Annotated in this window: 219 protein-coding genes, 1 tRNA gene and 1 riboswitch (2 of these 221 cut by a window edge); of the genes, 144 read left to right on the top strand and 76 right to left on the bottom strand. The window is 64.3% G+C overall.

Annotated elements, in window-relative coordinates; genetic code table 11:
- The 3 genes in view from AC1ROT_RS04440 to AC1ROT_RS04430 are tightly spaced (at most 12 nt apart) and all read left to right on the top strand, a layout consistent with a single transcriptional unit that may run on beyond the window.
- Nucleotides 1-942: the 3' portion of a SufS family cysteine desulfurase gene (locus AC1ROT_RS04440; RefSeq protein WP_492997398.1), read on the top strand. It extends 303 nt beyond the left edge of the window; only the last 942 of its 1,245 coding nucleotides appear in the window; its start codon lies off the left edge, out of view; it ends in the stop codon at nt 940-942.
- Entirely contained in the window at nt 942-1,289 is a 348-nt protein-coding gene (locus AC1ROT_RS04435) for an SUF system Fe-S cluster assembly protein (protein ID WP_492997396.1), read from the top strand. Before AC1ROT_RS04440 ends, AC1ROT_RS04435 begins: the two co-directional genes overlap by 1 nt.
- 12 nt (nt 1,290-1,301) lie before the next feature.
- Nucleotides 1,302-1,649 (top strand): HesB/IscA family protein, encoded by a 348-nt coding sequence (locus AC1ROT_RS04430; protein ID WP_492969845.1) that lies wholly within the window; start codon nt 1,302-1,304, stop codon nt 1,647-1,649.
- 18 nt (nt 1,650-1,667) lie between these two features.
- Here the strand turns inward: AC1ROT_RS04430 and AC1ROT_RS04425 are convergent, their stop codons facing one another.
- The gene (locus tag AC1ROT_RS04425; RefSeq protein ID WP_492997395.1) at nt 1,668-3,257 is read right to left on the bottom strand and encodes a hypothetical protein; all 1,590 of its coding nucleotides are present in this window, start codon (nt 3,255-3,257) and stop codon (nt 1,668-1,670) included.
- Nucleotides 3,258-3,352: 95 nt separating this feature from the next.
- Between AC1ROT_RS04425 and AC1ROT_RS04420 the strand changes: the two genes are divergently transcribed.
- From AC1ROT_RS04420 to AC1ROT_RS04410, 3 genes are read left to right on the top strand one after another with little or no spacing between them, the layout of a single operon-like run.
- Nucleotides 3,353-4,099, top strand: coding sequence for a class I SAM-dependent methyltransferase (locus AC1ROT_RS04420; RefSeq protein WP_492997393.1), 747 nt, complete (start codon nt 3,353-3,355; stop codon nt 4,097-4,099).
- The gene (locus AC1ROT_RS04415) at nt 4,096-5,103 is read left to right on the top strand and encodes a glycosyltransferase family 2 protein (protein ID WP_492997391.1); all 1,008 of its coding nucleotides are present in this window, start codon (nt 4,096-4,098) and stop codon (nt 5,101-5,103) included. Before AC1ROT_RS04420 ends, AC1ROT_RS04415 begins: the two co-directional genes overlap by 4 nt.
- Nucleotides 5,100-5,435: a DMT family transporter gene (locus AC1ROT_RS04410; protein ID WP_492997389.1), complete on the top strand. Its 336-nt coding sequence runs from the start codon at nt 5,100-5,102 to the stop codon at nt 5,433-5,435. The genes AC1ROT_RS04415 and AC1ROT_RS04410 overlap by 4 nt, the downstream gene beginning before the upstream one ends.
- Nucleotide 5,436: 1 nt before the next feature.
- Here the strand turns inward: AC1ROT_RS04410 and AC1ROT_RS04405 are convergent, their stop codons facing one another.
- Together AC1ROT_RS04405 and AC1ROT_RS04400 are read right to left on the bottom strand one after the other, a co-directional pair.
- Entirely contained in the window at nt 5,437-6,561 is a 1,125-nt protein-coding gene (locus tag AC1ROT_RS04405) for a DegT/DnrJ/EryC1/StrS family aminotransferase (RefSeq protein ID WP_492997387.1), read from the bottom strand.
- Between the two features lie 27 nt (nt 6,562-6,588).
- Nucleotides 6,589-7,566 (bottom strand): NAD-dependent epimerase/dehydratase family protein, encoded by a 978-nt coding sequence (locus AC1ROT_RS04400; RefSeq protein WP_492969851.1) that lies wholly within the window; start codon nt 7,564-7,566, stop codon nt 6,589-6,591.
- Between the two features lie 125 nt (nt 7,567-7,691).
- Here AC1ROT_RS04400 and AC1ROT_RS04395 point away from each other — a divergent pair, with 125 nt between their 5' ends.
- Nucleotides 7,692-8,093 (top strand): hypothetical protein, encoded by a 402-nt coding sequence (locus AC1ROT_RS04395; protein WP_492969852.1) that lies wholly within the window; start codon nt 7,692-7,694, stop codon nt 8,091-8,093.
- An 18-nt stretch (nt 8,094-8,111) separates the two neighbouring features.
- Here the strand turns inward: AC1ROT_RS04395 and AC1ROT_RS04390 are convergent, their stop codons facing one another.
- From AC1ROT_RS04390 to ugpB, 4 genes are all read right to left on the bottom strand, one after another.
- Nucleotides 8,112-9,194: a sn-glycerol-3-phosphate import ATP-binding protein UgpC gene (locus AC1ROT_RS04390; protein WP_492997386.1), complete on the bottom strand. Its 1,083-nt coding sequence runs from the start codon at nt 9,192-9,194 to the stop codon at nt 8,112-8,114.
- A gap of 9 nt (nt 9,195-9,203) precedes the next feature.
- On the bottom strand, nt 9,204-10,055 hold the full coding sequence (gene ugpE, locus AC1ROT_RS04385; RefSeq protein WP_492969854.1) for a sn-glycerol-3-phosphate ABC transporter permease UgpE: 852 nt from the start codon (nt 10,053-10,055) through the stop codon (nt 9,204-9,206).
- A complete protein-coding gene (gene ugpA / locus AC1ROT_RS04380; protein ID WP_492969855.1) occupies nt 10,055-10,936 on the bottom strand; it encodes a sn-glycerol-3-phosphate ABC transporter permease UgpA in 882 nt (293 codons plus the stop codon). The genes ugpE and ugpA overlap by 1 nt, the downstream gene beginning before the upstream one ends.
- A 73-nt stretch (nt 10,937-11,009) precedes the next feature.
- Nucleotides 11,010-12,362: a sn-glycerol-3-phosphate ABC transporter substrate-binding protein UgpB gene (gene ugpB, locus AC1ROT_RS04375; RefSeq protein WP_492969856.1), complete on the bottom strand. Its 1,353-nt coding sequence runs from the start codon at nt 12,360-12,362 to the stop codon at nt 11,010-11,012.
- A 120-nt stretch (nt 12,363-12,482) separates the two neighbouring features.
- Between ugpB and AC1ROT_RS04370 the strand changes: the two genes are divergently transcribed.
- Together AC1ROT_RS04370 and AC1ROT_RS04365 are read left to right on the top strand one after the other, a co-directional pair.
- Nucleotides 12,483-13,214 (top strand): M48 family metallopeptidase, encoded by a 732-nt coding sequence (locus AC1ROT_RS04370; protein WP_492969857.1) that lies wholly within the window; start codon nt 12,483-12,485, stop codon nt 13,212-13,214.
- Nucleotides 13,215-13,223: 9 nt separating this feature from the next.
- The gene (locus AC1ROT_RS04365) at nt 13,224-14,456 is read left to right on the top strand and encodes a multidrug effflux MFS transporter (protein ID WP_492969858.1); all 1,233 of its coding nucleotides are present in this window, start codon (nt 13,224-13,226) and stop codon (nt 14,454-14,456) included.
- Here AC1ROT_RS04365 and AC1ROT_RS04360 read toward each other — a convergent pair.
- Both AC1ROT_RS04360 and AC1ROT_RS04355 read right to left on the bottom strand, forming a co-directional pair.
- Nucleotides 14,453-15,490, bottom strand: a complete 1,038-nt coding sequence (locus AC1ROT_RS04360; protein WP_492997385.1) for an alpha/beta hydrolase family protein — start codon at nt 15,488-15,490, stop codon at nt 14,453-14,455. The two genes, AC1ROT_RS04365 and AC1ROT_RS04360, sit on opposite strands and share 4 nt — an antisense overlap.
- The gene (locus AC1ROT_RS04355; protein WP_492997383.1) at nt 15,490-17,577 is read right to left on the bottom strand and encodes a transglycosylase domain-containing protein; all 2,088 of its coding nucleotides are present in this window, start codon (nt 17,575-17,577) and stop codon (nt 15,490-15,492) included. Before AC1ROT_RS04355 ends, AC1ROT_RS04360 begins: the two co-directional genes overlap by 1 nt.
- A gap of 152 nt (nt 17,578-17,729) precedes the next feature.
- On the opposite strand from AC1ROT_RS04355, the gene AC1ROT_RS04350 reads away from it, so the two are divergent.
- The 5 genes from AC1ROT_RS04350 (at nt 17,730) to AC1ROT_RS04330 (ending at nt 20,688) form a co-directional block, all read left to right on the top strand.
- Nucleotides 17,730-17,867 (top strand): hypothetical protein, encoded by a 138-nt coding sequence (locus AC1ROT_RS04350; RefSeq protein ID WP_492969861.1) that lies wholly within the window; start codon nt 17,730-17,732, stop codon nt 17,865-17,867.
- A gap of 5 nt (nt 17,868-17,872) precedes the next feature.
- On the top strand, nt 17,873-18,670 hold the full coding sequence (locus AC1ROT_RS04345) for a metal ABC transporter ATP-binding protein (protein WP_492969862.1): 798 nt from the start codon (nt 17,873-17,875) through the stop codon (nt 18,668-18,670).
- Nucleotides 18,627-19,550, top strand: coding sequence for a metal ABC transporter permease (locus AC1ROT_RS04340; RefSeq protein WP_492997382.1), 924 nt, complete (start codon nt 18,627-18,629; stop codon nt 19,548-19,550). Before AC1ROT_RS04345 ends, AC1ROT_RS04340 begins: the two co-directional genes overlap by 44 nt.
- Before the next feature lies 1 nt (nt 19,551).
- Complete coding sequence (locus tag AC1ROT_RS04335) at nt 19,552-20,463, top strand: metal ABC transporter solute-binding protein, Zn/Mn family (RefSeq protein ID WP_492997380.1); 912 nt, start codon at nt 19,552-19,554, stop codon at nt 20,461-20,463.
- 81 nt (nt 20,464-20,544) lie between these two features.
- Nucleotides 20,545-20,688: a hypothetical protein gene (locus AC1ROT_RS04330; RefSeq protein WP_492997378.1), complete on the top strand. Its 144-nt coding sequence runs from the start codon at nt 20,545-20,547 to the stop codon at nt 20,686-20,688.
- A gap of 78 nt (nt 20,689-20,766) precedes the next feature.
- Here the strand turns inward: AC1ROT_RS04330 and AC1ROT_RS04325 are convergent, their stop codons facing one another.
- Together AC1ROT_RS04325 and leuA are read right to left on the bottom strand one after the other, a co-directional pair.
- Nucleotides 20,767-21,105 carry a P-II family nitrogen regulator gene (locus tag AC1ROT_RS04325; protein WP_290811128.1) on the bottom strand — a complete coding sequence of 113 codons (339 nt, stop codon included), beginning with the start codon at nt 21,103-21,105 and terminating at the stop codon, nt 20,767-20,769.
- 211 nt (nt 21,106-21,316) lie between these two features.
- On the bottom strand, nt 21,317-23,011 hold the full coding sequence (gene leuA / locus AC1ROT_RS04320) for a 2-isopropylmalate synthase (protein ID WP_492997377.1): 1,695 nt from the start codon (nt 23,009-23,011) through the stop codon (nt 21,317-21,319).
- A gap of 442 nt (nt 23,012-23,453) precedes the next feature.
- Here leuA and AC1ROT_RS04315 point away from each other — a divergent pair, with 442 nt between their 5' ends.
- The 6 genes from AC1ROT_RS04315 (at nt 23,454) to AC1ROT_RS04290 (ending at nt 28,170) form a co-directional block, all read left to right on the top strand.
- A complete protein-coding gene (locus tag AC1ROT_RS04315; protein ID WP_492969868.1) occupies nt 23,454-24,155 on the top strand; it encodes a CoA transferase subunit A in 702 nt (233 codons plus the stop codon).
- Nucleotides 24,156-24,176: 21 nt separating this feature from the next.
- Nucleotides 24,177-24,827, top strand: coding sequence for a 3-oxoacid CoA-transferase subunit B (locus AC1ROT_RS04310; protein ID WP_492997375.1), 651 nt, complete (start codon nt 24,177-24,179; stop codon nt 24,825-24,827).
- Between the two features lie 125 nt (nt 24,828-24,952).
- Nucleotides 24,953-26,416: a M20 family peptidase gene (locus tag AC1ROT_RS04305; RefSeq protein WP_492997374.1), complete on the top strand. Its 1,464-nt coding sequence runs from the start codon at nt 24,953-24,955 to the stop codon at nt 26,414-26,416.
- Nucleotides 26,417-26,477: 61 nt separating this feature from the next.
- On the top strand, nt 26,478-26,831 hold the full coding sequence (locus AC1ROT_RS04300) for a DUF6152 family protein (protein ID WP_492997373.1): 354 nt from the start codon (nt 26,478-26,480) through the stop codon (nt 26,829-26,831).
- Between the two features lie 2 nt (nt 26,832-26,833).
- Nucleotides 26,834-27,331 carry a hypothetical protein gene (locus AC1ROT_RS04295; protein ID WP_492997372.1) on the top strand — a complete coding sequence of 166 codons (498 nt, stop codon included), beginning with the start codon at nt 26,834-26,836 and terminating at the stop codon, nt 27,329-27,331.
- A gap of 236 nt (nt 27,332-27,567) precedes the next feature.
- On the top strand, nt 27,568-28,170 hold the full coding sequence (locus AC1ROT_RS04290) for a YbaY family lipoprotein (RefSeq protein ID WP_492997371.1): 603 nt from the start codon (nt 27,568-27,570) through the stop codon (nt 28,168-28,170).
- Between the two features lie 79 nt (nt 28,171-28,249).
- On the opposite strand, the gene AC1ROT_RS04285 is transcribed toward AC1ROT_RS04290, so the two are convergent.
- Nucleotides 28,250-28,681 (bottom strand): hypothetical protein, encoded by a 432-nt coding sequence (locus tag AC1ROT_RS04285; protein ID WP_492997370.1) that lies wholly within the window; start codon nt 28,679-28,681, stop codon nt 28,250-28,252.
- 18 nt (nt 28,682-28,699) lie between these two features.
- Nucleotides 28,700-29,083 carry a YkvA family protein gene (locus tag AC1ROT_RS04280; RefSeq protein WP_492997369.1) on the bottom strand — a complete coding sequence of 128 codons (384 nt, stop codon included), beginning with the start codon at nt 29,081-29,083 and terminating at the stop codon, nt 28,700-28,702.
- 105 nt (nt 29,084-29,188) lie between these two features.
- Here AC1ROT_RS04280 and AC1ROT_RS04275 point away from each other — a divergent pair, with 105 nt between their 5' ends.
- From AC1ROT_RS04275 to mdh, 5 genes are all read left to right on the top strand, one after another.
- Nucleotides 29,189-29,926, top strand: coding sequence for a substrate-binding periplasmic protein (locus AC1ROT_RS04275; protein WP_492997368.1), 738 nt, complete (start codon nt 29,189-29,191; stop codon nt 29,924-29,926).
- A gap of 88 nt (nt 29,927-30,014) precedes the next feature.
- Nucleotides 30,015-30,776, top strand: coding sequence for a 3-hydroxyacyl-CoA dehydrogenase (locus tag AC1ROT_RS04270; RefSeq protein ID WP_492969877.1), 762 nt, complete (start codon nt 30,015-30,017; stop codon nt 30,774-30,776).
- 245 nt (nt 30,777-31,021) lie between these two features.
- The gene (locus tag AC1ROT_RS04265) at nt 31,022-31,363 is read left to right on the top strand and encodes an ArsR/SmtB family transcription factor (RefSeq protein ID WP_492969878.1); all 342 of its coding nucleotides are present in this window, start codon (nt 31,022-31,024) and stop codon (nt 31,361-31,363) included.
- Entirely contained in the window at nt 31,360-32,250 is an 891-nt protein-coding gene (locus tag AC1ROT_RS04260) for an SRPBCC family protein (RefSeq protein ID WP_492997366.1), read from the top strand. Before AC1ROT_RS04265 ends, AC1ROT_RS04260 begins: the two co-directional genes overlap by 4 nt.
- A 284-nt stretch (nt 32,251-32,534) precedes the next feature.
- Complete coding sequence (gene mdh / locus AC1ROT_RS04255; RefSeq protein WP_492997364.1) at nt 32,535-33,503, top strand: malate dehydrogenase; 969 nt, start codon at nt 32,535-32,537, stop codon at nt 33,501-33,503.
- 206 nt (nt 33,504-33,709) lie between these two features.
- On the opposite strand, the gene AC1ROT_RS04250 is transcribed toward mdh, so the two are convergent.
- Both AC1ROT_RS04250 and AC1ROT_RS04245 read right to left on the bottom strand, forming a co-directional pair.
- A complete protein-coding gene (locus tag AC1ROT_RS04250) occupies nt 33,710-35,113 on the bottom strand; it encodes a HEAT repeat domain-containing protein (RefSeq protein ID WP_492997362.1) in 1,404 nt (467 codons plus the stop codon).
- Between the two features lie 65 nt (nt 35,114-35,178).
- Nucleotides 35,179-35,415 (bottom strand): helix-turn-helix domain-containing protein, encoded by a 237-nt coding sequence (locus tag AC1ROT_RS04245; RefSeq protein WP_492997361.1) that lies wholly within the window; start codon nt 35,413-35,415, stop codon nt 35,179-35,181.
- A gap of 98 nt (nt 35,416-35,513) precedes the next feature.
- Here AC1ROT_RS04245 and AC1ROT_RS04240 point away from each other — a divergent pair, with 98 nt between their 5' ends.
- Nucleotides 35,514-37,292: a DNA methyltransferase gene (locus AC1ROT_RS04240; protein WP_492997359.1), complete on the top strand. Its 1,779-nt coding sequence runs from the start codon at nt 35,514-35,516 to the stop codon at nt 37,290-37,292.
- 30 nt (nt 37,293-37,322) lie between these two features.
- On the opposite strand, the gene AC1ROT_RS04235 is transcribed toward AC1ROT_RS04240, so the two are convergent.
- Complete coding sequence (locus AC1ROT_RS04235; RefSeq protein ID WP_492997357.1) at nt 37,323-38,159, bottom strand: class I SAM-dependent methyltransferase; 837 nt, start codon at nt 38,157-38,159, stop codon at nt 37,323-37,325.
- Between the two features lie 161 nt (nt 38,160-38,320).
- Here AC1ROT_RS04235 and AC1ROT_RS04230 point away from each other — a divergent pair, with 161 nt between their 5' ends.
- The 4 genes from AC1ROT_RS04230 (at nt 38,321) to AC1ROT_RS04215 (ending at nt 41,227) form a co-directional block, all read left to right on the top strand.
- Nucleotides 38,321-38,518, top strand: coding sequence for a YqaE/Pmp3 family membrane protein (locus tag AC1ROT_RS04230; RefSeq protein WP_492997355.1), 198 nt, complete (start codon nt 38,321-38,323; stop codon nt 38,516-38,518).
- 343 nt (nt 38,519-38,861) lie between these two features.
- The gene (locus tag AC1ROT_RS04225; RefSeq protein ID WP_492997353.1) at nt 38,862-40,091 is read left to right on the top strand and encodes an MFS transporter; all 1,230 of its coding nucleotides are present in this window, start codon (nt 38,862-38,864) and stop codon (nt 40,089-40,091) included.
- 4 nt (nt 40,092-40,095) lie between these two features.
- Nucleotides 40,096-40,506 carry a hypothetical protein gene (locus AC1ROT_RS04220; protein WP_492997351.1) on the top strand — a complete coding sequence of 137 codons (411 nt, stop codon included), beginning with the start codon at nt 40,096-40,098 and terminating at the stop codon, nt 40,504-40,506.
- A 61-nt stretch (nt 40,507-40,567) separates the two neighbouring features.
- Nucleotides 40,568-41,227 carry a response regulator gene (locus tag AC1ROT_RS04215; RefSeq protein WP_492997350.1) on the top strand — a complete coding sequence of 220 codons (660 nt, stop codon included), beginning with the start codon at nt 40,568-40,570 and terminating at the stop codon, nt 41,225-41,227.
- Between the two features lie 13 nt (nt 41,228-41,240).
- Here the strand turns inward: AC1ROT_RS04215 and AC1ROT_RS04210 are convergent, their stop codons facing one another.
- A complete protein-coding gene (locus tag AC1ROT_RS04210; protein ID WP_492969885.1) occupies nt 41,241-45,065 on the bottom strand; it encodes a hybrid sensor histidine kinase/response regulator in 3,825 nt (1,274 codons plus the stop codon).
- A 115-nt stretch (nt 45,066-45,180) separates the two neighbouring features.
- Here AC1ROT_RS04210 and mtgA point away from each other — a divergent pair, with 115 nt between their 5' ends.
- The 6 genes from mtgA (at nt 45,181) to ggt (ending at nt 53,363) form a co-directional block, all read left to right on the top strand.
- The gene (gene mtgA / locus AC1ROT_RS04205; protein WP_492997349.1) at nt 45,181-45,855 is read left to right on the top strand and encodes a monofunctional biosynthetic peptidoglycan transglycosylase; all 675 of its coding nucleotides are present in this window, start codon (nt 45,181-45,183) and stop codon (nt 45,853-45,855) included.
- 53 nt (nt 45,856-45,908) lie between these two features.
- Complete coding sequence (locus tag AC1ROT_RS04200; RefSeq protein ID WP_492969887.1) at nt 45,909-47,438, top strand: ATP-binding protein; 1,530 nt, start codon at nt 45,909-45,911, stop codon at nt 47,436-47,438.
- A complete protein-coding gene (locus tag AC1ROT_RS04195) occupies nt 47,435-48,145 on the top strand; it encodes a response regulator transcription factor (protein ID WP_492969888.1) in 711 nt (236 codons plus the stop codon). The genes AC1ROT_RS04200 and AC1ROT_RS04195 overlap by 4 nt, the downstream gene beginning before the upstream one ends.
- 113 nt (nt 48,146-48,258) lie before the next feature.
- Nucleotides 48,259-49,776: a malonate--CoA ligase gene (locus AC1ROT_RS04190; protein WP_492969889.1), complete on the top strand. Its 1,518-nt coding sequence runs from the start codon at nt 48,259-48,261 to the stop codon at nt 49,774-49,776.
- 105 nt (nt 49,777-49,881) lie between these two features.
- Complete coding sequence (locus tag AC1ROT_RS04185) at nt 49,882-51,603, top strand: sensor domain-containing diguanylate cyclase (protein ID WP_492997347.1); 1,722 nt, start codon at nt 49,882-49,884, stop codon at nt 51,601-51,603.
- Between the two features lie 2 nt (nt 51,604-51,605).
- Nucleotides 51,606-53,363: a gamma-glutamyltransferase gene (gene ggt / locus AC1ROT_RS04180; protein WP_492997345.1), complete on the top strand. Its 1,758-nt coding sequence runs from the start codon at nt 51,606-51,608 to the stop codon at nt 53,361-53,363.
- A gap of 1 nt (nt 53,364) precedes the next feature.
- On the opposite strand, the gene AC1ROT_RS04175 is transcribed toward ggt, so the two are convergent.
- On the bottom strand, nt 53,365-54,315 hold the full coding sequence (locus AC1ROT_RS04175; RefSeq protein ID WP_492969892.1) for an AraC-like ligand-binding domain-containing protein: 951 nt from the start codon (nt 54,313-54,315) through the stop codon (nt 53,365-53,367).
- Nucleotides 54,316-54,643: 328 nt separating this feature from the next.
- On the opposite strand from AC1ROT_RS04175, the gene AC1ROT_RS04170 reads away from it, so the two are divergent.
- The 8 genes from AC1ROT_RS04170 (at nt 54,644) to AC1ROT_RS04135 (ending at nt 62,000) form a co-directional block, all read left to right on the top strand.
- Nucleotides 54,644-55,855, top strand: coding sequence for an amino acid ABC transporter substrate-binding protein (locus AC1ROT_RS04170; protein ID WP_492969893.1), 1,212 nt, complete (start codon nt 54,644-54,646; stop codon nt 55,853-55,855).
- A 63-nt stretch (nt 55,856-55,918) separates the two neighbouring features.
- The gene (locus tag AC1ROT_RS04165; protein ID WP_492997343.1) at nt 55,919-56,791 is read left to right on the top strand and encodes a branched-chain amino acid ABC transporter permease; all 873 of its coding nucleotides are present in this window, start codon (nt 55,919-55,921) and stop codon (nt 56,789-56,791) included.
- A complete protein-coding gene (locus AC1ROT_RS04160) occupies nt 56,791-57,729 on the top strand; it encodes a branched-chain amino acid ABC transporter permease (RefSeq protein WP_492997341.1) in 939 nt (312 codons plus the stop codon). Before AC1ROT_RS04165 ends, AC1ROT_RS04160 begins: the two co-directional genes overlap by 1 nt.
- A complete protein-coding gene (locus AC1ROT_RS04155) occupies nt 57,726-58,463 on the top strand; it encodes an ABC transporter ATP-binding protein (RefSeq protein WP_492997340.1) in 738 nt (245 codons plus the stop codon). Before AC1ROT_RS04160 ends, AC1ROT_RS04155 begins: the two co-directional genes overlap by 4 nt.
- A complete protein-coding gene (locus tag AC1ROT_RS04150; RefSeq protein ID WP_492997339.1) occupies nt 58,456-59,178 on the top strand; it encodes an ABC transporter ATP-binding protein in 723 nt (240 codons plus the stop codon). The genes AC1ROT_RS04155 and AC1ROT_RS04150 overlap by 8 nt, the downstream gene beginning before the upstream one ends.
- Before the next feature lie 31 nt (nt 59,179-59,209).
- Complete coding sequence (locus AC1ROT_RS04145; RefSeq protein ID WP_492997338.1) at nt 59,210-60,661, top strand: aldehyde dehydrogenase; 1,452 nt, start codon at nt 59,210-59,212, stop codon at nt 60,659-60,661.
- Nucleotides 60,662-60,672: 11 nt separating this feature from the next.
- Nucleotides 60,673-61,437, top strand: a complete 765-nt coding sequence (locus tag AC1ROT_RS04140) for an SDR family NAD(P)-dependent oxidoreductase (RefSeq protein ID WP_492997337.1) — start codon at nt 60,673-60,675, stop codon at nt 61,435-61,437.
- Nucleotides 61,438-61,466: 29 nt separating this feature from the next.
- Nucleotides 61,467-62,000 (top strand): 2,4'-dihydroxyacetophenone dioxygenase family protein, encoded by a 534-nt coding sequence (locus AC1ROT_RS04135; protein ID WP_492997335.1) that lies wholly within the window; start codon nt 61,467-61,469, stop codon nt 61,998-62,000.
- Nucleotides 62,001-62,027: 27 nt separating this feature from the next.
- Here the strand turns inward: AC1ROT_RS04135 and AC1ROT_RS04130 are convergent, their stop codons facing one another.
- Nucleotides 62,028-62,993 (bottom strand): LysR family transcriptional regulator, encoded by a 966-nt coding sequence (locus AC1ROT_RS04130; RefSeq protein WP_492997333.1) that lies wholly within the window; start codon nt 62,991-62,993, stop codon nt 62,028-62,030.
- A gap of 104 nt (nt 62,994-63,097) precedes the next feature.
- Between AC1ROT_RS04130 and leuC the strand changes: the two genes are divergently transcribed.
- From leuC to AC1ROT_RS04105, 5 genes are all read left to right on the top strand, one after another.
- Nucleotides 63,098-64,525 (top strand): 3-isopropylmalate dehydratase large subunit, encoded by a 1,428-nt coding sequence (gene leuC, locus AC1ROT_RS04125; protein ID WP_492997330.1) that lies wholly within the window; start codon nt 63,098-63,100, stop codon nt 64,523-64,525.
- A 2-nt stretch (nt 64,526-64,527) separates the two neighbouring features.
- The gene (leuD, locus tag AC1ROT_RS04120) at nt 64,528-65,136 is read left to right on the top strand and encodes a 3-isopropylmalate dehydratase small subunit (RefSeq protein ID WP_492997328.1); all 609 of its coding nucleotides are present in this window, start codon (nt 64,528-64,530) and stop codon (nt 65,134-65,136) included.
- A gap of 80 nt (nt 65,137-65,216) precedes the next feature.
- On the top strand, nt 65,217-65,894 hold the full coding sequence (locus AC1ROT_RS04115) for an isochorismatase family protein (RefSeq protein WP_492969904.1): 678 nt from the start codon (nt 65,217-65,219) through the stop codon (nt 65,892-65,894).
- 11 nt (nt 65,895-65,905) lie between these two features.
- The gene (locus AC1ROT_RS04110; RefSeq protein ID WP_492969905.1) at nt 65,906-66,823 is read left to right on the top strand and encodes a polysaccharide deacetylase family protein; all 918 of its coding nucleotides are present in this window, start codon (nt 65,906-65,908) and stop codon (nt 66,821-66,823) included.
- A complete protein-coding gene (locus tag AC1ROT_RS04105; protein ID WP_492997326.1) occupies nt 66,820-67,743 on the top strand; it encodes a polysaccharide deacetylase family protein in 924 nt (307 codons plus the stop codon). The genes AC1ROT_RS04110 and AC1ROT_RS04105 overlap by 4 nt, the downstream gene beginning before the upstream one ends.
- A 121-nt stretch (nt 67,744-67,864) precedes the next feature.
- On the opposite strand, the gene AC1ROT_RS04100 is transcribed toward AC1ROT_RS04105, so the two are convergent.
- A tRNA-Ser gene (locus tag AC1ROT_RS04100) sits at nt 67,865-67,954 on the bottom strand.
- Nucleotides 67,955-68,351: 397 nt separating this feature from the next.
- Here AC1ROT_RS04100 and AC1ROT_RS04095 point away from each other — a divergent pair.
- From AC1ROT_RS04095 to AC1ROT_RS04060, 8 genes are read left to right on the top strand one after another with little or no spacing between them, the layout of a single operon-like run.
- Entirely contained in the window at nt 68,352-68,783 is a 432-nt protein-coding gene (locus AC1ROT_RS04095) for a CBS domain-containing protein (RefSeq protein WP_492997325.1), read from the top strand.
- Between the two features lie 22 nt (nt 68,784-68,805).
- Nucleotides 68,806-69,699 carry a formate dehydrogenase accessory sulfurtransferase FdhD gene (locus tag AC1ROT_RS04090; protein WP_492997323.1) on the top strand — a complete coding sequence of 298 codons (894 nt, stop codon included), beginning with the start codon at nt 68,806-68,808 and terminating at the stop codon, nt 69,697-69,699.
- Entirely contained in the window at nt 69,699-70,322 is a 624-nt protein-coding gene (gene mobA, locus AC1ROT_RS04085; RefSeq protein ID WP_492997321.1) for a molybdenum cofactor guanylyltransferase MobA, read from the top strand. The genes AC1ROT_RS04090 and mobA overlap by 1 nt, the downstream gene beginning before the upstream one ends.
- On the top strand, nt 70,319-71,047 hold the full coding sequence (locus tag AC1ROT_RS04080; protein WP_492997319.1) for a biotin/lipoate--protein ligase family protein: 729 nt from the start codon (nt 70,319-70,321) through the stop codon (nt 71,045-71,047). The genes mobA and AC1ROT_RS04080 overlap by 4 nt, the downstream gene beginning before the upstream one ends.
- Nucleotides 71,044-71,520 (top strand): DUF6505 family protein, encoded by a 477-nt coding sequence (locus AC1ROT_RS04075; protein ID WP_492969994.1) that lies wholly within the window; start codon nt 71,044-71,046, stop codon nt 71,518-71,520. Before AC1ROT_RS04080 ends, AC1ROT_RS04075 begins: the two co-directional genes overlap by 4 nt.
- A complete protein-coding gene (locus AC1ROT_RS04070; protein WP_492997317.1) occupies nt 71,513-72,526 on the top strand; it encodes a DUF6352 family protein in 1,014 nt (337 codons plus the stop codon). Before AC1ROT_RS04075 ends, AC1ROT_RS04070 begins: the two co-directional genes overlap by 8 nt.
- 3 nt (nt 72,527-72,529) lie before the next feature.
- Nucleotides 72,530-73,078: a DUF3305 domain-containing protein gene (locus AC1ROT_RS04065; protein ID WP_492969997.1), complete on the top strand. Its 549-nt coding sequence runs from the start codon at nt 72,530-72,532 to the stop codon at nt 73,076-73,078.
- Nucleotides 73,038-73,661, top strand: coding sequence for a DUF3306 domain-containing protein (locus AC1ROT_RS04060; protein WP_492997315.1), 624 nt, complete (start codon nt 73,038-73,040; stop codon nt 73,659-73,661). The genes AC1ROT_RS04065 and AC1ROT_RS04060 overlap by 41 nt, the downstream gene beginning before the upstream one ends.
- A 7-nt stretch (nt 73,662-73,668) precedes the next feature.
- Here AC1ROT_RS04060 and AC1ROT_RS04055 read toward each other — a convergent pair whose 3' ends face one another.
- Nucleotides 73,669-74,910 carry a cation:proton antiporter domain-containing protein gene (locus tag AC1ROT_RS04055; protein ID WP_492997313.1) on the bottom strand — a complete coding sequence of 414 codons (1,242 nt, stop codon included), beginning with the start codon at nt 74,908-74,910 and terminating at the stop codon, nt 73,669-73,671.
- A gap of 259 nt (nt 74,911-75,169) precedes the next feature.
- Here AC1ROT_RS04055 and AC1ROT_RS04050 point away from each other — a divergent pair, with 259 nt between their 5' ends.
- Genes AC1ROT_RS04050 through AC1ROT_RS04030 form a run of 5 tightly spaced genes read left to right on the top strand, consistent with a single transcriptional unit; the run spans nt 75,170 to nt 80,771 of the window.
- Complete coding sequence (locus tag AC1ROT_RS04050) at nt 75,170-75,979, top strand: DUF2863 family protein (RefSeq protein WP_492997312.1); 810 nt, start codon at nt 75,170-75,172, stop codon at nt 75,977-75,979.
- A 35-nt stretch (nt 75,980-76,014) separates the two neighbouring features.
- A complete protein-coding gene (locus tag AC1ROT_RS04045) occupies nt 76,015-76,224 on the top strand; it encodes a twin-arginine translocation signal domain-containing protein (RefSeq protein ID WP_492970001.1) in 210 nt (69 codons plus the stop codon).
- A gap of 43 nt (nt 76,225-76,267) precedes the next feature.
- The gene (locus AC1ROT_RS04040) at nt 76,268-79,159 is read left to right on the top strand and encodes a formate dehydrogenase subunit alpha (protein ID WP_492997310.1); all 2,892 of its coding nucleotides are present in this window, start codon (nt 76,268-76,270) and stop codon (nt 79,157-79,159) included.
- Between the two features lie 23 nt (nt 79,160-79,182).
- Nucleotides 79,183-79,779 (top strand): formate dehydrogenase FDH3 subunit beta, encoded by a 597-nt coding sequence (gene fdh3B, locus AC1ROT_RS04035; protein ID WP_492970003.1) that lies wholly within the window; start codon nt 79,183-79,185, stop codon nt 79,777-79,779.
- 23 nt (nt 79,780-79,802) lie between these two features.
- Nucleotides 79,803-80,771, top strand: a complete 969-nt coding sequence (locus AC1ROT_RS04030; protein ID WP_492970004.1) for a formate dehydrogenase subunit gamma — start codon at nt 79,803-79,805, stop codon at nt 80,769-80,771.
- Between the two features lie 70 nt (nt 80,772-80,841).
- Here the strand turns inward: AC1ROT_RS04030 and AC1ROT_RS04025 are convergent, their stop codons facing one another.
- Nucleotides 80,842-81,444 (bottom strand): superoxide dismutase, encoded by a 603-nt coding sequence (locus tag AC1ROT_RS04025; protein ID WP_492997308.1) that lies wholly within the window; start codon nt 81,442-81,444, stop codon nt 80,842-80,844.
- 157 nt (nt 81,445-81,601) lie between these two features.
- Between AC1ROT_RS04025 and AC1ROT_RS04020 the strand changes: the two genes are divergently transcribed.
- Nucleotides 81,602-82,630: a WD40 repeat domain-containing protein gene (locus AC1ROT_RS04020; RefSeq protein WP_492997307.1), complete on the top strand. Its 1,029-nt coding sequence runs from the start codon at nt 81,602-81,604 to the stop codon at nt 82,628-82,630.
- A gap of 9 nt (nt 82,631-82,639) precedes the next feature.
- Here the strand turns inward: AC1ROT_RS04020 and AC1ROT_RS04015 are convergent, their stop codons facing one another.
- Nucleotides 82,640-82,783 (bottom strand): hypothetical protein, encoded by a 144-nt coding sequence (locus tag AC1ROT_RS04015; protein WP_492970007.1) that lies wholly within the window; start codon nt 82,781-82,783, stop codon nt 82,640-82,642.
- A 72-nt stretch (nt 82,784-82,855) separates the two neighbouring features.
- Nucleotides 82,856-83,248, bottom strand: coding sequence for a c-type cytochrome (locus tag AC1ROT_RS04010; RefSeq protein ID WP_492970008.1), 393 nt, complete (start codon nt 83,246-83,248; stop codon nt 82,856-82,858).
- An 86-nt stretch (nt 83,249-83,334) separates the two neighbouring features.
- Here AC1ROT_RS04010 and AC1ROT_RS04005 point away from each other — a divergent pair, with 86 nt between their 5' ends.
- Genes AC1ROT_RS04005 through AC1ROT_RS03995 form a run of 3 tightly spaced genes read left to right on the top strand, consistent with a single transcriptional unit; the run spans nt 83,335 to nt 87,159 of the window.
- Nucleotides 83,335-85,383 carry a 4Fe-4S binding protein gene (locus AC1ROT_RS04005; protein WP_492997305.1) on the top strand — a complete coding sequence of 683 codons (2,049 nt, stop codon included), beginning with the start codon at nt 83,335-83,337 and terminating at the stop codon, nt 85,381-85,383.
- Complete coding sequence (gene mobB, locus AC1ROT_RS04000) at nt 85,380-85,907, top strand: molybdopterin-guanine dinucleotide biosynthesis protein B (RefSeq protein ID WP_492970010.1); 528 nt, start codon at nt 85,380-85,382, stop codon at nt 85,905-85,907. Before AC1ROT_RS04005 ends, mobB begins: the two co-directional genes overlap by 4 nt.
- Nucleotides 85,891-87,159, top strand: coding sequence for a molybdopterin molybdotransferase MoeA (locus tag AC1ROT_RS03995; RefSeq protein WP_492997303.1), 1,269 nt, complete (start codon nt 85,891-85,893; stop codon nt 87,157-87,159). Before mobB ends, AC1ROT_RS03995 begins: the two co-directional genes overlap by 17 nt.
- Here the strand turns inward: AC1ROT_RS03995 and AC1ROT_RS03990 are convergent.
- On the bottom strand, nt 87,156-88,556 hold the full coding sequence (locus tag AC1ROT_RS03990; protein WP_492997302.1) for a hypothetical protein: 1,401 nt from the start codon (nt 88,554-88,556) through the stop codon (nt 87,156-87,158). The genes AC1ROT_RS03995 and AC1ROT_RS03990 overlap by 4 nt on opposite strands.
- A 169-nt stretch (nt 88,557-88,725) precedes the next feature.
- Nucleotides 88,726-89,190, bottom strand: a complete 465-nt coding sequence (gene hisI, locus AC1ROT_RS03985; RefSeq protein ID WP_492997300.1) for a phosphoribosyl-AMP cyclohydrolase — start codon at nt 89,188-89,190, stop codon at nt 88,726-88,728.
- Nucleotides 89,191-89,323: 133 nt separating this feature from the next.
- On the opposite strand from hisI, the gene AC1ROT_RS03980 reads away from it, so the two are divergent.
- Complete coding sequence (locus AC1ROT_RS03980; RefSeq protein WP_492997298.1) at nt 89,324-89,782, top strand: iron-sulfur cluster assembly scaffold protein; 459 nt, start codon at nt 89,324-89,326, stop codon at nt 89,780-89,782.
- Here AC1ROT_RS03980 and AC1ROT_RS03975 read toward each other — a convergent pair.
- The 7 genes from AC1ROT_RS03975 to AC1ROT_RS03945 all read right to left on the bottom strand — a co-directional run bounded on the left by AC1ROT_RS03975 (nt 89,779) and on the right by AC1ROT_RS03945 (nt 96,662).
- Nucleotides 89,779-90,204: a SufE family protein gene (locus AC1ROT_RS03975; protein ID WP_492970015.1), complete on the bottom strand. Its 426-nt coding sequence runs from the start codon at nt 90,202-90,204 to the stop codon at nt 89,779-89,781. The two genes, AC1ROT_RS03980 and AC1ROT_RS03975, sit on opposite strands and share 4 nt — an antisense overlap.
- A gap of 22 nt (nt 90,205-90,226) precedes the next feature.
- Nucleotides 90,227-91,606 carry a cysteine--tRNA ligase gene (gene cysS, locus AC1ROT_RS03970; RefSeq protein WP_492997296.1) on the bottom strand — a complete coding sequence of 460 codons (1,380 nt, stop codon included), beginning with the start codon at nt 91,604-91,606 and terminating at the stop codon, nt 90,227-90,229.
- 90 nt (nt 91,607-91,696) lie between these two features.
- Nucleotides 91,697-92,749, bottom strand: a complete 1,053-nt coding sequence (locus tag AC1ROT_RS03965) for a flagellin (RefSeq protein WP_492970017.1) — start codon at nt 92,747-92,749, stop codon at nt 91,697-91,699.
- A 2-nt stretch (nt 92,750-92,751) separates the two neighbouring features.
- Nucleotides 92,752-94,236, bottom strand: coding sequence for a flagellar hook-associated protein FlgK (gene flgK, locus AC1ROT_RS03960; RefSeq protein ID WP_492997295.1), 1,485 nt, complete (start codon nt 94,234-94,236; stop codon nt 92,752-92,754).
- Between the two features lie 72 nt (nt 94,237-94,308).
- The gene (locus AC1ROT_RS03955; RefSeq protein WP_492970019.1) at nt 94,309-95,673 is read right to left on the bottom strand and encodes a flagellar hook protein FlgE; all 1,365 of its coding nucleotides are present in this window, start codon (nt 95,671-95,673) and stop codon (nt 94,309-94,311) included.
- 196 nt (nt 95,674-95,869) lie between these two features.
- A complete protein-coding gene (locus tag AC1ROT_RS03950; RefSeq protein WP_492970020.1) occupies nt 95,870-96,448 on the bottom strand; it encodes a cob(I)yrinic acid a,c-diamide adenosyltransferase in 579 nt (192 codons plus the stop codon).
- Nucleotides 96,449-96,464: 16 nt separating this feature from the next.
- Entirely contained in the window at nt 96,465-96,662 is a 198-nt protein-coding gene (locus tag AC1ROT_RS03945) for a twin transmembrane helix small protein (RefSeq protein WP_492970021.1), read from the bottom strand.
- A 141-nt stretch (nt 96,663-96,803) separates the two neighbouring features.
- On the opposite strand from AC1ROT_RS03945, the gene AC1ROT_RS03940 reads away from it, so the two are divergent.
- The 5 genes from AC1ROT_RS03940 (at nt 96,804) to AC1ROT_RS03920 (ending at nt 100,790) form a co-directional block, all read left to right on the top strand.
- A complete protein-coding gene (locus AC1ROT_RS03940) occupies nt 96,804-97,628 on the top strand; it encodes a helix-turn-helix transcriptional regulator (protein WP_492997293.1) in 825 nt (274 codons plus the stop codon).
- 79 nt (nt 97,629-97,707) lie between these two features.
- A complete protein-coding gene (locus tag AC1ROT_RS03935; protein ID WP_492970023.1) occupies nt 97,708-98,427 on the top strand; it encodes an alanyl-tRNA editing protein in 720 nt (239 codons plus the stop codon).
- Between the two features lie 3 nt (nt 98,428-98,430).
- Nucleotides 98,431-99,348 carry a DMT family transporter gene (locus AC1ROT_RS03930; protein WP_492970024.1) on the top strand — a complete coding sequence of 306 codons (918 nt, stop codon included), beginning with the start codon at nt 98,431-98,433 and terminating at the stop codon, nt 99,346-99,348.
- Nucleotides 99,348-99,815, top strand: a complete 468-nt coding sequence (locus AC1ROT_RS03925) for a MarR family winged helix-turn-helix transcriptional regulator (protein ID WP_492997291.1) — start codon at nt 99,348-99,350, stop codon at nt 99,813-99,815. Before AC1ROT_RS03930 ends, AC1ROT_RS03925 begins: the two co-directional genes overlap by 1 nt.
- Before the next feature lie 33 nt (nt 99,816-99,848).
- A complete protein-coding gene (locus tag AC1ROT_RS03920; RefSeq protein WP_492997290.1) occupies nt 99,849-100,790 on the top strand; it encodes a threonine/serine dehydratase in 942 nt (313 codons plus the stop codon).
- Here AC1ROT_RS03920 and AC1ROT_RS03915 read toward each other — a convergent pair.
- Nucleotides 100,787-102,487 (bottom strand): acyl-CoA dehydrogenase family protein, encoded by a 1,701-nt coding sequence (locus tag AC1ROT_RS03915; RefSeq protein ID WP_492997289.1) that lies wholly within the window; start codon nt 102,485-102,487, stop codon nt 100,787-100,789. The two genes, AC1ROT_RS03920 and AC1ROT_RS03915, sit on opposite strands and share 4 nt — an antisense overlap.
- Nucleotides 102,488-102,562: 75 nt before the next feature.
- Nucleotides 102,563-103,897: a crotonyl-CoA carboxylase/reductase gene (gene ccrA / locus AC1ROT_RS03910; RefSeq protein ID WP_492970028.1), complete on the bottom strand. Its 1,335-nt coding sequence runs from the start codon at nt 103,895-103,897 to the stop codon at nt 102,563-102,565.
- A 248-nt stretch (nt 103,898-104,145) separates the two neighbouring features.
- On the opposite strand from ccrA, the gene AC1ROT_RS03905 reads away from it, so the two are divergent.
- From AC1ROT_RS03905 to dinB, 6 genes are all read left to right on the top strand, one after another.
- Nucleotides 104,146-106,182: a methylmalonyl-CoA mutase family protein gene (locus tag AC1ROT_RS03905; protein ID WP_492970029.1), complete on the top strand. Its 2,037-nt coding sequence runs from the start codon at nt 104,146-104,148 to the stop codon at nt 106,180-106,182.
- Nucleotides 106,183-106,189: 7 nt separating this feature from the next.
- Nucleotides 106,190-106,837, top strand: coding sequence for a DUF2238 domain-containing protein (locus AC1ROT_RS03900; RefSeq protein ID WP_492997287.1), 648 nt, complete (start codon nt 106,190-106,192; stop codon nt 106,835-106,837).
- A 238-nt stretch (nt 106,838-107,075) separates the two neighbouring features.
- Nucleotides 107,076-107,399, top strand: a complete 324-nt coding sequence (locus AC1ROT_RS03895) for a hypothetical protein (protein ID WP_492970031.1) — start codon at nt 107,076-107,078, stop codon at nt 107,397-107,399.
- Between the two features lie 44 nt (nt 107,400-107,443).
- On the top strand, nt 107,444-108,565 hold the full coding sequence (locus AC1ROT_RS03890; protein ID WP_492997285.1) for an ROK family protein: 1,122 nt from the start codon (nt 107,444-107,446) through the stop codon (nt 108,563-108,565).
- A 232-nt stretch (nt 108,566-108,797) separates the two neighbouring features.
- On the top strand, nt 108,798-109,199 hold the full coding sequence (locus AC1ROT_RS03885) for a VOC family protein (RefSeq protein WP_492970033.1): 402 nt from the start codon (nt 108,798-108,800) through the stop codon (nt 109,197-109,199).
- A 29-nt stretch (nt 109,200-109,228) separates the two neighbouring features.
- Entirely contained in the window at nt 109,229-110,320 is a 1,092-nt protein-coding gene (dinB, locus tag AC1ROT_RS03880) for a DNA polymerase IV (RefSeq protein ID WP_492997284.1), read from the top strand.
- Between the two features lie 3 nt (nt 110,321-110,323).
- Here the strand turns inward: dinB and AC1ROT_RS03875 are convergent, their stop codons facing one another.
- Nucleotides 110,324-110,536 carry a hypothetical protein gene (locus AC1ROT_RS03875; protein WP_492970035.1) on the bottom strand — a complete coding sequence of 71 codons (213 nt, stop codon included), beginning with the start codon at nt 110,534-110,536 and terminating at the stop codon, nt 110,324-110,326.
- Nucleotides 110,537-110,706: 170 nt separating this feature from the next.
- Here AC1ROT_RS03875 and AC1ROT_RS03870 point away from each other — a divergent pair, with 170 nt between their 5' ends.
- A complete protein-coding gene (locus AC1ROT_RS03870) occupies nt 110,707-111,459 on the top strand; it encodes a sensor histidine kinase (RefSeq protein ID WP_492970036.1) in 753 nt (250 codons plus the stop codon).
- A gap of 74 nt (nt 111,460-111,533) precedes the next feature.
- On the opposite strand, the gene gcvPB is transcribed toward AC1ROT_RS03870, so the two are convergent.
- Genes gcvPB through gcvT form a run of 4 tightly spaced genes read right to left on the bottom strand, consistent with a single transcriptional unit; the run spans nt 111,534 to nt 115,951 of the window.
- Nucleotides 111,534-113,108, bottom strand: coding sequence for an aminomethyl-transferring glycine dehydrogenase subunit GcvPB (gcvPB, locus tag AC1ROT_RS03865; protein ID WP_492997283.1), 1,575 nt, complete (start codon nt 113,106-113,108; stop codon nt 111,534-111,536).
- Nucleotides 113,105-114,445, bottom strand: a complete 1,341-nt coding sequence (gcvPA, locus tag AC1ROT_RS03860) for an aminomethyl-transferring glycine dehydrogenase subunit GcvPA (RefSeq protein WP_492997282.1) — start codon at nt 114,443-114,445, stop codon at nt 113,105-113,107. The genes gcvPB and gcvPA overlap by 4 nt, the downstream gene beginning before the upstream one ends.
- Nucleotides 114,446-114,461: 16 nt before the next feature.
- Complete coding sequence (gene gcvH, locus AC1ROT_RS03855) at nt 114,462-114,833, bottom strand: glycine cleavage system protein GcvH (protein WP_492997281.1); 372 nt, start codon at nt 114,831-114,833, stop codon at nt 114,462-114,464.
- 11 nt (nt 114,834-114,844) lie between these two features.
- Complete coding sequence (gcvT, locus tag AC1ROT_RS03850; RefSeq protein ID WP_492997280.1) at nt 114,845-115,951, bottom strand: glycine cleavage system aminomethyltransferase GcvT; 1,107 nt, start codon at nt 115,949-115,951, stop codon at nt 114,845-114,847.
- A 53-nt stretch (nt 115,952-116,004) separates the two neighbouring features.
- A riboswitch (glycine riboswitch) is annotated at nt 116,005-116,117 on the bottom strand.
- Between the two features lie 286 nt (nt 116,118-116,403).
- Here gcvT and AC1ROT_RS03845 point away from each other — a divergent pair.
- The 12 genes from AC1ROT_RS03845 (at nt 116,404) to glcF (ending at nt 131,681) form a co-directional block, all read left to right on the top strand.
- Nucleotides 116,404-116,946 (top strand): Mpo1 family 2-hydroxy fatty acid dioxygenase, encoded by a 543-nt coding sequence (locus AC1ROT_RS03845; RefSeq protein ID WP_492970041.1) that lies wholly within the window; start codon nt 116,404-116,406, stop codon nt 116,944-116,946.
- An 80-nt stretch (nt 116,947-117,026) separates the two neighbouring features.
- Nucleotides 117,027-118,070 (top strand): cyclase family protein, encoded by a 1,044-nt coding sequence (locus AC1ROT_RS03840; protein ID WP_492997279.1) that lies wholly within the window; start codon nt 117,027-117,029, stop codon nt 118,068-118,070.
- A gap of 22 nt (nt 118,071-118,092) precedes the next feature.
- Nucleotides 118,093-119,643, top strand: coding sequence for an acetolactate synthase large subunit (locus AC1ROT_RS03835; RefSeq protein WP_492997278.1), 1,551 nt, complete (start codon nt 118,093-118,095; stop codon nt 119,641-119,643).
- A 295-nt stretch (nt 119,644-119,938) separates the two neighbouring features.
- A complete protein-coding gene (locus AC1ROT_RS03830; protein WP_492997277.1) occupies nt 119,939-120,478 on the top strand; it encodes a chemotaxis protein CheW in 540 nt (179 codons plus the stop codon).
- 192 nt (nt 120,479-120,670) lie between these two features.
- Nucleotides 120,671-123,781, top strand: coding sequence for a hybrid sensor histidine kinase/response regulator (locus tag AC1ROT_RS03825; RefSeq protein ID WP_492997276.1), 3,111 nt, complete (start codon nt 120,671-120,673; stop codon nt 123,779-123,781).
- Between the two features lie 8 nt (nt 123,782-123,789).
- Complete coding sequence (locus tag AC1ROT_RS03820; protein ID WP_492997275.1) at nt 123,790-124,212, top strand: response regulator; 423 nt, start codon at nt 123,790-123,792, stop codon at nt 124,210-124,212.
- A gap of 221 nt (nt 124,213-124,433) precedes the next feature.
- The gene (locus AC1ROT_RS03815; protein ID WP_492997274.1) at nt 124,434-126,518 is read left to right on the top strand and encodes a methyl-accepting chemotaxis protein; all 2,085 of its coding nucleotides are present in this window, start codon (nt 124,434-124,436) and stop codon (nt 126,516-126,518) included.
- Nucleotides 126,519-126,649: 131 nt separating this feature from the next.
- Entirely contained in the window at nt 126,650-126,775 is a 126-nt protein-coding gene (gene ykgO / locus AC1ROT_RS03810) for a type B 50S ribosomal protein L36 (protein ID WP_324220155.1), read from the top strand.
- A gap of 147 nt (nt 126,776-126,922) precedes the next feature.
- Nucleotides 126,923-127,657, top strand: a complete 735-nt coding sequence (locus AC1ROT_RS03805) for a FadR/GntR family transcriptional regulator (RefSeq protein WP_492997273.1) — start codon at nt 126,923-126,925, stop codon at nt 127,655-127,657.
- Nucleotides 127,658-127,670: 13 nt separating this feature from the next.
- Nucleotides 127,671-129,158: an FAD-linked oxidase C-terminal domain-containing protein gene (locus tag AC1ROT_RS03800; protein WP_492997272.1), complete on the top strand. Its 1,488-nt coding sequence runs from the start codon at nt 127,671-127,673 to the stop codon at nt 129,156-129,158.
- Between the two features lie 4 nt (nt 129,159-129,162).
- On the top strand, nt 129,163-130,389 hold the full coding sequence (glcE, locus tag AC1ROT_RS03795; protein WP_492997271.1) for a glycolate oxidase subunit GlcE: 1,227 nt from the start codon (nt 129,163-129,165) through the stop codon (nt 130,387-130,389).
- 2 nt (nt 130,390-130,391) lie between these two features.
- Nucleotides 130,392-131,681, top strand: coding sequence for a glycolate oxidase subunit GlcF (gene glcF / locus AC1ROT_RS03790; protein ID WP_492997270.1), 1,290 nt, complete (start codon nt 130,392-130,394; stop codon nt 131,679-131,681).
- 3 nt (nt 131,682-131,684) lie between these two features.
- Here the strand turns inward: glcF and AC1ROT_RS03785 are convergent, their stop codons facing one another.
- Together AC1ROT_RS03785 and AC1ROT_RS03780 are read right to left on the bottom strand one after the other, a co-directional pair.
- Nucleotides 131,685-131,897 carry a hypothetical protein gene (locus tag AC1ROT_RS03785; protein WP_492970052.1) on the bottom strand — a complete coding sequence of 71 codons (213 nt, stop codon included), beginning with the start codon at nt 131,895-131,897 and terminating at the stop codon, nt 131,685-131,687.
- 80 nt (nt 131,898-131,977) lie between these two features.
- Nucleotides 131,978-132,478, bottom strand: coding sequence for a low molecular weight protein-tyrosine-phosphatase (locus AC1ROT_RS03780; RefSeq protein ID WP_492997269.1), 501 nt, complete (start codon nt 132,476-132,478; stop codon nt 131,978-131,980).
- 128 nt (nt 132,479-132,606) lie between these two features.
- On the opposite strand from AC1ROT_RS03780, the gene AC1ROT_RS03775 reads away from it, so the two are divergent.
- The gene (locus AC1ROT_RS03775) at nt 132,607-133,107 is read left to right on the top strand and encodes a nuclear transport factor 2 family protein (protein WP_492970054.1); all 501 of its coding nucleotides are present in this window, start codon (nt 132,607-132,609) and stop codon (nt 133,105-133,107) included.
- 11 nt (nt 133,108-133,118) lie between these two features.
- Here AC1ROT_RS03775 and AC1ROT_RS03770 read toward each other — a convergent pair whose 3' ends face one another.
- Nucleotides 133,119-133,988: a 23S rRNA (adenine(2030)-N(6))-methyltransferase RlmJ gene (locus tag AC1ROT_RS03770; RefSeq protein WP_492997268.1), complete on the bottom strand. Its 870-nt coding sequence runs from the start codon at nt 133,986-133,988 to the stop codon at nt 133,119-133,121.
- Nucleotides 133,989-134,027: 39 nt separating this feature from the next.
- Nucleotides 134,028-134,699, bottom strand: coding sequence for a glutathione peroxidase (locus tag AC1ROT_RS03765; protein ID WP_492997267.1), 672 nt, complete (start codon nt 134,697-134,699; stop codon nt 134,028-134,030).
- Between the two features lie 106 nt (nt 134,700-134,805).
- On the opposite strand from AC1ROT_RS03765, the gene AC1ROT_RS03760 reads away from it, so the two are divergent.
- On the top strand, nt 134,806-135,963 hold the full coding sequence (locus AC1ROT_RS03760; protein WP_492970057.1) for an EAL domain-containing protein: 1,158 nt from the start codon (nt 134,806-134,808) through the stop codon (nt 135,961-135,963).
- Here AC1ROT_RS03760 and AC1ROT_RS03755 read toward each other — a convergent pair.
- A complete protein-coding gene (locus AC1ROT_RS03755; RefSeq protein ID WP_492997266.1) occupies nt 135,960-136,769 on the bottom strand; it encodes an HAD-IIB family hydrolase in 810 nt (269 codons plus the stop codon). The two genes, AC1ROT_RS03760 and AC1ROT_RS03755, sit on opposite strands and share 4 nt — an antisense overlap.
- A 143-nt stretch (nt 136,770-136,912) precedes the next feature.
- Here AC1ROT_RS03755 and AC1ROT_RS03750 point away from each other — a divergent pair, with 143 nt between their 5' ends.
- The 10 genes from AC1ROT_RS03750 to AC1ROT_RS03705 all read left to right on the top strand — a co-directional run bounded on the left by AC1ROT_RS03750 (nt 136,913) and on the right by AC1ROT_RS03705 (nt 150,048).
- Complete coding sequence (locus AC1ROT_RS03750) at nt 136,913-137,350, top strand: MaoC family dehydratase (RefSeq protein ID WP_492970059.1); 438 nt, start codon at nt 136,913-136,915, stop codon at nt 137,348-137,350.
- Between the two features lie 35 nt (nt 137,351-137,385).
- Nucleotides 137,386-138,312, top strand: a complete 927-nt coding sequence (locus AC1ROT_RS03745; protein WP_492997265.1) for a bifunctional riboflavin kinase/FAD synthetase — start codon at nt 137,386-137,388, stop codon at nt 138,310-138,312.
- 195 nt (nt 138,313-138,507) lie between these two features.
- Nucleotides 138,508-141,336: an isoleucine--tRNA ligase gene (gene ileS, locus AC1ROT_RS03740; RefSeq protein ID WP_492997264.1), complete on the top strand. Its 2,829-nt coding sequence runs from the start codon at nt 138,508-138,510 to the stop codon at nt 141,334-141,336.
- The gene (gene lspA / locus AC1ROT_RS03735; protein WP_492997263.1) at nt 141,333-141,827 is read left to right on the top strand and encodes a signal peptidase II; all 495 of its coding nucleotides are present in this window, start codon (nt 141,333-141,335) and stop codon (nt 141,825-141,827) included. Before ileS ends, lspA begins: the two co-directional genes overlap by 4 nt.
- Before the next feature lie 217 nt (nt 141,828-142,044).
- Nucleotides 142,045-143,979 (top strand): PAS domain-containing sensor histidine kinase, encoded by a 1,935-nt coding sequence (locus AC1ROT_RS03730; RefSeq protein WP_492970064.1) that lies wholly within the window; start codon nt 142,045-142,047, stop codon nt 143,977-143,979.
- A gap of 105 nt (nt 143,980-144,084) precedes the next feature.
- Nucleotides 144,085-144,720, top strand: a complete 636-nt coding sequence (locus tag AC1ROT_RS03725) for a DUF3035 domain-containing protein (RefSeq protein WP_492997262.1) — start codon at nt 144,085-144,087, stop codon at nt 144,718-144,720.
- 130 nt (nt 144,721-144,850) lie between these two features.
- Nucleotides 144,851-146,074 (top strand): M16 family metallopeptidase, encoded by a 1,224-nt coding sequence (locus tag AC1ROT_RS03720; protein WP_492997261.1) that lies wholly within the window; start codon nt 144,851-144,853, stop codon nt 146,072-146,074.
- Nucleotides 146,075-146,083: 9 nt separating this feature from the next.
- Nucleotides 146,084-147,424 carry a M16 family metallopeptidase gene (locus tag AC1ROT_RS03715; RefSeq protein WP_492997260.1) on the top strand — a complete coding sequence of 447 codons (1,341 nt, stop codon included), beginning with the start codon at nt 146,084-146,086 and terminating at the stop codon, nt 147,422-147,424.
- A 1-nt stretch (nt 147,425) separates the two neighbouring features.
- Nucleotides 147,426-149,291, top strand: coding sequence for a DNA mismatch repair endonuclease MutL (gene mutL / locus AC1ROT_RS03710; RefSeq protein WP_492997259.1), 1,866 nt, complete (start codon nt 147,426-147,428; stop codon nt 149,289-149,291).
- A gap of 145 nt (nt 149,292-149,436) precedes the next feature.
- The gene (locus AC1ROT_RS03705; protein ID WP_492997258.1) at nt 149,437-150,048 is read left to right on the top strand and encodes a pyridoxamine 5'-phosphate oxidase family protein; all 612 of its coding nucleotides are present in this window, start codon (nt 149,437-149,439) and stop codon (nt 150,046-150,048) included.
- Nucleotides 150,049-150,057: 9 nt separating this feature from the next.
- Here AC1ROT_RS03705 and AC1ROT_RS03700 read toward each other — a convergent pair whose 3' ends face one another.
- The 4 genes from AC1ROT_RS03700 to AC1ROT_RS03685 form a co-directional block, all read right to left on the bottom strand.
- Nucleotides 150,058-150,282 (bottom strand): hypothetical protein, encoded by a 225-nt coding sequence (locus AC1ROT_RS03700; RefSeq protein WP_492997257.1) that lies wholly within the window; start codon nt 150,280-150,282, stop codon nt 150,058-150,060.
- Nucleotides 150,283-150,703: 421 nt separating this feature from the next.
- On the bottom strand, nt 150,704-151,276 hold the full coding sequence (gene rsmD / locus AC1ROT_RS03695; RefSeq protein ID WP_492997256.1) for a 16S rRNA (guanine(966)-N(2))-methyltransferase RsmD: 573 nt from the start codon (nt 151,274-151,276) through the stop codon (nt 150,704-150,706).
- A 1-nt stretch (nt 151,277) separates the two neighbouring features.
- Nucleotides 151,278-152,054, bottom strand: a complete 777-nt coding sequence (locus AC1ROT_RS03690; RefSeq protein WP_492997255.1) for a pseudouridine synthase — start codon at nt 152,052-152,054, stop codon at nt 151,278-151,280.
- On the bottom strand, nt 152,051-152,782 hold the full coding sequence (locus AC1ROT_RS03685) for a gamma-glutamyl-gamma-aminobutyrate hydrolase family protein (protein WP_492997254.1): 732 nt from the start codon (nt 152,780-152,782) through the stop codon (nt 152,051-152,053). Before AC1ROT_RS03685 ends, AC1ROT_RS03690 begins: the two co-directional genes overlap by 4 nt.
- A gap of 84 nt (nt 152,783-152,866) precedes the next feature.
- On the opposite strand from AC1ROT_RS03685, the gene AC1ROT_RS03680 reads away from it, so the two are divergent.
- From AC1ROT_RS03680 to AC1ROT_RS03670, 3 genes are all read left to right on the top strand, one after another.
- Nucleotides 152,867-153,316 carry a nucleoside deaminase gene (locus tag AC1ROT_RS03680; RefSeq protein WP_492997253.1) on the top strand — a complete coding sequence of 150 codons (450 nt, stop codon included), beginning with the start codon at nt 152,867-152,869 and terminating at the stop codon, nt 153,314-153,316.
- 127 nt (nt 153,317-153,443) lie between these two features.
- The gene (locus AC1ROT_RS03675; RefSeq protein WP_492970075.1) at nt 153,444-154,649 is read left to right on the top strand and encodes an acyl-CoA dehydrogenase family protein; all 1,206 of its coding nucleotides are present in this window, start codon (nt 153,444-153,446) and stop codon (nt 154,647-154,649) included.
- Between the two features lie 30 nt (nt 154,650-154,679).
- Nucleotides 154,680-155,774, top strand: a complete 1,095-nt coding sequence (locus AC1ROT_RS03670) for a M14 family metallopeptidase (RefSeq protein ID WP_492997252.1) — start codon at nt 154,680-154,682, stop codon at nt 155,772-155,774.
- 75 nt (nt 155,775-155,849) lie between these two features.
- Here the strand turns inward: AC1ROT_RS03670 and AC1ROT_RS03665 are convergent, their stop codons facing one another.
- Entirely contained in the window at nt 155,850-156,401 is a 552-nt protein-coding gene (locus AC1ROT_RS03665) for a sigma-70 family RNA polymerase sigma factor (protein WP_492970077.1), read from the bottom strand.
- A 169-nt stretch (nt 156,402-156,570) separates the two neighbouring features.
- Complete coding sequence (locus tag AC1ROT_RS03660) at nt 156,571-156,801, bottom strand: hypothetical protein (protein WP_492997251.1); 231 nt, start codon at nt 156,799-156,801, stop codon at nt 156,571-156,573.
- A 281-nt stretch (nt 156,802-157,082) separates the two neighbouring features.
- Between AC1ROT_RS03660 and AC1ROT_RS03655 the strand changes: the two genes are divergently transcribed.
- Nucleotides 157,083-157,433 (top strand): PRC-barrel domain-containing protein, encoded by a 351-nt coding sequence (locus tag AC1ROT_RS03655; RefSeq protein WP_492970079.1) that lies wholly within the window; start codon nt 157,083-157,085, stop codon nt 157,431-157,433.
- A 57-nt stretch (nt 157,434-157,490) separates the two neighbouring features.
- Here the strand turns inward: AC1ROT_RS03655 and AC1ROT_RS03650 are convergent, their stop codons facing one another.
- The 3 genes from AC1ROT_RS03650 to purD form a co-directional block, all read right to left on the bottom strand.
- Complete coding sequence (locus tag AC1ROT_RS03650; protein WP_492997250.1) at nt 157,491-158,543, bottom strand: phosphotransferase; 1,053 nt, start codon at nt 158,541-158,543, stop codon at nt 157,491-157,493.
- Nucleotides 158,544-158,546: 3 nt separating this feature from the next.
- Nucleotides 158,547-159,614 (bottom strand): phosphotransferase, encoded by a 1,068-nt coding sequence (locus AC1ROT_RS03645; RefSeq protein WP_492997249.1) that lies wholly within the window; start codon nt 159,612-159,614, stop codon nt 158,547-158,549.
- 128 nt (nt 159,615-159,742) lie between these two features.
- A complete protein-coding gene (gene purD, locus AC1ROT_RS03640; RefSeq protein ID WP_492997248.1) occupies nt 159,743-161,014 on the bottom strand; it encodes a phosphoribosylamine--glycine ligase in 1,272 nt (423 codons plus the stop codon).
- Between the two features lie 83 nt (nt 161,015-161,097).
- On the opposite strand from purD, the gene xseA reads away from it, so the two are divergent.
- The 3 genes from xseA to AC1ROT_RS03625 are packed head-to-tail and all read left to right on the top strand — an operon-like array spanning nt 161,098 to nt 163,591.
- Nucleotides 161,098-162,540, top strand: a complete 1,443-nt coding sequence (gene xseA, locus AC1ROT_RS03635) for an exodeoxyribonuclease VII large subunit (RefSeq protein WP_492997247.1) — start codon at nt 161,098-161,100, stop codon at nt 162,538-162,540.
- On the top strand, nt 162,540-162,761 hold the full coding sequence (locus AC1ROT_RS03630) for a DUF2093 domain-containing protein (protein WP_492970084.1): 222 nt from the start codon (nt 162,540-162,542) through the stop codon (nt 162,759-162,761). Before xseA ends, AC1ROT_RS03630 begins: the two co-directional genes overlap by 1 nt.
- A complete protein-coding gene (locus tag AC1ROT_RS03625; RefSeq protein WP_492997246.1) occupies nt 162,758-163,591 on the top strand; it encodes a M23 family metallopeptidase in 834 nt (277 codons plus the stop codon). The genes AC1ROT_RS03630 and AC1ROT_RS03625 overlap by 4 nt, the downstream gene beginning before the upstream one ends.
- 3 nt (nt 163,592-163,594) lie before the next feature.
- Here the strand turns inward: AC1ROT_RS03625 and AC1ROT_RS03620 are convergent, their stop codons facing one another.
- From AC1ROT_RS03620 to AC1ROT_RS03590, 7 genes are all read right to left on the bottom strand, one after another.
- A complete protein-coding gene (locus AC1ROT_RS03620; protein WP_492997245.1) occupies nt 163,595-164,482 on the bottom strand; it encodes a lipid A biosynthesis lauroyl acyltransferase in 888 nt (295 codons plus the stop codon).
- Nucleotides 164,475-165,458: a tetraacyldisaccharide 4'-kinase gene (gene lpxK, locus AC1ROT_RS03615; protein ID WP_492997244.1), complete on the bottom strand. Its 984-nt coding sequence runs from the start codon at nt 165,456-165,458 to the stop codon at nt 164,475-164,477. The genes AC1ROT_RS03620 and lpxK overlap by 8 nt, the downstream gene beginning before the upstream one ends.
- A complete protein-coding gene (locus tag AC1ROT_RS03610) occupies nt 165,451-166,143 on the bottom strand; it encodes a lysophospholipid acyltransferase family protein (RefSeq protein ID WP_492997243.1) in 693 nt (230 codons plus the stop codon). Before AC1ROT_RS03610 ends, lpxK begins: the two co-directional genes overlap by 8 nt.
- 44 nt (nt 166,144-166,187) lie before the next feature.
- A complete protein-coding gene (locus tag AC1ROT_RS03605; RefSeq protein WP_492997242.1) occupies nt 166,188-167,966 on the bottom strand; it encodes an ABC transporter ATP-binding protein in 1,779 nt (592 codons plus the stop codon).
- Between the two features lie 124 nt (nt 167,967-168,090).
- Nucleotides 168,091-170,103 (bottom strand): transketolase, encoded by a 2,013-nt coding sequence (tkt, locus tag AC1ROT_RS03600; RefSeq protein WP_492997241.1) that lies wholly within the window; start codon nt 170,101-170,103, stop codon nt 168,091-168,093.
- Nucleotides 170,104-170,289: 186 nt separating this feature from the next.
- Nucleotides 170,290-172,605, bottom strand: a complete 2,316-nt coding sequence (locus AC1ROT_RS03595; protein WP_492997240.1) for a methyl-accepting chemotaxis protein — start codon at nt 172,603-172,605, stop codon at nt 170,290-170,292.
- 146 nt (nt 172,606-172,751) lie between these two features.
- Nucleotides 172,752-173,291 (bottom strand): chemotaxis protein CheW, encoded by a 540-nt coding sequence (locus AC1ROT_RS03590; RefSeq protein WP_492970092.1) that lies wholly within the window; start codon nt 173,289-173,291, stop codon nt 172,752-172,754.
- Between the two features lie 128 nt (nt 173,292-173,419).
- Between AC1ROT_RS03590 and AC1ROT_RS03585 the strand changes: the two genes are divergently transcribed.
- Nucleotides 173,420-174,205, top strand: coding sequence for an HpcH/HpaI aldolase family protein (locus tag AC1ROT_RS03585; protein ID WP_492970093.1), 786 nt, complete (start codon nt 173,420-173,422; stop codon nt 174,203-174,205).
- Nucleotides 174,206-174,208: 3 nt separating this feature from the next.
- On the opposite strand, the gene AC1ROT_RS03580 is transcribed toward AC1ROT_RS03585, so the two are convergent.
- Complete coding sequence (locus AC1ROT_RS03580) at nt 174,209-176,326, bottom strand: methyltransferase domain-containing protein (RefSeq protein WP_492997239.1); 2,118 nt, start codon at nt 176,324-176,326, stop codon at nt 174,209-174,211.
- Between the two features lie 71 nt (nt 176,327-176,397).
- Between AC1ROT_RS03580 and AC1ROT_RS03575 the strand changes: the two genes are divergently transcribed.
- Nucleotides 176,398-177,342 carry a dihydrodipicolinate synthase family protein gene (locus AC1ROT_RS03575; RefSeq protein WP_492997238.1) on the top strand — a complete coding sequence of 315 codons (945 nt, stop codon included), beginning with the start codon at nt 176,398-176,400 and terminating at the stop codon, nt 177,340-177,342.
- Nucleotides 177,343-177,393: 51 nt separating this feature from the next.
- Here AC1ROT_RS03575 and AC1ROT_RS03570 read toward each other — a convergent pair whose 3' ends face one another.
- Nucleotides 177,394-179,097, bottom strand: coding sequence for a long-chain-fatty-acid--CoA ligase (locus tag AC1ROT_RS03570; RefSeq protein WP_492970097.1), 1,704 nt, complete (start codon nt 179,095-179,097; stop codon nt 177,394-177,396).
- Between the two features lie 214 nt (nt 179,098-179,311).
- On the opposite strand from AC1ROT_RS03570, the gene AC1ROT_RS03565 reads away from it, so the two are divergent.
- A complete protein-coding gene (locus tag AC1ROT_RS03565) occupies nt 179,312-181,024 on the top strand; it encodes an EAL domain-containing protein (RefSeq protein WP_492997237.1) in 1,713 nt (570 codons plus the stop codon).
- A gap of 11 nt (nt 181,025-181,035) precedes the next feature.
- Here AC1ROT_RS03565 and AC1ROT_RS03560 read toward each other — a convergent pair whose 3' ends face one another.
- Nucleotides 181,036-181,902: a MaoC/PaaZ C-terminal domain-containing protein gene (locus tag AC1ROT_RS03560; protein ID WP_492997236.1), complete on the bottom strand. Its 867-nt coding sequence runs from the start codon at nt 181,900-181,902 to the stop codon at nt 181,036-181,038.
- An 89-nt stretch (nt 181,903-181,991) separates the two neighbouring features.
- Between AC1ROT_RS03560 and AC1ROT_RS03555 the strand changes: the two genes are divergently transcribed.
- Nucleotides 181,992-182,840, top strand: a complete 849-nt coding sequence (locus tag AC1ROT_RS03555) for a crotonase/enoyl-CoA hydratase family protein (protein WP_492997235.1) — start codon at nt 181,992-181,994, stop codon at nt 182,838-182,840.
- Here AC1ROT_RS03555 and AC1ROT_RS03550 read toward each other — a convergent pair.
- Complete coding sequence (locus AC1ROT_RS03550) at nt 182,837-183,253, bottom strand: PaaI family thioesterase (RefSeq protein WP_492970101.1); 417 nt, start codon at nt 183,251-183,253, stop codon at nt 182,837-182,839. The genes AC1ROT_RS03555 and AC1ROT_RS03550 overlap by 4 nt on opposite strands.
- 132 nt (nt 183,254-183,385) lie before the next feature.
- On the opposite strand from AC1ROT_RS03550, the gene AC1ROT_RS03545 reads away from it, so the two are divergent.
- The 3 genes from AC1ROT_RS03545 (at nt 183,386) to AC1ROT_RS03535 (ending at nt 187,954) form a co-directional block, all read left to right on the top strand.
- Entirely contained in the window at nt 183,386-184,576 is a 1,191-nt protein-coding gene (locus AC1ROT_RS03545; RefSeq protein WP_492997234.1) for an acyl-CoA dehydrogenase family protein, read from the top strand.
- Nucleotides 184,577-184,614: 38 nt separating this feature from the next.
- Nucleotides 184,615-185,742 carry an acyl-CoA dehydrogenase family protein gene (locus AC1ROT_RS03540; RefSeq protein WP_492997233.1) on the top strand — a complete coding sequence of 376 codons (1,128 nt, stop codon included), beginning with the start codon at nt 184,615-184,617 and terminating at the stop codon, nt 185,740-185,742.
- A gap of 637 nt (nt 185,743-186,379) precedes the next feature.
- On the top strand, nt 186,380-187,954 hold the full coding sequence (locus tag AC1ROT_RS03535) for a hybrid sensor histidine kinase/response regulator (protein WP_492997232.1): 1,575 nt from the start codon (nt 186,380-186,382) through the stop codon (nt 187,952-187,954).
- Nucleotides 187,955-187,976: 22 nt separating this feature from the next.
- Here AC1ROT_RS03535 and AC1ROT_RS03530 read toward each other — a convergent pair whose 3' ends face one another.
- Complete coding sequence (locus tag AC1ROT_RS03530) at nt 187,977-188,342, bottom strand: DUF1428 domain-containing protein (RefSeq protein WP_492970105.1); 366 nt, start codon at nt 188,340-188,342, stop codon at nt 187,977-187,979.
- A gap of 24 nt (nt 188,343-188,366) precedes the next feature.
- A complete protein-coding gene (locus AC1ROT_RS03525) occupies nt 188,367-189,158 on the bottom strand; it encodes an SDR family NAD(P)-dependent oxidoreductase (RefSeq protein ID WP_492997231.1) in 792 nt (263 codons plus the stop codon).
- A gap of 56 nt (nt 189,159-189,214) precedes the next feature.
- Here AC1ROT_RS03525 and AC1ROT_RS03520 point away from each other — a divergent pair, with 56 nt between their 5' ends.
- Genes AC1ROT_RS03520 through AC1ROT_RS03510 form a run of 3 tightly spaced genes read left to right on the top strand, consistent with a single transcriptional unit; the run spans nt 189,215 to nt 190,765 of the window.
- A complete protein-coding gene (locus AC1ROT_RS03520; RefSeq protein WP_492970107.1) occupies nt 189,215-189,721 on the top strand; it encodes a MarR family winged helix-turn-helix transcriptional regulator in 507 nt (168 codons plus the stop codon).
- 22 nt (nt 189,722-189,743) lie between these two features.
- Complete coding sequence (locus AC1ROT_RS03515) at nt 189,744-190,202, top strand: VOC family protein (protein ID WP_492970108.1); 459 nt, start codon at nt 189,744-189,746, stop codon at nt 190,200-190,202.
- Between the two features lie 32 nt (nt 190,203-190,234).
- Nucleotides 190,235-190,765 (top strand): dihydrofolate reductase family protein, encoded by a 531-nt coding sequence (locus AC1ROT_RS03510; RefSeq protein ID WP_492997230.1) that lies wholly within the window; start codon nt 190,235-190,237, stop codon nt 190,763-190,765.
- Between the two features lie 74 nt (nt 190,766-190,839).
- On the opposite strand, the gene AC1ROT_RS03505 is transcribed toward AC1ROT_RS03510, so the two are convergent.
- Entirely contained in the window at nt 190,840-191,373 is a 534-nt protein-coding gene (locus AC1ROT_RS03505; RefSeq protein ID WP_492970110.1) for a GcrA family cell cycle regulator, read from the bottom strand.
- A 154-nt stretch (nt 191,374-191,527) separates the two neighbouring features.
- Here AC1ROT_RS03505 and AC1ROT_RS03500 point away from each other — a divergent pair, with 154 nt between their 5' ends.
- Genes AC1ROT_RS03500 through AC1ROT_RS03460 form a run of 9 tightly spaced genes read left to right on the top strand, consistent with a single transcriptional unit; the run spans nt 191,528 to nt 200,433 of the window.
- Nucleotides 191,528-192,415, top strand: coding sequence for a phytanoyl-CoA dioxygenase family protein (locus AC1ROT_RS03500; protein WP_492997229.1), 888 nt, complete (start codon nt 191,528-191,530; stop codon nt 192,413-192,415).
- A 31-nt stretch (nt 192,416-192,446) separates the two neighbouring features.
- Nucleotides 192,447-193,919: a glucose-6-phosphate dehydrogenase gene (gene zwf / locus AC1ROT_RS03495; RefSeq protein ID WP_492997228.1), complete on the top strand. Its 1,473-nt coding sequence runs from the start codon at nt 192,447-192,449 to the stop codon at nt 193,917-193,919.
- 2 nt (nt 193,920-193,921) lie between these two features.
- Nucleotides 193,922-195,235: an ActS/PrrB/RegB family redox-sensitive histidine kinase gene (locus AC1ROT_RS03490; RefSeq protein WP_492970113.1), complete on the top strand. Its 1,314-nt coding sequence runs from the start codon at nt 193,922-193,924 to the stop codon at nt 195,233-195,235.
- 40 nt (nt 195,236-195,275) lie between these two features.
- The gene (locus AC1ROT_RS03485) at nt 195,276-195,803 is read left to right on the top strand and encodes an ActR/PrrA/RegA family redox response regulator transcription factor (protein WP_492970114.1); all 528 of its coding nucleotides are present in this window, start codon (nt 195,276-195,278) and stop codon (nt 195,801-195,803) included.
- A 9-nt stretch (nt 195,804-195,812) separates the two neighbouring features.
- Entirely contained in the window at nt 195,813-196,529 is a 717-nt protein-coding gene (locus tag AC1ROT_RS03480) for a metallophosphoesterase family protein (protein WP_492997227.1), read from the top strand.
- A 38-nt stretch (nt 196,530-196,567) separates the two neighbouring features.
- Nucleotides 196,568-198,022, top strand: coding sequence for a bifunctional D-glycero-beta-D-manno-heptose-7-phosphate kinase/D-glycero-beta-D-manno-heptose 1-phosphate adenylyltransferase HldE (gene hldE, locus AC1ROT_RS03475; RefSeq protein ID WP_492997226.1), 1,455 nt, complete (start codon nt 196,568-196,570; stop codon nt 198,020-198,022).
- A 10-nt stretch (nt 198,023-198,032) separates the two neighbouring features.
- Nucleotides 198,033-199,208, top strand: a complete 1,176-nt coding sequence (locus tag AC1ROT_RS03470; RefSeq protein WP_492997225.1) for an FAD-dependent oxidoreductase — start codon at nt 198,033-198,035, stop codon at nt 199,206-199,208.
- Nucleotides 199,199-199,981, top strand: a complete 783-nt coding sequence (locus AC1ROT_RS03465; RefSeq protein WP_492997224.1) for an aldo/keto reductase — start codon at nt 199,199-199,201, stop codon at nt 199,979-199,981. The genes AC1ROT_RS03470 and AC1ROT_RS03465 overlap by 10 nt, the downstream gene beginning before the upstream one ends.
- On the top strand, nt 199,978-200,433 hold the full coding sequence (locus AC1ROT_RS03460; RefSeq protein ID WP_492997223.1) for a hypothetical protein: 456 nt from the start codon (nt 199,978-199,980) through the stop codon (nt 200,431-200,433). The genes AC1ROT_RS03465 and AC1ROT_RS03460 overlap by 4 nt, the downstream gene beginning before the upstream one ends.
- 8 nt (nt 200,434-200,441) lie before the next feature.
- Here the strand turns inward: AC1ROT_RS03460 and AC1ROT_RS03455 are convergent, their stop codons facing one another.
- The 3 genes from AC1ROT_RS03455 to AC1ROT_RS03445 are packed head-to-tail and all read right to left on the bottom strand — an operon-like array spanning nt 200,442 to nt 204,652.
- The gene (locus AC1ROT_RS03455; RefSeq protein ID WP_492970120.1) at nt 200,442-200,930 is read right to left on the bottom strand and encodes a hypothetical protein; all 489 of its coding nucleotides are present in this window, start codon (nt 200,928-200,930) and stop codon (nt 200,442-200,444) included.
- Nucleotides 200,908-202,518 carry a peptide chain release factor 3 gene (locus AC1ROT_RS03450; protein WP_492970121.1) on the bottom strand — a complete coding sequence of 537 codons (1,611 nt, stop codon included), beginning with the start codon at nt 202,516-202,518 and terminating at the stop codon, nt 200,908-200,910. Before AC1ROT_RS03450 ends, AC1ROT_RS03455 begins: the two co-directional genes overlap by 23 nt.
- A 49-nt stretch (nt 202,519-202,567) precedes the next feature.
- Nucleotides 202,568-204,652 carry a 3-hydroxyacyl-CoA dehydrogenase NAD-binding domain-containing protein gene (locus AC1ROT_RS03445; protein ID WP_492997222.1) on the bottom strand — a complete coding sequence of 695 codons (2,085 nt, stop codon included), beginning with the start codon at nt 204,650-204,652 and terminating at the stop codon, nt 202,568-202,570.
- A 106-nt stretch (nt 204,653-204,758) separates the two neighbouring features.
- On the opposite strand from AC1ROT_RS03445, the gene AC1ROT_RS03440 reads away from it, so the two are divergent.
- Complete coding sequence (locus tag AC1ROT_RS03440) at nt 204,759-205,631, top strand: hypothetical protein (RefSeq protein ID WP_492997221.1); 873 nt, start codon at nt 204,759-204,761, stop codon at nt 205,629-205,631.
- Here AC1ROT_RS03440 and AC1ROT_RS03435 read toward each other — a convergent pair.
- Nucleotides 205,628-206,293, bottom strand: a complete 666-nt coding sequence (locus AC1ROT_RS03435) for a glutathione S-transferase family protein (protein ID WP_492997220.1) — start codon at nt 206,291-206,293, stop codon at nt 205,628-205,630. The genes AC1ROT_RS03440 and AC1ROT_RS03435 overlap by 4 nt on opposite strands.
- Nucleotides 206,290-207,567 (bottom strand): ferredoxin--NADP reductase domain-containing protein, encoded by a 1,278-nt coding sequence (locus tag AC1ROT_RS03430; protein ID WP_492997219.1) that lies wholly within the window; start codon nt 207,565-207,567, stop codon nt 206,290-206,292. The genes AC1ROT_RS03435 and AC1ROT_RS03430 overlap by 4 nt, the downstream gene beginning before the upstream one ends.
- A gap of 133 nt (nt 207,568-207,700) precedes the next feature.
- Between AC1ROT_RS03430 and AC1ROT_RS03425 the strand changes: the two genes are divergently transcribed.
- The 5 genes from AC1ROT_RS03425 (at nt 207,701) to AC1ROT_RS03405 (ending at nt 210,801) form a co-directional block, all read left to right on the top strand.
- Nucleotides 207,701-208,486 (top strand): N-formylglutamate amidohydrolase, encoded by a 786-nt coding sequence (locus AC1ROT_RS03425; RefSeq protein ID WP_492997218.1) that lies wholly within the window; start codon nt 207,701-207,703, stop codon nt 208,484-208,486.
- A 22-nt stretch (nt 208,487-208,508) separates the two neighbouring features.
- Nucleotides 208,509-209,648: a carboxylate-amine ligase gene (locus tag AC1ROT_RS03420; RefSeq protein ID WP_492997217.1), complete on the top strand. Its 1,140-nt coding sequence runs from the start codon at nt 208,509-208,511 to the stop codon at nt 209,646-209,648.
- 12 nt (nt 209,649-209,660) lie between these two features.
- Nucleotides 209,661-209,975: a DUF1244 domain-containing protein gene (locus AC1ROT_RS03415; RefSeq protein ID WP_492997216.1), complete on the top strand. Its 315-nt coding sequence runs from the start codon at nt 209,661-209,663 to the stop codon at nt 209,973-209,975.
- A 140-nt stretch (nt 209,976-210,115) separates the two neighbouring features.
- Nucleotides 210,116-210,400, top strand: a complete 285-nt coding sequence (locus AC1ROT_RS03410) for a DUF2312 domain-containing protein (RefSeq protein ID WP_492970130.1) — start codon at nt 210,116-210,118, stop codon at nt 210,398-210,400.
- Between the two features lie 2 nt (nt 210,401-210,402).
- Nucleotides 210,403-210,801, top strand: coding sequence for a hypothetical protein (locus AC1ROT_RS03405; RefSeq protein WP_492970131.1), 399 nt, complete (start codon nt 210,403-210,405; stop codon nt 210,799-210,801).
- A gap of 9 nt (nt 210,802-210,810) precedes the next feature.
- Here AC1ROT_RS03405 and AC1ROT_RS03400 read toward each other — a convergent pair whose 3' ends face one another.
- From AC1ROT_RS03400 to AC1ROT_RS03390, 3 genes are all read right to left on the bottom strand, one after another.
- Nucleotides 210,811-211,299 carry a GNAT family N-acetyltransferase gene (locus AC1ROT_RS03400; protein ID WP_492997215.1) on the bottom strand — a complete coding sequence of 163 codons (489 nt, stop codon included), beginning with the start codon at nt 211,297-211,299 and terminating at the stop codon, nt 210,811-210,813.
- Between the two features lie 39 nt (nt 211,300-211,338).
- On the bottom strand, nt 211,339-212,196 hold the full coding sequence (locus tag AC1ROT_RS03395; RefSeq protein ID WP_492997214.1) for an alpha/beta hydrolase family protein: 858 nt from the start codon (nt 212,194-212,196) through the stop codon (nt 211,339-211,341).
- Nucleotides 212,197-212,302: 106 nt separating this feature from the next.
- Nucleotides 212,303-215,794 carry an indolepyruvate ferredoxin oxidoreductase family protein gene (locus AC1ROT_RS03390; RefSeq protein WP_492997213.1) on the bottom strand — a complete coding sequence of 1,164 codons (3,492 nt, stop codon included), beginning with the start codon at nt 215,792-215,794 and terminating at the stop codon, nt 212,303-212,305.
- Nucleotides 215,795-216,031: 237 nt separating this feature from the next.
- Here AC1ROT_RS03390 and AC1ROT_RS03385 point away from each other — a divergent pair, with 237 nt between their 5' ends.
- The 9 genes from AC1ROT_RS03385 to AC1ROT_RS03345 all read left to right on the top strand — a co-directional run.
- Entirely contained in the window at nt 216,032-217,015 is a 984-nt protein-coding gene (locus tag AC1ROT_RS03385; protein WP_492970135.1) for an NAD-dependent epimerase/dehydratase family protein, read from the top strand.
- A gap of 12 nt (nt 217,016-217,027) precedes the next feature.
- Nucleotides 217,028-217,540 (top strand): PaaI family thioesterase, encoded by a 513-nt coding sequence (locus AC1ROT_RS03380; RefSeq protein WP_492997212.1) that lies wholly within the window; start codon nt 217,028-217,030, stop codon nt 217,538-217,540.
- Nucleotides 217,537-217,974, top strand: coding sequence for a PaaI family thioesterase (locus tag AC1ROT_RS03375; RefSeq protein ID WP_492997211.1), 438 nt, complete (start codon nt 217,537-217,539; stop codon nt 217,972-217,974). The genes AC1ROT_RS03380 and AC1ROT_RS03375 overlap by 4 nt, the downstream gene beginning before the upstream one ends.
- 81 nt (nt 217,975-218,055) lie before the next feature.
- Nucleotides 218,056-219,867: a M3 family oligoendopeptidase gene (locus AC1ROT_RS03370; RefSeq protein WP_492997210.1), complete on the top strand. Its 1,812-nt coding sequence runs from the start codon at nt 218,056-218,058 to the stop codon at nt 219,865-219,867.
- Nucleotides 219,868-221,217, top strand: a complete 1,350-nt coding sequence (locus AC1ROT_RS03365; RefSeq protein ID WP_492997209.1) for an ABC1 kinase family protein — start codon at nt 219,868-219,870, stop codon at nt 221,215-221,217.
- A 56-nt stretch (nt 221,218-221,273) separates the two neighbouring features.
- Nucleotides 221,274-221,474, top strand: a complete 201-nt coding sequence (locus tag AC1ROT_RS03360) for a hypothetical protein (RefSeq protein ID WP_492970140.1) — start codon at nt 221,274-221,276, stop codon at nt 221,472-221,474.
- A 47-nt stretch (nt 221,475-221,521) separates the two neighbouring features.
- Complete coding sequence (locus AC1ROT_RS03355) at nt 221,522-222,274, top strand: putative metalloprotease CJM1_0395 family protein (RefSeq protein WP_492997208.1); 753 nt, start codon at nt 221,522-221,524, stop codon at nt 222,272-222,274.
- Nucleotides 222,275-222,393: 119 nt separating this feature from the next.
- Nucleotides 222,394-222,531 (top strand): aa3-type cytochrome c oxidase subunit IV, encoded by a 138-nt coding sequence (locus AC1ROT_RS03350; protein WP_492970142.1) that lies wholly within the window; start codon nt 222,394-222,396, stop codon nt 222,529-222,531.
- A gap of 60 nt (nt 222,532-222,591) precedes the next feature.
- On the top strand, nt 222,592-222,800 hold the beginning of the coding sequence (locus AC1ROT_RS03345) for a Re/Si-specific NAD(P)(+) transhydrogenase subunit alpha (protein WP_492970143.1). It continues 943 nt past the right edge of the window; only the first 209 of its 1,152 coding nucleotides appear in the window; its start codon is at nt 222,592-222,594; its stop codon lies beyond the right edge, outside the window.

Raw genomic sequence — 222,800 nt, 5'->3', positions numbered from 1 at the left:
GCCACCGAAGCGATCAACCTCGTGGCGCATAGCTGGGGCTGGAAGCATCTGAAAGCCGGCGATGAGGTGCTGGTCACCCATCTGGAACACCATGCCAATATTGTGCCCTGGCAGATCCTGCGCGAGCGCTATGGCGTCGTGCTGAAGGTGGCGCCGATTGACGATGACGGCGCCCTGATCTGGGACGAATTCGTCAAGCTGATCGGGCCCAGGACCAAGCTGGTTTCGGTCGCCCATGTTTCCAATACGCTGGGCACCGTCCTGCCGGTCGCCGAGATCGTGAAGGTTGCTCATGAGAAGGGCGCGAAGGTTCTGATCGACGGCAGTCAGGCCGTGCAGCATATGCGCGTCGATGTGAAGGCGCTGGATGCCGATTTCTACGTCTTCACCGGCCATAAGCTCTATGGTCCCACCGGCATCGGCGTACTCTATGGCAAGGCCGAGGTGCTGGAGACCATGCCGCCCTGGCAGGGCGGCGGCGACATGATCCTGTCGGTGACCTTCGACAAGACCGAATACAACGACATCCCGCACCGCTTTGAGGCCGGTACCCCGGCTTTCGTCGAGGCGGTCGGCCTGGGTGCCGCCATCGAATATGTCGAAAGCATCGGGCTGGAGGCCATTGCCGCCCATGAGCATGACCTGCTGGCCTATGCCACCGAGAAGCTGTCGGCGATCAACTCGCTGCGCATCATCGGCACGGCCCGGGGCAAGACCGGCGTGATCTCTTTTGTGCTGGGGAGTATTCACCCGCACGATATCGGCACTATCCTTGACCGCGAGGGCATCGCGGTGCGGGTGGGCCAGCATTGCGCCCATCCGGTGATGGAGCGCTTCGGCGTGCCGGCCACCGTTCGGGTGTCGTTCGGGATGTACAATACGCGGGCTGAGGTGGATGCGCTGTGCGCCGGCCTGCAGCGGGTCAGGGAGATTTTCGGCTGATGTCGGCGGCAGGCGCAGAGCAGAAACCGGCGGTTCCGGCCCCGGAAGAGCTTCGGGAACAGGTCCTTGAGGCCCTGAAGACGGTCTTTGACCCGGAAATACCGGTTAACATTTACGAATTGGGCCTTATATACAAGGTTGAGGTGAACGAGGCGCGGGATGTCCAGATCGACATGACGCTGACCTCCGCCAACTGTCCGGCCGCCCAGTCGATGCCGGCCGAGGTGGAGCAGAAAAGCCGCTCCATCGCCGGTGTCGGCGAAGTGACGGTCGATGTCGTCTGGGATCCGCCGTGGAGCCCTGAGCATATGTCAGAGGCGGCCAGGCTCGAACTGGGTGTGATGTAAGGAAGCGATGCGATGACGGCCGTAGCCAAATTCAAACCGATCACGCTGACCGATGCGGCAGCGGAGCGGGTTCGCGCGCTGATCGCCCAGTCGGACAAGCCGGTGCTTGGCCTGCGTATCGCGGTCAAGACCAAGGGCTGTTCGGGTATGTCCTACGACATCCAGTATGCCGCCGAAGCCGAGAAGTTCGACGAAGTGGTGGAAGACAAGGGCGTCACGGTCCTGATCGAGCCGAAGGCGCAGATGTATATCTTCGGCACCGAGATCGACTGGGTGGAAGACAAGCTGCAATCCGGTTTCGTATTCCGCAATCCCAATGAAAAGGGCCGTTGCGGCTGCGGCGAGAGCTTCCACGTCTGACGCGGGAAGGCTGGCGGCTTATTTCAGCCCGTCGCGCCGGCGATAGATCGTATAACGCTCGAAATCCAGCGCCTTTTCGTAATCCTCGAAGCGCTTGGCGAACAGCGGATTGCGCGAGAAATAATCCAGATAATTGAAGGTTTCGCCCTGGCAGCGCGGAATGCCGGCGACGCTGTCGACGATCAGCAGCGACGGCTTCTTCTTGTAAAAATCCTCAGCCACGGTGCGGAAGACGAACAACTCCGCCGCCGTCATCGCTTCCGGCGGGTTGTACAGCGGCGCCAGTTCCTTGCAGTCGGCATAGGCGCCCTGCAGCAGCCATGTGCTCTCGAAGCGCATGGTCATGTGCATCTTCAGGTAATTGATCAGCGGGAAATGCGGATAGATGCCGGGCGACAGCACCAGGATGCGGTCGTTGCGGCGCTCCTGCTTCACCACATGCATCAGGCGCCGCAGATCGGATTCGCGGTATTCCAGTTGTTTGAAGAACGGCCGGCTGTGCAGGCATTCCTGGTAGAAGATCAGCAGCATCAGGGCGGCGGCAAACAGTTTGACCGGCCGGTTGTCGCTGCGCTTGGGCCAGACCACATGGTCCATCACATAGGCGATGATGGTGCCGGCGAGCAGCAGGGTGAAGGCCTGGGCCGGCAGGGCGTGATAGGGCCAGCCCTTGCCCTGGGCATAGGCCGAGACCAGGCCGCCGAAACCGGCCAGGCAGATGACGCGGGCCATATGCGAGCGCATGGCGCCGAAGGCGGCGATGGCCAGCAGCGGCAGGATCGCGGTGGGGGCGGCCAGGTTCTCGCCCAGCGCCAGGCTGAACCAGTTGTTCTGGCTGACTTCGCTGTAGAAGGCGCGAGCCAGCGGCAGGGCGACGGTGAAATATTCCGGCGTGACGATGACGGCGAACAGGGCATGGCCCACGCAGACCGCCAGCACCGCCCAGGGCGCCGGATCGGTCAGGCTGCGCCGGAGGGTGATCTGGCTGGCGATATAGAGTTCGACGAACAGCGGGATGCCGAGGAAATACGGCTTCATGGCGAAGCCCAGGCCGGCCATGATGCCGGTAGCGATTTTCAGGCGCTGGCTCAGGTCCTCGCCATCGGCGCGTCCGCTGGCCACCAGCAGATAGGGCATCGCCAGGATCAGCATGATGTGTTCGCGCTGGGCGAACATGTTGTTGGGATAGACGATCAGCAGGAACAGCAGCAGGGGCGGCAGCAGCGCATCCGCCGTGGCATGGGCGGGATCGAGGCTGGCATTCAGCACCACGCGGCAGGTGATGAAGGAGGCGCCGATGCCTATGCCGAGCAGGGCGACCAGCACAGTGGTGCCGGCGATGCCGGTCAGTTTGGAGATGCCCTCGGGCAGCAGATGCAGCACGAAGACCAGCGGGGTATTGATGTCGATGGCATCGACATAGAGTCGGGCGCCTTCGAGCCAGACGCGGGAGATATACAGGATGACCGCAGTATCGTGGTTGATCGGCGGCAGGAAATAGCCGGCAATCCAGAAGGTACAGACCGCCAGCACCAGGCCGTGCAGCAGGCGCGGCCAGTCCAGCCCGCGTCTTTGCAGGGCATCAGGTGGGGGCGTGGTCTGGTTCATGGGTCTATTACAGCAATCCGGACTGGCGGAGCCTAGGGTCGGCTTGGTAAATCTTCACTTACGACTGGGACTTATCTCAAAAACGGTCAGGATGCATGGAGCGGGTTGAATACCACCGGATGGCGATGCTGGAGACCACCATGTGGTGGTACCGGGCCCTGCATGCCGGCTTGATCGACCGCCTGGGTGCTGCCGGCCTGCCGGCCGGTGCGCGGCTGCTGGACGCCGGCTGCGGCACCGGCGGCCTGCTCGCCCGTATATCCGGCATGGTGCCCGCCCTGCAGCTGAGCGGCCTGGAATACGATGCCGAGGCGGCCGGACTGGCGCGCCAGAAGACTGGCCTGGCTGTCGAGGTCGGTTCCGTCAACGCCATGCCCTATGCCGATGCCAGCTTCGATGCGGTGGTCAGTGCCGATGTGCTGTGCCATGCCGGGGTCGACCAGACGGCGGCCCTGGCCGAGTTCCGCCGCTGTCTGAAGCCGGGAGGCCTGCTGCTGCTCAATCTGCCGGCCTATCAGTGGATGGCCTCGGCCCATGATGACCATGTCCACAATGCGCGGCGCTATACCGCCGGTGGCGCACAGGCCATGCTGGAGGCGGCGGGCTATGGGGCGGTGCGCTGCGGCTATTGGAACAGCCTGCTGTTTCCGTTAATGCTGCTGCACCGGCTGACGGCCAGAGGCTCGGGCGGGACGGAGCAGGGCAGCAGCGATGTGCGGCCGTTCCCGGCCTGGCAGGACAAGCTCTTTTTTGCCGTCACCGCGCTGGAACGGCATCTGGCCCGGATGGGGCTGCGGCTGCCGTTCGGCGGTTCGGTTTGGGTACAGGCCAGAAAAGCATGATCGACCAGCAGATGACCGCAACAGCATTCTCCGGCGCGCCGCAGACGGCACCCGCCTTCGCCCTGTCGATTGTGGTGCCGGTCTACAATGGCGCCACCAGCGTGCCGACCCTGGTTGAAGCCCTGGCAAAGCTGGAGGTGCCCGGCGGCCACGAGATCGTGCTGGTCAACGACTGTAGCCCCGACAATTCGCTGGAGGTCTGCCGCGAGCTGTGCCGCAGGAACGCCGTGGCGCTGACCGTGGTGAACCTGGCGCGGAATTTTGGCGAGCATAATGCCGTGATGGCGGGACTGAGCCATGCCCGCGGCGAATACATCATCAACATGGACGACGATCTGCAGAATCCGCCCGAGGAAGTCGTGCGGCTGTGGCAATACGCCAAAGACAACAAATACGACGTCGTCTACACCTACTATGCCGACAAGCAGCATGCTGCCTGGCGCAATCTGGGCAGCCGCTTCACCAACTGGTGTGCCGACCATCTGCTCGACAAGCCCAAGGGCCTGTATCTCTCCAGCTTCCGCTGCATGAGTGCGTTTACGGCGCGCAGTATCCTGGCGCATACCGGACCGTTCCCCTATGTCGACGGCCTGGTCATGCAGGTGACGCAGAATATCGGCCGCCTGCAGGTGCACCATCTGCCGCGCGCCGAGGGCCAGAGCAACTACACGATCCGCCGCCTGGTGCGGCTGTTCATGTCGATGTTCCTCAATTTCTCGGTCATGCCGCTGCGTATCGGCACACTGGTCGGCTTCGTCATGGCCGGGCTCGGCCTGCTGGTCTTCGTCGTCATCCTGATCGAGGCGATCAGTGGCCGCACGCCGCAGGGCTATGCCTCGGTGATGGCGGCGATCCTGCTGCTGGCGGGCGTGCAGCTCATCATGCTGGGTCTGGTCGGCGAATATCTCGGCCGGCTGTTCCTCACTATCAACAAGAAGCCGCAGTTCATCGTGCGTGACGTCGAGCGCAATGCTCTGGCTGACAGACCCGGAGACGCGCCATGACCTGGTTCTATGTGGCGCTGGTGGCCGGCATCCTGCTGGGCGTCGGCGGCCAGATTCTGTTGAAGTCCGGCGCGTCGGGCGAGACCCTGCTGCAGCAGTTCCTGTCGCCACAGTCGATCATCGGCCTTGCGCTCTATTTCGCCGCGGCGCTGTGCTACATGTACGCGCTGCGCAAGATTCCGGTTTCGATCGCTTTCCCCAGCGTGGCGCTGTCTTACGTGCTGGTGGCGCTGCTGGGCTATTGGCTGTTCAACGAGCCGCTGTCGATGCCCAAGGTGGCCGGCATTGCGCTGGTCTGCGCCGGGGTCATCCTGATCACGCGCTCGGCCTAGGTCAGGCTTTCCACACGTCCTTCACTGCGGCAATCACCGTATCGACATCGGCATCGCTGAGCTGCGGATAGAGCGGCAGGCTGAGCACGCTCTTTGCCGCGCGTTCGGTATTCGGCAGGCCGCCGGGTCCGAGCGGCACGCGGTCCTTGTAGGCCGGCTGCAGATGCACCGGCACCGGATAATGGATCAGCGTGCCGACGCCACGGTCCTTCAGCTTCGCCTGCAGGTCGTCGCGGCGGCTGCCGGCATCGACCACATAGAGATGATAGGCCGGGGCGGCGCCCTTGCGCGGCACCGGCGTCTTCAGGCCACTCAAGCCTGCCAGCCCGGCATCGTAACGTGCGGCGATGGCGCGGCGGCGGTCGGTATCCTGGGCCAGCCGGGTCAGCTTGACGCGCAGGATGGCGGCCTGCAGCGGATCGAGCCGGCTGTTCATGCCGCTGATGGCGCTGATATAGCGCTCGCGCCAGCCATATTCGCGCAGCGCCCGCAGCGTCTCGGCCAATGCCACATCGTCGGTGGTGATGATGCCGCCATCGCCGATGGCGCCGAGATTCTTGGTCGGATAGAGACTGTAGGCTGCGGCCTTCCCCCAGCGGCCGACCATGCGGCCGTCCAGGGTGGCACCATGGGCCTGGGCGTTGTCTTCCAGCAGCAGCAGGCCATGCTGCTGTGCGATCGCGGCGATCTCGGGCATGGCTGCCGGCTGGCCGTAGAGATGCACGGGAATGACCGCCTTGGGTTTCGGAGCCCCGGCCGGCCAGGATTTCAGCACAGCCTCCAGGGCCGCCACCGACATGGTGTAGTGGGCGTCGCTGTCGATCAGCACCGGCGTGGCGCCGACCAGCTCGATGGCCGAAACGGTGGCGACCGCCGTGTGGGATACCGTGATGACGGCATCGCCGGGCCCGACGCCGAAGCCGCGCAGGGCGACGATCAGCGCATCGGTGCCGCTGGCCACGGCCACGGCATGCTGGCTGCCCGTATAGGCGGCGAATTCCTTCTCGAAGGCGGCGACTTCCTCGCCCTGGATATACCAGCCGTTTTCCAGCACGCGGCGGATGGCAGCGTCGATATCCTCGCGCTGCGCCAGGTAGGAGGCTTTCGGGTTGGTCTGCGGAATCATCGGCGCATTCTCATCAGTAAATGGGGCTCACAGGTAATGGGCCGCATGCGTGCGGTAATACGCAACGGTCTGCTGCAGTCCTTCGGCCAGCGTGGTCTTCGGCTGCCAGCCGGTGGCGGCGCGGAAGGCACGATCATCGGCGACATAGTCGCCGATATCGATTTTCTTGCGTTCGGCCGGAAAGACCTTGCGGTCGAAGCCGCCGCTGCCGGCGATGCCGATCAGCAGGTCGGCCAGTTCGAGCAGCGATACCGGCGGACAGCCGCCGATGTTGTAGACTTGGCCGATGGCGGCCTCGCTGTCGGCGGCCGCCAGCAGTGCATCCACCATGTCCTCGACATAGGTGAAGTCGCGCTTCTGCTCGCCGCCCCAGACCTCGAACCGGGTGTTCTGGATCGCGTGGCGGACCCAGATGCCAAGAAACGTCTGCTTGGCATCCCTGATGCGCATGCGCGGGCCGAACACGTTGGTCAGCCGCAGGGCCGTCGTGCGCATGCCATGCACGCGCGCATAGAGCATGTGATAGGCCTCGGCGGCGTATTTGTGGATGCCGTTGATATCCGGCGGCGCGATCGGATGGGCCTCGTCGACCGGCAGATAGCGGGGCGGGCCGTAGAACTGCCGCGTCGAGCTGAATATCAGGCGCGCCTGCGGATTGACCCGGCGCACCAGCTCCAGGAAGCGCAGATTGGCCTCCTGGTTCAGCCGCATGTCTTCTAGCGGCTGCTGCATCGAGTCCATATGCGAGGTCTGGCCGGCCAGATTGAAGATCACGGCGGCCTGGCCGATGCTGTCGGCAAATGCGCCCTCGGCGCCAATATCGGCCTCGATCAGTGCGACCGGTGCCGGCAGGTCGGAGAGGTTGAAGGGATTGGCGCCGTATTGCGCCAGCATGCGGTCGATCACGGTCACGGCGGCGCCCTGCGCGGCGAGACGCCGCACCAGATTCGAGCCGATGAACCCCATTCCACCGGTGACAACCACCGTCTTGCCGCGCCAGGTCATGCTGTTCCCATTGTCATCAGGACTCGAAGAACGGCCCTGTATCTCAAGGAATTATGCCCGAAGTAAGACGGATTTGTCAGGGGCCGGGCTTGCCGTTCCTGGGTCGGCGCGGCAAAGTAGCGCCCATGTCCAGACAGGTAATCGGCGTCCTCATTCTTGCTGCGGTTCTGGCCGGCTGTACCGGCGCGGCAACAGACCCGTATTACCTCGGGCGCTGGGTTCCGGGCGACAGCAGCAAGATGGAAATCGGCCTCGGCGAGCCGATGAACGATCCCCGCACGGGCCGGCCGTATTTTTCGGTCTGCTATAACCGGCTGACCCATAAGGCCGAGCAGGTGCGGGCGCTGGTGCAGAAACACTGCGGCGACCCGCAGCTGACCCTGAACCGGACTGACCTGTATTCCTGTTCGCTGGCAGCCCCGGTCCGGGTGACCTATAGCTGCAGTGCGCTCAGCCGCACGGCCGAGGAAGCGCGGCCGAACCTACTGCGCACGGATTCACCGCTGGGTACCATCGATCTGAACTGATCTGGCCGCGACGGCCGTTCAGACGGCGACGCGCAGGCCGCTTTCGGAGTCGAACAGATGCGCCCGTGCGGTGTCCACCACCAGACCGGGCTTGGAATTGTCGTGATAGCCCGACTGACTCGGCACGCGCACCACGATCTCTTCGCCGGCAATCTTGCCATGCAGCAGGGTATCGGCGCCGAGCTCTTCGGCAACATCGACATTGAGCTGCAGATGCGGGGTCTCGCCGCTGCGGACCAGGCGGAAATGCTCGGGCCGCAGGCCGAGGGCATAGTTGCCCGCCGGCATTGTCCAGGCCGCCGGCAGCACCAGGGTTGTGCCATCGGCCAGTACGGCCCTGGGGCCACCGCCGGTGCCAGATTCGACCCGGCATTTGATGAAGTTCATGGCCGGCGAACCGATGAAGCCGCCGACATAGGTGGTGGCCGGATGGTTGTAGACATCGCTCGGCGTGCCGATCTGGTCAGCCCGGCCCTGGTTCATCACCACCAGGCGGTCGGCCAGCGTCATGGCTTCCACCTGGTCATGCGTCACATACACCGAGGTGACGCCCAGCTGCTGGTGCAGGCGCTTGATCTCCAGCCGCATCTGCACGCGCAGCTTGGCATCCAGGTTCGACAGCGGTTCGTCGAACAGGAACACGCTGGGTTCGCGCACGATGGCGCGGCCCATGGCCACGCGCTGGCGCTGGCCGCCGGAGAGTTCGCGCGGCCTGCGCTGCAGATAGGGCTGCAGCTGCAGGATTTCGGCGGCACGCTGAACGCGCTTTTCGATATCGGCCTTGTCCATGCCGCGGATGCGCAGGCCATAGGACATGTTTTCATACACGCTCATATGCGGATAGAGCGCATAATTCTGGAACACCATGGCGATGTCGCGGTCGGCCGGCTCGATGTTGTTGACCACGCGGTCGCCGATCAGGATCTCGCCGCCCGAAATTGCCTCCAGGCCGGCGATCATGCGCAGCAGGGTGGATTTTCCGCAGCCGGACGGACCGACGATGACGATGAACTCGCCATCCTTGATCTCCATGTCAACGCCGTGGATGGCCTTAACAGGACCGTAGTTCTTTTTTACGCTTTTCAGCGTCACCTTCGCCATGAGGGGCGCTCACTTTTCAGTTTCAACAAGACCTTTGACGAACCAGCGCTGCATCAGCACCACCACCATAACCGGCGGCAACAGGGCCAGCACCGCCATGCCCATGATGACCGGCCATTCCAGGTAGGCGTCCGGTGCGCGCACGAGGCGGCCGATGGCCAGCACGATGGTCTGGTATTTGCTGTCCGACGCGATCAGCAGCGGCCACAGATATTGGTTCCAGCCGTAAATGAACTGGATCACGAACATGGCGGCGATGCTGGTGCGGGTCAGTGGCACCAGGATGTCCCAGAAGAACCGCAGGGGGCCGGCACCGTCGATGCGGGCCGCTTCCACCAGTTCGTCCGGCACCGTCATGAAGAACTGGCGGAACAGGAAGGTGGCGGTGGCCGAGGCGATCAGCGGCAGCACCAGGCCGGTATAGGTATCCAGCAGGCCCAGATCGGCGACGATCTTGTAGGTCGGGATGATGCGCACTTCGACCGGCAGCATCAGGGTGACGAAGATCATCCAGAAGAAGAAGGTCTTCAGCGGGAAACGGAAATAGACAATGGCGAAGGCCGAGAGCAGCGAGATGATGATTTTGCCGACGGCAATCGACACCGCCATAATCAGGCTGTTCAACATCAGGACGATGGCCGGGGTGGCGCCGCTGACGCCGACCAGCTGCGGGCCGTCGAACAGGGCGCGCGCCGTGTTGGTCAGCAGCTCCGCGCCGGGTAGCAGCGGCATCAGCGACGCATCCTGGATGGTATGCGAGGCGGCGATGACGGCCAGGTAGATCGGGAAGGCGACGATGATGATCGCCAGGATCAGGGTCAGGTGGCCGGTGAATACGGCGACGGGGCGGCGCTCGATCATCAGTAGTGAACCTTGCGCTCGATGTAGCGGAACTGCACCACGGTCAGGCCGATCACGATCACCATCAGGATGACGGACTGCGCTGCCGAACCGCCCAGGTCCTGCGCTTCGAAGCCGTCATACCAGACCTTGTAGACCAGGATTTCGGTGGCCTTGGCCGGGCCGCCGCGGGTCAGCGAGTGGATGACACCGAAGGTCTCGAAGAAGGCATAGACGATGTTGACGACGACTAGGAAGAACAGCGTCGGCGACAGCAGCGGGAACACGATGCTCCAGAAGCGGCGGATCGGCCCGGCGCCGTCGATGGCGGCCGCTTCGATCAGGGATTTTGGAATCGACTGCAGGCCGGCGAGGAAGAACAGGAAGTTGTAGGAGATCTGCTTCCAGGTCGCGGCGACCACGACCACGAACATGGCCTGGTTGCTGTTGAGATAGAAATTCCAGTCGACGCCGAATTTCTGCATCAGCCAGGCGAAGACGCCGGGGCCGGGCAGGAAGACGAAACCCCAGAGCGCGCCGGCGACAGCGGGCGCCACGGCATAAGGCCAGATCAGCAGCGTCTTGTAGAAGGTGGCGCCGCGCACCAGGCGGTCGGCGGTAACGGCGAGCAGCAGCGAGATGGACAGGCCGAGCGCGGTGACCAGCGTGCTGAACAGGGCCGTGATCTTGAAGGAGTTGACGTAATACTCGTCCTCGAAGAGGGCGAGGAAATTGGCCAGGCCAACAAACTCGCTGCGTGTGCCGAAAGCATCCTCGCGCAGCACGGACTGTATGACCGCCTGACTGGCCGGCCAGAAGAAGAAGATGAGCGTGATGGCGATCTGCGGCGCGAGCAGCAGATACGGCAACAGCTTGTGATCAAATACGACTCGTTTTTCCATGGAGCGCCAAAGAAAAGCCCGCGCCCTGCAAAGTCAAGGCGCGGGCTTCCGTTAAGAGTGGTAAATCAACCGATCAGGACCGCTTGTTGTCGCGTTCGAACTGGCGCAGCAGGCGATTGCCACGCTCCACCGCGGTGTCGAGCGCTTCCTTGGGCGACTTCTTGCCCGACCAGATCGCTTCCATTTCCTCGTCCATAACGTCGCGGATCTGCAGGAAATTGCCCAGACGCAGACCCTTCGAGTTGTTGGTCGGCGGCTTCAGGGCCATCTGCTGCACGGAGATGTCCGTACCCGGATTGGCGGTATAGAAGCCCTGCTGCTTGGTGGCTTCATAGGCCATCGGCGTGATCGGCAGGTAACCGGTCGCCTTATGCCACCAGACCTGGTTCTCGGTCGACGACAGATAGTCGAAGAACTGGGCAACGCCCTTGTAGTCTTCGGTCTTGTGCTTGCCCAGAACCCACAGCGAAGCGCCGCCGATGATCGAGTTCTGCGGTGCGCCCTGCACGTCGCTGTAATAGGGCAGCATGGAGATGCCCCATTCGAACTTGGCGCCGCGGGCGAAGGTGGCGTAACCGGCTGAGCTTTCCATATGGATGGCGCACTCGCCCGAGACGAACTTGGCGTTCGGCTCGTTCTTGCGGCCGGCATAGACCATCAGGCCTTCCTTCATCCAGTTGGCGAGGTTGGTGATGTGACGGACATGCAGGGCGCTGTTGAACTGCAGCTCGGAGTCGAAGCCGTCCAGGCCATTCGACTTCGAGGCGAAGGGCACGTTATGCAGCGTGGAGAAGTTCTCGAGCTGGATCCAGGTCTGCCAGTTGGACTGGAACGGGCAGGTGCTGCCCGAAGCCTTCAGCTTGCGCAGCATCGGCTCGAATTCCTGCCAGGTCTTCGGCGGCGCATTCGGATCAAGGCCGGCCTTCTTGAAGGCATCCTTGTTGTAATACATCACCGGGGTCGAGGAGTTGAACGGATAGGACAGCATCTTGCCGTCCGAGGTGCTGTAATAGCCGGTGACTGCGGTGATGTAGGAACCGGGGTCGAACTTGTAGCCGTTCTGGGCCATCAGCTCATACACCGGCTTGATCGCGGCGCGCGAGGCCATCATCGTGCCGGTCGCCACTTCCTGGACCTGCACGACATGCGGGCCCTTGCCGGCGCGGAACGCCGCCATGGCGGCGGTGATGGTTTCGGGATAGCTGCCCTTGTTGACGGCAACGACCTTGTACTTGTCCTGGCCCTTGTTGAAACCCTCGACCACGTCATTGACGCGTTCGTTCAGGGCGCCGGTCATCGCATGCCAGAACTGCAGCTCGATGCGGCTGTCCTTGGCCTGGGCAAAGGCGCCGCCGGCGCTTGCGGCGACGGCTGTGCCGGCCAGCAGCGCGAGCGCGACGCGCGCGAGTTTCCCTGTCGATTTCATTATGGTGTCTCCAATGCTAAAGAAATTCCCGTCCCTGAGTCGGGAGGCCGACTTTTTTATGGTTCCTACGATGACGATCGCACGTAAGATTTATGACGGTTATATGACAAGGGGCGGCCGTTGACCAAGCCTTATTCTGCGCCTGTGGAAATCGTTGCCGACCGGCTGACGGTCGGGGCGCAGACATTCCCCTTCCTGGTCAAACGCGACGCCCGCGCCCGCCGCATGCTCCTAAGGGTTATGCCGCGGGATGGTTCGGTGGTCCTTGTGCTTCCAATTCGGGCAAGCCTGAAATCCGGGCAGCGATTCGTCACCGAGCAGGTGGCCTGGATCATGGCCCGTCAGGAAGAGCGGCCCGCGGCACAGCCCTGGGAGGACGGCGCTGTCCTCCCGCTTTATGGTGCGCCGCACATCATTCGCCATCGCCCTGCTGCGCGCGGCGGGGTCTGGGTCGAAAACAGCGAAATTCATATCAGCGGCCAGGCCGAGCATCTGCCGCGGCGCCTGCGCGACTGGCTCAAGCGGCGGGCGCGAGACGAGTTCGGCGCCATGGCGCGCGAGATGGCGGCCGGAATCGATGTGGCCGTGCAGCGCGTCACCGTGCGCGACACCCAGAGTCGCTGGGGCAGTTGTTCCGCTCATGGCAACCTGTCCTTCTCCTGGCGCCTTCTCCTGGCGCCGCCGGCCATCGGCCGCTATCTGGTGGCCCATGAGGTGGCTCATCTGCGGCATATGGATCACAGCGATGCGTTCTGGTCGCTCTGTGCCAGGCTGCTGGGCGGTGAAACCGAGTTGCGTCTGGCGCGTGGCTGGCTGCGCCGGCATGGCGCCACCCTGCATCTGCAGGGCTGAGAGCACGCCATGAGGCTATCCGGGCGGCCTCTGGCGCGCGACTCGACGGCCCTGGTGTTCCTGCTCGGCTGCGCCACGGCGCTGGGCCCGCTCAGCACCGATATGTATCTGCCATCCCTGCCAGTGCTGACCGGCCTGTTCGATACGGATGCCGCGGCCGTACAGCTCACGCTCAGCGCGTTTCTGGCCGGCTTTGCAGTGATGCAGCTGATCTATGGTCCGGCGTCCGACCGGTTCGGCCGCCGGCCGGTGCTGCTGTTCGGCGTCGCGCTTTATACGCTGGCCTCGATCGGCTGTGCGTTTGCCGCCAGCATCGAATGGCTGGTCGCCTGGCGTTTCCTGCAGGCACTGGGTGCCTGTGCCGGTGTGGTGCTGGGACGCGCCATCGCACGCGACCTGTTCGAGGGCGCCGCTGCAGCACGCGCGCTGTCGATGATGGCCATGGTACTGGGTCTGACGCCGGCGGTGGCGCCGATCCTGGGCGGCTATCTGCATAGCTGGTTCGGCTGGCAGGCGAATTTCTTCGCCATGGCGGCGACGGGCGGCCTGTTCGGCCTCTGCGTGCTGGTTTTTCTGCCCGAGAGCATCCGTCAACGCAATCCGGTGGCGACCCGCATCGGTCCCATGCTGCGCAACTTTGCGATCATGGCGCGCCATCGCGGCTTCCGCGGCTATGTCGCCTGCGTCGCGTTTTCCTATGCCGGCATGTTTGCCTTCATTTCCGGTTCGTCTTTCACACTACGCACGGTGTTCGGTGTTACCGAAACCATGTTCGGCTACTGCTTCCTGTTCATCGTCGTTGGTTACATCATCGGCGGTTTTATCGGTACGCGGCTGACCGCGCGCCTGGGCGTCGACACCATGCTGCAGCTGGGCACGGTCCTCTGCGCCCTTGGCGGCGTCAGCATGGCGCTGCTGCAAACGGGTCTGTGGATGGCGGGCAGCGAAGGCCACTGGTTCAGCCTGATCGGTCCGATGATGATCTTCACCATGGGTGTCGGCCTCACCATGCCGCAGGGCCAGGCCGGCGGGTTGCAGCCCTTCGCCCATATGGCCGGCGCGGCGGCCTCGCTGATGGGGTTCGTGCAGATGAGCGGCGCGGCGGTCACCGGTATCGCGGTCGGCCATGCACTGAACGAGACGGCGCTGCCGCTCAGCTGGACGATGGCAGCAATGGGGACAGGCACACTGCTCAGCTATCTGCTGATCGTGCGGCGGCTGCGCTCGGCGGTTGACCGCTAGCGGTTGAGACGGCCCTGGATCCAGCTGCCCATGCGGGTCAGCACGGTCGGATCGATCTCGCCCTGCAGGCCGGGATCCTTGGCGCCTTGCAGGGTCTTGAGGTTATGGCTGCCCTGCGGCAGCAGCACCAGCGCATGATCGTCGCGTTCACGCTGCGCCAGCGCACGGTCCAGTACCGCCGCATCGCGTTCGGCCGAGACCTGCAGATCCGCTTCGCCCTGCAGCAGCATCACCGGGCCGCTGTATTTCGCCACCAGGGTCGGCGGGTCGAGTTTCATCTGCGATTGCCAGAACGGTCCGATATAGGACGGATAGATCGCCACCAGCCCGGGTGGCACATCGGATGGCACCTTGCCGGTCTCGCGAATGGTGCGGGCGATACGGTCGTTGGCCTCGAGGAAGAATTTGCGCTGGTTCTGGCTGGCCTTTTGATCGATCAGCAGGCGTTGCAGCTGTTCGCGCACCACCACATCCAAAGGCCGTCCCGGCGTCGATGCCAGGATCATGAAGCGCGGCGCTTCACCGGCCACTAGCCGGTTGCTGAGATCGAGCGCGATCAGTCCGCCCTCGGAATGGCCGAACAGGCCGGTCTGCTCCATGTTCACCATCGGCTGCGCGCGCAGAAAGGCATAGGCGGCATAGGCATCGTCGACAAAGCGGTCCCAGCTGAAATAAGTCGCATAGCTGTCCGGACTGGTCGGCAGGCCGGCGGCATTGGCATGCATGCCGCGCTTGTCGTAGCGCAGCGTGGCGATGCCCTGCTGCGCCATGCTGTCGGCGACCTGGCGTAGCAGATCGATGCGCACCGCCGGGGGCTGGTTGCCGTCGCGATCGGTCGGTCCGCTGCCCTGCAGCAGCACCATGGCCGGAATCTTGCCGGCCAGGTTGCTCGGCATGGTCAGGGTCCCGGCCAGCACCGAACCGTCATTGGAGGTGAAGGTGACCTGCTGGTTGGCGACATTGTCGATGGCATGGCTGTCCATGGCGACGCATGCTGCCGAGAGCAGGATCAGAAAACCAGCGAGATATCGCATCAGGGTCGCACCGGCTGGGGCCCGACCTGCCAGATCATCTGCGGCTCGGCGGATTGCTGGACGGGCGAGGGCGGCCGCTCCGATGGCGGCGGGGCGGCAGGTTCGATATGGCTGCGCGGCGGTGGCGGAACGGCGGCGGGCTGGCGCGCCTGCGCCGGGCTGCTGCCGAAGCTGCCGACAAGGCGGTCCCACAGCGAGGGCAGGCTGAAGCTGCGGCTCGGCGGCTGGGGCAGGTCGCTGACAGGACGTCCCTTCATGGCGTCGGACATGAAGGCCCGCCAGATTTGCGAAGGCAAGCCTGCGCCGCTGACTTTTTTGGTCGGCGAGTTGTCGTCGTTGCCGACCCAGACCGAGGTCACCAGATCGGGGGTGTAACCGACGAACCAGGCATCGCGATAATCCGAGGTCGTACCAGTCTTGCCGGCCGCCGGGCGGCCGATGGCGGCGGCGCGGCCCGATCCGCGCTCGATAACGCCCCGCAGCATATCGTTCAGGTCGCCCAGCGCATCGGCGCCGATCATATGGGCGTAGGCACCGCCGGTATCGCGACGGAACAGCACGACATTCTGGTTGTCGCGGATTTCGATCACGCCATAAGGCTGCACGGCATACCCGCCATTGGAGAAGGCGGCATAGGCGGCAGTCAGCTCAAGCACGCCCACTTCAAAGGCGCCGAGGGCCAGAGATGGATGCGGCTTCAGGTCGCTGGTGATGCCAAGCCGGCGCGCTGTCTCGATCACCTTGTCGCGGCCGACCTTTTCATCCACCTGCACGGCGACGGTGTTGATCGACCGCGCCACCGCTTCGCGCATGGTCATGGCGCCGTGATACTGGCCGTCATAGTTGCGCGGCTTCCAGCCGGCGACCTCGATGGGCTGGTCAATGAACTGGTCGTCGGGGCGGATGCCCTGTTCCAGCGCGGTGAGGAAGACCAGCGGCTTGAAGGCCGAGCCGGGCTGGCGGCGGGCCTGGGTCGCGCGATTGAACGGACTGTCGATATAGTCGCGGCCGCCGACCATGGCGCGCACCGCCCCATCGGGCGCCAGCGCCACCAGGGCGGCCTGGTCGACATCCTGCTTTTCCGCCTCGCGATCCATCAGCGTGCCGACAGAGCGTTCGGCGCCGCCCTGCAGGCGGCTGTCCAGGGTGGTCCAGACCGTGAGGTCGGCATGGTCGCGGCCGACCAGCTGGTAGACCTCGTCGATCACCCAGTCGGCGAAATAGCGCGCATTGGGCAGCGGCAGGCGCGAGCGCGCCAGCTGCGTCGGCTTGGTGATCGCGGCTTCGGCCGCTTCCGTGGTGATGTAGCCGGCCTCGGCCATATTGCGCAGCACCTGGGCGCTACGCGCCTGCGCCGACTTGATGTTGCCGGTCGGCGCCAGCCGCGACGGCGCTTTCAGCAGGCCGACCAGCATGGCGCTTTCGCCCAGCGAGAGCTTGGCCGCCGGCTTGTCGAAATAGCGCTGTGCAGCGGCTTCGACGCCATAGGCGCCGGCGCCGAAATAAACGCGGTTGAGATACATCTCCAGGATCTGGTCCTTGCTGAAGCGATGCTCCAGGCGGAAGGCCAGCATCAGCTCCTGCACTTTTCGTTTCAGCGTGCGGTTCGGACTGAGGAAGACATTCTTGGCCAGCTGCTGCGTCAGGGTCGAACCGCCCTGTACGGTACGGCCGGCGCGCAGGTTGGCCCAGGTGGCGCGCGCGAGACCGATCGGATCGATACCGAAATGGCTGTAGAAGCGGCGATCCTCGGTGGCCATCAGCGCCTGCGGCAGGCTGGGCGGCAGGGCCTTCAGCGCTTGGTGCTCGCCATAGAGGTCGCCATAGGTGGCCAGCACCATGCCGTCGGCGGCCTTCAGCGTCACCGAGCTTTTGCGCTCGACGATGTAAAGGTCTTCGAAATCGGGCAGGTCATAGGCATACCAGGCGAGCAGGCCGCCCACGACGACCAAGCCCCAGATACCGGCCAGCAGGCCATAGCGGCCAAGCCGCCCCAGCCAGCCTTGCCCGAATGTCGGCAGGAGCCGGCGTTTGCGGCCGGAGGAGGAGGTCTTCTGGGGTGCGCGGCGCGGCTTACGGGGGGCCATGGGTACGAGTTTACAGGTCCGGAAACAGGGAAAGCATGCCGTCCTAACGATGGCAGGCGGGGTTTGGCAGCGGAATGTGACCGGTTTAGGGCATAGAGGGTTGACGGGCCCTGAAGATCGTATGTTATAAAATAACACATTCAGGACGGATCATGCAGCCACACCGCCACTCACAGGCCTTCGACCTGCCCATTGCCGCGCTTGCCGCCGGCTGGTGGATGCGGCTGGTTGCGCTGCTGCCGCTGATCGCGCTGCTCTGGCTGGCGATTGCCTGGGCCCTGCAGGAATGAGCGCCATGCCTGCACCGGCCGCCAGTGAAATCCGCCTCGACAATGTGACCGTGGCCTATGACCGCCATCCGGCGGTGCATCATGTCACTGGCTGCTTTGCCCCGGGCTCGCTCACCGCCATCGTCGGTCCCAACGGGGCCGGCAAGTCGACCCTGCTGAAAGCCATCATGGGGCATCTGCCGGTGGCCGATGGCAGCATTGCCCGCGGGGCGCTCAAGCCGCGCGACATCGCTTTCCTGCCGCAGCAGGCCAGCCTGGATCGCGCCTATCCCATTTCGGTGCTGGAACTGGTGCTGCTCGGCCACTGGCAGCGTGCCGGCGCCTTCGGCCGTATCGGCCGGGACGGCATCGAGGCCGCGCGGCATGCCCTGCATGCGGTTGGCCTCTCGGGCTTCGAGAAGCGGCCGCTCGGTACGCTCTCCATCGGCCAGGCCCAGCGCGCGCTGTTCGCCCGCGTGCTGGTGCAGGATGCGCGTGTGATCCTGCTGGACGAACCGTTCAATGCACTGGATACCCGCACCATTGCCGATCTGCTGGCGCTGATGGAGCGCTGGCATGGCGAACAGCGCACGGTGATTGCCGTGCTGCATGATTTCGATCTGGTGCGGCAGAATTTCCCCGAGGCCGTCTATCTGGCGCGCCGGCTGATCGCCTGGGGCCGCATCGACGATGTGCTGACGCCGGAGAACCAGCTCGCCGCCCGCCGCATGGCCGAATCCTGGGACGAGGATGCGGCGCTGTGCATCGTCGACGACGGGCATGGCCACGATCACGACCATCATCATCCCGGTCACGCGGCCTGATCCGATGACTGCAGCGTACGATTTCCTGTTCGGTCCCTTCGCGGAATTCGCCTTCATGCGTCGCGCCCTGGTGGCCTGCTGCGCGCTGGCGCTCGGCGGTTCGCCCATCGGCGTGGTGCTGATGCTGCGCCGCATGAGCCTGTTCGGCGAGGCGATGAGCCATGCCATCCTGCCGGGCGCCGCCGTTGGCTTCCTGGTCGCCGGCTTTTCGCTGCCGGCCATCAGCATCGGCGGCGTGATCGCCGGCCTGGTGGTGGCGATCGCCGCCGGCGCCGCCACGCGCGCCACCGATCAGCGCGAGGATGCCAGCTTTGCCGCGTTTTATCTGGTGGCGCTGGCGCTCGGTGTCACGCTGATCTCGACGCGCGGCTCCGCCGTCGATGTCATGCAGATCCTGTTCGGCTCGGTGCTGGCGGTCGATGAAGCGGCCCTGCTGCTGCTCGGTGCGGTGGCCAGTATCAGCCTGCTGGTCTTCGCGGCCATCTACCGGCCGCTGCTGGCCGATGGCTTCGATCCGGATTTCCTGCGCAGCGTGCAGTCCGGCGGTGGCACGCTGTATCACTTCATTTTCCTCGGTCTGGTCGTGGTCAACCTGGTGGCGGCCTTCCAGGCGCTGGGCAGCCTGATGGCTGTGGGCCTGATGATGCTGCCGGCGCTGGCGGCGCGTTACTGGAGCCGTTCGCTGATCAGCGGCATGCTGGTGGCCGCTTTCATCGGCATGGTGTCAGGCTACTGCGGCCTGCTGCTGTCCTTCCATGCCGACCTGCCGTCCGGCCCGGCCATCGTGCTGTTCGCTGGCGCCGCCTATTTCTTCTCGCTCGGCTGCGGCCGCCAGGGCCTGATCATGCTGTGGCGCCAGCGTCGCCATCTGGAAGCCTGAGATGCTGCGGCTGATCGCCGGCCTGCTGGCCGCCCTGCTGTTCGCCGTGCCTGCCGTGGCGCAACCGAAAAAGGTGGTCGTCAGCTTCTCGATCCTGGGCGATATCGTCAGTCGCATCGGCGCTGACAGGACCGCCGTCACCGTGCTGGTGCCGGCGATGGCCGATGCCCATGTCTACCAGCCGACGCCGTCCGATGCGCGCTCGCTCGCCCATGCCGATATCCTGGTCAGTAGCGGCCTGAATTTCGAACCCTGGCTCGACCGGCTGGTGGCGGCGTCGGGCTTCAGGGGCACGCGCATTGTCGCCAGCGACGGCATCAGGCCGCGCCAGATGGGCGAGCACGATCACGGCCCGGGCGACAGGCACAATCACGGCAAGGTGGCGGATCCCCATGTCTGGCACGACCTGCAGCGCATGCAGACCTATATCGCCACCGTTGCGTCCGGCCTTGCCGCCGCCGATGCCGCCAATGCCGATTATTATCGCCAGCGCGGTGCCGCCTATGCCGCCGAGCTGAAGGCGCTGGACGACTGGGCGGCGGCGGAATTCGAGCGCCTGCCGCGCGCTTATCGCAAGGCGATTACCCAGCACGATGCCTTCGGCTATCTGGCTGACCGCTACGGTATCGAATTCCTGGCGCCGCAGGGCGTGACGACCGAATCCGAAGCCTCGGCCGAAGCCGTCGGCCGGCTGGTGCGGCAGATCAAGCGCCAGCGCGTGCAGGCGCTGTTTTTCGAGAACATCACCAATCCACGGCTGATCGAACAGATCGCGCGCGAGGCCAAGGTGAAGGTGGGCGGCCGGCTCTATTCCGATGCGCTGTCGCCGCCCGGCGGGGAGGCTGACAGCTTCACGAAGATGTACCGGCTGAATATCACGCGCCTTGTCGAGGCGATGCAGCGGCAGGATTAACCCGCCCCTAGGCTAGGGGCATGGGAACTGTCAGGTGTTGTGCCGAGTTGAACCGGCATGACAACAAGAAGGATGCGCCCCATGCTCCGATTGCTGCTCGTGCTGTTCGTCTTTTCAGGCGCCGCGCCGCTACTCGCGGCCTGCGCTGAAGCGCCGCCGAAAGTCCCGGTTCTGCATGAGCCGGGCAAATACAAGACCTGCCCGGGCGGAGGCACCGACTGCTGACGCCACAATAATGACGCCTGAAACAAAACGGCCCGGCTGTTACCAGCCGGGCCGATCTGTAAGGATGGATGGAAAATCTTACAGCGCGTCGTCGTCGGTTTCGCCGGTGCGGATGCGCAGGGCTTTTTCCAGATCGACCACAAAAATCTTGCCATCGCCGATCTGACCGGTCTTGGCGGCATTCTGGATCGCCTCGATCACGCGATCGGCCAGTGCGGATTTCACCGCCACTTCGATCTTGACCTTCGGCAGGAAGCTAACGGCGTATTCGGCACCGCGGTAGATTTCGGTATGGCCCTTCTGACGGCCGAACCCTTTAACCTCGGTGACGGTCAGGCCCTCGACGCCGAGGCTGGTAAGCGCCTCGCGGACTTCGTCGAGTTTGAATGGCTTGATGACTGCCATGACCAGTTTCATGTGTCTCACTCCTCAGCGTTGTTGGCCGCTGTCAGGGTCGTTGCCCGCACGGCGCGTCGTCGCCTGTACTACCCTTCAAGAACCGTGCCGGTTGTCCAGCACGAGTCGGCCACCACTTTAGCCGCCGCCGAGGCGGGCAGGAAAGGCCGCGTCGCGGCTTTCTGCCCTAATCCCGGCGGCCTGCCAAAAGTTTAGGCAGTGACAGCCCGATTCAGCCGGCGGCGAGCAGCCGGTTTGCGGCCGAGGTGACGGCCTTGAGGGAGGCGGCGACGATATTCCGGTCACGTCCTACCCCGAACAGCGTGGTGCCGTCCGCCCGCTTGACCTCGACATAGGCGACCGCCTCCGAGGAGGCGCCCCCATTGGCCGCAGTCGGGGCGATGGCATGCTCGCGGTAATCGATCAGGTTGATGGTCAGGCCGGCATGACGGGCCAGCGCATCGATATAGGCGTCGATCGGGCCGGTGCCCTGGCCTTCCAGTTCAACGGCCTGACCGCCATCCTTGAGGCTGGCGGTCAGGCTGCGGCGTTCGCTCTGATGCGGGTCGGGCAGGGTGCGATGGCTGCCGAAGCCGAAGCGGCCGTCCGGCTGCTCCAGATATTCGTTCTGGAAGGTGTCCCAGATCAGCTTGGGCGAGATTTCCTTGCCCGTACCATCGGCGATGCGCTGGATCACCTGGCTGAACTCGATCTGCAGGCGACGCGGCAGTTCGAGACCGTAATCCGTTTCCAGTACGTAGGAGATACCGCCTTTACCAGACTGGCTGTTGATGCGGATCACCGGCTCGTAGGCGCGGCCCACATCGGCCGGGTCGATCGGCAGGTAGGGCACTTCCCAGACGCCGTCGTTGCGCTGGGCCTGTGCCGTCATGCCCTTCTTGATCGCATCCTGGTGCGAGCCCGAGAAGGCCGTAAAGGCCAACTCGCCCACGTAAGGGTGGCGCGGATGCACCGGCAACTGGTTGCAGTATTCCGCCGTGCGGGCAACGGATGTGATGTCGCTGAAGTCCAGTTCCGGATCGACGCCCTGGCTGAACAGGTTCATCGCCAGGGTCACGACATCCACATTGCCGGTGCGCTCGCCATTGCCGAACAATGTGCCTTCCACGCGGTCGGCGCCGGCCATGACGCCAAGTTCGGCCGCCGCCACGCCGGTGCCGCGGTCGTTATGCGGATGCAGGCTGAGCGTGATGCAGTCGCGGTTCTTCACCTTGCGCAGGAAATACTCGATCTGGTCGGCATAGATGTTCGGCGTGCTCATCTCCACCGTGGCCGGCAGGTTGAAGATCACCGGCTTCTGCGGCGTCGGCTGCCAGACATCCATCACGGCTTCGCAGATCTCGATGCTGTAATCGATCTCGGTGCCGGTAAAGCTTTCCGGCGAATACTGGAAGACCCAGTCAGTCTCCGGTGCCGCGTCGGCTAGGCGCTTCACGATCTTCGCGCCGTCGGTGGCGATCTTGGTGATGCCGGCCTGGTCGAGGCCGAAGACCACCCGGCGCTGCAGCGTCGAGGTCGAGTTGTAGAGATGCACGATGGCGCGGCGTGCGCCCTTGAGTGCCTCGAAGCTGCGGGCAATGAGTTCTTCGCGCGCCTGGGTCAGCACCTGGATCGTCACGTCATCGGGGATCAGCTTTTCCTCGATGATCTGGCGTACGAAGGCGAAATCGGTATCCGACGCCGCCGGGAAGCCGACCTCGATCTCCTTGAAGCCGAGCTGCACCAGGGTATCGAACATGCGGCGCTTGCGCTCGGGCCCCATCGGCTCGATCAGGGCCTGGTTGCCGTCGCGCAAGTCGACGCTGCACCACATCGGCGCCTTGGTGATGGTGCGGTTGGGCCAGGTGCGATCGGGCAATACGATCGGCTGGAAGGGTCGGTATTTGTGAAAATTCATCTTGTTCATGGCTTCGCTCCTGAAGCGAAAAGAAACGGAATTAGGGTTCGACCGGGCCTTGGATGGCCGCTGACAGAGGCCCGCTGTTCAGCGGCCGCCCGTAAGTCGAAGCTGTAGTCGTAGCGTCAGGAGCAGCACCGCGTGAGACGCAGTGCGAAAGCTGGAGGCGTAAGTGTTTGGCGAGATGGACATGACAAACCGGACCGGTTGATGGACGACACACGCACTCTTCGGCGCCCCGACCCTGCTTACAGGATCGGGCAGCTAAGAAGGAGGATGTGTAGCCGGCGGGTTTTGTTCATATCCCCAACAAATTGCCAGTCTGCCGCGTCCGCGTCAAGTCGACCGTTGCCGCAACGCAAACGCACCAGTAATGTCCTCGCGTTTCAGGGACTTGGGCCACCATGGATCACAGGGGCCCGGGCCTGGTCTCCAGTCTGGGAAGAGGCGCATGAACAAGGTTTACCCGAATGCGAAGGCGGCGCTGGAAGGCATCGTCCGCGACAATATGATGGTGATGTGCGGCGGCTTCGGCCTCTGCGGCCTGCCGGAACGGCTGATCGACGCGCTGATGGACAGCGGCGTGAAGGGCCTGACCTGCGTGTCCAACAATGCTGGCGTCGATGGCGCCGGCCTGGGCAAGCTGCTGGAGACCCGCCAGGTCAAGAAGATGATCTCGTCCTATGTCGGCGAGAACAAGATCTTCGCCAAGCAGTATCTGGCCGGTGAGCTGGAACTCGAATTCAATCCGCAGGGCACCATGGCCGAGCGCATCCGCGCCGGCGGCGCCGGCATCCCGGCCTTCTTCACCAAGACCGGCGCCGGCACCCTGATCGCCGAAGGCAAGGAAGAGCGCATCTTCAACGGCGAGCGCTACATCATGGAGACCGGCCTGGTCGCCGACATCTCGCTGGTCAAAGCCTGGAAGGCCGACACCGCCGGCAATCTGGTCTACCGCAAGACCGCCCGCAACTTTAACCCCGCGATGGCCACCGCCGGCAAGATCACCATTGCCGAAGTGGAGGAACTGGTCGAACCCGGCCAGCTCGATCCCGACAATATCCATACGCCGGGCATCTATGTGCAACGCGTCATCCTGGGCGCGCCGTACACCAAGGTCATCGAAAACCGCACCGTGCGCAAGCGCGCCTGAGCCAAGAAGGAGACACAGATCATGGCTTGGACCCGCGATGAAATGGCCGCCCGTGCAGCGAAAGAGCTGAAGGACGGTTTCTACGTCAACCTCGGCATCGGCATCCCGACGCTGGTGTCGAACTACATCCCCGACGGCGTCGACGTTGTGCTGCAGTCGGAGAACGGCATGCTCGGCATGGGCCCGTTCCCCTATGAGGGTGAGGAAGATGCCGACCTGATCAATGCCGGCAAGCAGACCATCACCGAACTGCCGCATTCGAGCTTCTTCGGTTCCGACCAGTCCTTCGCGATGATCCGCGGCGGCCATATCGATCTGTCGATTCTGGGCGCCATGCAGGTGGCCCAGAATGGCGATCTGGCCAACTGGATGATCCCGGGCAAGATGGTCAAGGGCATGGGCGGTGCCATGGACCTGGTCGCCGGCGTCAAGCGCGTCGTCGTCGTCATGGAGCATAATTCCAAGGACGGCGAGAAGAAGCTGCTGAAGAAATGCGATCTGCCGCTCACCGGCGCCGGCGTTGTCGACATGGTGGTGACCGATCTCGCGGTCTTCACCATCGACCGCAAGGGCGGCGGCATGGTGCTGATCGAGCGCGCGCCCGGCGTGTCGCTGGAAGAACTGAAGGAAAAGACCGGCGCCGATTACACGGTGGCTGACAGCGCCAAGTAAGCGTCCGGCGTTTACGGAATGGAACGAGGCCCCGGCGGGCGACTGCCGGGGCCTTTTCATATCCTAGCGTCAACTGGACAGTCGGCGGCAAAGCGCTAGGCTGCCGGCAACACGGAGGTGTCGTGATGATCCGGAAGCTGCTGGCCCTGCTGGGCGTTGTCGTGGTGGCGCTCACCGCCGTCGTGCTTTACCGCACGATCACCTTCACGCCGCAGGCCTTGCCGGCCGTGCAGGCCTCCACCCATGCGGTCGATGGCAATGCGGTGGCCCAGCGCCTGTCGCAGGCCGTGCAGTTCGCCACCATCTCGGTGCAGCCGCCGGCCGTCGCCGATCCGGCCCCCTTCGAAGGCTTCATCGCCTGGCTGGAGACCGCCTATCCCGAAGCCCATGCGCAGATGAAGCGCGAGCGTCTCGGCGGCCACAGCCTGCTGTTCACCTGGTCCGGCAGGGACCCGGCGGCGCAGCCGGTGCTGTTGACCGGTCATTACGACGTGGTGCCGGTGATCCCGGGCACCGAGAAGGATTGGAAGCAGCCGCCGTTTGGCGGCGTGATCGCCGATGGCTATGTCTGGGGCCGCGGCACGCTGGACGACAAGGGCGCCATCGTCACCATGATGGATGCCGTCACCTTCCTCATCAAAGCAGGCTTCCAGCCGAAGCAGACGGTGTACCTGAGCTTCGGCCATGACGAGGAGGTCAGCGGCGAGCAGGGCGCCGCCGCCGTCACCGCGCATCTGAAAAGCCAGAATGTGCGGCTGGCCTGGACGCTGGACGAGGGCAGCTTCGTGCTCGACGGCATCGTGCCCGGCGTGGCGACGCCGACGGCCAGCATCAATATTGCTGAGAAGGGCTACCTGACGCTGGAGCTGACCGCCAGGGGCGCTGGCGGCCATTCCTCGATGCCGCCGCGCGAGACCGCGGTCGGCGTGCTGGCCTCGGCCCTGGTCAAGCTGCAGGCCGCACCTGTGCCGGGCGGCCTGGACGGCGTGACCCGCGACGTCTTCGAGGCGCTGGCCCGCAACATGTCGTTCGGCATGCGCCTGCTGTTCGCCAACCAGTGGCTGTTCGGCCCGCTGATCGAGAATCAGATGGGCAAGGCCCCCAGCACCAATGCCATGCTGCGTACGACAACGGCACCCACGATGCTGTCGGGCAGCATCAAGGAGAATGTGCTCCCCATCGAGGCGGTGGGCGTGGTGAATTTCCGCCTGCATCCGCGCGATACCGTGGAGAGCGTGATCGCCTATGTGAAAAAGACCATCGACGACGAGCGCGTCAGCATCGCGGTGAAGGGCACGGCCTCGAATGCCTCGGTGCTGGCCGGCACCGACACGCCGGCCTTCCGCGCCATGGCCGATGCGGTGCGGCGCAATTACGGCGAGGTGGTGGTGGCGCCCGGCCTCACCATCGCCGCCACCGACAGCCGGCATTACGGCCAGCTCACCGACAATGCCTACCGCTTCAACCCGATGATGATCACGCCGCAGGACCTCACCGGTTTCCATGGCACCAACGAGCGGCTGTCGGTCGAGAACCTGGTACGCGCCACCCGCTTCTATATCGATTTGTTGAAGACGGCCGCGAACTAATATCGTTGCATGGGCGGCGGGATCACCGGAGAATGGGGTGTCCAGACAGGGAGATGCCCCCATGCTCCGCCGCAGCCTTCTGCTTTCCGCCATCGCCGCACTCTGCGTCAGCACCGCGGCACTCGCCCATCATGGCTGGGGTTCGTATGACTCCAACACCGTGCTGACGCTCGATGGCACGGTGGCGGAGATCGATCCCAACAATCCGCATGGCGAACTGAAGCTGAAGATGCCGGACAAGACGTGGGTCGTCACGCTGTCGCCGCCGGCGCGCATGGCCAGCCGCGGCAAGCCGGTCACCGATATCAAGGTCGGCGACAGGGTGGTGGCGATGGGGTATCCCAGCCGGTCGCGGCCCGACGAGATGCGGGCCGAGCGCCTGACCCATAACGGCTTCACCGTCGAGCTGCGCTGACCGTGGAGCACACCGCCTCGCATCATCCCTGGCTGGTGGCGCTGGAGCAGTCGGTTGTCGGCGACACCATGCGCTCGTCGCTGATGCTCTATCCCGCCGTCGAGGTGCTGCATATTCTCGGCTTCGTGCTGCTGGTCGGCAGCATCGTCGGTTTCGACCTGCGCCTGCTCGGCCTGACGCGGTATTTGCCGGCCGGCGCTTACGCCCGCCATGCCGTGCCGCTCGCCATGCTCGGCTTTTTCATCGCCGCGCCGACCGGGCTTCTGCTGTTCACCACCGAGGCGACCAGCATCGCCGTCAACCCGGCCTTCCAGATCAAGCTCGTCTGCGTCGCCCTCGGCGTGGCCAATGCGGCGCTGTTCCATCTCGGGCCCTGGCGCAGCATGGACCTGTGGGGCGCCACGTCTTATGTGCCGGCGGCGGCGCGTGTCGGTGCGCTGCTCTCGCTGCTGGCCTGGTGTGGCGCGGTCATCGGCGGCCGTCTCATCGCCTATCTCTAGGCACGGCCTTTTTTCAGCCGCAATGCCAAACATCTGCTGCGGGTGCCCCGCGCCAGACGCATGCGGAGGGCCTGCGACAAAAACATGATCATGTCGACGAAGCGGAACTGCGCGGAACACGATTCCGTTTGATGCGCACCAGTTCGCGGAAAACAGCGGAACCTTATCTGCACAGCTTCGTTCCTATGTGCAGCCGGTCCACTCGCCATTCCCGACGGCTCATAAGGAGAAAAGCCATGATTGCGCGTCGTACATTCTTCACGTTATTTGCAGCATCCATTGCCGTTTCGTCGCTGGCCGCCTGCGCCAGCCGCAGCTATGCCGTCAGCGGCACCGTATCCTATCGCGAACGGCTGATCCTGCCGGCCGATTCCGTGATCGTCGTACGCCTCGACGACATCACCCGCGGCCAGGCCTATCCGGCCCCGGTTTCGGAGCAGCGCATCGTTCCGAACAGCGCCGCCGTCACCAGCTTCGCGCTGCCCTATGAATACGGCTCGCTCAATCCGAACGCGACCTATGTCGTGAATGCCTGGATCGAGCAGGGCGGCCGCGTGCTGTTCCGCAACACCAAGGTCTATCCGGTCGTGACCAAGACCGCGCCGAGCAGCAACATCAATGTTGAGCTGGAGCAGGTGGCGGCCGTGTTCGTGCCGCAGCCGGTGACCACCGTGCAGCCGGCGCCGGGCACCGTCGTGCAGCAGACCACCACCACGACCACCACGCCGAGCGGCGCCGTGATCGTGCAGCCGGCGACGACCGTTCCGGGCACCTATTACGTGCAGCCGGCTCCGGCCGCCGCCCCGGCCGGCACCGTGATCCTGCAGCCGTACCGGTAAACCTTCGGCGCGTTTGCGCTGATGTGATCGGGGCCCGTCTCCAGACCGGAGACGGGCCCCGGTTCTTTTCAAGGCCGTTTTAAGGGCAGGCGATTTCGCGGAAGCTGTAGATGCGGTCATCCGCCGGGGCGTAATCCACGCGCGGCTGGCTGTCCCTGGTGGCGCGCGACCATTCCGGCGAGATCGTGGTCTGGTAAGTCTGGCAGACCATGTGCCCGCCGCGCTGCTGGCGGAGATACTCCACCTTCGCGGCCCAGCGGCCGCTGGCATCCAGCAATTGCGTCTCGCCGTGAGCGACCGTGACCTGCCAGTGCAGCGGCGGGCCTTCGCTCGGGATCAGGGTCACCGGGCCGGGGCGTGGCGGCAGCATGACTTCGGCCGGCAGCAGATGCCCGCCCGGCAGGATCGTGCCGGCGCGGAAATACAGCGGCGGCGCCGGCGGCTCGTCGGCCAGAGCCGGGAGGGCCAGGGCGGGGAGGGCCAGCAGAAGCAGACAGACCAGGCGGCGCATGGCGCCAACTTACCAAGATCAGGACTGGTTGCGCAGCTTGTCCAGATGCGTGCGCGCCTTTTCCCGATGGACGTCGGTGATGCAGCCTTCCACCGCCTTGATGGCAGCCAGGATCACGGCGATGTCGTCGCCATAGCCGAAGGCGCCCAGGATATCCGGGATGAAATCCACCGGGACGACGAAATAGCCGAGCGCACCGAGCAGGATGGCTTTCGCGCCGGTCGGCGTCTTCGGATCGACGGCGGCGAAGAAGGCCGCCAGGAAGGTCTCGGCAAAGGGCAGATAGCCGATGGTCTTTTTCAGCTTGCGCCAGAAGCGCTTCGCCAGCCGCGGCTGCTCAATGGCCAGCCGCGCCGGATCGGCCGGCAGCTGATAGGTCGGGGGATTGGGGTCCAGGCTCACGCCAGCAATATGGGAAGCCCGGATCGGCGCTGCAAGCGGGGGCACTGCAAGCCGGGCGGCGCTATGCCATACTTCGGGCGAGGGGGCTCTCGACCGGACATGGAATTGCGCGCGCTTGTCATCTGCATGACGGCTGTGGTCATGGGGCTGTGCCACCCCGGCCAGGCGGCCGAGCGGCTGGCCCTGGTGACCGGCGAGGATTATCCGCCCTTTGCCGATCCGCGCCTGCCCGGTGGTGGCCTGGCCACCATGCTGGTGCGACAGGTGGTCGATCGGCTGGGGGCAACCGCGGGGGTCGATTTCCTGCCCTGGCGGCGCGGCTATGAAGAGACCCTGCGCGGTCGCTACGACGCCACGTTCCCCTATGTGCACACGCCCGACCGCGAGCGCGATTTCCTGTTTTCCGACGCGCTGATCCATATGCGGCAGGTCGTGTTCGTCGCAGCAGAGCGTCCCTTCGACTATCGCGCGGCGCGGGATTTGCGCGGCCGCCGCGCCTGCGTTGCGCTTGGCTATGCGCCACCGCGCGAATTGCAGACCATGATGGATCGCGACGAGGTCCAGCGCGTGACGCCCAGCAGCGCGGCGATGTGTCCCGGGCTGGTGGCCGCCGGCCGCGCGGATTTTTTCATCCAGGACGAGCGGATCGGCAATGCCCTGGTCGCCAAGATGGGCCTGGCGCCGGCCGTTGTCGCCATTCACGAGCCGCCGTTCGGCACCACCGATCTGTATGTCCTGGTGCCGCGCACCCGCCCGGATGCCGCCAGCCTGATCCAGCGATTTAACAAGGCCCTCGGTAGCTTGCGGGCCGATGGCGGCTACGACCGCCTGCTGCTGGACTGACGGTCCGATCATGGAAAATCCGGGCCTGCTGGTTTATAACCGCCGCCCGGAATAGTTACGATACATAACGATCAAAGGGAGTGAGTCCATGGATCTCAAGGGTGTTGGCGCCATCGTCACCGGCGGCGCTTCGGGTCTGGGCGCGGCCACCGCGCGCGAGCTGACCAAGGGCGGCGCCAAGGTTGCCATCTTCGACATGAATCTGGAGCTGGCCGAGCAGACCGCCAAGGAGATCGGCGGCGTGGCGGTGAAATGCGACGTGGCCGACGGCCCGGGCGGCGAAGCCGCCGTGAAAGAGGCGATCGCCAAGGTCGGTCCGGTGCGTGTGCTGGTCAATTGCGCCGGCGTCGGCACCCCGATGAAGGCGGTCGGCAAGGACGGCCCGGTGGCGCTGGAGAAGTTCATCAAGGTGGTGCAGATCAACCTGATCGGCACCTTCAACATGATCCGCCTGGTCGCGCATCACATGCAGCAGCAGCCCGAGATGGCCGACAAGGAGCGCGGCTGCATCATCAATACCGCGTCTGTCGCCGCCTTCGATGGCCAGATCGGCCAGCCGGCCTATGGCGCCTCCAAGGCGGGCGTGCATGGCATGACCCTGCCGCTGGCGCGTGAATTTGCGTCGTTTGGCATCCGCGTCTGCACCATCGCGCCGGGCCTGTTCGGCACGCCGATGATGTTCGCGCTGCCGCCCGAAGCGCAGGAGAGCCTGGGCAAGTCGGTGCCCTATCCGTCGCGGCTGGGCCGTCCGGAAGAATATGCCAGCCTGGCGCGCCACATCTGCGAGAACACCATGCTGAACGGCGAGACCATCCGCCTCGACGGCGCGCTGCGTATGGCGCCGCGGTAAGCGCGGGGCGACATCGCGAAGAGAAGCATGGGCATGGCCCCGCGCTGAACCACCGCACATCGTCATGCCCGGGCTTGACCCGGGCATCCCATTAAAAATGGGACCCGCGGATCAAGTCCGTGGGTGACAGTTATGAAGATAGGCCGCCGGCTCACCCCCCGGCGGCCGTTTTCTGGCCCTACAATTAGTTAGCCAATCGGCAAACTGTTCTTGACAGCTTCCGGCGCATCCATATAGTTAGCTATATGGCTAAGTATGATCCCGATCTCTCGCTGCTCTTCCATGCGCTGGCCGACCCGACCCGCCGGTCGATCCTGACCCGGCTGGCCGAGGAACCGGCGCGGGTCACCGATCTGGCCGGTCCCACGGGACTGCGGCTGCCCACGGTGATGCGCCACCTGTCCGTGCTGGAAGAGGCGGGTCTGATCTCGACCTCCAAGGATGGACGGACACGCACCTGCGCCATTGTGCCGGAGGCCCTCACCCCGGCGCGGACATGGCTGGAGGAACAGCGGGCCATCTGGGAAGGCCGGCTCGACCGGCTGGATGCATTTGTGATGACCGTGATGAAGGCACAAAAGGAATGACGCAGACCCCGGATTCAAATCGTTTTGCGACGCTGACCTTCGCGCGCGAGATGGCGGCGCCGGTATCGGTGCTGTGGCAGGCCTGGACGGCCCCGGCCGCGCGCAGCATTTGGGCCGCCCCCACGCCCGCGGTGACCGTGGAATTTCTGGAAGCCGACAGCCGGGTGGGCGGCCGCGAGGTCTCGCTCTGCAAGGTTGAGGGGCAACCGGATATCCGCTGCGAGGTTGGCTGGCTGGACATCCAGCCAATGCAGCGCAGCGTGAATTACGAGGTGGTGTCCTGCGAGGGCGTGACGCAGTCGGCCGCCCTGGTGACGGCGGATCTCTCAGGGACCGAGGAACGCAGCCGGCTGGTCGTGACGGTGCAGCTCTCTTCGCTGGCCGAGAATATGGAAGCGGGATACCGGCAGGGTTTCGGCGCGGGGCTGGACAATCTCGCCGCCGTGGCCGCGCGGACCATGGTGCTGGAGCGCGTGATCCGCGCACCGCGCAATCTGGTCTGGGCGGCGTGGATGAACCCCGAGACGCTGCCGCAATGGTGGGGGCCGGACGGCTATTCCTGCCGCACAGCGCGGATCGATCTGCGGGCCGGCGGCGAATGGGTCTTCGACATGATCGGGCCGGATGGCACGGTCTTCCCCAACCATCATCGCTATGGCGCGGTGCGGGCCGGGGAAAGGCTCGACTACACGCTGCACTGGGGCGAGAACGGGCCGAAACATGCTGATGCCTGGGCCGTGTTCGAGGATCAGGACGGCGCAACGAAGGTCACGCTGGGCATGGTGTTCAGCACGGCTGCCGAATTCCAGGCGGCCAAGGGCTTCGGCGCCGTGGAACTGGGACTGCAGACGCTGGGCAAACTGGACCGCTTCGTCGCATCCCGCTGAGGCGGAGCGGCATCGCAAAGAGACATCGGCGCAGGACGCCGCGCGGATATTCCTTTTGTCACCCTCGGGCTTGTCCCGAGGGTCCATCCCAATCATCCGAGGGTGACGTTTACAGAATTGATATAGAGGCCGCCGGTTCACCCCGGCGGCCGTTTCTTTGCTGAAACCCCGCCGTCTTCGGCCTTCGGAGGGGTGGCCAAGCCTTGCCCGGCCCGGCGATTCCCGCTACCCCTTGGGCCGACCATTTCCCACCCCAAGACGATGCATTTCCGGAGGATTTCCCTATGGCGCGCAAGAAAATCGCCCTGATCGGCGGCGGCAATATCGGTGGCACCCTGGCCCTGCTGGCCGGCATGAAGGAACTCGGCGACATCACCATCTTCGACGTGGTCGAAGGCCTGCCGCAGGGCAAGGCGCTCGACATGGCCCAGGCCGGCGCGGTCGAAGGCTTCGACGCCAAGCTGCGTGGCACCCAGGACTACAAGGATATTGCCGGTTCCGATGTCATTATCGTCACCGCCGGTGTGGCGCGTAAGCCCGGCATGAGCCGCGACGATCTGCTCGGCATCAACATCAAGGTCATGCAGGCGGTCGGCGCCGGCATCAAGGCGCATGCGCCGGACGCCTTCGTCATCTGCATCACCAACCCGCTCGACGCCATGGTGTGGGTGCTGCGCGAAGTCTGCGGCCTGCCGCATAACAAGGTGATCGGCATGGCCGGCGTGCTCGACAGCGCCCGCTTCCGTCACTTCCTCGCTGAAGAGTTTAATGTCTCGGTCAATGATGTGAACGCCTTCGTGCTCGGCGGCCACGGCGACACCATGGTGCCGCTGATCCGCTATTCCACCGTGGCCGGCATCCCGGTGCCCGACCTGATCAAGATGGGCTGGTCGACGCAGGAGAAGATCGACAAGATCATCCAGCGCACCCGCGACGGCGGCGCCGAGATCGTGGCGCTGCTCAAGACCGGCTCGGCTTTCTATGCGCCGGCCTCGTCGGCCATCGAGATGGCCGAGAGCTACCTGAAGGACAAGCGCCGCGTGCTGCCTTGCGCCGCCTGGCTCGACAAGGGCAAGTACGGCCAGACCGGCATGTATGTCGGCGTGCCGGTGGTGATCGGCGCCAATGGCGTGGAGAAGATCGTCGAGATCCAGCTCAATCCGGAAGAGCAGAAGATGTTCGAGCATTCGGCCAATGCCGTGAAGGGCCTGGTCGACGCCTGCAAGGTGATCGACCCGACGCTTGGTAAGTAAGGGCCTCGGCAAGTAAAACAAACCGAACACGTCATCCTCGGGCCCGACCCGAGGATCTCTCGCAGTTCTGCGGGAGATGGTCGGATCAAGTCCGACCATGACGACATGCTAGATTGATCAGCGGCGCGCCGTTTTCGTTTGAGAAGGCCCTCACCCTGACCCTCTCCCTTCGCCCGCGTCATCGGGGAGAGTTATACTGCCCAGCGCTAGAGGCTCTGCTTAAGGAGGAACGCCATGTCGGTCGAGGCCTCTTCTGACGCGAGCCAATTTGCCCCGTTTGCCGTCAGCAGCATGGGCTCTAAGATGGAGAGTAAAGGATCGCCTTGAAGTGATTGGCGGACCAAATCGGGGGGCATGCGCCCGAGCGTGGCGAGCAACCAGTTGGGATTGTTGCTGGCCTTTGTCGCCAAGATCAATTCCTCAATGGCGGCTAGGCTCCCGATGACGCGAAGCGCTTCTGAGGCTGCCGGCGCGCGTCGCAGATCGCCTTCGCGCAGCATGTCAATAAGGGTGCGGATTACTTGGCGCGGCGCATCATTTCCAAACGCCACGATGGCATGGTAGCCGACATTCTCTTCCTCATCCGCGATGAAGGGGAGTATGTCGGCATAGGAACGCACGCCTGCCTTGCCGAGGCCCCAGACCGCAGCCTGCCGCCGCTCATCCTGGCGAAAAAGCGTGTTGCTTGCCGCTTCCAACAGAGTATCGCGCGCGAAGGTGTCTTTCAGCTCGCTGAGGATGAGAATGGCTTCCATGCTGAGGTCGATGCGTTCGCCTTCGAAAAGTGCTCGTCTTACGGCAGCGCGCCCCTTGTTCGAGCCAATCGCGGCGGCACTTCCGGCAGCTTCCAGCGCGACACGCGCTTCTTCTTCGATGTCCAAGTGGCTTTCGAGAGCTGGGAGGGCGGTGCCATGAAGGTCGACTCGAAAGCGCAGTGCTTTAACAGCAGCGAAGCGGTCGGTGGCGTTCGCGGCATCCAGGCTGCCTAGAGGGTCGTAGACATTCGCCAAGTAGCTTGTCAGGTCAGCCAGCCCCGACGGCGTTCCCGCGAGGATGCTACTGCGACTTTGGAAGCGATCACCGGCCAAGACGTAAGGAACTTTACCTTTAAGCAGGAACGATTGCTTTCGAGCCGGTTGCCCGTCTCCCTCCATGATTGCTGTGATCTTCTCGGCCGTGACCTCCTGAACCTCGCCAGGCCTGGTTGGGACAGTGGCGGGCCAAGTTCGGTCGCGCTCAGCGCCTTCCGATGCCGACTTGGCTGGGCCAAGAGCTGACGTTGCTACGGAATCTCGCAATGATTTGACGGTGAAGTAAGCGGCTTTATCAGATGGAATCAGTCCATTGCCGCCGTCTCGACATGCGATGAGAGCAATCACGTCTTCGTCGCGCATGCCTGCATCCCAAGCGCGTTCGGGATTATTGGGTGCGTCGCTCATGCGGATTTTGAGATCACTTTTCGCGCGAATTTCCACGCGTAGCCCAGTGCGAATGCACAGCGCATCCGGCAGGCGCAGCCGCTTCACCTTCGTTGCCCAAATCTTGTTGGATGTGCCGTAGCGCTCCAACTCAATAGGCTCGAAGCCAATTTCGCGGAGTTCGTCGGTCACCTGCCGGGCGCCGAGTGCACCCATCGTCAAGAACCGGAGAAAGCTGCTATCAACCTTGAATCCCATTAGCCGCGGCCCTTGGCAACGGGAGAGGCAATGAGATCAGGCGGTTTGACGCCTAAAGCGATTGCAATATTGAAGATGTTCTCCAGCGACACGTTACGCTGGGCCCGCTCTATCGAGCTAATATAGGTGCGATGAAGTCCAGCCCGTTCGGCCAATTCTTCTTGAGAAAGGCCGGTTGCTTGTCGAAACCGGCGTACGTTCTCTGCGAGAATCGCCTTAGGCTCTATTGATTTCACTCACGAATCCTTAAAACAAGATTGTCGCGAGGCTAGGAATGTGCAAACAATGAGTCTACAGACTTTGAGTTACCTCTCTGATTGATTGGCGGTGTTCCTTGGTCTCAAAATTCAGCTTTCTACCTGACACCATTACGGTTCCCCGTACGGACCCCATCTATAACTGTCACGCCTATCTAACGAAGGTGCCGGTCGGAGCTATTAGGCCCTTCATCGAGACGTTCTCAAAGCCTGGTGATCTCGTTGTCGACTTCTTCGCGGGCTCAGGCATGACCGGTCTTGCCGCTCTCCAGACTGGTCGGCGAGCCGTGCTCAGCGATATCTCCGTGCTTGGCCAGCACATCGCGCGCGGTTATCTCGCTGAGGTCTCCGCGTCAAAGCTCCGTGAAGAGGCCGATGTCGTTATGACGAGGGCACGGAAAGCACTTAGCGGACTCTATCAAGCTCGTCGCGAGTCAGATGGCGAGCTGATCGAGATGATTCGCACTGTCTGGTCATTCACGTATGTATGCCCCGCTTGTTCGAAAGAGCTGATTTACTTCGAGCACGTCACTCCAGCAGGCGGTCCTCCGACCGAATGCCCTTCGTGCGGCGGACCCTTCGCGCGCCGGAGCTGGACGCGAGGCAAAGATGTTCCGGTCGAGGTCGTTGTCGATGGCCTGCAGGGGCGACAGGTGACGCAAAAGGTCTCGGCCCATGACCTTAAGATGGTTGCCGAAGCGCTCGCCGACCCGCGGCAAGCGAGGGTGCCTTCGCTCACGATCGGTACTGATCGTGAGATGTACAGCCGCTCTGGCCTTGGCAAGGCGGACATGACTGAAACGGCGAAGTTCTTCTCGCCACGTAACGCGTTAGCACTGCTCGAACTCTGGGGCGCTATTCAGGCGGTCGAAGATGCCGCCATGCGTCGGAAGCTCAGCTTCACTTTTACGGCAATTCTGCCGCGCGCCTCACGCCGCTATCAATGGAGCGCGCAGCGACCGCTCAACGCGCAGAATCAAACCTATTACATTGCTCCCATTTACTATGAATGGAATGTATTTGAACTCTTCGAACGGAAGGTTGAGGCGGCGGTACGCGCTGACGATGCGCTGCGTGGTGCCCAAGAGGGTGAGCTCTTTGAGCGTCGGAGTGGCTGCGATGTATCATATGAACTCGCCTCGGCTAACAGTTTAAGTCACCTCCGCGATGCGTCAGTTGATTACGTGTTCACTGACCCACCGTTCGGCAGCAATATCTACTATAGCGATATGAGTCTCTTCCACGAAGCGTGGCTTGGCACTATCACCGACAATACATCCGAGGCCGTCATGCATACGACCGGCGGGCGGAAGAAGGACTCTGCCAACCGCTATGAAAACTTGCTCCGTGGGGCTTTCGCTGAAGGATTTCGCATCCTAAAGCCTGGCGGACATATGTCCGTCGTTTTTGGGAATAGTAGCGGCCGAATTTGGGGCCTTGTTCAACGAGCCATCCGCGATGCAGGCTTTAGAGGTGCTCCGGCTCACGTCGCTATCCTTGACAAGGGGCAGCGCTCGGTAAAGGGCTTGAATTCAGGCTCTGAGAGCGTGGTTACAGTCGACCTCATTGTTACCATCGCGAAGCCTGCTGAGGGCGAGGTCATCGAGGAGGCAAGGGCTCTGTCCACCGGCGATACGGCAGCTCTCATTCACGACGCTGTCGCCGAACTTAGCATCGACGACGCCAAGAACCCAAGTCACGTATACGCACGCATGCTGAGTCGCGCGATCAACCGCCACTTGATGCTTGATGACCTTCATCTGGGCGATGTTCTCGTTGCCCTGCGCCAAGCAGGCTACAGTATCGATAGGAAGTCCGGACTCCTTCAGCGGGACAAACAGACTGAGGCCGCGTGAGCGCGGGTGGACTTGGCTCGATGCTGCGGTTTATCTGCCCCGGAAAAATCCGACGATGATGTCGGACGGGAAAATCCGGGTCAGCGGCACCAGTACCGCCGTGCCGACGACCATCACGATGCGGCCGACCACACCGAGGCCGGGATCGGCGGCGACGCGTTCGCGCAGGCCGCTATAGCTCACCGACACCAGCCGCTCGATGTCGCCGCGGCGCGCAAAGCCATGGCGCTCGGCCAGCAGGGTCAGGCTCTGCGGCGTCACGTAATGAAGATGCGGCGTGTAGAACATGGTCTGCCACAGGCGATGGAACGGCCCGCGCATCCCTAAGCCATGCATCAGCGTGGCGATGCGATAGAACAGCCCCTGCGCATTCGGGATATTCACCACCAGCAGGCCGTCCGCGTGCAGATGCGCGCGGCAGGCGTCCAGCATCGCGCCGACATCGGGGATATGTTCCAGCACGTCGTTAAAGATGATGACATGGAATTTTTCGTCCGGCTGCAGGACATCGGGGAAGAAGCCATGCCGCACCTCGGCGCCGTGGCGCCTTGCGGCCTCCGCCATTTCCAGTTTCGGTTCGATGCCCAGCGCGGCATAGCCATGCTCGGTGGCGGTCTTGAGGAAAAAGCCGCTGGCGCAGCCGATATCCAGAATCCGGCTGTCTTTGCCTCTGGGTATTCCCAGCGCCTCGATCCGCGCCAGGATGCGGCGGAAGTTGGCCAGCCGCACCGGTTCCAGGAAGCCGATCGGGTCATCGCTCTCGGAGTGCGGCAGGCCTTTGCCTGGCGCGAAATCGGTCTGCAGGTTGGCAACCCAGTGGCCGCAGTTGCTGCAGTGCCAGGTCCAGTCGCTGACCTTCGGCTGCATCCGTGTCTTGCAGGCAGGGCAGTCTGGTGCGGCAGGGCGGGAGGTCATACGAAATCCGGATCGGGGGCGGGGATGTTGGTCCGCCGCGAGGTGAGGCTATACTGGCGTGAGCCGCCGAGACCTTATCCTGATTCGCCCACCATTCGATAAGAGCTATCCGCATGCGCCTGATCATCGCGATCTTCCTGCCCTTCCTGCTGTTCTTCACCATCGGCCGGCCGATTGCCGGCATCATCTGCCTGATCCTGCAGATCACCCTGATCGGCTGGATCCCGGCGGCGCTCTGGGCGGTCTACGCGCTCAGCCAGTACAGCACCGCCAAACAGATCGAGCGGGCGACGGGACGGTCCACCCTGTAACCAGAGCCAGAAAGGCTGGGTCACCAATCCCGGCTTTTCTTATGGTCCAAATGTTGCTATAATGTTCTAGCCTGAGGCGAGCGATCTGGGGTTCTGGACAGGCAGAAGGCGAGTTAAGCTCAAATAAGCCGGAATAAGCCTCGTATAAGCGCAAATAAGCACCGGATAACGGTCAGATAAGCCGGGATAAGCCCGCCTAAGGATGGAATAAGCCGGCTTTACGCCGGTCTAACAGCGTATCGGCGCCCGGAATGTAGGGTCGCAATTGTGGACTTGCCCCTTGCCGGTCAGGGGTTTAGCTCTGGCGACAGACCAAACCGCACGCCGTTCAGGAGACTTTCCGATGTCCGCACCCCACGCAGCCGCCGTCTCTGCCCTGGGCTGGCGCACGCCGCTTCTGGTCATTATCGCCGGCTGCACCATCGCGCTGCTGAATTTCGGCGTGCGCTCCGGCTTCGGACTATTCCTCGAGCCGATCAGCATCGCCAACGGCTGGGGCCGCGAGGTCTTCGCCTTCGGCATCGCCATCCAGACCGTGCTCTGGGGCTTCGGCCAGCCCTTTGCCGGCGCCATTGCCGACCGCTACGGCTCGGCCCGCGTGCTCGCCGTCGGCGCGCTTCTCTATGCCGCCGGTGTCGCGCTCACCGCTTACGCCGCCACGCCGCTGATGCTCAACCTCACGCTGGGCGTGCTGCTCGGCATGGGCCTTGCCGGCACGTCCTTCACCGTGGCGCTCGCCGCCATCGCGCGCATGGTCTCGCCCGAGCGGCGCTCCTGGGCGCTCGGCCTGGGCACCGCCGCGGGCTCGATGGGGCAGTTTTTGATGGTGCCGCTCAGCCAGGGCTTCATCGCCGCCTGGGGCTGGCAGTTCGCATTGCTGCTGCTCAGCATCTTCGCGCTCGCCATCATCCCGCTGTCCAGCGCGCTGGCCGGCAAGGCGCCGGAAGGCACCGGGCCCAAGCAGTCGATGGGCGAGGCGCTGAAAGAGGCCGGCAACCAGAAAAGCTACTGGCTGCTGATCTCCGGCTTCTTCGTCTGCGGCTTCCACGTCTCCTTCATCCAGACGCATCTGCCGGCCTATATCGTCGATCGCGGTCTCGATCCGCAGACCGGCGCCTGGGCGCTGGCGCTGGTCGGCCTCGCCAATGTGGTCGGCTCGTATACAGCCGGCGTGCTGGGCGGCAAGCGCAGCAAGAAATACCTGCTCAGCTTCATCTACGCCGCGCGCGCCGTGGTGATCGCGGTCTTTGTGATGATGCCGATGACGCAGGTCAGCGTGCTGATCTTCGCCTTCTGCATGGGCCTGCTCTGGCTCTCCACCGTGCCGCTCACCTCAGGCCTGGTGGCGCAGATTTTCGGCCCGCGCTACATGGCCACACTGTTCGGCATCGTCTTCTTCAGCCACCAGGTCGGCGGCTTCCTTGGCGTCTGGCTCGGCGGCCGGCTGTTCGATCTCACCGGCTCCTATGACATCGTGTGGTGGATTTCGCTCGGCCTCGGCGTGTTCGCGGCCATCGTGCACTGGCCGATTGACGAACGCCCGCTGGTCCGCGTGGCGCCAGCCGCCGCCTGATGCCATGACGGGTGGCCGCCCTGTGCTGTCCTGGGGCCTGCACTGGCTGGCACTCGGCTTTGTCGGCGCCGTGCTGCTGGTCTGGGCGGCGATCTTCGGGCTGACGCTCCGTCGGGCCGAACTGCCGCCGGACTCTGCCGGGCGCGTCGTCGCCGTCTATCCGTTCGGCTGGTCGGGCGAGCGCAGCATCGCCGCCGCCTTCGGCACCGAGGCCCGGCTGGTGCGCGAGACCTGGCTGCCCAATGTCGTCGAACTGGTCTCCGACGATCCCGGCTTCGCGGCGCGGCTCCGGGCCCAGGGGGCCATCGGTGTCTACCGCGCCCAGCCCTTCGATATCTTCACCCTGGCCGGGTGTACCGGGATGGCGCCGCCGCGCCCGACTGTCGGACCGCAGGCCGCGCGCCGTTTCGGCTGACTCTTTGGTCGAGGCCCGCCTCGGCTTGCTGCCGCAGCGGCAGTGGTTTACCGTCGTAACCATGACGGGAGCAGGCAAGGCCGGCACAGAACCGGCGCTGACAATTATCATCGCCGACGACCATCCGCTGGTGCGCGAGGCGCTGGGCCAGGCCCTGCGCCAGGCGATGACCGGCGTCGAGGTCATCGGCGCCGCCGATCTCGATGGCGCGCGGGCCGCGCTGGCCGGCCGCGACAGCGTCGACCTGCTGATCCTCGATCTCGACATGCCGGGCATGGACGGCTTCGCCGGCCTGGCCGCCGTGCGCGCCAGCCATCCGGCCATTCCGGTCGCCATCGTGTCGTCCACCCGCGAACCCGCCATCATGCGCCGCGCCATCGAATTCGGCGCCGCCGCCTTCGTGCCCAAGTCTGCCGCGCTCGAAACCATCGCCAGTGCCCTGCAGTCGGTGCTCGACGGCGAGGTCTGGCTGCCGCCCGAAGTGGAAGGCGGCGAGGCCGCCAGCATGCCCGACGATTTCGCCCGCCGCGTCGCCGAACTGACGCCACAGCAGCTGCGCGTGCTCACCCTGCTCAGCAAGGGCAAGCTCAACAAGCAGATCGCCCATGAACTCTCTGTGGGCGAGGCGACCGTGAAGGCGCATGTCACCGCGATCCTCAAGAAGCTCGGCGTGCGCAGCCGCACCCAGGCCGTGATCGCGGCCAGGCACTTCTCGCTCTAGATTTCCAGAAAGCTCAGTCGCCGGTTTCCGCCAGCGTGCCGGCCGGCCGGTGGCGCTGGCTGATCAGGGCGCGCAGGGCGGCCGGCTTCACCGGCTTGTGCAGCACGTCGACGCCCATGTCATCGGCGCGATGGCGCGTCTCCTGGCTGCGGTCGGCGGTGATTAGGATGGCGGGCAGGCGCTGGCCCCAGTCGCGGCGCAGCTGCGCGATCGCATCCAGGCCATCGGGGCTGTCTTCATCGAGATGCAGATCGGCCAGGATGATATCGGGGCTGCGGCCGGCTGCGGCCACGGCCTGGCGCGCCGCGGCGATGGTGCCGACAGCGGCGATCTGGCAGGACCAGCCCTCCAGCAGCGTGGTCATTGCCTCGCGGACGCCGGCCTCGTTCTCGATGCAGAGCACGAAGCTGCCGCGCAGCGAACCGGCGGGGATCGGCGGTAGCGCGGCGGGCAGGGTCTGTTCCGCCGGCTCGACGGCGGCGCGCGGTACGGTGATGCCGAAGATCGAGCCGCGGCCGCGTTCGGAATGCAGGCCGATGGGATTGTCCAGCATGCGGGCGATACGTTCGACAATGGCGAGGCCCAGACCCAGGCCGCGCTCGGCGGCATCGCCGCCATGATCCAGCCGCGCGAATTCCTGGAAGATCACATGCCGCTTGTCGGCCGGAATGCCGAGGCCGTTGTCGCAGACCTCGATACGGATCTGGCGGCCCTGGCGGCGGCAGCCGATCAGCACGCGGCGGTTGGCGCGCTCCGGGCTGGCATAGCGGATGGCATTGGCGACGAAATTCTGCAGCACGCGGCGCAGCAATGCGGGATCGGTGCTGATCGTGGCGCTGGTCGGCACGACTTTCAGCGTCACGCCACGCCGCGCCGCCAGGGGCGCGAAGAAGCTGGTGATCGAGTCGAACAGCGGGTTCAGCGCCACCGGGCGGATTTCCGGCTGCACGGCGCCGGCATCCAGTTTGGAGATGTCGAGTAATGTATCGAGCAGCGCTTCGACGGCGCTCAGGCCATGATCGATCTTGCCGACCAGCGGATTGTCCGGCTCGCGCTCGGCCAGGGCAGCGGTGAACAGCCGCGAGGCATGCAGCGGCTGCAGCAGGTCATGGCTGGCGGCGGCAAGGAAGCGGGTCTTGCCCAGATTGGCGGCCTCGGCCTGGGAACGCGAGGCTTCCAGCTCCTGTACGGCCAGTTGCAACTCGGCGGTACGCTCGGCGACCCGGCGTTCCAGGCCTTCATAGGCGGCGCGCAGCGCGGCATCGGCGCGGCGGCGCTCGGTGATGTCCTGGTACAGCAGGAAGAAGCCGAGCACGTTGCCGCGCTCGTCGATATGCGGAATGTAGGTACCCTGGGCGATTTCGATCTTGGCATCGTTGGTGGGGAATTCGGTCTCGAAGCTCTGGCGCTGACCCTTGAAGGCCGCCTCGATATGCGGCTTCAGGCGCTCGTAACGTTCGGACGACAGCATCTCACGCACCGTGCGGCCGTCGATATGCTGCTGCGGCAGATTGAGGGCGCGGCGGAACGGCATGTTGGTGAACCGGTAGCGCTCCTCGCGATCCACATAGGCGATCAGCACCGGCACGTTGTCGGTGTAGATGCGGATGGCGCGTTCGGAATCGCGCAAAGCTTCTGCTGCACGCACGCGTTCGCTGACATCGGTGCAGGTGGCGACGAAGCCGCCATCGGGCATCGGATCGACGCGGATTTCGATCACCTTGCCATCGGGCCGGCGACGTTCGAGGATGCGGGATCCGCTGGCGCCGGAGGCCAGCATGGCGGCGAGGTCCGATGCGCCATCACCCACCAGCGTGGGCAGCGGCACTCCATTCTCGGCCAGATTGGCGGGCAGGCCCAGCAGATCGAAGAAGCGGTCGTTCCAGGCGGCCAGTTTCTGCGCGCGGTCGAACACGCCGATGCCCTGGCTGATATGGTCGAGCGTGGTACGCAGCAGGTCAAGGTTATGGCGGATCGCCTCCGATGCCTCGCCCAGCATGGCGCGGGCGGCGCGCGGACTGAGCAGGTTCTTGCCGCGTGCCGAGGCCATCACGATGCGGGCCGAGGCGGCACCGATGGCGCCGCCCAGCAAATGTTCGGTGAAGGCCATGGCTTCGGCCGGATTCATGCGGCGGCCGGCGAAGGCGCGTTCGGCACGTTCGGCGCCGATGAAGCGCGAGGCCAGGGCTCGCAGTTCGTCGATCCGTGGATCCTGACCATCTTCCGCCATGGCGGGCGCGGGGAGGCCTTCGCCGCCGGACACAAAGATATCGGCCTGTTCCTGGTCGTGACGGTTGGGCCGCGACAGCAACGAAATGCCGACCAGCAGCAGGGTGTTGGCGATGACGCCGACGACGAAGCCCTGCAGGATGAAATCGAAGCCGTTGAACGGTGCCGGCAGCAGGGCCGTGAGCGGCGCCACCACCGGGCGGCCGGTCGCCGCGCCCTCGATGGAAGGCAGCAGCAGGGCATAGATCCAGACAGCGAAGCCGGCGAGCAGGCCGCCGATGACGCCGTAGCGATGGGCGCGCCGCCAGTACAGGCCCAGCAGCAGCGGCGGCGCGAAATTGCCCACCGCGCAGAAGGAGATCATGCCGATGGAGGCGAGCGGCAGATAGCCGGCGATCCAGGTGTGGTAGATGTAGGCCGCGATCAGGATCAGGATCACGGCGGTGCGGCGCACGTTCAGCACGATCTGGCCGACCTCGCGCGAACCGCCGGCGCGCGAGCGCAGCAGGAAAGGCGTGACCAGTTCGTTCGAGACCATGATCGACAGCGCCATGCAGGCGACAATCACCATCGAGGTTGCCGCCGACAGGCCGCCGATGAAGACGAAAACCGACAGCGCCAGCTGGTCGGCCATCATCGGCAGGGTCAGCACGAAGAAGTCGGGGTTGGTGCCGGTCTGTGTCAGCAGCAGGCCGGCGGCGGCAATCGGCACCACGAACAGGTTGATGATGACGAGGTACAGCGGGAAGAGCCAGCGCGCCGCTTTCAGTTGGTTCGGGTGCCCGTTTTCCACCACGGCGACATGGAACTGGCGCGGCAGGCAGAGGAAAGCGAAGCCCGACAGGATGGTCATCACGATCCAGTTGCTGCCCAGGCCGCTGCCCAAGCGGTCGGCCAGACCGGGGGCGTCTTTTACGCGCGCGAGCAGGTCGCTGCCGCCATCGAACAGGCCGTAGATGACGAACAGGCCGACGGCGAGGAAGGCGGCGAGCTTGACCAGGGATTCGAAGGCAATCGCCAGCATCATGCCGCGATGCTGTTCGGTCGCCTGCACGTGGCGCACGCCGAAGAGAATCGTGAAGAGTCCCATGATGCCGGCGACGAACATGGCGGTATCGCGCCAGGGCGGCGGCAGGCTGGCATTGAGCAGCTGCGCCATGTCGCTGCCGACCAGCACTTCGAAGGTGACGCTGACCGCCTGCATCTGCAGCGAGATATAGGGCAGCACGCCGATCACCGCGATCAGCGTGACCAGCACGGCGACGGCGCGGCTCTTGCCGTAGCGCGAGCCGATGAAGTCGGCGATCGAGGTGACGTTCTGCTTCTTGGCGATGCCGATCATCTTGGACATCGCCGGATAGGCCAACGTGATGGCCAGGATCGGGCCGACATAGATCAGGATGAAATCGGGGCCGGACAGGGCGGCGCGACCGACCGAGCCGTAGAAGGTCCAGGAGGTGCAGTAGATCGCCAGGGACAGGGCGTAAATGGTGGCTCCGCTGCGGCCGGCATACCAGCGCGGGCCGAGTCTGTCGCCAAGATGGGCAATGGCGAACAGCAGCCCCAGATAGCCCAGCGACAGCAGCAGGATGGCACTGCCTTGCAGCATGAAACGTTTTCTCCCCGTTCCGGCCAGTTAAGCCCGCGCCGGGCTGACTGTCCACCCGATTGAATATCCCGCCCAGGGGTTGTCATCGCCCCAAATCCCACGGTCTGCTTGCCCCATGAGAGTCCTGATCCGCCTGCTGTTATTCCTGCTGCTGGCCCTGGCCGTGTTCTGGGGTGGCGGCCTGCTGCTCTATCGGTTCGTCGACCCGCCGGTCACGCCGCTGATGCTGATCCGCAGCGCCGAGCGCGGGGCATGGGTCCGCTACCGCCCGGTGCCGCTGTCGGCCGTGGCGCCGGCGCTGGCCCGGGCGGTGATCGGTGCCGAGGACAGCCGCTTCTGCCTGCATAACGGCATCGATCTGGGCGCCGTGCAGGATGCCCTGGAGGATTACGAGGAGACCGGCCGGCTGCGCGGTGCCAGCACCATCCCGATGCAGGTGGCCCGCAACCTGTTCCTCTGGCCCGGTGGCGGCTTTGTCCGCAAGGCTCTGGAGGCGCCATTGGCTCTGGCGCTGGACGCATTCTGGCCGAAGCGGCGGATCATCGAGGTTTACCTCAATATTGCCGAAATGGGACCGGGGCTGTTCGGGGTCGGAGTCGCGGCGGAGGCCCATTTCGGCCAGACTCCGGCCCGGCTGAGCGACCAGCAGGCGGCCCGGCTGGCCGCCATCCTGCCCAGTCCGAACCGCTGGAATGCCGCATCGCCCGGTGCCTATGTCCAGCGCCGGACCGGCATCCTGCAGGCGCGCATGGCACAGCTTGGCCCGGCCCAGCTGGCCTGCATCAATTGACGCAGGCCCGATCTGGGGCCTGTACCGGCCAGCGCCCTGTGGGATAATCAGCCATGGTTTTCCCTCTGGCTGCCCTGACCGCTGCCGAAGCCCCCGCCAGGACGCGGGCGGGTCGGCTTGCGCTGCAGTCGGTGCTGGCCATGGCGCTGGTCATGCTGACGGCTCTGGTCGCCTATCTGCTGCATCAGGCCATCAGCTTCTCGGCATCGATCCTGTTTGTGCCGGCCATCCTGGCAGCCGCCATTTTCGGCGGCATTGTTCCGTCCCTGGTCGCGGCTCTGGCCGCCCTGATCGCCAGCTCCTACCTGTTCTATGAACCCTTCACCATTCCCGTCACCGACCCGCAGGAATATGCCGACCTCGCTGTGTTTGCCGGCGTCGCCGTGGTTTCAAGCCAACTGGCTGATTTCGCCCGCCGTGCCGCCAGCGCCTCGCGTGAGCGGGAGGCAACCATCAAATACCTGCTCGCCTTCAATCGCCGCATCGGCGCCGTCGTCGACCCGACCGAGACGCCGCGTGTTCTGGCGGAGGAACTGAGCACCGGCATCGGCAGTGCGCTGTCACTCTATGCCGAACAGCAGGGTGGACTGGTGCGGATCGCCGAAGCAGGCGCCTTTGGCGATACCAGCCCGGATGCCGGGGTGCAGGAAATCTGGCGACGGGTTCATTCCGGCGCCGAGGATGACGATCTGCATTACACCCTGCGCAGCGGCGGCGTGCCGCTGGGTCTGGTGCGGCTGGCCGCGGCGCCGACAACCAATCTGGATCCCCTGACGATTGCGGCGATGATGGAGCAGGCCGGTTCGGCGCTGGCGCGCATGCGGCTGGCCCTGTCGGTGGAAGAAACCCGGGTGCTGGCGAAAGCGGAAGACCTGCGCGAAGCCGTTCTGGGCTCGATCAGCCACGATCTGCACACGCCGCTGGCTTCCATCCTCGGCTCGGTGACGACACTGGAGAAATTCGGCCCGCTCTGCGACGACGCCACCCGCGCCGAACTGCAATCCACCATTCGCGAGGAGGCCGAACGCCTGGAGCGTTATATTCGCCGCATGCTCGACCTCACCCGTATCCGGGCCGGTCGGCTGACCCCGCATGTAGAGGCGGTGGATGTTGCCGACATCGCCAATGCGGCGCTCCGCCAGGCGCAGAAAGCCCTGGTGCGGCACAGCGTCGAGTCCAGCGGCCTGCTGGAATTGCCGATGGTCGAGACCGATCCTGTCCTGATCGAGCAGGCGCTGGTGAATATCCTCGAGAATGCGGCGAAATATTCCCGACCCGGCTCGCCGATCCATGTGCGCGGCGCCCTGCAGGGTGACCGGGTGGTGCTGAGCGTGCAGGATGCCGGCATCGGCCTGCAGCATCACGAGATCGAGCGCGTTTTCGCGCCGTTCTATCGCACCGATGCCGCATCGGGCCATGTTGCCGGCAACGGACTGGGGCTGATGGTCAGCCGCGCTTTCGTGGAAGCGGCGGGCTGCGAAATCTGGGCGGAAAGCCGGGGCGCCGATGAAGGCGCCATCTTCCATATTGGCATGCCGCCTGCAAAAACTCTGACGCTTGCCGATGAAGGGGAAGCCGCATGACGGATCCGCGCAGAATTCTTATTGTCGATGACGAAACCCAGATCCGGCGTTTTTTGCGCACGGCGCTGGCGCTGCATGATTTCGATGTGATCGAGGCCGCCAGCGGCGCCGAGGCGCTGGAACTGCTGGCCAAGACGGATGTCAGCCTGGTGGTGCTGGACATGCAACTGGGCGACCAGGACGGTCTGGACGTGCTGCGTCGCCTGCGCGAATGGAGCTGGCTGCCGGTCATTGTGCTGACCGTGCGCAACCGGGAGATGGACAAGGTGCGCGCCTTCGAATGCGGTGCCGACGACTACCTGACCAAGCCGTTCAGCATCGCCGAATTCCTCGCTCGCCTGAATGCCGTGTTGCGCCGTGCCCCGGCCACGGCCGACGAGCCGGTTCTGGAGGTCGGCGGCCTGGCCGTCGATCTGGCGCGTCGCCGCGTGGTGGTAGAGGGCGCCGAGGTCAAGCTGACGCCGAAGCAGTATGGCCTGCTGCAGCATCTGGCCCGCCATCCCGGCAAGGTGGTCACGCATGAGCAGCTGCTGCGCGAGGTCTGGGGCGACGAGCATGCCGAGGATGTGCACTATCTTCGCATTTTCATGCGCAAGCTGCGCCAGCGTATCGAGCGCGATCCGGCCCATCCAACCTACATCCAGACCGAGCTGGGTGTCGGTTACCGGCTGCTGGCCCCCGATCAACTGGAGACGGCGGTTTCCTGACCCGGATTAAAACGTATTGAACAGCCTGGCAGCGGCCGGCCGGGGCTTGCGCGGACCGGGGTGAGGGCGATTTAGTACGGATAATCGTCCCACAGGAAACGCGCAAAAAAACCATGTCCGAGAATCTGTACAGCCTGATTCGTGCCCGGGTGACCGACCCGGCCAAGACCTTCATGGAAACCGGCGAGGGCCGGATCTTCAGCTATGCCGATACCTTTGCGCTGGCCGCAAGGATCGCCAACACGCTGACCGCGCTGGGTCTGCAGCCGGGCGACCGCGTGGCCGTGCAGGTCGACAAGTCGGCCGAAGCGCTGATCCTGTATCTGGGCGTGGTGGCGGCCGGTGGCGTCTATCTGCCGCTCAATGTCGGCTACACGCTGACCGAGCTGGAATACTTCATCGGCGATGCCGAGCCGCGCATCGTCGTCTGTCGTCCGTCCGCCGAAAAGGAACTGGCACCGCTGGCCTCGAGGCTCGGGGTCGCCCATTGCCTGACCCTGGGCGGCAAGGGCGACGGCAGCCTGATGGACAAGGCCAATGCCGCGTCGGCCGACTTCACGCCGGTGCCGCGCAAGGCCGACGACCTGGCGGCCATCCTCTACACCTCGGGCACCACCGGCCGTTCGAAAGGCGCGATGCTCAGCCATCGCAACCTGTTCTCCAATGCCGCGACGCTGGTGGACTACTGGCGCTTCACGGCGAAGGATGTGCTGCTGCATGCTCTGCCGATCTTCCATACGCACGGACTTTTTGTCGCCAGCAATGTGATCCTGCTGTCCGGCGCCTCGATGATCTTCCTGTCGAAGTTCGATGGTGACGAGGTGATCCGCCAGCTGCCGCGCGCCACCAGCATGATGGGGGTGCCGACCTTCTATGTGCGCCTGCTGCAGAGCCCGGCGCTGACGAAAGATCTGGTTCGGCATATCCGCCTGTTCGTCTCGGGCTCGGCGCCGCTGTTGGCCGATACGCATCGCGAATGGGAGGCCCGCACCGGCCACCGCATCCTCGAGCGCTACGGCATGACCGAGACCAACATGAACACCTCCAACCCCTACGATGGCGAACGCATCGCCGGCACGGTGGGTTTCCCGCTGCCCGGCGTGGAGGCGCGCATCGCCGATCCGGAAACTGGCAAGCTGCTCGGCCGCGACGAGATCGGCATGATCGAGGTGAAGGGTCCGAATGTGTTCCAGGGCTACTGGCGCATGCCGGAAAAGACCGCGGCCGAGTTCAAGGCCGACGGCTTCTTCATCACCGGCGATCTTGGCAAGATCGACGCGCGCGGTTATGTGCATATCGTCGGCCGCGGCAAGGACCTGATCATTTCCGGCGGCTACAATGTTTATCCGAAGGAAGTCGAAACCGAACTGGATGCCATGCCGGGCGTGATCGAATCGGCCGTGATCGGCTTGCAGCATCCCGATTTCGGCGAAGGCGTCACAGCGGTGATCGTGGCAGAAAAAGGCCACAAGCTGGACGAAGCCGGCGTGCTGAAGGCACTGGATGGCCGGCTGGCCAAGTTCAAGCTGCCCAAGCGCGTGTTTTTCGTCGACGACCTGCCGCGCAACACCATGGGCAAGGTGCAGAAGAACCTGCTGCGCGACCAGTATAAGGGTCTCTACGGTGCCTAAACTGGTATGCGTTCTGCGTTGATTTAGGGCGCAAACCGGACGAAAATCAGTTCCGGTGGCGGTTGGCCGCCGGAAAGCGGGCCTGTCGCCGTGCAGTTTCGGAAATTGCTTGACGGTATAACGATCCGGGCGCAGGTCGCGCTGGCGACGGCAACGCTTGCCCTGCTGCTTGTGCTGGGCGCGACGATCAGTGCGGCCTGGCTTGGTCGCGGCCTGGTTTCCACCATGGTGCGCAGCGAACTCACCGAACTGGCGGTGGTGCTGGCCGGACGGCTCGATCTCGGCATGGCCGAGCGGTATCGCGAGATCGGCACCATCGCCGATCTCGATGTTCTGCGAAATGTCTGGGAGAACGATCCCGCTGCCCTGCAGAACATCCTTGACCGCCTGCAGCAGAGTTTTCCCGATTATGCCTGGATCGGCTTCGCCCGCACGGATGGCACCGTGGTGGCGGCCACCAAGGATATGCTGGTCGGGCAATCCGTGGCCCAGCGCCCCTGGTTCACCAGTGGTCTCGTCAAGCCTTTCGTCGGCGATGTGCATGAAGCGTTGCTGCTGGCGAAGCTGCTGGGCCCGCGCACCGATGCCGAACCCTTCCGCTTTGTCGATGTCGCCTATCCGGTGCGCAACGCCACCGGTGACGTCATCGGCGTGCTGGGCGCGCATTTAAGCTGGGACTGGGCAACGGATGTGCGCCGCTCGCTGCTGACGGCGGAAAGTCAATTTGCCGCGGCCGATGTCAGCATCCTGGATGAAAAAGGCAAGGTTCTGCTTGGCCGGCAGCTCAATACAATGACGCTGACCCCCGAGCAGCTTGCCATGATCCGCACCACGCCATCGGGCTCGGGGCTGGCCTATGGTTCGGATGCCGATCAATGGCTGACCGGCTACGCTGTTGGTCGTGGGTATCGCGATTATCCCGGCCTTGGCTGGCTGGTGGTGGCGCGACTGCCGACCGATGTGGCCAATGCTCCTGTTCGCAGCCTGGTGAGCTCGATCCTTGTTACGGGCATCGTCCTGAGCATTATCGGCCTGTTCTTCGCCTGGTGGATGGCTGGCCGTCTGACCCGGCCGATTCATGAAATCACCCGGGAGGCCGACAGGATCGGCCGCGATGCAGGCGTCCATACCCTGCCGCGCGTCGGCGGGGCGCTTGAAGTGGTGCATCTGTCGCAGGCGCTACGTTCGCTGCTGCGCCGCGTGGGGCAGGCCGAGCAGCAGCGTGCAGCGGCCGAACGCGATGCCGAAAGCCATGCGGCCGAGACGCGCGAGCTGTCGCTCGATATCGAGCGCCTGCGCCTGCTGGCCGAGACCGACCCGCTGACCGGCCTGCTGAATCGCCGCGCCTTCCTGTCGGCTGCCGAGCGCCAGGTGGCCTTCGTCCGCCGTTACGGGCGCAACCTCGCCATCGTCGTGGCCGACATCGACCATTTCAAGAAAGTCAACGATACGCATGGCCATGCTGCCGGCGATACCGCCATCCGCGATGTGGCTTCCCGGTTGCAGGCCGCGGCGCGCGATACCGATCTGGTCGCACGCTTTGGCGGCGAGGAATTCGTCGTCCTGCTGATGGAAAGCGATGCGGCGGCGGCTATGGCGTATGCCGAGCGCGTGCGCGGCATGATTCAGAATAATCCTGTGCCACTTGATGGCATGCGTAATATCCCTGTGACCATCAGTCTGGGGTGCACCATGCTGATCGACGGGGATCGTGATGTGCAGGATGCCATTGACCGTGCCGATACTGCGCTCTATGCAGCCAAGCTTGCCGGTCGCAACCGTATCCGCCTGTCGATGCCGGGGCCGATAGCGGCGACGGGCGATTGAGCATGGCTCGTCTGATCCCGGTCCTGACCCTTGGCCTGCTGGCGATGGTCTCTGCCGCCGTAGCACAACCAGTCCCCCGCAGTTTCGATTCCATCGCACCCGAAGCCGCCACCGGCCGCACGGAAAAGCCGGCGGTGCGTGCCAGCCAGTATATGACGGCCGCTGCCAATCCTCATGCTGCCGAAGCGGGTGCGGCTATCCTGGCCAGGGGCGGCTCGGCGGTCGACGCCGCGATTGCCACGGCGCTGGTGCTCAATCTGGTCGAGCCGCAATCGGCGGGCATCGGCGGCGGCGGTTTCATGGTGATCTGGGATGCTGCGCAGAAAAAACTGCGCAGCTTCGATGGCCGCGAGACGGCGCCGGCAGGAGTCGACCGGCGGCTGTTTTACGATGCGGCCGGCGATCGCAAACGCTTTATGGATGCCGTGGTTGGCGGCGCCTCGGTAGGCGTGCCGGGCATGCTGCGGCTGTTTGAGCAGGTGCACGGCGAATACGGAAAGCTGCCCTGGGCCGATCTGTTCCAGCCGGCCATCGCGCTGGCGGAAGCCGGTTTTCCGGTTTCGCCAAGGCTCTACGAGCTGCTGCGGCAGAATACCAGTTTCCAGAACTCTCCCCAGGCGCGCGACCTGTTCTATCGGCCGGACGGCAATCCGAAGCCGGTCGGCAGCCTGCTGGTCAACCCGCCGCTGGCCGAGACCTTTCGACGCATCGCTCGCGAGGGCGCGCAGGCTTTTTATACCGGCGAAATCGCCGCCGATATTGTGGCGGCCGTACGGACGGCTCCGGGCAATCCCGGCGGCATGACACTGGAGGATCTGTCCGGCTACCGCGCCAAGGAGCGCGACCCGGTCTGCGCGCCCTATCGGGTCTACCGGGTCTGCACCATGCCGCCGCCATCCTCCAGTGTGAACATGCTGCAGGCGCTGGGCATCCTTGGGCATTTCGACCTGTCGCAGCTGGCGCCGCTGTCACCCGACGCCGTGCATCTGGTGGCGCAGGCCGAACGGCTCGCCTATGCCGACCGCGACCTCTATGTGGGCGACCCGGATTTCGTGCAGATGCCACTCAGCGGGATGACCGAGCGCGGCTACATTGCCGGCCGTGCCCGGCTGCTGGATCCGCAGCGGGGCAGTGTCGATCCTGCCGCAGCGGGCAATCCGCCGACACGCCATGGCCTGCTGTTCGGTCGTGACAATGCCATCGAACTGCCGTCCACAACCCATGTCTCTACAGTGGATGCCCAGCGCAATGCTGTGGCGATGACGGTGACGATCGAGAATGTCTTCGGTTCACGCCAGATGGTGCGTGGTTTCATCCTCAACAATCAGCTGACCGATTTCTCCGCTGATGCGGAAGAGAATGGCCGCCCGGTCGCCAACCGCATCGAGCCGGGCAAGCGACCGCGCAGTTCGATGGCGCCAACCATCGTGTTCAATGCTGATGGTTCGCTGCGACTGGTGGTCGGCTCGCCGGGTGGCAGCCGCATCCTCGGCTATGTCGCGCAAACCGTGATCGGTGTGCTGGACTGGAATCTGGATATCCAGCAGGCGATCAGCCTGCCGCATTACCTGGACCGTAATGTCGGCCTGGAACTGGAAAAGGATACGGCGGCAGCCGGCCTTGCCGATGCCATGCGCCAACGGGGCCACAAGGTGACGCTGGGCGAGTTGAACAGTGGCCTGCAGGGAATCGAAGTGCGGCCCGATGGCCTGATCGGTGGCGCCGACCCGCGCCGCGAAGGAATCGCAGTCGGTCGTTAGATCAGATCATCGTCCGGTAGGCGCGCGGCGCCACGCCGAAGCGGTCGCGGAAGCTGCGGCTGAAATGCGTGGACGAATTGAAGCCCCAGGCAAAGGCAATGTCGGTGATCGAGCGATGCCGCAGCGCGCCGTTGGACAGGTCCTGGCGCACGCGTTCCAGCCGGCTGTTCCAGATATAGCTGTTCAGGGTTTCGTCTTCGCGGGCAAAGAGCTTGTGCAGGTTGCGCTTGCTGCAGCCCACGGCCTCGGCGATGCGTTCGATCGACAGCATCGGGTCCTGCAGGTTGGCGGCGACAAAGGCTTTCACCCGGTCGCGGGTGGTTTCCTGCAGCGCTTCTTCAGTGGGCCGGCCTTGCCGGTCCAGCATGGTGAGCCGCACGAGGTTCGACATCGTGTCGGCGAATTCCCAGCCGTTATTCGGTCCGGTGAGGGTGGGCAGTTCGGCAAAGGCCGAGGACAGCAGGTCGAAGACCAGGCGGCTGACGCCGCTGCGGCCGGAAAAGCGCTGAACCGACATCTCATCAAGATTGACGCCCACGCGGGTCAGGCGGTCCCGTGGCAGCAGCAGGGCCAGCTGGTTGATCGGTTCGGGGTTCGACACGATATAGGTCTTGGTCGTGTCATACATGCTCCACTCGCCGGGCGTCAGCACCAGCTTGCGGCCATTCTGCTCAAAGCGGCCGGCGCCTTCGATCTGGGCGACAATCTTTACGTAGCCGCGGTCATCATGGCGGATCAGGTTCGGCGTACGGACCACGCGATGGCGGCCGGCGACGATGCGGCACAGCTTCATGCCGCCGATATCGCCGAGTTCCAGTCGCCCGTCGAACGTCTGATCGCCAAAAGTATCGGATTGCAGGTGGCCGATATGCCGCCCGACGAAATCGCCCCACAGCGCCAGCCTGTCGGCCGGCGCGACCTGCGATGTGGAAACCACCGCGATGGCGCTCACTGTCCTCCCCTTCGTTGGACTTCCAACTTTCTGCCAGTTTAACCCTGAAGGCCGTGCGGCGTTAAGACGGAAAGCACGCGGATCGCAATAATCGCATGATCCGTTGATTCACTTGAGCGATCGGCGGTTTGCTGCATCGCAGCACGGAGCGTGGAGCGCCAGAAGCGGTTCACTCTGGGATAAAATCAGGTTCCTTCTCAGGCAAGATATGCGCCGGGGCCGCGCGTAGTCTCGCGGCACGGTCGGCATGCTGGTGTTCAGCATGGCGGCACGACAGGTGACCGGGTGTCTGCCGCTGGCGACGCCGGACATCGCTAGGGAGGAATAAATGACCAAAAACAAAATCCGCCTGCTGGCGGCGACGATGGCTGTTGGCCTGCTCGGCGCGGTTTTCCAGCCGGCGCTTGCGCAGGACAAGATCAAGATCGGTTATGCGATTTCCAAGACCGGCCCGAATGCCGGCGGTGCGAATATCACGCAGATTCCGAACTATCAGCTCTGGGTCAAGGAACTGAATGACAAGGGCGGCCTGATGGTCGGCGGCAAGCGCGTGCCGGTGGAAGTGATCGAATACGACGATCGCTCCAATTCCGAAGAAGCCGTGCGCGCAGTCGAACGCCTGATCACCCAGGACAAGGTGGATCTGCTGTTGCCGCCCTGGGGTACCGGCCTGAACCTGGCGGTCGGCCCAGTCTTCAACAAATACGGCTATCCGCAGTTGACCTTCAGCGCCGTCACCGATCGCGCCGTCGAACTGGCCAAGCGCTGGCCGAACAGCTTCTGGTTCCTCGGCACCAGCGTGCAGTATATCGACGCCCTGGTCGAACTGCTGGCCAAGCAGCAGAAGGACGGCAAGATCAACAGCAACATCGCCATGCTGAGCGTGGCCGATGGTTTCGGCATCGACCTGTCGAAGGCGGCTCGTGACGGCTTCACCAAGGCCGGCTTCAAACTGGTGGTCGACAAGAGCTATCCGGTCGGCACCCAGGACATGTCGCCGCTGATCAGCGAAGCCCAGCGCTCGGGCGCCGATACCTTCATCGCCTTCAGCTATCCGCCGGATACGGTGGCGCTGAATGACCAGGCCAAGGTCGCCAGCTATGCGCCGAAGGTGATGTTCACCGGCGTGGGTACGGCTTTCCCGCTGTTCCCACAGCGCTTTGGCGCCAATGCCGAAGGCATCATGACGCTGGGTGGCTGGGATCCGAAGAACCAGGGCACCATGGAGTATCGCAAGAAGCATGTCGCCATGCATAACCGCGATCCGGACTACTGGGGCAGCCAGCTCGGCTATGTGTCGCTGCAGATGCTGGAGCAGGCAGTCGAACGCGTCGGCAAGATCGACCGTGAGGCGATCATCAAGGAACTGCAGACCGGCACCTTCGACACCGTGCTGGGCAAGTTCAAGCTGGTCGACAACATGCCGCCGAAGGGGACTTTTGCCTATATCGGCCAGTGGCAGAACGGCGTCTTCACCGGCGTGGCGCCGGCGGGCCCGGGCACCAGCCCGATGGTCATGCCGAAAGCACCCTGGAAGTGATCTGAGCGGGCGCGGCGGTTCATGCCGCCGCGCCTGATTTTCTGCGTTTAAAGGTTACAGTCCATGTTTGTTGAGGCCCTGCTGACGGGTATTACGCTCGGCGGCATGTATGCGCTGGTGGCCATGGGGCTGACGCTCCAGTACGGCGTCGCGCGCATCATGAATCTGTCTTACGGCGAAATCCTGGTCGCCGCATCCTTTGCCGTCTTCTGGCTGTTCACGGCGGCCGGCCTCAATCCTCTACTCGGCCTGTTCATCATTGTGCCGCTGGCGCTGGGCGTCAGTTGGCTGATCTACCGTATCCTGCTGGTGCCGCTGGTGCGTCGGGCCAAGACCCGCGATGCGCTGGAGGTCGACAGTATCCTCGCCACCTTCGGCCTGCTGTTCGTGGTGCAGGGCGTCATGCTCGTACTCTTCGGCGGTGCCTATTACAGCTATTCCTTCCTGGCCATTCCAGTGAATGTCTTCGGCGTCACCATTGCCGCCAACCGTCTGCTGGCACTCGGCTTTGCTGCCGTGATCGGCCTCGCGCTCTATCTGGCGATGACCCGCACCCGGGCCGGTACGGCCCTGCGGGCCGTGGCGGTCGATCCGGTGGCCGCCCAGCTGGTTGCCATCGATGTCCGCATGGCTGCTGCCATCGCCTTTGCTGTGGGCGGTGCCCTGGTGGCGGCTGGTGGTGTGCTGGTTTCGATGTTCCTGACCTTCAATGCCAATATCGGCGTGGTCTTCACCATGAAGGCGCTGATCATCGTCATCATGGGCGGAGTAGGGAATATGCTGGGCGCATTGGTCGCCGGCCTGATCCTTGGTCTCACTGAAACTTTCGTTGCCACCTGGATCGATCCGGGACTGACGCTCGCCGCCACCTACGCGATCTTCCTGCTCGTCCTGCTGGTGCGCCCGCAGGGCCTGTTTGGCCGGAGCACCCGGTGATGCAGTCGCTGTCCGTCCGCATCATCGGGGCGATTGCCGTCATCGCTCTGCTGGCCTGCGTGCCGCTGGTGGCCGATGGCTACCGGCTGTCCCTGGCCATCAGCATTCTGAACTATACGGTGCTGGCCACCGCCTGGGCGCTGTTCTCGGGACCCACACGCTATGTCTCGCTGGCCACGGTCGCCTTCTTCGGCATCGGGGCCTATACCGTGGCGGTTCTGGGCGAAGTTCTGGCCTGGCCGCTGGTGCTGCTGATCGCCCTGGCCATTGGTGTCTTGCTGGCCCTGGCCGTTGGTTTCGCCACGCTGCGGCTGTCCGGTGTCTATTTTGTCATCTTCACCTTCGGCCTGGCCGAACTGGTGCGCCAACTGGTGACCTGGTTCGAGGTCAACAAGACCCGCACGCTCGGCCGCTATGTCTTTGTCGACATCACCACCAACCAGATCTACTGGCAGCTTCTGGTCCTGGCGGTGCTGGTTTTCCTGGCCGGGATCCTGATCCGGCGGTCGCGGCTGGGGCTGGCCCTGCGTGTGATCGGCGACGACGAAATGGTTGCCCGTCATGTCGGCATCAACACCACGATGGCGAAAGTCTCGCTCTTCGTGCTCAGCGCCGCGTTCATGACGCTGGCGGGGGCGGTGATGGCGCCGCGCTGGACCTATATCGATCCGGCTATCGCCTTCAATCCGGTGACGTCTTTCCAAGTGCTGATCATGGCGCTGCTGGGTGGTGTGCACCGGCTGTATGGCCCGCTGCTGGGCGTCATTCCGCTCAGTCTGCTGTTCGAATTCCTGCTGGCCAACTTCCCGAATCATTTCAGCATCCTGATCGGCCTGGCCTTCATGCTGATCGTCTATGCGATCCCGAACGGCATTGCCGGCCTGCTGGAGCAGGGGCGAGCCGGCATCCGCGGTTTCGGCAGGGGGAAGCGGCCATGACGCATCCCATTCCGCTGCTGGCCGTGCAGGGTCTGACCAGGCGCTTCGGCGGCCTGGTTGCCGTCGACAATGTCGATCTCACCGTCGGGCCGGGCGAGATTGTCGGCCTGCTGGGGCCGAATGGCTCTGGCAAGACCACCGTGCTGAATCTGATTTCCGGTGCCCTCAAGCCTGATGACGGCAGTGTTACGCTGCACGGCCATGCCATTCAGGGCTTGGCGCCATACAAGATTGCCCGACGAGGCGTGGCGCGCACCTTCCAGCTGGTCCGCGTGCTGGGCTCGATGACCTGCCGCGAGAATGTGCTGGCCGGGCTGGCCTTCGGCACGCGCAGCGCCTGGGGCACCGAGGCCGCGCGGAGCGCTGACAGCCTGCTGGAACGCGTGGGCCTGAACGGTCGTGGCGACACCATGGTTTCGGAACTGACCTATATCGACCAGAAGCGGCTGGAGCTGGCGCGCGCTCTGGCCTTACAGCCCAAACTGCTGTTGCTCGACGAGTGGCTCGCCGGCCTCAACCCCACGGAACTGCTGCAGGGCATAGAACTGGTTCGCGCGTTGCGTGGCGACGGTATCGCCATCCTGATGGTCGAACATGTCATGGATGCGATCCGCTCGCTCTGCGACCGTTGCGTGGTCATGAATACCGGCCGCAAGATCGCCGAAGGGACGGCGGCCGGCGTGCTGGCCGAGCCCGAAGTCATCCGTGCCTATCTGGGGGACAGCGATGCTTGAGGTCGCCGATCTGTCCGTCTCCTATGGCAAGCATCGTGCCGTCGACAATGTCGCGCTCAGCGTCGCGACCTCCGAGATCGTCGTTATCCTGGGCGCCAATGGCAGTGGCAAGACCTCGCTGCTGAAGGCGATCGCCGCGCTCCAGCCCGCTGCGCCGGGCGCCCGCGTCATGCTATCGGGTCGCGACCTGACCAGATTACCGGCCCATGACATCGTCGAGGCCGGCCTGGCGCTGGTGCCCGAAGGCCGGGGCATTTTCGGCGATCTGACCGTGCGCGAGAATCTCATGCTGGGTGCCTATGCCCGGCGCGCCCGGGCGGGTGAGGCGGCCAATCTGGAGCGCGTGCTGATGCTGTTTCCGCGTCTGGCCGAGCGTATGACGCAGGCGGCGCGGACCATGAGCGGCGGCGAACAGCAGATGGTGGCGATTGGCCGGGCCCTGATGTCGGCGCCCGATATTCTGTTGCTGGACGAGCCTTCGCTCGGTCTTTCTCCGCTGATGTGCGGCGAGTTGTTCAGCGCGCTGACCCGCATCCAGCAGGCCGGAATCGGTGTGCTGCTGGTCGAGCAGAATGCCAAACGCAGTTTGGCCATCGCTGATCGCGGTTACCTGATCGAGAATGGCCGCATTGTCGGCCAGGGCAGTGCGACGGCACTGCAGAACGATCCCGCAGTGCAGAACGCCTATCTGGGGGCTGCGCGGGCGGTTCCCTGATTTTACGCTTTTACGAAACGGAGATTGCAGCATGTTCCAGATCGATCTGCTGATTGACGGCAAGACAGTTCCAGCCGCCAAGGGGCGCACCTTCGAACGGCATAATCCTCTGAACGGCAGTGTGGCCAGCCGGGCCGCCGCCGCCGATGTTGCGGATGCGATTGCGGCTGCCGATGCCGCAGCAAAAGCCTTTCCGGCCTGGTCCGCGCTGGGGCCGAATGCGCGGCGCAGCCTGCTGCTGAAGGCCGCCGATGCGCTGGTGGCGCGGACGCCCGACTTCATCGCCTGCATGGCGGCCGAAATCGGCGCCACCGGGGGCTGGGCCGGGTTCAACGTGCATCTGGCGGCCGGCATGCTGCGCGAGGCCGCCGCCATGACCACCCAGATCGGCGGCGAAGTCATTCCGTCTGACAAGCCGGGCTGCATCGCGATGGCGACGCGACAGGCGGCCGGTGTTGTGCTCGGCATCGCGCCGTGGAATGCACCGGTGATCCTCGGTACGCGCGCCCTGGCCATGCCACTGGCCTGCGGCAATACCGTCGTGCTGAAAGCGTCGGAAATTTGCCCGGGCACGCATCGCCTGATCGCCGAATGCCTGGTCGATGCCGGATTCCCGGCCGGCGTGATCAATGTGGTGACCAATGCGCCGGCCGATGCTGGCGCGATTGTCGAGGCGCTGATCGCTCATCCGGCGGTGCGTCGCGTCAATTTCACCGGTTCGACCAAGGTGGGCCGTATCATCGCCCAGACGGCGGCGCGCTACCTCAAACCGGTGCTGCTGGAGTTGGGCGGCAAGGCGCCGATGCTGGTGCTCGACGATGCCGATCTCGACGAGGCGGTGAAGGCAGCCGCCTTCGGGGCCTTTATGAACCAGGGCCAGATCTGCATGTCGACCGAACGCCTGGTGGTCGATGAGAAGATTGCCGATGATTTCGTGGCCAAGTTCGCTGCCAAAGCCGCCACCCTGGTCGCCGGCGACCCGCATAAAGGCAATACGCCGCTCGGCGCCGTGGTCAGTGTCGAGGCGGTGAAGCGCGTACAGGACCTGATCGCCGATGCCACCGCGAAAGGCGCCCGTATGGTGGCCGGTGGCCGCGCCGAAGGCGCGATCATGGATGCTGCCGTGCTGGATCACGTGACGCCCGACATGAGCATCTATCACGAGGAATCCTTCGGCCCGGTGGTCTGTGTGGTGCGCACCAAGGGGGATGACGCCGCTATCCAGGTTGCCAACGACACCGAATACGGCCTTGCTGCGGCTGTCTTCAGTCGTGATGTTGCCCGAGCGATGGGCGTGGCCAAGCGCATTCAAAGCGGTATCTGCCATGTCAACGGCCCCACCGTGCATGACGAGGCGCAAATGCCGTTCGGCGGCATGAAGGCCTCCGGCTATGGCCGCTTTGGTGGCAAGGCCGGGGTGGAGGAATTTACCGATCTGCGCTGGATCACCATCGAGACCCAGCCCGGCCATTATCCGATCTGAGGCCGGCAGCCATGGGCATGATGGACGGCAAGATCTGTATCGTAACCGGCGCGGCCGGCAGCATTGGCTTGGCCAGTGCGAAGGATTTTCTGCGTGAAGGCGCCCGCGTCACGCTGGTCGACCGCGAGGCGGCGGCGCTGGACAAGGCGGTGGCTGCTCTGGGCGCGCCGGCGGATCGTGTGGCGACCTGTGCGGCCGATGTGGCTGACAGCGCAGCGACGCAGGGGTATATCGGCGCGACCGTGCAGCGCTGGGGGAAAATCGACGTGCTGTTCAGCAATGCCGGAATCAGCGGCGTGATCAGGCCGGTGACGGATTATCCGGAAGATGTGTTCGATGCGGTAATGGCCGTGAACGTACGAGCCTCGTTCTTGGCCTGCAAATACGGCCTGCCGCAGATGAATGACGGCGGCAGTATTCTGATCACCGCCAGCGTGGTCGGCGTGACCAGCGATCCCGGCATCTGTGCCTATGCCACATCCAAGCATGCGGTGATCGGTCTGATGCGCACGGTGGCCAAGGAGGCCGCGCCGCGCCGCATCCGGTGCAACGTGATTGCGCCGGGGCCGATTGACAACGGCTTCCAGCTCGATATCGAGAAGGGCATCACCGCAGCGACTGGTCGCGACGGCACCAAGCTGCTGGACAGCATCATTCCGCTTGGCCGCCACGGGCAGGCTGAAGAGATTGCTCGCGCCGTGATGTTCCTCGCCTCCGACCAGAGCAGCTTCACCACCGGCAGCGTGCTGATGGCGGATGGCGGAATGCATATCTGAATTTCAACCCCGCAAGACAGGATTGCCCCATGCCCGAACTTGCCACTACCGAATTCTGGAAAGACCTCAAGCCGATCGCCAAGGTGTTTCGACCCGATGCGTTGCCCGAGGTCTATACAAAGAACGCCCCGACCGATGACGAGCGCCTCTACGTGCCCTTCACCGATACCGTGTCGTCCCGGCCGTTATGGATTTCGCCATCGCAGAACAAGTGGTGCGACATCCTGATGGCGAAAAGCGCCGGCCTGGTGAACCGCCATTATCATCCGCATGAAGTCTTTGCCTACACGATCTCGGGCAAGTGGGGCTATCTGGAGCATGACTGGACGGCGACGGCGGGCGATTTTGTCTACGAGACGCCGGGCGAGGGCCATACGCTGGTGGCCTATGAACACAAGGATCCGATGAAGGTTTTCTTCACCGTGACCGGACCGCTGATCTGGCTGGACGAGAACGGCGGCTCTGTCGGCCATTTCGATGTGCACGACTATATCGCGCTCTGTCGTGACCACTACGAAAAGGTGGGGATCGGTGCGGCCTTCGTGGACACACTGTTCCGCTGAGTGTCGCGGCGAAGACTAACGCCGGGACTAGTCGTGCTGACCGGAAACGCTGCGCAGGATAGCGTCGGCCGGCTGAATTTTGACATTGGGGATGTCGTCAATCTCGGCCAGTGTCTGCATCATGAAGCGGATGAGCTCGATGGCCGCAGGGGTCAGGCTGCGCCCGCGACGCTTCACGATGTAAAGTTCGCGCTCGATCTTGGGGCGGGTGAGGGGGCGGAATACCAGGGTCTTTGAGACGATCGGGCGGGCGACCAGTTCGGGGATTGTCGCGATTCCCATGCCGTTCTCGATCAGCGCGCCGAGCGCGAAGATGCTGCTGACCTCGCAGACCGGCGGTTCGAGCTGGGCTGAAACGCTCTTGTGCTGGTCCATGATCTCGCGCGAGGAGGCGCCCTGCGCCATGCTGACCAGCGGTTGCTTGCGCAGATCGGCCCAGGAGAGCGGACCGGCGATCTTCATCAGCGGGTGCTTTGCCGGGCAGACGACGCCGAAGCGGTCTTCCAGCAGGGCATGCGATTCCAGCGACTGCACCGGCTTCCAGACATGGGTGATGCCGAAGTCGATCTCTTCCTCCAGCACGCGGCGGGCCAGATTTTCCGGGGTATTGAGCAGCTTGATGTGGATGCCGGGATATTTCCGAGTCAGCGCCGCCACCGTCGGCGCCAGGATGCAGCACAGGAAGGAAGCCGACGCTGCCACCACCACAGTACCCTTCTGCCGCTCGGCGATGGCGCTGAGATCCTGCAGGGCGCGCGACAGGTCATCCAGCAGCCGCTCTGCTGTCGGCAGGAAGGCGTTGGCGTGGGTGGTGAGCTGCACCGAGCGCGTCGAGCGGTCAAACAGCTTCAGCCGGATTTCCTGCTCCAGCTGCCGCACCGCGATGGTCAGCGCCGACTGCGACAGGCCCAGCTGGCTCGCCGCCCGGGTGAAGTTCTTCTCGCGGGCGACGGTGATGAAGGCACGGAGCTGTTTGATCGTGATGTTTTTCATTAATAAACCTCATCAATACATTACAATAATATAATTGTTATATTTCATTCTGTGTACTAGCGTTTTGCCGGACGCCCATTTTGCTTCGAGGGAAATGCAGGATCATGGCAGGCCGGGACCCGCAGCCGGACGCAGTGCCGCGCACCCTGTTCGACAAGATCTGGGCGAGGCATGTCATCCATGAGCAGGAGGGCGGGCCGTCGCTGTTGTATGTGGATCGCCATATCGTCCATGACGGTTCGTTCCATGCCTTCGAGATGCTGCGGAACAAGCAGCTGAGCGTATTGCGGCCACGCCAGACCTTTGCCACCCCGGACCATTACGTTTCGACCCGGGGTGCCGCCTCACCGATCCAGCCGACGCCGGAAGTTGCCCGCATGCTCGGGATTTTCGAGCAGAACATGAACGACAGCGGCGTCCGGACTTTCCCGCTGGGTGACCCGCGGCAGGGTATCGTGCATGTCGTGGGGCCGGAGCAGGGCATCACCCTGCCGGGCCTGCTGCTGGTCTGCGGCGACAGCCATACCTCCACCCATGGCGGCCTGGGGGCCTTTTCCTTCGGTATCGGCCAGTCGGAAAATGCCCATGTGCTGGCGACCCAGACGCTCTGGCAGCAGCGACCGCAGCGCATGCGCATCACCGTAGACGGCGCGCTGGCGCCGTGGATTGCCTCCAAGGACCTGATCCTGGCCATCATCGGCAAGATCGGCACCGCCGGCGCCGTTGGCTATGTCGTCGAATATGCGGGCTCGGGCATCCGCGGCCTGTCAGTGGAGCAGCGGCTGACGGTCTGCAACATGTCGATCGAGGCGGGCGCACGCGCCGGTATGATCGCGCCCGACGACACCGTCTATGACTACCTGCATGGCCGGCCCTACAGCCCATCCGAGGCCCTGTGGGATCATGCGGTCGATTGCTGGCGCACGCTGCCGACCGACGATGGCGCGGTGTTCGACCGCGAGGTCACGCTGGATGCGACCTCGATCGCACCGATGGTGACCTGGGGCACCACGCCGGAAGATGTGCTGCCGATCGATGGCATTGTTCCTGATCCCGCTGCCGAAACCGATACAGCCCGGCGCGACCATATCAGGACGAGCCTCGACTATATGGGCCTGACGCCAGGAGAGAGATTGACGGATATCCCGATCGATGTGGTTTTCATTGGTTCCTGTACCAATGGCCGCATTGAGGATCTGCGCAGCGCGGCTCACATCCTGAAGGGCAGCAATGTCATCGTGCCGATGATCGTGGTGCCCGGCTCGGGTCTGGTGAAGGCACAGGCCGAGGCGGAGGGGTTGGACCAGGTCTTTCGCAATGCCGGCGCCGAATGGCGCGAACCGGGCTGTTCCATGTGCGTGGGCATGAATGGCGATACCGTCGGCAAGGGCAAGCGCAGTGCCTCCACGTCCAATCGTAACTTCGCCGGCCGCCAGGGCGTGGGCGCGCGTACGCATCTGGTCAGTCCCGCCATGGCCGCCGCTGCCGCAATCACCGGCAAGCTGACCGATATCCGCCGGTTGGGGAAATAGGCATGGACCCGTTCACAAAGCTCACGGCTGTTGCCGTTCCCTATGACCAGGACAATGTCGACACCGATCAGATCATCCCGGCACGGTTTCTGAAATATCCGCGATCCGGCGGCTACGGCCAGTTCCTGTTCCATGACCTGCGTTTCAGCGAGTCAGGCGAACAGAAGCCCGATTTCGTACTGAATCAGCTCGCTTACGCAGCGGGCCGGATCATGATCGGGGGCAGCAATTTCGGCAGCGGCTCCTCGCGCGAGGGCGCGGTCTACGCCCTTTACGATTATGGCTTTCGCGCGGTGATTGCGCCCAGTTTTGGCCAGATCTTCCACAATAACTGCTTCAAGAACGGCATTCTGCCGGTCCGCCTGCCGGTTCCGGTGGTACGAGAGATCATGCAGCATGTGGAGCAGACGCCCGGCGGCAGTCTGACGGTCGACCTTGAGCGGAATACCATCGCGCTGTCCGATGGCCGCGAGATCGCCTTCAGGGTCGACGCCTTCTGGCGTGAAGCGCTGCTGAAGGGTGTGGATGAAATCGGCCTGACCAAGAGCTATGCCGAGAAGATCGCGACTTTCGAAGCACAATACTTTTCGGATTTTGCGTGGATCAAATAAACGGGATTCTATCTTCGCCGTGCCTGTGAAGATAGCTTATCCGTCATTGGCCGCAGTTGCTGAAGCATTTGGAGAGACACATGGAAACATCGAACAAGACGGCGCGCGAACTCTTTGAAGCGGCCAAAGCCAATCCGACCCGCCGCCGTTTCGGTTTCGGTCGCAAGCCCGCATTGATCAATGTCGACCTGCAGAATGCCTATACCCGCGTTGGTGAATTCGCGACAGCCTACGAGACCGATCCGCGTCAGATCGAGCATGTGAACAGCCTGGCGCGTCTGTTCCGCGAGAAGGGTTGCCCCGTTGTCTGGACCTACGTGGCCTATATGGAATCGGGCGAAGACTGCGGCATCTGGGGCACCAGAACCAACACGCCGGATTCGCTGCAGAATATCAAGGTCGACTCGCGCCGCTCGCAATTCGACGAGCGCTGCGAGATCGATCATGTGCGCGACATCATCGTGAACAAGCGCATGGCCTCGGCTTTCTTCGAGACCAACCTGGGTTCGCTGTTCACCTTCCATAAGGTGGATACCGTGGTAGTGACCGGGGGGTCGACCTCGGGCTGTGTCCGCGCCACCGTCGTGGACAGCCTGTCGCGCAGCTTCCGCACCGTAGTGCCGGAGGAATGCGTATCCGACAAACATGAGAGTCCGCATTTCGCCAACCTGTATGACATGTCGATCAAGTATGCGGATGTCATTCCGGTCGCCGAGGCCCTCGCCTTCATGCAGCAGTACAAGCCCGACGAGAAATAAGGCGCACCGCCATGCTCCGCGATCCCGGTCTCTATGACTATCTGCCCTACAGCGAGACGCGCCCGAAAATACGCTGGCCCAATGGCGCCCGCGTGGCCTTCTGGGTGGCGCCGAATATCGAGTTCTATGAAATCGATCCGCCGGTGAATCCGTCGCGGTCCGCCTGGGGGCGGCCGAAACCGGATGTCTCCGGCTATTCCTATCGCGACTACGGCAACCGCAGCGGCTTCTGGCGCATGCTGGAGGCGATGACCAAGCACAATATCCGTGGCAGCGTTTCGCTGAACGTGGCGATGTGCCAGCACTGCCCCGAGATCATCGAGGAATGCTCGAAAGCCGGCTGGGAATTCTACAGCCACGGCACCTACAACACGCGCTACCTGATGAATATGAGCGAGGAGCAGGAGCGGGCGGTCATCCAGGACTCGATCGACACGATCCGCACCTACACGAACCAGAAACTCGATGGCTGGCTGGCGCCGGCGCTGACCTATACCGACCGCACGATGGAACTGGTGGCGGAAATGGGCCTCAGCTACGTCTGCGACCTGTTTCATGACGATCAGCCCTGCCCGCTGAAGGTCCGGAACGGCAAGCTGATCGCTCTGCCGTATTCGCTCGAGATGAACGATGTGATTGCCTACAACGTCAACCTGGTGAGTCCGCGTCACTATGGTGAAATCATCAAGGCCCAGTTCGACCGGCTGTATCAGGAGGGTGAGCAGTCGGGCACCGTGATGTGCATCCCGCTGCATCCTTACCTGGTCGGCTGGCCGTACCGGATCAAGGCTTTCGAGGAAGCGCTGGCCTATATCGCTGGCCATGACAAGGTGTGGTTCGCCACCGGCCGCGAGATCGCGCAGCATTTCATCGCAAACCACTACGACGACTTTGCCCGGGCTTCGCAGCCGGTGGGAGACGCGCCATGACCCTGCCGCCGGATTACCTCAAATACGAAAATCGCCGCTATGGCATGGACCACGACCGCTACGACTGGTCGATCCTGCCGCGACGCAAGCCGGTGGAATGGCCGGGCGGGGCCAGGGTGGCGCTGTTCATCCTGCCGGCGCTGGAATGGTTTCCGCTGAACATGTCGAACAAGCCCTTCGCGCCTCCTGGCGCGATGGCGACGGCTTATCCGGACCTGCGCCACTATACGCTGCGCGACTACGGCAACCGCGTCGGCATTTACCGGCTGATGCAGGTGCTGGACCAGCGCAAGCTGAAAGCCACCGCCGCGATCAACGCGGCTGTAGCCGTACGCTATCCCTCGCTGGTCAAGGATATTCTGAAGCGGGACTGGGAAGTCATCGCTCATGGTGTCGATATGGACCATCTGCATCATGGCGGCCTGGACCCGGCTGTAGAGGCCGGCCATGTCGACGCTGCACTGAAGGTGATCGGTGAGGCGACGGGCAAGGCATCGCGCGGCTGGCTGTCGCCGGCCAAGTCCGAATCCTTTGCTACGCCCGATCTGCTGAGCGCCCACAAGGTCGAGTATGTCTGCGACTGGGACAACGACGACATGCCCTATGCCATGAAGACGGCGTCGGGGCCGCTTTACTGCATGCCGCATTCTCCGGACGTGGATGATTTCAGCATTCTGATCAAGAACCATCACACCGAGCGGGAATTCACCGAGCAGGTGATCGACCAGTTCGACGTCCTCTACGAGGAGGCGGCAAAGCAGGGCGGGCGCATCATGTCGATCGCCCTGCGCCCCTGGGTGATCGGCCAGCCATATCGCATCGCCGCCCTTGAAGCGGCACTGGATCACATCCTGAAGCATAAAGGCGTGTGGGCGGCGACCGGTTCGGAAATCCTCGACGCCTGGAAGACGCAGCAGTGACGCACGACGGGATCTGAGCCATGGACTTTGCTGTCACGGAGGCTTGGGCCCTGATCCTGGAGACGGTCGACCGCTTCATGGCACGGAATTTTCTGCCGTCTGACAAATCTGCGGGATGAGATGGCGGAGAGGGTGGGATTCGAACCCACGGTACGCTTGCACGCACAACGGTTTTCGAGACCGTCCCGATCGACCACTCTGGCACCTCTCCGCGAGGACCGGCTGGATGGTGAAGACCACGGCCGGAGGTCGAAAACGGCGCGGACCATAACCGATGCCACCCCCGCCCGCAAGGCTCCGACCGGGTGGGGAAGATAATGATCCATCAATAGCTTAAGGCAGGCCGAACGGTTCGGCCTTGTCATCCTTGCGGGCTTGACCGAGACTGGTGCCGAGACAGTGTCCGGGCTGCGGATTCACCGTATCCAGAAGACGCTGCGACGGGAGGCCGCCATGGGTTCTGGCTTCAGCACCCGACCATACTGCCGTCCCGGATTTGCCGGGTTCCGCGGCCTGAAGCACCCTGTTGCCGACATTCTGTCCAAGGACATCTAACGCATCCGAGAAACGACTGCGCCACCAGGCGCCAAGCCAAGGAGGAAACCAGCATGACCGTTGCGCATATCCTCAAGGACAAGACCGGCAGCGTGGTTCACGCCAAGCCCGGGGACACGATCGAATCGGTCTGCCAGATGCTGGCAGACAAAGGCATCGGTGCCGTGCTGGTGCTGCGACCCGATGGCGGCATTGCCGGAATTCTGTCGGAGCGCGATATCGTGCGCGGCCTGGCGATGATCGGCGTCGATCTGTTGCAGCAGAGCGCCGATACGATCATGACCAAGAATGTCATGGTCTGCTCCAGCCGCGACACCATCGAAGATGTCATGCATCTGATGACCAAGCGGCGCATCCGTCATCTGCCGGTGGTGGATAACGGCCGCCTGACCGGCATGATCTCCATCGGTGATGTGGTGAAACGGCGCATTGCCGCCACCCAGATGGAAGCCGAAGCCTTGCGGCAGTACATCGCCACCGGCTGAACTCTGCCCTATATAGGGAGCCATGACTCGCCATCTGACAGACTTCCTGGTCGCCCCGGACCCGCTGAACCCCGCCCTGACCGAGACGGTGCAGGGTATCGACCATGACGGCCGGCCCGTCGAGACCAAGGTGCCGGTCGAACGCCCCCTGACGCTGTTCCTGAACGGGCAGGAGATCGTCACCATGATGACGATCGGCGACTACCCCGATTATCTGGCACTGGGCTATCTGATCAATCAGCGCATGCTTTTGCCCGATGATGAGGTCACCGGTATCGATTTCGATCCCGAGATCGAGACCATCGTGGTCCGTACGGCCCGGCGCACCGATTACGAGGAGCGTCTGAAGAAGAAGACCCAGACTTCGGGTTGCGCCCAGGGCACGGTCTTCGGCAACATGATGGATGCGGTGGAAAGCGTGAGGCTGGATCCGCAGGCGGAATTGCGCACATCCTGGATCTATGCCCTGTCGAAAAAGATCAACCTGCAGCCGTCGCTGTATCTCGAGGCCGGCGCCATTCATGGCTGCGTGCTTTGCGAGGGCGACCGGCCGTTGATCTATATGGAGGATGTCGGTCGGCATAATGCGATCGACAAGATCGCCGGCTACATGCGCGTGCATGGCGTTTCGGCGGCAGGCAAAAGCATGTACACCACCGGCCGGCTGACCTCGGAAATGGTGATCAAGACCGCGCAGATGGGCATTCCGATCCTCATCAGCCGTTCGGGCTTCACCGCCTGGGGCGTGCAGTTGGCGCGCCAGATCGGCATGACTCTGATCGGCCGTGCCAAGGGCAAACGCTTTGTGGCGCTGGCCGGTGCCGAACGCCTGCGCTTCGATGCCGATCCTGCCGCCGTTGCGGAAGAGGGGGCGCGGTCGCAGCGCAAGGGCGGCCGCGACGACGAGGCGGCATAATGGCAACCGTTCTGGGCGTTGTGCTGGCCGGCGGTCTCGCCCGCCGGATGGGCGGCGGTGACAAAAGCCTGCAGTCGCTGGCGGGGCGTCCGATCCTGTCTCATATCCTTGATCGTTTTGCGCCGCAGGTCGATGGCGTGGTGCTGAATGCGAATGGTGACCCGGCGCGGTTTGCCGGCTTTGGCTTGCCGGTTGCCGGCGATGCGGTCGATGGCTTTGTCGGGCCGCTGGCCGGGGTGCTCTCGGGCCTGGCCTGGGCCAAGGCAAACCGTCCGGATATCGCCGATATCGTTACTGTGCCCGGCGACGGACCGTTCCTGCCGCGCGATCTGGTGGCGCACATGCTGGCGGCACGCGAAGAAGCGGGCGCCGATCTGGCCTGCGCGGCCTCCGATGGCCAGGCCTATCCGGTGATCGGCCTTTGGCCGGTGCGGCTGTTCGATGATCTGCATCATGCCGTGACGGTGGAGGATATCCGCAAGGTCGACCGCTGGACGGGACGCCACAAGCTGGTGCAGGTTGATTTTGCGGCGGATCTGGTCGATCCCTTTTTCAACGCCAATACACCGGAAGACCTGGCCGAAGCCGAACGGCTGCTGACGATACTGGGAGAGCGGACATGACTCCGGCTGACTGGCCGAATGTTCCACCGGGCTACACGCTGCGCCTTTGCGCGGCCGATGCCTTTGCCACGGCCTGCAAGGCGGCCGACGATGGCGCCGAGGACGGCCTGCTGCTCTGGATCAACCGCACGGATCGTTGCGAGGCGGCGCTGTTGCTGCGTCCGCTCGATCCCGTGCAGCCGGCGCTGACCCTCGCCTATGTCGGACTGCTCGGGCTGCATGACGGCCTGGCCGGACTGGCGCCGGCTGAAACGCCGGCCAGCATCGCCTGGCCCGACCGTCTGCTGGTCAACGAGGCCTGTGTCGGCGGCGTGCGTATCGGCTATGGCCCGTTGGTGGAAAAGGAAGGCATGGCCGATGTGCCCGACTGGCTGGTCATCGGCATCACGGTGCAGATGGTGCCGCCCGGCGAAGAGGATGATGCCCCGGGTGTGGAGCTTGAATATACCAACCTGCATGAGGAGGGCTGCGGCGAGATCACCGTGCCCAGATTGATCGAATCCTTTACGCGCCATACGCTGCACTGGCTGGATCGCTGGCAGGAGGAAGGCTTCGAGCCGGTCCGCCGCGCCGTACTGCACGACCTGAACGACAAGGCGCTGCAGGTGGAAGCCAATGGCGACGTCTGGCGGCAGGACGGCGCGACGAAAGCCTGGCGGACTCTGCGCGACGCGTTGCGCCAGCCCAGCTGGGCGTTGCCCGAACACCTGGTGCGGCCGTCATGAAGCTGCTGCGTGCCATCCGGTTCGATGACTCGGATCAGCGGGTCTTCACGGCCGCAGCCGAGCCCGGCGAATGGGCCGTGCCGGGCACCTTCGCCTTTGCCGATGCCGATCCGGAGAGTCTCAGCCGGCAGGAGCGCCAGGCTTTTGCCAATGGCTTTCTGGGTCTGGGCAGCTTCGGCTGGTCCACCCTGGTCACGGTATCGACGATCACCGCCGAGGAGTATGCCGCCGTCATCGAAGCCCTTGCGCAGCACCTGGTCGAAGAATACGGCGCGCCGAGCCATGCTGAGGCGCGGGCGGCGGCAAAGGAAGAGATCGACTATACCGCTTCGCTCAGCGAGCATCCGGTCAATACCCTGCTCAGCCTCAGCCGCTTCATGGATGGCGATGCCATCCGCGAGCAGTTCCGCATTGTATCGCCGCCGGGCGACAAACCGCATACCAAGATCTGGGAGATCGCACCGGATGCCTGATTTCTGGATCAGCAGTGGTTATGACCTGCTTGACCGCAATCCTGACGGTCGCCTGAGTATTGGCGAAGACTTCATCCGGGCCTATCTCAGCCGCCCGGAGATGCTGCCGCCTGACGAGGCCTGCGATGCCGAGCGTGCTCTGCATGCCGGATTGCTGGTAGCACCGTTGCGAACGGTCACGGTGACGGATCTTGGGGCGCTGGCCGATGCGGATGCGCGGCAGAATTACGAAATCTTCCTGCGCTTCCGCGACCATCTGGTCCGCAGCGGCAGCGTCGAGGCCGCCTATATGGGCCTGTTCCGCAAGGACGCGCCGGCCGTGCCGGCCATGTTCATGGATCATCTCGCCGCGGCGATCCTGCGCGATCTGCTGGATGGCAAGGAGGATGCCTTTCGCGCCCGCGCGGCAGAGCTGTTCTTCCGGGTGCAGAAAGTGACGCTGCGCGATGGCGCCATCCTGCTGGCCGATGAAGAGACGGTGGAAATGCTGGCGGCCAAGGATAGCTACGGTTCGCTTGGCGCCCTGGTCAGCCAAGCGGGTACGGCGCTGCGCAGCGTGGATATGGATATCCTGACCCGCGAAAATGCCGGGCAGTACTGGGCGCGCAGCGACCGCCATGATTTCGTCCTGGACTTCAGCTTCACCCGTCCGGGCCACGACGCCCTGGCACGGGTGATCGAGTTGTGGGTTGAGCGGTTGACCGGCGCCGCCGTGCAGGTCACGCCGGTGCAGACTATTCGCGACGAACGCTGGGTCTGGCATATCGGGCTGGATACGACAGCCAGCACGATTATGAACGCCCTGTATGAAGGGCAATCGGTCGATGAAGACCATCTCCGCCAGATTCTGGCCCTGTTTCGCCTGGAATTCCGCGATCCGTCGCTGATGCTGCCGCGGGTCGCCGGGCGCCCGGTCTATCTGGGCGTTGCCGTCGATCATCACGGCACGCTGCGGCTGAAGCCGCACAATCTTGTGGTGAACTTGCCGCTCAACACGGGAAGCTGAAGCATGACCGGTACTGTCAGACCGCCGGAAACCGAAAGCCTCCGGATCGGTGTGATCCTGGAGCGCCGCACGCTGGACAACCCCTGGATCGATCACAGCTGGCGTCCGGTGCAGGTACTGCCCGGCGTACCGGGCTCTGAGCCCTGGACCAGGCTGGCCGAGGGTGAGGGCTGGGTGCAGTACTATGCCGGCGAGGCCGAACTGGTGCTGTATCGGCATGAATCCGAAACCTACGCCTATAATATCGAAAGCGCGCAGCCGGCTGTGTGGGTCTTCCTGCGCAGCAGCGATTCCGCGCCTGGCATTGAACTGCACGGCGCCTCTGTCGATCCGGGCGAGGCGCATGCCCATAACGACACCGGCGACGACATCGTCGATTTTGTCGCCATGCCTGACGCCATCCTGGACTGGGTGACGGATTACGTGCAGCGCCATCCGCCGACCAAAGAGCACTACAAGCGCAAGCGTGATCGCGCCGATCCGGAAGCGCTGGCGCGCCGCACGCGCCTGTATGAATCCGATCCGTTGCGGCAGGTGCCGGAAGATGAGTAAACCGGACAAGCCGTCGCTTGATACCGCAGAAGAGGGTGGTTTCCTCTCGCGTTGGTCGCGTCGCAAAGCCGAGGCGCGCGAGGCAACAGTCGAGCCGAAGCCTGTCGCAGAACCAGTGGTCGACGAAGAGGCTGTATTCGATCCGGCCTCGCTGCCGCCGATCGAAAGCCTGACGGAACAGAGTGATTTCAGTGTCTTTCTGAAAAAAGGCGTGCCGACGGCCTTGCGCGCGGCTGCCCTGCGCAAGCTCTGGCTGATCGAGCCCAGCGTGGTGAATTACCAGCCGCTGGTCGAATACAACTGGGATTTTACGGCGCCCGGGTATGGCGACCTTTTGCCGACCGACGATGTGGCCAAGCTGGCGAAACAGATTTTCGCGGGCTACAGCCAGCAGCCAAAGACAGAACCGGTGGCAGAAAGTGCTGAAGAGCAGGCGCTGCCGAATGATAGCGCGCCGGAGCAACTGCCGGCTCCCGATGAGGCACCGCTCGCGTCACTTGTGCCAGACGAGAAGCCGCAGGCGCAGGAGCAGGAGAGCTCTGTGCCGCAGCGTCGCCGTCATGGCGGCGCCTTGCCGAGTTGAACCGGACCTAAAGCTTGTCCTGATCCTTGGCGCCAAGCTTGCGCAGCAGGTCCGGGCGTTCGCGCAGCCAGACTTCCAGCGGCTCCAGGGCACGGAACAGCAGAGGGTTGAGCGTGATCGACAGGAAGGCGCCAGCCAGCAGCAGGTCGCGTCCTTCCGGCGGCAGCAGGCCGAACGATACGCCCAGACCGGCCAGGATGAACGAGAACTCACCGATCTGCGCCAGGCTGGCCGATACCGTGAGGGCCGTGGTCAGCGGGTGGCGGAAAGCCAGCACGATCAGAAAAGCCGCCAGCGATTTGCCCAAAACGATAATCAGCACGGTTGCCAGCAGGGCTAGCGGGGCTTCGAACACGATGCTGGGATCGAACAGCATGCCGACGGCGACAAAAAACAGCACGGCAAAGGCATCCTGAAACGGCAGGGAGCGCTGGGCTGCGTCGTGGCTCAGTTCGGACTCGTTCATGATCACGCCGGCAAAGAAAGCGCCAAGCGCGAAAGACACATCGAACAGCAGCGCGGCGCCGAAGGCGATGCCCAAAGCGCAGGCCAGCACAGACAGCGTGAAAAGCTCGCGTGAACCCGTGGCGGCAACATGCTGCAGCAGCCAGGGGATGGCGCGCTTGCCCACCACCAGCGCCAGCGCCGCGAATAATGCGACCTTCACCACTGTCATCAGCAGTGTGAAAGCAAGACTGTCGCTGCTGCTGCTTGGCCGGCCGCCAAGAATGTCGGCCAGCGGCGGCAGCAGCAGCAGGGCGGCAATCATGAAGATGTCTTCCACCAGCAGCCAGCCGACGGCAATCCGGCCGTGGTCGCTGTCGACCTCGTTGCGCGCTTCAAGCGCCCGTAGCAGCACCACGGTGCTGGCCACCGAAAGCGCCAGACCGAAGACGATGCCGCCGCCCAGGCCCCAGCCGAACGCCTGTGCCGTCAGCAGGCCAAGCAGGGTGGCGACCAGGATCTGGGCCAGCGCGCCGGGAATGGCGATCCAGCGCACGCGCATCAGGTCCTTGGGCGAGAAATGCAGGCCGACGCCGAACATCAGCAGGATGACGCCGATCTCGGCCAGTTGCTGCGCCAGGACGGTGTCGGCCACATAGCCCGGCGTATACGGACCGACCGCGATGCCGGCGAGCAGGTAACCGACCAGCGGCGAGAGACGGAATTTCTGCGCAATCATGCCGAAGGCAAACGCGATCACGAAAGCTAGCGCCAGCATGGTGATCAGGGGGGTGTCATGCGGCATGAAAACGCTGTTCCCTTTGCAGTCGTGCCCGACTGGCGCGAATCCAGTCTTTGCAATTGCTTGCGCCACCCCTAACACAGCCACGCGGGCAATTTAAGGCTGCGGCATTATCAAGACTGATAATCATTACTAATGCGATTGAGAGTCGCTTTCAAAATTTCGCAGTTGCAATAAAACTCCTGACTTTTCAGTGAGTTATTCCGATTTTTATTGGCGCTCTACAAAACATTTTGTAGGGTGCCGGCAGGGAAGAGGAATCGTGACCGCAGCATTGGAAAACGCTATCGCCATCGTCGGCGGCCAAACCCAGTTGGCACGGTTGCTGGGGGTCAAGCAGGCCAATGTCTGGCATTGGCTGAAGAAAGCTGACCGCGTGCCGGGCGAGTTTGTGCTCGCCATCGAGAAGGCCACCGGCGGCGAGGTCACGCGCCAGCAGCTTCGCCCCGATCTCTACCCCGATGCCAAGGCGATCGATGCCGCACCCGTTATTCCTGAAGAGGACCTGTGGCGCGCGCAGATTTATGCCCTTCTGGGGCGCAGCCTCGCGCGGCGTCCCGATACGGCGCTGCTGACGGCGCTGGGCCAGCTGAAAGGCGACGACACGGCAATGGGCGCGGCTCTGGCGCAATTGGCCGAACGGGCGCGGACAACCTCTCTGGAGCGCGCGCAGGATGAATACGACGCGCTTTTTGTCGGTTTGCCGCGCGGCGAGCTGGTACCCTATGCTTCCTTCTACCGCACCGGTTTCCTCTACGAGCGCCCGCTGGCCAAGCTGCGGGGCGACATGGCAAGGCTCGGCTATGCCCGTGCCGATGATGTGGCCGAACCGGAAGACCATATGGGTGCGCTGTGCGAGCTGATGACGATGCTGATTCAGGGTGGCGAAGGTCGCGGCCCGGCTGAACTGAGCACCCAGGAGCGCCTGTTCCGGCAGCATCTGGCGCCTTGGGGCGAGCGTTTCTTCACCGATCTGGAGCAGGCGTCGGGCGCCAGGCTCTATCAGCCGCTCGGCACGGCCGGCCGGCTGTTCATGTCCATTGAAACCCAGGCTTTTGCCCTGGCCGCGTGAGCGGCGGGCCGATATCGCGAATTGGAGAACCAGCCATGAGCAAGACCGACAAGAAAGACCAGATCGACCGCCGCAGCTTCCTGCGTACGGCTGGCGCCGGCGCTGGTGTCGCTGCCGCCGCTGCGGTGGGTACCGTGATTGCGACCAAAGCCGAGGCTGCGCCCGAGAATGCCGAGACCCGCAAGAAGCAGCGCTACAAGGAAACCGAGCACGTAAAGCGCTACTACGACAGCAATCGCCTCTGAGTTTGCCACGACGCGCCAGCACGCGTTAGACGGAGATGTCCCAATGTTGATCAAGAAAAGCTCCACCGCCGGCGTTGCCTCTAAAGGCAAGCTCACCGGCCTTCTCGCCGGCGCCACGCTGCAGACCATGGATCGCCGCGGCTTCCTCAAGGCATCCGGCCTTGCAGCAGGCGGTCTCGCTGCGGTTTCCGCGCTGTCGCCCGCGATGGTCAAGCAGGCCAAGGCCGCTCCCTCGGCCTCCGGGAATATCGTTCGCAAGAAAAACATCTGCACGCATTGTTCGGTCGGCTGCACGGTGACGGCGGAAGTCGAGAATGGCGTCTGGGTCGGCCAGGAGCCGAGCTGGGACAGTCCGATCAATCTCGGCACCCATTGCGCCAAGGGCGCGGCGATCCGTGAACTGACCCATGGCGACCGGCGCCTGAAATATCCGATGAAGCTGGTGGACGGGAAATGGACCCGCATCAGCTGGGATGTGGCGGTCAACGAGATCGGCGACAAGCTGATGGAAATCCGCCAGAAGTCCGGTCCGGAATCGGTCTACTGGCTCGGCTCGGCCAAGTTCTCCAATGAAGGCGGCTATCTCTTCCGCAAGTTTGCGGCCTTCTGGGGCACCAACAATATCGACCACCAGGCCCGTATCTGTCATTCGACCACTGTCGCCGGCGTCGCCAACACCTGGGGCTACGGCGCGATGACGAATTCGTACAACGACATCCATAATTCGAAGTCGATCGTCATCATGGGCGGTAATCCGGCCGAAGCGCATCCGGTGTCGCTGCAGCATGTGCTGCGCGGCAAGGAGCGTAACCGCGCCCCACTGATCGTGATCGATCCGCGCTTCACCCGCACGGCGGCGCATGCCACCGAATACATGCGCATCCGTCCCGGCACCGATATCCCGGTGATCTACGGCCTGCTCTGGCACATCTTCCAGAATGGCTGGGAAGACAAGGAATATATCCGCCAGCGCGTTTACGGCATGGATGACATCCGCGCCGAAGTCGCCAAGTGGGCGCCGGACGAAGTCGAGAAGGTCACTGGCGTTCCCGGCGAACAGATGAAGCGCGTCGCCGAGACGATGGCGAAGAACAAGCCGGCCACCCTGATCTGGTGCATGGGCGTGACCCAGCACACGGTCGGCACGGCCAACGTGCGTGCGTTGTCGATCCTGCAGCTGGCGCTCGGCAATATCGGCGTGGAAGGCGGCGGCGCCAACATCTTCCGCGGCCATTGCAACGTTCAGGGTTGCACGGATCTGGGCCTCGACGTCACCACCCTGCCGGCCTATTACGGCCTGGTCGAGGGCGCCTGGAAGCATTGGGCCCGGGTCTGGGACGTCGATTACAACTATCTGCTCGGTCGTTTCCAGGACAAGAAGATGATGGAGACCAAGGGCATTCCGTCGACCCGCTGGTTCGACGCCGTCCTGGTCGACAAGAAGGACCTGGAGCAGCAGGACAACGTGAAGGCGATGTTCTTCTGGGGCCATGGCGGCAACACCGTGCCGCGCATGCCCGAGATGCGCACCGGCATGGAGAAGGTCGAACTGATGGTCGTGGTCGACCCGCATCCGACCACGGCTGCGGCGCTGCCCGATCGCAAGAACGGCACCTATCTGTTGCCGGCCTGCACCCAGCTTGAGACCCGCGGTTCCCGCACGGCGTCCAACCGCTCCCTGCAGTGGGGCGAACAGATCGTGCCGCCGGTCTTCGAGTCGAAGCCGGATCACTGGATCCTCTACAAGTTCGCCAAGAAGCTCGGTTTCGAGCAGGAGCTGTTCAAGAACATCAAGATCGACGCCGGCGACGAGCCGAATGTCGAAGACATCCTGCGCGAAATCAACAAGGGCACGATCTCGATCGGCTATTCGGGTCAGTCGCCGGAGCGTCTGAAGGAGCATATGGCCAACCAGGGCGATTTCGACGTGATCTCGCTCCGCGCCACCAAGGGCCCGCTCAAGGGCGAATTCTACGGTCTGCCCTGGCCCTGCTGGGGCACGCCCGAGATGAAGCATCCGGGCACCCATGTGCTGTACAACACCAGCCTGCCCGTGAAGGACGGCGGCGGCGCCTTCCGTGCCCGCTTCGGTGTCGAACGCAATGGCGTCTCGCTGCTGGCCGACGGCTCCTTCCCCAAGGATTCGGAGATCCAGGACGGTCACCCCGAGTTCACCTACGGCCTGCTCAAGAAGATGGGCTGGGACAAGGAACTGACCGATGCCGAGCGCGCCACGATCGAAAAGATCGGCGGCAACAACCCGGATGCGGTTGGCTGGGCCATCGATCTGAGCTGCGGCATCATCCGTGTCACCATGGCGCATGGCGTGCAGGCGATGGGCAATGCCAAGGCCCGCGCCAATGCCTTCGGTCTGCCGGATCCGATCCCGGTGCATCGTGAGCCGATCTACAGCTCGCGGCGTGACCTGGTCGCCAAGTATCCGGCCATGGCCGACCGGCGCGACTATCGTCTGCCGCATCTGGGCAAGAGCCTGCAGGACAAGGATGTCAGCAAGGACTTCCCGATGATCCTGACCTCCGGTCGCCTGGTCGAATACGAAGGTGGCGGTGAGGAAACCCGTTCGAACAAGTGGCTGGCCGAGTTGCAGCAGAACATGTTCGTCGAGATCAACCCGGATGATGCGACCCGCCTTGGCATCAAGGAAGGCCAGAATGTCTGGGTCTACGGCCCCGAGAACAACGCCAAGGCCAAGGTCAAGGCGATGGTTACGCCGCGCGTCGGCAAGGGTGTGGTCTTCCTGCCGTTCCACTTCTCCGGCTTCTGGCAGGGTGTGGACCAGCGCAAGAACTATCCGCCGGGCGCCGATCCGATCGTGCTTGGCGAGTCCGTCAATGGCGTGACCACCTACGGCTACGATCCTGTCACCCATATGCATGAGAACAAGGCCACGCTCTGCCGCATTGAAGCGGCCTGAGCGACGGTTAGGGAGAACACACCATGGCCCGCATGAAATTCCTCTGCGACTCCGAGCGCTGCATCGAGTGCAACGCTTGCGTCACCGCCTGCAAGAACGAGAACGAGGTGCCCTGGGGCATCAACCGTCGCCGCGTCGTCACGCTGAATGACGGCGCCAAGGGTGAACGCTCGATCTCGATGGCCTGCATGCATTGCGAAGACGCGCCCTGCATGGCGGTCTGCCCGGTCGACTGCTTCTACAAGACCGACGAAGGCGTGGTCCTGCATTCCAAGGATCTCTGCATCGGCTGCGGCTATTGCTTCTATGCCTGCCCGTTCGGCGCCCCGCAGTATCCGCAGGTCGGCAACTTCGGCAGCCGCGGCAAGATGGACAAGTGCACCTTCTGTGCCGGCGGCCCGGAAGCCGACAACACCAAGGAAGAGTACGTCAAATACGGCGCCAACCGCCTGTCGGAAGGCAAACTGCCGATGTGCGCCGAGATGTGCTCCACCAAGGCGCTGCTGGCCGGCGATGGCGATGTGATCGCCAGCATTTACAAGGAGCGCGTCACGCGTCGTGGCTACGGTTCTGGCGCCTGGGGCTGGTCGACGGCCTACAAGACCGGCACTTCGGCCTGATCGCGTCAGATAGGAGAAACAAGATGCGCATTTTGCATTCCAAGCGCACCCTCTGGGCGGCTCTGGTTTTCGGCCTCATGGTCGCGGTCGCCGTACCGGTTTCGGCGCAGCAGACTGCGGCGCCGGCCGACGACGCCCTGCTGATGCAGCAGTTGAAGGGCCCGGTAGCCGGCCGCGTGTCGATTCCGGATGCGAAGTCCGGCGTGCTGATCCAGCCTGAGGGGCGCGACTGGCGCCAGGCCTCGCAGGGCCCGGTGAAGTCGATCGGCGGCTGGGTTCTGGCGATCACCGTGATCGCCCTCGCGGCGTTTCTGGCGCTGCGGGGCCGGATCAAGGTCGAGCACGGGATGTCGGGCCGTACGGTCGAGCGCTTCTCGGCGGTCGAGCGGTTCTCGCACTGGCTGACGGCGATCTGCTTTATCATTCTTGGCCTGAGCGGCCTCAACCTGTCCTTCGGCCGCAGTCTGCTTCTGCCGATGATGGGGCCGGAAGCCTTCACCAGCCTCTCGGCATTCGGCAAGCTGTCGCATAACTTCCTCAGCTTCCCGTTCGTGCTTGGCGTCTTCCTGATGGCGGTGATGTGGATTCGCCACAACATCTTCAATGCCATCGACATGGAATGGTTCAGGCAGGGCGGCGGCATCCTCAAGAAGGGTGTGCATCCGCCGGCTGGCAAGTTCAATGGCGGCCAGAAGATCATCTTCTGGTCGGTGGTGCTGGGTTCGGCAGCGCTGGCCGTCAGCGGCTATATCCTGATGTTCCCGTTCTATGTGACGGACATTGCGGGCATGCAGATTGCCCAGCTGGTGCACGCCATTGCCGGCATCCTGATGGTCGCTGTCATTCTTGCCCATATCTACATCGGCACCATCGGTATGGAGGGCGCCTTCGATGCCATGGGCAGCGGTCAGGTCGACACCAACTGGGCCAAGGAACATCACAGCCTCTGGGCCAAGGATGTGGCGCAGCCCCGGGTGGGCGGTGACGACTGATCGCATTCTCTTGTGAATGTAAAAAGGGCGGTGAATTTCCACCGCCCTTTTTCTTTGTATGCGTTTTTGATCAGCCGAGATTCTTTTCGGCGAACTCCCAGTTCAGCAGTTTATCGATAGCGGCATTCAGGTGATCGGGCCGGCGATTCTGCCAGTCGAGATAGTAGGCATGCTCCCAGACATCGAGGGTGAGCAGCGGCGTCACGCCTTGCATGGTCAGCGGATTTTCCGCATTGCCGGTTTTTTTGAACACCAGCTTGCCGCCTTCCAGGCAGAGCCAGGCCCAGCCCGAACCGAATTGCGTCACGCCGGTATTGGCGAACTCACCCTTGAATGTCTCATAGTCGCCGAAACTGTCCTTGATCAGGTCGCCAATCCGGCCTGAAGGTTTGCCGCCGCCCTTGGGCGAGAGGCTGTCCCAGTAGAAATCATGATTCCAGACCTGGGCGGCATTGTTGAAGATTGTGGCCTTGTCGGCCTTGCCATGGGTTGCCTTGATGATCTCGACTAGGCTCTTGTCCTTCAGCGGATCATCGGCGAGCAGTTTGTTGAGGGTGTTGAGATAGGTCGTGTGGTGCTTGCCATAGTGAAAGCCGATGGTTTCGGCTTTGATCACCGGCGCCAGGGCGTCGTCGGCATAGGGCAGGGGTTTCATGGTGAAGGGGGCGCCCATCGTTTACTCCTTGATCGTGATTGCTGGTCCGGGGGGTTACGCAGCGCCATCTAGGGCACTGGCACGGTATGCGGCAAGGTCATGGCCCTGACGAGAGGCCGGCGGTGACGACAGTCAACGAATTTGTGCAAATGCACAGGACCGGTCCGTGCTTGCAATGAAGCCGCACAGCGTCAAGATAAACGCAGCAGCGCACACAAAGTTGCAGGAACCTGGAATGAACAGAAAACGATATGCAGTTTTTATGTCGGTTTTCCTGATTGCGGCGACACCTGTTGCGGTCCGTGCCGATATGGAGGGCCACGGCGCCATGGTGAATGGCGTGGCGGTTTCGACGGACGGTAAAACGCTGCTCTCGGCCAGCTGGGATTACACCATGCGGCTCTGGGACGTTGCCCGACAGAAGGAACTCAAGGTCTTCGATGGCCACACCGCCAGCGTCAATGCTGTTGCCTTTCTGCCCGATGGCAAGGATGCATTGTCCGTCAGTTGGGATCATACGGTGATCCGATGGAATCTCGCCAGCGGCAAGGAGACCGGCCGTCTGACCGGCCATGTCAACAACATCGCCGGTATGAGTCTCAGCCGTGACGGCCGTTGGCTGGCGACGGCCAGCTGGGATCGCAGCGTGAAACTGTGGAATCTGGCGACGATGAAGCTGGAGCGCAGTTTTGAAGGCCACGAGGCCAATGTCATGCAGGTGGCCTTCGCCATGGATGACAAGCAGCTGGTGTCTGTCGCGTATGACCGGACCGCACGCCTGTGGGATGTTGCAACCGGCAAGGAACTGGCGGTACTGACCGGCCATGAGAGCAGCGTGAATGCCGTGGCCGTTTCGCCGGACGGCAAGTCCGCGCTCACGGGCAGCACCGATGGCGCAATCAAGCGCTGGGATCTGGTCAATCGTCGCGAAACCGGCAGCCTTGCCGGTCATGGCATGTTCATCACGTCGATTGCGATCTCGAAGGATGGTCGTTATGCGCTGTCCGGCGGTGGCGACAAGCTGATGCGGTTATGGGATTTGAAAGAAGGACGTCAGCTCAAACAGTTTGCCGGCCATGAAAAACCGGTCTGGTCGGTCGCGTTTCTGCCCGATGGCAAGCGCGCCGTATCCGGCGGCTACGACACCGTGATCAAGCTGTGGTCGCTGGAAACTGGGCAGTTGATTCCGGCGCCGAAGTCCTGAAGCGAAGCTTCAGTTCTGGTGCGTCTCGTGGGTGACGCGCGCGCCATCGGTGCTGAAGGCGACATCGGCCGGCTTGTTGACCATCTGCAGAATGAAAGCCGAGCCGATGGCGATGACGAGGGCGGCGATGATGCCGGCGATAAAGGGCTTCATGGGGCGGTCTCCAGCTGAAACTATCTTCCTGAATTATAAGGGATTTCCAGGGCAAAAGGGAAGGGGGTGCGACTATTTGGCCGCTTCCTGTTTCAGCCAGGCGATCAGGTCGACCCGGTCCTGTGCAATGGCCAGTCCGCCATACATCTTGTTGCCCGGCATGAAGTCCTGGGTGGCGGCCAGATAGGCGTCCATCGTCTGCTCGGTCCACACCACATCCGATTTTTTCATCACCTCGGAATAGCGGTAATCCGCAACGCTGCCGGCCTTGCGTCCGAACACACCGGCAAGCCGGGGGCCGACCAGATTACGCCCCCCTGCGGCGACCGTATGGCAGGCACGGCATTTGCCCCAGAGCTCGGCACCCCGTTCCAGGCTCGGCGGCTCCAGGTCGCCAGCCTGCGCCATGACACGATCCGAAAGCGCGGAAAGGCTCAGAATCAGCAGCAAAACGACAATACGCAAGCGGGGGCTCCGGCTGGTTTTCCTGTCCTCTCAACACTATAGTTGAGATGGTTGGTTTGCCAAATAATCGGGTGGGAAAACAGACGATGCGGCTGGACGGCAAACGCGTCCTCGTGTGCAACTGCGAAGGGACGATGCCGCTGGATGGTGCGGCCTTGGCGAAGGCTTGTGGCGCGACGCCTGGTGGCGATTCCGACGTTGCCACGCATCTGTGCCGCACCCAGTTGAAACTGTTCCAGGACGCGCTCAAGGCCGGCGAGCCGCTGACCGTCGCCTGCACCCAGGAAAGCCCGCTGTTCGACGAGCAGCGCGCGGAAGCCGGCAGCACCACGCCGGTCTCCTACGTCAATATTCGCGAAACCGCCGGCTGGTCGTCAGAAGCCGCCTTTGCCACGCCGAAGATTGCCGCCCTGATCGCGGCCGCTGCAGTGCCCGTGCCGGCAGTGCCGGCGATCACCATGAATTCCCAGGGTGTGGCGCTGATCTATGGCCGTGACGAGCGTGCCATTGCGGCGGCCCGCCAGATCAGCGACCGCCTCGATGTCACCATCATGCTGGAACGGTCCAGGGACATTCCCGGCCAGGCGATCATGGATTTGCCGATCGTGCAGGGGCGGATTGCTGGTGCGCGTGGCCACCTCGGCAAGTTCGAGCTGGTGATCGACGATTACGCGCTACCGCTGCCGTCTTCCCGCCGCAGCCTGCAATTCGGCTCTCCCCGCAACGGCGCCAGCTCGACCTGCGATATCATCATCGACCTGACCGGCGGCACCCCACTGTTCTCGGCTCATGAAAAGCGCGACGGGTATTTCCGCGCCGATCCGAACGATGCCGCGGCCGTGCAGCGCCTGCTGTTTGAGGCCAGCGACATGACGGGCAGCTTCGAGAAGCCGCTCTATGTCGATTTTCATGCCGAACTTTGCGCCCATTCCCGCTCAAAAAAGACCGGCTGCACGCGTTGCCTGGATGTCTGTCCGACCGGTGCGATCACACCGGCCGGCGATCATGTGGCGATCGATCCCTATATCTGTGGCGGTTGCGGCAATTGCGGCGCCGTCTGCCCCACTGGCGCTGCTGATTATCGCCTGCCGCCGGCTGCCAATCTGACGGAACAGCTGCGGGCCCTGCTGCTCGCCTATCGCGAGGCTGGCGGCCGCCAGGCGGTGGTCCTGCTGTATGACGCCAAGCATGGCGCCCCGCTGATCGATGCCCTGGCCCGTTATGGCGATGGCTTGCCGGCCCGGGTTCTGCCCTTCGCCGTGCATGCGGTCAGTGAATGTAGCGTGGCCTTCTTTGCCTCGGCCTTTGCCTATGGCGCTGCCGATATCCGCGTTCTGGCGCCGATGAAGCAGCGCGAGGACCTTGGCGGCCTGGCCGGGCAGATGGCGCTCAGCGAAAGCGTGCTGGTCGGCCTGGGTTATGAAGGCGGCCGCGTCGGCCTGATCGAGACCGACGATCCGGATCAGCTGGCGACGGCCCTGACGGCATTACCGCAGCGTGAAGGTCCCAGCGGCGCCAGTTACCTGCCGATGGGGCGTAGCCGCGATCTTGCCCGCCTGGCTTTCCGCCATCTGCATAAGGTGGCGTCGCAGCCAGCGGATACCGTGGCGCTGCCGCCCGGTGCGCCGTTTGGCAACCTGCAGATCAACGCTGATGGCTGCACGCTCTGTCTGGCCTGCGTCTCGGCCTGTCCGACCGGCGCGCTGAGCGACGATCCGGAGCGGCCGCGCCTGAGCTTCACCGAGGATGCCTGCGTGCAGTGCGGTCTGTGCAAGATCACCTGCCCGGAAAAGGTAATCAGCCTCGATCCGCGCGTGAACTTTACGCCGGCCGCGACGCAGCAGCGGCTGATCAAGGAAGAAGAGCCCTTCCATTGCGTCCGCTGCGCCAAGCCGTTCGGCACCAAATCGACGATCGAGCGCATTGTCGCCCAGCTTGAGGGCAAGCACTGGATGTACAATGCCGATACGATCAACCGCGTGCGCATGTGCGGCGATTGCCGCATCATCGTGCAGAGCGAGGCCAAGATCGATCCGTATGCCGGGGCGCCGCGACCAGATGTGCGCATGACCGATGATTATCTGGCCGAACGCGCCGCTGCCGAGTTCAAGGCGAGCGGGAAGAAGCCGTCATGAAGGTTCTGGGTATTTCCGGCTGGAGCGGCGCCGGGAAGACGACGCTGCTGGCCGAGCTTATTCCCCTGCTTGTGGCGCGTGGCATCAAGGTGTCCACCATCAAGCATGCCCATCATGAATTCGATGTCGATCAGCCGGGCAAGGACTCGTATCGCCACCGCCAGGCCGGCGCCAGCGAGGTTCTGATCAGTTCGGCCAACCGCTTTGCCCTGATGCATGAATTGCGGGGCGCGCCCGAGCCGACGCTTGAGGACCTTCTGGCCAGACTCAGTCCGGTCGATCTGGTGCTGGTGGAAGGCTTCAAGCAGTCTTCCCATGCCAAGATCGAAGTCTGGCGCGCATCCGTCGGCAAGCCGATGCTGCAGTCCGAGGATCCTCATGTCATTGCTGTCGCCAGCGATGGCCCGGTGCCCGATCTGCGGGTGCCGCAGCTGGATGCCAATCAGCCACAGCAGATCGCCGATTTCATTATCGGCTGGCTGTCGGCCGCAGCCGGCGAGGCGCGCCGTGGCGCAGCTGAGTAATGACTGTTTCGCCCATGGCGATGCCCTGATCCGACTGGATGACGCGCTGGCTGATCTGGCGCAGCGCCTGTCGCCGGTGACGGCAATCGAGACCCTGCCGGTGGCGCAATGTCGCGGCCGGGCCCTGGCGGCGCCGGTCATGGCCAGGGTATCGGTTCCGCCGCGCGACAACTCTGCAGTCGATGGCTATGCCGTTTATCATGGCGATCTGGCAAAAGATGCGGAAACCCGTCTGCCGGTGATCGGCCGTGCGGCTGCGGGTCATCCATTCCCGGCATCGCAGCCGCGCGGTACGGCTGTGCGGGTCCTCACCGGTGCTGTGATGCCGGAGGGGGAGGCGGGCGGCCCCGATACGGTGATGATGCAGGAGGACTGCCGGCTGGATGGTGACGCCGTTGTCATCAGGCCGGGCATCAAGCGTGGCGCCAACCGCCGAGAAGCCGGTGAAGATGTGCGGCAGGGCGAGGGGCTCCTGCCGGCCGGGCGAGTGTTGAGCGCACCCGACCTGGCCCTTGCGGCCGCCGGCGGCCACGCGGCACTGCAGGTATACAAGCCGTTGCGTGTGGCGTTGTTGTCCACCGGCGACGAGGTGCATGAAGCGGGCAGCACGCTGCCGCCGGGCGGCATCTACGATGCGAACCGGCCGTTGCTGGCGGCACTGCTGTCGGCGGCGGGCTTCGTTGTCAGCGATCTGGGCATCCAGCCCGATCGCCGCGATCATCTGGCTGGCATATTCGCCGAGGCGGCGGCCGGCCATGATGCCGTGATCAGTTCGGGCGGTGTTTCCACCGGCGACGAAGATCACGTCAAGGCGGCGATCGAAACGCATGGCAGCCTGCATTTCTGGCGTCTGGCGATCAAGCCGGGTCGCCCCGTGGCGCTGGGCCAGATCGCTGGCGTGCCGTTCTTCGGCCTGCCGGGCAATCCGGTTGCGGCGCTGCTGACCTTCTGCTTTTTCGCCCGGCCGCTGCTGCAGCGGCTTGGAGGCGGGCAGCCTGAGCCGCTGCGCAGCTTTCCGGTTACTGCGGGCTTTTCCTACAAGAAGAAAGCCGACCGGCGCGAATGGGTGCGGGTCTCCCTGAGCGATGACGGCAAGGGTGGCTGGCGCGCAGAGAAATACGCGGTTGATGGTGCCGGCGTCATCACCTCGCTGACCCGTACCGACGGGCTTCTGGAGCTGCCTGAAGACCAGTTGCGGCTGGAGCCGGGCGAGGCTGTGCGCTTTTACCCTTACGGATCCCTCGGGCTTTAAGAGGCCGGTGCGGTGCCGGGCTGACGCTGGATATGGTCGGTCCTGATCCCGTCCAGAAAGCCCGGCGTTTCGATCATCCCGGCAACAGCTTCGCCCGAGAAATAGATGAAGCCTGCCGCAATGCCGGTCGACAGGGCATCGTGACTGGCGATGTCGGTCAGAATGCATTCCAGCCGGTGCAACGCGGCACGCTTGGCGAAGCCGGACAGCACATGAAACGGCTTGGCCATGTCGGGTCCATCTTCCGGAATCCAGGTGGCAAAGCCGTGGCAACCTGTATCGGCATAGAGTTCGATCAGACGCGGATCGGGCAGTATGCGCAGCAGGCGCGTATGACAGAACGGCTGGATATAGGAGATCAGCTCGGCAACCCGGCTGGCCATCGTTCCGGGCGGGATATCGCGGATGGTGATACCCAGAAACTTGGTCACGCCGCTGGGCACTTCCTTGAGACGGGCGAAATAGATTTCGCGCAGTTTGGCAACCGCCAGCGTATCGAAGCCAACCGATATCATCACGATGCCTTGCTTGCCGCCGGTCAGCATGCGATGCGCGCCAAGCAGGCCGGCTGTGAGGATGAAACGGTCGAGCTGAAAGGACAGGTCTTCCGGCGTATCCAGAAACGGATCGCTCAGAGTACCGGCCGGTTTGCCGCTGGGCTCATGCAGGATTGCGGTCTGGTAGGATGAAAAGTTGCGACGTCTGAGACTGAAGGCCGGATAGAAGCCGGCGCGACATTCCTTCAGGTAGGCGGCAATGGTTTTTTTCTGGAACAGGCCGGCCAGCGGCTGATCGAGATCGGCCATATCCGGGCCAGCCCCCACCACGGCGGGACGGGTCGACGGCAGCTTGCCATCGCCATGATCGTTGAACAGGGTGACATTGCCGGACTCGGCCATCGACGTGGACCGCACGTGGTCCAGCAGATCCTTGAGCGAGCCGATCTTTTCCAGGACAAGACCGCGGTCGATATCCGCGATGGCGGAATAGACCGTCACCTCGTGCCCGGGCAGCAGCTCGCCGAAGACCAGTTTCTGGATTTCCTCGGAAATTACCCTGGCCTTGAATTCGGCCTCGCGACGGGCGAGGCGGGTGAACAGGATCAGGTAATTCTCGGTATCGACCTTGTAGAAGGCATCGGTCAGCTCCAGCCGGCGTCGCAGGATGGCATCGATCTTGCGGTAGATCTGCTCGGCCTGCGCCGGCCAGGCCTCGCCCAGAGCCTGCTGGATGCTGGTCAGGCCAATCAGCTGCATGCTGCCGGCCGGCACTCTTGTCGGCAGGTTCGGTGCCAGCGCAGCCCGGCGCGCATTGCCGGCCTCTGCAGCTTCTGCCGCCTTGGCGTCGTCACCGAACAGGTAACTTCCGATCTTGCCGATGATCGATTTCGGGGTCATCCGGGTCTGTGTCGTTGCCGGGCATGCGACGTGAGGATGCGCGGGCTTGGTTGTATTATAAACCAACACCATAAACGATAGGTTTGCTGTCGCAGAAGCACAATCATGCTTCTGCGATTGCTAGTTGTTTTGGGCCGATGCTTCGTCGCCGACAGGCTCGGCGACCAGACTACAGAATGGTCGGGTTGGGCGCGTCGCCGTAGACCGCCTTCGGGTCGAAGACCTTTTCCTGCTCCTCGAAGGTCAGCTCCACAGGCTTGTCGCCTGCAGCGCCGGTCGGCACCGAACGGTAGAAGCAGGAGCGATAGCCGACGTGACAAGAGGCATCGCCGGGAATCTCCACCCGCAGCCAGACCGCATCCTGGTCGTCATCGATGCGCATCTCGACCACCTTCTGCACCAGCCCCGAAGTGGCGCCCTTGTGCCACAGCACCTTGCGGCTGCGGCTGTAGTAATGCGCCTCGCCGGTCTCGATGGTCTTCTGCAGCGCTTCGGCATTCATGTAGCCGAGCATCAGGACCTCGCCGCTTTCGGCGGCGGTGGTCACGCAGGCGATCAGGCCGTCGGCGTCGAACTTGGGGGCCAGATCCTTGCCTTCTTCGACCTGCTCAATGGAGATGCGCTTGGCGAACACTGGTTTTGCTCCTGCCGGCTGGGTGGCGGCGGGGGCCGCGTCGATGCCGGATTGCTCTTGAAAGATGGGCCGTTATATATCGTCGGGTGGGCGGGGCTTCAAGCCGACCCGCCGGAGGAGTACCCTACGCGCCATGCTGAATGCCCTCTACAACGAAAAAATCCTTAATTTTGCGGCACATATCGGCCAGACCGCGCGGCTGGACGCCCCTGATGCGACCGTCACCCATCACAGCCCCCTCTGTGGCAGCCGGATTACCGTGGACCTGACCCTGGCCCCGGACGGCCGGGTGGCCGCCTATGGCCAGCAGGTGCGGGCCTGCGCCCTGGGGCAGGCGGCCGCCAGCATCCTGGGCCGGCATATCGTCGGCCAGGACGCCGCCACCCTGCGCAGCCTGGCGGGCATCATGCGCACCATGCTGAAGGATAACGGCCAGCCGCCGGGCGCGGATTTCGCTGCCGGGGTGTTCAACGATCTTGAGGTTCTGGTCCCGGTGCGCGAGCACAAGGCGCGTCACAATGCCGTGCTGCTGCCCTTCGAGGCGGTGGTGAAGGCGCTGGATCAGATCGAAGCGGGACGGAAGAGCGCTTAAGCCGCTTTCAGCTCGGCCTTCGCCACCGACTGGATCAGCGCGATCATGCCGTTCAGGCCGTTGATGCGGTTGGACGTGATGTTTTCCCAGACGCCGATCTTCTGCAGAAAATCGGGCGGGTTGTCGACGATCTCCTGCGGCGTGCGGCCGGAATAGACCTTGAGCAGCAATGCGATCAGGCCGGCAACGATTTCGGATTCACTGCTGGCCTGATAATACACGCGGCCGTCACGGGCCTCGCCATGCAGCCAGGCGCGATTGATACAGCCCTTCACCCGCCAGTCATCGGTGCGCAGGGCGTCCGGATAGGGCGGCAGGGCGCGGCCGAGATCGATCAGAAAGCGATAACGATCCATCCAGTCATCGAAGAGACCGAAATCCTCGATGATCTGCTGCTGAACCTGCTCTACCGACTCACTCATCGCCTGGATCCTTTACGCGGCCTTACGACGCCACGCGCCATGTCGTCTGCCCGGCCTTGTCTTCCAGCAGAATGCCGCGGGCCGCAAGCGTGTCGCGGATGCGATCGGACTCTGCCCAGTCCTTGCGGGCACGGGCCTCCTTGCGGGCGGCGATCAGCCCTTCGATCTCGCTCACATCCACATCGGCAGCGACATCGCCTTTCAGCCAGGCGGCCGGATCCTGCTGCAGCAGGCCGAGCAGTTGCCCGGCACCAAGCAGCTCGCCCTTGAGGCGCATCCGTTCGGCCGGATCGGTGGCTTTGTTCGCCGCATTGGCGATCTGATGCAGCTCGGCCAGCGCTTTTGGCGTGTTGATATCGTCGGCCAGCGCGGCCATGAATCCGGCCGATGCGCCGCCGTTACTGCCCTGCACGTCTTTCAGGCTGTCCAGCGTGCGATACAGGCGGTCAAGCTGGGCCCTCGCGTCACGCAGGCCGGCTTCGGTCCAGTCCAGCGGCTGGCGGTAATGCGCCGACAGCAGCGCCAGACGGATGGCTTCGCCGGGCGCCTGTTTCAGCAGCTCATGCACCAGGCGCACATTGCCGATCGACTTCGACATCTTCTCGGATTCGATGTTGACGAAGCCGTTATGCAGCCAGAAGCGGGCAAACTGCGTGCCGCCATTGGCGCAGGTGCTCTGTGCGAGTTCGTTCTCGTGATGCGGAAAAGTCAGGTCGATGCCGCCGCCATGGATGTCGATGGTCTCGCGTCCCAGATTCTGCTCGATCATGGCCGAGCATTCGATATGCCAGCCGGGCCGGCCACGGCCCCAGGGGCTGTCCCAGCCGGGCAGGTCTGGCGATGACGGCTTCCACAGCACGAAATCGGCAGGATCGCGCTTGTAGGGCGCCACATCGACACGGGCGCCGGCGATCATTTCGTCGCGGTTGCGACCGGAGAGCCGGCCGTAATCGGCATAGGACGGCACATTGAACAGCACATGACCCTCGGCCAGATAGGCATGGCCGTTGGCGATCAGGCGCTCGGCCATCGCGATGATGGCCGGGATATGCTTTGTCACCTTCGGTTCGATCACCGGCGGCAGGGCACCCAGTGCCGCCATGTCTTCGCTGTAAATCCGATGATAGCGCTCGGTGATGGTGCCGATCGGCACGCCCTCGGCCTTGGCGGCCGCGTTGATCTTGTCGTCCACGTCGGTGATGTTGCGGACATAGACGACCTTGGGATAGGCCGTCTGCAGCAGGCGGTACAGCGTGTCGAACACCACGACCGGACGGGCATTGCCGATATGGGCGAAACTGTAAACCGTGGGACCGCAGACATACATGGTCACCCGCCGCGGATCGCGCGGTGCAAAGGCTTCTTTCTGCCGGGTGAGCGTGTTGTAGAGCTGGATATCCATGGCCCGGACTATAGGCAATGGCGATGGAATCGCAACTGGCGGACCAGCCCGCCAGGCGTCGTTCAGGACCGGAAAATGCGGAAAAAGCGCTTAGCGCAGGTACTGCACCAGCGATAGCTGCAGGCTGTCGCGGGTGATGACGTAGCTGGCTTCCAGCGAGGTCTGCAGGTTCTTGATGTTGACCGAGACTTCACCGAGGTCGATATTTTCGATGGAGCCGACGCGGACCTTCAGGACGTCGAGCGAGCGGTCGTGGCGCTCCATCACTTCCTGCATCTGCTGCTGCTTGTAGCCGTTGCGCGAGGCAATCGACTTCAGCTGCGTGATGGCGCCGTTGAGCTGGGTGCGCGCATCATCGACGCGCTGCTGGTACATGTCGGGATTGGTCGTCAGGTCGGCGGTGGCGTCGCGGAAGCGGATAATCGAGTCGATCAGGCTCTGGAAACCGTCTTCGGCAGCGGAGACGCCGTAGCTGATCTGCTCGTTATCATCCGAATAAAGCGTGGTGCCGGTCGTGTCGAAGAAATCGTCATAGACCGTCGGCGCAACCGGAGTCGAGTTGATGTAGAAGGTGGTGATGGCGCCGTAGTCGCCCGAGGGATAGACCTCGGTCGCCGTCTTCTGGGTATAGGCAGCCGGCACTGCGCCGGCCGGATAGACCAGGCCGGTGGCGCCATCCTGCATACCCGACAGCGCGCCGCTGAGCGGGTTCTGGGTGTAGTTGGTGCCGGCGAAGATATAGCGGTCGCCGTCGCGGGTCTGCAGCAGGCCGCCGATGCGATCGAGCAGGGATTCGGCCTGGGTGCGGGGCGCGGCCGTCGAGGCGAAGAACGCATCGCGGTTCTTGATCATCGTATTCTGCGCCTCGGTGGCGATATCGATGATTTCCTCGATGGTCAGCGCGTAAAGCTCGACGCGGTTCTGCGCGGTCTGCACAGCGCTTTTGTAATTGTTCACCGAGCCCAGCTCGGTCTTCAGCTGGCCGAGTTCCAGCGCGCGGTCCGACACGCCGACCAGGCCGTCGGCATAGCGGCCAGACGCCAGCTGCTGGTTCTGTTTGCCCAGCTGCAGGTTCAACAGACGGATGCTGCGGGTGATGTCCAGCTGGGTCGCGTATTGCGTATTTCCGATCAGAGCGACCATGCTTACCTCCCGATATTGACCAACTGGTCAAACATCTGCGTGACGGTGTTCATGACATTCGCCAGCGCGGCATAATTGTTCTGCAGAACCTGCAATTGTGCAAGCTCGTCGTCGATATTAACGCCCACCAGGTTGCGGACCTTCTGGTCCAGGGTGTGCTCTACGCGTTCAGCCGTGTCCCGGTTGGCTTCGTTCAGCGAGGCCGCGCGGGCGGTATAGGCCATGATGCCGTTGGCCAGGCCGAAAATATTAACGTTTGAGATGGTCAGGCCGTTCGGGTCGGCGGTGACGGCATAGGAGGCGGGCGGACCGGCCACGGCGCCGGCGGCGGCCGTCGTGGTGCGCTGGACTTCGTTGGTATAGAGCGAGCGGTTGCGCATCGCCTGCTGGACCGTGCCGGCAACCGTGGCGTCCAGGGTTGAGGGGCTGGCCGTCAGGGTGGGTTCGACCTGAATGAAGCCGGCTTCCAGGCCCGGAGTGGCCGGAGCGATGAAGCTGAAGAACTGATTGACGCCCGTGGAGTCGTAGGCCTCGTTGACCACGTTGGCCAGGTTCACGGCGAATGAGTCGAGCTGGTTGAAGAATTTCTGCAGCGTCGCGACATTCGGATCCTGGTTGGCCAGGCCGACCGCCGTGGTGTCGAGATAATCGACAGAGGCGCGAACCGAACCGTTCAGGAAGCCGCCGGTCACGTCCAGCGTGCTGTTGGCCATATAAATGCCGGGTGTGGCGGGCGCGACGGCGGTGGACTGGTACTGGAACTGCTGGGCCGTGGTGCCCACCAGCTGCACGCCGCCATCGGTATAGACGAAGACTTCGCCGCGGTCGTTCAGCAGGGTGCGGATGCCGACCTTGTCGGCCAGCTTGGCCACTTCCGCATCGCGCAGATCTTCCAGATCGCCGATCGGCGCGCCGGATGCCTTCTGGGAGGCGATCTTGTTGTTCAGCTTGGCAATCTCGATGGTCGAGAGATTGATGGCGTTGACGTCTTCGCGCAGATCCTGCTGCGCGCGGGTCATCAGCTGCGACTGCAGGCCGTTCAGGCGACGGATTTCCGTCGTCATCTCGCTGGCGCGCAGCACAACCTGGCTCTTCAGATCGTTGTTTTCAGGCGTTGCTTCCAGCTGCTTCCAGGCATCTTCGAAGCGGGTCATCATCGCCAGCAGCGTGGGCTGGGCGCCGGTCGTGTTGGTGGCATCCAGCGTTTCAGCCAGTTCCTTGGCATACTGCAGCTGCTGGTCCAGGCGACCGAAATCGGCGGTTGCCTTCAGCACATCCTGGCGCAGCTCGGGAGCGGCGACGCGAGTGATGCTGGACACCAGCGAGGCGCCGGGGATGCCGCCGGCCGCGAAGGTGGTCAGTGCGGCGACCTTGCGGCTGTAGTCGGGATTCTGCGCGTTCGAGACGTTGCCCGACACCAGGCGCGTCTGGCTCTGCAGGGTCTGCAGGCCGATCACGGCAGTGTTGAGGGCGGCGCTCAGTGACATGACAGAAAATCCTTTGTGACTTTGCGGAGGTGATGACCGCCGGGCGGAGGGCCCGTCCGGCGGTCAGGTCAGTTAGCGGCGGATATTGATGGTTTCCTGCAGCAGTTCGTCGGACGCCGTGATCAGCCGGGCATTGGCCGAGTAGGTGCGCTGGGCGACGATCAGCTTGGAGAATTCTTCCGCGATATCCACGTTCGAGCCTTCGATGGCAGCCGAGATGAAGTCGCCGGCACCGCTGGAGCCCGATTGCGACAGCACGGCCGCACCGGAACTCGGGGTTTCGACGAAGGCGTTACCGGCCACGCGGTCCAGTTCGGTCGGGTCGCGGAACTTCGCCACCGGGATCTGGTAGAACTGTTTCACGTTACCGTTGTCGAAGGTGACCGAGACGAAGCCGTCGTTATCGATGGCCAGGTTCTTGAAGTTGCCCTGCGGCACGCCGTTCTGCTGGAAATTGTTCAGCGTCAGGGTGTCGCCGGCATAGGAGGTCGTGCCGACCGAGTTGCCGTAGGAGCCGAGATCCAGGCGGATGGTCTGGTTGCCGGCGCCGTAGTTCACAACGAAGTCATAGGCGGCGTTGTCATTGACGTTGGCGACGGCCGTGGAGGTCAGGCCACCGGCGCTTTCCAGCGCCGAGATGGTGCCCGGATCGACCAGGGCACCGCCAGCGGCCGAACCCAGCGACCGGCCGAAGACGACCGTGGCGGGGCCGAAGGAAACCGTGGCGCCGGCGGCGGTATCCGCGCCCGGCGAGCCGACTTCCAAGGTCCAGATGCCGGTGCCGATACGGGTCCATTCCAGGTTCAGCGTGCGGGCGTTGCCCAGCGCGTCGAACACCTGGATCGAACTGATCGGCAGCGTCGCCGGCAGGGTGTCGGAGGTATTGAGAGCGTTCGAGGGCAGGTTGGCGGCGTATTCCACCGTGCTGGTCGCGACAGGCGCGTCGAGCAGGTTGGACACGCGCACTTCCTCGGTGGCCGAACTGTCGACCACGCCGGTGACCGGGTCGATCGGCCAGCCGCGCAGGAAGAAGCCCGAGGAGTTGACGAGGTAGCCGTCGTCGTTCTGGTTGAAGTCGCCGACGCGGGTGTAATAGCTGGTGGTTTCGAAGCTCGGCAGACCCGTGGTGGAGTCTTCGCCGTTTTTCTTCGAGACCGGCATGAAGCCGCCGCCAACCAGGGCGATCGAGGTGGTGGATGACACCTGCTGGATCGCGCCCTGTGCGTTGTTGGCGAAGAAGGGCTGGTTGATCACGCCGCCGGGCGAATGCGTATTCGCCTGGGCGCTGGACTGGGTTACCAGGGTCTGGAACCGCGATTCCACCTTCTTGTAACCGATGGTGCTCGCATTCGCGACGTTGTCCGAAATGAAGCTGATGGCAGTCGACTGACCGTTCAGGCCGGTAATCGCCGTCTGCAAGGAACCGCTAATGGACATAACACTGCCTCCTGGCTTGGAACCGATTTGCCATAGCATCAGCAAGCGGCGTGCCAGTTTCCCGGCTGGGACCTAAGGCATTATTATTTCAGGAAGTTTTACAATGTTGCCGGGTAAGGTAAACACGGCAGCTTCTGCCGTGTCACATCATTGCAGGGGGCGGGCCGGCAGAATTTGCCGGGCCGGAATGGCCGGTTCAGCCGCGATTGAGGCCCGGGACCCAGAGCACGTCGGTGGTGCCATCCTCATTCGCATGGCGGGCGGCGACGAACAGGTGATCGGACAGCCGGTTGATATAGCTGAGCGCGGCGGGGTTGATCCGCTCGGCATCCTGCAGGGCCGTCACCAGCCGCTCGGCGCGCCGGGCAATGGTGCGGGCCAGATGCAGATGGGCGGCGGCCGGGCTGCCGCCGGGCAGGATGAACGAGGTCAGCGGGCTGATATTGGCGTTCATGGCGTCAATCTCGGCCTCCAGGCGGTCGACCTGCACCTGGTCGACCCGCAGGGCCGGCCGGCGGCGGGGGTCTTGCTCCTCGTCCTCCGGGGTCGCCAGGTCGGCGCCGAGGTCGAACAGGTCATTCTGGATGCGCGACAGCATGGCGTCCAGGTCCGAACCGCCGGTATGCAGCCGGGCCAGGCCGATGGCCGCATTGGCCTCGTCGACGGCGCCATAGGCCTCGACCCGCAGGTCGTGCTTGGGCACCCGTTCGCCGTTGCCCAGCGAGGTCATGCCCTTGTCGCCACCCCGGGTATAGATGCGGTCGAGCTTCACCATGGCGACAGGATCCCGGTCAGTTGCGGAAGGCGAAGCTGGCCACGCCGATCAGGATGATGGCGATGAACTGCAGCAGGATGCGCCAGCGCATCAGCAGGTTGGAATAGGAGCGGTTGAACCGTCCGCCGCGGAACAGCGCGAAAATGCCGACGCAGAGCACCAGGAAGGTGGCGACCGCAAAGGCGGGGATCAGCATATGGACGAAATTCTGCATGCCATGAGGATATAGCGCCGGCCCCGGCAATCCAACGGCTCCGGGTCATTCCGGGCGCGACGCAAGGCCGCAGGCCGGGCGGCTCCCGGGATGCTTTGCCGGCAGGGCGCTGCTATCCTGCCCCGGACTGGAGGCGTACCGGTGGCCGTCATACCGAAAAACAGGGTCCATTACTGGCAGGCGCGGCATATGCCGGGCCTGAGCCTGCTGCATGCCGATTTCACCCGGCATGACTATGCCCCGCACAGCCACGATGCCCTGGTGGTGGCGGTGACCGAAGCGGGCGGGGCCGAATTCACCAGCCGCGGCCATACCGAAGAGGCGCGCGAAGGGGTGCTGCTGGTTTTCAACCCCGACGAGCCCCATTCCGGCCGTATGGCGCGCAGCCGGCGCTGGCGCTACCGCTCCTTATATATGGAGCGGGAGGCGATCGCCGAGGCGGCCCGGCTCGCCGGCCTCGCCGGCCCGGCCTATTTCACCGCCAACCTGTTCCGCGACCCGGAGCTGATCGCTACCTTCTGCGCCCTGCACTGCGCCCTGGAACAGGCCGATGATGGCCTGCGCCAGCAGGAGCTGCTGGCGCAGGGCTTTGCCGCCCTGACCCACCGCTATGGCAGCGGCGCCCGGGCGGAGGATGAACCGGCCGATGCCAGCCTGCTGCGCCGGATCACGCCGGTCATGGAGGAACGGCATACCGAGCGCCTCAGTCTCGATGACCTCAGCCTGCCGTTCAACCTCAGCCCCTTCCAGCTGATCCGCCTGTTCCGGCGGGCGACCGGGCTGACGCCGCATGCCTATCTGACGCAGGTGCGCCTGCGGGCGGCCTTGCGGCATCTGCGCGCCGGCCTTTCGATTGCCGAAACCGCCGTTGCCGCCGGTTTCTTCGACCAGAGCGCGCTCAACCGGCATTTCCGCCGGGTCTATGGCATCACCCCGCGGCAGTTCGTCGCCGCGCAGATTCAGTAGAAGACCGGCCGCGCAATTTTCGCCAAGAAGCCGGCCACCCGGTTTCCCTATCGTCAGCACAACGACGATTGAGGACCCGATGTCGCGATACTTCTGTCATGTGAATCCCGAAACCTTCGTCCTGCGCAGCCCGGTGCTGGAAAGCCGGCCCGGTCTGGTGCGGCTGGCCGAGATGCCGTTCTACCCCGGCGGCGGCGGGCAATTGCCCGATCAGGGCCTGCTGCGCTGGAGCGGCGGCGAGGTGGCGGTCGAGGGCTTCGAGAGCATCGGCGGCAGGCTGTGGGTCAAGCTGCAGCAGCCGGTCGAGCTGTCGGGTGAGGTGGAAGCGGAAGTCGATGCCGCCTTCCGCCAGACCCAGCGCGAGCTGCATACCGATCTGCATATCGTGAACGCGCTGGTGTTTCAGGCTTTCGATGGCGCGCTGGTCACCGGCGTGCAGATGAATGCCGATGGCACGGCGCGGATCGATTTCGATCTGCCCGATGCCGACAACGATCGCCTGCGGGCGCTGGAGCCGGCGATCAACGATGTGATCCGGCAGGACCTGCCGGTACGGGAAAGCTATATCGCGCTTGATGATGCCTATGACGAAAAGGGATTGCTGCGATCCCGCTCGGTGACGCCGCCGCCAACCGAAGACGGCATGGTGCGCATCGTTGAAATCGCAGGACTCGACCGCCAGGCCTGCGGCGGGACCCATCTGGCGTCGACCGGCGCCTCGCGGCCGATCCAGATTCTGAAGATCGAGAACAAGGGGCGACATAACCGACGCATGCGCATCGGCCTCGGGCCGGCCTGAGCCATGACCCGATGGCTGCAATCGGTCTGGCGGCATCCGACGATGCTGCTCTGGCTGCCGCCGGCCTTCTGGGCCGGCAATCTGGTGCTCGGCCGCGGTCTGGCCGAGACCATGCCGCCGGTAACCCTGGCGGTCGGGCGCTGGCTGGTGGCGCTGCTTCTGCTGCTACCTTTTGTCGCCGGTCGGATGTGGCGGCAGCGTGATCTGCTGTGGCGGCAGCGTTGGCTGGTGCTGCTCTGCGGCGGCTTCGGCATCGCCGGCTATAACGCGCTGGCCTATGTGGCGCTGCGCAGCGTGCCGGCCGCCAATGTCGCCTTCCTCAACTCGACCCTGCCGCTGATGATCCCGCTCGCGGCTTTTATCCTCGGGCGCGAGACCGTGCCCCCGCGCACCCTGCTGGGCATCGTCGTGTCCTTCATTGGCATCTGCTGGATCCTGGCGCGCGGTGACCTGCAGAGCCTGCTGCGGTTACGGTTCGAGCCGGCCGATCTGCTGGTGTTGCTGGCGATCCTGAATTACGCGCTCTATTCCGTGCTGCTGCGCCGTCGCGCGGTCACGCTTGATCCGCTGGTCTTTCTGGGCGCCACCATGATGACAGGCCTGCTGGTGCTGGCGCCGTTCTGGATCTGGGAACTGGCCTCCGGTGCCGTTATCCCCTTCGATCCGGCGTCCATTGCCGCCGTGCTCTATATCGGGCTTTTCGCTTCGCTGCTGGCCTTCATCCTGTGGAACCGCTGCGTCGCGGTGCTGGGGGCTGCCGTGACGGGCGTGTCCTTCCATCTGGTGGCGGTGTTCACGGCGCTGCTCGCCTTTCTGCTGCTGGGCGAGCCGGTGCGGATATTCCACCTGATCGGTATCGCCCTGATCCTGGCCGGCTTCGGACTGGCCATGCTGCCAGCTCCGATCCTGCGGAAGCTGTGATGGCGCGGCAGCGAAAGCCCGATGCTGTCGCCGCCGTGCGCAGCTTCAACCGGTTCTACACCCGCCGGATCGGCGTGCTGGAAGATGGCCTGCTGCGCAGCAGCTTCTCGCTGACCGAGGTGCGGGTGCTGTTCGAGCTGGCGCACGGGCCAGCGATGACGGCGGCGGCGCTCGGCCAGCATCTCGGCCTCGATCCCGGCTATCTCAGCCGCATCCTGCAGCGCTTCCGCGCACGTGGCCTGCTGCAGCGTGAGGCCAGCACGACCGACCGGCGCGAATACCATCTGCGCCTGACGGCGGCCGGTCGGGCGGCCTTCGCGCCGCTGGACCGCGCCGCCAGCCGCGACATCGCCCGCATGCTGCAGACCCTGGACGAACAGACCCGGGACCGCCTGCTGGGCGCCATGCAGACGATCATGACGCTGCTGGACGATACGGGCGGCGATGGCGGCAGCGGCCGGCCTTGAGTATAAATCTGGCAGTATTCCCGAGGGCCAGACATGACTGCCGTTGCCATTGACCGCTCGACCATCGCTGAAACCGCCCGGCTGGTTGCACCTTATATTAGGCGCACGCCGGTGATCGCGGTGGCCGGCGCCGATTTCGGCCTCGCGCTGCCGCAGGTGAAACTGAAGCTCGAACTGCTGCAGCATTCCGGCTCGTTCAAGGCGCGTGGCGCCTTTGCCAACCTGCTGCGCCGCGCGGTGCCGGCGGCCGGCGTGGTAGCGGCATCGGGCGGCAACCACGGCGCCGCGGTGGCCTATGCTGCCATGGTGCTGCAGAAACCGGCCAAGATTTTCGTGCCCAGTATCGCAGCCCCGATGAAGATCGCGCGCATCCGCAGCTACGGCGCCGACCTGGTGGTGGGGGGCGACCGCTATGCCGATGCGCTGGCAGCCTCCGAAGCCTGGCTGGCCCAGAGCGGTGCGCTGGCCGTGCATGCCTATGACCAGCCGGAGACGCTGCTGGGGCAGGGCGGGGTCGGGCTGGAGCTGGAAGACCAGGAGCCGGAAATCGATACGCTGCTGGTCGCCGTCGGCGGCGGTGGTCTGATCGGCGGCATCTCGGCCTGGTATGGCGGTAAGGTGAAGGTGGTGGCGGTCGAGCCGGAACTGGCGCCGACCCTGAACATGGCGCTCAAGGCCGGCCGGCCGGTGGACGCGCCGGCTGGCGGCATCGCGGCGGACTCACTGGCCCCGAAACAGATCGGCGGCCTGATGTTTCCGATCGCGCAGAAGAACGTGGCCGAATCCGTGCTGGTGCCCGACGAGGCGATCCGCGCGGCGCAGGTGGCGCTGTGGGACAAGCTGCGGCTGGTGGCCGAGCCGGGCGGTGCGGCGGCCTTCGCTGCGCTGCTGAGCGGTGCCTACAAACCGCAGCAGAGCGAGCGTGTTGCCGTGCTGGTCTGCGGCGCCAACCCGACGACGACGGATTTCATTTAGCCGTTGCGCTGTTCCAGCAGGCGGCGGGCGATCACCTGCGCCTGAATCTCGGCGGCGCCCTCGAAGATGTTGAGGATGCGGGCGTCGCAGAGCACGCGGCTGATCGGATATTCCTCGGCATAGCCGTTGCCGCCATGCACCTGCAGGGCGTTGTCGGCATTGGCCCAGGCGATGCGCGCGGCCAGCAGCTTGGCCATGCCGGCCTCCAGGTCGCAACGGCGGCCCTGATCCTTTTCGCGCGCGGCGAAATAGCAGAGCTGGCGCGCCAGCATGGTTTCCACCGCCATCCAGGCGATCTTGCCATGCACACGCGGGAAACTGTAAATCGGCTTGCCGAACTGGATGCGGTCGTTGGCGTATTTCAGGCCCAGCTCCATGGCGCATTGCGCCACGCCCAGTGCACGTGCGCCGGTCTGGATGCGGGCGGACTCAAAGGTCTCCATCAACTGCTTGAAGCCCTGGCCCTCGCGCTGGCCCAGCAGGTTCTCGGCTTTCACCTCGAAACCGTCGAAGCCGATCTCGTATTCCTTCATGCCGCGATAGCCCAGCACCTCGATCTCGCCGCCGGTCATGCCCTTGGCGGGGAAGGGGTTGGCGTCGTCGCCACGCGGCTTCTCGGCCAGGAACATCGAGAGGCCCTTGTAGCTTTTCTCGTTCGGATCGGTGCGCACCAGCAGGGTCATCAGATCGGTGCGGGCCGCATGGGTGATCCATGTCTTGTTGCCGGTCACCTTGTAGACGTCGCCGTCTTTCACGGCGCGGGTGCGCAAGGACCCGAGATCGGAACCGGTGTTCGGTTCGGTGAAGACGGCGGTGGGCAGCGTCTCGCCGGATGCCAGCTTGGGCAGCCACTGCTTCTTCTGCTCTTCGGTGCCGCCACGCAGGATCAGTTCGGCGGCGATTTCAGCGCGGGTGCCGAGGCTGCCGACGCCGATATAGCAGCGGCTGAGTTCTTCCGAGACCACGCACATGGCGGTCTTGCCCATGCCATGGCCGCCGTATTCCTCCGGGATGGTGAGACCGAAGACGCCGAGCTCGGCCATCTCGTCGACCACGCTCATCGGAATGAACTCGTCCTTGCGGTGCCAGTCATGGGCGAAGGGAATGACCTTGTCCTCGCCGAAGCGGCGGAACTGTTCGCGCACCATGGCCATGGTCTCGTCCAGGCCCAGCTCGCCGAAGTCGCCGGTGTCGAGACCGTCCTTGATCAACTCGGCGATACGGCTGCGCACCGCCGTGGTATTGCCGCGCGCGATCAGCGTCGCGACGACATCTTTGGTGGCAAAGGCCTGCAGGGCCTCGGTGGTGACGCCGAGATTGGCCGGGCGGCAGATTTCCACCTGGCTCATGCTGATGCCGCCCTGCATCTGTGCCAGATATTCGCCGAAGCCGGCCTGCACGATCAGCTGCTCCAGCTCGCGGAACTTGCCCTCGGCCTGCAGGCGCTCGGCCCAGTGCAGGGTTTCTTTCAGGGTCGCGGCATAGGTGGCGAACCAGGCGAGGCCATGGGCGGCGAACTGTTCGTCCTCCAGCCGCGCGGCATCGATATGGCCGTCGGCGCCACGCACCAGCTGCGCCACCGCCGCCGTGGCATGGGCCACCAGCTGCTCGGCGGCTTGCAAGGCGTTGCCACAGACCTGCAGCAGCGAGTCGATCAGCAGGGCTTCGGCGGCAGGCAGTTTGGGGGCAGCAGACATGGTGCACTCGCAGTCAGTATGAATTGGTGCGGCTGGCGGAATCGCTTCCGCCAGCCGTGTCAGCATCGAGAGGGATTATGAATTCCCCGCTTCGATTGCATCCTCGAGGGTCCGCAGGCCCGGGACCTTGGCGCTGACCAGCACAGCCATGTTGCCGGGCTTATGCTGGTTCTTCCACATCTTGGTATGGGCGCGCGGGATATCGGCCCAGCTGAAGACTTCCGACATGCAGGGATCGAGGCGGCGTTCGATCACCAGCTGGTTGGCCTGGCTGGCCTGCAGCAGGTTGGCGAAATGGCTGCCCTGGATGCGCTTCTGCCGCATCCACACGAAGCGTGCGTCGAAGGTGATGTTGAAACCGGTCGTGCCGGCGCAGAACACCACCATGCCGCCGCGCTTCACCACGAAGCAGGAGACCGGGAAGGTCTGCTCGCCCGGATGCTCGAACACGAAATCGACGTCGTTGCCCTTGCCGGTGATGTCCCAGATCGCCTTGCCGAAGGCACGGCACTTCTTCATGTATTCGGCGTATTTCTCGGTATCCATCACCGGGGGCAACTGGCCCCAGCAGTCGAAGTCGTTGCGGTTGACCACGCCCTTGGCGCCGAGGCTCATGACGAAGTCGCGCTTCGAGTCATCGGAGATCACGCCGATGGCGTTGGCGCCTGAGATGGCGATGAGCTGGATAGCCATCGAGCCGAGGCCGCCGGCGGCGCCCCAGACCAGCACGTTCTGGCCGGGCCGCAGGATATGCGGGCGATGGCCGAACAGCATGCGATAGGCGGTGGCGAGCGTCAGCGTGTAGCAGGCGCTTTCCTCCCAGGTCAGGTGCTTGGGCCGCGGCATCAGCTGGCGCGACTGCACGCGGGCGAACTGCGCGAAGCTGCCATCCGGGGTCTCGTAGCCCCAGATGCGCTGGGTCGGCGAATTCATCGGGTCGCCGCCGTTGCACTCCTCGTCGTCGCCATCATCCTGGTTGCAGTGGACGATGACCTCGTCGCCAACCTTCCAGCGCTTCACGCGGCGGCCGACGGCATAGACGATGCCTGAGGCATCCGAGCCGGCGATGTGGAAGGGCGCCTTGTGCACGTCGAAGGGCGAGATCGGCACGCCGAGGCCGGCCCAGACGCCGTTGTAGTTGACGCCGGCCGCCATCACGAGGATCAGCACCTCGTCGGCATCGATCTCGGGCGTCGGCAGCACTTCCAGCTGCATCGACTGCTCCGGCGGGCCATGGCGCTCGCGCCGGATCGCCCAGCCATACATCTGCTTCGGCACATGGCCGACTGGCGGAATCTCGCCAACCTCGTAGAGGTCTTTCAGGACACCCTTGGCCGCCGTGGCCTGGGCTTGGGCTGGAGCGCCGTTGCTGGTCGCCAGCGCGACCACCGATCCACCCGCATTGGACATGGTGAAACTCCCTCGTTGTTTCCCTGTTACGCTTAACGCGTGATTTCTGGTCTTGTTGGGCCACAGCGGCCGGGATTAGCCTTGCTGCGGCGCCGCGAGACGGTACCTGACAAGACGATTGCTATCTTTTTGCAGTGGCGAAAAAATGGCAAGATCGTTTTGCAATGCAGCAGAGGTTATGATATTTCCCTGTTCTGACGCAACGAGAAACTAAATAACCTAACGTCAACTTGACACGGAATAAAATTATGTCCGCGACTCGTCCGACCGATGCCGGCAAGCCGGCCGCCCTTCGCAGCCGCGAAAAGGATAACCGGGAAAAGCCCTGGTTGTTCCGCACTTACTCGGGCCACAGCTCGGCGACGGCCTCCAACGCGTTGTACCGGACCAATCTGGGGCGCGGCCAGACCGGCCTGTCGGTGGCCTTCGACCTGCCGACCCAGACCGGCTACGACAGCGACCATATCCTGGCGCGCGGCGAGGTCGGCAAGGTCGGCGTGCCGGTCAGCCATCTGGGCGACATGCGGGTGCTGTTCGACCAGATCCCGCTGGCGCAGATGAACACCTCGATGACCATCAATGCCCCGGCCGCCTGGCTGCTGGCGCTCTATATCGCCGTCGCGGAGGAGCAGGGCGCCAGCCGCGCCGACCTGAACGGCACGGTGCAGAACGACATCATCAAGGAATACCTGTCGCGCGGCACCTATATCTATCCGCCGGCGGCCTCGATGCGGCTGATCACCGATGTGATCGCCTTCACCTATCGCGAGCTGCCGAAGTGGAATCCCACCAATGTCTGCAGCTATCACCTGCAGGAGGCCGGCGCCACGCCGGTGCAGGAGCTGGCCTATGCGCTGGCCACGGCGATCGCCGTGCTCGATGCCGTGCGCGACAGCGGCCAGGTGCCGGAGGCGGATTTCGCCCAGGCCTTCGGCCGCATCAGCTTCTTCGTCAATGCCGGTATCCGGTTTGTGACCGAAATCTGCAAGATGCGGGCTTTCGTCGATCTCTGGGAGGAGATCGGCCGCGAGCGCTATGGCGTCACCGATCCGAAGGCGCTGATGTTCCGCTATGGCGTGCAGGTCAACTCGCTGGGCCTGACCGAGCCGCAGCCGGAGAATAACGTCTACCGCATCCTGCTCGAGATGCTGGCTGTGGTGCTGTCCAAGAAAGCACGCGCCCGCGCCGTGCAGCTGCCGGCCTGGAACGAGGCGCTCGGCCTGCCGCGGCCCTGGGACCAGCAGTGGTCGCTGCGCCTGCAGCAGATTGTCGCCTATGAAACCGACCTGCTGGAATACGGCGACCTGTTCGACGGCAATCCGGCCATCGAGGCCAAGGTCAACGAACTGAAAGACGCCGCGCGCGCCGAGCTGAAGCGCATCGGCGATATGGGCGGCGCGATCATGGCCGTGGAGAGCGGCTATCTGAAGCAGGCGCTGGTGGAAAGCAACACCGGCCGCGTGCGCGGCATCGAGACCGGCGAGATCACCGTGGTCGGCGTCAACAAATTCACCGAGAGCGCGCCGTCGCCGCTGGTCGGCACCGAGGGCGGCGCCATCATGGCGGCCGATCCGGAGGCCGAGTCCGACCAGATCGCGCGGCTGAAAGCGTGGCGCGACGCGCGCGACACGGCTGCCGTGGAGGCCGCGCTGGTCGAACTTGAAAAAGCTGCGCGTGATGGCCGCAACATCATGGAACCCAGCATCGCGGCGGCCAAGGCCGGCGTCACCACCGGCGAATGGGCGGCGACCCTGCGCAAGGTGTTTGGCGAATACCGCGCGCCGACCGGCGTCTCGGCGGCGAGCGGCGCGCTCAGCAACGACGGCATGGACGACCTGCGCGCCGAAGTGGCGGCTGTCGCCAAGCGTCTCGGTCGGCCGCTGAAGCTGCTGGTCGGCAAGCCGGGCCTGGACGGTCATTCCAACGGCGCCGAGCAGATCGCGGTGAAGGCGCGCGACTGCGGCATGGAAGTGGTCTACGAGGGCATCCGCCTGACGCCGGAGCAGATCGTCGCCGCGGCGCTGGAAGAGGGCGTGCATCTGGTCGGGCTCTCCATTCTCTCGGGCAGCCATGTCGAACTCGCCACCGATGTGATGCAGCGCATGCGCGCCGAGGGTATCGGCGATGTGCCCGTCGTTGTCGGCGGCATCATTCCGCCCGAGGATGCCGCAAGGCTGACGGCGGCCGGCATCGCCGGCGTGTTCACGCCCAAGGATTACGACCTCACCGCCATCATGCGCGCCATCGTCGCGCTGGTTGACCGCACCTGGTCGAAGGCTGCATAACGCAGGCATGTCATCATCCCGCATGTTCTGGCTGCTCACCGTGCTGTGGGCCCTCGGCCTCGTCCTCAGCGGGCTCAATCCCTATGACCGCGTCACCTGGGTGCTGGAAGTGGCGCCGGCGGTGATCGCCTGGCCGATCCTGTTCGCCACGCGGCAGAGTTTCCGCCTGACCGACCTGACGATGGCGCTGATCGCGCTGCATGGCCTGATCCTGATGCTGGGCGGCGCCTATACCTATGCCCGCACGCCGCTCGGTTTCTGGCTGCAGGAGTGGTTCAGCCTCGACCGCAACCCCTATGACAAGATCGGCCATTTCGCCCAAGGCTTCGTGCCTGCCATCATCGCGCGCGAGCTGCTGATCCGGGTCTTCCGTATCGACCGGCCGAAACTGACCATCTTCCTCGTCGTCTGCATCTGCCTAGCAATCAGCGCCACCTACGAACTGATCGAATGGCTGGCGGCGCTGGTGATGGGCGGCGGCGCGGAGGAATTCCTCGGCACCCAGGGCGACGAATGGGACACCCAGTCCGACATGGCGCTGGCCCTGCTGGGGGCTTTGGCTGCCGTGCTGTTTTTTCGCTGGCAAGATCGGCAGATTTCCGCCATTTCACAGCCGAAAACACCTGCAAACCCTGACAACTCGCGCCAGATTTAGCCATCTGGAACCATTTGGAGCCATCTGGAGCCAGCGCGGCGCCAAAATGAGCCAAACCTTGCCATCTTGAGCCATCCTGAGCCGTGTCTGTTGGCTCATCCTGTGTTTCCCCTGACCTCCTTCGTTGCTCGACTTCGTGGCCAGATTAGAACAATATAGGAACATGGAGCGGGACTTCAAGGTGGCATCTGCGGCCCGGCCCTGCTATCGAAACCCGGTCGTTTTCCCGGAGTCCGCTTTGCTGTCGCGTCTGTCTTCCCTGATCCGCCCCCGCACCCTGGCCGGCCGCTTGGCTGTCAGCCTCGGCGCCGGCTTCGGCCTGCCGGTTCTGCTGTTCGCCGTGCTGCTGCTGCGCACCAACGGCTACGAGCCGATGGGCCTGTGCAAGCCGGTGCCGGCGGCGCAGGGCCATATCCCCATCGACATGAGCCGCGGCAGCGGCACGCCAACCACCTGCGGCATCGACTGGGCCTTTGCCGCCAGCGATATCCTGCTGCCGGCGCTGGGCTTCAGCCTGCTGGCCTGGCTGCTGATGGCACTGCTGGCCCGCATCGAGCGTTGATCCAGGCGGACGCCTGACCGTCCGCGCAGCGATGCGAGGACGATGTGGCGGCCAGCCATAAAACCAAGACAGCGAAGACAAAACCCCCGCAGGAACCGCAGGGCGATAACGGCCGTGCGCCCGCGCATGTGGCCCTGCCGCATCACGGCGCCGCCGACCTGCCGGCCGTACGGGTCGACAGCTACAACCTGGAACTCCGCGATGCCGAAGGGTTTGTCGGCGACAAGGCCAGCGGCCGGGCTTTCCGCGCGCTGATCGACGCGCTGCGCAAGGAGGGCCGCGACCTGACCGAGCATGAGCTGCGCGACACCCGCGCCCGCGACATGTCGAAAACCGAATTCGATGCCATCCTGACCGGCGACGACCTCGGCGCCGCCGCCATCGTCCAGGGCGCCATCGAGGAATTCGCGCAGAACCTCTCCGCCGTGGTGCAGCGGTTCCTGAAACAGAAATCCTGGCAGGATGTCGAGCGCATCGTGGTCGGCGGTGGCCTGCGCCGCAGCCGCGTGGGCGAGATCGCCATCCTGCGCGCCGCCATGCTGCTGGGCGAGGCGGAGATCGCGGTCGATCTGCTGCCGCTCAGCCATCATCCGGACGAGGCCGGCCTGCTCGGCGGGCTGCAGTTGCTGGCGCCGGAGACCATGGCCGAGCATGACGGCTTTATCGCCATCGATATCGGCGGCACGAATCTCCGCTGCGGCATCGTCACCCTGAAGAAGACCGACCGGTTCGGCGACAGCGCCAGCGTGGTGCAGCTGCTGCACTGGCGGCACCGCGACCATCGGCCGGGACGCGAGGAGGCGCTGGATCATCTGGGCGGCATGCTGCGCGAACTGACGCACAAGGCCGGGCGGAAAAAGTGGCGGCTGGCGCCGGTGATCGCGGTGGGCTGTCCCGGCCTGATCGCGAAAGACGGCTGGATCAAGCGCGGCGCCCAGAACCTGCCCGGCAACTGGGAGGCCGAAGACTTCAACCTGACCGATGCCCTGCGCGAACGTCTGCCGCGCATCGACGGGCAGAGTATCGAGGTGGCGCTGCATAACGACGCCGTGGTGCAGGGTCTGAGCGAGGTCTGGCGCATGCGCGACGTGAAGCACTGGGCGGCGCTGACCATCGGCACTGGCCTGGGCAATGCCAGCTATACGACGGTGAAGGCGGAGAGGTAAGGACAGCGCCATATAACACGCCGTCACCCTCAGGCCGAAACCGAGACGCCGCTCTGCCGGGCGGGCGGGAGCGCCAGCCCGTTGAAGGCGCTGTTGATCCCTGTCATGGGGGAAAAGGCGGCAGACCGCCAAGCGTTCACTTCCGGCCGGCGAAAACCTGACAGGTTTTGACAGGCAGGAGGATTTAAGCTCGGATAATGGCTGTCCTTTGTTCGAATCGTCGGAGTATGTCGTGTCCAAGACCACCATTCGTCCCTTCCTGATGTTCCAGGACGGCCAGGCCGAAGCGGCGATGACCTTCTACGTCTCGCTGTTTCCCGATGCGGCGGTCACGGCCATCCAGCGCTATGGTGCGGAAGGGCCGGGTCCCGAAGGCTCGGTGCTGCGCGCCGACTTCACGGTGGCGGGTCAGCCGGTAATCTGCATCGACAGTTATGTGAAGCATGCCTTCGGTTTCACGCCGGCGGTGTCGCTGTTCGTCGACTGCAAGGATGAGGCCGAACTACGCCGGCTGCATGCGGCGCTGTCCGCGGGCGGAGCGGAGCTGATGCCGCCGGACAATTACGGCTTCAGCAAACTGTTCGCCTGGGTCAATGACCGGTTCGGCGTGTCGTGGCAACTGAACCTGACCTGACGCCGGCGTCCGAGCCGGCATCTGAAGGCATGACTCCACGCATCCGCAAGATCATCCATGTCGACATGGATGCCTTCTATGCCTCGGTGGAACAGCGTGACAATCCAGATCTGCGCGGCAGGCCGGTGGCGGTGGGCGGCTCGCGCGAACGCGGCGTGGTGGCGGCGGCCTCTTACGAGGCGCGCAAGTTCGGCGTGCGCTCGGCCATGGCATCGGTCACGGCAAAACGAAAATGCCCGGAACTGATCTTCGTGCCGCACCGCTTCAGCGTCTATCGCGCCGTGTCGCAGCAGATCCGCGAGATCTTTGCCGAATACACGCCGCTGATCGAGCCGCTGTCGCTGGACGAGGCCTATCTGGATGTCACAGAGAACCTGAAGGGTATCGACTCCGCCACCCAGATCGCCGAAGAGATCCGCGCCAGGATCAAAGCCGTGACGCAGCTCACAGCTTCAGCGGGCGTGTCCTATAACAAATTCCTGGCCAAGCTGGCGTCTGACCAGAACAAGCCCGATGGCCTGTTTGTGATCACGCCGAAGATGGGGCCGGGCTTTGTCGAGACGCTGCCGGTCGGCCGCTTCCACGGCATCGGGCCGGCCACCTCGGACAAGATGAACCGGCTCGGCATCCAGACCGGTCTGGACCTGCGCGCGCAGACGATGGAATTCCTGCAGCAGCAGTTCGGCAAGTCGGGGCGGTATTACTACTGGATTTCGCGCGGCATCGATGAACGCCAGGTGCGGCCCGACCGCATCCGCAAGTCGGTGGGCGCCGAGAACACGTTTTCGGACGACCTGTTCACCAGCGGCGAGGCCGAGATCGAGCTGCAGCCGATCATTGCCAAGGTCTGGCGCTATTGCGAGAAGGCCGACATCCGCGGCCGCACGGTGACGCTGAAAGTCAAATACGCCGACTTCCAGCAGATCACCCGCAGCCGCACCCTGCCGGCGCCGGTGTCGTCAGAGGCCGAGATCGCGCAGATCGTCGAGACGCTGATGCAGCCGCTGTTCCCGGTGCCCAAGGGCATTCGCCTGCTCGGCGTGACGCTGTCGACCCTGGGTGAAGACGAGAAGGCGGAAGAGCTGGCCGGGGCCTCGCCCCAGCTCAGCCTGACGCTGTAGGGCCTATTCGCCTTCGATGACGCCGTAGCTTTTCGACTTGGTCGTGCGATTGGCGAGGTCAAAGCCTTCGGATGCCAGGCCGCGGCGCAGCAGTTCGCGTACGGCGGCGGCGCGGCTGGGCATCTGAATCTTGAAACGCCAGTCGTCCAGGGCCTTCAGTTCATCGGGGGTCAGCATGATTTGCAGGCGTTCGCCGCGGGCTTGGGAGTCGTTCATAGCCTTTCACCGGCAAGCAGGCCGGTGCTCATTTGATGTAGAATGAGTAAGAAACGACAAAGCCTCAAAAGGGGTTCCTTGAGTATATTAAGTCATTAATATAAATGGATATTTTGAAAAGCACGGTCTAGGGTCATTCCTGTTCCTGGTGGGGGAATCGGAGAGACGCTATGACCCTGCCTTCATCCCTGACCCGTCATCTTGACGCCCACAATCCTGACGCCACTGCCCCGCCCGGACTGAATGCGGCGGCCGGTCTGTCGGATATTCTGCGCAAGGAGGCCGATCACCGCATCGGCAACAGTCTGCAACTGGTCGGCAGCCTGCTCACCCTGACGCTGACGCGGATGAGCGATCCCGAAGCCCGACTGGAACTGGCGCGCGCCGCCCGCCGGCTGCAACTGATCGCCCGGCTGCACCAGCGCCTGTCGCAGGCCGGCGCGGACGAACTGGTGTCGCTGACCGATTACCTCGGCGGTCTGCGTGACGAGATTTTCGCAGCCCTGGTGGAGGATCATGGCCACGAGCTGCTGGTCAATGTCGATCCGATCCTGGTGCCGGCCCAGATCGCCAGTACGGCCGGAATGATCATCAACGAATTTGTCTTCAACACGCTCAAGCATGGCTATCCCAGCCAGGCCCGCGGCACCATCGAGATCGCCTGCGGCCGCGGCCTGGACGGTATGCTGCATCTGATCGTGCGCGACGACGGCATCGGCCTGCCGCCGGGTTTCGACCCGCAGGCGGCGACCGGCCTGGGCATGCGACTGACCTGCAGTCTGGTGTCGCAGCTTGGCGGCAGCTTCAGGATTCGCCAGGGCCAGCCCGGCACCTGCTACGAGATCATGCTGCCGCTGCCCGAAATGCCGGTGCAATCCCATGAGGCACAGTCGTTTGCCGAGCGCATCGGTCGGATCGGATAAGCGCATCGTTCCAGCATAAGAAAACGCCCGGCCATTTCTGACCGGGCGTTTTTTACTTCGCCTCTGTCGCGGCCTTACTCCGCCGCTGCCTTGTCGGCCGGCGCGCCGTTGCTGCCCGGCTTCCAGCGCAGGACCGGACTCCGCGCGGCGCGGGTCTCGTCCAGACGCCGGCGCGGGGTGAGCTGCGGCGCCGCCTGGAACATCGCCACATTCTCGCCGCCGGCCTTGGCCTTTTCGGCCAGGCCGCGCAGCGTGTTCACGAAGGCATCGACGCTGTCCTTGCTCTCGCTTTCGGTCGGCTCGATCAGCATGGCGCCATGCACGACCAGCGGGAAGTAGACCGTCATCGGATGGTAGCCCTCGTCGATCATCGCCTTGGCGAAGTCCAGCGTGGTGACGCCGGTATCCTTTAAGAAGCGGTCATCGAACAGCGCCTCATGCATGCAGGGGCCGTCGAAGCTCGGGCTCATCACATCTTTCAGGCTGGCCATCACATAGTTGGCCGACAGCACGCTGTCTTCCGCCACCCGCTTCAGGCCGTCGGCGCCATGGCTCATCATGTAGGCGAGCGCCCGGATGAACATGCCCATCTGGCCGTGGAAGGCTTTCATGCGGCCGAAGCTTTTCGCATCGCCGCTTTCGACCAGGGTCAGGCCATCCTTGCCATGCACCACATAGGGCAGCGGCACGAAATCCTTCAGCGCATCCGACAAGACGACCGGTCCCGAGCCGGGGCCGCCACCGCCATGGGGCGTGGAGAAGGTCTTGTGCAGGTTGATATGCATGGCGTCGATGCCGAGATCGCCCGGCCGCACCTTGCCGACGATGGCGTTGAAGTTGGCGCCGTCGCAATAGAAGAAGGCGCCGGCCTTATGGACCATGTCGGCGACCTTTTTGATGTCGCGCTCGAACAACCCGCAGGTATTCGGATTGGTCAGCATGATCGCCGCCACATCCGGACCCAGCTTGGCCTGCAGGGCGTCGAGGTCGACACGACCGTCGGCTGTCGCCGGGATCGGGTCGACGGTATAGCCGCAGAGCGCCGCCGTCGCCGGGTTGGTGCCATGCGCGGATTCCGGCGCGAGGATGCGCTTGCGCACATCGCCGCGGGCTTTCAAGGCCGCGCGGATCGCCATCAGGCCGCAGAGCTCGCCATGGGCGCCGGCCGCCGGCGACATCGCCACCGCCGGCATGCCGGTCAGGGTCCTGAGCCAGCCGGCGAGTGTATCGATGACCTGCAGGGCGCCCTGAACAGTGGAGACCGGCTGCAGCGGATGCACGTCGCCCAGACCCGGCAGGCGCGCCATCTTCTCATTGAGGCGCGGATTGTGCTTCATCGTGCAGGAGCCGAGCGGATAGAGCCCGGCATCGATGGAATAGTTCTTTTGCGACAGCCGCACGAAATGGCGGATCACCTGTGGCTCGGAGAGGCCCGGCAGGCCGATCTTGCCGGTGCGCTTCAGGCCGCCGAGGCGGGCTTTCACGTTCGGGGCAGGCGGTAGATCGACGCCGGTGCGGCCGTCCTCACCCATTTCGAAGATCAGCGCTTCTTCCTGCTGCAGACCGCGATTGCCGGTGATGGTGCCGGTCGCGGCGCTGTTGGCAGCCGCATGCGGCGTGGTCGGACGTCCCTGACGGTTCAGCATCACAGCACCTCCTTCAGGGCAGCGACAAGTTTGTCCATGTCGCCGTCGGTATTGGTTTCGGTGGCGGTGAGCAGCAGGACATTGGCGAGCGACTTCTCGCCCGGGAAGAGCCGCGAGGCCGGCACGCCGCCAAGGATCTTTTTCTCGACGAGTTTCTCGACAACATCGGCTGCCGGCTTGGGCAGGGTGATGGCGAATTCGTTGTAGAAGGCCTGCGGCACGATGGCGACCCCCTTCAGTTCGCTGAGCCGTTCGGCCAGTTGCACGGCCTTGCCGTGGTTGATCGCCGCCAGCTGGGTAAAGCCGGCTTCGCCGAGCAGGCTCATATGAATGGTGAAGGCCAGCGCGCAGAGGCCGGAATTGGTGCAGATATTCGAGGTCGCCTTCTCGCGGCGGATATGCTGCTCGCGCGCCGACAATGTGAGCACGAAGCCGCGGCGGCCGTCCTGGTCGACGGTCTCGCCGCAGAGCCGGCCCGGCATCTGGCGCACATATTTCTCGCGCGTGGCGAACAGACCCACGTAAGGCCCGCCGAAGCTGAGCGGCACGCCGATGCTCTGGCCTTCCGCTACCACGATATCGGCGCCCATGGCGCCCGGCGGGGTGACGAGGCCGAGCGAGGTGATCTCGGTGACCGCGACGATCAGCAGCGCGCCCTTGGCCTGGCAGGCCTTGGCCAGGTCGCTGAGATCGCGCAGATGGCCGAAGACGTTCGGGTTCTGCACGACGACGCAGGCGGTCTGGTCGTCGATCAGCTTGCTCAGGTCTTCGGTGCCGGCGAGATCGACCGGGGCGGCCACATGCGGCTGGTCGGTCTGATCCATCAGCGTCGCCACGGTGTCGCGGTAATGCGGATGCAGGCCGCCGGACAGCACGGCCTTCGATTTCTTGGTGATGCGCTGGGCCATCAGCACGGCTTCGGCCGCCGAGGTGGCGCCGTCATACATCGAGGCATTGGCCACTTCCATGCCGGTGATCATGCTCACCTGGGTCTGGAATTCGAACAGATACTGCAGCGTGCCCTGGCTGATCTCGGGCTGGTAGGGCGTGTAGGAGGTGAGGAATTCCGAGCGCTGGATCAGGTGATCCACGGCGGCCGGAATATGATGGCGATAGGCGCCGGCGCCGAGGAAGAAGGGCACGTCCATCGGCGAGACGCTCTTCTTCGCCATGGCGGCGAAGGCGCGTTCCACTTCCAGCTCGCCCTGATGCGGCGGCAGGTCGAGAGCGGGATTGAGCGCGCCGGCGGGCACATCCTTGAACAGGGCATCGATGCCGCCGACACCGATAGTGTCCAGCATGGCGCCGCGATCGGCTTCGGTCAGACCGAGATAGCGCATGGGGAGGCGCTCCTTCTTACAGAGTCTTGAGGAATGCGTCGTAGGCGGCCTGATCCATCAGGGCGTCGAGCTCGGCCTTATTGGCGAGCTTGAGCTTGACGAACCAGCCGTCGGTCTGGGCGGCGCGGTTGACCAGCGACGGATCGTCGACGATGGCCTGGTTGGCATCCACCACCTCGCCGCCGGCCGGGGCATAGACTTCGCTGGCCGCCTTCACCGATTCAACGACGGCGACTTCAGCGCCGGCAGCAACGGTCTTGCCCTTGGCCGGCAGGTCGACGAAGACCACATCGCCGAGCTGGCTCTGGGCGTAGTCGGAAATGCCGACGGTGGCGACATCGCCATCAAGACGGATCCATTCATGGTCCTTGGTATAGCGGGCAGTCATGGATCGTCTCCTTACTTGGCGTAGCGTTTGGTGATGAAGGGAAGGGTGCAGGTTTTTGCAGGCAGCGCCTTGCCGCGCACCATCAGGCTGAGCGGCGTGCCGGGCTTGGCATAGTCGGTGGCGACATAGCCCATGGCGATCGGGGCATCGACGCTGGGGCCGAAACCACCCGAGGTGATGACGCCGATCTTCTCGCCTGTATCGCTGTTGAGGATTTCGGTGCCTTCGCGGGCCGGCGCGCGGCCCTCGGGCTGGACGCCGACGCGCTTGCGGCTGACGCCGTCTTTCAGTTGCTGCTGCACGACCTCCGCGCCCGGGAAGCCGCCCTCTTCGCGGCGGCGCTTGGAGATTGTCCAGTTCAGCCCGGCCTCGATGGGCGAGGTGGTGGTGTCGATGTCATGGCCGTAGAGGCAGAGGCCGGCCTCAAGGCGGAGGCTGTCGCGCGCGCCGAGGCCGATCGGCTTCACCTCGGGCTGGCTCAGCAGCCAGCGGGCGAAGTCTTCCGCCTGGTCGGCGGGCAGCGAGATTTCAAAGCCGTCCTCGCCGGTGTAGCCGGAACGGGTGACGAAGGCCTCGTATTTGCCGAGCGCCAGTGTCGCGCCCATGCCGAAGCTCATCGCCGGCACCACGCTGTTCAGTCGCGCCAGCACCGCGACGGCGGCCGGGCCCTGCAGCGCCAGCAGGGCGCGGTCTTCCAGATATTCGACCTCGACGCCCTTCAGGCTGGCGCGCATATGCGCGATGTCCTGTTCCTTGCAGGCCGCGTTGACGATGACAAAGAGGTCGCGGTCGCGCCGGTTGACCATCAGGTCATCGAGGATGCCGGCGGCATCATTGGTGAAAACCGTGTAGCGCATCCGGCCGACCTCCAGCGCCACCAGATCGCCGGGGACCAGGGCTTCGAGCGCCTTGGCCGGATCGGCGCCGGTGAGGCGCACCTGGCCCATATGGGAGACGTCGAACAGGCCGGCCTGGCTGCGGGTATGCTTGTGTTCGGTGAGGATGCCGGCCGGATACTGCACCGGCATTTCATAGCCGGCGAAGGGGACCATGCGTCCGCCCAGCTCTTTATGCAGCGCGTTCAGCGGCGTGAAACGGAGATTTTCGGTATCGCCCAAGCGAGGTTCCCTTGCGGACAGAATCAGAGTCGAACCGGCGGATGGTTTCGCCGTTCGCCCCCTCTGTCCGGGAACCTGAGAGATTCGGAGGGGTTGGAAAAACCACTCCTTACTCCTTCGGTGGGACCGGGGTTGGACTCCCGATCCGCTTTCCAGAGTGTCGCCAGTCCGGTCGGTCCGTTGGCCTGAGAGTTTCCGGGGCGGTTGCTCCTTCGGCGCGTCCTGCCCGTATGAAACCCGGGCCGGCCGGCTCTCCCGCCAGACTGCTTGCGACGCCGCGAGAATAGGCGGAGGCCTGTATGAGTTCAACGATATTCCCCGTGACTTTACGGAAGCTCGAAAACGCCACGATTGACAATGCTTTAGGGGTGTTTAGGGTTATCCACAGCAGAGGAGTTTTCCGGGCCGCGGCTGCGACTCGGAGGCTCGATAAAAAAATGGAGGAAACCGCCATGAACCCGTTCTTCGTCGAACAGATGGCGATGTATTCGGCTTACCACCGCGACATGCGCAACCGCGCCACGCATTTCATCGGCATTCCGGCCATCGTGTTCGCCATCTTCATCCCCTTGAGTTGGGTGAAGCTGTTCACGCTCTGGGGCGGCGAGACCACGATCACAGCGGCCACCGTGCTGTGGTTCGCCACCGGCATCTTCTACATCTGGCTCGATCGCCGCATCGGCAGCGTGATGGCGCTATTCTCCTTCGTGCTGCTGCAACTGGCCGAGCAGGTGGCCATGCAGGGCAGCATGATCGGCTGGATCGCCTTCGTCGGCTTCTTCGTCGGCGGCTGGGTGTTCCAGCTGGTCGGCCACGGCTTCGAAGGTCGCCGGCCGGCGCTGGCCGACAATGCGCTGCAGGCACTGATCGGCCCGGTCTTCCTGGTGGCGGAAGCTTTCTTCGCCCTGCACCAGTGCCAGGACCTGCATGAAGCGGTGGAAGCACGCTGGCCGCATTACTCGGTCGGTGCGATGCGGGAACGCGCTGCCGCCTGAGGCGATTGAAAAAACGCAGGCAAGAGAGTGTCGTGGCCGGACTTGTTCCGGCCATCCACGTTTAAAAGGGTCTCTCCAAAATGACACAACGCTGGAAGAACCGGCCCGACGGGTCGAACTGGGGCGAGTTCGGCGCCGATGACCGTATCGGCCGCGTCAACTGGATCACCGCCGAAAAAGTGAAGCAGGGCATCGCCGAGGTGCGGGAGGGCAAGACCTTCTGCCTGTCGCTGCCGCTGGAATATCCGGGCGGCAACCTGCTCAATCCGCGCCGTTTCCCGCCGCAGCTGTTTGCCGTCAACCGCGAGGGCCGGGCCAACATGGCGCTGCCGCTGTCGCTGTTCGATCCGAAGCTGACCGACGTTTCCAGCGACGATGCGGCGCTGTTGTACCTGCAGTATTCCACGCAATGGGACAGCTTTGCCCATATCGGATCGATGTTCGATGCCGATGGCGACGGCACGCCCGAACGCGTGTTCTACAACGGCTGGCGCGGCGGCAGCGATGTGCCCGATGTGGAAGATCGCAATGTGGGCGAGCCGCGGCTGGAACGCTTCCCCTCCAAGGGCACCGAGCCACTCGGTATCCACAATTTCGCCAAGCATGGCATGCAGGGCCGCGGCGTTCTGGTCAACCTGCATGACGAATGCGGCGATGCGCGCACCTGGGTCGGCTACGACCTGCTGATGAAAGCGATGGAGAAGCAGAAGGTGAGCGTGGAGCAGGGCGACATGCTGTGCTTCTACACCGGCTTCGGCGACGTGCTGCTGTCGATGGGCCGCAAGCCCGACCATCACCGGCTGGAGAATTCCTGCGCCGTGATCGATGGCCGCGACGCCAAGCTGCGCAACTGGATCACCGACTCCAAGGTCAGCTGCCTGATCGCCGACAATTATGCGGTGGAAGGCCTGCCGGCGAAAGCCGTGGAAGGCAGCCATGCCATGCTGCCGCTGCATGAACACTGCCTGTTCAAGCTGGGCGTGCCGCTGGGCGAGCTGTGGTATCTCTCCGAACTTGCCGCGTATCTGAAGGCCAGCAACCGCAGCCGCTTCCTGCTGACCGCACCGCCGCTGCGCCTCACCGGTGCGGTCGGTTCGCCATCCTCGCCCATCGCCACCGTCTGAGCCTTTATTCCAGGAGTCCGCCATGAATGGCGCCGAAAGCCTCGTCCGCACCCTTGTCGCGTCCGGCGTCGATACCTGTTTCGCCAATCCCGGTACTTCCGAGATGCATTTCGTCGCGGCGCTGGATCGCGTGCCCGGCGTGCGCTGCGTGCTGGGCCTGTTCGAAGGTGTGGTGACCGGCGCGGCCGATGGCTACTGGCGCCTGTCGAGCCGCCCGTCGGCAACGCTGCTGCATCTGGGGCCCGGCCTCGCCAACGGCGTGGCCAACCTGCATAACGCACGCAAGGCCAGTTCCGGCATTGTCAACGTGATCGGCGAACATGCGACGCATCATCTGCAGTATGACGCACCGCTGAAGGCCGATATCGAAGGCATCGCGCGGCCGGTATCGCATTGGATCGGGCGCGGCCATACGGCGGGTGACGTCGCCGGACTGGGCGCGGAAGCGGTGGCGGCGGCGAAAAGCCGCAACGGCCAGATCGCCAGCCTGATCCTGCCGGCCGACACCGCCTGGAACGACGCGCCGCAGGGCGAGGCCAAGCCCGTTGCCGTGCCGGCACGGGTGAAGGCCGATGACGCGCAGATCAAAGCTGCCGCGGCCGCGCTCAAAAAGGCCGGGCCGAACGGCATGCTGATCCTGGGCGGCATCGCGCTGCAGCGGCAGGGCCTGCTGCTGGCCGCACGCATTGCCGCCGCCACCGGCTGCCGGCTGTCGAATAACGGCTTCAGCGCCCGCATCGAGCGCGGTGGCGGACTGCCCAGCGTGGGACGCATTCCCTTTGTGGTCGACCTGGCGTTGAAGTATCTCGCCGATGTGCGCGAGGCCGTGCTGGTCGGCACCAAGCAGCCGATTGCCTTTTTCGCCTATCCGGGCAAGCCCAGTGTGCTGACGCCCGATAGCTGCACCATCACGGCGGTGGCCGAGGTGGAAGACGACCTGATCGATGCGCTGGAGCGCCTGGCCGATGCCGTCGGCGCGCCGAAAACAGTCGAGGCCCAGCGCCAGCCGGAGAAACCCGGCCTGCCCGAGGGCGCGCCAAGTCTGGAGAAGATCGCCGCCGCCATTGCCGCGCTGCTGCCCGACAACGCCGTGGTGGTGGATGAGTCCGTCACCTCGGGCCGCGGCATCTTCGCCGCCGCCGAAGCCTCCGGCCCGCATGACTGGCTGAACAACATGGGCGGTTCGATCGGCTACAGTCTTCCTGTTGCCATAGGCGCTGCATTGGCATGCCCCGACCGCAAGATCGTCACGCTGACCGGCGATGGCAGCGCCTTCTATACGTTGCAGGCGCTGTGGACGATGGCGCGCGAGCAGCTCAACGTCACCATGGTGATCTTCGCCAACCGCTCCTACGCCATCCTGCGCAACGAGCTGGCCAATGTCGGCGCCGCCAATCCGGGACCGCGGGCCATCGACATGCTGACGCTGGACCGTCCCGATCCGGACTGGGTGGCGCTGGCCAAGGGCCATGGCGTGCCGGCCGTGCGGGTGGAGGAAATGCATGCCTTCAGCCGGGCTTTCGCCGCCGCACTGGAGCATCACGGGCCACAACTCATAGAGCTGGTGCTGTAAGCGACCTACCACTCATTGTTGGCCCCGCCGGCGCGGCAGACCTAATTTCTTAGTCACCTGAACGGGTTAAGCGGCGAATTCCTTTGCAGGAAACCGCGAAGTTTGCCAATTTACGCCGCGTGGATGCCCTGAAGCTGCGCCCCGTGTCAGGTTCGCTGCCGGATGGATAACGAAGGGTATCTGCAGTCCCCCACCGGGCCTGCGCCGTCCTTGATACCGGGGCGGCGTCATGGCCGGCACAATGACCGAGTTCAGCGACCGTAGAAGTTCAGCCACAGCAGAAAGTGTGAGCGCCATGTCCACGCCCGCGACCGTTTCGACTTCCTCCGTTCCTGCCACTGCCGATGCCGCCAAGGGTGGCGCGCTGCAGGCCATGGAGCTGCGCGGCAGCCAGGAAGTGCTCACCTTCACCATCGGCGACCAGAATTACGGCCTCGATCTGCTCAGCGTGCGCGAAATCCGCGCCTGGACCGATGTGACGCCGCTGCCCAACACGCCGCCCTTCGTGCGCGGCGTCATCAACCTGCGCGGCGCCGTGGTGCCGATCTTCGACCTGCGCGTCCGCCTCGGCGGCGGCACCACCACGCCGACCAGCGCCAATGTCGTGATCGTTGTCGAAGTCGGCAGCGAGTCCGTCGGCCTGCTGGTCGATACGGTATCGGATATTCTGGCCCTCGACTCTTCCGCGCTGCAGCCGGTGCCGGCCACCGCCGCCGATGTCGAGCAGACCTTCCTCAGCGCGCTGGCCACCCATGAAGACCGCATGGTGGCCCTGATCGATGTGAACCGCCTGTTCAACCGCGGTGTGCCGCAGGTTGACGCCGCCGCGGCCTGAAGGCCGCCGCGCCCAACCGTTTTCGCAAATCCAACAGCGGCCTGCCTAAAATCTGGGCAGGCCGTTTGTTTGCGCGAGTCTGGCACGGAAACCCCATGACAAAGGGAAACAGACCTTTTAGATAAACTTTAGGGTGGTACCTACAGGGGGGCTTGTTCTGGCATCCATTCGGATGACAGACCGCCAAGTTTATTGAGCAGCAATCCGTCCATCCTGCGCATGCAGGCCTCCACCGTTCAATGGAATGCCAATCCGCGCGTCCTGACCGCGCAGTTCGCATTGCTCGCCGTCATCTGCGCCCTCGCGATCGGCGTCATCGCCTATCTCTACAACCGCGAACGCGCCACTCTGGTCCATGACGGCCTGCTGAACGCACGGCAGCAGGCCACCCAGCTCAATCAGCAGATGGTGCGGCATTTCGAGCCGCTACTGCTGGCCGGCACCATGCTGCGCGACATCGTGCGGCAGATTCATGGCCGGGACGATCCGGTGTCCCTGTTCATTCCGATTGCCGGCGCGCTGCTGGAGCGCACGCCGATGCTCAGCCGGATCTACATCGGCTTTCCCAATGGCGCTTTTTACGCCGTGGAAAAAGTGCCCGCCCCGAATGCCGAAGGCGGCGCCGCGCCGACCATCCGGATTATCGATCGCGGTCCGGCCGGGCATATCGTGGACGCGCCTGCCGACGATCCGCGCCGGCAGCACTGGTTCCAGCGTGCCATGGAGCGCAACCAGCCGGTCTGGCTGCCGCCGCATCTGGGCGATGCGCAGGCTGACCCCCGTATCACCTATGCGGTGCCGCTGCATGACTATCTCGGCTGGATCGATGCCGTCGTCGGCTTCGATATTCCCTTTAGCACCGTAAGCGGCCTGATCCAGGTCGAGGCGGATCGCCTGCGCGGCAAGATCTTCATCGCCAACCGCGAGGGCGAGGTGCTGTGGCATCCGGCCCTGGTGGCGCGGGCGCGATCGGGCGCGGCCACGGGTACCCCGGATTACATCAGGGTCGCCGACCTGAATGACGGCGACGCGGCGGCCATGTATGGCGTGCTCACCGACAGCGCGCCGTCAGGCCGGGTCGAGCGCCAGCGCGGCGGCCCGCTGATCGCGGCGATGAGTCCGATCGCCGGGCAGAGCTGGCCGTTCAATACCTATGTCGGCCTGCCCGAGGCCATAGTGCTGGCGCCGGCCAATGAACAGCTGCAGCGCAATCTCGGCATCGCCTTCATGGTCACCCTCGCGCTGATCGTCGGCGTGATCTATACGGCGCGGCTGCGCAGCGAAGTGGCGGCCCGGCGCGAGACCGAGGTGGAACTGCGTGTCGCCCGCGACCAGGCGGAGGCCGCCACCGAGGCCAAATCGACCTTCCTCGCCACCATGAGCCACGAGATCCGCACGCCGATGAACGGCGTGATGTCGATGGCCGAGATGCTGGAACTCACGCCGCTGGATGCCGACCAGCACCGCATGGCGAAGGTGATCCGCGATTCCACCGAATCGCTCCTGACCGTCATCAACGACATTCTCGATTTCTCCAAGATCGAGGCCGGGAAACTCGATATCGAACGCATTCCGTTCGGCCTGACGGATCTGATCGGCGGGGTCGGCGAGTTGCTGGCGCCCAAGGCCGACAATGGCGGCCTGGAATTCGTGCTCGACATCGATCCCTCGATCCCCGACCAGCGCATCGGCGATCCGACCCGCATCCGGCAGGTACTGCTGAACCTCGGTTCGAATGCCGTCAAGTTCACCGAAGTCGGCCAGGTCACCATTCGCCTGCGCATGGGCGATGGGGGCAGGGATGCCCTGCGGTTCGAGATCGAGGATACCGGCATCGGCCTGACTCAGGCGCAGGTGGACAAGCTGTTCCAGCCCTTCGTCCAGGCGGATTCCTCCACGGCCCGCAAGTTCGGCGGCACCGGTCTTGGCCTGTCGATCTGCCACCGGCTCTGCGAGATCATGGAAGGGCGCATCGGCGCCTCCAGCACGCCCGGCAAGGGCACCGTCTTCTGGTTCGAGTTGCCGCTGCCGCCGGCCGAGACCGTGCCCGTCCGGCCGCAGCCGCAGGAACCCATTGCGCGAACGCGCGTGCTGCTGCTCGGCCTGCCGCCGGTGCAGGCCACGGTCGCGCGCCGTTACCTTGAGGCCGGCGACATCACCGACATTGCCATTGCCGAAAGCTACCAGGACGCCGCCGGGCTGGGCCGCAAGGATTTCGACCTGGTTCTGGTCGATCCGCGCTGCGCCGACCTGCCCAGCCTGCGGCTGGCGAACCAGTTCGGCCAGACGGCCTGCTATGCGGTGATCGCGCCGCGCAACCTGATCTCGACGCTGGATGCCGCGCAGCGCACGCATTTCCGCATCGCGCTGACCTATCCGATCCTGGGTCCGATCCTGTGGCGCGCCGCTGCCGTTGCGCTCGGCCTGGTACCGGCCACGCAGTTCCAGATTCAGAATATCGAACGGGACGATATGGCCTTCGCGCCGCCGCCGCTGGAAGAAGCCCGCGAGGCCGGCGCGCTCATCCTCGTTGCGGAGGACAACAAGACCAACCAGACCGTGATTGCCCAGATGCTCAGCCGCCTGGGGCTGGCCTGCGAGATCGCGGAGAACGGCACGGCGGCGCTGGAGCTTTACAAAAACTCGCCCTACGGCCTGCTGCTGACCGATTTCCACATGCCGGAAATGGACGGGTTCGAGCTGACCCATCATGTGCGTCAGATGGAGGCGTCGACGGGCGCCAAGCGCATCCCGATCGTCGCGCTGACCGCCGATGCGCTGCCCGGCATCCGCCAGCGCTGTATCGACGCCGGCATGGACGAGTATCTGACCAAGCCGATCAATTCCCGTCACCTGGGAGAGACCCTGGCACGTTTCCTGCCCGAGGCGCTGCCGCTGCGCCGGCCGGCGGCCGGGGCGCGCCATGCAGCGCAGGCGGCCGCGCAGCCCGCCATCGGCTGGGATGTCGATATTTTCGATCCGCAGACCCTGCGCAGCAGCTTTGGCAGCTTCGATGCCAAGGTGAAGGATCTGCTGCAGGAGTTTGTCGCCGAAACGGCGGACAAGATCACGGCTATCGACCAGGCGGCGGCGACGGGGGATTATGCCGATATCCGCCGTGTCGCCCATGCCCTGAAGGGCGCGGCCTATTCCGTCGGCGCGCAGCGCCTGGGCCAGGTCGCGGCTGACCTGCAGGATGCCTGCGATGCCCAGGATGTGGCGATGGCGAAGGTTATGGCGCGGTTGCTGGCGCCGAGTTACGAAGAGCTGCACGGCTTGATGCCGGAAATTCTAGCATTATAGGGAATAGAATGCAGGGCGCGGTGGACAAGAAAACGGTTTATGCCAAGTCGCGGATTCTGGTCGTCGAGGACGAGAAGCATACGCGGCTGACCATCTGCGGCATGCTGCGCCAGCTCGGCTTCGACCGTGTCGACGAAGCGGAGAATGGCGAGGACGGTTTCAACGAGGTCCTGCGCACGCGCCCCACCGTCGTGGTGTGCGACATCCATATGGAGCCGATGGGTGGGCTCGATTTCCTGGCCAAGCTGCGCGCGCTGGCCAACCCGTCGCTCTCGCAGACGCCGGTGATTTTCCTGACCGCCGACATCCAGCAGGAAACCGTGCTGGCGGCCAAGAAGACCGGTGCAGACGGTTATCTGGCCAAACCGGTTTCGCCCGTCCTGCTTCAGCAGCGCGTGGACAGTGTTCTGAAAAAAATCGGCGCGCTGTAGCGCGGGCTGGCTGACGCCGGCTGCGCGGCGGAGAGCCTGTTCGGCTGGTCCCGGGCAGGGGCGATTTAAACTTATGCGAGCATATACCGGTTGTACAAAGTGGTATGTATAATGAATATCGCAGGCGTGAGCCTGGGTGTGTGAAAATTAACCCCGCCAGATCAAAACCTTGTGGTACGCCAGAGCGTCGCACAATCGGAATATTCGGTGGGGAAACTGCCATGTCGCTCGCATCCAATCTCAAAATCGGCCCGCGTGTACTCGCTGTCGTTGCGCTGCTGGCCATCGCAGCCGCAGCCGTGGGGACTATGGGGGTGGTTTCGCTCGATCGGTTCGAGCAGCAGACCAATGTGATGGAGAACATCGCCAAGCAGACCCAGTATGGCGAGCGGCTCAATGCGCTGGTCTATGCCGTGGTGATGGACTCGCGCGGCGTCTACATGTCGGATGCGGCGGCGGCGCGGCCCTATTCCGCCGGCATCGTGAAATTCACTGGCGAGATCGAGGCCCTGGTCAAGGACTGGACCGCGCTGATCGGCCCGCAGGCCGCCAGCAGCGACGAAGCCAAGCAGTTCCTGGCCGTGGTCGGCCAGTTCGTGCAGTTCCGCCGCGAGCTGGCGCGGCTCGGCATCGAAGGCGCCCCGGGCCAGGCACGCGAATTCGGCGACAACGATGCCAACCGTGCCAACCGCCAGGCGCTCAACCGTGCCGTCGAGGCGATCACCCAGCGCAATGCCCAGCGCGTGATCGAGGTCAACAACAACCTGACGCAATTCTACAACACGCAGCGGCCGCTGCTGATTACCATCACGGTCGCCGCCATTGCCGTCTCTGTTCTGCTGGCGCTGTATATCGTCATCGCCACGCTGACCCGGCCGATCAGCCGCATCACCGGCGTGATGAACACCCTGGCCGAGGGCAACACCGGCGTCGCCGTCACCGGCAGCGAACGCAAGGACGAGATCGGCGAAATGGCCAAGGCCGTGCAGGTGTTCAAGGACAACATGATCGCCCGCGAACAGGCCGAGGCCGATATCGCCGAGCAGCGCCGCATCGCCGAGGAGCAGCGCAGCCAGCGCGAAGCCCGCGAAAAGGCCGCCGGCGAGGAAATCGCCATCCTGGTGAACAAGGTGGCGGAAGGCGATCTGGACGGCCGCATCAGCGAAGCCGGCAAGGAGGGCTTCTTCCTTTCCACCAGCCAGGAACTGAATCGCCTGGCCGCGACCCTGCAGACCATGGCCGGCGAGATGGCCGATGTGATGGGCGCCATGTCCGGCGGCGATCTGACCAAATCGGTGAAGGGCGAATATCGCGGCGTTTTCGGCCAGTTGAAGGAAAGCGCCAATACCATGGCGTCGCGCCTGCGCGAGTTCGCCATGAATCTGAGCAAGACGGCGCAGTCGGTGAAGGGCGCCGCCAACGAGATTTCCACCGGCAGCCAGGATCTGGCCAGCCGTACGGAAAGCCAGGCGGCCAGCATCGAAGAGACCGCCGCGTCGATGCATGAGATCACCACCACCGTGCGGCAGAATGCCGATAACGCCCAGGCCGCCAACCAGCTTGGTACCGCGGCGCGCGACACGGCAGAGCGTGGCGGCACCGTGGTGTCGAATGCGGTGACTGCGGTGACGCAGATCGAGGCGAGTGCACAGAAGATCAGCGACATCATCGGCCTGATCGACGAGATCGCCTTCCAGACCAACCTGCTGGCGCTCAATGCCTCGGTCGAAGCCGCGCGTGCCGGCGAGGCCGGCAAGGGTTTTGCCGTGGTGGCGCAGGAGGTGCGGGCGCTCGCGCAACGCTCGGCCAATGCGTCCAAGGACATCAAGGGCCTGATCTCTGAATCGAACGCGCAGGTGAAGACCGGCGCCACTCTGGTGAACCAGACCGGCGGTTCGCTGACCGAGATCGTCGGCGCCATCAAGAAGGTGTCGGATATCGTCGCCGAGATTGCCGCCGCCAGCCGCGAGCAGGCCACCGGCCTCGACCAGATCAACACCGCCGTGGGCCAGATGGACGAGATCACCCAGCGCAACGCCGCCCTGGTGGAAGAGACCACCGCGGCGGCCCAGGCGCTCAACAACCTGGCGCATCAGCTGGCCGAACTGGTCAGCTTCTTCAAGACCGGCAGCGAGGCCCCGATCGTGGCCAGCCGGCCGGTGGTGGTGGCATCGGCCCCCGCCACGAAGCCGGCGGCAAAGCCTGTATCCAAGCCCGTGGCGAGTCCGGCCAGGCCGGTGCCGCAGGTCGTGGCCGCAGCGCCGGCGGCCAAGGCCGCCGCGGACGAGGACTGGCAGGAATTCTAAGGGGTTAAAGGCCGGATTTTCCGGCGGGGTTTCCGGTTGACAGGTGGGGGACCCCCCGGTATGGTCCGGCCCACTTTTCCGCCGGGCGGGCAAAGCGCTGCGCCTGGTTTTTTGTTGGTTTTGAGGGTGTCATGAAAGTCGTCAATTCGCTCAAGTCGGCCAAGACTCGCCATCGCGATTGCCGCGTCATCCGCCGCAAGGGCCGGGTCTATGTGATCAACAAGACCAACCCGCGGTTCAAGGCGCGCCAGGGCTAAGCCCCTCGCATTGCTGATGTTTTAAAAGGCCCGGCTGGAAACAGCCGGGCCTTTTGCTTTGCGCCTGCCCCGTTCTTTGGGCTTGACGGGGACGGCGGTTCTGACAAGTTGTCAGCTTGTCAGACAAATTTGCGCCCCCGAGTCCCCATGGCCTTTTCCAGCGATCCCGCCGTCTCCGACCTGCCCCGCAGCACCGGCCTCAGTGCCATGCTGGCCGGACGGCTGTCTGAGTCGATCCGTGCGGGGGATTTCCGGCCCGGCGACCGCCTGCCGACCGAAAAACAACTGGTCGAGCGCTTTGCCGTCAGCCGCGCCGTGGTGCGCGAAGCGATCGCCCGGCTGAAGACGGATGGCTTTGTCGAGACGCGTCAGGGCGCCGGCGCTTTTGTCGCTCTCAATCCAGGGCTGGCCAATTTTCGCATTGCGCCACCGGGCCTGCTGACGGCGCAGGATCTGCTGCATGTCTTCGAGCTGCGCAGCGTGATCGAGGCCGGCATGGCGGAATTTGCCGCCAGCCGCCGCAGCAGCCAGGACATCGCCGCCCTGCGCGCCGCCTATGCCGGCATGGAAGCGGCGCTGCAGGCCAACGACGAGTCCGGCGCCGCCAGCGATGACAGCTTCCATGCCGCTGTGGCGGCGGCGGCGCATAATCCCTATCTGGCGCAGTTCGCCACCTTCCTGGCCCAGCATTTCTCGGCCACCCGCGCACTCACCTGGCGGCCGGCGGCCCGCACGGCTGGTGCGGCAGCGGCATCCCAGGCCGAACATCGCCGGCTGCTGGATGCCATCGTCGCTGGCGATGCGACGGCGGCGGGCGATGCCGCCCGCAGTCATATCGCCGCCGCGGCTGCGCGCTATGCGGCCGCCCGACCGACATCCTGACCGGAGACGCCCCATGCTGATGCCGACACCGGAAACCGATATTCTCGCCCAGCGCCTGGCGCTGATCGCCGATCTGCGCCGCATCGTGCCGGGCGAGGGCGTGATCGTGGATGAAACATCGCTCCGCGCCTTCGAATGCGATGGCCTCACCGCCTATCGCCAGTTGCCGATGGTGGCCGTGTTGCCCGGCAACACGCAGCAGGTGGCCGAGGTTCTGAAGGTGTGCAATGCGCGCAATGTGAAGGTGGTGCCGCGCGGTGCCGGCACGTCGCTGTCGGGCGGTGCGCTGCCGTTGGCTGATGGGGTGCTGCTCGGCCTGGGCAAGTTCAACAAGGTGCTCGATATCGACTGGGACAACCGCTGTGCAACCGTGCAGCCCGGCGTCACCAATCTGGGGATTACCCGCGCGGTCGAGCATCGCGGTTTCTATTATGCGCCGGATCCCAGCAGCCAGATCGCCTGCACCATCGGCGGCAATGTGGCCGAGAATTCCGGCGGCGTGCATTGCCTGAAATATGGCCTGACCACCAACAACATCCTCGGCCTCGAGATGGTGCTGATGAACGGCGATATCATTCGCCTGGGCGGCAAGCATCTCGATTCCGAAGGCTATGACCTGATGGGCATCATCTGCGGTTCGGAAGGGCTGCTCGGCGTCATCACCGAAGTCACCGTGCGCATTCTCCCCAAGCCGACCACCCAGCGCGCCGTGCTGGCCGGTTTCCCGACGTCTGAGTCCGCCGGCGACTGCGTGGCGAAGATCATCGCCAACGGCATCATCCCCGGCGGCATGGAAATGATGGACCGTCCGGCGATCCATGCGGCCGAGGATTTCGTGCATGCGGGCTATCCCCGCGACGTCGAGGCCCTGCTGATCATCGAGCTGGATGGTCCGCCCGCCGAGGTGGACGATCTTCTGGCCCGCGTGCGCGCGATTGCCGAAGCCTGCGGCTCGGTGAGCTGCCGCGTCTCGCAGAGCGAAGACGAGCGTGTCGCCTTCTGGGCCGGGCGCAAGGCGGCATTTCCTGCCGTCGGCCGCATCTCGCCGGATTACCTCTGCATGGACGGCACCATCCCGCGCAAGAAGCTGCCCGAGGTGCTGACCCGCATGGGCCTGTTGTCGGAGAAATATGGCCTGCGGGTGGCCAATGTGTTTCATGCCGGGGATGGCAACCTGCATCCGCTGATCCTCTACGATGCCAACAATCCCGGCGAGCTGCAGCGCGCCGAGGATTTCGGCGCCGATATCCTGCGGCTCTGCGTCGAGGTCGGCGGCGTGCTGACCGGCGAGCATGGCGTGGGTGTGGAAAAGCGCGACCTGATGCCGGCGATGTTCACCGAGGACGACCTGGCGCAGCAGATGCGGGTCAAATGCGCCTTCGATCCCAATCACCGCCTCAATCCGGGCAAGGTCTTCCCCGTGCTGCACCGCTGCGCCGAGCTCGGCCGCATGCATGTGCATAAGGGCCAGCTTGCTTTCCCCGATCTGCCGAGATTCTAAGCCGATGCCTGAGACCTTCATTCCTGCCGGCACCACCGATGTGGTGGATGTGATCCGCTGGGCCGTTGCCGAGAGCAAGCCGCTGGAGCTGCAGGGCCATCGCAGCAAGCACGGCCTCGGTCGTCCGGCGCAGAACGCCTATGCGCTCGACTTGAGCCGCCTGAGCGGCATCCTGGATTACGAACCGGCGGAACTGGTGCTGACGCTCCGGCCCGGCACGCTGGTCAGCGATGTGGAAAAGCTGCTCGGCGCCCGCAACCAGATGCTCGCCTTCGAGCCGCCGGATTTCGGCCCGCTCTGGGGCGGCCCGGCCGGACGCGGCACCATCGGCGGCATGATCGGCTGCAACCTTGCCGGTCCGCGGCGCTTCAAGGCCGGTGCGGTGCGCGACCATCTGCTCGGTTTCGCGGCCGTTTCCGGTCGCGGCGAAATCTTCAAGGCCGGCGCCAAAGTGGTGAAGAACGTCACCGGCTACGACCTGCCGAAACTGGTCTGCGGCGCCTATGGCACCCTGGCGGCGCTGACCGAAGTGACCCTGAAGGTGCTGCCGGCGCCGGAAAAGACCCGCACCGTGCTGGTGCTGGGTTTGGATGACGCCAAAGCAGCCCAGGTGATGGCGACGGCGGCGGCTTCACCCCATGAAGTCTCCGGTCTGGCCCATCTGCCGGCTGGCATCGCCGCACGCTCGGGCGTGGGCTATCTGGCGCAGGCCGGCCGGAGCGTGACGGCGATCCGCGTCGAAGGCACGGATATTTCGGTGACGGCGCGCTGCGCCGCCCTGCGCGAGCTGCTGCAGCCCTTCGGCGGCCTGGAGGAACTGCATTCGATGAACTCTGCCTGGCTGTGGCGCGAACTCCGCGATGTCGCCTGCTTCGTGCTGCCGCAGGAACGCGTGCTGTGGCGACTGTCGGTGGCGCCGCTGGACGGTGCGACGGTAACAGCCGAGATCGCGGCGGCCGAACCGGCGGCGCAGTTCTTCTTCGACTGGGCCGGCGGCCTGGTCTGGCTCACCCTGCCGCCGGCAACGGACGCCCATGCGGCGCTGGTGCGCCGGATCGTCGCCCAGCATGGCGGCCATGCCACGCTGATCCGCGCCGAAGCCGGCGTGCGGGCGGCGCAGGACGTGTTCCAACCGCAAGCCGAAGCGCTGGCCGCGCTCAATCGCCGGGTGAAGGACAGCTTCGACCCGAAAAACATTCTCAATCCCGGCCGCATGGTCGCGGGGGCCTGACGATGCAAACCTCCTTCTCCATCGCCCAGCTTGCCGATCCGGGCATTGCCGCGTCCAACGACATCCTGCGCAAATGCGTGCATTGCGGCTTCTGCACCGCCACCTGCCCCACCTATGTGCTGCTCGGCGACGAACGCGACAGCCCGCGCGGCCGCATCTATCTGATCAAACAAATGTTAGAGGGCGGGCAGGCGGCCACGGAAGAGACCGTGCGTCATGTCGACCGGTGCTTGAGCTGTCTGTCCTGCATGACCACCTGCCCGAGCAGCGTGCATTACATGCATCTGGTCGATCATGCCCGCGCCCATATCGAGCAGACCTACAAGCGGCCGTTCGTGGACCGGGTCCTGCGCGGCGTGCTGGCGCGCGTGCTGCCCAATCCGACCCTGTTCCGCCTGTCGCTGCGTCTGGCGCAGGTCGGCAAACTGTTCCGCTTCCTGCTGCCGGCGCGGCTGAAGGCGATGGTGGCGCTGGCGCCGAAGACGCTGCCGGTGCCGTCGGAACGCGACAAGCCGCAGGTGTTCCAGGCCGAAGGCGAGCGCCGCATGCGGGTGGCGCTGCTGACCGGCTGTGCCCAGCGCGTGCTCGATCCCGCGATCAACGACGCCACCATCCGCCTCCTGACGCGGCATGGCTGCGAGGTGGTGGTTGCGGCCGGCGCTGGCTGCTGCGGCTCGCTGCCGCATCACATGGGCCGGGAGCATGATGCCCATGCGATGGCCAAGGCGAATATTGCCGCCTGGCACGACGAGGCCGAGGCGAATGGCCTGGATGCCATCGTGATCAACGCCTCAGGCTGCGGCACGACGATCAAGGATTACGGCTTCATGCTGCGCAGCGATGCGGTCTGGGTGGAGAAGGCTGCTAAGGTTGCGGCGCTGGCCCAGGATGTGACCGAGGTGCTGACCACCCTGGGTATCAAGCCTGACGGCAGCGCGACGGCCCTGACCATCGCCTATCACAGCGCCTGTTCGCTGCAGCACGGGCAGAAGATCACCGGCCTGCCGAAACAGCTGCTGAGCCAGGCCGGTTTCACCGTGCGCGATGTGCCGGAAGCGCATCTGTGCTGCGGCTCGGCCGGCACCTACAACCTGCTGCAGCCCGAGATTGCGGGGCAGCTGCGGGATCGCAAGGTGAAGAATATCCGCAGCGTGTCGCCCGATGCGGTGGCGGCGGGGAATATCGGCTGTCTGGTACAGATATCGAGCGGCATCGATGTGCCGGTGCTGCACACGGTGCAACTGCTCGACTGGGCCACGGGCGGGCCCAGACCGGACGCCATAAAAGGCTGAGGTTTACTTCCGGGGCTGCGCCGCTTCGGCGCGGGCGCGGCACTGTTCCTCGGCGACCATGCGCTGCTGGTCGGTCAGTTTCTGACCGGCCTTGAGGCTGGCGCGAAGCTCGCGCATGCAGGCCTCCTGCGCCACGGCGACGGGATTGCTCTGTGCGAACACCGGAAGAACCGGCGTGGCGGCAAGCAGAAGAGCAAGACTCAAGACAACACGCATGGCGGCATTCCCTGGTATTCGATTGTAACGCCGGAGATATAAGGCAAAAGCCTGCAACTGAGAATGTTACTTTTCGATCATCAGCTTGCGGTGTTTCTTCCGGTATCGATCCGGGTGCGGATTTCCGCCAGTAACGCCGTGGTGACCGCCTCGCACATGCGCCACACCGTCTCGAAACCGTCGGGGCCGCCGTAATAGGGATCGGGCACGATGCGACCGAATTGCGGCGCATAGGAGAGGTAGAGTTTCACCTTGTCCCTGTATGGCGGCGGGCAGAGCCGGTGCAACTGGCTGTGGTGACCTTCATCCATAGCCAGGATCAGATCGAAGCCGGCGAAGTCATCGGCCGTCACCTGGCGGGCGCGCAGCAGGCTCAGGTCGACGCCATAGCCGCGCGCCGTGGCGGTGCTGCGCGGATCGGGCGGGTCGCCGATGTGGTAGTCATGGGTGCCGGCGCTGTCGACCAGCACGCGGTCGCCCAGGCCGGCATCGCGCAGCCGGTGGCGCAGCAGGCCGTCGGCGGTGGGCGAGCGGCAGATGTTGCCGGTACAGACCATCAGGATGGAAAAATCATGCGCCATGGCGGTTCCGGTTCGGGTGTTTCTGGGTGACGTCGGCGGGCAGGGAAGCATTCGGCAAGCCGGGCGGCAAGATACTGGCCGCAAGGGACACTACCGTCCGGGGGCGGCTCATTCTAAACTGGGTGGCAATGAGCAAGCCGCCCGATGACGAAACCGCGCTGCTGGAGGCCAATGCCGCCTTCTACCGCGCCTTTGCCAACCGCGACAACGACGCCATGGCCGGCCTGTGGGCCAAGGCGGCGCCGATCTGCTGCATCCATCCGGGCTGGCCGCCGCTGACCGGCCGCGACGCCGTGCTGGAAGGCTGGCGCCGCATCCTGGCCAATCCGTCGCAGCCGGCGCTGCAGATGATGGCGCCGCGTGTCACGCTGTGGGGCGATGTGGCGTTGGTGCTGTGCTTCGAGCGGGTGGAGGACCAGTATCTGATCGCCTCCAACATCTTCGTGCGCGAGGGCAAGGGCTGGAAGCTGAGCCATCACCAGGCCGGGCCGGTGGCGACGCCGCCGCCGGGTGGCGCCAGCAACGACGACCCCGATCCCGACGACGATATCGGCGACGAGGATGACGATCTGGACGAGGATGATGAGGACGACGACGATGATGATCCGTCGTCGGGGACCATCCACTAGTCCAGGGACTGCTAGTCGCCCTTCACCAGCGTCTGGATGCGGGCACCGCCGCCGGTTTCGCGGATCAGGCGGCTTTTCAGGAAATCCAGCATCGGCTGCAGGGTCTGCGCCAGTTGCCATGGCGGATTGACGATGATGAGGCCGCTGCCGCTCATCTGGGCGGCGTCCTTGGCCGGGCGCACGGTCAGTTCGACGCAGACGGTTTCGCTCTTCAGCTCTTTGGCCAGGTCGGTCTTCCAGCGCTCGATGCTGCGCTGGTCCTTGATCGGATACCAGACGGCAAGCTGACCGGTGGTCCAGCGCTGATGCGTGTTCAGCACGGCCTTGGTCAGGATCTCGAATTCGTCCTTGCCCTCGAAGGCCGGATCGATCAGCGCCAGACCGCGGCGCGGCGTCGGCGGGGTCAGCGCCTTCAGCCCGGCGAAGCCGTCGCGATGCTGGATCTGGATGCGGCGGTCATGACCGAATTCATCGGCTATGGCGGCCTTCAGGATTTCGGCATCCTGCGGATGCAGTTCGCACAGCGTCAGCCGGTCGTCGTCGCGCAGGCTCTGCGCCAGCAGCCAGGGCGAACCGGGATAGATCCGCAGGCCGCTGCCGCCCGACTGCAGCTCGGGATTGAGGCGCTTCAGCGCGGCGCTGTAGCGCGGCAGCAGCTTGCCGGCGGCGGGATCGGACAGCACGGCGCCAATGCCGAAGCGATATTCGCCGCTGCGCTGGGCTTCCGAGGCGGCGAGGTCGTACAGGCCGATGCCGGCATGGCTGTCGAGTAGATGCACCGGGCTGGCCTTGCGGTGGAAGGCATCGAGCAGTTCCAGCAGCACGACATGCTTGAGCACGTCCCCGAAATTGCCGGCATGAAAGGCGTGGCGGTAGTTCATGGCGGCAGCTTTACGGCATATCTGCCGGTAAAAGAACCGTCAGACTTTCGCTTTCTGCAGGGCCGCTTCAATGGCCTTGGTCACCTTGGGGTCGGTCGGCTTGACCGGGGTGGGGAAGACCTCGGCCAGGCTGCCATCGGCGGCGATCAGGTATTTGTGGAAATTCCATTTCGGCAGGGCACCTTCGCCCAGTTCCTTGCCGATCCACTGATACAGCGGATGCGCGCCGGGGCCGATCACCGCCTGCTTGTCGGTCATCGGGAAATCGATGTCGAAATTCACCTCGCAGAAATCCTTGATCTGCGCCGCCGTGCCGGGCTCCTGGCCGCCGAAATCGTTCGACGGCACCCCCAGCACCACCAGGCCCCTGTCACGATAGGTTTTGTACAGCGTTTCGAGTTCGGCATATTGCGGGGTGAAGCCGCATTGCGAGGCGGTGTTGACCAGCAGCACCACCTTGCCCTTGAACTGCGTCATCGGCAGCGGCTTGCCGTCGATGCCGGTGAAAGTGAAATCATAGGCGCTCATGCCGGTGCTCCCTCGGGTTTTGCTTTGCGCCAGGACGCCGGGATCGGGCCACAGCAGGGTCAGGCCGGCGGCGATCCAGGGCAGCGACAGCAGGCCGCTGATCAGGCGGCGGCGCAGGGGCAGGCGGGCCGCCTGTCGTGCGGCAAGACCTTGATTCCCTTCGTCCCGGTCGGGGGCAGCCATGGATTCATCCTCCATTAACGCAACTCAGGCCTAACTATAGCGTTGATATATCGGCGGGCCAGAGCCAATTCGGCCCGTTCCGCTTTGCCCTCCGAGGCCCGAAGACATGTCGCTGACCGGACTGCTCACCTTCGCCGCGCTGTCGCTGACCGCCCTGGTTGGCGGCGTGTCGCTGACGCGTCTGGTGCCCGGCCTGAGCGGCGAGCATCCGGCCCTGGTGGCGCTGACGCTGCTGATGGGTTTCTGGGCGCTGCGCGAGATGTGGATGCGCCGCCGTATTCAGCAGCGCCTGATTGCCGAGATCGATGCCCTGTCGGAAGAGGTTGTGCGTCTGACCGATGCCGGCCTGCATCCGGCGGAAGCCATGCCGGCCGTTTCTCCCTCCCTCTCGGCTGCGCCGCCTGCCACGCCGATCAGTGTCGTTGTGCCGGCGGCGCCGGTGCTGCGGCCTGTCGCCAATGAAGGCGGCCGCGCCGAGCCGCGACTGACGATTGCGCCGCTGAGTATCCCCGAGCCGGCCGATGACGGCACGCTGCTGGATGCGGTGCGCGATGCGCTGAACAACAACCGCGTCGAACTGCATGTGCAGCCGATCGTCAGCCTGCCGCAGCGACGCATCCGCTTCTTCGAACTGCTGGCGCGCCCGCGCGATGCCGACGGCAAGGCCTATCAGGCCGCCGATTGCATTCCGGCGCTGGAAGCCGCCGGCCTGCGCGCCGAATTCGATGCCCTGATGCTGCTGCGCGGCGTGCAGATGGTGCGCAAGCTGGAACAGCGCGCCAAGGATGTCGGCTTTTTCCTCAACCTGTCGCCGGCGATGCTGGCGCAGATCGAGACCTTCAATCCGCTGTTCGAATTCCTGCAGCGCGAACGCGAACACGCCGCCAATATCGTGCTGGAATTCGCCTATGAGGGCGTCCGGGCGCTGGATCGCACCGGGCTTTACCGGCTGGGCCAGATTGCCGGGCTGGGCTTTGCGCTGTCGGTCGACGGCATCGACCGCTTCGACGTCGATTTCGCCCAGCTGGCGCGCCATGGCGTGCGCTTTCTGAAGTTCAATGCCGCCGTGTTCAGCGATATCGGCGCGATCTCGAAGTCGCCAGTCGATCTCGCCGACCTGCGCGAAATCTGCGAGCGCAGCAATATGCTGCCGGTGCTGTCGAAGGTGGAATCGGAAGCCGATCTGCTGAAGCTCAGCGACCTGGAATTCCCGCTCGGTCAGGGCCTGCTGTTCGGCGCGCCGAAACTGGCCAAGGCCGCCTAGGCGCCTTTCGCCGCGATCAGGGCATCGGCCAGTTCGACAAAGCCGCTGCCGCCTTCACCATTCGTGACGAAGGCCGGCTTCGCCGCAATCCGGTCCAGAAACGGCCGCACATTGGCCACGCCGACGCTGTAGGGAAAATAGCCGAACATCGGCGCATCGTTCGGGCTGTCGCCGGCGAACACGATCTGGTCACGCACGGCGTCGAGCTGCAGGCCATAAGCTTCTTCGAACAGCACGCGCGTCATGGTGAGCTTGTCCCAATGACCGAACCAGCCGTTGACATGAATCGAACTGACCTTCGCGGTGGCGCCGGCCGCCTCGAACAGCGCAACGATACGGTCGACCTCGGCCATCGGCAGCGGGGCCACGTCCTCGCAGAAATCGATGGCGAGGTCGCATTCGCGATACTGCTGGTCGGAGGCCAGCGCCGTGCCCGGCACCTCGCGCAGAATCGTTTCGGCCAGCGCATCCAGCTTCAGCCGTGCCGCCCGGCGTTCGGTATCGGTCTGGAAGAAGCGGCGGTGCATCAGCTTCTTCGTCCGGTCGTAGCGCATGGTCAGCGCGCCGTTTTCGCCGACGATGGCATCCACCGGCCAGAAACGCGCGATCAGGTCGCACCAGCCGGCCGGCCGGCCGGTGATCGGAATAACCAGAAAGCCCGCCTCGCTCAGCCGCTCCAGCGCCGTATACGCCGCCGCCGTCAGCCGGCCATGGCTGGTCAGGGTGTCGTCGATATCGGTCAGCACATATTTGATGCCGCTGCGTTGGGCTGCGGAAAACGTGGTCAGCGGGCGGATATCTACCATTGGTCTGATATACAAATGTCTATGCTGCAGGTGCGAACGGGCGGGTTGCCCGGCCTGCGAAGGGGCGGTTATAGTCGCCGCCATAAAAAAGTCCGTCAACCGCCCGCTCACGCGCCGATATTGGCGCCCATAAAGGACCAGCCATGACCTATCAGGCCTTGCACGGCTATTACCTGGAAGACCTGCAGGTCGGCATGACGGCAGAATTCACCAAGACGGTGAGCGAGGCCGATATCGTCGCCTTCGCCGATGTCTCGGGCGACACCAACCCGGTGCATATGGATGAGGTCTTCGCCGCTGCCACGCCGTTCAAGGGGCGGATTGCCCATGGCATGCTGGGCGCCAGCCTGATCAGCACGGTGCTGGGCACCAAGCTGCCGGGTCCGGGTTGCATCTATGTTTCGCAGGATCTGCGCTTCAAGGCGCCGGTGCGCATCGACGACACCGTGGTGGCCCGGGTGACGGTCAGCGAAATCATTCCCGAGAAGCGCCGTGTGACCTTTGCCTGCGAATGCCGGGTAGGCGATACTGTGGTGATCGACGGCGCCGCCACCATGATGGTCTCCCGCAAGGCCAGGTAACGGCGCCGGGACTTTCCCCGGGATTCACGGCCAGCATGCGTCTTCTTCGTTCCAGCGCCAGTTTCCCGCCCGCGCTTCATGGCGCCGTGGCGGCCATCGGCAATTTCGACGGCGTACATCTGGGGCATCGCGCCCTGATTGCTGCCGCGAAGGCCGAGGCCGAGCGCACGCAAAAGCCGCTGGCGGTGATGACCTTCGAGCCGCATCCGCGCCGCTTTTTCGTGCCGTCCTCGCCGCCCTTCCGGCTCGACGCCCTGGAAACCAAGGCGCGGATTCTCAATGACCTCGGCGTCAAGGCGACGCTGGCGCTGCCGTTCACGGCCGAACTGGCCGGCCAGTCGCCGCAGGATTTCGTCGATCATATCCTCGCGCGCGACCTGCGTCTGAGCCATGTGGTGGTTGGCTACGATTTCACCTTTGGCAAGGCGCGGGCCGGCACTACCGACCTGCTGCGTGACCTCGGCACGACGCATCACATCGGCGTCACGGTGGTATCCGCGCAGGGTGATGGCGAGACCTATTCCTCCACGCGCGTGCGCCGCCTGCTGGAAGCCGGCGATGTGGCTGGCGCCAACCGCATTCTCGGCCGGCCCTGGGAAATCATCGGCACCGTGGAGCATGGCGACAAGCGCGGCCGTGAACTCGGCTATCCCACCGCCAATGTGGCCATGACCGATTTCCAGGTGCCGAAATTCGGCATCTACGCCGTGCGTGCGGTTGTTGCCGGCGAGACCCATGATGGCGTTGCCAGCCTCGGCATCCGTCCGACTTTCGCGGACCAGACCGATGTGAAGCTGGAGGTCTATCTGTTCGATTTCAGTGGCGACCTTTACGGCCAGTCCATGAGGGTCGAATTCCACGGCTTCCTGCGGCCGGAAGTGAAATATGAAGGCCCTGAACCGCTGAAGCGCCAGATCGCCGCCGATGTCGAGGCGGCGAAGGCAATGCTGGCCAACCACTAGGCCGGCGCACCTGCCTCGACAGGTGGGGGCCGGAGTGCTAGATCATCGCCATGCTTGGGCAATTCGCCATATCGGTCGGCCTTCGGGCGCCGCGAATTAGCGGCCCGGTCCTTATCTAAGGCCCGGGATTTCCTCGACTTTTCCTTAAAATTCGCGCCGGCCACCGCGCCCGCGGCGCGTTACCCGAGTTGAGCCATGACCACCGACTATCGCCCGACCGTATTCCTGCCCACCACCGATTTCCCGATGAAGGCCGGCCTGCCGGCCAAGGAGCCGGAAATCCTCGCCCGCTGGGAAAAGCTCGGCCTCTACGAGCAGCTTCGCAAAGACTCGAAGGGCCGCGAGCAGTTCGTGCTGCATGACGGCCCGCCCTATGCCAACGGCAACCTGCATATCGGCCATGCGCTGAACAAGATCCTGAAAGACGTCATCAACCGCTCGCGGCAGATGATGGGCTTCGACGCCAATTACGTGCCGGGCTGGGACTGCCATGGCCTGCCGATCGAATGGAAGATCGAGGAAAAGTACCGCAACGCCGGCAAGAACAAGGACGACGTGCCGATTGACGAGTTCCGCAAGGAATGCCGCGATTTCGCCGAACACTGGATCGGCATCCAGCGCGAGGAATTCAAACGGCTGGGCGTGATCGGCGACTGGAAGAATCCCTACACGACCATGAGCTTCGCAGCCGAAGCCCAGATCGTGCGCGAGATCCAGAAATTCCTGATGAACGGCGGCCTGTTCAAGGGCTCGAAGCCGGTGATGTGGTCGATCGTCGAGCGCACGGCGCTGGCCGAGGCGGAAGTCGAGTATCACGAGCACACCTCGTCCACCATCTTCGTCAAGTTCCCGGTGGTGAAGGCTTCGACCAAGGCGGTCGAGGGCGCATCCATCGTGATCTGGACCACCACGCCCTGGACCATGCCCGGCAACCGCGCCATCGCCATGAGCAAGGACGCGGCCTATGTGCGGCTGCGCATCGATGCGATTGCAGAGAAGTCGCTGGCCAAGGTGGGCGACGAGGTGATCGTCGCAAAAGACCTGGTCGAAGGCATCGCCAAGGCCTGCGCCATTGAAGCGTTCACTGAACTGGCCAGCCTGACCGGCGCCGACCTGCTCGGCACGATCTGCGCCCATCCGCTGCGCGGCCAGGGCTATGAATTCAATGTGCCTGTCCTGCATGGCGATTTCGTCACCATGGATGCCGGCACCGGCTTTGTGCATATCGCGCCGGGTCATGGCGCCGACGACTACAATCTTGGCACCGCCAACGGCATTGAAGTGCCGCATACGGTGGATGCCGATGGCCGTTACTTCCATCACGTGCCGGTCTTCGGCGGCGACCACCCGGCCCGCGTGCTGGACGATGCCGGCAAGGATGGCGACGCCAATGGCCGCGTCATCGCGGTGATGATCGAGGCCGGCGCGCTGCTGGGCAAGGGCCGTCTGCGCCACCAGTATCCGCATTCCTGGCGCTCGAAGGCGCCGCTGATCTTCCGCAACACGCCGCAGTGGTTCATCTCGATGACCACCAACGACCTGCGCAAGAAGGCGCTGGCCGCCATCGACGCGACCCAATTCTATCCGGCCGGCGGCCGCAACCGTCTTTATGCCATGATCGAGCAGCGCCCGGACTGGGTGATCAGCCGTCAGCGCGCCTGGGGCGTGCCGATTGCCGTGTTCGAGAACCGGGAAACCGGCGAGCTGCTGAAGGACCCGGAGGTCAACGAGCGCATCGTGGAAGCCTGCCTGAAGGGCGGCGCCGATGCCTGGTTCACCGCCAAGCCGGCCGACTTCCTCGGCAATCAGTACAATCCGTCCGACTGGAAGATGGTGACCGACATTCTCGATGTCTGGTTCGATTCCGGCTCGACGCACAGCTTCGTGCTGGAACAGCGACCCGACCTGAAATGGCCGGCCTCGCTGTATCTGGAAGGTTCGGACCAGCATCGCGGCTGGTTCCATTCCTCCCTGCTGGAAAGCTGCGGCACCCGTGGCCGCGCGCCCTACGATGCGGTTCTTACGCACGGCTTCACGCTGGACGAGAAGGGCCGCAAGATGTCCAAGTCGCTCGGCAACACGACCGAGCCGCAAGATGTGATCAAGCAGTCGGGCGCCGACATCCTGCGCCTGTGGGTGGTGTCGTCGGATTACTCCGACGATCTGAGCGTCGGCAAGACCATCATCCAGGCCCAGTCGGATGCCTATCGCCGCCTGCGCAACACGCTGCGCTATCTGCTCGGCAATCTGGCCGGCTTCGATGAATCCGAGCGGCTGTCGCATGCCCAGATGCCGGACCTGGAACGCTGGGTGCTGCATCGCCTGGCCGAACTGGACACGGTTGTGCGCGAAAGCTGCGAGGCTTACGATTTCCACCGCATGTATGTGGCGCTGTATAACTTCTGCGCAGTCGACCTGTCGGGCTTCTATTTCGACATCCGCAAGGATGCGCTCTATTGCGACGCGACGACCAGCATCCGCCGCCGTGCCGCTCGCACCGTGCTCGACCGCCTGTTCGATTGCCTGGTGAAGTGGCTGGCGCCCTTCATCAGCTTCACCGCCGAAGAGGCCTGGCTGACGCGCTATCCGTCGGAAGACGGCAGCGTGCATCGCGAACTCTTCCCCGCGGTGCCGGCCGAATGGCTGAATGCCGATCTGGGCGCGAAATGGGAGCGCGTGCGCCGGGTGCGCCGCGCTGTCACCGGCGCCATCGAGATCGAGCGCGCGGAAAAGCGTATCGGCGCCAGCCTGCAGGCCCATCCGGTGGTCTATGCGACGGCCGAGGATATCGCGGCCCTCGATGGCCTCGACTTCGCCGAGATCTGTATCACCTCGGGCATCACATTGCGTGAGGGCGAGGGTCCGGCCGAAGCCTTCCGCAGCGAGGATGTGAAGGGTGTTGCCGTGGTGCCGCAGCAGGCCTCGGGCTTGAAATGCGAGCGCTGCTGGCAGGTGCTGCCGGAAGTCGGTCATGTGCCGGACCATGACGATCTGTGCAAGCGCTGCAGCGAGGCCCTGTCGTGATAAGCCGCCCGATGGCCGTGCGGCTTGGCCTGATCGCGGCTGTGCTGGTGCTGGTTTCCGACCAGCTCAGCAAGGTCTATTTCCTCGATCTGATGCAGCAGAATCCGGCCGGGATCAGGATGACGCCGTTCTTCAACCTGGTCATGGTCTGGAATACCGGCGTCAGCTTCGGCCTGTTTCGCGAAGACAGCGCCCTGCGAAGCTGGACCCTGATCGCCGTTGCGGTTGCCGTTCTGGTCTGGCTGGCGATCTGGCTGTGGCGGGCCGAGTACCGGCTGACAGCGCTGGCGCTCGGCGGCATCATCGGCGGCGCTATCGGCAACATTATCGACCGCATACGGTTCGGGGCGGTTTTCGACTTTCTCGATTTCCATGCCTTCGGCTGGCACTGGCCTGCCTTCAACATCGCCGACTGCGCCATTGTGGTGGGTGTGGGACTGTTGCTGCTCGATACGATCCTGCCGCGGTCCGGCAGTCGCGACGGCGCATAAGGCGCAAAGGCGAAAATTACCACCTTAAATATATGTTCCGGCGATTCGTTGCGCCGGTCAAAGAATGGTGGCAGCATTCACCCTTGGGGGCGAGTTCCACGAGAGGCAGGATGCTTCGGGCGCGGCGAGTATCCGAACGGAATAACCGGTTGGAAAAGCGGAACGACAGAGCGCGCCGTCTGGTTCAGCGACGTGCCGGCCGGCCGGCAGGCGCAGCATGACCTCATCCTCCCGGCGGCTGTCCGCTGTCCGTCATCAGCTTTCCGCCAAGCAGGTCAAGGCGACGGTGATCGCCACCCTGCTGCTTGGTTTCCTGTCCAGCCTGTTCCAGTTGGTGCTCGATATCCGCAACGAAGTCGAGCAGCGTGAGGCGACCGTCACCCAGGTGATGGACATGCTGAACGATGCCGCGTCCCAGGCCGCCTATGCGCTGGACGAGCAGCTGGCGGCCCGTGTGGTCAGCGGCCTGCTGCTCTACAAGCCGATCTGGCGGGCCGAAATCTACGACAACTACGGCCGCCGCATGGCGATGCAGGAGCGCGCTCACAGCGTCACCCCGCCCAGCGGCCTGGCCACCATGCTGCCCAGCACCGATGAAGTGGTGGTCCGCCCGCTGTACGGCCCGCGCGACCAGGACCTGGTGGGCGAGATGCGGGTGGCGGTCGATGGCACCCTGCTGGCGCGCAGCGTGCTGGAAAGAACCTGGGTGGTCGTGCTCACCGGTTTCGTGCGCAACTTCGTGCTGGCGCTGATCCTGGCCGTGCTGTTCTATTTCACGCTGACGCGGCCGCTGCTCAATCTGGTGGCCCAGCTGGGCAAGGCCGATCCGCGCCGGCCCGACGAAACCCGCATCACCGTGCCGAAGAATCATGCGGATGACGAATTCGGCCTGCTGGCCGAGCGGGTGAACGAAATCCTGCGCGCCGGCGGCGAATACCTGGCCGAGGTGGAGCGCAGCCGCGAACTGTTGCGCACCGTGCTGGATGCCACGCCGGCGCCGATCAGCGTCAAGGATATCGATGGCCGGTATTTGCTGGTCAACCGCCAGGTCGCGGAGACCTTCGACCTGGAACCGGACGAGATCATCGGCAAGCGTATCGACGATCTGCCGCTGGGCGGCATTGCGGCGGAGGATCGCGAGGACTTCGTGAGCTTCGGCCGGGCGATGGAAGAGGCGGTGCTGTCCAGCGGACTCCCCGTGCTGAATCGCGAACGCAGCCTGCGGCTGGCCGATGGCCGGATCCTGACCATGCTGGAAAACAAGGTGCCGCTGCACAAGAGCAATGGCGAGCCCAGCGGCATTCTCTCCATCACGCTGGATATCAGCGAGCGCAAGCAGGCGGAAAAGGCCCTGGACGAGGCCAATGGCCGGCTGCGGGCCCAGGCCGAGGATCTGGAGCGGCTGGCGGCGTCCTATGCGCGCGAGCGCGAACATGCCATTGCCGCCAATCGCGCCAAGTCGGAATTCCTCGCCAATATGAGCCATGAGCTGCGCACGCCGCTCAATGCCATCATCGGCTTTGCGGAAGTCATCACGCTGCGCATGTGGGGCGCCAATTCGGACCGCTATTTCGACTATGCCGAAGACATCGTGATGAGCGCCCGGCATCTGCTGCATGTCATCAACGACATCCTGGATATGTCGAAGATCGAGGCCGGGCGCTACGAGCTGTCGCTGGAGACCAGCGCGCTGCCCAATGTGATCGGCGACTGCCTGACCATCGTGAAGGGGCGGGCCCAGGAGGCGGAGATCGATCTGCTCGATGTCTTCCCCGACGAGATGCCGGCGGTGCGGATCGACGCGCGCGCCATCAAGCAGGTGATGCTGAACCTGCTGTCGAATGCGATCAAGTTCACCCCCGCCGGCGGTCAGGTCGAGGTCGGCGGCGGACGGCTGCCCGATGGCGGCGTGGAGATCACCGTACGCGATACCGGCGTGGGTATCCGCGCCGAAGACCTGTCGCGGATTTTCGAGCCGTTCTGGCAGGGCGACCCCAATATCCGCCGCCGCAGCGAGGGCACCGGCCTGGGGCTGGCGATCAGCCGCAAATTCGTCGAACTGCATGGCGGCACCCTGCGGATCAACAGCCGCGAGGAAGCCGGTACGGTGGCCACGATTCGTCTGCCGCCGGATATGGTCATCGGCGGCTGACGCCCCGGTGTTTTTGCCGGTTTGCCAAGCTCCGGCCGCCCTTGTGCGGAGGGCTTGGGCAAGGGTAAAATCCCCCGCTCCGTTACTGAGAAGGATCGTTCCGCCATGCGTCGACCGAACAAGGCCGGCTGCCGCCCGTCGATGGGCCGCCCCGCGATGGGCCGTCCGTCGCTCGCCTGGGCCGTGCTGGCGCTCCCCTTCATCCTGGGGGGCTGCAGCGGTGCCCGCGATGCGCTGGGTCTGAACAAGAAAACCCCGGACGAATTTGTCGTGGTCACCAAGGCGCCTCTGGTCCTGCCGCCCGAATTCGGCCTGCGGCCGCCCGAGCCGGGCGCCCCGCGGCCCCAGGAAGTGCCGGCCCGCGATCGGGCTGCCGCCGCCCTGTCGGGCACCAGCACCGATGCTGCCGGTCAGTTGACGCCGATGAACCGCGCCGCCGTGGCGCAGCAGCCGCGCTCGGCCGGTGAGTCCGCCCTGCTGCAGCAGGCCAAGGCCAGCAATGCCGATCCCGATATCCGCCGCAAGGTGAATGACGAATTCACCCAGCTGGCCGAACGCGACCGCCGCCTGGTCGACCGCCTGATCTTCTGGCAGTCGGCCGAACAGCCGGGCACACCGCTGGATCCGGCCAAGGAAACCCAGCGCCTGCGCGAGAATGCCGCGACGGGCAAGCCGACCACAGCCGGTGACGTGCCGCTGATCAAGCGCCGTGAGCGCGGCCCGCTCGAGGGTATTTTCTGATACGGAGACCGCGTTGCTGCATCGCCTGATTGTTGCCCTGTCCGCCGCACTGATTGCAGGCGCAGCAGGATGGGGCGGCGACAGCCGAGCCCAGGTCTTTCGCCCCAGCCAGCTAGTGCTGGAAAATGGCATGCAGGTGATTCTGATCGAGGATCACCGCGCGCCCATCGTGCATCACATGGTCTGGTACAAGGTTGGCGCCGCCGACGAGCAGCCCGGCGTTTCCGGCGTGGCGCATTATCTCGAACACCTGATGTTCAAGGGCACGCCGAGCGTACCGCCGGCGGAGTTCTCCAAGATCGTGGCGCGCGAGGGCGGCCGCGACAACGCCTTCACCTCGTCGGACTATACCGGCTATTTCCAGACCATCGCCAAGGACCGCCTGGAACTGGTGATGCGCATGGAATCCGAGCGCATGAACCAGTTGCAGCCGCGCGCGGCCGACGCGAAACCTGAATTGCAGGTCGTGATGGAAGAGCGCCTGAGCCGCACCGACAACAATCCCGGCGCGCTGTTCGGCGAGCAGCTGGATGCCGCCCAGTATCTCAGCCATCCCTATGGCCGCCCGGTGATCGGCTGGCCGCAGGAAATCCAGCGCCTGACGCTGGAGGATGCGATGAGCTTCTATCGCACCTGGTATGCCCCCAATAACGCCATCCTGATCGTGGCCGGCGATGTGACGCTGCCGGAGCTGAAGCGCCTGGCCGAGAAATATTACGGCCTGATCCCGATGCGGCCGATCCCGGCGCGGTTCCGGCCGCAGGAGCCGCAGCAGCTGGCGGCGCGCCGCCTGAGCATGAGCGACGCACGCGTGTCGCAGCCATCCATGCGCCGCACCTATCTGGCGCCGACGCGCAGTGCCGGCGAAAAGCAGCATGCCCTGCCGCTGTCGGTGCTGTCGGAAATCCTGAATGCGGCGACCGGCCGGCTGTACAAGGCGATGGTGCAGGGCGAAGGGCCGGCGGTTTCGGCCGGCGCCTGGTATTCCTCGCTCTCGCTTGATCCCGCCACCTTCGGTTTCAGCGCCTCGCCTAAGCCGGGCCGCAGGCTGGAAGAGGTCGAGACAGCGCTGGATGAGGTGATCGCCGCCGTGCTGGCCCGGGGCGTCACGGCCGAAGAACTGCAGCTCGCCAAGACCGTGATGCAGGCGGAAACCGTTTTCGCCCGCGACAGCCTGTCGGGCGCGGCGCGCACCTTCGGCGCGGCGCTGACCAGCGGATTGACGGTAGAGGATGTCGAAGCCTGGCCGCGTCTGGTCGATGCGGTCACCGCCGAGCAGGTGCTGGCGGCTGCGCGCTATGTCTTCGATCTGCGCCGGTCGGTGACCGGCCATCTGCTACCCAAGCAAGGTTAGGAACCCGGAATGGCGATGCTGTCTTCCTTCCGTGGCTTCGCGCTCGCGCTTGCGCTGGTCTGCGCCGCGACCGCCGCCTGGGCCGGCCCGAAGATCGAGCAGATCAAAACACCGCTGGGCATCTCGGTCTGGCTGGTACAGGAACCGGCAATCCCGATGCTGGGTCTGCAGGCGGCCTGGCGCGGCGGTTCGTCCAGCGATCCGGCCGGGCAGGAAGGGCTGGCCAGCCTTGCCACCGGCCTGCTCACCGAGGGCGCCGGCAATCTGGACACCGATGCGTTCCAGGAGGCCATGCAGGAAAAGGCGATCAGCATCGATTTCAGTGCCGACCGCGACTACACCAGCGTCAGCCTGCGCACGCTCATCCAGCATCGCGAGCGTGCTTTTGAACTGCTGAAGCTCAGCATGACGGCGCCGCGTTTCGACGACGAGCCGCTCAGCCGCAGCAAGGCCCAGGCGCGCGTCGCCTACGAACGCAGCCGGCAGAGCCCGAACGCGCTGGCCGGCGAGCGGTTTTCCCAGCTTGCTTATGGCGACCATCCCTATGGCCGCCGCTCATCGCCCTCCACCGAAAGCCTGACGCGGATCAACCGGCCGGAGCTGGCCGGCTTCGCCCGCAGCCTGCTGGCCCGCAACAATCTGGTGATCGGTGCGGTCGGCGATATCACGCCCCAGGAGCTGGCGCGCCTGGTGGACCAGACCTTCGGCAGCCTGCCGGCGGAACCGCAGGTGGTGCTGCCGGCCACGGTGGTGCCGCAGACCGCGGCAACGCCCGTCGTGATTCCGTTCCCCAATCCGCAGAGCATTGTGCTGCTGGGTGCGCCCGGCATCGCGCGCGAAGATGCCGACTGGTACGCCGCCACCGTGCTGAATCAGGTGATCGGCGGCGGCGGCATGACGTCGCGGCTGTTCGAGGAGGTGCGCGAGAAGCGCGGCCTGGTCTATTCGGTCGGCACCCAGCTCACGCCCTACAAGGCCTCGGCGTTGCTGTCGGGGTCGCTGGCCACCAGCAATGCCCAGGTTGGCGATGCGCTCAGGCTGGTGCGCGCCGAACTGGCCAAGGTGGCCAAAGACGGCGTCAGCGATGCCGAACTGGCTTCGGCCAAATCCTTCATGACCGGATCTTTCCCGCTGCGGCTCAGCTCCAATGCCGCTATCGCCGGCATGCTGGTGGCGATGCAGAATACCGGCCTTGGCCCCGATTACATTGATGCCTATCCCAACCTGATCAATGCCATCACCCAGGATGACGTCCGTCGCGTGGCGCAGCGCCTGTTCGCCCGCAATGAGTATCTGATCGTGGTGGTGGGACAGCCGGCCGGCTTGGAAACGCCAAAGCAGGGTGGCTGATATGGCCGTTCCCAATGGCATCCGGCGTCTGCCGGAAACCCTGGTCAACCGCATCGCCGCCGGCGAAGTGGTCGAGCGGCCGGCCAGTGCGGTCAAGGAACTGGTGGAAAATGCCATCGACGCCGGTGCGAAGCGCATCGATATCGCGATCGCCAATGGTGGCCGCAGTCTGATCAGCATCAGCGATGACGGCCGTGGCATGGCGCGCGACGATCTGCCGGTGGCGGTGGAGCGTCACGCCACCTCCAAGCTGCCGGGCGACGACCTGCTGGATATCCAGTGGCTGGGCTTCCGCGGCGAGGCGCTGCCGTCCATCGGCGCGGTCAGTCGCATGAGCATCGTCTCGCGGCAGCCAGCCAGCGACTCTGCCTGGGCGCTGGAGGTCGACGCTGGCAAGGTTGGCAGCGTGAAGCCGGCCGCCGCCGGTCCTGGTACCCGCATCGAGGTGCGCGACCTGTTCTATGCCGTGCCGGCGCGCCTGAAATTCCTCAAGACCGACCGCGCCGAAGACCTGGCCGTGCAGGAGATCGTCAAGCGGCTGGCCATGGCGCATGCCGGCATCGCGTTTACATTACAACAGGACGGTCGCACCAGTTTCCGTGCCGATGCGGTGCAGGGCGAACTCTTCGCCCGCCGGCTCGGGCGCCTGGAACAGATTCTCGGCCGCGATTTTGCCGACAATGCCGTGCAGATCGAAGCCGAGCGCGAAGGCATCAAACTGACCGGCCATGCCGGGCTTCCCACATACAATCGCGGCAACGCGCAGCACCAGTATCTGTTCGTCAACGGTCGGCCGGTGCGCGACAAGCTGTTCGTCGGCGCGGTGAAGGGCGCCTATGCGGATTTCCTCAGCCATGACCGCCATCCGGTGGTGGCGCTGTTCCTCGAAGTGCCGGCCGAGCAGGTCGACGTCAACGTGCATCCGGCCAAGGCGGAAGTGCGCTTCCGCGATCCCGGCCTGGTGCGCGGCCTGATCGTGGGCGCGCTGCGCCATGCCTTGGCCGAGGCCGGCCATCGCGCCAGCAGCACGGTGGCGCAGGCCGCTTTGGGCGCGCTGCGGCCGCAGGGTGCGCCGAGCCTGGCGCTGCCGTTTGGCAACGGCTCGCGCTGGCGCGGCTATGACAACCTGCGGCCCAGTTCGGTCCCCGGCCTGGCCGAGGCGGCCGCGCTGTATAACGCGCCGCAGGGCGATTTCTCCCGGGACGAGGCCGGGTTGCCTGATGATGACGGCCTGCTTCCTGGTGCACGTGCTGACGAACAGGGCGTCTCGCCGGTGCAGTTGCAGGCCTATCCGCTGGGCGCGGCGCGCGCCCAGGTGCATGAGACCTATATCGTGGCGCAGACGGCGGACGGCATCGTGGTGGTTGACCAGCATGCTGCCCATGAGCGCCTGGTCTACGAGCGCATGAAGGTCAATCTGGAAGCCGGCAAGGTGCCGCGCCAGGCGTTGCTGCTGCCCGAGGTGGTGGAGTTGAACGAGGCGGAAGCCTCGCGGCTGACAGCGCGGGCCGCCGAGCTGGCTGAACTCGGCCTGGTGCTGGAAAGCTTTGGCGATGGCGCCGTGGTGGTGCGCGAGGTGCCGGCGCTGCTTGGCGATGTGGCTGTGCAGAATCTGGTGCGCGACCTCGCCGATGCGATTGCCGAATACGACAATGTGCTGCCGCTGAAAGAGAAACTGGAAGAAGTCTGCGGCACCATGGCCTGCCACGGCAGCGTGCGCGCCGGCCGCCGCCTGACGCTGGACGAGATGAACGCGCTGCTGCGCCAGATGGAAGCCACGCCGCATTCGGGCCAGTGCAATCACGGCCGGCCGACCTATGTGGAACTCAAGCTCGCCGATATCGAGAAGCTGTTCGGGCGGCGTTAACCCGGCGATGAATTATAGTGCCGGCATCCGCCGCGCAAAATGTCATCGAAAATCATCGACCATCATGGCGAAGATCGGTGGCGCTTCCTGAAAGCCCGTGGCAGAAAACGGCATCCGTCATCCCTCTCGCCACAGGATGCCTGCCATGACCATCATCAAAACCGTCGAAGAGCTGGAAACGCTCTACGGCCAGCCGGGAGAAACCTCGCTGGCCAAGGAAATCGACTATATTGCGCCGGCCTATCGCCGTTATATCGAAGCCTCGCCCTTCGTCTCGCTGGCCACTGCCGGACCGGAAGGGCTCGACTGTTCGCCGCGCGGCGATCTGGCCGGCTTCGTGCGCATCCATGACGAGAAGACGCTGATGATGCCCGACCGGCGCGGCAACAACCGCGTCGACAGTTTGCGCAACATCGTGCGCGATCCGCGCGTCGGCCTGCTGTTCGTCATTCCAGGTTCGGGCAACACGCTGCGCGTCAACGGGCGGGCGCATCTCGATACCGATCCGGTCTTACTCGACAGTTTCAAAATGGAAGGCAAGGCGCCGCGTTCGGTGATCGTGATCGCGGTCGACAGCATCTATTTCCAGTGTGCCCGTGCCATCGTGCGGGCCGATCTGTGGAATCCGGCGCTGCATGTCGATCCGAAATCGCTGCCGACCGCCGGCCAGATCCTGGCCGAGCTCAGCAAGGGCCGCGTCGGCGGCGAGGTCTACGACCGCGAATGGCCGGAGCGCGCCAAAGCCTCGATGTGGTGAGCGGACGGCTTAGTGCCGTTCCAGCAACTGGCCCATGGCATCGGGCCGCAGACTGGCCAGCGATTCCTGGGTCACTGCCAGCTGGCGGGCCAGGGCGCTGGTTTCGGTCAGCACAACCTGCGTCGCCAGGTCGGCCTGGACCAGCGAGGCGAGGCTGCGGATGCCGTCGATATCGGCCGCGGAGGGCCGGATCACCAGCACGGAGTTTGCCGGGTTACGGTCGAGATCAAGCATTGCAGTCCTCCTTCCGGGTCTGTCCGCAGCGACCGCAGGTTGGGCGAATCGCTCACTGATTGGTTGAAAATACTATATCGGCAGTCGTAAAAGTTGTCTTAGCCAAAAAGCTGGTTTTTATTGGATGCGAACGCAGAGCGCAGGCAGTCGCTTGATTTTTCATCCATATGTTCCTATAGTGTTCCTATATGACGTGCCGCAATCCGGGCATGATCGTGATCTCTGCTGATGGGCATCGTGAATGGGTGCGCTTTTTGATTCTATAATAGAATCAATACTGTAATTGGAATTTACGGGCCTCAACCGGCTTTGAGCGGGACAGAATTGGTTTGCAATCGGCCTGAATTGGCTCTGCGCTGGACCGAATAGGTCCTTAATCGGCCTTCACTTGGCTCTGAACGGGCCGCAATTGGCCCCGGTCTCAGCCCTGCCGGAGCAGGAAGGTCAGCCGCGCCGGACCCTGCTGGCGTTCCTCCAGCAGGCTGAAGCCGGGCGGAATGGCGAAGCTGCCTTTCGCGTCGGTTTCCACCATCACCAGGGCATCAGGCTTGAGCCAGCCCGCGCGGTCCAGCGCGGTGAGCGCCTGGGTGCCGCTGCCGGAGCGATAGGGCGGATCCATCAGCACCAGGTCGGCGGGGGCGGGCGCCGGGCCGGGATGGGTGCAGTCGGCACCCCGCAGAGTGATGCGGTCGGTGAAGCCCAGCTCACGCGCATTCTGCAAGATCACCCGGCGGGCCGCCGGGTCGATCTCGAACAGATAGGCATGATGGGCGCCGCGCGAGAGCGCTTCGAAACTCAGGGCGCCGGAGCCGGCGAAGGGATCGAGCACGATACCGCACTCCAGCCGCGATTTGCCGGCATCGGTCATCAGGCTGGGTGAATGCAGCAGCATGTTGAACAGCGATTCCCGCACGCGGTCGGTGGTCGGGCGCGTGGTGCGGTCGGGCGGCGCGGCAATCGCCCGGCCGCGATGGCTGCCACCGACAATGCGCATGTCAGGCCGGCTTCGCCGCCGCCTTTTTCGCGGGCGACTGCTGCGACTTGCCGATGCCGAGCTGCTCGTTCAGCACCTTGCCCGGTACTTCCTTCACCTTACCGGGCTCGATGGTGCCGAGCTGGAAGGGTCCATAGGCGGTGCGGATCAGGCGGCTGACCTGGTGGCCCAGATGCTCCATCACGCGGCGCACCTCGCGGTTCTTGCCTTCGCGCAGACCGACGACCAGCCAGGAGTTGTCGCCCTGGCTGCGCTCCACCGTGGCGGTGATCGGCCCATAGGCCACGCCCTCGATGGTGATACCTTCGGCCAGTTCGGCCAGGTGCTGCTTGTGTGGCAGGCCGTTGACGCGCACACGATACCGCCGCAACCAGCCAGTGGCCGGCAGTTCCAGTCGCCGCGCCAGCTCGCCGTCGTTGGTGAGCAGCAGCAGGCCTTCGGAATTGAAATCCAGCCGGCCCACCGAGATGACGCGCGGCAGGCCCGGCGGCAGGTTGTCGAAGACCGTCGGCCGGCCCTGCGGGTCCTTGTGTGTGGTCATCAGGCTGCGCGGCTTGTGATAGAGCCAGAGCTGGGTCTTGGCCGGCCCGGCCAGCGGCTTGCCGTCGACGCGGATATCGTCGCCGTCCTTCACCAGGAAGGCCGGCGTATCCAGCTTCTTGCCGTTGACGATGACGCGGCCCTCGGCGATCCAGCGTTCGGCGTCGCGGCGGGAGCAGATGCCGGCGCGCGCCAGCCGCTTGGCGATGCGTTCGCCCTTTTCGGTCTCGTCGCTCATGTGGCGCAGGCTTCGATGAAGGCGCGGAACAGCTTGCGGTCGCCATCGCTGATGAAGAATTCCGGATGCCACTGCACGCCGAGGCAGAAGCGATAGCCCGGATGCTCGATGCCCTCGATCACGCCGTCGGGCGCCACGGCATCGCAGACCGCGCCGGGTGCGACGGTTTCGACGGCCTGGTGATGGGCTGAATTGACCGGCAGTTCATCGGCGCCGACGATCCGGCGCAGCAGGGTATCGGCGCTGACCTTCACCGGATGGCCGGCCTGGTCGCGCGGATTGGGCTGCTCGTGCGGCAGCGGCTCTTTCACGCTGTCGGGGATATGCTGGATCAGCGTGCCGCCGAGCACGACATTCAGCAGCTGCTGGCCGCCGCAGATGCCGAAGACCGGCTTGTCGCGTTTCAGCATGCCCTGGGTGATCGCCCATTCGAACTGGGTGCGCGCGCCTTTCAGTTTCACGGTTTCATGGCGCGTGGCGGCGCCGAACAGGGCCGGGTCGACGTCGAAATTGCCGCCGGTGACGATCAGGCCGTCCAGGAGATCGAGATAGCGCTCCACCGCTGCCGGCTCATGCGGCAGCACCAGCGGCACGCCGCCACTTTCGGTCACCGCCGAGCAGTAATTCTGCCGCAGGGCATACCAGGGGAATTTCGAATAGCCGCCGGGCTCTTCGGAATCGAGGGTGATGCCGATCAGGGGGCTGCGGGGTGATTTGGGCGTGGTCATAGGGTCTTATAGGCCGGCCCGGCTTGCTTGACGAGAGGGCCGGCTTGCTTGACGGCGGAAGACGGCTCCCGCAGGCTTGCCCCGATGACCCAGACACCCATGGATATCGCCCTGACCGAAGCCCGCGCCGCGCAAGACCGCGGCGAGGTGCCGATCGGCGCCGTGATCGTGGATGGGGTGACCGGCCAGGTGGTCGCCCGGGCCGGCAACGAGACGCGGGCGCTGAACGACCCCACCGCCCATGCCGAGGTGCTGGCGATCCGCCGCGCCGCCGCCACCCTGGGGGCGGAGCGGTTAAGCGGTTGCGACCTCTACGTCACCCTAGAGCCCTGCACGATGTGCGCTGCAGCGATCAGCTTCGCGCGGTTACGCCGGCTTTATTACGGCGCGGAAGACCCCAAGGGCGGCGGTGTGGCGCATGGTGCGCGCGTCTTCGCACAGCCGACATGCCATCACCGGCCCGAGGTCTATGGCGGCATCGCCGAGACCAGTTCTGCTGCACTGTTGCGCGACTTTTTCGCGGCCAGGCGCTGAACCCCAAGATCATTTTGGGGCGCTGATCCACTGCCGATATTGGTCCAGTCCCTAGCCGAAGCCGGCGCGCGGGCCTAAACTCCCCCGCGTATCCGCTATCGGTTAACTAGAAATAGGGAAGAAACACATGGACTTCGAATTCTCCGACCGCGTCAGGGACCTGCAAGAAAAAGTCTCGCGCTTCATGGACGATCATGTCTATCCGAATGAGCATCGCTTCCACGAGGAAGTGGCCAAGGGCGATCGCTGGCAGCCGACGGCTGTCGTCGAGGAGCTGAAGGAAAAAGCCAAGGCGCAGGGGCTGTGGAACCTGTTCCTGCCGGAAAGCCATCGCGGCGCCGGCCTCAAGAATCATGAATATGCCACGCTCTGCGAGATCATGGGCCGCGTGCACTGGGCACCGGAAGTGTTCAACTGCTCGGCGCCCGACACTGGCAACATGGAAGTGCTGGAGCGGTATGGCACCGACGAGCACAAGAAGGAGTGGCTGGAGCCGCTGCTGGCCGGCAAGATCCGTTCGGCCTTTGCCATGACCGAACCGGCGGTGGCTTCGTCAGACGCCACCAATATCGAGTCCTCCATCCGCAAGGACGGCGACTCCTATGTGATCAACGGTCGCAAATGGTGGACTTCGGGGATCGGCGATCCGCGCTGCAAGATTCTCATCTTCATGGGCAAGTCGGACGCCAACAATCCCAACAAGTACCAGCAGCAGTCGATGATCCTGGTGCCGCGCGATGCCAAGGGCGTCAACGTCCTGCGCATGCTGCCGGTGTTCGGCTATGACGATGCGCCGCATGGCCATGGCGAGGTGGTGTTCGACAATGTGCGGGTGCCGGCCTCCAACATGCTGCTGGGCGAGGGCCGCGGTTTCGAGATCGCCCAGGGGCGTCTCGGTCCGGGCCGCATCCATCACTGCATGCGCCTGATCGGCCAGGCCGAGCGTGCGCTGGAAAAGATGTGCAAGCGCGCCAAGAGCCGCGTCGCCTTCGGCAAGCCGGTGGCGGAGCAGACCGTGACGCTGGAGCGCATCGCCGATGCCCGCATCATGATCGACCAGGCCCGTTTCCTGACGCTGCATGCAGCCTGGAAGATGGACACGGTCGGCAACAAGGCGGCCCGCAAGGAAATCGCCATGATCAAGGTGGCGGCGCCGCTGATGGCCTGCCAGGTGATCGACTGGGCCATGCAGGTGCATGGCGCGGCCGGCGTTTCGGAAGACTTCGGCCTTGCCGCGGCCTATGCGCAGGCGCGCACGCTGCGCTTCGCCGACGGTCCCGATGAAGTGCATCGCAACCAGATCGGCCGGCTCGAGCTGGACCGCTGGAATTAAAGTTCGACCACAAAAAAGCAGAGCCTCCCCATGACTGTTGAATCCTACTTCTCCGCCACCTATGCCGAGGCGCGCGACAAGTTCCGTGCCGCGGCAAAGGAGGCGGGTGCCACGCTTACCGTTTACGAGAATCCCAAAGCCAAGGGACCGAACGGCGAGACCCTGACCACCGATGTGGCCTGCCTGGGCCCGCAGGATGCCGAGAGCGTCTACATGACGACCTCGGGCACCCATGGCGCCGAAGGTTTCTGCGGCTCCGGCGCGCAGATCGGCCATTTCAGGGACAAGCTGTTCAGCGCCATGTCGCCGAAGACCAAGGCGGTGATGATCCATGCGATCAATCCGCATGGCTTTGCCCATGTGCGTCGGGTGACGGAAGACAATGTCGACCTGAACCGCAACTTCCAGGACTTCTCCAAGCCGCTGCCCAAGAACGCGGCCTATGAGGAAGTGCATGACCTGCTGCTGCCGGCCCATTGGGAAGGCCAGGGCCGTGCGGCCGCCGACCAGGCGATCCTGGACTACCAGACGAAGCACGGCGCCTTCGCCTTCCAGTCGGCGATGTCGGGCGGCCAGTATTCGCGCCCGGACGGCCTGTTCTTCGGCGGCCAGAAGCCGACCTGGTCGAACGAGACCTTCCGCCGCATCCTGAAGGAGCATGTGCCCGCCAGCGCAAAGAAGCTGGTCAGCATCGACTTCCATACCGGCCTTGGTCCCATGGGCTATGGCGAGCCGATCTATGTCGGCCCGGAAGACCCGGCCTATTACACCCGGGCCAAGACCATGTTCGGCCCGGAAGTGACCAATCCGAATGACGGCAGCTCCACCTCGGCGCGTGTCACCGGCACGGTGCCGGAGGCTTTCCTCGACCTGCCGAAGTCTGTCGAAGTGACTGCCATCGCGCTCGAATACGGCACCCAGCATTGGCAGCAGGTGACCGAGGCGCTGCGTGGCGACCACTGGCTGTTCGCGCGCGGCGGTGGCGATCTGTCCTCGCCTCTGGCCAAGCAGATCAAGCAGAAGATCCGCGATGCCTTCTATACCGATACGACGCCCTGGAAGGCGGCGATCTACGGGCGCGCCGCCGATTTCGCGCTCCGCGCCTTCCGCGGCCTCGAAGGCTGAAGACCACGCCATAAAAAAGAAAATGGCGGCAGGATCGCTCCTGCCGCCATTTTTTATGTCGGGATGGACGGCTGCTTAGTGATGCAGTTCGGCCAGGCGCTGGGCCCGGGTGATGTCGGGCAGACGCGCGGCATATTCTTCCTCGCCCACCATCATACGCTCCAGCTCCTGGCGGGCGCGGGCCAGACGGCTGCGGATGGTGCCGATGGGGCAGTTGCAGACCTTGGCGGCTTCCTCGTAGGACATGCCATGGCCGACGACCAGCACCAGCGTTTCGCGCTGGGCCTTGTTCAGCTTGCCGATGGCAGTCATCAGCTCACCCAGCACCAGGCTGTCTTCCTGCGGGGCCTTCACGGCCATCAGGTTCTCGATGGCGGAGTTGTCGCCAAATGTCGTGGCTTCGCGGCGGCGGCGGCGAGCCTGATCGATATGCTGATGGCGCATGATGGTGAAAACCCAGGCCTTGAAATTGGTGCCGGGCTGGAACTGGTCGGACTTGGCCAGGACGCGCATGGCGGTCTCCTGAGTCAGGTCTTCAGCCCAGCTGCGGTCGCGGGTGAGCATGATGGAAAAGGCTTTGAGGGAGGGGAGGGTTTCCAGCAGCAGGCCGTGAATATTGTCGGTCATGGGAGACGTCCTCTTATGTGTTTTTGACGTAATGACTGGATGAACAGTGCGTCGTCAGTGACACAGAGGATGGGCTTCGGGCCGGCTCGCAGCCAGCGATAAGGCTGGGACATGCCGTGACAATGCTGCGACCGGGAAAGCCGGAAAACCGCTAAAATCTATAGTGTTTTCAGTGCTTTGGCCTGGCTTTGGCGGTTGTGATATTGCTGGTTCCGAGATCGGTCAGCTGTTCCTGCAGCAGCGGCAGGGCGCGGTCGAGCCAATCGTTGAAATGCTGGCTTTGCAGGGTTTTCGCGGTGAATTGCTCTGCTGGCTGAGCGGAGTCAGCAGTGAAATCCTGCGCAGGCATTTCAGCGCCGGTCCCGCTCATTTCCAAAGATGCCTTCTCACGCTTCGACATATTTCCCCGCGCGGCCGACCCGGCCATCACGCCCCAGACTGGCCTCGCTAGAGGCGAATTGCCTGCCGACAGTCTGTGCCGGCACCTCAACACCTGCAATCCCGAATGACGGAGCGGTTACAAGGTTCCCGAAATATATGCGATCAGGCGGTGACCGAAGGGGTAGCTGTGTCAAGTGCAGCAAAGACCGCGATGGACCGGAACCCTCCGTATGCGACCCCGTTAGGTTTGCATGGGAGCGAGGCAGCTCCCTTGATCTTTCAATAACGGAGGAAACTACCATGGCTGACCGCCTGATCTCGGCCGATAAGGTCGAAGGCACCACCGTCTACAATCCCAGCGGCGACAAGCTCGGGTCGATCAACAACGTCATGATCGACAAGACCACCGGCAAGGTCGCCTATGCCGACATGTCTTTCGGCGGTTTTCTGGGGATCGGCGACCGTCACCACCCGCTGCCCTGGAGCATGCTGAAATACGATGCGAAGCAGGGCGGCTATGTCGTCAACCTGGATAAGAAGAAGCTGGAAGGCGCGCCGAATTACGGCAACGACGACCGGCTGAACTGGGAAGACGAGAGCTGGGGCCGCAAGGTGCATGACTATTACGGCGTACCGCCGTTCTGGATGTAAGCCTTCACGACGCAGTGAGGAAAGGGCGCCCCGGCATATCTGTCCGGGGCGCTTTTTTTATTCCTCGTCGCCGTCGACCAGAGTCCAGGCCTGGTTGGCGACCGAGCGCCCGAGCGCGGCATAGGCCTTGATGGCAGGCGTGGCGGCGCCATTGCCCTGACTGCGTTTAATGATTCCCTGCGCCGTGACAGCGACGCGCAGAAGGGCAAAGGCCAGATAGAAATTCCAGTGCGGAATGTTGTCGCGAGCGCTGCAGCGGCAATAGGCGGCGATGTAATCGGGTTCGCCGGGAATGCCGGTGTCGAGGAAGTCGATACCCTGCAGGCTGCCCATGCCGGGAATGGTGACGCGCCAGGGCATGCAGTGAATGGCCAGATCGGCCAGCGGATGGCCCAGCAGCGCCAGATCCCAGTCCTGGATCGCTACCACACGCGGCTCGGTGGGATGAAAGGTCAGGCTGTCGAGCCGGAAGTTGCCATGCATCAGGCTGGTGACATTGTCGTCGGGAATGTGATCGGGCAGCCAGGCGAGCAGGCGCTCCATGGCGCTGATCTCTTCGGTCTGATTGCTGCGGTACTGCTCGATCAGCGCCGTCACCTGCCGGTTCAGGTAATCCAGCCCGCTGCCGTTGGCGGGGAGGCCGGTCTGGCCGGGCAGCAGGCCATGCACGCGGGCCAGCGTGTCGGCCATCGCCTCGTAATGGGCCTGCCGCTGTTTGGCGTCCATGCCGGGCAGGTTGGGGTCACGGAAATGCCGTCCTGAAACATAATCCAGCAGATAGAAGGGCGTGCCGATCACCGTGTCATCGGTGCAGACATGCAGCGGCGTCCCGATCGGCATGCCGGCCGCATGCAGGGCGCGCAGCAGGGTGAAATCACGGTCGATGGATTCGGCCAGAGACATGCCCTTGCGCGGCTGCAGGCGCTTGCGCAGTACGGCATTGCGGCCGGGGCTGTGCAGCATGAAGGCGGGATTGGCCACCGAACCCTTGAACTGCTGCACGTTCAGCGGGGGCTTGAACTCGGGAAGATGCTTGGCGATATATGCCGTTAACCTGGCCTCGTCGAACCGGTGTTGCGGTTGTACGGGGGTCAGGTCGGCCGCTGCCATGCCTTATTTGCTCCCCGTCATCCTCTGCACCAGCGCCCAGGCCTGCTCGGCGATCGGCTTGGCACGTTTGCCGGATTCGATCGCATGCTGACTGGCGGCGGTGCCGTCCTTCACCCGTCCCATGATGCCCTGCAGGATGCCGGCGATCCGGAACATGTTATAGGCCATGTAGAAGTCGAGATGCGGAATGCCGTCGCGGCCGGTGCGCTTGCAGTAGGTCGCGAGATAGTCCTGCTCGGTGGGAATCCCCAAGGCAGTGAAGTCGACACCGGCGACGCCACGGAAGGTTTCGGGCGCCAGCCGCCAGGACATCAGGTGATAGCTGAAATCGCCGAGCGGGTGGCCCAGCGTTGACAGCTCCCAGTCCAGCACCGCGATTACGCGTGGCTCGGTCGGATGGAAGATCATGTTGTCCATGCGGTAATCGCCATGGACGATGCTGGTTTCCTCGCCTGGCGGAATATTGGCCGGCAGCCATTCGATCAGATGGTCCATGGCCGGAATCGATTCCGTCTCCGAGGCCTTGTACTGCTTGCTCCAGCGGGCGATCTGGCGGGCGAAGTAATCGCCGGGCTTGCCGTAATCGCCCAGGCCAATAGCGGCGTAATCCACTTTGTGAAGGGCAGCGATGGTGCGGTTCATCGCATCGAAGATGCCGGCGCGCTCTTCGGGATTCATGCCAGGCAGACGCTGGTCCCACAGAATGCGGCCTTCGACGCAGTCCATCACATAGAAGGCGGTGCCGATGACGCTGTCGTCCTCGCACAGGCCATAGGTGCGGGCGACAGGCACATCGGTCTGGCCCAGCGCGGTGATAACACGGTATTCGCGATCGACCGCATGGGCCGATGGCAGCAGCTTGCCCGGCGGCTTGCGACGCAGCACGTATCTCTTTGCCGGCGTCACCAGCATGAAGGTGGGATTGGACTGGCCGCCCTTGAACTGGTGCACCGTCAGCGGGCCGCGATAGTCAGCCACATTGGCCTTCAGCCAGGCCTCCAGCGCACCTTCATCGAACTTGTGACGCTCCTGCACCGGCATGGTGCCGACGAAGCGGTCCTGATCGCTCATACCCTGTTTCCTCTTGTCGTTGGAGCGCCAATACGCGCCGCTCAAGGCCTACGATAGACAAGCGGGACAGGGGGACGCAACCGCCCTCTGAAAGACGGGCGGATGCTGTTGTTATTGTTGGTCTGCGGTCAGGTTTTCCGCTCGCGCTCAATGGCGCGCCAGCCAATGTCGCGGCGGCAGAAGCCTTCCGGCCAGCGGATGCGGTCGACGGCGGCATAGGCGCGCGCCTGTGCATCGCCGATGGTCCTGCCCAGGCCACAGACACCCAGCACCCGCCCGCCATTGGCGAGGATGGCGCCATCGGCTCGCGCGGCGGTGCCGGCATGGAAGATAACCGTGTCCGCTTCGGTCGCAGCGGCATCAAGGCCTTCGATGACCGTACCCTTGCGCGGTTCAGCGGGATATCCTTCGCCGGCCATCACCACGCAGAGCGCGGCTTCATCGCGCCAGCGCAGATCGAAATCCTTCAGCACGCCGTCGCGCGACGCGATCAGCGCCGGCAGCAGGTCGGATTTCAACCGCAGCATCAGGGTCTGGCATTCCGGATCGCCGAAGCGGGTATTGTATTCGATCAGCTGCGGCCCGGTCCTGGTGATCATCAGGCCGGCGAACAGCACGCCCTTGAAGGGCGCGCCTTCTTGGATCATGGCATCCACCGTGGGGAGGATGATGCGCTGCATCACCTCCTGCTGCAGGGCCGGCGTCAGCACCGGCGCGGGGGAATAGGCGCCCATGCCGCCGGTATTCGGCCCGGTATCGCCATCGCCGACGCGTTTGTGATCCTGCGCCGAAGCCAGCGCCAGGGCATACTTGCCGTCAACCAGGGCGAAGAAGCTGACTTCCTCGCCTTCCAGGAATTCCTCGATCACCACTTCAGCACCGGGGACGGCGAACAGCGCCGTATTGGCCTCCAGCGCCTCGTCCAGGGTCATCGCCACGGTCACGCCCTTGCCGGCGGCCAGGCCATCGGCCTTCACCACGATGGGCGCGCCCTGCTGGCGGATGAAGGCTTCCGACGACGCTGCATCCTTGAAGCGGCCATAGGCTGCCGTCGGGATGCCGTATTTGGCGCAGATGTCTTTCGTGAAGCCTTTCGAACCTTCCAGCCGGGCCGCGGCGGCGGTCGGGCCGAAACAGGCAAAGCCGTTGGCCTCCAGATGATCGACAAGGCCGATCACCAGCGGCGCTTCCGGGCCGACCACGACGAAATCGATATGCTCGTCGCGGCAGAGCTGCAGCACGGCATCGCGGTTCAGCGGATCGACCGCGGCCAGCTTGGCCACCTGGCCGATTCCGGGGTTGCCCGGCGCGCAGACCAGCTTGTTGACCAGCGGCGAGGCGGAAAGGGCCCAGCACAGGGCATGTTCGCGCCCGCCCGATCCGATGACGAGAAGGTTCATGTCTGTCCCCTGGGATGATTGGGCGACTGGAGGAATGGCGGCAATGTTTGTATCATGGCCGAAGCAGACGCAAGGCTTCCCCGATGAGCGATTTTGAGCAGGATGCGGGCGCGCCCGCGGCCCCCGGAAATGTCCCGGAATATACGGTTACCGAGCTCTCCCTGCGGCTGAAACGCAGCATCGAGGAGGGGTTCGGCTGGGTCCGGGTCCGGGGCGAGATTTCCGGCTTCAAGCGGGCTGCCTCCGGCCATCTCTACTTTTCGCTGAAGGATGCCGATTCGGTCCTCGACGGCGTGTGCTGGAAGGGCAGTGCCGCCCGCCTCGGGGTGAAGCCCGAGGACGGGATGGAGGTGATCTGCTCGGGCAAGCTGACCAGCTATCCCGGCCGCTCCAAGTATCAGATGGTGGTCGAGCGCATGGAGCTGGCCGGTCTGGGCGCGCTGATGGCCCTGCTGGAGCAGCGCAAGCAGAAGCTGGCCGCCGAAGGGCTGTTCGCGCCCGAGCGCAAGCGTCCCCTGCCGTATCTGCCGCGTGTGATCGGCGTGGTGACCTCGCCGACCGGCGCCGTAATCCGCGACATCCTGCATCGCCTGGCCGACCGCTTCCCGACCCATGTGCTGGTCTGGCCGGTGCTGGTGCAGGGCGAGGGTGCTGCAGCGCAGGTGGCAAATGCCATCCGCGGTTTCAATGCCCTGCCTGAAGGCGGCGTTGTGCCGCGGCCCGACCTGCTGATCGTGGCGCGCGGCGGCGGCAGTCTGGAAGATCTGATGGCCTTCAACGAGGAGGTCGTGGTGCGCGCCGCCGCCGCCTCGGATATCCCGCTGATCTCGGCCGTGGGCCACGAGACCGACACCACGCTGATCGATTTCGCCTCCGACCGTCGCGCGCCGACGCCCACGGCCGCGGCGGAAATGGCTGTGCCGGTGCGGATGGAACTGGTCTCCACCGTCGCTGGCTATGACGAGCGCATGCGCCGCGGCATGGCGCGTATGGTGCGCGAAAAGCGCCAGCATCTGGATGCGCTGGGTCGCGGTTTGCGGGGCCCGCGCGAGCAGCTCGACATGGCGCGGCAGCGCTTCGACGATCTGTCCGACCGCCTGCGTCATGCGCTGCGCGTCGGCGTGGCGGCGCAGCGGTCACGCATGGAGACCATGATGGCCAAGCTGCGGCCTGCGCTGCTCCGGCGCGAGGCGGCGGATTATCGCCGTCGTCTGGCCGAGGCCGATGCCCGGCTGCTGCGCGCCATTCGCCAGCGTCAGGCCGATGCCCTGCAGCGCCTGACCCAGCCGGCCAAACTGCTGGAAAGCCTGTCCTACAGAAACGTGCTGTCACGCGGCTTTGCCGTCGTCTATGGCGCCGATGGTCGGGCGCTGAAGGATGCCGCCGCCATGGTGTCGGGGGCGGCCGTCACCATCGAGATGCAGGACGGCCGCCGCGATGCGCAGATCGTCGGCGGTGGCGGAACTGCACCCCGGCGCAATCCGGCGCCGGTGACGAAACCAACCAAGCAGGAAAGCCTGTTCTGATGCAGAGCCCGCCTCTACCGCGTGAAACCGAAGCCCGGGTGCATTACCGCGATGGCACCTTCGACATCGTCTTTCCGGGGTCTTATGTCATTTGCGCGGTGACCGGCCAGCGTATTCCGCTGGAGCGTCTGCGCTACTGGAGCGTCGACCGCCAGGAGGCCTATGCCGATGGCGTGGTGGCGACCCGCGGCATGGTGACCGATCCGGTGAAGCGCGCATGATCCGCTGGCTGGCCGCACTGCTTCTGCTGCTGAACGGGCCGGCCATTCTTCATGAAGCATGGGCCAATAGCGCGCCGGCGGGTCTGTCCTGGCAGGGCGATTTCAGCCAGGGCGGCCTGGTGATCGGCACGGCGCAGCCGGGCATCCAGCTCATGCTGGGCGAACGCCCGGTGCCGGTGGCGAAGGACGGCCGCTTTGTCTTCGGCTTCGGGCGCGACGAACCGGCGCAGGCGAACCTGACGATCCGCCACGCCGGCGGGCAGAGTGAGGCGGTTTCGCTCGCCATCGCGCCACGGCAATACGACATCCAGCGTATCGACGGCCTGCCGCCGGCGCAGGTGACGCCGCCGCCCGGTTTGCTGGAGCGGATCAAACGCGAGAATGCCAAGATCGCGGCGGCGCGCCAGCGCAATATGCCGGTGCAGGACTTCATGCAGGGCTGGATCTGGCCGGCGCAGGGACCGGTTTCCGGTGTCTATGGCAGTCAGCGCATTCTGAACGGCGAGCCGCGGCAGCCGCATTTCGGCCTCGATATCGCGGCGCCGGCCGGCAGTCCGGTGGTGGCGACGACCGACGGCGAGGTGACGCTGGCCGAGAAGGATATCTATTACACCGGCGGTACCGTGATCATCGATCATGGCATGGGCATCAACGGCGCCTATTCGCATCTGCAGACGGTGACCGTGAAGGTGGGGCAGCGTGTGAAGCAGGGCGAGCAGATCGGCACGGTGGGGGCGACCGGTCGCGCCACCGGCCCGCATCTGGACTGGCGGGTGAACTGGTTCGATGTGCGGATCGATCCGCAGCGGCTGTTGCCGCCGAAACCGTAACGGTCAGCGCTTCCAGCGCTTGTGAACCCAGAACCACTGTTCGGGATGGGCGCGGATCCAGCTTTCGATCCTGCCGTTCAGCAGCAGCATGGCGTTGTAGACATCGCGCTCGCGATTGCCGGTATTCTCCAGCCGCAGCGGCGCTTCCACCGTGACGCGGAACCGGGCGCCATCCAGGCGCTGCACATAAGCCGGCACCACCGGGCAGTCGGCGCGCAGCGCCAACTCGGCAATCGCCGGCGCGGTCATCGCTTCCTCACCGAAAAACGGCACGGGAATGCCGGTGCTGAGCTTCTGGTCGATCAACATGGCCAGGCTTTCATTCTGCTTCAGCGCCTTCAGCAGTTCACGCGCGGCCTGCATGCCCTTGGGCACCAGGCGGCCGCCTACGGCCTGGCGCTGTTTCTGCAGCAATTCCTCGGTCAGCGGATTGTTGGCGGCGCGGTAGACCTGCACCAGCGGCAGGCCGTAGTGGGTTGCGGCCAGCCCCAGCAGTTCCCAGTTGCCGTAATGCGCCGAGAACAGGATCGTCGGCTTGCCGGTCTGGCGGATGGCATCGATATGTTCCAGGCCGATGATCTCAACCCGGCCGGTCCTGGCTGCGATTTCAGCACCGATATCGTCGAGATGGGCATATTCCGCCATCACGCGGCCGAGATTGTCCCACATGCCGCGAAGAATGTCCTGATGCTGCTCCGGCGAAAGATCGGGCATGGCGCGTTGCAGGTTGCCCAGCGCGTGTTTGCGTATGCCGAAGCGGGGGCCCAGCTTGCGGCCGATCCAGCCGCCGAAGGCCGATGCGGTATCGAGCGGCAGCGCACCAAAGATCGCAAGTGCCGTACGGGCGCCCCAGTAGGCGACATATTCATGCGGCTCGGCGCGATCAAACACGGCTGAGCTTGTCCGTCAGGAAGGCGTCAATCCGTTCGGGTGCCGAGAAGGTCAGGTTGACGCGCAGCACATCCACCATGGCCCGCGCGGCAGGCGGCAGGCGCACCTGGTCCTTGGCCGTCGTCACCGGAATGGCGTTCAGGCGATGCGCGGCTTCCACCAGTCGCATGATGGTATCTTCGGTGTAGGGGGCGTGATCGGGGAAGGTTTCCATCCGGACGATTGTGGCGCCCAGCTGTTGCAGGGATGTGAAAAACTTTTCCGGCCGGGCGATGCCGGCAAAGGCCAGCACCCGGCGCTCGCGCAGACGTACGGCATCGGCCGGATTGGCATCCAGCATGGCGGTGAAAACCGGGCGGGACCCGAAACCGGGTAACGGCACCGTCGGCTTGCCGATCAGCACCACCGCATCGCTACGCGCAATGCCGACCTCGACAGGTTCGCGCAGGGGGCCGGCCGGCAGCAGCTGGCCATTGCCCAGTCCATACCCGCCATCGATCACCAGCAGGCTCAGCCGCCGTCCCAGCGCATAGGTCTGATGGGCATCGTCGGCCAGAATGCAGCTGGCGCCGGCGGTCACGGCGGCACGGGCGGCAGCGGGGCGATCACGGCCAATCCAGGTGGGGGCGGCCACGGCCAGCAGCAGAGGTTCGTCGCCCACTTCGGCGGCCGTATGGCGGCTCAGATCGACCCGCAGGGGTCCGGTCAGGGTGCCGCCATAGCCACGGCTGATGATATGAGGCTGCTGGCCTAGGGCTTTCAGGCGGGCAGCCAGAGCGATTGTGGTGGGGGTCTTGCCGGCCCCGCCGGCGACGAGGTTGCCGATGGAAATGACCGGGCGTGCAATCTCCTGCACGCCGGCGATGCGCTGGTGCAAACGGTTGCCAGCACCGTAGAGGGCCGAGATCGGACGCAGCAGGGTCGGCCAGCGCGAGCTGGTGCCGGATTGCCAGAAGCCCGGTGTGCGCCTAGCCATTGGGATCGGGTGCCGGCGCAGCCGGTTCGATCGGGACATGGCCGCAATAGCGGTCGGCCTCGGCGCACAGCGCGTTCAACGCCGCCTCGAGCCGCAAGGCGGCCTGCTCCAGTGTTTCCGTCTCGTCGCTATGCACGTCGATGGGTTCGCCCCAGAGGTAGATGCCGCGGTTGAACGGCCATGGCAGGATGAAGCGGTCCCAGGAGTTTATCACGCGCCGGCGAACAACGGCATAGGTCACCGGCAGGATCGGTGCCTTGGCCAGACGGGCGGCGGCCACGACTCCGGCGCCAGCGCGCATGCGCGGACCGCGCGGGCCGTCAGGTGTAAAGCCGGCATACTCGTTCAGCTTAAGCTGGCGCACCATGATGCGCAGGGCGGCGCGCCCGCCCTTGTCCTTGCCGCCCTCCTTGGCGCTTGAGCCACGCACGGTGCCGATGCCGAACGGATCCATGGCGCGTGCGATCAGTTCGCCATCGCGATGCTGGGAGGTCAGCATGTGCATGATGCGATCACGACGCCAGACCGGCGGAATCATCAGCAGCCGGCCATGCCAGAAAGCGAGAACAAAGGGCTTGTTCTGGGTCCAGTAACCGGCCGGATGGTCAGCGCCGCGGGTCTCCCAGCGCGTGGTCCGGTGCACCAGGCGGACATAGAAGGCGATGGCATCGGCGGCAAGTCGCACAGCCGGCTTGCTTCGCTGAATGCGCTTCCACAACCCGGCCATAGTCAGGCGGTCGCCTCGACAGCGAACTGCGTCGCATAGAGGCGGGCATAGATGCCGTTGCGCGCCAGCAGTTCGGTATGGCTGCCCTGTTCGATCAGACGGCCATGATCCAGTACGAAGATGACGTCGGCGTCGATCACCGTCGACAGGCGATGAGCGATCACCAGGGTGGTGCGGCCCCGCATCAATTCGCCGAGCGCGGTCTGGATCAGGCGTTCGGATTCGGTGTCCAGCGCGCTGGTGGCTTCGTCCAACAGCAGGATCGGGGCATCGCGCAGCATGGCGCGGGCAATGGCGACGCGCTGGCGTTGCCCACCGGAGAGCTTGACGCCGTTCTCGCCAACGATGGTGTCGTAGCCCTGCGGCAGGCTCGTGATGAAGTCATGGGCGGCGGCATGGCGGGCGGCAGCCTCGATATCCGCCTGGCTGGCATCGGGCCGGCCATAGGCGATATTGGCGCGGATGCTGTCGTCAAACAGGGTCAATTCCTGGCTGACGAGGGCGATATTGCGGCGAAGCGATGCAACCGTCACATCGCGCACATCCTGGCCGTCGATCAGCACGCGGCCTTCGGTGGCGTCATAGAAGCGCGGCACCAGATTGAGCAGCGTGGATTTGCCGGCGCCGGATGCGCCGACAAGGGCGGCTTTCCGGCCCGGCGGCACCAGCAGCGAAATCGACTGCAGGGCCGCCTTGTCCTCGGCATAGCGGAAGCTGACATTGTCCAGGCGGATTTCACCGGCCGGGACCTGCAGCGGTTTGGCATCCGGACGCTCGGCGATCTTCGGCTGGATGTCCAGAATGCCGAAGATGCGTTCGGCGGCGGCCAGGCCTTCCTGCATGGAGGTCTGCATCGTGGCCAGCGACTTCAGCGGCTGATAGGCGGTCAGGGCGGCATAGATGAAAGCGGTGAGCGTGCCGAGCGTCAGGGTTTCGCTGTTGCCCCCGATATAAATCACCACGGCAACCGCGATGCCGCCCAGTGCCTCGGTGGTGGGACTGGCGGCGGCGCGGGCCCGCACCACCTTCATGAAGTGGCTGAGGCGGGTATCGACCGAGGCGCGGGCCCGCTCGATCTCGCGCTGTTCCATGCCATAGGCCTTGACCATCCGCGCGCCCTCGAAGGTCTCGCTCAGGATCGAGGTCAGTTTGCCGGTTTCCTGCTGGCCGCGCGCCGAATTCTTGCGTGCCTTCTTGCCCAGACGCCGCGTGGACAGGCCGACGAAGGGGAAGATGACGCAGACGATCAGCGCAAACTGCCAGTTCATGCTGAACATGACGCCGGTGAGGAAGATCAGGCTGAGCGCATCCTTGACCATACCGGTCATGGCTTTGGTGACGGCTTCGCGCAGCAGGCCGGCATCGTAGAGGAAACTGGCGATCAGCTTGCCGGAATGCATCTCGTGCAGCCAGGCGAGATCGGCGCGGATGAAATGGCTGTAGAGCCGAATCTGTGTATCGGCGATGACCCGCTCGCCGAAGCTGGTCATCAGCGTGCCTTCGAAATAGCTTGCCACGCCCTTGACCACCACCACGACGATCACGGCCAGCGGAACCATCGTTGTCCAGTAGGGATCGCGCTGGGTGAAGACCTGGTCGATGGCCGGTTTGAGCAGCCAGGCCGTGGCGGCGGTCATGGCCGCCACCACGATCATGCTCAGCAGCGCCAGTGCCAGCGAACCCATATGCGGGCGCACCTGCTCGACGAACAGTCGCCGCAGCAGACTGCTGCTGCTGGCTGCGGCCGCCGGGCGGCTGTCGGAGGAGGTGGGCGAGGTCACCGGAAATCCGTCCCAATCAATGAGTTACGCTGGCTGCTATAGCATGCAGCCGGGTTCCCGGCCACCCTGACTCGGAGCCGGGACCGGAAAACGGGTTCGGTGCGGCAGGCGCGCGGCGCGGCCCTTACAGGCGCTGCCTGGCCGCCGCCGCCACGGCTTCCGCCGTGATGCCGAAATGCTTGTAGAGCTGGTCGATCGGGCCCGAGGCACCGAAGCTGCTCATGCCGACGAAACCGCCCTTGATGCCGAGATACTTGTCCCAGCCCTGACGCACACCGGCTTCGACGGCGACGCGCACGGTATTGGGGCCCAGCACCTGCTCCTGGTACGTGACTTCCTGAGCGTCGAACAGCTCGAAGCTGGGCATCGAGACCACGCGGGTCGGGATGCCGTCTTTCTGCAGCAGATCGCGGGCGGTCATCGCGATAGCGACTTCCGAACCGGTGGCCAGCAAGGTCACCTTGGCCGCGCCATCGGCGGCAGCCAGTTCGTAGCCGCCCCTGGCGACCAGATTGTCGGCCGTATGAGTGTTGCGCACGGTGGGCAGATCCTGGCGGGTGAGCGCCAGCACGGCCGGACGATCCTTGCTCTGCAGGGCAACCTGCCAGGCTTCGGCGGTTTCCACCGCATCGGCCGGACGCAGCACCAGCAGATTCGGCATGGCGCGCAGCGAGGCGATATGTTCCACCGGCTGGTGCGTCGGGCCGTCTTCGCCCAGGCCGATCGAGTCATGGGTCATCACGTAGACGACGCGCTGGTGCATCAGGGCCGAGAGGCGGATCGAGGGGCGGCAATAGTCGGTGAAGACCAGGAAGGTGCCACCATACGGGATGAAGCCGCCATGCAGGGCGATGCCATTCATCGCCGCCGCCATGCCATGCTCGCGCACGCCGTAATAGATGTAGCGACCGCTGAAGTCGCCGGGCTTGATAGGGGCCAGGCTTGCGGTCTTGGTGTTGTTCGAGCCGGTGAGATCGGCCGAACCGCCAAGCGTTTCCGGCACCACCGGATTGATCACTTCCAGCGCCATCTGCGAGGATTTGCGCGTCGCCCATTTCGGCTTCTCGGCGCTCAGCTTGGCCTTGTAGTCGATGATGGTCTGGTTGAACGTGGCGGGCAGGTCGCCCTTGAAGCGGCGCTCCCATTCGGCGCGCTGTTCGGCCGGTAGGGCGGCGAACTGCTTGCTCCAGGCGGCGAATTTCGCGGCTCCGGCGGCGCCGACACTGCGCCAGGCCTTCAGGATCGCCTCGGGAATCTCAAACGGCGCATGGGGCCAGCCCAGCTTCTCGCGGGCACCCTTGATCTCGTCGCCACCTAGGGGCGAACCGTGGGTCGCCGCCGTGCCGGCCTTGGTCGGCGCGCCGTAACCGATCACGGTGCGGCAGGCGATCATGCTCGGCTTGTCGCTGTTCTGGGCGGCGGCAATCGCTGCGGCGACGGCATCGGCGTCATGGCCATCGACGGCGATGGTGTTCCAGCCGCTGGCCTGGAAGCGCTTGATCTGGTCGTCGGAGACCGAGAGGCTGGTCGGGCCGTCGATGGAAATCTGGTTGTCGTCCCACAGTACGATCAGCTTGTTCAGCTTCAGATGGCCGGCCAGCGAAATGGCCTCGTGGCTGATGCCTTCCATCAGGCAGCCGTCGCCGGCGATCACATAGGTATAGTGATTGCTCAATGTGTCGCTGAACTGAGCTGCAAGCGCGCGTTCGGCCAGCGCCATGCCCACGGCAGTCGCGATGCCCTGGCCCAGCGGGCCGGTGGTGGTCTCGATGCCGGCGGCATGGCCGAATTCCGGATGGCCGGCGGTACGTGCGCCGATCTGACGGAAGTTCTTCAGCTCGTCCAGCGTCATGTCGGCATAGCCGGTCAGATGCAGCAGCGAATAGATCAGCATCGAACCATGGCCGGCCGACAGCACGAAGCGGTCGCGATCGGCCCAGGTCGGGTTCTGCGGGTCGAATTTCAGGAAACGGCTGAACAGAACGGTCGCGACATCGGCCATGCCCATCGGCATGCCCGGATGGCCCGAATTGGCCTTTTGCACGGCATCCATCGACAGGGCGCGGATGGCATTGGCCATGTCGGCATGGCTGGCGGAAGCCGTGTGACGGGGGAAGGCGGTGGCGGCCTGCAGCATGTCGTCAAAATCCCGCATTGGAAGCAGCAAAATCGGGCGCGACCATGCCGGGCAAAGCCGCCCCCGTCAACCCATGCTCGCCCGGGGCGGAAAGCTGCTGGAATCGTGCTGAAATTCCCCGTTGGCCGGCGTTTTCCGGGGACGATTCTCCGGCGGGGTCTGCGGCCTCGCCGGAGTCGCTGCCGATCAGCCCCGCAGCTTGAAGAAACCGACCAGCTGGGCCAGTTCGGCGGCCTGGTTGGCCAGCGCCTGGGCCGAGGCCGAGGTTTCTTCGACCAAGGCACCGTTGCGCTGGGTCATTTCATCCATATTGCCCACCGCGGTGTTGACCTGATCCAGGCCGGTGGCCTGTTCGCGGCTGGCGGCGGCGATCTCGGCCACGATGTCCGATACCTTCTTGATGGCCGCAACGATTTCGGTCAGCGATGCGCCGGTCTGGTTCACCAGGGTCGCGCCGGTCTTCACCTGGGCATTCGATTCCGCGATCAATGCCTTGATGTCTTTCGACGCATTGGCCGAGCGTTGCGCCAGCGCACGCACTTCCTGCGCCACCACGGCAAAGCCCTTGCCGGCCTCGCCCGCACGCGCCGCTTCCACCGAAGCATTCAGCGCCAGCAGGTTGGTCTGGAAGGCGATCTCGTCGATCAGGCCGACAATGTCGCTGATCTTCTGCGCGCTGCTCTCAATCTGCGTCACGGCAGTGACGGCATTGGCCACCACGCTGCCGCCCTTTTCGGCGGTATCGCGCGCTGCTGTCGCCAGCTGGTTGGCGGCCTGAGCGTTGTCGGCATTCTGCTTCACCGTCGCGGTGATCTCGTGCATGGAGGCCGCCGTTTCTTCGATGCTGGCGGCCTGGCTTTCCGTACGGCTGGCCAGATCCTGGCTGCCGGTCGAGATTTCGGCTGCCGCTGCATTCACCGCTTCGGCATTCTCCGCCAGACGGCCGGCGAAATCGCGCAGGCGCTCGCCCATGCCGTTGACGCCGGTCTTGATCTGGCCGAACACGCCCTCGTAATTGCCCTGCACGGACTTGGTCAGGTCACCGCCGGCCATGGCGCCCATGGTGCCGGCCAATTCGCCGGTCATGGTCTGCAGGGTTGCGGCGAGCCTGTTCAGTTCCTGGCTGGTGCTCAGGAAAAAGCCGTCCTTGCCGGTTTCGTCGATGCGGCCACTAAGGTCGCCCTGGCCTACCTTGTTGACCAGCGCAGCGATCTCGTCGCCGGCCGCTTTCTCGCGGGCTTCGCGCTGGATGCGGCGCTGCTCGGACTCCTCGCGTTGCTGCGTAATGTCGGTTTCGGCCTGTTCGCGCGCGATCATGCTGTCCTTGAAGACCTGCACGGCCTTTGCCATCTGGCCTACTTCGGCACCGCGATCGACATAGGGAATCTCGGTCTGCAGATTGCCGCTGGCCAGGTCCTGCATGGCGCCGGTCATGCGCACGATCGGACCGCTGACGCGCCACTGCACGATCAGGAAGCCGAACACGGTGACCGCAATGGCTGCTGCGAGCAGCAGGCCGTTCAGGATCAGGCTCTGTTGCGTATCGGCCATCTGGGTATTCGCGCGCTTGATCAGCTCGTTCAGAGCCGTGTTGGCGATGGCGTTGAGCATATTGAGGCTTTCCGTCACCGTCGGCTGGTACTTCGCCTGCTCAACCGGTGAGGGCTGGCCGGCCGTGAACGCCTTGACGATGACTTCGCGCTCGCTGGCGATCTGGCCGGAGAAGAAGGTCTTTGCAGTATTTACCACCTCGCGCAGGCTGGCCGGCGTGTCACTGCGGGTGGCAATCGCGCTGACAACGCCCCAGGCGGTTGCGACGCGGCCGGCATCATCGGCATGAGCCGAGACATCGGTGATGGTCCAGGTTTGGCCGCCAGACATTGTCGTCAGGATGCGCAGCACCAGCGAACCCGCGTAGTTTCGGATCGTCCAGGCATTCTGCTTGGCGCTCAGCAGTTGATCGACCGTCGGATCAACCAGCTGCAGCGAGGATTCCAGAAATTCCGAAGCGGCTTCGACAGCATCGAGAAACGCCTGCGTGACACGCGTCCATTCCTGCGCAGCCTGCGGGTTGCGCTGGGCTCGCGGCTGGTTGATCGCGGCCATCATATTCGCCCGCAGGGCTTCCACGGCGTCATGCGTGGTTTTCAGTCTTGTCTGGATGGGGGCGGCGCCGGCCTGTGCGGGAAGCGCCGAGAGCATGGCATAGCCGGTGTTGTAGGCATTCCGCGCACCATCCCGGTAGGTGGTGATGTTGTCGACGGTCTCCTTCGGTGCCGGCGCTTCGGCGCGGTAGGAGATCAGGATGTTGCCGCGCTCAAGACGATGCTGCTGCAGGCTGGTGAAGAGCGCCTGGCTGATCGGCGCCAGTGTCGCCACCCGTTGCGCCGCGCGATTGCGGTCCAGCGCTGTGGATACGGCATTGATGCTGACGCCAATCAGCATCAAGCCGAGAACGCCGATGACAAGGCCCAGGGTGGTTCGGATCGATAAGGTCGGCATCAGGACGGTTCCCCTCAGGTGCGCCGCTGGGGCGCGGCGGCAATATCAGTGGGGAGACCCTAGCCGGTCTTTATGCGGTGTGCCGCTCCAAGAGGGCAGCGTTATCAATATTTAATCCCCCAATATGGAGATATTTGCGCATGCAACTATGGCGCCACCGGCCCCTGAGCCTGCTGGGCTGCGATTTGCTGCATCTGTGCGGCCGTGGCGGTATTGACCAGGCGGTCGAGGTCTAGGATGGAAACCATGCGGTCCTCGCGCGCCACCAGGGCACTGAGGAATTTGTAGTCTGCCTCCATCCCGGTCTCCGGTACCGTCTGCAGGTCGCGTTCGTTGATCGACAGGATGTCGGAAACGGAATCGACCAGCAGGCCGAAGGTGCCGGTTGCGGCCACCACGACGATGACCACATGCATGCTGGTCGGCGTGGTGCGGCCGCCGCCAAAGCGGACGCGCAGGTCGTAGATCGGCACCACCGCGCCCCGCAGGTTGATGATGCCGCGCACGAAGTCTGGGGTATTGGGCAGATTGGTCACTTCGGTCCAGGCGCGGATTTCACGCACACTCAGGATGTCGATGCCGTAGTTCTGCGCGTCGATGGCGAAGGTGAGATACTCGTTGCTGCCCGAGTGTTCGGGGCCGCTGGTCGTGCCGCGCCCCTGAGTAGCGGTTGGCAGCTGCGCCATGGCGCCCTCCTGGATTGTCTTTTGCCCTGATCCGGGCGTTTTTTAGCATAGATTCCTCTTGTATCGCGGTGATTAATTCATTGTTGTAGGACGGTCCGTCTAAAGATTTCAGGGAGGAAGGGCCAGTCATGCAACTGCCCGTCAATACATTCAAACGCGCCCTCAAAGAGCGCCGTCCCCAGATCGGCCTGTGGTGTTCGCTATGCAGCAATATCGTGGCTGAAATCCTTGCCACAGCCGGTTTCGACTGGGTGGTGCTGGATACCGAGCATTCGCCCAACGAGCTGCCGATGGTGTTGCAGCAACTGCAGGCCATGCAGATCGACGCCAATACGGCCAGTCCCGTGGTGCGCCCGCCGTGGAACGACACGGTGATGATCAAGCGCTTCCTGGATATCGGCTCGCCGAACCTGCTGCTGCCTTTTGTGCAGAATGTGGACGAGGCGAAAAAGGCGATCGCCGCCACCCGCTATCCGCCCAAGGGCGTGCGCGGCGTGTCGGGCAACCAGCGTGCCAACCGCTATGGCCTCGTGACCGACTATCATGCCAAGGCGGAAACCGAGCTGGGCGTCATCCTGCAGGTGGAGACCCAGGAAGCCGTCGGCCGGATTCCTGAAATCGCTGCGGTCGAAGGCGTGGACGGCATCTTCATCGGCCCGGCCGACCTGTCGGCCAGCCTGGGTCATCTGGGCAACGCCGCGCATCCGGAAGCGCAGGCCGAGATCATGCGGGCGCTGAAGCTGTGCAAGGAAGCCAACATGCCCGCCGGCATTCTGGCGCCCAACGAGGATGACGCGAAACGCTACCTCGATGCCGGCTTCACCTTCGTCGCCGTTGGCGTCGATCAGGGCCTGCTGACCAAGGCGACACGCGATCTAGCCAAGCGTTTCCGCGGCCATATCGGGCGCGCCTGAGCCTTACGTCTTGCGGCGAACCCAGAAGCGATAGCAATTGGCGAAAAGATCGGGATTCTCCGTCTCGATCTTTTCCCAGTTCGCCAGACTAGTGGCGGTGGGGTCGTCGGGGAATCGCGCGCGATAGCCGGTGAGCGGCTTGGGCGAATTGAACTCGAAGCCGAGAAATTCGAGGCCGGTGGCGTCGATCAGCATGCCCAGCTGCGGCAGGGTATAGCGATGCTCCTGCCGGTGAAAGATCAGGTCGCGCAGGTCGCTCAGCGTATAATAGGCGCTGGAAACGCCCAGCCGCCGCGACAGCTTGGGATGCAGCTGCGGCAGATCGGCGCGGAAGCGGCGGATATCGTCTGGCGTATCGCGATAGCCCCGTTCGGCCACCAGGGCGCGCGCCGTGACCACATCGCGGCGGCCAAGCTCGCTGTACAGGCCGAGCATCATATGGCCGCCGGGCTTGAGCAGCATGACCAGTTGCGCCAGGCCAGCGGCCGGATCGCGCAGATGGTGCAGCACGCCAAAGCTTTCGATCACGTCGAAGCGGCGTTCGATGCTGCCCAATCGCAGGATATCGGCCTGGGCGAATTCGACATTGCCGATCTTCAGTTCGTCGGCCTTGCGTTTGGCATAGGCCAGGCTGGCACGGCTCAGGTCGATCGCCAGCACCTTGGCATTGAGATAGCTGGTCGCCGCAAGGATCGCATGCAGGCCGGTCCCGCAGCCCGCCACCAAAATATCCGGGCTGGCACTGGTCCCGCTGGGAATAGTCTGGAAGGGCAGGGCTGAACGCAGGCGCAGCGAAACGTTGACGCCGCTGCCAAGCACCGGCTGGTGCCAGCGCGGAAACGGACTTTCCTCGTACATTTCCTGCACGGCGCGGCTGGTCGCATCCTCGATTGGCATCAGGGCCGGCAGATCGGCGGCAAGGCGGCGCTCCAGCAGAGGCTCGTCCAGCTGACGTCGTTTCAGTGTGGCGAACTCCGCCGGCCATTCAGCAGCTGCCAGGCGCGCGGCATCGCTGCGCCGGTAAAGCGGCTCGTATAAGGCGTAGACCCCGAAAGCGACGGCTGCCTCGGCAGGGTCGGCGGCGGCGAGATGCCGGTCGAGCTTGTCCAGGCGGCTGCGCTCGCTGTCATGCACGGGGTCGAGATATTCGGCCTGGAAGGCCCGTGTGGCCATCAGCCCGATCAGCCGGGCGTAACGCGGCAGGATCGCCGGCTGTTCCAGCGCAAGGCTGAGCAGGCCGCGCCGCAACGCGATCAGCCTCTGCTCGATGCGGGGATCCGTCACCAGCCCATGCTCCAGCCATTCTGCCAGGCCTGGCGTCTGCAAGGGATCGGGACAGTGCGGCACCGCCAGCACAGCGGCCACCTTGATGGCGGGAAGGCTGTCGATGCTTTGCAGTCCCAGGAAGGTGGGGTCGAGGCAGATCGCGCTTTCGATCACCGGGGCCAGGTCGCGCGGCTCCACACCCGGCGTGCCGAGCAGCGGCAACGCGGCGGCCACCATCGCCGGATCGGGTTTTTTCATGCGCACATCGCGCAGGGCCCTAGCGAAACCGATCTTGTAGCGGGTGTTATCGGGCGCAAACTGGTAGGCACGGCCGAAGTAACCTAGGGCCTGCTTGGCATCGCCCTTGGCCATGAGCACATAGCCCAGCATGTAATTGGTTTCGGCATGCTTGGTTGTCTGGCTCAGGGCGCTGAACATCACGCCGACGGCGGTTTCCACCTCGCCATCGGCCAGGAAGGCATGGGCGAGGCCGATATAGGCGTCGTTCATGTTGGGGTTCAGCACCATGGCGGCGCCAAAACTTTCCTTGGCGCCGGCGCGGTCGCCGGATGCCAGCAGGATATGGCCCAGCGTCAGGTGATAGCTCTCGAAATGGAAGTCGATGGCGATCGCGCGTTCGACCAGTTGGCGGGCGGTGGCCAGATCGCCGCGCTGCAGGGCGATATAGCCCTGCAGGTGTATGGCATCGGCGAAGTCGGGCTCCTGCACCAGCAGGCTATTCAGGAAGTCCTCAGCCTGCTGGTACAGCCCCGCATCGATAGCCCGCATGGCCGCGCGCAGGATTGGCAGCAGATGGGCTTTTTCAGCAATGACGGTGGGATCGGGAAGCGACATTTCGCTTTGCAGCAGGATGCGGAAGATGATTACTCTATTACTAAGGGGAACGCCCGTTTGGAGCAAACATAATGAAAACAACGCCTGTGGTTTCGGCCGACCTTGGCAAGTCGGTGTTCGCGGTGCCGCCATTGGCCCGTTATTCCGATCTGACGCTGAATGAAGACGCGAATCGGCAGCTGATCGCCCATATGGAGGCTGGCGGCATCCGCAGCCTGATGTATGGCGGCAATGCCAATGTCTACAATCTGCCGGTCAGCGAATATGCCGAGGTGCTGGAATTCCTGATCGATGCCGTGGGCGCCGATACCTGGCTGATTCCCTCTTTCGGGCCCGATTACGGCAAGCTGATCGACCAGGCGAAAATCCTGCGCGGATCCAAGGTGCCGACCGCCATGGCCCTGCCGATGACCTTTCCGGCCACATCGGATGGGATCGAGATCGGCCTGCGCCGTGCCGCCGTCACCATGGGCAAGCCGGTCATCCTTTATATCAAGTCGGATAACTACATCGCGCCGGAAGCCGCCGGTCGGCTGGTGAAAGAAGGGCTGGTCTGTGCGGTCAAGTACGGCACCGTGCGCGCCGATCCGCTGCAGGACGATTATCTGAAGCGCCTGCTCGACCATGTTGACCCCAAGCTGGTGATCAGCGGCATCGGCGAACGTCCGGCAATCCAGCATCTGCGCCATTTTGGCTTGGGCGGCTTCACGTCGGGTTCGGTCTGTATCGCGCCGCGGGGTTCGATGGCGATCCTGTCGGCGATCCAGCGCGGGGACTGGGCGCAGGCCGAACATCTGCGCGAAGCCTTCATGCCGGTGGAAGACCTGCGCGACGGCATCAGTCCGATCCGCACCCTGCACGATGCGGTCACGCTGGCCGGCATTGCCGATATGGGGCCGATGCTGCCGTTGCTCACCGGCCTGAACGCTGCGGAGCGCGCGCGGGTTCAGCCCGCGGCCCAGGCCTTGCGGGCCTGGGATGCAACGCTGGAGACCTCGGCGAGGGCTGCGGAGTAGCTATAAAAAAAGCCCCGGAGAAATCCGGGGCTTTTTCAGCAATGCTGCGGCTCAGGTGGCCGGTTTTGCAGCCTCGGCCTTCTTCTTCTCTTCCTCGACCAGTTCCTTCTTCGACAGTTTGCCGATCAGGGTCTTGGGCAGGGCCTCGCGGATTTCCATGCCGACGGGCATTTCGTGCTTGCCCAGCTTGTCTTTCAGGAAATCCTTCAGCTGCTCGAAGGTGAATGGCTGGGCATCGGGCTTCAGCTTGATGAAGGCCTTGGCCGACTGGCCGCGATACTGGTCCGGCACGCCGATCACGGTGCATTCCTCCACGCTCGGATGCTCGTAGATGGCTTCCTCGATATTGCGCGGATAGACGTTGAAACCGCCCGACAGGATCATGTCCTTCTTGCGGTCGACAATGAAGATATAGCCTTCCTCGTCCTGATAGCCGACGTCGCCGGTATGGAAACGGCCGCCGGCGAAGGCTTCCGCCGTGGCTTCAGGCTTGTTCCAGTAACCCTTCATCACATTCGGGCCGGTGATACAGATTTCGCCGGTTTCGTTGACGCCCTTGACCTTCAGCGGATCGTCGACGTCGACGATCTCGATGGTGATGCCGGGCAGCGGCAGGCCGCAGGAACCGCGCTTGCGCTTGCCGTAAACGGTCTGGGTACCGGCCGGCGAGGTCTCGGTCATGCCCCAGCCCTCGATCATCTTGTGGCCGGTGATCTGCTCGAACTTGTCCTGCACTTCCACCGGCAGCGGCGCGCCGCCCGAGGCGCAGAATTTGACCGTCGAGAGATCGTAATCCTTGATATTGGGCAGGTTGACGATGGCGGCATACATGGTCGGCACGCCCGGGAAGATCGTGATCTTCTTCTTGTGCAGATCCTCGACCACCGCCTTCAGCTCGAAACGCGGATGCAGGATGAATTCCGCGCCGATGGTCAGCATGCGCAGCAGCACCGCGCTCAGGCCGTAGATATGGAACATCGGCAGGACCATCAGCACACGCTCCTTGCCGTCATCAAGCGTCATGCCCTCCGCGGTCCAGCTTCCGTACATATGGACGGTGGAGGTGATGTTGCCGTGGGTCAGCATGGCGCCTTTGGGCTGGCCCGTGGTGCCGCCGGTATACTGCAGGATCGCCACTTCCTCGGCCGGATCCTTCACCGGATGCGGCGTGTAGCGGCCATCGTTGGCGACCAGATCGGCGAAGCGGACATGCTTGTCGTCCTTCGGGATCTGGGCGATCTCCTTGCCCTTGGCCAGCGGGAACAGGAAATTCTTGGGGAAGGGCAGCACGTCGGGCAGGCGGCCGACCACAACCTTCTTCAGGCGCGTGGTGCCGACCATCTTGCCGATATTGGTGTAGAGCGCCTTCAGGTCCAGCGTGACCATGATGTCGGTCTGGCTGTCTTCGATCTTGTAGCGCAGCTCACGCTCGGCATCGAGCGGGCTGTAGTTCACCACGCGGCCGCCAGCCTTGAGGATGGCGAAGAAGCAGATCACGTAATGTGGCGTGTTGGGCAGGAACAGGCCCACATGCACGCCCGGGCCGACGCCCAGCTGCTGGAAGCCCTTGGCGGCGCGGTCGACCAGGTCGGACACGGCGGCATAGGTGTAGGACTTGCCCATGAAATCGAGGAAGGGCTGCGGCGCGAAGCGCGCCACGGCGTCATCCAGCAGGGTCCAGATCGGGCGGGCCTGGAAATTCTGCGTCCAGGTGACGCCGGCCGGATAGGATTTTTCCCAGAACGGTGCGTTCATTGCTTTCTTTCTCCCCCTAGACATTGGGCCGGCCGCGTTTGAGGACCGGAAACTTGTGCCATTGTAGGAAGCGGGCGGGGCCAACGCAACGTGGCGCAACGTCAGGCCAATCTGCCTCATCCGGCCAAGGGTTTGCACCGGAGGCAGGGTTGCGCTGCATCGCGGCGGCTGGCACACTCGGCGGCGGATTTTCACCCTTCCCCAAGAGGCCAGTATGGGCGGCGCCGGCGCCAAGGATATGCGGGCGGAGCGCGATCGTTTCGTTGCTTTCGCCTTTTCCGCGGCCGACCTCATGCTGGAAGTGGGTGCGGAAGGCGAGATTACCTTTGCCTCAGGCGCGGCGCGGCTGATTGCCGGCTGCGAGGCCGAGGGCCTGATCGGCCGGAATTTCGCCAATATGGTCGCCGAGGCCGACCGGCATTTCATCATGAACCTGCTGGGCAGCTTGGCGGTCGGCGGCCGGATCGATCCGGTCACGGTACAGCTGCTACGCATCGACGGGGCGGTTGGTCCGATCTGCGTGCTGGGCGGCTGCTGCCTGCCGCGCCTGGAGGGGCGGTACTATCTCACGCTGTCCAATGCCCGCCTGCCGCTGGCCGAAACCGCGCTGGAAAACAAGCGCGACTACCAGGCCAGCCTGCTGGATGCCGAGGCCTTCGAGGCCCGCGCCGGTGATCGGCTGAAGCTGGCGCGCGAGCTGGGTTCGGAGGTCAAGCTCACCCTGATCGAAATCGTCGGCTTGCGCGAACTGGCTGAGAGCCTGGGCGATGACAGCCAGACGCTGATCGAGGATGTCGGCGCGCTGATCCGCGCCAAATCGATGGGCGGCGACACGGCCGGCCGGATCGACGACGAGAAATACGGCATTCTGCATGCCGCCAGCCTGGACCAGGATGCGGTGGCCGAACAGGTGCGTAGTCTGGTGAAGCAGAGCGCCGGAGCGGCCGTTGCCGTCGACAGGCTGGGTATCCATGGCGCCACCCTCGACCTGCACGCCAAGGGCATGAGCGACGACGATGCCGCCAGCGCCATGGCCTTTGCGGTCGAGCGCTTTGCCAGCGACGGAGCCTCGGGTTTCACGCTGCAATCCACCGAGGACAGCCTGAAGGCGCTGCTGCAGCGCACGGTGGCGCGCGTGCAGGCTCTGCGTTCCGCCGTTTCGGGCCGGCAGTTCCAGCTGGTGTTCCAGCCGATCGTAAGGCTGAACACCCGGACGCTGCATCATTACGAGGCGCTGTCGCGGTTTGAAGACGGCGGTTCGCCGTTCGAGACCATCCGGCTGGCCGAAGGCGTGCACATGATTGGCGAATTCGACCTCGCCGTTGTACAGCGCGTGTTCACCTTGCTGGGCGACCGCCGGCGCCAGGGCGATACGCTGGATATCGCGGTCAACCTCTCCGGCCACAGCCTGGAAAGCGCCGTCTTCATGGCGGCTTTGCGCGAAATCACAGCGGCCGATCCGAGCCTGCGGCGGCAATTGATCTTCGAGATCACGGAATCGACCCAGATCACCAATCTGGTGCATGCCGCCAATGCGGTGCGGCAGCTGCGCGAGGACGGGCATTTCGTCTGTCTCGACGATTTTGGCGCCGGGGCGGCGTCTTTCCCTTATCTGCAGGCTCTGGAGATCGATTACGTCAAGATCGACGGCGCCTATGTGAAGGCGCTGCAGACGCAAGGGTCGCCGCGCGACCAGGCCATCCTCAAGGGCATGGTCTGGCTCTGCAAGGAACTGAAGATCGGCACGGTCGCCGAGATGGTGGAGACCGAGGACCAGGCGCGCCTGCTGCTCGATTTCGGCATCGACTATGGCCAGGGTTTCCTGTTCGGCCGGCCGGAAGCCGAACCGAAGCTGGAGCCGCTGCGCCTCGACGACCTGCCGGGCGAGCACAACAATCCGACGGACTTCCGCTTCAAGCGCGGTTAACGGCCTTCTCTTTAGGCGCGCAGTTCCACCCGCCCGTGATCCAGCACCACCACGTCGCGCTCGGCCACCCGGGCACGGAAGGACACGATGTCGCCGTCACGCCAGATTTCCGTGTGAATGGTTTCGCCCGGGAAAACCGGCGCGGTGAAGCGCGCGTTGATGTCGGCGATGCGCGACGGGTCATGGTCGCAGGCCGCCTTCACCACAGCACGCACGGCGATGCCATAGGTGCACAGACCATGCAGGATCGGGCGCGGAAAGCCGGCGGCGCTGGCGAATGCCGGTTCGGCATGCAGCGGATTGCGGTCGCCGCATAAACGATAGAACAGCGCCTGGTTCTCCTGGGTCTTTAGCGTCACGCCGGCATCGGCCGGGCGGTCAGGGATCGTGTGTGGCTTGGGTGGCAGCTCTTCGGGCCTGCGCGCCGGGCCGCCGAAGCCGCCATCGCCGCGGGCAAACGTCGTGGAGAGCAGCGTCACCAAGGTCTCGCCGCTCTGCGCATCGCTCAGCACATTCTCCACCAGCATGATGGCGCCCTTGCCGGCGCCTTTGTCGAACACGTCTTTGATCCGGACCTTTGACGTCACCGCACCGGCGGCCTTGAGCGGCTTGTGGATAGTAATGCGCTGCTCGCCATGCACGACCATCACGTAGTTGATGCCGGTCTTCGGCGTCCAGCTGTCGTCCCAGGTGATCACGGTGGACAGGCTGGGCAGGGCGCGCAGGTCCTTCTCGAAGACGAAGGGCAATTCGTCCAGGTCCATTGGGTCCTGGCCCATGCCGACGGAGAGCGCATAGAGCATGGTCTCGCGGTCGGTGTAGCTGACCTCGCGGCCGGGAATGTCGAGCGCGACCAGTTCCTCATAGACAATCGGCATGGTTCCTCCCTTAAATCTTTCCCCGGAGACTAGCGGCGCAGACCGTGGCAAACCAGCTTGACGTTGCGTCAGGCCCCAGGGAGCAGACCATGACCTACAAGACCTTCGATTTCTGCCTGGCCGACCAGGTGGCGCAGATCGTCCTCAACCGCCCCGACAAGGCCAATGCCATGGTGCTACCCTTCTGGCAGGAGATGGTGGATGTCTTCGCCGAGATCGAGGACCGGCCGGAGGTGCGCGCCGTGGTGATTTCCTCCACCGGAAAAACCTTCACCGGCGGGCTGGACCTTTCCGCCTTCGCCGTCTTCGCCGGCGACATGCTGCAGGGCGACCGCGGCCGGGTCGGCGAGCAGATGCGTCGTGCGGTCGCCGAGATGCAGGAAACCTTCGCCGTCATCGACCGGTGCCGGGTCCCTGTTCTAGTGGCAGTTCAGGGCGGGTGCGTCGGTGGCGGCGTCGACATGATCTCGGCCTGCGACATGCGTTACTGCACGCAGGATGCCTGGTTCTGCATCCAGGAAATCAACATCGGCATGACCGCCGATGTCGGCACCCTGCAGCGCCTGCCGCATCTGATGCCGTCGGGACTGGTGCGCGAGCTGGCCTATACCGGGCGGCGCATGCCGGCGGAGGAGGCCTTCCGCGCCGGCCTGGTCAATGCGGTTTTCCCCGATCATGCCACGATGCTGCAGGCCGTGCTGCAGGTGGCCAAAACCGTGACCTCCAAGTCGCCGCTGGCCGTCCACGGCACCAAGCAGATGCTGAACTACACCCGTGACCACAGCACGGCGGATGCGCTGGATTACATGCAGGTCTGGCAGGCCGGCATGTTCCTGACGCCCGACCTGATGGAGGCGGTCACGGCCACGCAGCAGAAGCGCGAGCCGAAATTCGCCGACCTGCTGCCGGCCAAGAAGCTGGTGCAGCGACGCCGTTAGCCGACGCCCAGTACTTTCCAGATACCCTCGGACGTCAGCACGGTCTTGCCGGCCACGGTGGCGGTGCCCTGGATGAAGATCAGGCTGCGGGTCTGGCGCACGACATGGCTGCGCATCTCGACGAAGTCGCCAGGCTTCACGGCGGCGATAAACTGGTTGTTCAGCGACACGGTGGCGCAGGCCTTGCGCTCCACCAGGTCCCAGACCACCCAGCCCAAGGTATGGTCGGCAAAGGTCATCAGCATGCCGCCATGCATCACGCCGCGCGAATTGGTGTGGCGCTCTTCCGCCAGCAGGCCGTAGGCGGAACTGCCGTCTTCCTCACGCTTTACCCAGATCGGGCCGACCTCGATGGTGAACGGCCCCTGGCCGGAACGCTGCTTCCAGCCGGCAGCGGCGGGATCGAATGTCATGATTCTGTCCTTCTGTTCAGCCGGGACTTGAGCAAGTGAATCTTCGTATTGCAAGGGCTTCCCCAGCGTCACCCGCTTGCCTGCCGGAGCGGCTGGACTTAACCTTTCCCCGTTACAGGGAGAGAAATCGCCATGGATCTCGAATTCACGGCAGACGAGCGCGCCTTCCGCGACGAAGTGCGCGCCTTCATCCGCGACAATCTGCCGCCGGCGCTGGCCGAGAAGACGCGGCGCATGATCCATATGGACAAGGCTGATTTCGTCGCCTGGCACAAGATCCTTGCCCGTCGCGGCTGGTCGGCGCCGCTCTGGCCGAAAGAGCATGGTGGCCCGGGCTGGACGCCGGTGCAGCGCTACATCTTCGATGAAGAATGCGCCGCCGCCGATGCGCCGCCGCTGGTGCCCTTCGGCCATGCCATGGTCGGGCCGGTGATCTACACCTTCGGCACCGACGCGCAGAAGAAGACATACCTGCCGCGCATCCTCAGCATGGACGACTGGTGGTGCCAGGGCTATTCCGAGCCGGGCTCGGGCTCCGACCTTGCCTCCTTGCGTACGAAAGCCGAGCTGCAGGGCGACCATTACGTCGTCAACGGCCACAAGATCTGGACCACCCAGGCGCAGCACGCGAACATGATGTTCTGCCTGGTGCGCACCGACTTCGAGGCCAAGGCGCAGGAGGGTATCTCCTTCCTGCTGATCGACATGCGCGATCCCGGCGTGACCGTGCGGCCGATCATTTCCATCGATGAGGGCCACAGCGTCAACGAAGTGTTCCTCGACAATGTGCGCGTGCCGAAGGCGAATCTCGTGGGCAAGGAAGGCAAGGGCTGGACCTATGCCAAGTTCCTGCTCGGCAACGAGCGCACCGGCATTGCCGAAGTGGCGACCTCGAAGCAGCGTCTGAAGCGCCTCAAGCAGATCGCCCGTGCCGAGCAGGCCTTCGGGGCGCCTTTGCTGCAGGATGACAGCTTCCGCAACAAGGTTGCCGCCATCGAGATCGACCTGCTGGCGCTGGAATACACCAACCTGCGGGTGCTGGCGGCCGAGAATGCCGGCAAGGGCGTGGGGCCGGAAGCCAGCATGCTGAAAATCCGCGGCTCGGAGATCCAGCAGGGCATCAGCGAACTGGCGGTCGAGGCGATGGGCTATTACGCCGCACCCTACGAGCATCGTCCCGATGGCTCGAACCAGCCGCCGGTGGGACCCGATTACGCGCAAGGGCGCATGGAAGCCTATCTCTACTATCGTGCCACCACGATCTACGGCGGCTCGAATGAAATTCAGCGCAACATCATCGCCAAGATGGTGCTGGGCCTGTAACCGCATCCATACATCAAGAGACCAGGAAAGAACGTCACATGGATTTCCAACTGTCCGAGGAACAGAATCTGCTGGCCGACAGCGTCGAGAGCTGGCTGCAGGACAAGTACGATTTCGAGCGCTGGCGCAAGCTGGTGAAGACCGATCTCGGCTACGACAACGCCAACTGGAAAATCATGGCCGAACTGGGCTGGCTGGCCATCCCGCTGCCCGAAGAGGCCGGCGGCATGGGCGGTGGTGCGGTAGATGTGGCGTTGCTGGCCGAGCGTTTCGGCCGCCATCTGGTGGCCGAGCCGTATTTCTCCACCGTCATCCTTGGCGGTGGCCTGATCCAGGCGGTGGGCGACGCCCAGCAGAAAGAGGACTGGTTGGGCGCGATTGCCGAGGGCAAGGCGAAATGGGCCTTTGCCTTCGCCGAACATGGCGCGCGCTTTGCGCTCAACGAAGTGCAGACCACGGCTAAGAAAACTGCCGACGGCTGGGTGCTGGACGGCAAGAAGATCGTCGTCTGGGATGCGGCCTCGGCCGACAGCCTGATCGTACTGGCGCGCACGGCTGGCAAGCATGACGATGCCGAGGGTCTCGGCCTGTTCGTCGTCGATGCCTCGGGCGCCGGCGTGGCGCGGCAGGATTACCGCACCGTGGACAACAAGCGCGCCAGCGACATCCGTTTCGACCATGCGCCGGTGAAAGCCGTGCTGGGCGATCCGGGCAAGGCGCTGCCGGCGGTGGAAGCGGTGGTGGACCAGGCGATCTCCTATCTGGCGGCGGAAGCCGTCGGCGCCATGGCTGCGGTGCATGAGACGACGCTGGCCTATGCCAAGCAGCGCAAGCAGTTCGGCCGTGCCATCGGCGAGTTCCAGGTTATCCAGCATCGTCTGGTCGACATGATGATGCAGGTGGAGCAGGCGCGTTCACTGGCGCTGCTCGCCAGCCTGAAGGCCGATGCCGAGCCGAAGGAGCGCGCCAAGGCGGCGGCGGCGGCCAAGGTGCAGATCGGCCGTTCGGGCAAGTTCGTCGGGCAGCAGGCGGTGCAGGTGCATGGCGGCATGGGCATGACCGACGAGTTGAATGTCGGCCATTACTTCAAGCGCCTGATGATGATCGACACGACCTTCGGCAACGCCGATCACCACCAGCGCCGCTTTGCGGCATTAAGCGACTAAACAGCCGCATGCTTTTGTAATAGTGAGGCCGGGCAGGGACCACCTGTCCGGCTTTTTCATGGTGCTGGCAGTGATTGCACTGTCAGCAGTGTCGGCAACGCTGCGAATTGGTCTGTTCCGGGCTCATCTGGGGTCGTCCGGGTTCGTAACGGTTCCCGCCAGTTTCCAACGCTTCCCAATGCTTCCGGATGCTGCGGATTGTTCCGGCAGCGCCCATTTCATTCCATGAATCTGTAAAGCTTAAGAACGCGCTCCGGGTACGGCGCAGGCATATCTCCGTATTCACGATTTCCAGGACCGGAAATGAGAACATAAAAAGTACGATCTCTGTCCTTAAAGTCAAGGGCAGCATTGGGAGACAGGGGACGTTTTACTGCGCCGCCAGTTTACGGTGTGACATCTGCCGGAAGGTCGCGGCCAGTGCTCATCCGTTTGTGGCCGGGATATGGGGCCGCATATCGTCATGCTGTCCGGAGGCATCACCATCAAGACGGCGCAATCTGAAAATCCTCCAAAGACCTCCATTCACCATGCGGTGGCGACGGGACGGCAGAAACCCCTTGACCGTGTACGGATCGGGGGCGAGGGTTCAGGCAAGCGATTGCAGGATGCGTCAGCGCCGGAGGAAATCGCTACTATGATCGACCGCCCGCATGCACCGGCGAATGCAGATCGTCCCGTCGAGGATTCGGGTGTCGTCGCGGCCATCAATCAGCGCCTGTTCGAGACCTCGCTCGATCTGATTCTGGTCGTCGACCGTGCCGGCTGCTTTGTCCGCGTCAGTCCCAGCGCGAAGGCCATCCTGGGCCGCAATCCGGCCGACATGGTCGGACAGAGCGCTGTCGGCTTCATCCATCCCGACGATCTCGACAGCACGCGCGCCGAAATGCGGCTGGCGCGGCGCGGGCATGAGATGCGCAATTTCCAGTGCCGCTACATGCACAGGGACGGGCGCGTTATCAACCTGTCCTGGACCGGGGTATGGTCAACGGAAACCGAGTTGCATTTCTTCATCGGCCGCGACGTGACCGAACAGCGGGTCGTCGAGGAAAAGCTGCGCCACCTGCAGCGTCTCGATGCGGTGGGGCAACTGACCGGCGGCATTGCCCATGATTTCAATAATATTCTGGCTGTCATGGTCGGTAGCCTGGACCTGATCGTCGACCAGCCCGAACTGACGCCGGAGAGCCGGCGCTATATCCACGATGCCCTGCATGCCGCAAAAAGCGGCGCCGACCTGACGCGGCGGCTTCTGGCCTTTGCGCGGCAGCAACCGCTGATCCCCCGCGTGGTAGATGTCAACGACCTGCTGCAGCGCTTCACGCCGCTGCTGCGACGGACACTGGGGCAGCATATCGAGATCGTTTTTTCACCGACGGGGGATCTCTGGCCGGTGTTCATCGACGCCGCCAATCTGGAATCGGCGATCGTCAATCTGGCCGTCAATGCGCGCGATGCGATGCCGGCCGGCGGCCGCCTGATTCTGGAAACCGCCAATGTCGCGCTCGACAGCATGTATGCTGAGATCAATCCCGGTGCCGAACCCGGCGATTATGTTTCCGTCGTCCTCACCGATACAGGGCTCGGTATGCCGCCTGCCGTTATCAACCGGATTTTCGAGCCCTTTTTCACCACTAAGGATGTCGGGCGCGGCAACGGCCTGGGCCTGAGCATGGTCTTCGGCTTCCTGTCACAGTCAGGCGGGCATATCAAGGTTTACAGCGAGGTCGGACATGGCACGACCATCCGCCTCTACCTGCCGCGCGCCAAAGCGGCCGAGATGGCGGTCGTCGACAACCTGCCGGCATCCTCCGATACACCGGCAGAGGTCCGCAGACCGGTCAGCCATAACCTGCAGACCATCCTAGTGGTCGAGGACAACGACGATATTCGCTCTGTCGTGCTGTTGCAGCTGGCCAAGCTCGGCTATCGGACCATCGAGGCATCAAATGCCGACGAGGCGCTGCGGCAGATCGATGACGGGATCGTCATCGATCTGCTGTTTACCGATATCGTCATGCCGGGCGGCATGAGCGGCTATGATCTGGCCCGTGCGGCGCGCCAGCGCCGGCCTGGCCTGAAGGTGTTGTTCACCTCGGGCTTCCCCGGCGCGGTTTTTCCCGACACCATCGATCATGATCCGGAAGCGATGCTGGGCAAACCCTATCGCGTCCAGGACCTGGCGACGCGCCTGGCCGCATTGCTTGGTTGAGACCGTTCCTGCAAATTCGCGCCTATTTTGGATTGACGATCGTCTTGAAGCCGCCGAAGCACATGCGCTTCATGTCGAAGACCGGCTTGGACTTGTCGGGTGCCATCGCGTGCAGGCGCGGATCGCTCATCACCTTCTTGTTCACCCGGTCGCGCTGGGCCTTCGACTTGTAGATGATGAAGGAGAAGAACGGCACTTCGCCTTTCTTCAGCTTCATGATCTTGGGGAAGGGCAGGCCGAAGGCCGGATTGATGTCATCGCCGACGCATTCGAAATACTGCAGCGCGCCATGCTCCATCCAGATCTTGCCGGCCTTGGCGGCGATCTTCTTGTAGGCGGCCACATTCTTCTTCGGCACCGGCAACAGGAACCCATCGACATAACTCATCACGTTTCTCCCTTGGTTGATCTCTTAGTGTAACACGGCACCGCAGGTCAGGTTCACCACCGATCCCGTCATCGCGCCGGCATGGCCGGAGGCGAGGAAGACGGCGGTTTCTCCGATCTGCTCCAGCGTCGGCAGCCGTTTGAGCAGCGTCGACTGCGCCGCACCCTGGAGCATCGTTTCCACCGGCAGGCCCGCGCGCTCGGCCACTTGGCCGAAGACCGCTTTGGCATGTGAGTCGGCGGCCAGGGTTTCCGGCGTGGCATGGACGCGCAGGCAGAGCGTGCGGATGCCCTGTGCGCCGAGTTCGCCGGCGAGATGCCGGTTCATCGCTTCGACTGCCGCGCAGGCGGCGCTGTGGCCCATGAAGCCCGGCCCTGCCATGGTACCGGCCGGCGTGGTGAGCATCAGGATCACGCCGTCGGCCGTCATATGCGGTGCCACGGCCTTGGCGGTGATAAAATTGGTGCGGGCATAGACGCTGACCGGATGGAAGAAGTCCTCCAGTGACAGTTCGGCCAGCGGCACGCCCTGCACATGCGCCACGCCCACGGCGTTCAGAGCGATATCGATGCGACCGGCCTGCCGCGCCACGCCTGCTGCATGCTGCGTCACGGCGGTTTCATCCAGAGCGTCGACCACGGCGGTTTCGGCCCGGCCACCGGCGGTACGGATGTCGCGTGCCACGGCCTCCAGTTTCGCCGCGCTGCGGCCGGCAAGGAAGAGGCGGGCGCCCTGGCGGGCCAGCGCCCGCGCCACGGCGCCGCCGATGGCCCCGCTGCCGCCGTGAATGACTGCCGTCCTGTCCCGCAGCAGCATGGCTGCTCCCGTTTCAGCGCTTGACTCAAATAGGTTGATATCAACATAATATAGACATGTCAAAGAAACCTGCCCCCGCGACGGCCAAGCCTGACATCCGCAAGATGCCGGAATACCGCAATCCGATGGGCGCGCTGCCGCTGGAAATGACGCTGTTCGTGCGCGACACCTGCCTGTGCCTGCATGTGCAGCGTGCGGCGCGTGCCCTGGCGCGGCGCTTCGACGAGGCGTTGCGGCCGGTGGCGCTGACCAACGGGCAGTTTTCGCTGCTGATGTCGCTGAACCGGCCCGAGCCGGCGCCAATGGCCGAGGTGGCGGCACTGCTGGCGATGGACCGCACGACGCTGACCGCCAATCTCAAGCCGCTGGAACGTCGCGGTCTGCTGGCAATCCTGGTTGACGCCGAAGACCGGCGCAGCCGTCGCCTGGAACTTACTGCGGCCGGGCGCGCTTTGCTGGTGGCGGCCCTGCCGATCTGGACGCGCACCCATAAAGCCATCGACCGCCTGCTCGGCGTGTCCGACCCCGACCATCTGCGCGGCGACCTGCGCGCGCTTTCGTAATCACCCAGAGGAGGATACGGCCATGAAGATCAATCCCTATCTGATGTTCAACGGCAACTGCGCCGATGCCATGCGCTATTACGAGAAGCATCTCGGCGGCAAGCTGACGGCGCTGATGAAATACAGCGATGCGCCGCCGATGCCCGAGGGCCATACGCCGCCGGCAGAGGGCTGTGCCCCCGACATGACCGGCATGGGAAACCTCATCATGCATGCCTGTCTGGAAGTCGGCGGCGTGATGCTCATGGCGTCAGATTCACCGCCGGCGATGTTCGAGAAGCCGGCCGGCCTCTCGGTTACCCTCAATGTTGACAGCGTGGCCGAGGCCGAGCGCATCTACAAGGCGCTGGCCGACAAGGGCACGCCGACCATGCCGCTTACCGAGACCTTCTGGGCCGAACGTTTCGGCACGGTCACCGACCGCTTCGGCATCCCGTGGATGATCAACTGCGAAGGCCGCATGGCCCAGGCGGCTGAGTAGGCCGGTCCTGGCGCTGCAGGAGTTCCACCGGCATGGCGAAGCTCGTCTTCGGAATGAACCTGTCCCTGGACGGCTATGTCGACCATCAGGAGTTTGCGCCAGACCCCGTGCTCTTCCGTCACTGGATAGAGCTGGTGCGGGATCTGGCGGGCAGCGTGTACGGCCGCCGCATCTACGAGATCATGCACTACTGGGATGAAGACCATCCCGAGTGGACTGCGGCGGAACACGAATTTGCAGCCGTGTGGCGGCGCCAGCCGAAATGGGTGGTGTCGCGCTCGCTGAAGTCGGTCGGCCCCAATGCCACGCTTGTCGAGGGGGACCTCGGGGCAGTGGTGCGCGGGCTGAAGGATCAGCATGCCGGCGAGATCGCCGTTTCGGGACCGGTGCTGGCCCACAGCCTGAGCGGGCTCGGTCTTATCGATGAATACCGGCTGTACTACCACCCGGTCGTGCTGGGGCGTGGTGCGCCTTTCTTCGCCGGCCCGCGGCCGCGGCTTCGCCTTGTGGCCAGCGACCGCATCGGCGAGGAGACGATCAGGCTGACATACGTTCCGGCCTGATCCCGCAGCACACGAAAAAGCCCGGCAGGTTTTCCCTGCCGGGCTTTTTGCGGAAACCGGACCTTCGATTTGGCTCAGGCGGCGTTGATCGCCTTCACCGCCTCGACGGCGCTCTCCGGATTCCAGTTGGTATAGGCCGCGGCGCAATGGGCGGCGCAGTAGGGCTTGCTGGGCAGCGCCACGTGGCTGCAGAAATCGAATTCCGAGGTCTTCGGGTCGCCGATCGGCCACTTGCAGCGCGGGCCAGTGCTGGGCGTCAGCGCCGCCAGCATCGCCGCCGTCAGCGGGGCCTGCGGGCTGTGGCTGTGCGGGGCATGGGGTGTCGCCGCTTCGTCCTTCACCTGGACCGGCGCGCGGGCCGGGGCCGGGGCTCGGTGAACGTCGCCGCCGGACGCGGCACTGCCGCCGCCCGGGCTGGCCGCCGCACGGGGCTGGGCCGGCTTGTCAGCCCGCATGATCGGCGAGGCGCGCTTGGCCAGACCGATGCGATGGGCCTTGCCCACCACGGCGTTCCGGGTCATGCCGAGCTGCTTGCCGATCTGGGTGATGGATTGGCCAGCTTCCCAGTGTTGTACCAGAAGCTTCACCTTCTCGTCAGTCCACACCATATTTAGCCCCCATAGTTGGCGTTGGCCGCTAAATCAGGTAAAGGCGACAAAATCGGTTCGGGGTCAACCGGACTCTTTTATTATCCACAAGAATCTCTGGAAATGGCTTCGCTAAGCCCTTAAGTCTGCGAGGCCGACTCGCAGTTATCCACAGATGAACGCAGCCCTGGACCGTAAAATAATCCCCGAGGATCAGCCGACGGACCCTGCCCAGCTTCGCTCGGTTTACGAGCGGGACGGCTATGCGGTTGTCCGCGGGCTGTTTTCCGCCGGCGAAGTGGCCGGGATCGCCGAGGCATTCGACCGGGTGCAGGCGCGCGGCCTCGCCCGGGGCCGCAGCTGGCGCCATGGCAACCTGATGTACCGGCTGGGCGAGGACCCCAATCTGGGCCGTATCCTGCGCATGGTGCAGTGGCCGAGCTGGGAAGAACCGGCTCTGGACGCCGTGCGGCTCGATCCGCGCTTCGCCGTCCTGCTGGCGCCGCTGCTGGGCGCCGATCTCAAGCAGATCATCAACCAGATGCACTGGAAGCCGCCGGGCGGGCTGCGCGTGGAATTCGCCTACCACCAGGACAGCCGTTTCCGCCGGCCGCCGAGCGCGTTTCGCCATCTGGCGCAGAGCTACATCCAGACCGGGCTCGCCATCGATCCCCATACGAAGCAGAGCGGCGCCATGCGGGTCATCCCCGGCAGCCATCGGCTGGGCGATCTGGCCCTGGGTGGCGACGGCCCGATCCTGCAGCAGAGCATGCAGGACGAGGCCCTGCGGATCGCGGGGCTCGATCCTGCCGCGGTGGTGGACCTGGAACTGGCGCCGGGCGATCTGGCCCTGTGGTCGCCCTATCTGGTGCATGGTTCGGGTCCGAATGTCTCGGCGCGGGACCGTCGCCTGTATATCAACGGCTATGTGACGGCACAGGATTGCGATCGCGGCGAATGGGCGTTTCGCGACGGCCGGCCGGTGCCACTGGGGCCTGCGCCGGCACTGGTGCATTTCGAGGCCCTGCATGACAGGCCCGAGCCGCATTTCCTTGAGGATTGATTAGGTGCGGCGAGAGTGCCACGCTCGCTGCATGACCAATCCGAGCGGCAGTTTTTCCTTCGATCTCGTCATCTTCGGCGCCACCGGTGACCTGGCGTTGCGCAAGCTGGTGCCGGCGCTCTATCACCGCGACGCCGCCGGGCAGCTCAATGACGATGCGCGGCTGTTTGCGGTCGCTCGCGGCGACATGTCTGACGCCGATTACCGCGACATGGCGCGTGCTGCGCTGGCCCGGCATGTGGCGGCCGACGATTTCGACGCCGCGCGCGCCGAGCGATTCCTCCAGCGCTTTTTCTATCTATCGCTGGATGCGCAGAAGAGCGACGACTACCAGGGCCTCAAGGCCGCGCTGGATGGCGGCGACGACCGCATCGTCGTTTTCTACCTCGCCATGGCGCCGCGCTTTTTCGGCAGCATCTGCACCCAGCTGGCGAAAGCCGGGCTGAACCGCGCGCAGGCCCGCGTGGTGCTGGAAAAGCCGATCGGCCAGGATCTGGCCTCGGCGCAGGCGATCAACTCCGCCGTCGCCGCCGCCTTCCCGGAGGCGCGCGTCTTCCGCATCGACCATTATCTCGGCAAGGAGACGGTGCAGAATCTGATGGCGCTGCGCTTCGCCAATGCGCTGTTCGAACCGGTCTGGCATCGCGGCGTGGTCGATCATGTGCAGGTGACGGTGGCCGAGAAGATCGGCGTCGAGGGCCGGGCGGATTATTACGACCATGCCGGCGCGTTGCGCGACATGGTGCAGAACCATCTCTTGCAGCTTCTGTGTCTCGTCGCCATGGAGCCGCCGAACGAGTTCACCGCAGATGCGGTGCGCGACGAGAAGCTGAAGGTGCTGGAGGCGCTGCGGCCGATCACTGAGCGTGACATTGCCGACAAGACCGTGCGTGGCCAGTATGGTCATGGCACCGTCGATGGTGCGGCCGTGAAGGGCTATGCCGAGGAACTGGGCCAGGCCAGCGGCACCGAGACCTTCGCCGTGGTCAAGGCCGAAGTCGAAACCTGGCGCTGGGCGGGTGTGCCGTTTTACCTGCGCACGGGCAAGCGCCTGCCGGTACGCCATTCCGAGATCGTGGTGCAGTTCCGCCCCGTCCCGCATCTGATTTTCCCGGCGGCGGCGCGCGACGTGACGCCGAACCGGCTGGTGATCCGCCTTCAGCCAGACGAGGGCATTGCATTGCACATGATGAGCAAGGTGCCGGGGCCGGGCGGCATGCGCCTGCGCACCGCGCCCCTGAATCTCAGCTTCGCCGAAGCCTTTCGTGGCCGCCAGCCCGATGCCTATGAGCGCCTGCTGATGGATGTGGTGCGTGGCAACCCGATGTTGTTCATGCGTAGCGACGAGGTAGAGGCCGCCTGGCGCTGGGCCGAACCGATCCTCGCTGCCTGGAGCGCGCAGGACGATGCACCGAAACACTATGCCGCCGGCAGCTGGGGGCCCTCGGCCGCCATCGGCCTGATCGAACGCGACGGCCGCACCTGGCATGAGGATATGCGGTAACCATGGCCGCATTGCTGGAGACCCTGCGCGACCGTCTCGGCCCCCATGTGGGGCAGGCCGACGAACCGGCCGGCCGCGTGCGCCTGCAGACCTTGGTGCTTTTGCGCTGGATTGCCATCATCGGCCAGCTGCTGGCCATCCTGTTCGTGCATTTCGGCCTGAATTTCCGGCTGCCGCTGCTGCCGGCGCTGGGCGTCGTCGCCGTTTCGGCGCTGCTCAACATCGTGCTGTTCATCGTCTACCCGACGGCCAAGCGCCTGAGCGCCAACGGCGCCGCCGGCTATCTGGCCTTCGATCTGGTGCAGCTCTGCATCCTGCTGTTCTTCACCGGCGGCATCGATAATCCCTTCACCGTGCTGATCCTGGTGCCGGTCACCGTCTCGGCCACGATCCTGAATCTCCGGTCCACCGTGATTCTCGGCGTGCTGGCCTTTGCGCTCACCGTGCTGATGACGATCTGGCATTATCCGCTGCCCTGGCACGATCCGTCCGAGATCCTGCAGCCGCCGCTGCTGCAATGGGGTAACCTGATCGCATTGGTGCTGGGCACATTGTTCATCGCGGCCTATGCCTGGCAGGTGGCGGAGGAAGCCCGCCGCATGTCGGACGCACTCGCCGCCACCCAGATGGCGCTGGCGCGCGAGCAGCAGGTCTCTGCGCTGGGCGGACTGGCCGCCGCCGCCGCCCATGAACTGGGATCGCCGCTGGGCACCATTGCCGTCGTGGTCAAGGAAATGGCGCGCGAATTGCCGGCTGACAGCATGCTGACCGAAGACGTCGCCCTGCTTCAAAGTCAGGTGGAGCGCTGCCGCGAGATTCTGGCCCGGCTGTCGCGCCGGCCGTCCGACACCTCCGATCCCGAAGCCTTCTCCGATCTCGGCATCGCCAACCTGGTCGAGACAGCGGCGCAGCCCTGGCGGCGCGAGCCCATCCAGTTTGCGGTGACGCTGACCGGCGAAGGCAGTGCGCCCAATCTGCCGCGTCGGCCCGAGATCATCCATGGCCTGAGTAATCTGCTGCAGAATGCGATGGAATTCGCCCGCCAGCGTGTGGCGGTCGAGGTCGGCTGGGACGACAGGACAATCCGGCTGCGCATCCTCGACGATGGCCCGGGCATGAATGTCGATATCCTGTCGGCGCTGGGAGAACCCTATGTGACCAGCCGGCCCGACAGCGGCGGGATGGGCCTCGGCGTCTTCATCGCCATGAACCTGTTGCGCCGCAGCGGTGCTTCCGTGGCCTTTGCCAATCGCGCGGGTGGCGGCACGCAGGTGTCGGTCAGCTGGCCGCGGGATCTGGTGAAGCGGACATCCTGACGCTTTGCCTGATCCGCTGGCCGGGCTAGAGTGAGTCGCTATGACCGAGATGACGCTCCTGATTGTCGATGACGACGAACCGCTCCGGATGCGGCTGGCCCGCGCCATGGAAAAGCGCGGTTACCAGGTGCAGACGGCCGACTCTGTCGCCGCCGGTATCCAGATGGCCCGCGCCAAGCCACCGGCCTATGCCGTGGTCGACCTGAAGCTGGGCGACGGCAATGGCCTGGATGTGGTGAGCGCCATTCGTCTGGCGCGCCAGGATGCCCGCGTGGTGATGCTGACCGGTTATGGCAACATCGCCACGGCGGTTGCCGCCGTGAAGGCCGGCGCTGCCGATTACCTGCCCAAGCCGGCCGATGCCGACGATGTCGACCGCGCATTGCGCGTCGGCAACGCGGCCCATCCGGCGCCGCCGGACGAACCGATGTCGGCCGAGCGCGTGCGCTGGGAACATATCCAGCGCGTCTTCGAACTCTGTGACCGCAACGTTTCCGAGACTGCGCGCCGGCTGAAGATGCATCGCCGTACCCTGCAGCGCATTCTCGCCAAGCGCTCGCCGCAATAGGCACACCCGATGTTTATCGGGGAGGCAAGACTCCCGCCCGGCCAACGCGTCTACGCCATCGGCGATATCCATGGCCGCGTCGATCTGCTCGACCAGTTGCACGGCCTGATCGAAGCCGACCTCAGGACAGCGCCGGACAAGACCGCCATTGTCTATCTCGGCGATTATGTCGATCGTGGGCCGGATTCCGCCCAGGTGATCGAGCGTCTGTGCCGCGGGCGCTTCCCCGGCATCGAGAGTATTGCGCTGCTGGGCAATCACGAAGACATGCTGCTGCAGTTCCTCGATGCACCCTATGGTGCGTCGCTCTGGCTGACCAATGGCGGCGACGCCACGCTGCGCAGTTACAAGGTGAAGATCCCGGCGTCCTTCGACGAGCTGCTGTTCGCCCAGCGCGGCCTGATGGGGGCAATGCCGCGGCATCACAAGCAGTTTCTGATGGGCCTGGTCGAACAGGTGCAGTTCGGCGACTACCTGTTCGTTCATGCCGGGATCAAGCCGGGCTTGCCGCTGGACCGCCAGAGCCGCGAGCAGATGATCTGGATCCGTGACCTCTTCCTCGATTCGGAGGTCGATCACGGCCTGATCGTGGTACATGGTCATACCATCGTGCATGCGGTGGAATGGCGTGAAAACCGTATCGGTGTCGATACCGGGGCCTATACCACCGGGCGGCTGACCGCCCTGGTGCTGGAGGGGGGCGACCGCCGGCTGCTGCAGACCTGAAGGCTGGAAATCGGCCTTTAGGCGGTGTATCGAAGGCCATGTCCGATTTTCCCGCCGATGCCGCCGATTTCACCGCCGCCCGGGTGCTGGTGGTGGGCGATGTGATGCTGGACCGCTTCGTCTACGGCGGGGTGGAGCGCATTTCGCCGGAAGCGCCGATCCCGGTGATGCTGGCCGAGCGCGAGATCGCCATGCCCGGCGGCGCCGGCAATGTTGCCCGTAATATTGCCGCCCTGGGGGCGAAGGTGGCGCTGTTCGGCCTGGTGGGCGACGACACAGCCGCCGATCACCTGAACGAAGCGCTGGCGCTGGAGCCGGGTATCGAGGCATTGCTGGTGGTGGACGAGACCCGCCGCACCATCGAGAAGACCCGCTTCATCGGCAGCCGGCAGCAGTTGCTGCGCGTCGATCATGAAAGCCGTGGTGCGCCATCGGACGAGGCGATTGCCGCGCTGATCGCGGCTGCCACCGAGGCGCTGGCCGATTGCGGCGTCGTGGTGCTGTCGGATTACGCCAAGGGCGCGGTCTCCGACAAACTGGTTGCCACGCTGGTCAAGGCAGCCGCCAAGGCTGGCAAGCCGGTACTGGTCGATCCCAAGGGCAGCGATTATCGCCGTTACAAGGGCGCCATGCTGGTGACGCCGAACCGTCAGGAAGCGGCGCTGGCCAGCGGCGAGCCCTGCGACACCGACGCGAGCGCGGTGGCTGCCGGCCGCAAGCTGGCCGCAGAAGCCGGCATTGCCAATGTGCTGATAACCCGCGGCGCCAAGGGCATGACCCTGGTTCAGGATAAAGACGCGCCCCTACATCTGGCGGCTGAGGCGCGCGAGGTTTTCGATGTGTCGGGCGCCGGCGATACAGTGGTGGCAACCATGGCTGCGGCCCTCGCCGTCGGCCGCAGCCTGCCGCAGGCGGCGCGCCTGGCCAATGCCGCCGCCGGCATCGTCGTGGCCAAGATCGGCACCGCAGTGGTGCATCCCGAAGAACTGCGCGCAGCCCTGCATATGCCCGATCCCCATGGCATCGATGCCAAGGTGATGACGCGTCAGCAGGCCAAGGACCGCGCCGATCTGTGGCGCAGCCGCGGTGAGCGTATCGGTTTCACCAACGGCGTGTTCGATCTGCTGCATCCCGGTCATCTGGCGCTGCTGGGTGAAGTGCGGGGTCAGTGCGACCGCCTGATCGTTGCCATCAATGCCGACGCTTCCGTGAAGAAGCTGAAAGGCGACAGCCGCCCGGTGCAGGACGAGCGTCATCGCGCCCAGCTGCTGGCGGCACTCGGCCTGGTCGACATGGTGCTGATTTTCAGCGAAGAGACGCCGATCCCTCTGCTGGAACTGCTGAAGCCCGACCTGCTGGTCAAGGGCGGCGACTACACGATCGATCAGGTGGTGGGCGGCGACCTTGTGCGTGCCTATGGCGGCGAGGTGAAGGTGTCGCGGCAGATTCCGGGCCAGAGCACCACGGCGACCATCGCCCGGCTGCGGTCGTAACGGTTTCCTCATGAGCAGGCCCGATGTCGACGTCGCGATCCTCGGCGGCGGCATTGCCGGCCTCTGGCTGCTGGCGCGCCTGCGCAAGGCGGGCTACAGCGCCCTGTTGCTGGAGCATAAGGCGCTCGGCGCCGGCCAGACGCTGGCCTCGCAGGGCATCATCCATGGCGGGCTGAAATACGCCCTCGACCTCAAGCTCAATGCCGATGCCGATGCGCTGGCCGATATGCCCGCGCGCTGGCGGGCTTGTCTGGCCGGCAGCGGCGAACTGGATCTCCGCGCCGCGAAGCTGAGTGCCGCCAATCATCTGTTCTGGGCACGCAGGACGCTGGCCAGCCGCATCGCCGGTTTCTTCGGCAGCAAGCTGCTGCGGGGCCGCGTCGATGCGCTGGCGCCCGGGCAATGGCCTGTCGCTTTGCAGGACCCGGATAATGTGGCTGCCGTCTATGCATTGGATGAATGCGTGCTGGATGTGCCCAGTCTGCTGACGGCCCTGGCCGGGCTTGGCGAGGGCTGCATCGTGCATGCGACCGATGCGCGGATCGAGCCTGCTGAGGATCATGTAGTGATCACCTGTCACGATGCCGAAGGCCGGCCACGCCGCATCACTGCCGGCACCGTGATCTCGACGGCAGGTGCCGGCAATGAGACGATCATCGCGCAGTTGGGGCTGCCGCCGCAGGTGGCACAGCGCCGGCCGTTGCAGATGCTGCTGGTCGACCATGTGCCAGCGCCGCTCTGGGCCCATTGCTTCGATGCCAGCGACAAGCCGCGCGTCACCATCACCACGCATCGGCGCCGCGACGGCACGCCGGTCTGGTATGTCGGCGGCCTGATCGCCGAGCAGGGCGTAGCGCAGACCGAGGCCGAACTGATCGCCGCGGCGCGTGAAGAATTCGCCATGCTGCTGCCGAAACTGGATTTCAGCCGTAGCCGTTTTGCCGGCTGGCGTGTCGACCGCGCCGAAGGGGCGATGGCTGACGGCCGCAAGCCGGAAGGCCCGGTGCTGAAGCGTGCCGGCCGCGTGCTTCTGGCCTGGCCAACCAAGCTGGCGCTGGCGCCGCAACTGGCTGACCTGCTGTTCGCCGACCTGCCGCCCCCATCGGGCGCGGCCGCTTTCGATGTGGCTGACTGGACCGTGCCGGCAATTGCGGCCGCGCCCTGGGAGGCTGTCGCATGGACATGAGACCTCTCGGCAGCACCGGGCTCTCTGTGAGCCTGCTCGGCCTCGGCACCGTGAAGATCGGGCGGAACGAAGGCGTGAAATATCCGCGCGGCTTCGATCTGCCCGACGACGAGGCCGTGATCGCATTGCTGAATGTCGCACGCGATCTGGGGATCACGCTCATCGACACCGCACCGGCCTATGGCCTTGCGGAAGAACGTCTGGGCGCGCTGCTGCCGCGCAGCGGCGGCCGCGATGCCTGGACCATCGTCACCAAGGCCGGCGAGAGCTTCGAGAACGGCGTGTCGGTTTTCGATTTTTCACCGACGGCGATCCGCGCCTCGGTCGAACGTAGCCTGAAGCGGCTGCGCACCGACGCTGTCGATGCGGTTCTGCTGCATTCCGATGGCGAAGGCGAAGATGCCGGGCGGTTCGATTCCGCCGCCGAGGAACTGGCCCGGCTGAAACAGCGCGGCCTGATCCGCGCCAGCGGGTTTTCCGGCAAGACCGTGGCCGGTGCGCTCCGCATGATGGAGCGCACGGATATCCTGATGCTGACCTATAATCCCGACCAGCAGGCCGAGGCGCCGGTGGCGGTGCGAGCATCGCAGCTTGGCAAGGGCGTGCTGATCAAGAAGGCCCTGGCCAGCGGCCATGCGGTCGATCCGGCTGCGGCGCTGGCAATGGTCGCGACTCTGCCCGGTGTTTCCAGTATCGTGGTCGGCACGTTGTCGGTGGCGAATCTGCGGGCCAATGCGGTGGCCGTCGACGGGGCAATGAGGAGGCAGGCGTGAGCGATCGGGACCAGCAACAGGATGCGCTGCCGGCATCGGCCGGCGAGCAAGAGTTCCTGTCCTTCGGCTGGACGCCGGCGCCGGTGAACGTGCCGGGTCAGGCCGAGGATGCGCCGCCGCAGCCGGGCTTTGCCAAGGGTGACTTTGCGGTGGTCAGCCAGGACGAAGCCTGGTTGGTGGTGGCCCTGCCGGCCGGCCTGGTGCTGGGTAGCCTGCCCAGTGCCTCGGCGGTGCGCCGTTTCGTCGCCAAGTGCGTTAGTTTCCCGGCCCAGCCCAACGGCGCCATCATTGGTGCGGCGCGGCAGGCCATGCTGCAGGCGGTGGAGGAAGAGCTGCATCTGGCGCGTCAGGCCGCCGATCTGCTGGAAGCCAAGATTGCCGACCTGATGGGCAGCATCGACGACATGCAGGCCAAGTCGATCCTGTTCAGCCGGGATGCCGACGAAGACTGAGCCGTTTTTCAGGTGCGTGGTGCCGGGGGCTTGATCACCGGCACATCCTGCAGGGAGCGGATATAGACGCCAACCACCTGCGGCCCGGCGAGCGCACGGTTGATCTGGAACACCAGGCGGCGCTTCAGGCCTTCCAGATCCTTGTCGTAGACCCGGCCCTCTTTGCCTAACGGTTCGCGATTCAGCTCCATGATCGCCGCGTTGTAGACGCGCGGCATCAGGTCGTCGACCTTGCGGGCATTCTCGATGCTGCCACAGTCGATGTTCAGCGTCATGATGACCCGGGCGCCGGGCGGGCCGTTGACCGGTGCGGTGACCGCGTCGACGATCAACACCGAGGTGTTGACCAGCGGCTTTTCGACCGGCTTGTCGCTCTCTTTTTTCTTTTTCTCTTTTTCCTGCGCAATGGCAGAGGCCGGCAACAGCACCGCCGCGCCCAGGCCGATCAGCAGCCGGCGGCGGTCGAGGATATGGTTAAGAACGTTCCCGCGTTGCATGGAACCGAATCTTATCCCATTTTTTCTCGATATAGGAGAGCTCCCAGGCATTGCGGGCCAGGAAGACCGGGTTGTGGTCGCGGTCATCGGCCAGCGCGCCGCGATTCTGCTCGATGAACTCGTCCAGATCGCGCTTTTCCGCCGCATCCACCCAGCGGGCGGTGTCGTAAGGGGCGGTTTCGAAGCCAACCTCCAGGCTGTATTCCTCGGCCAGACGGGCTGCCAGCACGTCGAGCTGCAGGGGTCCGACCAGGCCGACGATCCAGTCGGCGCCGATCCGGGGGCGGAACACCTGGGTAACGCCTTCCTCGGCCAGGTCCTCCAGCGCGCGCTGCAGGTGCTTGGCCTTCATCGGGTCGCTGAGGCGCACGCGACGCAGGATTTCCGGCGCAAAATTCGGGATGCCGGTGAAGCGCAGGTCCTCGCTCTCGGTCAGCGTGTCGCCCACCCGGAGCGTGCCATGATTGGGAATGCCGATGATGTCGCCCGGCCATGCCTCGTCGGCCAGCGAGCGGTCCTGGGCGAAGAACAGCGTCGGGTTGCTCACGGTGATCGGCTTGCCGCTGCGCACCTGTTTCAGCTTCATGCCGCGCTTGAAGTGGCCCGAGCACAGCCGCAGGAAGGCGACGCGGTCGCGATGGTTCTTGTCCATGTTGGCCTGGACCTTGAACACGAAACCGGTGACGCCCTTGTCGGTCGGCTGCACGATCCGCTTGTCGGTTGGCTGCGGTCGCGGCGGCGGGGCGAACTCGCCCAGGCCCTTCAGCAATTCGTCAACGCCGAAATTCTTCAGCGCCGAACCGAAATAGACCGGCGTCATATGGCCCTGGCGATAGGCTTCGACATCGAAGGGCGCGCAGGCGCCTTCGATTAATGCGATGTCTTCCAGCAGCTTGGCGCGCTGGGCCTCGGGGATGTAGTCGGCGGCGCGCGGGTCGTCGAGTCCCTTGTCGAGGATGATCACTTCCGGCTCGAGATTCTTATTGTCCTTGCCGACCAGCAGCAGGCGCTTACCGAACAGGTCGTAGCAGCCGCGGAAATCGTGACCCATGCCGATCGGCCAGTTGGCCGGCACGCATTCCAGCGCCAGCGTGGAAGCCACTTCATCCAGCAGAGAGAAGGGATCCTGCGCCTCGCGGTCCACTTTGTTGACGAAGGTGGCGATCGGCACATCGCGCAGGCGACAGACCTCGAACAGCTTGCGGGTCTGGGTTTCGATACCCTTGGCGGCGTCGAGCACCATGACGGCACTGTCAACGGCAGTCAGCGTCCGATAGGTGTCCTCGCTGAAGTCTTCATGGCCCGGCGTATCCAGCAGGTTGAAGGTCCAGCCGCGAAACTCGAAATTCATCACCGAGGTGGAAACAGAGATGCCGCGCTGCTGCTCGATCTTCAGAAAGTCGGAGCGGGCGCGGCGGCTCTCGCCACGCGCCTTCACGGCGCCGGCCAGATGGATGGCGCCGCCGAACAGCAGCAGTTTTTCGGTCAGCGTGGTCTTGCCGGCATCCGGGTGTGCGATGATGGCAAAAGTGCGCCGGGCGCCGATAGGGTCGGCGGCGCCCGGAATGGATACAGCAGCTTCGGACATCGGACTGTTACGCACCTTCTGAATGATGCCAAAGCAGGCGGTGGCAACCTTAGCGGTCGGACCACCCCTTGCCGGCTTCGGCGCGTTCCACCAGCAGCTTGGCCGGTTCCCAGAACTTGCCGTGGGTCTTGTGGAAGCCGCGGATCGTGGCGAGCACCTTGTCGAGGCCGATCTGTTCGGCCCAGAACATCGGCCCGCCCCGATAGACGGGGAAGCCATAGCCGAAAAGGTAGGTGATGTCGATATCGCTGGACCGGATGGCGATGCCTTCCGCCAGGATTTTCGCGCCCTCGTTGACCAGCGGATACATGCAGCGCTGGACGATTTCCTCGTCGGAAATCGTCCGCCGTTCAATACCTTGCTCCTTCGAGGCGGTCAGGATGATGTCCTTGACCGCCGCATCGGGCACGGCATCGCGGCCTTCGTATTTGTAGAAGCCAGCGCCGGTCTTCTGGCCGAAGCGGCCCAGTTCGCAGAGCTGGTCGGCGATTTTCGAATAGCGCTCGTCCTTCGGGCGCAGATGGGCCTTGCCCTTGCGGATGCGCCAGCCGACATCCAGGCCGGCAAGATCGCCCATGCGGAATGGCCCCATGGCAAGGCCGAACTCCTCCAGCGCGGCATCGACCTGCTCAGGCATGGCGCCTTCTTCCAGCAGGAAATTGGCCTCGCGCAGGTAGCCATGCAGCATGCGGTTGCCGATGAAGCCGTCGCAGTTGCCGGCCAGCACCGCCACTTTCTTCAAGGTCTTGCCCAGGCCCATCACGGTGGCGATGGTTTCGGGCGAGGATTTGGCGCCGCGCACATTCTCCAGCAGCTTCATCACATTCGCCGGGCTGAAGAAATGCGTGCCGATCACCGCTTCCGGCCGCTTGGTGCTGGCGGCGATCTCGTCGATATCCAGTGTCGAGGTGTTGGTGGCCAGCACCGCGCCGGGCTTCATGATCTTATCGAGTTTGCCGAAGACGTCCTTCTTGACGCCCATCTCCTCGAACACGGCTTCCACCACGATATCGGCATCGCCGATATCCTCGAAATGCTGGGTGGCGGAGATCAGCTTCATCGCCCGATCCATCGCCTCCTGCTTCATGCTGCCGCGGGCCACCGAAGTGGCGTAGTTCTTCTCGATCACGCCCAGACCGCGGCTCAGCGCTTCCTGCGACATGTCCAGCAGCTTCACCGGGATACCGGCATTGGCGAAGTTCATGGCGATGCCGCCGCCCATGGTGCCCGAGCCGATCACGGCCGCCGACTTGATTTGCTTCGGCTTCACGTCCTCGGGCAGGCCGGGAATCTTGGCGGCTTCGCGTTCGGAGAAGAAGGCGTGGATCTGGCCTTTGCGCTGTGGGCTGTCCATGCATTCGAAGAAGTATTCGCGCTCCTTCAGCAGGCCTTCGTCGATCGGCAGTTTGGTGGAAGCCTCTACCGCATCGATGCAGCGCCAGGGCGCCAGGAAGCCCTTCGCCTTGCGGGCGATGCTCTTGCGATACTCTTCGAACACGGCAGGGTCGACATTGCTGACCTTGTCGTTCATGTCGCGCACCAGCCGCAGCGGACGCTTCTCGGCAACCACCGTCCTGGCGAAGGCGATGCCGCCAGCCAGCAGGTCAGGGCCAACGATCTGGTCGATCACGCCAAGATCGAGCGCCTTTTTTGCGGGGATCGGATTGCCCGGCACGATCATGTCGAGCGCCAGCTTCGGCCCGATCAGGCGCGGCAGGCGCTGGGTGCCGCCCGACCCCGGGATGACGCCCAGCTTCACTTCCGGCAAACCGACCTGGGCCGTGTCGACGGCGACGCGCCAATGGCAGGTCAGCGCCACCTCGAAGCCGCCGCCCAGCGCCGTGCCATGCAACGCGGCCACGACAGGCTTGGTCATGGCCTCGATGCGTTTCAATACGTCGGGCAGGTAGGGCTGCAGCGGCGGTTTGCCGAATTCCTTGATATCGGCGCCAGCGATGAAGGTGCGGCCGCCGCCGATGATCACGGCCGCCTGCACAGCGCCATCGGCATCAGCCTTGTCGAGCCCGGCGATGATACCGGCGCGCACGCCCTGGCTCAGCGCGTTGACGGGCGGATTTTCAATGGTGAGGACGGCGATGCCGTCCTGGACGGCATAGGAGACGGGATCGGTCACGTTTCTCTCCGGAAGCTTCTACATTGTCGGACAATCGGTTATAGCCGAGGCAGGCGAGCCGGGCAAAACCCTTGGCCTGCCGCTACGTCAGCGCTAAGTCTCTGCCATGGCCAGTTTTTCCGAATATCGCGCGCGCGACTGGGACGACCGCCGGCTGGCATTGGCGGCGCTGTTGTCGATTCTGCTGCATGGCCTGATTGTATTCTTGATGCTGCTCGAACCCTGGACCTGGCGCATCCAGCCCGAACCGCCGCCGGTGATTGCCGAATTCGTGATGCCGCCACCGCCCAGGCCGGCACCGGCGCCGCCCCCGCAGCCTACGCCGCCGGCCGTCCAGGCGCCGCCAGCCCCGGCGCCGGAACTGCCAAGGCCGCCGGAAACGCCGCCACAGATTCCTAACCTGCAGCGCGGCGCTCCGGTCACCGACAGGTCGACAGCCCCGCCCAGTTCTGGCACGCGCGCCCGCACCCAGCAGCAGACTGCCGACCAGCCGAAGCCGGACGTCCCCACGGCGCAGATCGGTCCGCGCGTGCCCGGTGCCGTGCCGTCGCCACAACGGCAGTCACAGACCCAGGCCGGCAACCGCCAGCAGGCGCCCGCCACCGGCGCCGCCGGTGCCGTGGGCGAAACAATGACGCAGTCGGAAAGCGACTTCTTCCTGAGTCAGGTGGCGAATGCCTGGGTGATCGATTTCGACGCGCCGCAGTTTGCCGATATCCGTATCTACGGTCGCTATAGCGTGCTGCCGAACGGCATGATGGCGCCGCCGTTCGGCAAGAACGATCCCTGGGACATGCGGGCGATGGTCGAGAACTGGGACATCATCGTCCGTGATCGCAGACCTGAGGCCGCCGCTTATCGCACGGCGCTGGAAACCTTCCTGCGCGCCATGCGCCTAGCACAGCCGATGGTAATGCCGCCGAATGCCCAGGGGTATCCGAAGGTGCTGAACCTGGATTTCCGGATCGGCGATCTTTAGACGGCGGTGCCAGCCTGCATCTTATCCAGCATCGGCTGATATTTCTTCAGTGCGACACGGATTTCATCCAGCACCGGCAGGACAATGGGGTGGGTCTGGATCCGCTGCCAGTAGGCGGCGAGGGCCGGGCGTTTATCGAGCAGGCTTTGCCCCGTAGCCACGGGCAGTACATCGGCTGCATAGAGCAGCATCGGCGCCAGTGCGCAGTCGGCCTGGCTGAAGCGCGCATCGGCGGCGCAGCCCGCCTGCGCCACGTAATGGTCGAGATATTTCAGGCCACGTGCCAGCCCCGGCATCAGCGCCGCCACGGCGGCCTTATTCGTGGGGTCGGTGAACAGCAGGATGAAAAAGTCGTGCATTGATGGTGCGACATAGAGATCGACCAGACGCACGATCAGAGTGACCTTGGCGCGCTCGGATGGTGTCTCGAGATACAGTGACGGGCCGGGCAGCTGGTTGTCGAGATAGCTGCAGATCACTTCCGATTCCGGCAGGATGCTGCCGTCATCCAGCACCAGCGCCGGCACCTTGCCCATCGGCGTGATGGTGCGGTATTCGGCCGGCGCCGGCGGTTTCAGAAATTCAAGTGTCGCCTGCTTCGCCCGTAGCAGCATGCGCACACGGGCGGCAAAGGGTGAGGCGTCGAGATTGTAGAGCTTCACAGTTTTGCCGTTTCCCGCAGGGTCGCCCAGTCGCAGAGCTTGGCGCGCGGGCTGCCGCCTGGAACGACATTTGCGGTTTCCGCCGTTTCGATGCGTTTCCAGCCGGCCCAGTCGATGACATGGACGCCACGACTTTTCAGCCAGATATCCAGCGCTGCCGAGCCTTCCTTCGGCGGCGTGGTGTCATTGGCAAAATCGGCGATCAGCAGATCGGCCACGGCTTTTGAATCGGCACGGTTGGTCGGGATGGTGCCACTGGGGCCGCGCTTGGCCCAGCCCACCACATACAGGGCCGGCGCGATGCGGCCCTGGTCGTTGGCGATCACGCCGCGATCATCGCTCTGCGGCAGGTCGCCATCGGCGGCGGTGTAATAGCCGATGGCACGGATCAGCGTGCCGATCTCCAGCGGCTTGTCCTGACCGACCAGCTTCAGGCCCTCGACCCGGCTATTGCCCAACACGGCTTCCGAGCGCTGGTGGAACAGGAAATGCAGCCGGATCGGCTTGTCGTCGGTCCGATCGGCGAATTCATGCAGCAACTGAAGGTTCTTTTCCTTCACCTTCAGATCGGCGGGATCGATACCCGGCGGCAGCCCTTCGGGGAGGTCGGCCTTGTTCACCACCGGCCGCACGCGTTCCAGACGGCCGATCTCGGCCAGCTCGGCGCTGGTGAAGCTCGCCTCGATCGGGCCGCGGCGGCCCAACGCATAGAGATCGGTCAGCGGCGCGGCGCTGATCACCTCGGCCGCATGGGCGGTCAGGTCGCTGCTCGCCATCTCAGCCTTGCTCTTGCCCAGCACGCGCAGGATATCGACCGAGACGTTGCCCATACCGATCACGGCGACGGCGGGGCGGTCCAGCAGCGGTTCGAGATTGCGGAAATCCGGATGGCCGTTATACCAGCCGACAAAGGCCATCGAGCCATAACAGCCCGGCAAATCCTCGCCCGGCACGCCCAGTGGCCGGTCGGCATGGGCACCCAGCGCCAGCACCACGGCGTCGTAATGGTTGCGCAGCTCGGCCAGCGGCAGGTCGCGACCCACCGCGACGTTGCCCAGAAAGCGCACATTTTCGTTGGCGAACAGACGGTCGAACTGCCGCGTCACCGCCTTGGTGCCCTGGTGATCCGGGGCGACGCCGAACCGTACCAGTCCATAAGGCGTGGCCAGCCGGTCGAACACGTCGATTTTCAGCTCCGGACGCTGGCGGATCAGGGCATCGGCGCAAAACAGCCCGGAAGGGCCACTGCCGACAATGGCGATATGGTGCAGCACGGCTTCGTTTCGTCTATGATTGCCAAAATGTCGCCGCAACCTTAGTGCAGCCTGACGCCGTTATGCAAACCTGGTACCCCGGATTTCCTCCCAGCCGGCTGGGCTGTTTCATATCCGAAGCGTTTCCCGACCGATGAGCGAACAAGACCCTCCCAGTTTCCGCGTGCTCAATCCGCAGGGCCGCGCGCCGGCGGTGCTGATCTGCGACCATGCTTCGCGCCGCGTGCCGGCAGCGATGAGCAATCTGGGCCTGCCGGACGACGAGCTGCTGCGCCATATCGGCTGGGATCCCGGTACCGCGGCAATCACCGAGAAGCTGGCGCAGACTCTCGATGCGCCGGCCGTACTGAGCGGCGTGTCGCGTCTGGTGATCGACTGCAACCGCCGGCCCGACGATCCGACGCTGATCTGCGAAGTGAGTGACGGCACCATCGTGCCAGGCAACCGCAACCTGGATGAGGCCGAGCGCGAGCGCCGGCTGAACAAGTATTTCCATCCCTATCATGCCGCGATTGCCGACACGCTGGATGCGGCGGGCCTGCGCGTGCCCGAACCGGCATTGCTGTCGATCCACAGCTTCACGCCCCGTATGCGCGTGAAGGGTCTGGATCGCCCCTGGCATATCGGCGTGGTCTGGGACCGCGACGGCCGCCTGGCCCAGCCGCTGCTGAAGGCGCTGCGCGACGAAGGCGACCTGGTGGTGGGCGACAACGAGCCCTATAGCGGCAAGGACCATTCCGGCTATTCGATCTTTGCCCATGGCCAGAACAAGGGCCTGCATCATGTGATGATCGAGGTGCGGCAGGATCTGGTCAGCACCGATACCGGGATCAATGAATGGGCGGGGCGGCTGGACCGCTGCTTTCGCCGCATGCTGACCGAGGCGGGGCTGCTGCGCCCGGCCGTCAGCGCCGCCTGACGCAACCGGCACCGGGGGAAGAATGGCGGTCGACGATTTCACCATCGGTATCGAAGAGGAGCACCTGCTGGTGGATCGCCAGACCGGCGTGCTGGCGGTGGAGCCGCCCGATGCGCTGCTGGCCGAATGCGAGTCGCTGGTCGGCGGCCAGATCAATCCCGAATTCCTGAAATGCCAGATCGAGATCGTCACCAGGGTCTGCCGCGACATGGGCGAGGCGCGCGCCGATCTGGTGCGCCTGCGTTCGGCCATTGCCGAGGTGGCGGCCAAGCATGGCCTGGCGCCGATTGCGGCCTCGACGCATCCGTTTGCGAAATGGAGCGACCAGAAGCATACCGACCGCGAGCGCTACGACCGGTTGGCGAAAGACCTGGCCGGCGTGGCGCGACGTCTGATCATCTGCGGCATGCATGTCCATGTCGGTATCCCGGACGAGGACCTGCGCATCGACCTGATGAACCAGGTCAGCTATTTCCTGCCGCATCTGCTGGCGCTGTCGGCGTCTTCGCCTTTCTGGCAGGGCGAGGAGACCGGGCTGCAGTCCTACCGTCTGTCGGTATTCGACAGTTTGCCCCGCACCGGATTGCCCGAACGCCTGGAGACCTGGGGCGAATACCAGCGGCTGGTGAACCGCCTGACCCAGGCCGGCCTGATCGAGGATGCGACCAAGCTGTGGTGGGATATCCGTCCTTCGGCGCGCTACCCCACGCTGGAACTGCGCGTCACGGATGTTTGTACAAGACTCGATGACGGCATCAGCATCGCCGCGCTGTACCGCTGCCTGTTGGCCGCACTGCTGCGGCTGCGGCAGAAGAACCAGCGCTGGCGTCTCTATGCCAATGCGCTGATCGACGAGAACCGCTGGCTGGCCCAGCGTTATGGAATCGCCGGCAAGCTGGTCGATTTCGGCAAGGGCGAGGCGGTGCCCTATGCGGGGCTGCTGGAGGAACTGATCGAGCTGGTGCGTGAGGAGGCCCTGGCGATGGGCTGCCTGGCTGAAGTAGAGCGGGCGCGGGGTATCCTCTCGCGCGGCACCTCCGCCCAGCGGCAGTTGCAAGTCTATCGTGACGCGCTACATGCTGGCATGGACAAGCCGGCAGCGCTGAAGACCGTGGTCGACTGGCTGATCACCGAGACGGTGAATTTCGAAATACCGGGTTAAAAGGAGGCCGCGATGGCTGATGCAATCGACGACAAGACGCAAGTAGAGCTGGAGGCCGCCGCTTTCCGCCGGCTGCTGGAGCATCTGCGCGAGCGCACCGATGTGCAGAATATCGATCTGATGAACCTGGCCGGCTTCTGTCGCAACTGCCTGTCCAACTGGTATCAGGACGCAGCCAAGGACAAGGGCATCGCCATCGAAAAGATGGTGGCCCGCGAGGCCATCTACGGCATGCCCTATGCCGACTGGCAGGCGAAATACCAGAAGGAAGCCTCGCCGGAGCAGCAGAAGGCCTTCGCGGAATCGCAGAAAACCCACAAGCACTAGGGATAACCGCGATCTGTCCACAGGCGACGCATTCCTGTGGATAACTGACGGCCGAACGAGAGCAAGTGGTAGGCGGGCGGGCCGCGCTGGCTATAATCCGCGCCAACCGCGTTTTCACTGTTTTGCAAAGGTCGCCTGCCATGGCCAAACTCATTTCTGGCAACTTCTCGACGGATCAGCTCAACCAGCTTGTTGCGCGCATCGAGCGTCTGGAAGAAGAGAAGAAGGCGCTGGCCGACGACATCAAGGAAGTCTATGCTGAAGCCAAGGCGCATGGCTTCGACATCAAGATTCTGCGTCAGGTCATCCGCCTGCGCAAACTCGACAAGGCCGATCTGGCCGAGCAGGAAAGCCTGCTGCAGGTCTATATGGAAGCGCTGGGCATGACGACCGATCACAGCGCCGGCGCCGAAGCGGCCGAGTAAGCATGCGTGCCGCCGCCAGCCTGATCTGCGGACTGGCGGCGCTTTTCGCTCTGGAAGCGGGTGCGCAGCAACGGCCACAACTGGTGCCGCCGCTCACCAACGAAGACGCCCAGGCCTGCGTCACGGTCGCCAACCTCACAGAATACAACTGGCCGATCGGTATCCGCCGCGAGGGCCGCGTCAATTCGACCCTGATCGCCAAGCCGCGCGAAGTGAACCGCTATTGCGCGCCTGATCGTCTGGCGCCGAACGAGGTCATCATCGTGCAGCTCAAATCGAGTTGGTTTCCGTTGGGCGAGTGCCGCCTGAAGAATCGCGGCACCATGGAAATCTATCGCGAGAAAAGCGACATCACCGACAGTGGCGAAGCCACTAAGGTGAAATGCCACGAGGGGCGCTAGGTCACTCCGTCACGGCCGCGCGAGCGCCCACCGCCAGACCGGGCCGTCTTCGGGATCGTCCACCGCTTCAATCAGCGCGAAGCCGCGTTTGCGCAGGATCGCCGTCGAGGCATTCTCCTCCGGCAGCGTATGGGCCAATACCACCTTTACATCATATTCGTTGAAGGCGATTTTCAGCAGCTCGCGCGCCATCACGCTGGCCACGCCCTGGCCTTCGTAACCCGGGAAGGTGAAATAGGCGATTTCGATCAGGCCCTGCACCGGGGCTGACTTGAAAGCGCAGGTACCGACCAAGGCATTATCGGTCTCGCGCAGCGCGAAATAGCTCAACCAGGGATCGGTGGCGCGGGTCCGCTCATAAAGGTCGAGAGTGGCCGTTGCCATTTCGGCGGCGATTTCGGCCACCTCGGCACGGTTTGGATGCTCGGCCAGAACCGTCATCGGACTGGCAGACAGGCTTTCCAGATAGGGGGTGTAGAGCGGCTTGAGCGTCAGCATGGGCGGGTTCTGGCCGATCCGGCCCGGTTGCGCAAGGCTTCAGCGCTGGCTCAGCCACGCCAGCACGGTCGGCAGCACCACTTCTGGCTTGCGCACCCAGCGGAAATGATCGACCCCGTCGATGCCCATGGCTTTCGGATCGAGGTGGTGACGGCTCAACTGGGCCTGCGGCATCTTGCCGACCAGGCCGTCGGTTGCGCGTTTGGGCGCGAAGAAATCGCCCTGCAGCGAGATCGCCAGTACCGGCAGTGTCACGCTGGCCAGTGCATCCCTGTGGTTCAGGCGCGGGCTGCCCAGGATGAAATCGCCGGTACGCGCCTGCCGCGCCCAGTCGGCAATCACGCCGCGCGCTTCGCGGCCAGCGAAACGGAAGCTCTGACCGGGGAAATGGCCGAGCAGGCGTGCGGTAAGTGTTGCGGCCTGGCTGTAGAGCAGGAAGCCGAAGCCCCAGAGTTTCCAGTGCACCGAACTGATTGCCACCAGGATCAGGCCGGAAAGCTGTGCCTGCTGCTGCCCCGCATAGAGCATGCTGATCTGGCCGCCGAGACTGTGGCCGAACAGATACAGCGGCGCCTGCGGAAAGCGCGCCTTCACGGCGGCGACGGCCAGCGGCCAGTCTTCGGTCAGCATCTCGTGATAGCTGAAATCGTAATCGCGTCCGGGCCGGCGGCCGCCGCTTTCTTCATGGCCGCGCAGTTCGGCAATAGCAACGTTGCAGCCGGCCTCGCGCAAAGCTTGCGCCAGACGGTCGTAATAGCCGGCTTTCACGCCCATCGCCGGTTCGATCAGCAGCGCCGGCGCTCCGGCATCGGCGGCCGGATAGACGGTCAGCGCAAAGCTGGTTCCTTCATTGCGCTGCAGACGGATGGTTTCGGGTGTAATGGCAGGTGTCGTCATGGCGCGATCAAGCCACGGCCGGACGGGCGGCGCAATTACCTTTCGGGTTATACCGCTGCGGCATGCCGCAGCGGTATCCCATCACATCCGGTTTATTCTGCCCGGGTTACTCCGCCGCTGTGGCCAGCGGCGCCGGGTTGCGGAAGCTCGCCAGCAGCTTGGCTTCCTTATCCTTGGCATCCTTCAGGTGCTTCACCTTCACATGGCCGTAACCGCGGATGTCCTCGGGGATTTTCGCCAGCGCCACGGCAAGGCCGTGGTTGTCCGGCGTCAGTTTCGCGCAGAGCTCTTCGATCAGGGCGAAATAATCCGCGATCAACTGGCGTTCGGTCTGGCGCTCGTGGGTGTAGCCGAAGACATCGAGCTTCGTGCCGCGCAGCCCCTTCAGTTTGGCCAGCAATGTGAAGGCCCGCATCATCCAGGGACCGAACTGCCGTTTCGTCGCGACGCCGGTTTCGGGATCGGGCGGGTTGATCAGTGGCGGTGCCAGATGGAAGCTCAGTGTGAAGTCACCCTCGAACTGCGCGTTCAGTTTTTTCAGGAATTCGCCGTCGGTGTAAAGCCGGGCAACCTCGTATTCGTCCTTGTAGGCCATCAGTTTGTAGGCATAGCGTGCGACCGCCTCGGCGAAGCCGGTCATGCCCTTGGCCTTGTTTTCGGCGGCGCGGGCGGTTTCGACCAGCGCCTTGTAGCGCTGCGCATAGGCCTCGTTCTGATAGGCAACCAGCCGCGGCATACGGTCGGCCAGCAGTTCGTCGGTGGTCTTGGCAAAGGTTTTGAATTCCGAGACCGGGATGGCCGGGCGGGCGATCTCGTCGACCGCCTTGGCATCCTGGGCATAGAGACGGCCCCAGTTCAGCGCCGTCTTGTTGCCTTCGATGGCCGTGCCGTTTAGTTCGATCGCCTTCAACAGGGCGTCCAGCGACACCGGGATCAGGCCGCGCTGCACGGCATAGCCCAGCATGAACATGTTGGTGGCGATGGCGTCGCCCATCAGTGCGGTGGCAATGCGGGTGGCCTCGACGAATTCCGACAGGTTCTCGCCGGCGGCATTGCGGATCGCCTGCGTCATCTGGTTGTCGTCCAGCTGCAGGTTCGGGTTGAGCTGGAAGGCGGCCGTTGGCGTCAGGTGCGTGTTGATCAGAGCCCGGGTCGCGCCGCGCTGCATCTTCTCCAGCGCCGCGTCGCCGGCTGCCACCACCATGTCGCAACCCAGCACCAGATTGGCACCGCCGGCCGCCACGCGCACGGCATGGATATCTTCCGGGTTCTTCGCGATACGCACATGGCTGAGCACCGCGCCGTTTTTCTGCGCCAGCCCGGTGAAGTCCAGCACGCTGGTGCCATAGCCCTGCACATGGGCCGCCATGCCGAGGATCTGGCCGATGGTGACGACGCCGGTGCCACCGATGCCGGTGATCAGGATGTTGTAGGGCTGGTCCAGCGGCGCGGTCTCGGGTGCCTTCAGGTTGGCGAACAGGCCGTCGGCCGCGTTCTCGGGGTTCTGCTGCACCTTCACTCTGGCGCGCTTGACCTTGCCGCCATGCACGGTGACGAAACTGGGGCAGAAGCCCTTTACGCAGGAAAAATCCTTGTTGCAGGACGACTGGTTGATCTTGCGCTTGCGGCCGAGCTCGGTTTCCTGCGGCTCGACTGAGACGCAGTTGGATTTGACCGAGCAGTCGCCGCAGCCTTCGCAGACGGCTTCGTTGATGAACACCCGCTTGTCCGGATCGGGGAAAGTGCCGCGCTTGCGGCGGCGGCGCTTCTCGGCGGCGCAGGTCTGGTCGTAGATGAGGACGGTACAACCTTCGATCTCGCGCAGTTCCCTCTGCACGGCATCCAGATCGTCACGATGATGGAAGGTGACGCCCGGCGCCCATTCGGTGCCGACCGGATACTTGTCCGGCTCGTCGCTGACGAGCGCGATGCGGCGTACGCCCTCGCCATAGACCTGCAGGCTGATCTGCTGGGGCGTGAGCTGGCCGTCATGCGGCTGGCCGCCGGTCATGGCGACCGCGTCGTTGAACAGGATTTTGTAGGTGATGTTCACCTTGGCCGCGATGCTGGCGCGTAGCGCCAGCAGGCCGGAATGGAAGTATGTGCCGTCGCCCAGATTGGCGAAGATGTGGTTGTCCTCGGTGAACGGCGCCTGACCGATCCAGGGGGTGCCTTCACCGCCCATCTGCGTAAACGTCGCAGTCGAACGGTCCATCCACAGCGACATGAAATGGCAGCCGATGCCGGCCACGGCGCGGCTGCCCTCGGGCACGCGGGTGGAGGTGTTATGCGGGCAGCCCGAGCAGAAATACGGCGTACGCTGGGTCTTGCCGATGCTGCTGGCCGCCGTCTCGCGCTCTTTCTGCTCGATAAAGGCGATGCGCTCCTCGATGCGGGCATTGGTGCCGTAACGCTTGAGCCATGTATAGAGCGCCTTGGCCACAATGGCTGGCGAGATTTCACCCGAAGAGGGCAGCAGCCACTTGCCGTCGGCATCGAACTTGCCGATGACGCGTGGCCGCACGTCTTCGCGCCAGTTGTAGAGCTGCTCTTTGAGCTGGTTCTCGATGATCGCACGCTTTTCCTCGACGACGATCACTTCCTCCAGGCCCTCGGCGAAATGACGGGCGCCTTCGCGTTCCAGCGGCCAGACCATGCCGACCTTGTAGAGTCGGATGCCCAGATCGGCAGCCATCTCCTCGGTGATGCCGAGGTCTTCCATGGCCTGCCGCACATCCAGATACGACTTGCCGGTGGTGATGATGCCAAGCCGCGGACGCGGGCTGTCGATCACCACGCGGTCGATCTTGTTGGCGCGGGCAAAGGCCAGGGCGGCATAGGCCTTGTGGCGCTGCAGCCGGTCTTCCTGCTCCAGGATCGCATCGGGCCAGCGGATGTTCAAACCGCCCGGGGGCATCTGGAAATCGGTGGGATACTTGATCTGCAGGCGATCGGGATCGATGGAGACGCTGGCCGAGCTTTCGACGGTTTCGGTCTGGCATTTGAAGCCGACCCAGACGCCGGCATAGCGCGACATCGCCCAGCCGAGCAGACCGTAATCGATGAACTCCTGGACATTGGCCGGATGCAGCATCGGCATCATCGCAGCCATCATCATATGTTCGGACTGATGCGCCACGGTGGAGGAGGCGGCGCCATGATCGTCGCCACACAAAGCCAGCACGCCGCCATGGGGCGAGGTGCCGGCGGAATTGGCATGTTTGAACACGTCCATCGAACGGTCGACGCCGGGGCCCTTGCCATACCAGATCGAGAAGACGCCGTCGTATTTGGCCTTCGGGAACAGGTTGAGCTGCTGGCTGCCCCAGACTGAGGTGGCGGCCAGGTCTTCATTCACGCCGGGCTGGAATTCGATGTGGTTCGCTTTAAGGAATTTACGCGCTTTCCAGAGCTGCTGGTCGAACAGACCCAGCGGCGAGCCGCGGTAACCGGAGATGAAGGCTGCGGTGTTCAGGCCGGCGGCCAGATCGCGTTTTCGCTGCAGCATCGGCAGGCGCACCAGCGCCTGGGTACCGGTCAGGAAAACACGACCGCGTTCGAGGGTGTATTTATCGTCCAGCGTGACATTCGCCAGCATTCGATATCCTCCCGATACCTTAGCTCTGAACTCTTTAAAGCGCGCTCTGAGCGGTCGCTTCCGGCGACCGCTCAAATAGGTCAGTATTGCTTACCTAATTATAGGGCGCTCGCGGCGCCGGGTCGAGGACTAAAACGTGCTGTGTTCCACATGGTGCGGCCGGGTTGCTCTTTCATCTGATTCTGATAGACAGCGCGGGGGTGTCAACGCACCGCAATATCAAGTTCTGGATCATCCATGGCTATTCTGCTCACTGGCGCCGCAGGATTTATAGGGTTTCATGTCGCGCAGGCCTTGCTGCAGCGCGGTGACGAGGTGATCGGCCTCGATAACCTGAACGATTATTACGATCCACGCCTTAAACACGCACGACTCGAACAGCTTCAGGCTCATAAGGGTTTCCGATTCCATCAGGTGGATATTGCCGAGCCCGATCTTGTGCGCGAAGCGGTCAAGGGCGCCGATATCCGCAAGGTGATCCATCTGGCTGCCCAGGCCGGCGTGCGCTATTCGCTGACCAATCCATACGCGTATATCCGCGCCAATGTGCTTGGCCATACCGTGATCCTGGAACTCTGCCGCAGCCTGCCCAACTGCGAGCACCTGGTCTACGCCTCGTCCTCCTCGGTATACGGCGGCAACACTAAGCTGCCCTTTGCGGTGGAAGACCGGGTCGATGCGCCGATTTCGCTCTATGCCGCGACCAAAAAGGCCGACGAGCTGATGAGCCATGCCTATGCGCATCTCTTCGGTCTGCCGCAGACCGGTCTCCGCTTCTTCACGGTCTACGGTCCCTGGGGCCGGCCGGACATGGCGATGTACATCTTCACCAAGGCGATCTTCGAAGGCCGCCCGATCAAGGTGTTCAATTACGGCAACATGGAGCGCGACTTCACCTATATCGACGATATCGTCGCCGGCGTGATCAAGACCCTGGATAATCCGCCGCCGGCCGATGAACACGGCCGCCGCTATCGCCTGTATAACATCGGCAACAACAAGTCCGAGCCGCTGCTGCGTATGATCGACCTGATCGAGCAGGCGGTCGGCCAGAAAGCCGAAAAAGAGCTATTGCCGCTGCAGGAAGGCGATGTGCCGGCCACCTATGCCGATATTTCGGCGATCCAGCGTGACACGGGCTTCAAGCCGACAACGCCGATCGATGTCGGGATCCCGCGCTTCGTCGACTGGTATCGCCGCTATCACAACATGGTCGGATGAGCCCAGTCTGCCATGAGTGAAGTGCCGCAGATCGCGACCGAAAGCTTCGACCCGAAGGTGGTCGAAGCCATGGTCCTGCAGGGTATTCCGCATTGCGCGGCCCTGGGCGTGAAAGTGAGCGAGGCGACGCGTGAGCATGTCACGTTGTCACTGCCCTACAATCCCGATCTGGTCGGCGACCCGGTCAGCGGCGTGCTGCATGGGGGTGCCGTGACCTCGCTGATCGACAGCGTCGCCGGTATGGCGGTTTTCGTTGCGCTGTTCACGGCGCAGCGGAAATTGCAGGCCATTGCCACGCTGGACCTGCGCATCGACTACCTGAAGCCGGCAATGGCGCAGAAAGACCTGTATGCGACGGCGGAATGCTACAAGCTGACCCGTTCGATCGCCTTCATCCGGGCGCGCGCCTATCATCCGGACACCCCCGACGATCTGGTGGCAAGCTGTGTCGCCACCTTCATGATCGGCTCTTCCGACAAGCCGCCGCTGCCCAAGGACATTCCGACTCCGGGGCAGGCGTCATGAGCCAGGATTTTCCGGCCCTGATCGCTGCGGCGCGGGCGAAGCGCGATTTCTCGCCCTTCCTTGAGGCCGTGCCGTATTTCCGTTTCCTTGGGTTGAATGTGCGGGAGCGGGATGGCGAACTGGTCTGCGTATTGCCCGCCGATCAAAAGCTGATCGGCAATGCGCGTCTGCCGGCATTGCACGGCGGCGTGGTCGGCGCCCTGCTGGAATCGGCGGCCATCGTGCATCTGATCTGGGCCGGCGACACCGACACGATCCCGAAGATCATTGATCTCTCGGTGGACTATCTGCGCTCGGCCCGCCCGGTCGAGACTTTTGCACGGGCCATCATCACCAAGCATGGCCGCCGTATCGCCAATGTACGCGCCGAGGCCTGGCAGGACGACCCGGCCCGGCCGGTGGCGACCGCGCACGCGCATTTTCTGCTGGGATAACAGCCGCTTTACCTGGCTCGGGCTGGTCAAACCCGGACTCAGCGCCCATATAATGCTGCAACCGCATAACGAGGTTTCCGCATGGCTTCCCCTGCCGCCGTTTCTCCCGCTGCCCCTGTTGCCGCCAACGATTTCGGCGCCCTGCCGGTCTGGGATCTGACCGATCTCTACCCCGGCCTGGACTCGGCCGAACTGCAGCGCGATCTGGCCAGGGTGGCCGAAGGTGCGGCAAAGCTGGAGCAGACCTGGAAGGGCAGGATCGGAACGGCGTCGGGCGACGATCTGGCCGGCGTGATTGCGGAATACGAGCAGATGCAGGATCTGATCGGCCGTATGTATTCCTACGCCTCGCTGGCCTATGCCGGCGACATGGCCGATCCCAAGGTCGCCGGCTTCTACCAGGACATGCAGGAGAAGCTGAACGACATCACCACCAAGCTGCTGTTCCTGACGCTGGAGCTGAACCGCATCGAGGACGCAGCGCTGGAGCAGAAATACGCGGCCTCGGCCAGGCTCTCGCATTACAAGCCCTGGCTGCGCGACCTGCGGCTGTTCCGCGAGCATCAGCTGGAGGATGAGCTGGAACGGCTTCTCCATGAAAAGGCCGTGGCCGGTCGGGCCGCCTGGAATCGCCTGTTCGATGAGACCATGGCCGGCCTGCGCTTCCCCTATGGCAAGGAGCAGTTGACCGCCGAACAGGTGCTGCACAAGCTGTCCGATACGGACCCAAAGACCCGCAAGCTGGCCGGCAAGACTCTGGCGAAAGTCTTCAAGCAGAATGTGCGGCTGTTCGCGCTGATCACCAACACGCTGGCCAAGGACAAGGAAGTCGAAGACCGCTGGCGCAAGTATCCGACGCCCGAGGCCTATCGCCATCTGTCCAACTGCGTCGAGCCCGAAGTCGTCAACGCGCTGACCGATGCGGTCACCGCCGCGTATCCAAAACTTTCGCACCGCTATTACAAGCTGAAGGCCCAGTGGATGGGTACCAAGAAGCTGAACTGGTGGGACCGCAATGCCCCGCTGCCCGAGGACAACGACCGGGTCATCAGCTGGGATGAGGCACGCGACATCGTGCTGAAGGCCTATGGCCGCTTCTCGCCCCAGCTCGCCGATCTGGGCCGGAAATTCTTCGACAATGCCTGGATAGATGCCCCGGCCCGGCCGGGCAAGGCGTCTGGCGCTTTTGCCCATCCCACCGTGCCGAGCGCCCATCCTTATCTGCTGCTGAACTACCAGGGCCGCACGCGCGACGTGATGACGCTGGCCCATGAACTGGGCCATGGCGTGCACCAGTTGCTGGCCGCCGAGCAGGGTCCTCTCATGTCGGATACACCGCTCACGCTGGCGGAAACCGCCTCGGTCTTCGGCGAGCAGCTCACCTTCCGCGCCCTGCTGGATGCGGCCGGTCCGGAACGCCGCAAGCTGATGCTGGCCTCCAAGGTCGAGGACATGCTGAACACCGTGGTGCGTCAGACCGCCTTCTTCAAATTCGAGCGTCAGGTCCATGCCGCCCGCCGCGAGGGCGAGTTGACGCCGGATCGCATCGGCGAGATCTGGATGGGCGTGCAGAAGGAAAGCCTTGGCCCGGCGCTGAAATTCGATGCGGATTACAGCACCTTCTGGTGCTATATCCCGCATTTCATCCATTCGCCCTTCTATGTGTATGCCTATGCCTTCGGCGACTGCCTGGTGAACGCACTTTATGCCCGTTACCAGGATGCCGAGCAGGGTTTCCAGGAGAAGTATTTCGCCATGCTGAAGGCCGGCGGTACGCTGCGGCACCAGGAGCTGCTCAAGCCCTTCGGTCTCGACGCCTCCGATCCGGCCTTCTGGTCGAAGGGCCTGAACGTGATCGGCGGCTTCATCGACGAGCTGGAACAGCTCTCTTAAATGTCAGAACGCGACAGCACGCTGGGCCGGGTCCGCCGTTACGCCAGGGTCGGTGCGTCCGTTGGCGGTCTGGCGGCGCGGCTGGGGGCTGAGCGTGTATTGGGCGTGAAGATGGATCGCGGCCGGCATGCCGCCGATCTGCGGGCCGCGCTTGGCGGGCTGAAAGGCCCGCTGATGAAGGTGGCGCAGATCATGTCCACCATCCCCGATGCGCTGCCGAAGGAGTATGTGCAGGAGCTGGCGCAGCTTCAGGCCAATGCGCCGGCCATGGGCCCGGCCTTTGTGAAACGCCGTATGGTCAGCGAACTCGGGCCCCAATGGCAGACGAAGTACAAGAGCTTCGATCTCGCCGCCTCGGCAGCGGCCAGCCTGGGCCAGGTACATCGCGCCACCGCCAGGGATGGCGGGCTGCTGGCGGTGAAGCTGCAGTATCCCGACATGTCATCGGCGGTGGAGGCGGACCTGAAGCAGCTCAAGCTGATCTTCGCCATCTACAAGCGCTACGACGCCGCCATCGACACCACCCATATCCACGACGAGATCGCAACTCGGCTGCGCGAGGAGCTGGATTACGAGCGCGAAAGCCGGCATATGGGGCTCTATGGCACCATGCTGGCCGACGAGGCGCAGGTGCATGTCCCCGTCGCCCTGCCGGATCTCACCACCAAGCGCCTGCTGACCATGAGTTGGCTGGAGGGGCGGCGGCTGCTTGATTTCCAGGATGCGCCGCAGGAAACCCGTAACACCATCGCCATGAATCTGTTCCGCGCCTGGTATGTGCCGTTCTACCGTTGCGGCGTGATCCATGGCGATCCGCATCTGGGCAATTACACGGTGCGCGAGGATTTCGGCATCAACCTGCTGGACTTCGGCTGCGTGCGTATCTTTCCGGCGAAATTCGTTGCCGGCGTGATCGACCTCTATCGTGCCATCTCAACCAATGACCGTGCGCTGGCCGTGCATGCCTATGAAACCTGGGGCTTCTCCGGCCTGAGCAATGACGTGATCGACACACTCAACCTATGGGCCGAGTTCGTCTATGCACCGCTGCTGGAAGACCGGCCGCGTCGCATCCAGGAAATGGAGCAGAGCGGCGTCTATGGCCGCGAGGTGGCCGAGGAGGTGCACCGCAAGCTGAAAACGCTGGGTGGCGTCACGCCACCACGTGAATTCGTTTTCATGGACCGTGCCGCCATCGGGCTCGGGGGTGTGTTCCTGCATCTGAAGGCCGAGATCAACTGGCACCGGCTGTTCCACGACCTGATCGCCGATTTTGACGCGACGGCGCTGGCCAAACGCCAGGCGGCGGCGCTGAAATCCGCCGAGCTGGAACTGCCCGAGGCGGCCTGAAGCCCGGGAACCGCAGCCGGCCTTGTGGGTTTCACTCCGAGGAGAGGAGACCGCAAATGCCGCCGCAGACCCCTGCCAGCCATCCGCCCGAAACCCATGAACCGGCCGCCTTCGAAAGCGACCTCGATCGTCACCGCAGCGGCGATGACGAAGTCTATGGCTCCCATGGCGTCCAGGCTGACACCGTGCTGCCACCGGCCCGGCCCGGACGGCTGCGCGGCCGGCCGCTGAAGCGGGTCGGGCGGGACCGGGTCTGAACCGATTTGCGGTTGCCGGAGCGCCACTTTGGCCTGAAAATGGCGGCATGATCGACAGCCTGTCATCTTTTCCGTCGGCCATTGCCGCCAGCCCTGCGAAAGCCGGGAATGCTCCGGCTCTCGATCCGGCGACATTCCCGGGCGCCGCGGTGTTCGGCGGCATCGCCGGGCAGTCGTCGGAACAGCGTAAGGCGCTGGCGCGCCAGCCGGTGGTCGCGGGCGGCCTTTCCAGCGGCGCCACACTGCTTGGTGCCCAGCAGAGCACCTCCTCCGGGCGCAGCAGCGGCGCCAAGTCGCCGGGCGAGCTGACCGAGGAAGAGCAGAAGGCGGTCGCCGAACTCAAACAGATCGATGCCAAGGTGCGCGCCCATGAGCGTGCCCATGCGGCCGTCGGCGGCGCCCATGCCGGTGCGCCGTCCTACAGCTACACCCGCGGTCCCGATGGCCAGATGTATGCGGTGAGTGGCGAGGTTGCCATCGATATCGGGGCGGAGAATGACCCCGAGGCCACCCTGCAGAAAGCCACCCAGGTGGCGGCCGCAGCTCTGGCGCCGGCCGATCCTTCCGGCGCCGACCGCGCTGTGGCCGCTGCTGCGGCTGCTTTGCGGCTGGAGGCTCTGGCCCAGATTCGTGAGCAGAAGCGCGCCGAACAGGCGGAAAAGGATACCGATAAAGGCAGCGGGGGCACTGCTCCGGCCGGCGAAGCCAGCCGGGCGACGCAGGCCTATCAGGCCGCCATCGGCAACGCCATCAGCCAGTCCAGCCGGGGGCTGGGCCAGCTGGTCGGCCTGAGCGCCTGATTTCGCAGGCCTTTCCGGCCATCCGCCGCTGCGGCAGGGGTTGTGCCGGCTTTGGACGCCAGCGTAATATCCCAGCCCGATTCAACGTTTACGACAATCCCTGAGAGACAGAGGGCGTTATGGCCGAAGAACACAAGATGGGCACCATGGACATCAGCCAGCACAAGGCATCCTGGGATGGCTTCATGAAGATGACCACCTGGGGCTCGATTGCCACGATCGTGCTGCTCATCCTGCTGGCAATTTTCGTGGTTTAAGACGGCCCGGCGGCGCCCTATCGGCGCCGTCTTTGTTTTTAAGCGTTCGGGGGGATCTGCATGAAAATCGGTATTCCGAAGGAACGCCGCACCGGTGAGAAGCGGGTCGCCGCCTCCCCGGAGACGGTGAAGAAATTCGTCGGCCTTGGCTGCACGGTGGTGGTCGAAACCGGCGCCGGTCTCGCCGCCGATATCCCCGATGACCAATACACCGCCATGGGCGCGCAGATTGCGTCCGATGCCAAAGCCGCGATCGGCGACGCCGATAT

Source organism: Ferrovibrio sp. GW821-FHT12E11 (assembly GCF_058806975.1).
The sequence above is the reverse complement of the archived record's forward strand: the minus strand, read 5'-3'. Positions and strand labels throughout refer to the sequence as shown.

Bases quoted from the DNA above. Each gene is read 5' to 3' on its own strand.
- AC1ROT_RS04435 (WP_492997396.1), top strand. From the start codon at position 942: ATGTCGGCGGCAGGCGCAGAGCAGAAACCGGCGGTTCCGGCCCCGGAA.
- AC1ROT_RS04430 (WP_492969845.1), top strand. From the start codon at position 1,302: ATGACGGCCGTAGCCAAATTCAAACCGATCACGCTGACCGATGCGGCA.
- AC1ROT_RS04425 (WP_492997395.1), bottom strand. From the start codon at position 3,257: ATGAACCAGACCACGCCCCCACCTGATGCCCTGCAAAGACGCGGGCTG.
- AC1ROT_RS04420 (WP_492997393.1), top strand. From the start codon at position 3,353: ATGGAGCGGGTTGAATACCACCGGATGGCGATGCTGGAGACCACCATG.
- AC1ROT_RS04415 (WP_492997391.1), top strand. From the start codon at position 4,096: ATGATCGACCAGCAGATGACCGCAACAGCATTCTCCGGCGCGCCGCAG.
- AC1ROT_RS04410 (WP_492997389.1), top strand. From the start codon at position 5,100: ATGACCTGGTTCTATGTGGCGCTGGTGGCCGGCATCCTGCTGGGCGTC.
- AC1ROT_RS04405 (WP_492997387.1), bottom strand. From the start codon at position 6,561: ATGATTCCGCAGACCAACCCGAAAGCCTCCTACCTGGCGCAGCGCGAG.
- AC1ROT_RS04400 (WP_492969851.1), bottom strand. From the start codon at position 7,566: ATGACCTGGCGCGGCAAGACGGTGGTTGTCACCGGTGGAATGGGGTTC.
- AC1ROT_RS04395 (WP_492969852.1), top strand. From the start codon at position 7,692: ATGTCCAGACAGGTAATCGGCGTCCTCATTCTTGCTGCGGTTCTGGCC.
- AC1ROT_RS04390 (WP_492997386.1), bottom strand. From the start codon at position 9,194: ATGGCGAAGGTGACGCTGAAAAGCGTAAAAAAGAACTACGGTCCTGTT.
- ugpE (WP_492969854.1), bottom strand. From the start codon at position 10,055: ATGATCGAGCGCCGCCCCGTCGCCGTATTCACCGGCCACCTGACCCTG.
- ugpA (WP_492969855.1), bottom strand. From the start codon at position 10,936: ATGGAAAAACGAGTCGTATTTGATCACAAGCTGTTGCCGTATCTGCTG.
- ugpB (WP_492969856.1), bottom strand. From the start codon at position 12,362: ATGAAATCGACAGGGAAACTCGCGCGCGTCGCGCTCGCGCTGCTGGCC.
- AC1ROT_RS04365 (WP_492969858.1), top strand. From the start codon at position 13,224: ATGAGGCTATCCGGGCGGCCTCTGGCGCGCGACTCGACGGCCCTGGTG.
- AC1ROT_RS04360 (WP_492997385.1), bottom strand. From the start codon at position 15,490: ATGCGATATCTCGCTGGTTTTCTGATCCTGCTCTCGGCAGCATGCGTC.
- AC1ROT_RS04355 (WP_492997383.1), bottom strand. From the start codon at position 17,577: ATGGCCCCCCGTAAGCCGCGCCGCGCACCCCAGAAGACCTCCTCCTCC.
- AC1ROT_RS04350 (WP_492969861.1), top strand. From the start codon at position 17,730: ATGCAGCCACACCGCCACTCACAGGCCTTCGACCTGCCCATTGCCGCG.
- AC1ROT_RS04345 (WP_492969862.1), top strand. From the start codon at position 17,873: ATGCCTGCACCGGCCGCCAGTGAAATCCGCCTCGACAATGTGACCGTG.
- AC1ROT_RS04340 (WP_492997382.1), top strand. From the start codon at position 18,627: ATGGCCACGATCACGACCATCATCATCCCGGTCACGCGGCCTGATCCG.
- AC1ROT_RS04335 (WP_492997380.1), top strand. From the start codon at position 19,552: ATGCTGCGGCTGATCGCCGGCCTGCTGGCCGCCCTGCTGTTCGCCGTG.
- AC1ROT_RS04330 (WP_492997378.1), top strand. From the start codon at position 20,545: ATGCTCCGATTGCTGCTCGTGCTGTTCGTCTTTTCAGGCGCCGCGCCG.
- AC1ROT_RS04325 (WP_290811128.1), bottom strand. From the start codon at position 21,105: ATGAAACTGGTCATGGCAGTCATCAAGCCATTCAAACTCGACGAAGTC.
- leuA (WP_492997377.1), bottom strand. From the start codon at position 23,011: ATGAACAAGATGAATTTTCACAAATACCGACCCTTCCAGCCGATCGTA.
- AC1ROT_RS04315 (WP_492969868.1), top strand. From the start codon at position 23,454: ATGAACAAGGTTTACCCGAATGCGAAGGCGGCGCTGGAAGGCATCGTC.
- AC1ROT_RS04310 (WP_492997375.1), top strand. From the start codon at position 24,177: ATGGCTTGGACCCGCGATGAAATGGCCGCCCGTGCAGCGAAAGAGCTG.
- AC1ROT_RS04305 (WP_492997374.1), top strand. From the start codon at position 24,953: ATGATCCGGAAGCTGCTGGCCCTGCTGGGCGTTGTCGTGGTGGCGCTC.
- AC1ROT_RS04300 (WP_492997373.1), top strand. From the start codon at position 26,478: ATGCTCCGCCGCAGCCTTCTGCTTTCCGCCATCGCCGCACTCTGCGTC.
- AC1ROT_RS04290 (WP_492997371.1), top strand. From the start codon at position 27,568: ATGATTGCGCGTCGTACATTCTTCACGTTATTTGCAGCATCCATTGCC.
- AC1ROT_RS04285 (WP_492997370.1), bottom strand. From the start codon at position 28,681: ATGCGCCGCCTGGTCTGTCTGCTTCTGCTGGCCCTCCCCGCCCTGGCC.
- AC1ROT_RS04270 (WP_492969877.1), top strand. From the start codon at position 30,015: ATGGATCTCAAGGGTGTTGGCGCCATCGTCACCGGCGGCGCTTCGGGT.
- AC1ROT_RS04265 (WP_492969878.1), top strand. From the start codon at position 31,022: ATGGCTAAGTATGATCCCGATCTCTCGCTGCTCTTCCATGCGCTGGCC.
- AC1ROT_RS04260 (WP_492997366.1), top strand. From the start codon at position 31,360: ATGACGCAGACCCCGGATTCAAATCGTTTTGCGACGCTGACCTTCGCG.
- mdh (WP_492997364.1), top strand. From the start codon at position 32,535: ATGGCGCGCAAGAAAATCGCCCTGATCGGCGGCGGCAATATCGGTGGC.
- AC1ROT_RS04235 (WP_492997357.1), bottom strand. From the start codon at position 38,159: ATGCAGCCGAAGGTCAGCGACTGGACCTGGCACTGCAGCAACTGCGGC.
- AC1ROT_RS04230 (WP_492997355.1), top strand. From the start codon at position 38,321: ATGCGCCTGATCATCGCGATCTTCCTGCCCTTCCTGCTGTTCTTCACC.
- AC1ROT_RS04225 (WP_492997353.1), top strand. From the start codon at position 38,862: ATGTCCGCACCCCACGCAGCCGCCGTCTCTGCCCTGGGCTGGCGCACG.
- AC1ROT_RS04220 (WP_492997351.1), top strand. From the start codon at position 40,096: ATGACGGGTGGCCGCCCTGTGCTGTCCTGGGGCCTGCACTGGCTGGCA.
- AC1ROT_RS04215 (WP_492997350.1), top strand. From the start codon at position 40,568: ATGACGGGAGCAGGCAAGGCCGGCACAGAACCGGCGCTGACAATTATC.
- AC1ROT_RS04210 (WP_492969885.1), bottom strand. From the start codon at position 45,065: ATGCTGCAAGGCAGTGCCATCCTGCTGCTGTCGCTGGGCTATCTGGGG.
- mtgA (WP_492997349.1), top strand. From the start codon at position 45,181: ATGAGAGTCCTGATCCGCCTGCTGTTATTCCTGCTGCTGGCCCTGGCC.
- AC1ROT_RS04200 (WP_492969887.1), top strand. From the start codon at position 45,909: ATGGTTTTCCCTCTGGCTGCCCTGACCGCTGCCGAAGCCCCCGCCAGG.
- AC1ROT_RS04195 (WP_492969888.1), top strand. From the start codon at position 47,435: ATGACGGATCCGCGCAGAATTCTTATTGTCGATGACGAAACCCAGATC.
- AC1ROT_RS04190 (WP_492969889.1), top strand. From the start codon at position 48,259: ATGTCCGAGAATCTGTACAGCCTGATTCGTGCCCGGGTGACCGACCCG.
- ggt (WP_492997345.1), top strand. From the start codon at position 51,606: ATGGCTCGTCTGATCCCGGTCCTGACCCTTGGCCTGCTGGCGATGGTC.
- AC1ROT_RS04170 (WP_492969893.1), top strand. From the start codon at position 54,644: ATGACCAAAAACAAAATCCGCCTGCTGGCGGCGACGATGGCTGTTGGC.
- AC1ROT_RS04165 (WP_492997343.1), top strand. From the start codon at position 55,919: ATGTTTGTTGAGGCCCTGCTGACGGGTATTACGCTCGGCGGCATGTAT.
- AC1ROT_RS04160 (WP_492997341.1), top strand. From the start codon at position 56,791: ATGCAGTCGCTGTCCGTCCGCATCATCGGGGCGATTGCCGTCATCGCT.
- AC1ROT_RS04155 (WP_492997340.1), top strand. From the start codon at position 57,726: ATGACGCATCCCATTCCGCTGCTGGCCGTGCAGGGTCTGACCAGGCGC.
- AC1ROT_RS04150 (WP_492997339.1), top strand. From the start codon at position 58,456: ATGCTTGAGGTCGCCGATCTGTCCGTCTCCTATGGCAAGCATCGTGCC.
- AC1ROT_RS04145 (WP_492997338.1), top strand. From the start codon at position 59,210: ATGTTCCAGATCGATCTGCTGATTGACGGCAAGACAGTTCCAGCCGCC.
- AC1ROT_RS04140 (WP_492997337.1), top strand. From the start codon at position 60,673: ATGGGCATGATGGACGGCAAGATCTGTATCGTAACCGGCGCGGCCGGC.
- AC1ROT_RS04135 (WP_492997335.1), top strand. From the start codon at position 61,467: ATGCCCGAACTTGCCACTACCGAATTCTGGAAAGACCTCAAGCCGATC.
- AC1ROT_RS04130 (WP_492997333.1), bottom strand. From the start codon at position 62,993: ATGAAAAACATCACGATCAAACAGCTCCGTGCCTTCATCACCGTCGCC.
- leuC (WP_492997330.1), top strand. From the start codon at position 63,098: ATGGCAGGCCGGGACCCGCAGCCGGACGCAGTGCCGCGCACCCTGTTC.
- leuD (WP_492997328.1), top strand. From the start codon at position 64,528: ATGGACCCGTTCACAAAGCTCACGGCTGTTGCCGTTCCCTATGACCAG.
- AC1ROT_RS04115 (WP_492969904.1), top strand. From the start codon at position 65,217: ATGGAAACATCGAACAAGACGGCGCGCGAACTCTTTGAAGCGGCCAAA.
- AC1ROT_RS04110 (WP_492969905.1), top strand. From the start codon at position 65,906: ATGCTCCGCGATCCCGGTCTCTATGACTATCTGCCCTACAGCGAGACG.
- AC1ROT_RS04105 (WP_492997326.1), top strand. From the start codon at position 66,820: ATGACCCTGCCGCCGGATTACCTCAAATACGAAAATCGCCGCTATGGC.
- AC1ROT_RS04095 (WP_492997325.1), top strand. From the start codon at position 68,352: ATGACCGTTGCGCATATCCTCAAGGACAAGACCGGCAGCGTGGTTCAC.
- AC1ROT_RS04090 (WP_492997323.1), top strand. From the start codon at position 68,806: ATGACTCGCCATCTGACAGACTTCCTGGTCGCCCCGGACCCGCTGAAC.
- mobA (WP_492997321.1), top strand. From the start codon at position 69,699: ATGGCAACCGTTCTGGGCGTTGTGCTGGCCGGCGGTCTCGCCCGCCGG.
- AC1ROT_RS04080 (WP_492997319.1), top strand. From the start codon at position 70,319: ATGACTCCGGCTGACTGGCCGAATGTTCCACCGGGCTACACGCTGCGC.
- AC1ROT_RS04075 (WP_492969994.1), top strand. From the start codon at position 71,044: ATGAAGCTGCTGCGTGCCATCCGGTTCGATGACTCGGATCAGCGGGTC.
- AC1ROT_RS04070 (WP_492997317.1), top strand. From the start codon at position 71,513: ATGCCTGATTTCTGGATCAGCAGTGGTTATGACCTGCTTGACCGCAAT.
- AC1ROT_RS04065 (WP_492969997.1), top strand. From the start codon at position 72,530: ATGACCGGTACTGTCAGACCGCCGGAAACCGAAAGCCTCCGGATCGGT.
- AC1ROT_RS04060 (WP_492997315.1), top strand. From the start codon at position 73,038: ATGAATCCGATCCGTTGCGGCAGGTGCCGGAAGATGAGTAAACCGGAC.
- AC1ROT_RS04055 (WP_492997313.1), bottom strand. From the start codon at position 74,910: ATGCCGCATGACACCCCCCTGATCACCATGCTGGCGCTAGCTTTCGTG.
- AC1ROT_RS04045 (WP_492970001.1), top strand. From the start codon at position 76,015: ATGAGCAAGACCGACAAGAAAGACCAGATCGACCGCCGCAGCTTCCTG.
- AC1ROT_RS04040 (WP_492997310.1), top strand. From the start codon at position 76,268: ATGTTGATCAAGAAAAGCTCCACCGCCGGCGTTGCCTCTAAAGGCAAG.
- fdh3B (WP_492970003.1), top strand. From the start codon at position 79,183: ATGGCCCGCATGAAATTCCTCTGCGACTCCGAGCGCTGCATCGAGTGC.
- AC1ROT_RS04030 (WP_492970004.1), top strand. From the start codon at position 79,803: ATGCGCATTTTGCATTCCAAGCGCACCCTCTGGGCGGCTCTGGTTTTC.
- AC1ROT_RS04025 (WP_492997308.1), bottom strand. From the start codon at position 81,444: ATGGGCGCCCCCTTCACCATGAAACCCCTGCCCTATGCCGACGACGCC.
- AC1ROT_RS04020 (WP_492997307.1), top strand. From the start codon at position 81,602: ATGAAGCCGCACAGCGTCAAGATAAACGCAGCAGCGCACACAAAGTTG.
- AC1ROT_RS04015 (WP_492970007.1), bottom strand. From the start codon at position 82,783: ATGAAGCCCTTTATCGCCGGCATCATCGCCGCCCTCGTCATCGCCATC.
- AC1ROT_RS04005 (WP_492997305.1), top strand. From the start codon at position 83,335: ATGCGGCTGGACGGCAAACGCGTCCTCGTGTGCAACTGCGAAGGGACG.
- mobB (WP_492970010.1), top strand. From the start codon at position 85,380: ATGAAGGTTCTGGGTATTTCCGGCTGGAGCGGCGCCGGGAAGACGACG.
- AC1ROT_RS03990 (WP_492997302.1), bottom strand. From the start codon at position 88,556: ATGACCCCGAAATCGATCATCGGCAAGATCGGAAGTTACCTGTTCGGT.
- AC1ROT_RS03980 (WP_492997298.1), top strand. From the start codon at position 89,324: ATGCTGAATGCCCTCTACAACGAAAAAATCCTTAATTTTGCGGCACAT.
- AC1ROT_RS03975 (WP_492970015.1), bottom strand. From the start codon at position 90,204: ATGAGTGAGTCGGTAGAGCAGGTTCAGCAGCAGATCATCGAGGATTTC.
- cysS (WP_492997296.1), bottom strand. From the start codon at position 91,606: ATGGATATCCAGCTCTACAACACGCTCACCCGGCAGAAAGAAGCCTTT.
- AC1ROT_RS03965 (WP_492970017.1), bottom strand. From the start codon at position 92,749: ATGGTCGCTCTGATCGGAAATACGCAATACGCGACCCAGCTGGACATC.
- flgK (WP_492997295.1), bottom strand. From the start codon at position 94,236: ATGTCACTGAGCGCCGCCCTCAACACTGCCGTGATCGGCCTGCAGACC.
- AC1ROT_RS03955 (WP_492970019.1), bottom strand. From the start codon at position 95,673: ATGTCCATTAGCGGTTCCTTGCAGACGGCGATTACCGGCCTGAACGGT.
- AC1ROT_RS03950 (WP_492970020.1), bottom strand. From the start codon at position 96,448: ATGGTGAAGCTCGACCGCATCTATACCCGGGGTGGCGACAAGGGCATG.
- AC1ROT_RS03945 (WP_492970021.1), bottom strand. From the start codon at position 96,662: ATGCAGAATTTCGTCCATATGCTGATCCCCGCCTTTGCGGTCGCCACC.
- AC1ROT_RS03935 (WP_492970023.1), top strand. From the start codon at position 97,708: ATGTCGCGATACTTCTGTCATGTGAATCCCGAAACCTTCGTCCTGCGC.
- AC1ROT_RS03930 (WP_492970024.1), top strand. From the start codon at position 98,431: ATGACCCGATGGCTGCAATCGGTCTGGCGGCATCCGACGATGCTGCTC.
- AC1ROT_RS03925 (WP_492997291.1), top strand. From the start codon at position 99,348: ATGGCGCGGCAGCGAAAGCCCGATGCTGTCGCCGCCGTGCGCAGCTTC.
- AC1ROT_RS03920 (WP_492997290.1), top strand. From the start codon at position 99,849: ATGACTGCCGTTGCCATTGACCGCTCGACCATCGCTGAAACCGCCCGG.
- AC1ROT_RS03915 (WP_492997289.1), bottom strand. From the start codon at position 102,487: ATGTCTGCTGCCCCCAAACTGCCTGCCGCCGAAGCCCTGCTGATCGAC.
- ccrA (WP_492970028.1), bottom strand. From the start codon at position 103,897: ATGTCCAATGCGGGTGGATCGGTGGTCGCGCTGGCGACCAGCAACGGC.
- AC1ROT_RS03905 (WP_492970029.1), top strand. From the start codon at position 104,146: ATGTCCGCGACTCGTCCGACCGATGCCGGCAAGCCGGCCGCCCTTCGC.
- AC1ROT_RS03900 (WP_492997287.1), top strand. From the start codon at position 106,190: ATGTCATCATCCCGCATGTTCTGGCTGCTCACCGTGCTGTGGGCCCTC.
- dinB (WP_492997284.1), top strand. From the start codon at position 109,229: ATGACTCCACGCATCCGCAAGATCATCCATGTCGACATGGATGCCTTC.
- AC1ROT_RS03875 (WP_492970035.1), bottom strand. From the start codon at position 110,536: ATGAACGACTCCCAAGCCCGCGGCGAACGCCTGCAAATCATGCTGACC.
- AC1ROT_RS03870 (WP_492970036.1), top strand. From the start codon at position 110,707: ATGACCCTGCCTTCATCCCTGACCCGTCATCTTGACGCCCACAATCCT.
- gcvPA (WP_492997282.1), bottom strand. From the start codon at position 114,445: ATGCGCTATCTCGGTCTGACCGAAGCCGATCGCGGCGCCATGCTGGAC.
- gcvH (WP_492997281.1), bottom strand. From the start codon at position 114,833: ATGACTGCCCGCTATACCAAGGACCATGAATGGATCCGTCTTGATGGC.
- AC1ROT_RS03845 (WP_492970041.1), top strand. From the start codon at position 116,404: ATGAACCCGTTCTTCGTCGAACAGATGGCGATGTATTCGGCTTACCAC.
- AC1ROT_RS03840 (WP_492997279.1), top strand. From the start codon at position 117,027: ATGACACAACGCTGGAAGAACCGGCCCGACGGGTCGAACTGGGGCGAG.
- AC1ROT_RS03835 (WP_492997278.1), top strand. From the start codon at position 118,093: ATGAATGGCGCCGAAAGCCTCGTCCGCACCCTTGTCGCGTCCGGCGTC.
- AC1ROT_RS03830 (WP_492997277.1), top strand. From the start codon at position 119,939: ATGTCCACGCCCGCGACCGTTTCGACTTCCTCCGTTCCTGCCACTGCC.
- AC1ROT_RS03820 (WP_492997275.1), top strand. From the start codon at position 123,790: ATGCAGGGCGCGGTGGACAAGAAAACGGTTTATGCCAAGTCGCGGATT.
- AC1ROT_RS03815 (WP_492997274.1), top strand. From the start codon at position 124,434: ATGTCGCTCGCATCCAATCTCAAAATCGGCCCGCGTGTACTCGCTGTC.
- ykgO (WP_324220155.1), top strand. From the start codon at position 126,650: ATGAAAGTCGTCAATTCGCTCAAGTCGGCCAAGACTCGCCATCGCGAT.
- AC1ROT_RS03805 (WP_492997273.1), top strand. From the start codon at position 126,923: ATGGCCTTTTCCAGCGATCCCGCCGTCTCCGACCTGCCCCGCAGCACC.
- AC1ROT_RS03800 (WP_492997272.1), top strand. From the start codon at position 127,671: ATGCTGATGCCGACACCGGAAACCGATATTCTCGCCCAGCGCCTGGCG.
- glcE (WP_492997271.1), top strand. From the start codon at position 129,163: ATGCCTGAGACCTTCATTCCTGCCGGCACCACCGATGTGGTGGATGTG.
- glcF (WP_492997270.1), top strand. From the start codon at position 130,392: ATGCAAACCTCCTTCTCCATCGCCCAGCTTGCCGATCCGGGCATTGCC.
- AC1ROT_RS03785 (WP_492970052.1), bottom strand. From the start codon at position 131,897: ATGCGTGTTGTCTTGAGTCTTGCTCTTCTGCTTGCCGCCACGCCGGTT.
- AC1ROT_RS03780 (WP_492997269.1), bottom strand. From the start codon at position 132,478: ATGGCGCATGATTTTTCCATCCTGATGGTCTGTACCGGCAACATCTGC.
- AC1ROT_RS03775 (WP_492970054.1), top strand. From the start codon at position 132,607: ATGAGCAAGCCGCCCGATGACGAAACCGCGCTGCTGGAGGCCAATGCC.
- AC1ROT_RS03770 (WP_492997268.1), bottom strand. From the start codon at position 133,988: ATGAACTACCGCCACGCCTTTCATGCCGGCAATTTCGGGGACGTGCTC.
- AC1ROT_RS03765 (WP_492997267.1), bottom strand. From the start codon at position 134,699: ATGGCTGCCCCCGACCGGGACGAAGGGAATCAAGGTCTTGCCGCACGA.
- AC1ROT_RS03760 (WP_492970057.1), top strand. From the start codon at position 134,806: ATGTCGCTGACCGGACTGCTCACCTTCGCCGCGCTGTCGCTGACCGCC.
- AC1ROT_RS03755 (WP_492997266.1), bottom strand. From the start codon at position 136,769: ATGGTAGATATCCGCCCGCTGACCACGTTTTCCGCAGCCCAACGCAGC.
- AC1ROT_RS03750 (WP_492970059.1), top strand. From the start codon at position 136,913: ATGACCTATCAGGCCTTGCACGGCTATTACCTGGAAGACCTGCAGGTC.
- AC1ROT_RS03745 (WP_492997265.1), top strand. From the start codon at position 137,386: ATGCGTCTTCTTCGTTCCAGCGCCAGTTTCCCGCCCGCGCTTCATGGC.
- ileS (WP_492997264.1), top strand. From the start codon at position 138,508: ATGACCACCGACTATCGCCCGACCGTATTCCTGCCCACCACCGATTTC.
- AC1ROT_RS03730 (WP_492970064.1), top strand. From the start codon at position 142,045: ATGACCTCATCCTCCCGGCGGCTGTCCGCTGTCCGTCATCAGCTTTCC.
- AC1ROT_RS03725 (WP_492997262.1), top strand. From the start codon at position 144,085: ATGCGTCGACCGAACAAGGCCGGCTGCCGCCCGTCGATGGGCCGCCCC.
- AC1ROT_RS03720 (WP_492997261.1), top strand. From the start codon at position 144,851: ATGCAGGTGATTCTGATCGAGGATCACCGCGCGCCCATCGTGCATCAC.
- AC1ROT_RS03715 (WP_492997260.1), top strand. From the start codon at position 146,084: ATGGCGATGCTGTCTTCCTTCCGTGGCTTCGCGCTCGCGCTTGCGCTG.
- mutL (WP_492997259.1), top strand. From the start codon at position 147,426: ATGGCCGTTCCCAATGGCATCCGGCGTCTGCCGGAAACCCTGGTCAAC.
- AC1ROT_RS03705 (WP_492997258.1), top strand. From the start codon at position 149,437: ATGACCATCATCAAAACCGTCGAAGAGCTGGAAACGCTCTACGGCCAG.
- AC1ROT_RS03700 (WP_492997257.1), bottom strand. From the start codon at position 150,282: ATGCTTGATCTCGACCGTAACCCGGCAAACTCCGTGCTGGTGATCCGG.
- rsmD (WP_492997256.1), bottom strand. From the start codon at position 151,276: ATGCGCATTGTCGGTGGCAGCCATCGCGGCCGGGCGATTGCCGCGCCG.
- AC1ROT_RS03690 (WP_492997255.1), bottom strand. From the start codon at position 152,054: ATGAGCGACGAGACCGAAAAGGGCGAACGCATCGCCAAGCGGCTGGCG.
- AC1ROT_RS03685 (WP_492997254.1), bottom strand. From the start codon at position 152,782: ATGACCACGCCCAAATCACCCCGCAGCCCCCTGATCGGCATCACCCTC.
- AC1ROT_RS03680 (WP_492997253.1), top strand. From the start codon at position 152,867: ATGACCCAGACACCCATGGATATCGCCCTGACCGAAGCCCGCGCCGCG.
- AC1ROT_RS03675 (WP_492970075.1), top strand. From the start codon at position 153,444: ATGGACTTCGAATTCTCCGACCGCGTCAGGGACCTGCAAGAAAAAGTC.
- AC1ROT_RS03670 (WP_492997252.1), top strand. From the start codon at position 154,680: ATGACTGTTGAATCCTACTTCTCCGCCACCTATGCCGAGGCGCGCGAC.
- AC1ROT_RS03665 (WP_492970077.1), bottom strand. From the start codon at position 156,401: ATGACCGACAATATTCACGGCCTGCTGCTGGAAACCCTCCCCTCCCTC.
- AC1ROT_RS03660 (WP_492997251.1), bottom strand. From the start codon at position 156,801: ATGTCGAAGCGTGAGAAGGCATCTTTGGAAATGAGCGGGACCGGCGCT.
- AC1ROT_RS03655 (WP_492970079.1), top strand. From the start codon at position 157,083: ATGGCTGACCGCCTGATCTCGGCCGATAAGGTCGAAGGCACCACCGTC.
- AC1ROT_RS03650 (WP_492997250.1), bottom strand. From the start codon at position 158,543: ATGGCAGCGGCCGACCTGACCCCCGTACAACCGCAACACCGGTTCGAC.
- AC1ROT_RS03645 (WP_492997249.1), bottom strand. From the start codon at position 159,614: ATGAGCGATCAGGACCGCTTCGTCGGCACCATGCCGGTGCAGGAGCGT.
- purD (WP_492997248.1), bottom strand. From the start codon at position 161,014: ATGAACCTTCTCGTCATCGGATCGGGCGGGCGCGAACATGCCCTGTGC.
- xseA (WP_492997247.1), top strand. From the start codon at position 161,098: ATGAGCGATTTTGAGCAGGATGCGGGCGCGCCCGCGGCCCCCGGAAAT.
- AC1ROT_RS03630 (WP_492970084.1), top strand. From the start codon at position 162,540: ATGCAGAGCCCGCCTCTACCGCGTGAAACCGAAGCCCGGGTGCATTAC.
- AC1ROT_RS03625 (WP_492997246.1), top strand. From the start codon at position 162,758: ATGATCCGCTGGCTGGCCGCACTGCTTCTGCTGCTGAACGGGCCGGCC.
- lpxK (WP_492997244.1), bottom strand. From the start codon at position 165,458: ATGGCTAGGCGCACACCGGGCTTCTGGCAATCCGGCACCAGCTCGCGC.
- tkt (WP_492997241.1), bottom strand. From the start codon at position 170,103: ATGCTGCAGGCCGCCACCGCCTTCCCCCGTCACACGGCTTCCGCCAGC.
- AC1ROT_RS03595 (WP_492997240.1), bottom strand. From the start codon at position 172,605: ATGCCGACCTTATCGATCCGAACCACCCTGGGCCTTGTCATCGGCGTT.
- AC1ROT_RS03590 (WP_492970092.1), bottom strand. From the start codon at position 173,291: ATGGCGCAGCTGCCAACCGCTACTCAGGGGCGCGGCACGACCAGCGGC.
- AC1ROT_RS03585 (WP_492970093.1), top strand. From the start codon at position 173,420: ATGCAACTGCCCGTCAATACATTCAAACGCGCCCTCAAAGAGCGCCGT.
- AC1ROT_RS03580 (WP_492997239.1), bottom strand. From the start codon at position 176,326: ATGTCGCTTCCCGATCCCACCGTCATTGCTGAAAAAGCCCATCTGCTG.
- AC1ROT_RS03575 (WP_492997238.1), top strand. From the start codon at position 176,398: ATGAAAACAACGCCTGTGGTTTCGGCCGACCTTGGCAAGTCGGTGTTC.
- AC1ROT_RS03570 (WP_492970097.1), bottom strand. From the start codon at position 179,097: ATGAACGCACCGTTCTGGGAAAAATCCTATCCGGCCGGCGTCACCTGG.
- AC1ROT_RS03565 (WP_492997237.1), top strand. From the start codon at position 179,312: ATGGGCGGCGCCGGCGCCAAGGATATGCGGGCGGAGCGCGATCGTTTC.
- AC1ROT_RS03560 (WP_492997236.1), bottom strand. From the start codon at position 181,902: ATGCCGATTGTCTATGAGGAACTGGTCGCGCTCGACATTCCCGGCCGC.
- AC1ROT_RS03555 (WP_492997235.1), top strand. From the start codon at position 181,992: ATGACCTACAAGACCTTCGATTTCTGCCTGGCCGACCAGGTGGCGCAG.
- AC1ROT_RS03550 (WP_492970101.1), bottom strand. From the start codon at position 183,253: ATGACATTCGATCCCGCCGCTGCCGGCTGGAAGCAGCGTTCCGGCCAG.
- AC1ROT_RS03545 (WP_492997234.1), top strand. From the start codon at position 183,386: ATGGATCTCGAATTCACGGCAGACGAGCGCGCCTTCCGCGACGAAGTG.
- AC1ROT_RS03540 (WP_492997233.1), top strand. From the start codon at position 184,615: ATGGATTTCCAACTGTCCGAGGAACAGAATCTGCTGGCCGACAGCGTC.
- AC1ROT_RS03535 (WP_492997232.1), top strand. From the start codon at position 186,380: ATGATCGACCGCCCGCATGCACCGGCGAATGCAGATCGTCCCGTCGAG.
- AC1ROT_RS03530 (WP_492970105.1), bottom strand. From the start codon at position 188,342: ATGAGTTATGTCGATGGGTTCCTGTTGCCGGTGCCGAAGAAGAATGTG.
- AC1ROT_RS03525 (WP_492997231.1), bottom strand. From the start codon at position 189,158: ATGCTGCTGCGGGACAGGACGGCAGTCATTCACGGCGGCAGCGGGGCC.
- AC1ROT_RS03520 (WP_492970107.1), top strand. From the start codon at position 189,215: ATGTCAAAGAAACCTGCCCCCGCGACGGCCAAGCCTGACATCCGCAAG.
- AC1ROT_RS03515 (WP_492970108.1), top strand. From the start codon at position 189,744: ATGAAGATCAATCCCTATCTGATGTTCAACGGCAACTGCGCCGATGCC.
- AC1ROT_RS03510 (WP_492997230.1), top strand. From the start codon at position 190,235: ATGGCGAAGCTCGTCTTCGGAATGAACCTGTCCCTGGACGGCTATGTC.
- AC1ROT_RS03505 (WP_492970110.1), bottom strand. From the start codon at position 191,373: ATGGTGTGGACTGACGAGAAGGTGAAGCTTCTGGTACAACACTGGGAA.
- AC1ROT_RS03500 (WP_492997229.1), top strand. From the start codon at position 191,528: ATGAACGCAGCCCTGGACCGTAAAATAATCCCCGAGGATCAGCCGACG.
- zwf (WP_492997228.1), top strand. From the start codon at position 192,447: ATGACCAATCCGAGCGGCAGTTTTTCCTTCGATCTCGTCATCTTCGGC.
- AC1ROT_RS03490 (WP_492970113.1), top strand. From the start codon at position 193,922: ATGGCCGCATTGCTGGAGACCCTGCGCGACCGTCTCGGCCCCCATGTG.
- AC1ROT_RS03485 (WP_492970114.1), top strand. From the start codon at position 195,276: ATGACCGAGATGACGCTCCTGATTGTCGATGACGACGAACCGCTCCGG.
- AC1ROT_RS03480 (WP_492997227.1), top strand. From the start codon at position 195,813: ATGTTTATCGGGGAGGCAAGACTCCCGCCCGGCCAACGCGTCTACGCC.
- hldE (WP_492997226.1), top strand. From the start codon at position 196,568: ATGTCCGATTTTCCCGCCGATGCCGCCGATTTCACCGCCGCCCGGGTG.
- AC1ROT_RS03470 (WP_492997225.1), top strand. From the start codon at position 198,033: ATGAGCAGGCCCGATGTCGACGTCGCGATCCTCGGCGGCGGCATTGCC.
- AC1ROT_RS03465 (WP_492997224.1), top strand. From the start codon at position 199,199: ATGGACATGAGACCTCTCGGCAGCACCGGGCTCTCTGTGAGCCTGCTC.
- AC1ROT_RS03455 (WP_492970120.1), bottom strand. From the start codon at position 200,930: ATGCAACGCGGGAACGTTCTTAACCATATCCTCGACCGCCGCCGGCTG.
- AC1ROT_RS03450 (WP_492970121.1), bottom strand. From the start codon at position 202,518: ATGTCCGAAGCTGCTGTATCCATTCCGGGCGCCGCCGACCCTATCGGC.
- AC1ROT_RS03440 (WP_492997221.1), top strand. From the start codon at position 204,759: ATGGCCAGTTTTTCCGAATATCGCGCGCGCGACTGGGACGACCGCCGG.
- AC1ROT_RS03425 (WP_492997218.1), top strand. From the start codon at position 207,701: ATGAGCGAACAAGACCCTCCCAGTTTCCGCGTGCTCAATCCGCAGGGC.
- AC1ROT_RS03420 (WP_492997217.1), top strand. From the start codon at position 208,509: ATGGCGGTCGACGATTTCACCATCGGTATCGAAGAGGAGCACCTGCTG.
- AC1ROT_RS03415 (WP_492997216.1), top strand. From the start codon at position 209,661: ATGGCTGATGCAATCGACGACAAGACGCAAGTAGAGCTGGAGGCCGCC.
- AC1ROT_RS03410 (WP_492970130.1), top strand. From the start codon at position 210,116: ATGGCCAAACTCATTTCTGGCAACTTCTCGACGGATCAGCTCAACCAG.
- AC1ROT_RS03405 (WP_492970131.1), top strand. From the start codon at position 210,403: ATGCGTGCCGCCGCCAGCCTGATCTGCGGACTGGCGGCGCTTTTCGCT.
- AC1ROT_RS03400 (WP_492997215.1), bottom strand. From the start codon at position 211,299: ATGCTGACGCTCAAGCCGCTCTACACCCCCTATCTGGAAAGCCTGTCT.
- AC1ROT_RS03395 (WP_492997214.1), bottom strand. From the start codon at position 212,196: ATGACGACACCTGCCATTACACCCGAAACCATCCGTCTGCAGCGCAAT.
- AC1ROT_RS03390 (WP_492997213.1), bottom strand. From the start codon at position 215,794: ATGCTGGCGAATGTCACGCTGGACGATAAATACACCCTCGAACGCGGT.
- AC1ROT_RS03385 (WP_492970135.1), top strand. From the start codon at position 216,032: ATGGCTATTCTGCTCACTGGCGCCGCAGGATTTATAGGGTTTCATGTC.
- AC1ROT_RS03380 (WP_492997212.1), top strand. From the start codon at position 217,028: ATGAGTGAAGTGCCGCAGATCGCGACCGAAAGCTTCGACCCGAAGGTG.
- AC1ROT_RS03375 (WP_492997211.1), top strand. From the start codon at position 217,537: ATGAGCCAGGATTTTCCGGCCCTGATCGCTGCGGCGCGGGCGAAGCGC.
- AC1ROT_RS03370 (WP_492997210.1), top strand. From the start codon at position 218,056: ATGGCTTCCCCTGCCGCCGTTTCTCCCGCTGCCCCTGTTGCCGCCAAC.
- AC1ROT_RS03365 (WP_492997209.1), top strand. From the start codon at position 219,868: ATGTCAGAACGCGACAGCACGCTGGGCCGGGTCCGCCGTTACGCCAGG.
- AC1ROT_RS03360 (WP_492970140.1), top strand. From the start codon at position 221,274: ATGCCGCCGCAGACCCCTGCCAGCCATCCGCCCGAAACCCATGAACCG.
- AC1ROT_RS03355 (WP_492997208.1), top strand. From the start codon at position 221,522: ATGATCGACAGCCTGTCATCTTTTCCGTCGGCCATTGCCGCCAGCCCT.
- AC1ROT_RS03350 (WP_492970142.1), top strand. From the start codon at position 222,394: ATGGCCGAAGAACACAAGATGGGCACCATGGACATCAGCCAGCACAAG.